The sequence below is a fragment of the Alistipes montrealensis genome (assembly GCF_018362775.1).
Taxonomy (GTDB): domain Bacteria; phylum Bacteroidota; class Bacteroidia; order Bacteroidales; family Rikenellaceae; genus Alistipes; species Alistipes montrealensis.
Map to the genome: position 1 here is coordinate 1 of NZ_JAGYXY010000001.1, position 230,686 is coordinate 230,686.

Consider the following 230,686-nt stretch of genomic DNA (forward strand, 5'->3'; position numbering starts at 1 on the left):
TTATCAGTCATATTATGCGTTGAATCCTCGTTGATTTTTCGCTGCCCGTAGCGAATAGGGTTATGTCTCGATTCTATAGCCGGTTTTCCATTCGATTTTTCAACGCAGTTTCGTCACCATCTCATTGACCTTGTCCACCGTACGACTGTCCAGCTGGGCCAGATAGAAACGTGTCGTCTGCTCCGAAGTGTGGCCCAAACCTTCGCTGATATGCGGCATGGGAACGCCCATGCTCCGGGCTTCGGTCGCCCAAGTATGGCGGGCCACATTGAAGGTCAGCTTCCTGCATCCCAGCCTTTTGGAGATTTCTTGGAGCAGAAGCAGATAATATTGCAGGGCCATGCAGTAGAATTTGTACTGCACGGCAGGGGAGAGGGCATTATCCGGATTCTCGTCCGAATAAGTGGAGAACAGCCGTCCGCGTTTCATGCAGGGCAGAACCCAAGGCGAATCAGCCGTGTCGTACCTGTCGATGATCTCACGCAACTGCGGAGTGATGGCCACATTGAAAGTCTGGTGGGTCTTGTGTCGCCGGTAGTGCAGGGCGCCGTCCCATATTTTGTCCTTTTCGAGGTAGGCCATATCCACGAACGACATTCCCCGCGCGTAGAAACTGAACAGGAACATGTCGCGAGCTTCGTTCAGCAGCGCATCTTCGAAATCCGTACCCGCCAACGTATTCAGCAACTCTCGCGTCACGGCCAGTTTCGGGGTTTTGGCCGGTTTAAACGACACTTCGCGGAATGGATTGCTGCCCTCCGGAGCATAGCCATACTTGCGGGCGCGGTTGTATAACGCCCGCAGGGTCCGCAGGTAGAAACTTACCGTGTTCCGCTGGTTTCCGTGCTGTTCCAGATAATCGCCGAAGGCAGCGATCGTCCGGGAATCGAGCTGCGAGAAGCGGTATCGGGTATTCGGTGCGAATTTTCCCCATGCCCTCATCAGCGACCGGTAGGTGCGTGCCGTACCGAAACGCCCCGTGGTTTCGAGGTCGGCGATCAGTTTCTCCGCGAATGTCGTCAGGTAATGGTAATCGCTGTTGCATTTATAGAGGTCGGTAATACTTTGCGCCGTATAGGGAGCGCCCGTCTTTTTCAGCTTGTCGGCGAGGAGGCTCAGTGCCGAAAGGTAAGTTGCGATACTCTCGTTCGCTTCGCGGATCATGTTGCGGTGAGCCTTGGTGCGGTTTGTGGGAATGGCCCGACACTTTTTCCGGTCGAACTCATCCGGATAGAGACGATAGGGAGTGGTCAGGATGCTGCGGCGACGGTCGTGGATCACTTGGATAATCAAAGCGTAACGGCCTTCGCTGTCGGCGCAGTAGTTGAGCCTCGGGGCGATGGATGTTTTCATTTCGTTGTGCTTTAAAGGTTTATAAACTATTCGGATAAACACCCGGTAAAGCACACGTGAAATACGACTCCTTCCTTGCTACGAACCGTCGGACGGACGTATAAGGGGCGTTGCATTATGGTATATATGATCGAGAATCTCCATGTTCGTATTTTCGCTTGTATGCCTCCTCGTGTTTACCTGTCAGCCGGTAAATATACTGCTATTTCCCCGTAACAGAATAAATGGAGCAAAATACGGGCCGTGTTACTTTCCCCCTCTTCATACAACTAATACCAACAATAAATACATTTCTTAGATTAGTTTTATTAATAAATGTGTATATTTACCTAAATTATATTTGTAGAATGAGATTTATGAGCAAAAATCAGAGTTAGAATGATGAAGTCGTGTCTTGAATTAGGGAGACTGTAAAAATGGAATGCAAATTATTGTGGAAGTGGCGGCAAGCAGAGTCAGACAGCGCTACTAAATAATTTGAGAGAGTGATCTTTATAGGTTTTCTAATAAATTGACTTTTAGGTATTAGCATAATTTTATTAAATTTGTATTTAATAAAAGAAAGGAAGTATGTCTTTTAGATCAGAAGAGGTTTTGATGAATAATATTTCAGAGTCCCAACTTAAGACTTTTTACATTGGATTTGATCTGGGAGTTTGTAGAACAACGGAATTTGCGGACATATTAATGGATGCGGTTGTAGACTTTGCATTTGGCTATCACACAGGAATTCTGAAAACCTATGATAGGAGGAAACTAATTGAAGCAGCTAAATCAATATATAAAATTGATTCATTCAATGATGTCAAATGGACCTATTTGGACAAAGACTCAGTAATTGATGATACCGACTTAAAGGCGGAGGATAAAATAAAAAAGAGAGGCGAGTTTGGAGAACTTATCCTCCATGTTCTCTTGCGAGATTATTTTAATTCAGTTCCTCTGGTGTCGAAAATATATTTTAAAGATACAGATGGGTTTACTGTGCATGGATTTGATTCGGTACATATAGGACCTAATCTTACAGATCACAAAGTTCCATCTCTTTATCTGGGTGAATCCAAAATTTACTACAGGAAGGATGGTACAGCAGGGAAGAGTGGCATAGAGGATTTGTTAGAGGATATTAAAACACACTTCAAATGTGATTTTTTAAAACGAGAGTTTGCACTACTTGCAAAAAAGAAATACTCTTTTCTACCTATCGAAGAATATCCTGATGAAAATACAAAAACACAGTATGAAACCTTTCTCAGCCAAAAGCAATATTGGTTTGACACTTTTCACAAAGTAAGTCAAGGCAGGTATAAATTGGAGGATATTCTTAAATCTGTCACTATACCAATCATTTGCACCTATCAATCACAAATATTTGAAAAATGCGCTCACGACATGCATCCTGATTTTTCAAAAGAATTTGAAACAGAAATAAGATTACTTGATGCTGAATTTAACAAATTAATAGGAGAAATAAAAACAGGAGAGCCGGTTGTCACTAATCTCAATGTTATATTAATCCTCTTTCCTATTCCATCTAAAAAAGAGCTAATTAAAGTATTACACCAGAAACTTTACAATCAGCAAAATGCATAATATCGAGACTATTATATCAATGCTTGAGGAGTCTCAAGAAATTTCATTTGATGATAGCTTTAAGTATGCTCAAGTCTGTCATGCGCTTATAGATGAGCAAAATCCTGATGGTTACAAGTTGGCCATTAATGTTTTAAATAATTGGGGAAAGTTACATATATCTAGTAAGGATCTTTGGACTAATGTAATTGAAATAGCGGGATTCTATCCCTATCTACAAAAGGAGCATCTTAAACTTAACAATACCGCCGCCGAAATAAGAAAAGAGCTACATGGCTCAGAAAACATTCCGGACAAATACTTTCATGATGAACAAAAAAATTTATTAGATCTCCTACATTCAAATAAAAATGTTATAGTAAGCGCTCCTACAAGTTTTGGCAAGAGTTTATTGATAGAGGAAATTGTCGCGTCAAGACAATATAGGAATATCATAATCATTCAGCCAACACTTGCATTATTAGATGAAACTAGAAAAAAACTTTTAAAATATAATGATAATTATAAGTTAATAGTAAGGACTACACAAAAACCTTCAGAGGACAAAGGCAATATATTTTTATTTACAGCAGAACGAGTAAATGAATATACTCTTTTTGCCAATATAGATTTTCTTGTAATTGATGAATTTTATAAATTAAGCGGACAACGTGATGACGAAAGGTCATCCTCTCTGAACAATGCTTTCTATTATCTTTTACAAAAGTTCGCTCCGAAGTTCTATTTACTTGGGCCAAATATTGATGGCATTAGTGCTGGTTTTGCAGAAACTTACAATGCTATCTTTTACAGAAGTAACTATTCTCTAGTTGATTCACGTGAAATAAATATTTATCAAAAGTATTTGGGGAAATTTGGCATTAGTGGAGAGAGAAAAGAATTTAAAGAGAATATTCTTTTTGAGTTATTAGAAACCTTATCTGAAGAGCAAACTATTATCTATTGCTCGTCTCCAACAAGAGTAAGATTTCTTTCTAAAAAATTTGCTTCTTATCTAGAGGCTAAAGGTAAATCTGTCAGTTCCAATACATATCCTTTGACAGACTGGATTCGTGAATTTATCTCAGATGATTGGTCTCTTTTGAATACGCTAAAATATGATATTGGCATTCATGACGGCGCTCTGCAAAAACACATAACTACTTCAATAATCAATTATTTCAATAATGGCGCCATCAAATACTTATTTTGCACTTCCACTATCATCGAAGGAGTGAATACGAGTGCCAAAAATATAGTCTATTTTGACGCAAAGAAAGGTTCCAATCAAGTAGACTATTTTGATTATTCAAACATTAAGGGGCGAGCAGGTAGAATGATGGTTCACTATATAGGGAAAATATATAATTTCAATCCTCCACCAGAGAAATCCAATATCATTATTGATATTCCATTTTTCCAGCAAAATCCCATAAAAGACGAGGTGCTTATACAGTTAGATGATAGTGATATTCGAGACAAAAATACTAAACAGTATCAGTCTATTTTGCAAATCCCTACTAAAGAAAGAGAAGTCATAAAACGAAATGGATTAAGTGTTCATGGGCAAAAACAGATTATAGATATATTATGGGATCAAATATATTCTCAATATGACCTCATATATTGGAATAGTTATCCCAAATATGAGCAGCTCCGGTTTGTTTTAGGACTTGCATGGGATAAACTTAAAACGCCTGGTGAGAGTATTGCTCCTATGAGTAAAGAACAACTGATTAAAATAACTTTCGATTATGGCATCAATAAAAACATCTTTTACTTGGTAAATAATCAGTTTAATTACCGTAGAAAACTTGAGACAAATAAAGACAAATTAAGTACTGACTTACGAGATGAGGCAATCCAGTTTGTATTTCAAGCCATGAAACATTGGTTTCAATACAAGATTCCTAAATGGTTGTCTGTAATGAATGAATTGCAACGTTTTGTGTGTGCAGAAAAACGTATTAGAGCCGGCAATTATACTTATTATGCAAACTTAATAGAAAATGATTTTATTCGAGAAAATCTAGCAATTCTTCTTGAATATGGCGTGCCTTCTAGTGCCATTCGAAAACTAGAAAGCTATATTCCTGAGAATATTAATCAAGACGATATCTTAACCTATATAAAAACAAATCGCTTAAATAGTCACAAATGTCTTATCCAATATGAAAAAGATAAAATAACGGAGAATATATAATCTCCGTTATTTTATCTCTCGTTTCGCCCTACAACTATTTATTATTTATATATCCCATATTATCCTTTAGCTACATATTCTCTAACGACAATCCTTGCAACTCGATTTCATATTTAGCCAATTCTTTAACTGAATGAACTTTTGATTGAAGAATATTCATGTCTATCTTATTGGAATTGCGTTTGACTTCGGCAGCTATGGCCGTTTTGTCCAAATCGTTTATGGCGATAACGTCGATCTCGTTTTCTCCCTTGTTATCCCAATAACTGCCGATACCGGTTATCCGTTTTTCTTCGGCGATTTTGGCCCGGAAGTATTTCTCCAGAATTAAGCCGCTGTATTGTTCGTAGCCCCGGTCGATAACTTCCCGCAGCATATCGTATTTCCCCATCTCTATCAACGATTGATTCGGGAAGATAAACCGAAACCAGAACCGAAGGTAATTGTCGTTCAAGCTCCAGCGGTTTTTCCGACTCTCCGGCTTAGAAAACATGGGTCTGTTTTTGGTAATCAACGAATATTCCCGCTCCAGATTAGCCAGATAGGCCCCGGTATTTTTACCGATAACAGAGTCTATTTCGCTTTGCGTGTTTTTTCCGGAAGCAATCAGTTGGAGTATCGAAAAATAGGTTCCATATTCTTTTCCGAATTCCGATACGAGGAGGTCTTTCCCTTCACCGATAAACGGTGAGTCAGGACTCGTAACCATATCCAGCATCTTGTTTTTCTTTGTAGCCCCCGCCTCCATTAACAAGGCTATGTACTTAGGAACTCCTCCCGTGAGCATATATAGACAAAGCAGGTCTTCGGAAGTGTATTTAGGATTGTAGTCGTTCAGGATTTCCTTGATGACTCTGACAGCAAAAGGCTGAAGCGTAATTTTGGATGTAAGACGACCGAACAGAGGCTCTTTCCGGTTCTCGAAAATTTTCATCATCATCGAGTAGATGGAGCCGGAAGCAATGAAATTTATCTTCACTCTACCTTTATACTGATCCCACAAATTCTGAATCTCACTGAATATGGACGAGTTTACGTTGGCGAACTCTTGGAATTCGTCGATGATAAGCGTATAATGTTCTTTCGTGCCGAAAATCAATAATTGCTCGAATAAATCCCTAAATCGGGTAATCGTGCCGAAGATCTGTATACCCAATGCTTGTGCTGCATCCTTTTGGAATTGTTCGCATAGAAGCGGCTCGCTGGTCCGAGATACGAACAAATAGAGATATTTCGTCCCCTTTACGGATTCCAGCAACAACGAGGTCTTCCCGATGCGGCGACGGCCGACCATTACTGTAAAGCACGCACTTTGTTTAGATTGCTCCCAAGTGCGTCCAAGTATTTCTAATTCCTGTATTCGGTTATAAAACTTCATGCTTTTTTAATGCCCGTTAATTTAATAAACATTACAAATATAGAACAAAAAATCGGTTTTATGCTATCTGCCTCCATTTTATTTAATGGCTATTAAGATAATTGGCATGACATATATTCTTGTAATTTCCAAATCTTCGTTTTACGGTATCTGCATCCGACACTGGACAAAACGAGCGGTCAATATGACATTGACGTATCAGAATAGGGGATGAAGGCGTAAATACGGTATTGTCAAAAGGATTTTTATAGGGTTCCGGCAATTTGGAAATATCAATTATCGTACTGCATTTGTTCGGCATATGGTCATGTAGATACAACCAAATATTAAAAAAATTGAACGTTTTTTGCTTGATTTATTTGCAGTTAAATGTAAAAGTATTATCTTTGCAATACCGTTCTGAATAAGATTTTGAGAGTGCAAATGATTTGTGGACAGAATGTATCACAGGACATTCAACCCTGACGATTTTAAGTGGAATTTGTTAAAAATCAATATAGAACGGAAAACACGGTCAGATTCCCGTTTTCCGCTCACGAAGCCTTGAGAAAGAGGCTGAAATAAAGAGCAAAAACCTTATGTATCAATGATATGTAAGGTTTTTTCGTTTTCAGACCGAAGCTGAAAAAAGCAACGAAAAGCAGGTTTTTAATCCTTATTCGTGACCTAATTTTCAAGTCTTTAAAATAGGTCACGATAGGATAATATCCGGGACATGTTTTTCAATCAGCGCAGGTTCCCGGCTGTTTCGGCCGTGCCCTCATCGGCGTCGCCGAGGCTGAACTCCTTGTCGGCAAAGAGTTCGGCAAGGCCCGTGATCTGTTTGAGGCGCAGCAGTTCGTCGCGGTCCATGCCGATATGACGCATGATCCACTGGTCGGACATCCGCGCGCGGGTCAGTTCGGCAACGATTTCGCTCATCAGTTCGACGTTGTGCGTCCCGCGCGCCCGGTTGTGGCGAATGGTCGAGGCCATGCGGTTCGAAAGGTCCTTTTCGATCACGGCAACGGGCAACAGTCCCCGTTCACGTTCGTAGATACGTTTCGAGGTTTTGAGCACCAGATAGCGATGGTAGCCGTCCACCAGTTCGTAGCGGTCTTTTTCGGCGTCGTAATAGCAGACGCACGGCATCGTGTAGCCGTCTTCCCAGATCGAGAGTTCCAGCAGTTTCATTTCGGGCGGCGCGACGACGTTAGGATTGTAACTGTTCGCCACGACCTTCTCCACCGGCACGGCACGAACGTTATAGACAGGGCTCCGGTAGGTGTTCTTCGTTTGAGATTCGTAGTAACGATTCATATTTTTCCATGATTTTCTTGCGGCGCTGCGTTTCGCTCCTGCTGGGCGAAAATCCCATGTATTTACAGGCGTGGTCGTTCTTCAGAATGCAGATACAGATACGTTTGAATGTGGGCAGCTGGCTGAATTCCGGAAGGTCTATGTCGTCGAGATACTCCATGCGTACCGGCCGCTTGTCGGTGCGGTAGGCGGTGCGGCCGCCGACTTCGATCCGGACGCCGGCCTTTTGCAGTTTCCCGATGGTAGCCTCGGAGAGACATCCGCCTTTTTCGCGCCAGAAACGGATGCTTACGGAGAGTTTTTCCAGGTAGTTGCGCCGCGTCGGCTCGGGCAGGGTAGAGAGCAGGAAATACATGTAGCGCTCCCAGGTCATCCCTTTCGGCAGGCGCACCGCCTGCCAGCCGACAGCCGTCGTCCGGCCGTACAGCGCCGCGAAATTGGCCCCGTTGACCCGACCGACCATGCGTCCCCACGTGTCCGGGTCGATGGCTTTGTAGAGGTGCAGACTGGCGATGGCCGGCGAGATAAACGGACTGGCCACACGCTGGCTGTCGAGCGGCACGCCGGCCCGGTAGAAAAGGTCGTACAGCCGATTGTAGGGCCAGCCGAAGCGTCCGTTGGCCGTCCATATATCGGTCGTCAGCCAGTCGTAGAGCGGATAGGCGTTGCAGATGCCGCCGCCGACCCATTGGCGTATCCACCGTTTGCCGGAAAACCGGTGGTGGTTACGGTCGCTGTAAATCGTACGCCAGCGGTTGAAGCTCTCCTGCGTGCGGATGCCGATCAGACAGCACGTGCGCGCCGCGCCGCTGCGCTCGTGGAGCCATTCGGCGAAGCGGTTCTGGAACTCGTAATCCCACATTTCTTCGGTGAAGAACGGAAAGTCGCGTTGCGTGAGGCTCCCCGCAGGTATTTCCCGGACCCAAAGCTCCCGTTTCGACTCCTCCCAAGGCCGCCAGTATCGCTGGAACATCGAGGTACAGGTCTGAACCTTGAACGGGACGCAGACCCGGTAGATGTCGAGAATATCGGCGTTCGCGGCCAGCGTCCGGTCGACGTAGTCGATCGTGTCGCGGTACTGGATTTCATAATCCATGTGAAACACCCCGATCCGGCGCCGCAATCCGTGCCGCCGGATGTAGTCGATGCAGAGGTTGAGCAGCACACCGCTGTCCTTGCCGCCGGAAAAAGAGACGTAGATGTTGTCGAAAAGGTCGAAAACCGTTTTCAGCCGCTGCTGTGTCCGCTCGTAGACGTTCATGGCTGCCGGTTTTTCCCGTACTGCATCGCCACGTACTCTTTCCATTCCCGGACCTGCGCGAATCCTTCGGTCCGAAATATCTCCGCATGGCGGATCAGCGTCACGGAACGTATCGTATAGTCGCGGTGGTAATATTGGATTATTTCGCGCAGGAAGCGCGACAACAACTGCGGATCATCGCCCGAAACGTAGTAGTTGTTGATCTTGGCCACGCCACTGTCGGTGATCTCCACCGGCATGAATCCGAAAACGGTCTCACCTTCCCACGCCACGAACCACGTATGCGAACGCGAGGTCCAGAACGGGTAGTTGTTGTTCTGACGCAACACGCTGCGCCGCATGACCAGCGGTGCGACGAGCGTGTAAAGTCGGGGCGAAGTTCCGTCCAGTTTCTCGATTGTCATATCCGAAAGGCTACAAAACGACCGAATGTTATATACCAGAGACCGAATGTATTAAAAACACATTCAATCCTTACAAATATAAAAAATATCGGCTATTTTCTCAAATTTTCCGGCAAAGATAACCGAGGTTCACGCTCGTCAGTCGAGCCGACGCCAGACCGGAGTTGTCGGCCGACAGTCCAAAACCAGTAATCGGGGTAAGAATATCCGTAATCCGCATACTGTCCCGGTGCTTTCGGGATCGTAATTTTGCAGTGTGAAAAATCTCAAACACGATCGGATTATGAAAACGAAAATGAATTTCGACATGTGGATTCCGACCCGGATACTTTTCGGGGCCGGTGAATTGCAGAACCTGCACAGGCAGGCGATGCCCGGCAGCAAGGCGCTGCTGGTAATCTCGAACGGGAAGTCGACCCGTGCAAACGGCTATCTGGCTGCGACGGAAGAGCAACTCCGGATGGCCGGGATCGAGACGGTCGTCTTCGACCGGATCGAAGCGAATCCCCTGAAATCGACCGTCATGGCCGGAGCCGCCGCGGCTCGCGGAAACGGATGCGATCTGGTTGTCGCACTCGGCGGCGGCAGTGTGATGGATGCAGCCAAGGCCATTGCCCTGATGGCGGTCAACGACGGCGACCTGTGGGACTACGTTTCCGGCGGAACGGGCAAAGGCATGAAGCCTGCACACGAACCGCTGCCGCTCGTGGCTATTTCGACGACGGCCGGAACCGGCTCCGAGGCCGATGCCTGGGGCGTTGTCACCAACTCCGAAACACACGAAAAGATCGGCGTCAAAGGTGCGTTTCCCGTGCTGTCGGTCGTCGATCCCCGACTGATGCTCACCGTGCCGCCTGCGTTCACGGCCTATCAGGGTTTCGATGCGCTGTTCCACAGCGTCGAGAGTTATATCTCGAAATTCGCAAACCTCGTAAGCGACATGTATGCCCTGACGGCTATCGAAAACGTCGCCCGCAACCTGCCTCGTGCCGTCGCCGACGGAAATGACCTGGAAGCCCGTACCCGCGTAGCGTTCGGCAACACCCTTTCGGGCGTGGTGATGTGCCTGAGCGCGACCACCAGCCAGCACTCGATGGAGCACGCCATGTCGGCCTACCATCAGGCGTTGCCCCACGGTGCGGGGTTGATCATGCTTTCGAAAGCCTACTTCTCGTTCTTCGTCGAAAAACATGTTTGTGACGACCGGTTCGTGCGGATGGCCCGTGCGATGGGCATGGAGGATGCCGCGAACCCCGGGGATTTCATCACGGCGCTCACCCGCCTGCAGGAGGCCTGCGGGGTGTCCGATCTGAAAATGTCCGATTTCGGCATCACGCCCGACGAATTGCGGCAAATGACGTTCAACGCTTTCGATACGATGCCTGCCCTGTTCGAATCGGACCGGCATCGGCTGAGTATCGACGAATGCCTGGGAATCTACAAGGCGGCTTACCGGTAAACCGATTAAAAAACAACGAATATGAAGCGAATACTTATTTTAACAACAATCCTTTTTATGATACACGGTATTTCTTCCGCACAAACCGATGCGGACAACTTTTATAAGAGCGATAAGGTGAATGTGGAAAAAGTCTCGTTCCCGAACCTGTATAAGATGAAGGTGGGTGCAAACCTCTTCCTGCCCCGGGATATGAAGCCGGGCGAGAAGCGTTCTGCGGTCATCGTGGGTCATCCGATGGGAGCCGTCAAGGAGCAGAGCGCCGATCTGTATGCCACGAAGCTGGCCGAACAGGGTTTCGTGACGCTGTCCATCGACCTCTCGTTCTGGGGCGACAGCGACGGGGAACCGCGCAACGCTGTCCTGCCGGACGTTTATGCGGAGGATTTCAGTGCAGCGGTCGATTTCCTCGGAACGCGGGAGTTCGTCGACCGGGAACGCATCGGTGCGATAGGCATCTGCGGCAGCGGCAGTTTTGCCATCAGTGCGGCGAAGATCGATCCGCGGCTGAAGGCGATAGCTACCGTAAGCATGTACGACATGGGAACGGCCAAACGCAACGGACTGAAGAATGCGGTGACACCCGAACAGCGGAAACAGGCCCTCATTGAAGCCGCCGAACAGCGTTACGTCGAATTTTTGGGCGGCGAAACCCGCTACACCGGCGGCACGGTACACGAACTGACTGAACAATCGACGCCGATCGAGCGGGAGTTCTACGAATTTTACCGCACGCCCCGCGGCGAATATACACCCCGGGGAGCAACGCCCCGGACTACGACGCATCCGACGCTGACGAGCGAAGTGAAGTTTATGAACTTCTATCCGTTCGACGATATCGAAACCATTTCGCCGCGCGCCCTGCTCTTCATTGCCGGGGAGAATGCCCATTCGCGCGAATTCAGCGAGGATGCCTGCCGGCGGGCAGCCGAACCGAAGGAGCTTTACATCGTACCGGGCGCAGGCCATGTCGACCTTTACGACCGAACCGACGTGATTCCTTTCGGCAAACTGACGGCATTCTTCCAGGAACGGCTGTAAGCGATGAAAAGGTTATCCGCACATAGGCCGGGATTGCTGGTCCTGATCCTGACGTTCGGGGTTTTCGGCATCATCAACACCGAGATGGGGGTGGTGGGAATTATTCCCCGGATTGCGGAAACGTTCGGAGTTACGGTTCCCGAAGCGGGCTGGACGGTAAGTGTATTCGCACTTATCGTCGCCCTCTCGGCCCCGGTGATGCCGCTGCTGTTTTCGGGCGTCAACCGCCGGACGGCGATGCTGCTGGCGCTGGGGCTTTTTACGGTCGGCAACATCGTTTCCGCGCTGACCGACGACTTCGCCGTGCTGCTCGTCGCCCGTGCTGTGCCCGCATTCCTTCACCCGGTCTATGTGTCGATGGCCTTTTCGGTCGCTGCGGCATCCGTACCCCAGGAGATGGCCCCGAAAGCGGTTTCGAAAGTATTCGTCGGCGTTTCGGCCGGCATGGTGCTGGGCGTTCCGGTCACCGGTTTTATCGCCGGACATACCTCCGTTTCCGTGGCGATGGCGTTTTTTGCGATCGTGAACGCATCGGTACTGATCGCAACGATCTTCTGCATACCGTCGCTGCCTGTTCAGCGAAAACTCTCCTACGGCGCACAGTTGGGGGTCCTGAGGAAAGCCGTAACGTGGCACTCCGTCATCGCCTTTACGTTTATAAACGGCGCGATGTTCGGTTTCTTCAGCTATATGTCCGATTTCCTGGATACGGTCACGGAACTGCCTTTCGATGCGGTCAGCGTCCTGCTGCTGGTTTACGGCGGGGCGAACATCGTCGGCAACGTCGTTGCCGGGCGGCTGCTCTTCAGGAACGCCCGTCGCTGCATGATCGTCGTGCCGTTCCTGCTGTCGGCGGCCTACCTGCTGCTCTTCGCGACCGGCTCGCAAACCATCCCGGCGAGTGTGCTTATTTTGGTATTGGGTATTTTGGCGGGCATAGCCAGCAATACCGGGCAATACATGATCTCCGACGCCGCACCCGAGGCTCCCGATTTTGCCAACGGCCTGTTCCTCACCTCGGCCAACCTGGGCACGACGGTCGGCACGGCTGTCTGCGGGGTGTTTATCACAGGATTCGGCTCCCGGTATTCGCTGATGGGAGCCCTGCTGTTCCTGGCGGCAGGCATCGGGTTTGTCCTTGTACGGAACCACATTGTCAAACTTAAAAAAGTCCCGTTATGAAACGTATTCTCACAATAGCGATGGCTTTCATCGTTATGGCCGTATCGCCGGCATTCACGGCATGCAGCCCGGATGACACGGCCCCTGTTCCCGGCAATCAAACGCCCGGGCCGACACCTGATCCCGGGCCCGGCCCGTCGGCAGGCAACCGTTTGCGGATTGCCGTCGGGACGGTATCCTTTACGGCTACCTTGTCCGACAATGCCGCCTCCCGGGCATTCAGGGCGATGCTGCCGATGACCGTCCGGATGGGCGAACTGAACGGCAATGAAAAATACTATTATTTGCCGGACCGTTTGCAGACATCGGCGTCCAATCCCGGCACGATCCATACCGGCGATTTGATGCTTTACGGGTCCGACTGCCTGGTGTTGTTTTACAAAACGTTTGCGACCTCTTACAGTTACACCCACCTCGGGCGTCTGGACGATACTTCCGGCCTTGAAGCCGCCCTCGGACGGAGTGAGGTGACGGTTTCATTCGAGCCGGCCGAATAATCCGCTCCCGGTTTTCCGTATGCCGCCGGGAAAGTGCGTTCATCCCGCGGTCCGGCTTGTTTATTCCGGTTAAATAGTCTACTTTTGCACGGATTTTAGCGGTCGATGCCTATGAATACCACTCCTGCCTCCGCGCAGCCACTTCGGATTACGGCAAGCCGGACGGTCTATCCGATCCTTTTGATGGTGTGCGCCACCCACCTGCTCAACGACATGATGCAGTCGGTCATCCCGGCGGTCTATCCGCTCCTCAAGGAGAAATTCGGGTTTACGTTCGCCCAGATCGGTATCATCACGCTGGTCTTCCAGATGACTTCGTCGCTCCTGCAACCCGTTGCCGGGATGATGGCAGACCGCCATCCGCGGCCTTATTCGCTGGCCGTGGGCATGTGCTTCACGCTGGCCGGGCTGCTTGCTCTCTCCATTGCTCCGGGCTTTTCCCTCATTCTGGTGTCGGTGGGCCTGATCGGCTGCGGATCGTCGGTCTTCCATCCCGAGTCTTCGCGTGTGGCGCAGCTCGCTTCGGGAGGCCGCAAAGGGCTGGCGCAGTCGATCTTCCAGGTCGGAGGCAATGCCGGAAGTGCCATGGGGCCCCTGCTGGCCGCCTTGATCGTGATTCCCTTCGGACAGGCTTCGATCGGCTGGTTTGCATTGACCGCCCTGCTCGCCATTTTCATACTCATAAGAATCGGAAACTGGTATAAACGGCAACTGGCCGCCGCGGCCCGTAAATCCGCCGTAACGACGACGGTTTCTGCACACGGCCTCCCGAAACGGAAAGTCCGGGCGGCGCTCGTCATCCTGGGTGTGCTGGTATTCTCGAAATACTTCTACATCGCCTCCATGACCAACTATTTCACATTCTTTCTGATGGATAAGTTTTCGATGTCGGTGCAGGGGGCGCAATACTGTCTTTTTGCATTCCTGGCCGCTTCGGCGGCGGGGACGCTTATCGGCGGGCCGCTGGGCGACCGTATCGGACGCAAGTACGTCATCTGGGGATCGATTCTCGGCGCGGCGCCTTTCACGCTGCTGCTGCCCTATGCCGGGCTGAGCGCGACCATTGTGCTGGCGGTGATTATCGGCCTCGTCATTTCGTCGGCCTTCTCGGCCATCCTGGTCTATGCGACCGACCTGATGCCCGGAAAAGTCGGAATGATCGCCGGGGTATTCTTCGGACTGATGTTCGGACTGGGCGGCCTCGGCTCGGCCTTTTTCGGCTGGCTGGCCGACCGGACGAGTATCGAGTTTATTTTCCAGATCAGCACCCTGCTGCCTCTGTTGGGAATAATCACGGGCTTTTTGCCCAATATAGAGACCCGGTTATAACTTTTGTTTGGGCAAAAGGCGCTTCGTCAAGAAACGGCGCACCGGCTCGTCGTACAATTTCAGGCACAGATAAGCCAGGATCACCGATCCCGCGACGAGGGCCGCAGCGCCGGGCAGCGACTGCTCGAAGGTGAGGTTTTCGTTTTTAACCCAGGCATAGTAGAGATAAATGAAAGGATAATGCACCATGTACAGCGGATAGGATATATCGCCCAGGAATTTACAAACCCGGGTGGTTATTTTATCCGTCGTCTTTCCCGATGCCCCGAGGTATACGAGCAGAGGAAAGAAGACAACGGCGCAGACCGTATCGTATAAACCGTTCATCCACAGATGTTCGCTCCCACCGATGCGGGGAACCGACAACAGCGCGACGACGGCCAGGCTGCAAATCCAGAACGCGCCTTTTATATGAATCGGCTTGAACACGCGGGACAGCAGCAGTCCCGCCGAGAAAGCGAACAGCAGGCGCAGGGAACCGCCCGTCATGTTGACGCCGTCCATGGCGAATCCGACGCAGATATCGCCCAGAGGGCCCCAAATGGCGAATGCGGCCAATCCGCAGCCGGCAAGCAATACCAATACGGAAAGGGCCCTGGTCGGAAGTTTCCGGATAAAGAATGCATAGAGGATATTACCGATATACTCGAAAAACAGCGACCAGCTCGGACCGTTGAGCGGATACATCTCACCGAGGCCCCGGATTTCGGAACCGGGCGCAGCCGGGATCAGCAGCGCATTGAGCAGCGTCGCTACCAGCAGCATGGACATGGATACCGTCGAAACGTCCCAGACCGAACAACCCTGGAAGTAGAACATGACGGCTCCGATGACAGCCCCCATGACGACCATGGGATGCAGGCGGATAAAACGGCGCTTGAGAAATTCCGCTACCGTCATCTTTTTCCACCGGTCGTCGTAAGCATAACCGACGACGAAGCCGGAAAGGATAAAGAAAAAATCGACCGCCAGATAGCCGTGATTAATCCGCTGGTCGAGATGGCTGGTTGCGAAGGCTTCGAACAGGTGGAAACATACGACCGTAAGAGCGGCTATTCCCCGCAATCCGTCGAGAATGTTGTAATGGGGTTTGGTATCTGCAAATGCGGTCGCTGAGATATTCGACATCGGCCAGTAAGGTTGGGTTCTTAAAATACAGGTTGAAACAAATGCTTATCGGACAAAGATAACAAAATATCCTGTTTTTTGCGTTTCACACCATGCAGGAATCAGGGATTCACCTGCATCACCTGCTTCCAGTTCAGTTTCGCGGGATAGCCCCAGTCGGGTTTTTCGGGATCGCAGAAATCGCCTGCGGCCTTCATCCGGGCATAGAGCAGCCCGGTCAGTTCCTCGCGTTTCTCACGGTAGGCAGGGTCGTCGTAGCGGTTTTTTAGCTCCATCGGATCGGCCTTGAGGTCGAAAAGCTGCGGATGACGCTGCCCGTCGACATTGTAGAGGATGAGTTTGAAACCGTCCTTCTTGATGGCGCGCTGGAGGTTGATATACGTCAGCAGGATGTCTTCGCGTTTTTTCACCCCGGGATCATGCAGGGTCTCTTCCAGCGAGATGCCCTTCACGGTAGCCGGAACCCCGATGCCCGCAAGGTCGCAAAGCGTGGGGTAGAGGTCGTAGAGGTAACAATAGGCGTCGCGCACCGTATTCTGCGGAATGCCGGGCCCGCAGATCACCATCGGAACCCTCACCGCCGCCTCGTAGAGATTCTGCTTGCCCAGCAGGCCGTGCTCGCCGACGCATAAGCCGTTGTCCGACGTGAAAACGATAATCGTGTTATCGGCTTTGCCGCTCTTCTCCAGCGCATCGAGAAGCCGTCCGATCTGGAAATCGACTTCGCTGACCATCCCGTAGTAATTGGCTCTTTCGGCCAGCACCTGCTCCGGGACTCGCGGCGTGGGAAGCAGTTTCTCGTCGCGCTCGTTCAGGTCGCCGTTATCAAAGGGATGCTGTGCGACGAAGTTCGCAGGCATCTGCAACCCGGCGCCGTCGTACTTGCGGCCGTAGCCCGGCAGCACGTTGCGCGGATCGTGCGGCGAGGTGAATGCAACGTACATCAGAAACGGCGCGTCGTCCGAGGACGCAGTTTCCAGGAACCCGATGGCGGCATCGGCGTAAAGCTCCGACGAGAAGGTGTCGAGCGAAGCATCCACCCACACGCCGTTGGTATTGTCGTAGCGTCCCGCAGGATCGTATTGGTGGAGACAGGGACGCCTGTGGCCCAATTCGTTATTCCGCCCGTAGGGGTGCATTCCCCCGAAAAAGATGTTCGCACCCGTGGAGAACGAACGGTTGAACGAGGCGTTGTCGCTATGCCATTTCCCGGTCGCAAAGGTCGTATAACCGTTCTCGCGGAACAGTTCCGGGAAGGTTTTTTCCGTCTCGGGAATGAGGCCGCCGTTGCGGTGTACATCCATCAGGCCGCGGCCCGTGAGGAGCATCGCGCGGCTGGGCTGCGAAATGGCGCCGTTGAAACCGCCCATCACATGGGTCTGGGTGAACGACACGCCCCGCCGCACGAGCCGGTCCATGTTCGGGGTGTGAATATCGCTGTTGCCCCATGCCCGAATCGTACTGAACGTCTGGTCGTCGGTCAGCAGGAAGAGTACATTGGGGCGCCCGGCCGTCCCGTTACCGTCTCTTTCCGGAGTCTCTTTCCCCGAAGCGTGAGCCCCGAACGACGGCGCGCCCAGAATCGCCGGAAGGCAGCACAATAAGGTTTTATTATTCATATTGCATTCATTTAAGTTGATGCAAATAACGCAATTCCGACCCGGAATCCGGGGCGACAACTATTCAAAAAACAACAGAAAATGGTCATGCCGTGCCGACGCAGCCTGAATTTGTCTTACCTTTGCCCGAAAAGAAAGAGTCTGAGAACTACATGGCGAAAATTCTGATTATCGACGACGAAGAACAGTTGCGCCGGCTGCTGGCGCGGATCATCGGACTGGAGGGTTACGACGTAGCCGAGGCTTCGGACTGCATTTCGGGACTAAAAAAACTCCGTCAGTACAATCCCGACGTAGTGCTGTGCGATGTCAAACTCCCCGACGGCAACGGCGTCGAGATGGTAGGCCGGATCAAGGAAGCCGCGCCCGCCGCCGAGGTGATTCTGCTGACAGCCTACGGCAATATTCCCGACGGGGTGCAGGCCATCAAGAACGGTGCGTTCGACTACATCACCAAAGGCGACGACAACAACAAGATACTGCCCCTGCTGAGCCGGGCGGCCGAAAAAGCCGAAATGCAGCGGCGGCTGGCCCGCATCGAAAACCAGCTCTCCGAGGAACACTCCTTCGACCGGATCGCCGGGGAATCGGCCCCCTTGCGCCGAGCCGTCGACCTGGCGCGCAAAGTCGCGGTCACGGACACCTCGGTATTACTCACGGGGGAAACGGGAACCGGAAAGGAGGTATTCGCACAGGCCATCCACCACGCCAGCCGCCGGGCAAAAGGGGTTTTCGTAGCGATCAACTGCTCGGCATTCTCGCGCGAACTGCTCGAAAGCGAACTGTTCGGCCACCGCGCCGGCAGTTTCACGGGAGCCGCCAAGGACAAGAAAGGACTTTTCGAGGAGGCCGACAAAGGCACGCTGTTCCTCGACGAGATCGGAGAGATGCCCGTCGAGCTGCAAGCCAAACTGCTCCGCGTGCTCGAAAGCGGCGAATTTATCAAAATCGGCGAAACGCGCCCCACACGGGTGGATCTGCGTCTGATCGCCGCCACCAACCGTGACCTCGAAAAAGAGATCGCCGCGGGAAACTTCCGCGAGGACCTCTATTTCCGCCTCTCGGTGTTCCACATCCACCTTCCCGCACTGCGCGAACGGCCCGGCGACATTGCCGGGTATATCCGCTTCTTCGCGGCGCAGTTCGCCGATAAAATGGGGCGCCGTATCGACTCCGTCGACGATGCTTATATCGCCGCCCTCGAACGCCACACGTGGCACGGCAACGTCCGCGAACTGCGCAATGTCGTGGAACGCAGCATGATCATGGCCGATGGCAACCGGCTCACGGTCGACTGTCTTTCGCCCGAATTCCATACGGCGGGCGACTGCGCCGGTTCCGATTCGCTGGCGCTCGACGAACTCGAACGCCGCCACATCCTCAAAGTCCTCGAACACACGAAAGGCAACAAGGCCGAAGCCGCCCGCCTGCTGGGCATCGGCATCGCTACGCTTTACCGCAAACTGGAGAGTTACGGGGTAAAATAACCTCCGCACCGTCTCATTCCGAGAGGGCCGCCTTATCATTTTGATAGGGCGGCCCTCTTTTCCGGCACGCATACCAAACCTATAAACAACACTTTATCAGCGAATTAAACCCGAAAACGACTTTCTGGCATCCCCTTCGTATGCTTATCGGCAACAAAACCCGACGGCAAAATGGCAATCGTTATCCTGATACTGATTTTCTGCGGCGCAATGCTGCTGTTAGACCTGATGCTGTGCGGGTTCGTAAAAAAAATGTCTAATTCAAAAAAGCGAAGAGATGAATGAAATCATGCTGTTCCTGCTGCTCTGCACGCTCGGCGTGCTGTGCTACGGATTTTATTTTAAATGTGTGGACTGGTTCGAAAAAATTTAACGCCTTATGTTTACAAGCCTCCTTATCCTGAGCATCCTCGGATTCGTCTATCTGATGTACGTGCTCATCAAACCCGAGAAATTCTGATTGTCTGACTCATTAACCCCGCAATAAATGAATACGGAACTATACGGTGTAATCCTGCAATGGACCCTTCTGGTGGCGCTGAGCTACCCGCTGGGGCGTTATATTGCCAAAGTATACCGGGGCGAACGCACCTGGCTCGACTTCATGGCCCCCGTCGAACGGGCCCTCTACCGTTTCTGCGGCATCGACCCCGCCGCAGAGATGAACTGGAAACAATTCCTCAAGGCGCTGCTGACAGTCAACCTCTTCTGGTTCTTCTGGGGGATGCTGCTGCTGGTCCTCCAGGGCTGGCTGCCGCTCAACCCCGACGCCAACCCCGGACAGTCGCCCGACCTGGCGTTCAACAGTTGCATCTCGTTTATGGTCAACTGCAACCTCCAGCATTACAGCGGTGAAACGGGCCTGAGCTACTTCACGCAACTGTTCGTCATCATGCTCTTCCAGTTCGTCACTGCCGCCTGCGGCATGGCGGCCATGGCCGGAATGATGAAGGCGCTGGCCGGCAAAACCACCAAAACCATCGGCAACTTCTGGGTGCTGCTCACCCGCAGCGTGACGCGCATTCTGATGCCGCTGTCGCTCGTCGTCGGCGTCCTGCTCATCGTCAACGGCACACCGATGTCTTTCGACGGCAAACAGTCGCTCACGACGCTCGAAGGCGCCGAACAAGTCATCTCGCAAGGTCCTACGGCGGCCATCGTACCCATCAAGCAACTGGGAACCAACGGCGGCGGCTACTTTGGCACGAACTCGGCGCACCCGCTCGAAAACCCCAATGCCTTCACCAACATCCTCGAATGCTGGTCGATCCTGATCCTGCCCATGGCGATGGTTTTCGCCTTCGGGTTCTTCGTCCGCCGCCGCAAACTCGCAGCCTGGATCTTCGGGGTGATGCTCTTCGCCTATACCGCGGGCGTGGTCTTCTCCGTCTGGCAGGAGACAAGCGGCAGCATGCAGATCGACAAGATGGGTATTGCACAGGAAACAGGCTCGATGGAAGGCAAGGAGATCCGCATCGGCTCTGCCGCCTCGGCCATGTGGGGGATGACGACGACCGTCACGTCGAACGGTTCGGTCAACTCGATGCACGACTCGCAGACCCCCTTGAGCGGCATGATACAGATGCTCAACATGCAGATCAACTGCTGGTTCGGCGGCGTCGGAGTAGGGTGGATGAACTATTTCGCATTCCTCATCATCGCAGTCTTCATCAGCGGCCTGATGGTCGGCCGTACGCCCGAATTCCTCGGCCGGAAGGTCGAGGCCCGGGAAATGAAAATCGCCACGCTGGTCGTGCTGATGCATCCCTTCCTGATCCTCGTCGGCACGGGCATTTCGGCAGCCGTCGCCGCCGCCAATCCCGAAATAGGGTGGCTCAACAACCCTTCGTTCCACGGCCTGAGCGAAATGCTCTACGAATACACCTCTTCGGCAGCCAACAACGGCTCGGGCTTCGAAGGGCTCGCCGACAACACGCCGTTCTGGAACATCTCGACGGGCATCGCACTGATCATGGGCCGCTATTTCCCGATCGTGGGGCAAATCGCCATCGCAGGACTCCTCGCCTCGAAGAAGTATATCCCCCAGAGCGCCGGAACACTCAAGACCGACACGGGAACCTTCTCGCTGATGACCTTCGCCGTCATCATCATCGTCGCGGCCCTTTCGTTCTTCCCCGCGCTGGCGCTGGGACCCATCGCCGATTACCTGACTTTCTAAATCGTTATTTCCATGAAACAAAATCGCAATAATTCACTGTTCGACCGCACGTTACTGCGTCAGAGCCTGCGTGCTTCGTTCACGAAACTCGACCCGCGCACGATGGTCAAAAACCCGATCATGTTCACCGTCGAAGCCGTCACCTTCGCCATGCTGCTGCTGATCGTCTGGATCGCCGTGACGGGCAACACGTCACAGGGTTCGCTGCTCTACAACCTCGTGATTTTCGCCGTGCTCCTGCTCACGGTGCTGTTCGCCAACTTCGCCGAAGCCATCGCCGAAGCGCGCGGCAAGGCACAGGCCGACAGCCTGCGCAAAACCCGCGAAGAGACCCCCGCCAAACGCATCGATCCCGACGGACAGTCGCACATCGTGAGCAGTTCGGCGCTCCGCCAGGGCGATGTTTTCGAATGCGTCGCCGGCGACACAGTAGCTGCCGACGGCGAAATCGTCGAGGGACTGGCTTCGATAGACGAAAGCGCCATCACGGGCGAATCCGCCCCGGTGATCCGCGAAGCGGGCGGCGACAAAAGTTCTGTCACAGGCGGCACGAAGGTGCTTTCCGACCGTATCCTGGTGAAAGTCACGGCCAAACCCGGCGAGAGTTTCCTCGACAGGATGATCGCCCTCGTCGAAGGCTCCTCGCGCCAGAAAACGCCGAATGAAATCGCCCTGACAATCCTGCTGGCCGGGTTCACGCTCGTTTTCGTCATCGTCTGCGCCTCGCTCAAACCCTTCGCCGACTACGTCGGTGCGAACATCACCGTCGCGGCGTTCATCTCGTTGTTCGTCTGCCTGATCCCGACGACCATCGGCGGCCTTTTGTCGGCCATCGGCATCGCCGGCATGGACCGTGCGCTGCGGGCCAACGTCATCACCAAGTCGGGCAAGGCCGTCGAAACCGCGGGCGACATCGACACGCTGCTGCTCGACAAGACGGGCACGATCACTATCGGCAACCGTAAAGCCACGCGCTTTTACCCGGCCGAAGGCGTCGACCCCAAGGCTTTCGTCCGCATGTGCGTACTCTCGTCGGTCGCCGACCCGACGCCCGAAGGCAAGTCTGTCGTCGAACTGGGCGCGGCCGAAGGCATCCGCGTCGACCCGATGACGATGGTCGGCGTACGAATGGTGAAATTCACCGCCGAGACCAAATGTTCGGGTGTCGACATGCCCGACGGCCGCCGCATCCGCAAGGGAGCCGCCGAGGCGATTCTCCGCATTGCCGCCGAACATGAAAACCCCTGCCCGGCCGGCATCGAAGCCTCGGCCCGTACGATTTCCGAGAACGGCGGCACGCCGCTCGTAGTCTGCGAAAACGAGTGCATCACAGGTGTCATCGAGTTACAGGACATCATCAAAACCGGTATCCGCGAACGCTTCGAGCGCCTGCGCCGGATGGGCGTCAAAACCGTGATGGTCACGGGCGACAATCCGCTGACGGCGAAATATATCGCCGAAAAGGCCGGTGTCGACGACTTCATCGCCGAAGCCCGGCCCGAGGACAAACTCGAATACATCCGCCGCGAACAGCAGGCCGGCAAACTGGTGGCCATGATGGGCGACGGCACGAACGACGCCCCGGCGCTGGCGCAGGCCGACGTAGGCGTCGCAATGAACAGCGGCACACAGGCCGCCAAGGAGGCGGGCAACATGGTCGACCTGGATAACGACCCCACCAAACTGATCGAGATCGTCGAGATCGGCAAGCAGCTCCTGATGACGCGCGGCACGCTCACGACCTTCTCCATCGCCAACGACGTAGCCAAGTATTTCGCCATCGTCCCGGCGCTGTTCATCGCTTCGATTCCGTCGTTGCAAGCCCTGAACGTCATGCACCTGCATTCGCCCGAAAGCGCCATCCTCTCGGCGGTGATCTTCAACGCCCTGATCATCCCGCTGCTTATTCCGCTGGCCCTGCGCGGCGTGACGTACAAACCGATCGGAGCTTCGGCGCTGCTGCGCCGCAACCTCTTTATCTACGGCCTGGGCGGCATGATCGTACCGTTCATAGGCATCAAACTGATAGACATGTTAATAAGTATATTCTTCTAAAGCATTGCTTCAACTATGAAAAACCTCTGGATTTCACTCAAAATAACGCTGGCCATGTGCCTGCTGCTCGGCGTGGGCTATGTGCTCGTATTGCGCGGCGTATCGGCCGTCGCAGGCCCCAACGGCGGCGAGGCCGAAACAGTCATGCTCGACGGACGAATCGTCGGCGCGGCGAACGTCGGGCAGGCATTCGCCGACAACACCCATTTCTGGAGCCGTCCTTCGGCCGTCGACTACAACGGCGGCGGCTCGGGCGGCAGCAACAAGGCTACCACCAACCCCGAATACCTTGCCCAAGTCGAACAGCGCGTACAGGATTTCCTCGCTGCGCATCCTTACCTCACCCGTGCCGAGGTTCCCGCAGAGATGGTAACGGCAAGCGGGTCGGGACTCGATCCCGACATCTCGCCCCGCGGTGCACAGGTACAGGTGCAGCGCGTGGCCCGGGCCCGCGGACTGGACGCCGCAACCGTACAGCGCCTGGTCGACTCGCTGACCCGAAAACCGTGGCTGGGGCTCTTCGGCACGGAGAAAGTCAATGTGCTCCGCCTGAACGTCGCATTGGAAGAACTGAACAAAAACAAACTGTAAACCATGAAATTAGATAAAACGATGAAACGCTGGCTATTTATTTTGACGGCTGCCCTGGCGGTCTTCCTGACAACCGACCTCTGCGCCCAGGAGCGCGGCGTACGCTTCTCGGGCGGCACGGACGTAGTGAGCGCCTACATCTGGCGCGGGGTCTGGGAAAGCGGTTCCGCCTTACAGCCCACGCTGACGATGACCGCCGGAAACTTCTCGGCGACGGCCTGGGGTTCGGTAGACTTCGCCGCAACCTCCTACAAAGAGATGGACCTCACACTGGCCTACACGCTCGGTCCCGTAACCTTCTCGCTGGCCGACCTTTACTGGGAAGGCGGAGCCGCCGACCGCGGCACGGTCAGCCGCAACTACTTTCGCTTCGGAAACGATTCGCCCCACCGCGTCGAGGCGGGCATCGCATGGCGTATCGACGAGAAAATCCCCGTCACGCTGGCCTGGAATACCGTACTGTTCGGTCCCGCCGACGTGAATGCAACCGGGGAGCGGGCCTACGCCACCTACGCCGAAGTTTCGTATCCCTTCGCTGTCAAGGACGTGGAGATGAAGGCCGGGGTGGGCATCGTGCCGTGGAACGCCCTCGGAACCTACGGCATCGACCGCGATTTCTACGTGCAGAACGTCTTTCTGAATGCCGGAAAGAGCTGGACCGTGTTCCAATCGCTGCAACTGGGCGTCTTCACCTCGCTGAGCTGGAATCCCGCAGCGGAAGATGTCAATTTCACAGGCGGATTCTCATTGAGGATGTAACGATGGAAAAAGAAGACAGCGTCCAGCGGTTCCTGGAACTGATCCGGCGTTCGCACCGCGGGAAGTTCAAGGTCTACATCGGCATGAGCGCCGGCGTAGGCAAGACCTACCGCATGCTGCAGGAGGCCCGTCAACTGCACGATGCAGGCGTCGATGTCTGCATCGGCTACGTCGAAACGCACGGCCGCACCGAAACGGAAGCCCTCGTCGAAGGACTTCCGCTCGTGCCGCGCCGCAGGCTCTTCTACAAGGGCAAGGAACTGGAGGAGATGGACACGCAGGCCATCGTCAACCTGCACCCCGAGATCGTCGTCGTGGACGAACTGGCCCACACCAACATCGAAGGCAGCGGCAACCCCAAGCGCTGGCAGGACGTGATGCAGATTCTCAACGCGGGAATCAGCGTCATCTCCGCCGTCAACATCCAGCACATCGAGGGACTGAACGAGTCCGTCGAGGAGATCACGGGCGTCGAGATCCGCGAGCGGGTTCCCGACAGCGTGCTGGCCATGGCCGACGAGGTGGTGAATATCGACCTCACGGCCGACGAACTGATCGAACGCCTGAAAGCCGGAAAAATCTACCGTCCCGACAAGATCGCCGCGGCGCTCGGCAACTTCTTCACGCAGGACAACCTGCTGCAACTGCGCGAACTGGCACTCAAGGAGGTAGCGCTGCGCGTGGAAAAGAAGGTAGACAGTGAAGTGACCGGTTCCGAGGTGTTCCGGCGCGACAAACTGCTGGCGGTGATCGACTCCTCCGAAAAGCGCGCCCGCCGCATCATCCGCAAGACAGCACGCATGGCCACGCATCTGAACGCCGCATTCACGGTACTCTACGTGCAGGGCGACCACGAAGCCGACGACCGTATTCCGCTCGCCCGGCAGCGTTACCTGATCAACAACCTGAACCTCGCCACGGAACTCGGCGGCGAGGCGCGCCGGATACGCTCCAATTCCCCGGTGGAGAGCATCGTAGGATTGTGCCGGGAACAAAAAATAAACATCGTCTGCGTCGGGCGTCCCGAATTTTCATTACTTTCGCTGCTGAAAAGTACAATCTACCTGCGGCGGCTGACCGGACTGCTGTCGCGCATGAACATCGACCTTTTTATCTTTTCATAAGCCATGAGAATACAAAGGAGAATCACCCTGGGCATCGGTATCCTCTTCGCCATGATCCTGCTGCTGGGCATCCAGTCGGTCAGTTACGTCCGCCAGCTCTCGCGGGCAACCGGAACCATCCTCGCCGACAACTACAATTCGCTGCAATACGCCGGGGACATGCTGCGGTCGCTCAACGACATCGGCGCCGACTCCGTGTCGCGGCACGCCCTGCGCCAGAGCCTCGCGCTCCAGCAGGAGAACATCACCGAAATCAGCGAGAAAGAGACCACTGCGGCGCTCGAACGGCATGTCGCCTCGCTGAGCGACCCCGTCACCGAGGCCGAAATACGTACCGTGCGCCAGGACCTGTTCCGGATTATGGAACTGAACATGGCGGCCATCCGCGCCAAAAGCGCCGGGGTAGAGCAGCGCGCCGATTACGTAATGTGGTGGCTGATCGTCGCCGCAGCTCTTTGCGCCCTGATCGCCGGGGGCTTTCTGGTCTGGTTTCCGCAACTGGTGCTGCGTCCGATCGACGCCCTGAAAAAGGGTATCACCGAGATTGCCAACCACAACTACCGGCAGCGGCTCGATTTCTCGGGCAACCGCGAATTCGAATCGGTAGCCGAGTCGTTCAACAACATGGCCGCCAAACTCGACGAATACCGCCGCAGTTCGCTCGACGACCTGATGACGGCAAAAAAACGCATCGAAGCGATCGTGGATACCCTCCACGAGCCGATCGTAGGGCTGGGTCCCGACCGTAAAATCCTCTTCATGAACCGCGAGGCGCTCTCGGTGCTGAACCTCCGGGAAGACGCCATCGGGCGCAACGCTACCGAAGTAGCACTCTCGAACGACCTGCTGCGGCGACTGATCCGCGGACTTTACGACGAGGCGAAGAAAGCCGACGACGAGCCGCTGAAAATCTATGCCGACAACAAGGAGAGCTATTTCCAGGTGGAAAACACGCCGCTCTACATCACGCCCGTGGGCGGGCGCGATCAGCAGTTCGTCGGCAACCTGATCATCCTGAACAACATCACCAAATTCAAGGAACTGGATTCGGCCAAGACCAACTTCATTTCGACGGTTTCGCATGAAATGAAAACCCCGATCTCGTCGATCCTGATGAGCCTGCAACTGCTCGGCGACAACCGCCTGGGAGAACTTAACGGCGAACAGAAGCAACTCGTCACCAGCATCAAAGAGAGCAGCGACCGCCTGCTTTCGATCACGGGCGAACTGCTGAACATGACCCAGATCGAAACCGGCAAACTTAAACTGATACCTAAAGTAACCAAGCCTATCGAGCTGATAGACTATGCAGTAAAGGCCACGCAGGTACTCGCCGAACGGTTCTGCTGTTTCGTCGAAGTCGATTATCCCGAGAAAATTGCAAAACTATTCGTCGACAACGAAAAGATCGCCTGGGTCATCACCAACCTGCTGTCGAACGCCATCCACCATTCGCCCGAACGGTCGCGCATCATCATCGGGGCCGTACAACGCGAAAAGGCCGTCGAAATCTACGTCCAGGACTTCGGCCGCGGCATCGACCCGCGCTACCACAAGAGCATTTTCGAACGCTATTTCCGTGTTCCGGGAACCAAGGTGCAGGGCAGCGGGTTAGGATTGGCCATCTCGAAGGAGTTCGTCGAAGCGCATGGAGGTTCGATCTCGGTCGAAAGCGAAATCGGCCGCGGCAGCCGCTTCTCGATCCTGCTGCCGGCATAAAGCCGTTTCCCGGACAAAGAATACAGCCAGTCGTTTCCGGCTTCCTGGCCCGGCGTTCGCCAATGCCCAAAGGCGCGCGGCCGGGCTTGGCGGTCCTCCCCGGAAAGAGCGGCTATTCGTCCTCCGCAAAGGTTTCTTTCAGTTGTCGCAGGCGCTGCATCTCCAGCCAGCCCTTTTCGGTCGAGGAGCCGCGCAGGAACATGAACAGCGCCTTGCCGGCGGCGTCCCGGTCCCGGCCGGCTGTCATTCCCGGCCAGAACAACTCCCCGAACATGTCGAAATACTCCGTTCCGAGCAGATACCCCTGCCGTACGCCGTCGTCGAAAAGGTCGCGCAGCCGCTCCTGCAACGTGTGCCGTTCGTAGCCGATCACGTCGACCACCGCCGGATAATATTCCGCATCGTCGATAAACAGGTCACTCACCTTTCCGAAGGTGTCGTAGATTCCCGCCGCCAGGCGGACGAACGCCTCGAGGGGCGTCGTCGCCGTACGGCAGGCCGCATCCATCCGTTCGTTCAACAGCGACAGCGCCCGCTCGACACTCTGTGTCACGAGGTCCTGCTTGTTTGCGAAACATGCGTCCAGCTCCTGCTTCGTGATTCCGATCTTCCCGGCAAGCGTACGCATGCGCAAATCCTGAATGCCTTCGCGGATAAAAATCCGGTAGGCAGCGTCCAACATCTGATTCCGTTCCATAGTCTTTATGCTTGTTTTTTGTAACTCAATGCCGCCCAACTGTTGAACAGGAGGGCAAAAACAGCCAACGACGCATAGTTGACCCACAATTCGCCGATCGTCGAGCCTTTGAGGTAAACCGAACGCATCACCTCGACGAAATAGCTCGGCGGCAGCATGCGGGTGATCCACTGCGCCCACACGGGCATCGACTCGACCGGAGTGACCAGGCCGCTCATCAGCACGAAAATCATCACGAAGAAAAACATCACGAACATCGTCTGCTGCATGTTCGAAGAGCCGTTGGCGATCCCGACGCCGAGGCCCGACATCGTGAGAATGAAGAGTCCGGCCGCAAGGAACAGCGCCCCGATGCTGCCGGCCGGGATCAGCCCGTAAACGATCCAGGCCACCAGCATCACCGCCGCCAGCACAGCCAGGCCGATGATCCAGAACGGGATCAACTTGGCGAGCGTGAAGGTCAGTGCGCTGACGGGCGTAACGTTGATCTGCTCGATGGTTCCCGTCTCCTTCTCGCCCACGAGGTTCAGGGCCGGAAGAAATCCGCAGAGCATCACCAGCAGCATGATCATCAGTGCAGGAATCATGTAATGACGGTATTCGAGCGTAGGGTTGTAGCGGTTCTGCACCGTAATCAGATCCGGCGACGCCGGCGCGCCCCGCTCGCCGCTCAGCTCGGCGACGGTCTGCGTCACCACGGCCATAAGATACTGCCCGCCGAGACTGCCTTTGACGGCATTCACGCCGTTCGCCGCGATGGCGACCCGCTCGGGACGCCCGAGGGTAAGTCCGCGCTCGAAATCGCGGGGAATCTCCAGGATAACGTCCGAAGCCCCCGCGTCGAGGTTTTCGAGCGACGCAACATAATCGGCCGTAATCTCCTGCAGAGAGAAGTAATCCGAAGCGGCGATCTTCTGCACGATCCGCCGCGAAGCGTCCGAACGGTCGTGGTCGACCACTGCGACATTGATATGGCGCACGTCCATCGTCGTCACCCACGGCATCACGAACATGATCATCAGGGGAAATATCACGACCATTCGCGGCAGGAACGGGTTCCGGAAAAACTGCCGGAACTCCTTATCGAGCAAAACTAACAGCGTACGCATCGTTATTCGAGTTTATCGTTGAACTTTTTAAGCGCCACAACGACCAGCGCAGCCGTCATGACCAGCAGGATCGAGAATTCTTTCAGGACAGCCCCGAACGGCAGGCCTTCGATCATCAGCTTACGCACGGCTTCGATATACCACCGGGCCGGGATAATGCACGAGATACCCCGCAGGATGCCGGGCATGTTCTCGACCGGGAATGCCATGCCCGAAAGCATGATGATCGGCAGGAGCATCAGCATTCCCGAAATAATCAGCGCCGTGGACTGCTTGTCGGAAACCGTGGAGATAAAGAGCCCCAGCGCCAGCGCCAGCACGAGGTAGAGCAGCGACAGCCCCACCAGCCCCGCGAGACTGCCCGACATCGGTACATCCAGCACGTAGCGGGCCAGCAACAGGATCGTAACCAGGTTGAAACACGACAGCAGGAAATAGGGGATCATCTTGGCAAAGACGATCCACACGGGCCGCACGGGCGACACCAGCAACACCTCCATCGTCCCGGTTTCCTTTTCGCGGACGATCGAGACAGAGGTCATGATGGCGCAGATCAGAATGAAAATCAGCCCCATGATGCCCGGCACGAAGTTGTAAGCGCTCTTCATCTGCGGATTGTACAACAACCGCATCTCGGGCATCGGAGCCGAAGCCTGCCCGTCGGACAGCAGTATCTGCTGCAAATAACCCATCCCGGCGGACGCCGTGTTGGGATTCGAAGCGTCGAAAATCAACTGCACGGCGCTTTGCGCGGGTTCCCCATGCGCCGCGGCAAGCATCTGCCGGTCGAAATCGGCAGCGAACACGACCACCACGTCGGCGTCTCCCGCACGCAGCGTACGGTCGATTTCCGGCTGGGTGACGTAGCCTCTGAAGGTAAAATATTCGTTGGCCCCGACGGTCTCCACCGCGTGGCGCACCGCCTCGGTCGGATGCGGCGCCACGACGGCGAAGTCGATGTTCCGGATTTCGGTCGATATGGCGAATCCGAACAACAGCATCTGCACGACGGGCATCCCCAGCACGATGAGCATCGTGCGGGAATCGCGCAGGATATGCAGCGCCTCTTTTTTGACGAATGACAGAAAACTTCCCATCTCTATTCGGTTCGTTTAGCTTCGCGGGCCAGCCGGCGGAACACCTCGTCCATCGAGTCGGCGGCGAATTGTTTTTTGAGGTCGGCAGGCCTTCCCAGCGCGCTGATCCGGCCGTCGACCATGATCGACACGCGCGAGCAGTACTCCGCCTCGTCCATGTAGTGCGTCGTCACGAAGACCGTCGTGCCTCCGGCTGCCGCCTCGTAAATCAGTTCCCAGAACTGGCGGCGCGTCACGGGATCGACGCCTCCGGTCGGCTCGTCGAGAAACACCACCTCGGGACGGTGCAGCGTCGCCACCGAGAAAGCCAGCTTCTGTTTCCAGCCCAGCGGCAGCGATCCCACCAGCGTATCGATCTCCGACCGGAAATCCAGCCGCCGGAGTATCTCGACCGTACGGCGGAGTATCTGCATCCGCCCCAGGCCGTAGATACCGCCGTAAAGGCGGATGTTTTCCATCACCGTCAGGTCGTCGTAAAGCGAGAACCGCTGGCTCATGTAGCCAATGCGGCGTTTGATCCGCTCGCCGTCGCGCATCACGTCGAAGCCCGCGACCGTGCCGCTGCCCGAAGTGGGGTAGCTCAGCCCGCAGAGCATGCGCATCGCCGTGGTTTTCCCGGCTCCGTTGGCCCCGAGGAAACCGAATATCTCGCCGCGCGCTACCTCGAACGTAATGCCGTCGACAGCCGTAAAGCCGCCGAAACGTTTGGTCAGGCCCCTGACCGATATGATCGCATCATTCATGGCGCATCCGTTTTATAAATACGTCTTCAATCCCCGGCTCGGCCCGCCGTACCCCGACGCCGCGAAAACCCGCATCCGCCAGTTTGCGGGCAAACGCACCGGCATCGAACCCCTCGCGGACGATCAGGTGGTGCTCCGCTCCGAAAGGGTAGCTTTCGGCCACCTCCGCCGAGTTGCGGGCCGCTTTCAGCAGGCCGTACATGTCTTCGCCCGAAAGGGCATACAGCGGTTCCCCGAACGAAGAGACCACCCCTTCGGGCGTGTCGATACTCAGCAACCGGCCTTTATCGCAGAGGGCGATGCGGTCGCATCGCCGCGCTTCGTCCATGTAGGGCGTCGATACGAGCATCGAAATGCCCTCGCGTTTGAGTTCGGAAAGCATGTCCCAGAACTCGCTGCGCGAAACGGGGTCGACGCCCGTCGTCGGCTCGTCGAGCAACAGCACCGAGGGACGGTGGATCAACGCACAGCACAGGGCCAGTTTCTGCTTCATGCCGCCCGAGAGTTTCCCGGCGCGACGCGTGCGGAACGGCTCTATCTGACGGTAGATCGGGGCGATCAGGTCGTAGTTGTCCCGCACCCCGACACCGAACAGAGCCGCGAAGAACGCGAGGTTCTCCTCGACCGACAGGTCGGGGTAGAGCGAGAAACGCCCCGGCATGTAGCCCACCCGCGAACGGATCGTCCGGTAGTCCGACCCGATGTCGCAGCCGTCGACCGACGCACGCCCCGAATCGGGATTCAGCAGCGTCGCCAGCAGGCGGAACAGCGTGGTCTTGCCTGCACCGTCGGGGCCGATCAGCCCGAACAGTTCGCCTCGGGCTACCGAGAACGACACCCCGTCCAGCGCCGTCAATGCGCCGTACCGCTTGGTCAGTTTATCGACTTCGATGGCATTCATAATTTCACTTCGCCGTACATGCCGATTTTCAGCCGTCCATCGTTCTCGACGGCAATCTTCGCAGCATAAACCAGGTTGGCGCGCGTGTCGCGGGTCTGGATCGTCTTGGGCGTAAATTCGCTTTCGGAAGCGACCCACGTCACCCGTCCCGGATATTCGAACCGTTCGCCGCCTCCGAAATCGGCCGTAACGGTCACCTGCCGGCCGAGCGTCAGTTCCGCCAACTGGTCCGAGGTGAAATAGGCCCGCAGGTAGATCCGTCCCAGGTCGGCGACCTTCATCAGCGGACGCCCCACGGAGGCCAGTTCGCCAGCCTCGGCATATTTGGCCAGCACGGTCCCCGCTATGGGTGACGCGAGGCGGCATTTTGCAAGCCGATCCTCGACCTGCGCGATCTGCAACTCGATGGCCGACGAGTTTTCGTCGATCGACACCGCATTGTTGCCCAGCGTCGAAAGCTGGGCGTCCAACTGCTGCTGGAGCACCTTCAACTGCGAGTCGATGTCGTCCAGCTGCTTGGTCGCGGCGGCTCCGTCCCTGAGCAGGTTTTCGACACGGCGGCGTTCGGTCTGCTGTTTGGCGATCTGCTCGCGCAGCGACGACACCTGTTTGGCGATGTCGGGGCGCGACGAGCGCACCGAAGCCTGCTGGCGCTCCAACTGCAACTTCTGCAAATAGAGCTGCACGGTGTCGATGGCCCCGATTTGCTTCCCGGCAGCCAGATCGTCGCCCTCCTCGATGTCGAAAGAAAGAATCCGCCCGGCAGCTTCGGCTGAAACCGTCACCTCCGTGGCTTCGAAGGTTCCCGTAGCGTCGAAATCCCCGCCGCGGCCGCACGCTACGGCCGACAGGGCCGTAACACCATAAATAACAATCCGTTTCATTGGTTTATCGTGTGTTTTAATTCGTAAATCGCTTTCAGCAGTTCGATCTCCCGGGCACTGCGGGCCGCGGCGGCGGCATCTTCCTCGGTAATCTTACCCAACAGGTCGTTGGTGTCGATCACACCGTTGCGGAGCCGCGATTCGGCGGCTTCCCGCACACGGCGGCGCAGGGCGACGATCCGGTCGTCGTCCGCAAGGGCTTTGCGCAGGCGGGCGATCTCCCCGTTATCCTCCGTCGTTTCCAACCGATTGTTGAACAAGAAAATATCCCGCTGTACTTCAACCTGTTCTTTAGCCGTACGCAGTTGGTTCAGCGAATTCTTCCGCGTGTAATAGCCGCCGAAATTCCACGACATCTTCACGCCGACCATCGTGTTCCACGACCAGTCGGAAGAGGTCATACTCCGAAAATAGTCGAGTCCCGGATAACCGTAATACCCCTGCGCAAAAAGCCCGAAGCGGGGCCGCGTCGACGACTTCACCAGCCGCTCCTGCGCCGAGAGTTTGTCGATACGGGCGTCGAACAGTGCCAGCTCGGGGCGCGCAGGCTCCGCGGCGGCCGGCGACACCATGTCGGGCTTCACCAACCGCTCGCCTTCCGGATCGCGGCCGATGAAAACGCCGAGCATCCGGCGGTAACTGTCGCGCATCGATTCGGACTGGGTCAACTGTTGGTTCACGGCGAGCAGTTCGGCCTCCACGGCATCGGCATCGGACTGCATCGCAACGCCGTTGCGAAGGTACGAACGGACCTTTTCGAGATTGCTTTGCAGCAGGCCGATCGTCAGTCGCGTCTGCGCGATACGCTCGTCGAGCAGCAGAATCCCGAAATACAAGCCGTCGACACGTCCTTCGAGCGCATAAAGGTCGACATCCGCAGAGCGTTGCTGTTCGGCCGACTCAGCTTCGGCAATTCGTTTGTCGGCGCTCGTCTTACCTCCGTCCCAGATGGTCTGACTGAGTTCAAGCATCACTTTATATTGATCCTTGTTCATCCCTGGAATCGAGACTTTTTGCTGGGAGAGCATACCTGTAAGCGCATCGGGAAATTCCGGCACGGCCGTCTGCCACGCAGCCTGCGCCGAGAAAGAGAGTTGGGGCAGGTAGGAGCGTGCGGCATTCGAAAGGGTATAGGCCTCGGTCCGGCGGATCAGGTCGTACTGCCTGATTTCGGGGTAGTGCTCCCGTGCCAGCGCCCGGCACTCGCCGAGCGTCAGTTGCGCCTGCGCCGAAAAGCCCGCCAGCAGGCATCCGCACAAAAGAAGGATTCGTTTCATGGTTTATTGTTTTTTCAGTCGTCGCATGATGGTTTCGATGTTCTCCTGCTTGCGCAGTTCGAAAAACCGCTCCCGATCGGCCGTCAGGTCGCCGAGGATCGGTTCGATAATGGGGTAGGCGATGAATATGAAGACATTGAGCGAAATGATGTCGAGCATCAGCATCCGCGCATCCATCGGTTCGGTCTCGCCCCGGGCCGCCGATTCGTCCAGTTGGCTTTGCATGCCGCTCAACAGGTCGTCCATGATTTTCCGGAGACGCTGCCGCATGACTTCGTGGCGTTCCGGCCGGGCAAAAACCTCATTGACGATAAAGCGCGGCAAATCGGGATTGACGACGATAAAATCGAAGTGCCGTGCGATGCCGTCCCGCAATCGCTCCAACAGGGGCAGTCCCGGACGGCCGAAGGTCGTCATCACCAATTCGCCCATCAGGCGCATTTTCTCGTCGAGGATGCGCTCAAAGATATTCTCCTTCGTACGGAAATAGTAGTGGAGCATGGCATGCGTCACACCCGCAGCCCGGGCTATCGAAATCGTGCGCGCCCCGTCGAACCCCTTGGCGAGAAACTCCCGTTCGGCCGCTTCAAGGATCGCTTGTTCCTTATTCTGAGTCTGTTCCGTCATCATTCCTTTGTTTTAACAAACTTATTTAACAATCTTGTTAATGCAAATATACACAGAGAATCGAATTGTCCAACAATTTTGTTAATAAAAATTTCGCACATAAAAAATGCTACCAACAGAGTTGGTAGCAAAATCAAGTTCCGGGAACAAAAGCCTTAGTTCGGCCGCGCCGGCGAACCGCTCGTCAGCCGGGGAGCGGTTTTTGCCGCATCGGGCAGGCGGCAGGGGACAGCGCTGTCCGCCTCGGAAGTAATGATCACGACCGGCATGCCGACATAGACATATTTTTTAACGAGTTCGAGCAGATCGCTGTTATTCAAACGGATGCATCCTTCGGTAGCACGCGTGCCGATCGAAGCGGGATCGTGCGTACCGTGAATGCCGATACCACGGTGGCCCGGCGTCTTCAGACGGATGAAATGCGAACCGTAAGCCCCTTTGATCTCTCCCTTGCCGTCACCGAAATCATGCGTCCACGCACGTGCATCCTGCACCTGCTGGACGGAAAAAAGGCCCTCGGGGGTCTTCATGTCGCCCGGCTTCTCCTTGTTGCCCAGCGCCCGGCCGCAGGCTATGGGATAGGCGGCCAGCAGGCGGCTGTTGAAATCGTAGACCGCAAGGGTCATCGACTCTTTGGAAATGGCGATAAGGGCCGCACCGGAAGGCGGGACCTGCTGGGCCAGTGCGTCGTTGCTGAAAAACAGCGCAGAGAGGATAAGAATATGCAGAATTGTTTTCATAGGCACAAATATACGATTTTCCCGGGCAAAATCCGCAGCACTGACCGAAAAAGCCGCCCTGCATTTTCCGAAAAGTCGTCAATAGCCTCCGACCAAACAAAAATAGACATTGCGGCATCATATTCGTCTAACTTCTGTCGTTAGGATAATATGTTGGCAAAAAATTCATAATTTTACGCCGAAAAACCGGACGACACAGGCAAACAATCCGGAACCTTAGTTAGAAAGACAACATGAAACTATCACGCGAGAAAATCATGCAGCAGGCGACCCATGCCGGCCGCCGCACCTTGCAATTCGGAGAAAATGCAGGTAACAAAATACGCGGTCTGTCGAAACGCTCCTGGCTGATCCTGGCCGCAATAGCCCTACTGATCGCCGGAGGACTCTGGTGGTGGCTGCGCCCCGAGCCCCAGCAGCCCATACTGCCCGTGGTCCAGGTCGACCCGGTACAGACCGACGACATCGAAATCTACGGCGAATACGTGGGCCGCATCCGCGCCCAGCAGTTCGTCGAAATCCGCGCCCGGGTGGAGGGCTTCCTTGAAAAAATGCTTTTCGAAGAGGGAACCTACGTCAAAAAAGGGCAGCCGCTGTTCATCATCGACCCCCTGCTCTACGAGGCCCGTGTAAATAAAGCAAAGGCTCAGCTGAACAAGGATAAGGCCATGGCCCTCAAAGCTGACCGCGACCTGAAACGAATCCGCCCGCTCTACGAGCAGAACGCCGCGAGCCAGTTGGACCTCGACAACGCCATCGCCTCCTACGAAAGCGCTACGGCTGCCGTGGCGATGAGCGAAGCCGACCTCACGCAGGCTGAAACCGCCTTGAGCTATACCACCGTCAGTTCGCCGCTGTCGGGCTACATCTCCGAACGCAGCGTCGACATCGGCACGATCGTCAGCCCCAACGGCAAGTCGCTGCTGGCAACGGTCGTCAAGAGCGACACCGTGCGCGTGGACTTCAGCATGACGGGCCTCGACTACCTGAAAAGCAAGGCCCGCAACGTCAACCTGGGACAAAAGGACTCCACCCGCAAGTGGGACCCTTATATTACCATCACACTGGCCGACAACACACAGTATCCGCTACGCGGACTGGTCGACTTCGCCGACCCGCAGGTAGACCCCGAAACAGGAACCTTTTCCGTGCGCGCCGAAATGGCCAATCCCGACCGCATCCTGCTGCCGGGACAGTTCACCAAAGTGCGCCTGCTGCTCGACGTACGAGAGAAAGCCACGGTCGTTCCGACCAAATCGGTCATTATCGAGAAGGGCGGCGCCTATGTCTTCGTCATACGGCGCGACAGCATCGCCGAACGCCGCCTGGTCGAACTCGGTCCCGAAGTCAACAACCGGGTAATCGTCGAGCGCGGCGTCGTTCCGGGCGAAATGATCGTCGTGGAGGGCTTCCACAAGCTGACGCACGGCGACAAGGTCGACCCCGTACGCGCCCCGGAGAAAAACCATAACACCGAGGCGGAAACGTCCGAAAAATAGCGAGTTATGAAGTTGGATTTCTTTATTGACCGGCCCATATTCTCGACCGTCCTGTCCGTAATCATCGTGATCGTCGGACTGCTGGGACTGGTGATGCTCCCCGTGGACCAGTATCCGCGCATCGTGCCCCCGGTAGTCAAAATCTCGGCCTCGTATCCCGGCGCCAGCGCCCAGACGGTGACACAGGCCGTGGCAACGCCCATCGAGCAGGAACTGAACGGAACGCCCGGCATGCTCTATATGGAGTCGACGAGCAGCAACTCGGGCGGATTCTCCGCTACCGTAACCTTCGACATCGACACGGACGCCGACCTGGCGGCCGTCGAGATTCAGAACCGCGTGAAGCAGGCCGAGGCGCGCCTCCCGGCCGAGGTCATACAGAACGGCATTTCGGTCCAGAAGCAGGCGTCGAGCCGCCTGATGACCATCACGCTCCTGTCGACCGACCCCAAGTTCGACGAAATTTATCTTTCGAACTACGCTACGCTCAACGTGCTGGACATGCTGCGCCGCGTGAAGGGCGTCGGCAGCGTTTCGAACGTCGGCAGCCGTTACTACGCCATGCAGATCTGGGTACAGCCCGACCGGCTGGCCAACCTCGGACTGACGGTGCAGGACCTGCAAAAGGCCCTCAAGGACCAGAACCGCGAATCGGCGGCAGGCGTGCTGGGCCAGCAGCCCATCACAGACCTCGACGTTACGATTCCGATCACCGCCCGCGGGCGTCTTTCGTCGGTGGGCGAATTCGAGGAAATCGTCATCCGGGCCAATCCCGACGGATCGCTCATCCGCCTGCGCGACGTGGCACGCGTATCGCTCGAAGCCTCGTCGTACAGCACCGAAAGCGGCATCAACGGCGGCAACGCGGCCGTTATGAACATCAACATGCTGCCGGGCGCAAACGCCATGGAGGTGGCACGCGCCGTCCGGGAGACGATGGACGAAATCAGCCGCAACTTCCCGGAGGGAATCTCCTACAAGATTCCGTTCGACATGACCTCCTACATCTCGCAGTCGATCAAGGAGGTTTACCACACGTTGTTCGAAGCGCTGCTGCTCGTGATCCTCGTCGTTTTCCTTTCGTTGCAGAACTGGCGTGCGACGCTGATCCCGACCATCGCCGTGCCGATCTCGCTGATCGGAACCTTCGGCGTGATGCTCGCATTCGGATTCTCGCTCAACATGATGACCCTGCTGGGACTTATTCTCGCGATCGGTATCGTCGTGGACGACGCGATCGTGGTCGTGGAGGCCGTGGAACGCACGATGGACGAAGAGGGGCTTTCGCCCTACGAGGCGACCAAGAAAGCCATGGGCGGACTGGGAAGCGCCATTATCGCCACGTCGCTGGTGCTGTGCGCCGTATTCGTTCCGGTGAGTTTCCTCTCGGGCATCACGGGACAACTCTACCGGCAGTTTACCATCACGATCGCCGTGTCGGTGCTGATCTCGACCTTCGTGGCCCTGACGCTTTCGCCGGCATTGTGCGCCCTGATCCTGCGCCCCGAATCGGGCAAAAAGAAAAACCGGCTGTTCCGCCGCATCAACCTCTGGCTGGCAGGCGGCAACAAGTTTTACGAAAAGATGATCCGCGGCGGCGTGCGCCATTCGAAACGTATGCTCACGCTCTTCGGGCTGACTCTCGTGGCATTGTGGCTGCTCAATAAAGTCGTCCCCCAGAGCTTCATGCCGCAGGAGGACCAGGGATATTTCACCGTCGAACTGGAGTTGCCCGAAGGGGCCACGCTCGAACGCACGCGCCGCGTGACGGAGCGCGCCATGGAATTCCTGATGTCGTGCGAGGATGTGGAATATGTGCTCAACGTTACGGGATCGAGTCCGCGTGTGGGAACCAACCAGTCGCGCAGCCAACTGACCGTCATCCTCAAACCGTGGGACGAACGCAAAACCTCGGATATCCGCAAACTGATGGGCCGCGTGCGCGAAGAGATGCGGCGCTATCCCGAAAGCAAGGTCTACCTCTCGACACCGCCCGTCATCCCGGGACTGGGAGCCTCGGGCGGCTTCGAGTTGGTGCTCGAAGCGCGCGGAAACGCCTCTTACAGCGACCTGCAACACGCCGTCGACACACTGCTGCACTATGCAGCGCAGCGTAAGGAACTGACGGGGCTTTCGTCGTCGATGCAGAAAGACATTCCCCAGCTCTATTTCGACGTGGACCGCGACAAAGCCCAGATGCTGGGCGTGCCGATGGCCGACATTTTCTCGACGGTCAAAACCTTCACGGGATCGGTTTACGTCAACGACTTCAACCTGTTCAACCGTATCTACCGCGTCTACATCCAGGCCGAAGCGCCGTACCGCGCCCACCAGGAAAACCTCGGGCTCTTCTTCGTCCGGAGCGCCGATAAAGCGATGATCCCCATCACGGCGCTCGGCACGACTTCATACACCACGGGCCCCGGCACGATCCGCCGTTTCAACATGTTCAATGCGGCGACCATCTCAGGCGAGGCGGCGCAGGGGTACAGTTCGGGACAGGCGATGGCCATCCTCGAACAGATCGCACGCCGCCACCTGCCGCCGACGATCGGCGTCGAGTGGAGCGGCCTTTCCTACCAGGAAAAACACGTCAGCGGACAAGCCGGGTATGTGCTGGCGCTGGCTTTCCTCTTCGTCTTCCTGTTCCTCGCAGCGCAGTACGAAAGCTGGTTGATTCCCGTGGCAGTGATTCTCTCGCTGCCGATCGCCGGCATCGGGGCCTACCTGGGCAACTGGGTATGCGGACTGGAAAACAACATCTATTTCCAAATCGGACTGGTGATGCTGGTGGGCCTCGTGGCCAAGAACGCCATCCTGATCGTCGAATTCGCCAAAGACGAGGTCGAAAAGGGGCACGACACGCTGACGGCCGTCATCATGGCCGCACACCTGCGCTTCCGGCCCATCGTCATGACCTCGCTGGCCTTCATCCTCGGCATGCTGCCGCTGGTCTTCGCCAGCGGACCCGGATCGGCCAGCCGCCAGGGCATCGGCACGGGCGTATTCTTCGGCATGTTAGTGGCGATCACCGTCGGTATCGTCTTCGTACCGCTCTTCTTCGTCTGGGTTTACAAAGTGAAAGAAAAATGGTCAAAACGATGAAACGAAGCACAACCTATATTTTCGGCGCGCTCCTGCTGCTGGCGGCAGGCAGCTGCTCCGTGCAGAAGAAGTGCAAGGCTCCGGAGCTCGACATGCCGGCCGAGATCGTCGCCGGGCAAAGCGACTCGCTGACGCTGAGCGACCGGAAGTGGTGGGAGGTTTACACCGACACGACGCTCTGTTCGCTGATCGGCCGCACACTTGACCGCAACCGCAACATGCAGTCGGCCGAAGCACGCATCCGCCAGTTGGAAGAACTCTACCGCGTAAGCAAAGCCGCACGCCTGCCGTCGCTCAGCGGACTGGTCCTCGCCGACAACGAAACCAACGATTACTACGGCGAAGCGCACAAGAGCGACGCCGAATTCAGCGTCAAAGCCACCCTGAGCTGGGAAGCCGACCTGTGGGGCAGCCTGCGCTGGGCCAAACGCAAAGGCGCGGCCGAATATCTCGCCTCGGTCGAGGCGGCGCGCGCCGTACAGATGACGCTCATCGCCGAAGTCGCCACGGCCTATTTCGAACTGACGGCCCTGGACCATGAACTGGGCGTCGTACGCCGCACGGTGGAGACCCGAGAGGAGAGCGTGCGCCAGGCAAAACTGCGTTTCGAAGGCGGTCTGACCTCCGAGACGGCTTACCAGCAGGCGAAGGTCGAACTGGCGAGCGCCGCGGCGCTGATCCCCGACCTCGAACTGCGCATCGCCCAGAAGGAGAACCAGATTTCGGTGCTCGCAGGCAACTATCCTTCACGCGTGGCGCGCAGTGAGATGAACATGAACGTCAGGATGCCCGACTCGCTGCCTGTCGGCCTGCCCTCGACACTGTTGCAGCGCCGTCCCGACGTACGGCAGTCGGAACAGCAGTTACGCGCGGCAATGGCCGCTGCGGGCATGGCCTATGCCGACCGTTTCCCGCGGCTGACAATCTCACTGACAGGAGGACTGGAAAACGACGCGCTCAAAGGACTGATCAATTCGCCCTTCTCCTACGCCGTCGGCAGCCTCACCGCTCCGCTGTTCGCCTTCGGGTCGAAACGTGCGAAATACCGGGCGTCGCTGGCGGCCTACGACCAGGCGCGGCTGGCGTACGAACAGAAGGTGCTGGAGGTTTTCCGCGAGGTGAACGACGCCGTGGTCGCCTACCGCAACATGCGCAAGACGGCCGAACTGAAATTCAACCTCAAGGAGGCGGCCCGGCAGTATGTCGTACTGGCCAAATTGCAGTATATCAACGGTGTAATCCGCTACATAGACGTGCTCGACGCCCAGCGTAAGTTCTTCGACGCACAAGTCGAGGAGGGTAAGGCGGTGCGCAACGAGCACCTTGCGCTGGTCGGGCTTTACAAAGCCCTCGGCGGCGGGTGGCAACCGTCGGACATCGAAAAAAAGGGTTGACCGCACGGTCAACCCTTTTTCTTTCCCAGTTTTGCCCGGATGCGGCTCAGCGACTGCGGCGTAATCCAAAGGTAGGAGGCGATGTGCTTCAGCGGCACGTATTGCAACAACTCGGGACTCTCCGCCATCAATGTCCGGTAACGCTCTTCGGCCCGCGGGGCGCCGCCCGAAAGTATCCAGTTTTCAAGGCCGAGGAACTGCTGTTCGAAAAGCCTCCGCCCGAAGTTGGCCGCCTCGACCGATTCGGCAAAAAAAGCCTCCAGGTCGGCTTTGGAGATGCGGTAAAGTTCGGCGTCGCACATCGCTTCGATCGAAATCCGCGAAATTTCGTTTTCGACATATCCCCACGTCGAAAAGAGCGCTTCGCCTTCGGCAGCGAACCAGACCGAGACATCCACGCCGTCGTCGAAATAGTGGCCCAGCCAGATGCCGCGGCTCACGATGTAGAAATCGGGATTCCGCTCGCCCTGGCGAACGACGCATTCCCCTTTGCGGAACGTGCATCGCACCATCCGGCCGATCAGCCGTCCGCAGTCCGCCGCCGGCAGGTTGTATTTCCTGCTGAATTTCTCGATAAATGCCTCCATGCCTTACAAGTTTGAGAAGGCAAAGATAGTGAAATTATCGAGTCGGGACGAGATGCCGCCCGCGCCAGTAAATCGCGCCAACGACCGCAAAGGTAAGCACCTCGGCCAGCGGCACGGCCAGCCAGATACCTTCCACGCCGAACAACAGGGGCAGTCCGAAGAAACAGAGGATCATGAAAACGAATCCCCGCAGGAGGGTCACCGCCATTGCCGGACGCGGCCGCTCGACGCTCTGGAAATAACCGATCGAAACGATATTAACCGCGAAAAAGACGAATCCCGAAGCAAAGAGCGGAAGACCCTTGACGGCAATGGCATACGCCGGGTAGGAACTGTCGATGAACATCGCCACAATCCAGTGGCTGAACAGCGCCGTGACGCCGAAGAACGCCAGCCCCGTCACCACGGCCGTCACCAGCGACAACCGGAAGGCCTTTCGCACCCGCACACCGTTACCGGCGCCGAAATTGTAGCTCAGGATCGGCTGGGCCGACTGCCCGATGGCGTTGTAGACCATGAAGATGATCGGGAAGAAGTAGCAGGCGATGCTGAATGCCGCCACGCCGTCCTCACCCAGATAGCGGATAAAGACGTAATTCCCGGCGAACATCATCGTGGCGATAGCCCCCTCGCAAAGGAAGGTCGAAAGCCCCAGCCGGCACATATAACCCACGTTGCGGAGGGTCAGGCGCATGCTTTTGCGGCTCGTCTTCACCCGGCAGAAACGCACGACGTTGCGGCGGCGGCCCAGGTAGCCGAGGATCATGGCCGCACCCACGATATAGCCCAGGCTCGTAGCCAGCGCCGCACCCATCATGCCCCAGCCGAAGATGAAAATGAAAACGTAGTCCAGTACGATGTTGATGACGGCGGGAACCGCATTGCAGAGCATCGCATAGTTGGGCGACCCGTCGAGCCGGATGAAGAACATGCCCGAACTCAGCAGTGCGCTGAACGGCAGGAACGGCGCGAACCAGTGCATATATTCCACCGCCAGTGGGAGGAGCCGCTCGGAACTGCCCAGCAGCAGCGCTACTTCGCGGGCGTAAAAGGTGATCAGGAAACTGTACACCGCCAGCAGGAGCGACGACACCACGACGGCCTGCGTGACGTTGATACGCGCCGCCTTGACCTTCCCCTGCGAGAGGTGGATCGACGCCACGACCGAAGCCCCGACACCGAACATCAGCCCGACGCCCGTGCTGATCAGGAACAGCGGCGCGGCGATGTTGACCGCCGCCAGCGCATCGCTGCCGATGCCGCGCCCCACGAAAATCCCGTCCGTGATTACGAAAACGGCCGAGAAAACCATCCCCAGGACGGTGGGGATCAGCAGTTTCCGAAATAACTTCGGAATCTCCATGCTGCCGAAATCGATACAGTCTTTCATTGCATTCATTTTTTGGGTGTGCAAAGATACGCGCTTCCCGACGGACAAAAGTTACCATTTGGTAAAAAGTGCCCTAAAAAAGCCCCTCCGGAACGAAGGGGCTTTACACGGCGGGAATCAGAGCGTTTCCTGCTTGAGTTGTTCGACGAAATGGTCGATGCGGCGCAGTTGCTGCGGAATTTTGATCGACTGCGGGCAATGCGACACACACTGGTCGCAGCCGATGCAATGGCTTGCCTGCCGAAGTTTGGGAACCGAACGGTCATACCCGACGAGGAACGCCCGCCGGGATGCCCGGTAAGCGGGGTCCTGCCGGTCCTTGGGAACGTTGCCCTCGTTCACGCAGCGGTTGTAGTGGGCGAAGATCGCCGGAATGTCGAGCCCATAGGGACAGGGCATGCAGTACTGACATTCGGTGCAGGGCACGGTGGGGTATTTGAGCATCAGCTGCGCCGTATCCTCCAACAGTTCGAACTCCGCAGGGGTCAGGGGTTCCAGCGGCGAATAGGTGCGGATATTGTCCTGCAGGTGCTCCATGTAGGTCATACCGCTCAGCACGGTCAGCACCCCGGGATAGGACCCTGCATAACGGAATGCCCACGAAGCGGTGCTCAGCGTCGGGCGGCGCTCCTTGAGCCGCTCGACCAGGTGGTCGTTCAGCCGCGACAGACGGCCGCCGAGCAGGGGTTCCATGATGACGGCCGGAATGCCGCGCTTCTCCAACTCGCCGTAGAGGTACTCGGCATTGACGTTGCGGCCCGAAGCGTGCTTCCAGTCGACATAGTTCATCTGGATCTGCACGAAATCCCACTTGATATCCATCGCCAGCAGGTGATCGAAAACCTTCTGGTCGCCGTGAAACGACCACCCGAGGTTGCGGATACGCCCGGCCTCACGCTCACGCAGGAGGAAATCGAGGACACCGCTGTCGACAAAGCGTTCGTTGAAGGTCTCGACACCCTTATCGCCGCCCACCGAGTGAAGCAGGTAGTAATCCAGGTAGTCCGTCTGCAAATCGCGGAGCGAACGCCGGTACATCTCCTTCGAATCCTTTAATATCTGAGCGGGAGACATTCCGCGCCCCGCCATGCGGTGATTGGACATCTTGGTGGCGATGAACACCTTGTCGCGCGGATGGCGTTTGAGGGCGATACCCGTCGATTTCTCGGAAAAACCCTGGATGTAGACGGGCGCCGTATCGAAATAGTTGACTCCGTGGGCGATGGCGTAGTCGACGAGGTCGTTGACGGCCTCCTGGTCGATCGGGTTACCGTCGGCGGCAGGGGTTTCCAGCAGCGGCCAGCGCATACACCCATAGCCCAGCAGCGATACCCGGTCGCCCGTCGAGGGGCATTCCCGGTAAGTCATCGCACCGGTCGGAACTTCGCCGACAGCGGCAGTCTTTTCCGACGCACCTTTCGTTTTGCAGCCGTAAAGCCCGGCAGTCGCGGCGGCGGCGCCGACACCGAACGTTTTCAGGAATACCCGGCGGTCTATCTTTTTCTTTTCCATGGATTGACGTTTTTAAACAGTTCTGTGGCGCTCGTGGCCTTCGACGTAAATGGCGCTGAACGGTCGCGCCGGACAGAGGTTTTCGCAGGCTCCGCAGCCGATGCAGCGCTCCTCGTTCACAGCGGGAATGCGCGGCGATTTCGGGTCGTCGGGGTCCCTGTGCACCATTTTGATCGCTCCGGCGGGACAATGCCGCGCGCAGTTGTTGCAGGTTACACCGTCGGTATTGACCACACAATTGGCCGCAATCCATACGGCGTGGCCGATCTGGATCGACGATTTTTCGGCCAGGTCGGTCAGGCGGATGGCATCCGTAGGGCATACTTCGGCACACTTGGCGCACTCCGGGCGGCAATAACCGCGCTCGAACGACATCTCGGGCTGCATCAGGGTCATCAGCTTACCCGACGGGCGCAGCACCTGGTTGGGACACACCGAGACGCAGAGCTGACAGCCCGTGCAATGGGCGTTGAAGTGGCGCAGGCTCCGCGCGCCCGGCGGCACGATGGGAGTAGCGCGGTTCGGAACCTTCTTGTCGACGATCACGGCCAGTCCGCCGTCGACCTTCTTCTCCTGCGCTCGGAGCGCGGAGTAGGCGAGTACGCCCGCCAGCCCCAGGAACTTACGGCGTGCGGCGTCGGTCTCCGGCTTCGGGGCCTCGGGAACTACGGGGGACTCCGATCGCCGCAGCGTATAGGTAATAGCCCCCTGGCGGCAGTTTTCGAGACAGTCCATGCAGGCCACGCAACGACTGTAATCGATCTTATGCGCCGCCGGGTCGATACACGACGCCTTGCAGTTGCGGGCGCAGAGTTTGCAGCCGTTACACTTCGACGTATCGAAACGCGGCTTGAACAGCGAGTAGCGGGAGAGGAATCCCAGCACCGTACCCACGGGACAGATCGTATTGCAGTAAGTACGCCCGCTGCGCCAGGCAAGGATAAAGAGCACGACGAACGTTACGACGGCAACGAGGAACGTAGAGAGGCCCTTCATCCACACATCGACCGAATAGAAAGCATAGCTGTCCATGCGTTCGGCGATGTATGCCAGCAGGTTGTTGCCCCACGCGTAGACCGGGGCCAGCAGGTTCGAAGCGATGCGTCCATAGGCGCTGTAAGGCGCGAGCAGCGAACCGACGCCCGCGAGCATCGCTGCGATGAACACCACGAGCATCGCCCGGCGCAGCCAGGTGAGCGCCGGGGAGTAGCTGAAGCGGTTGCGATGCTTTTTGCGTTTCCCGGAGGCCCACGAAACGATGTCCTGCATCACGCCCAGCGGGCAGATGACCGAACAATAGATACGGCCGAAGAGAAGCGTCAGGATCACGAGGAAGGCCACGACGCCGACGTTGAGGGCCAGCAGGGCAGGCAGGAACTGGATTTTGGCCATCCAGCCGAACCACGCATGGAGCGTCCCGGTAAAATCGAGGAACAGCAGCGTGATCAGCACGAAGAATAGGGCCGCAGCCGCAATTCGGATTTTTCGTAACATAGATTAAGTCTGGTAGTTTATTATTGTCGTTCCGGATTCAACGCCGTTTGCCCATTCCGGCGCCGTTGATAAATCCGCCCCTCGCGGGGCTTTATTCATCCGGCAGCCGGCGTTTTCGCCGACCGCCGGATACTGGTTCCGTTATGCGTTACGCCCGCAGGCCCAGTTCGTAAGCCTCCTGCATCGCAGGCGAGGATTTGATCTCGCCCGCGTGCCAGGCTCCGACACCGTAGATAACGCCTTTCTCCTCAGGCCCTTCGAGGCAGTCGAGGAAGCCGCGGAAGCACTCCACCGTGCGCTGCATCATGTCGATGCTCTCTTCGGCAGCCGTCAGGATGAAGTAAAACTCCTTGTCGTTCATCTCGGTATAGCGGGCGCAGGCGCGGTCGATCAGGGTCTTCATCTGCCCGCACACGGTGTAAAAATAGACCGGCGAGGCCATCACGATCACATCCGCTTCGACCATTTTTCCGACGACCTCAGCGGCATCGTCACGCTGCGGGCAGGGATGCTCGCCGTTATAACAGCGGTTGCAGCCCATACAATAGTTAATCGTCTTGTCTTTCAGGAATATCTTCTCGACCTCGAGGCCCGCCTCGCGGGCGCCCTCCATAAAGCGGTCGCACAGCAGGTCGGAATTTCCGCCGCGGCGCGGGCTGGAGGAGAGAATCAAAACTTTCTTTGCCATATTATCCTAATGTAAATTACTCAGCCATTCAACAATTTCAGGATCACGGTGATCGAGGAAGCTGCTCTCGGGACGGTCCAGCGTGGCGATCACGGCCATGTCTTCGGCGTCGAGTTCGAAGCCGAACACATCGAAATTCTCCGCAATACGCTCCGCATTCACCGATTTGGGAATGCAGACCACCTCGCGCTGGATCAGCCAGCGCAGCACCACCTGCGCCACCGTTTTCCGATACCGGGCGGCGATCGCCAGCAGCAATTCGTTCGTAAACAATCCGTTCCTGCCCTCGGCGAACGGCGCCCACGACTCGATCTGCACGCCTTTCGAACGCATGAACTCCGCAGGGACGGTCTGCTGGTGGAAGGGATGGGTCTCGACCTGGTTGACGGCCGGCACGACCTCGTTGTGAAGGATCAGGTCCGCAAGGCGGTCGGGATAGAAGTTCGAAACGCCGATGGCCCGGATGCGGCCCTCCCGATACAACTCCTCCATGGCACGCCACGAGCCGTAAACGTCGCCGTAAGGCTGGTGGATCAGGTAAAGGTCAAGATAGTCCAGGCCCAGTTTCGACATCGACTCTTCGAACGCCTTCTTCGCCGGTTCATAACCCGCGCCGCTGATCCACAGTTTCGTGGTGATGAAAAGTTCCTCGCGGGGAATGCCGCTGCGGCGGATCGCACGGCCCACGGCCTCCTCGTTGTCATAGGCCGCGGCAGTGTCGATCGAGCGGTAGCCGACCTTCAGGGCATCGCCGACAGCCTGCTCGCAAACGGCAGGGTCCGGAATCTGATAAACGCCGAAACCGAGGATCGGCATTTCGACGCCGTTATTCAATTTTACGTATTTCATTTTTTTACTTTTTCATTATTCGGGTATAACTTCGTTCAGGCATGCAATGCCGTTCAGCGTGCGCGGATAGCCGATGTAGGGCAGCAATTGGGTCACAACGGCCAGCAGGGTAGCCTTGTCGTTGCCGACGTTCACGTTTCCGGCGATATGCCCCCTGACCTGCGGCTCGCAGCCCCCGAGCGACACGAGCATCGAGAACGTCAGCAGTTCGCGCATCTTCACGTCCAGGCCCCGGCGGGTCAGAAAATCGCCGAAGCAGTTATCCGACAGGTAACGCTGGATGTGCTTCTGGTTCTCCGGAGCCGTCCGGTGCATCCCTTCGATACGCCCCGCGCCGAAAATCGACTTCTGCACGGCCAGCCCCTTTTCGAAACGGTCCGCAGGCGTCGTCGTCGACTGTCCTTCGAGCGGCAGCGTCACGCCGTGCGCCGCCAATACCTCGTTGGTCAGGCCGATAAAATCGGCCACACGGGCCATACCGACGTAAGGAACAGCCTGATAAAGCACCTCTTTCACCTCGACCGGCGTAACGCCTGCCTGCAACGCACCTTCGAGCATCGTCCGATAGGCGGCCCGCCCCTGTGAGGCAATATTCGAGGCCAGGATGCACAGCAGACGCGTCCGGGTGTCGAGGTTCCCGTAATCCGGGACTTCGCCGAGCGCAAAGTTACCAAAAATTTCAAATAATTCGGGGTCCGCATCCCCAAGTTCCGGTATTCCGCCCCGAAACAATTCGGCCAAGCGGCGCCGGGCGTCTTCACCCAGGCGGGACGCCGGGGCCGGGGCGGAAGCCGTCGCTGCCGCATACTGCGCGTCGTCGACCGGTTCGAGCCATGTGTTCTCGTTGGTCTGCGGATTGCATTCGACGGCCAGATGCGAAAACCAACTGTCGGGAGCCGCACCGTGCCAGTGCACCGCGTCGGGCGCGATCTCCACAACGTCGCCCGGCAGCAGGACCCGGGCCGGCTCTCCCCGCTCCTGGTAATAACCCCGGCCGCCGACGGCAATCAGGAGCTGGCCGCCCGTATGGCTGTGCCAGTTGTTGCGGCATCCGGGCGAGAACGTGACGTTCGACACGGGAACGTTCAGCGCCCTGTCGGTCGTCAGCGGAGCCAGCCAGGCCTGCCCGGTAAAATACTTCGAAAACCGTTCGGGGAGTTTCTCCCCCACGGGAAAAGGACTGACTTTTTTTGCTTCTTCCATATTCTGTGCATTTAAGGATTGCAGAATTCCGCCCGAAAACAGGGCAGCGGCGGCCACGGCCGCAATGAGGATTCGTTTCATCGGTTCAAAGGGATGGTTTCACGATGCAAAAATAGAACGTCTCCCGCAACAAATCCGTACCCGGATTACGGTTCCGCTTACCATTATTACGCATTATGGGCCGGTTCTACGCACGACAGCGTAAAACCGGCCCAAGGACAGATCATCGAATCGGGCAGGGAGCAGGTATCCGGCCCGAAAGAAAAAGAGCCGCGCCTGCCTATGAAACGGGGCTTTTAGCCCCGCGGCCCTGATTGGCGACAGCCTCCATCAGTTTGGCGATTTCGGCCGGATCGCCCAGAAAATAATCTTTGACATAACCCAGTCCTTCGTCGAACTCGAAAACATAGGGCACGGCGGTCGGAAGGTTGAACTCCGAGATGGCCTCGTCCGAGATGCCTTTCAGTTTCTTGATGATGCCCCGCAGGCTGTTGCCGTGGGCTACGACCAGCAGTTCGTCGTGCCGGAAGAGCGCAGGGAGTATTTCGCACTCCCAGTAGGGCATCGTACGGGCCACGGTATCCTGCAAAGATTCGGTACGGGGCAGCGCCGCATCGGGAATCCCGGCGTAACGGGGATCGAGGCGCGGATTGCGGGGATCATCCTCGGCCAAAGGCGCAGGGGCCACGTCGTAACTGCGACGCCAGATGTGGACCTGCTCGTCACCGTATTTTTCGGCCGTTTCGCGTTTGTTCAATCCTTGCAGCATCCCGTAATGCTTTTCGTTCAGCCGCCAGTTTTTCGTCACCGGAATCCAATCCTGATCCATTTTGTCGAGCACGACATCGAGGGTCTTTACAGCCCGTTTTAAATAGGAAGTATAGGCGTGCCCGAAGCGAAAACCCTCCTTCCGGAGCGTCTCGCCGGCCTTGACGGCTTCGGCAACACCCTTTTCGCTCAGGTCCACGTCGGTCCAGCCCGTAAACCGGTTTTCCTTGTTCCAAACGCTCTCGCCGTGGCGGAGCAAAACAATCTTTTTCATAGTCATGCAGGTGTATTTTCCGGTTCGGCACGCACTTCGTTCTCCAGGTGGCGATGCTCGGCGAAATCTTTGATATTCTGCATCGTAGTGCGTGCTATATTATCCAATGCTTCACGTGTGAAGAATCCCTGGTGCGAAGTCACGATCACGTTGTTGAACGACAAGAGGCGAGCCAGCACGTCGTCGTCCATGATGCGGTCCGAAGTGTCCTCGTAGAAATACCCGGCCTCCTCCTCGTAAACGTCGAGCCCCGCGGCCCCGATCTTCTTCTCCTTCAGGCCGTCGATCAGCGCTTCGGTGTGGATCAACTGGCCGCGGCCCGTGTTGATGATGACCACACCCGGCTTCATGTGCGAAATAGCCACGTCGCCGATCATGTAGCGCGTCTGATCGGTCAGCGGACAGTGGAGCGAAATGATATCCGAACGGGCGTAAAGCTCGTCGAGCGGCACATAGGTGATTCCGGCCTGCGCGGCATATGCCTGATCGGGGAAAAGGTCGTTGGCCAGCACCTCCATCCCGAACCCTTTGAGGATGCGGATCAGTTCGCGGGCGATCTTACCCGTACCGACGATACCCGCGGTCTTGCCGTACATGTCGAATCCCATCAGCCCGTGCAGCGAGAAGTTGCCGTCGCGCGTGCGCCAGTAGGCGCGGTGTATCTTGCGGTTGAGCGCCAGCATCAGCGCCACGGCGTGTTCCGCGACGGCATGCGGCGAATAGGCCGGAACCCGCACCACGGGAATGCCGTAACGGGCCGCAGCAGGCAGGTCGACGTTGTTGAAGCCCGCACAGCGCAGCGCGATCAGTTTCACGCCCATGCCGGCCAGTTGGCGGATGGTCTCGGCGTCGGCCGTGTCGTTGACGAAGATGCAGACCGCGTCGGAGCCTTGCGCAAGGGCCACGTTGTTGGCATTCAGATGGCTGCGATGGTAGCAGATGTCGAACCCGTAGGCGTCGCGGATGCGGTCGAACGACTCCCGGTCGTAGGGTTGCGTACCGAATAACGTTATTTTCATAATTGCACTTTTTACCTTATACAGAAACGTTTCCAGACCTTCGGATATTATGCGATCGTCACTTCGTCGTCGAGGTAAACGTCCTGGATGGCGTGCAGCAACGCAATACCGTCCTTCATCGGGCGCTGGAAGGCTTTACGGCCGCTGATCAGGCCCATGCCTCCGGCGCGTTTGTTGATCACGGCCGTCGTGACGGCCTCCTGCAGGTCCGAAGCGCCGCGCGACTCGCCGCCCGAGTTGATCAGTCCCACGCGGCCCATATAACCGTTGGCCACCTGATAGCGGCAAAGGTCGATAGGGTGGTCGGAGGTCAGTTCCGAGTAAACTTTGTCGCTGGTCTTGGCAAAGCCGATCGCCCTGAAACCGCCGTTGTTGGTCGGAAGTTTCTGCTTCACGATGTCGGCTTTGATCGTCACGCCCAGGTGATCGGCCTGTCCCGTAAGGTCGGCCGAGGCATGGTAGTCCACACCGTCCTTCCTGAAGCCCTCGTTGCGCAGGTAGCACCACAGGATCGTCGCCATGCCCAGTTCGTGCGCCAAATCGAATGCCTGCGCAATCTCGACCAACTGGCGGCGGCTCTCCGCCGAACCGAAATAGATCGTGGCCCCAACGGCCTGCGCACCCATGTTCCAGGCGTCGCGCACCGTGCCGAACAACACCTGGTCGTAAGTGTTGGGGTAGGACAACAGTTCGTTATGGTTGATCTTGACGATAAACGGAATCTTATGCGCATATTTGCGCGCCACGGCGCCCAGCACGCCGAAGGTCGAAGCGACAGCGTTGCAGCCGCCTTCGATGGCGAGTTTCACGATGTTCTCGGGATCGAAATAGGCCGGATTGGGTGCAAACGAAGCTCCCGCAGTGTGCTCGATACCCTGGTCTACGGGCAGGATCGAGACATAACCCGTACCACCCAGCCGCCCGTTGGCCAGAATCCATTGCAGGCTGCCCAGCGTACGGATATTGCGGTCGGACGCGGTCCAGATGCGGTCCACAGTATCGGGTCCCGGCAGGTACAACGACTTCTTGTCGATGGTGCGACATACATGCGAGAGGTAATAGCCGGCCTCGCTCCCTAAAATTTCAACTGTCTTGCTCATATTATAATAGTTTCAATTTGTACCAACGTTCTTTTTGAATAGTATTATCACGACAACTTATCCAAAAGCCGGGCCAAATAGCTCTCGGCCTGAGCAAGATCCCCTTTGTAAATGATATTCCTTTGTTTGTCGAGAATAAAAACCATAGGGAACCGTAAAATGCCCCATTCTTCTATAATTTCATCGTTGTTATCAAGTGACAAAGAAGGGAATTCATATGATCTCGTAGATAAAATTACGTAACCGATATTATATTTTTCATATTCAGTCCTGCAATGTACGGCATATATCCCAACACGATCTTCATCTTTGTATTTCTCATACATCTCCTGTAATTTGGGAAACTGTTCATAACATACGCGGCATGACGTATACCACATATCAAGAAGTAAGTACGCCTTGTCCAGCTCATTTAACGAAATATATTCCCCAGAATAATTTTGCATTTTAATTTCGCTTTTACATTCCTGATAGACATGCCCATTGATGGTCCCGTAATTCAATTTATGTGTCCACATACCGTAACCGGATGTACTAATCCAAAGCGCACAGATTAGAGATAGTCCGACAAATATTATTTTATGCGTTATTTTGCGAACTTTAAAAAAGAAATAACCGACACCTATTCCCAACCACCATATTAACAAATTAAGGAATGAAATCATCGCATCCCCGAAATGTATAATCCGAAATGGGAGCTCCAATATTGAAGCTCCCAACCATACCAACAAAACAATATATCCGGAGAATGTTGTATTTCTATATTTTTCTAATGCCAAGGTCGTTATTAAACCATAAACAATAAAACCAATAAATGACGAAAGAGGAAGTCCCGTAAGAGTCAATATTGAAATATATCCTCCTCGCAGCCAAGCAAGAAAAAGCGACCAAACAAAAGAAATCAAAAAAACTATACCCAACTTTTTCATTTTTTCAATTCTATTAAATACGGTTCAACCTTATTCCCTATCTCAACATATATTTGATATACTGTTCCTACTTCTTGCCGTTCCGATACTCCGTCGGCGATTCCCCCGTGTGCTTCTTGAAAAAACGCCCGAGATAGGACTGGTCGGGGAATTTGAGCCGGTAGGCGATCTCCTGAACCGACAGGTCGGTCGACTGGAGCATCATCTTGATTTCGAGGACCACCGAACGGTCGATGAACTCCTTGGCCGAACTGCGTGCCACGGAGCGCACGATGGTAGAAAGGTAGCGGGTCGAGATGCAGAGTTTATCGGCGTAAAAGGCCACTTCGCGCTCCTGCGAGCTGTGGGCCTGAACAAGCGTTACGAAACGATGGAACAATTCGGTTTGCCGCGTGGTCGTCTCCGGCCCGCGGTGCTGCCGGGCGGCAAAGCGCTGCATCTTGTCGAAACTCTCCAGCAAGAGGTTCTGCAGACGGTTTTTGATGATCGTATTGCGGAACACGTTGCCGCGGTCACGGTAGGTATAGGCCGCCATCTCGAACCAGATCGCAGCCCCCTCGACGACGCGGTGGGGCGGATAGGAGATCGGACGCTCACGCAACGCATGGAAAAACGAAGGTTCGAGACGAAAGGCCGCTTCGGCGAAAAGGTCCCGCGAAAAGGCACAGAAAGTCATCTGAAAATCTTCCGTCCGGTCGGTGAGCATCAGGATCGAGCCGGGCAGCAGCAACACCATCGTATTGCGGCGCACATGCCCTCGGTATTGGTTGACCGTAGCATCCGCACTGCCGCTGCGGCAAAAAAGGATCGCACCTCCATCGGTACGGCAGGCGTAATTGCTGAAAAAGGCGAAATCGGATTCGCCGACGACAAATTGCTCTTCGGAAGTAGTAATTATCGGATTAACCGGCGTCATATATTTCTTTTTTCGAACAAAAATAATGATTATTTCGATAATAACAGAACCTTTGTGCCGAAAAGTACCAATACTGTTCGCAATATAATGGCACAAATGGACCTAATTTAGAATACTTTTGCACCTGAAAAAGTTTTTTAGTATAAAATTCAAATGGAAGTTATGAAGCAAACATTTGTGAAAGCTGCCGCTTTGGCATGCTGCATGGCAGCCGTCGGATGCAAACAGGCTCCGATGACAATGGGTCCCGGCGAATACGCCGTAATGACCATCGCCACCACCGACCGCGAAATTCCGAGCAACTACTCGGCAACGATCCGCGGCCGTCAGGACATCGACATCTATCCGCAGGTTTCGGGAACGATCTCGCAACTCTGTGTCAACGAAGGCCAGAACGTAACGAAGGGACAGACCCTTTTCATCATCGACCAGGTTCCCTACCAGGCAGCCCTCCAGACCGCCGAAGCCAACGTCGAGGCAGCCAAAGCCGGGGTAGCCACCGCACAGCTCACCTACGACAGCAAAAAGGAACTTTTCGCCCGGAACGTCGTTTCGCAGTACGACCTCTCGACGGCCAACAACACCCTGCTGACCGCCAAGGCACAGCTTGCCCAGGCCGAGGCCCAGCGTGTAAACGCAGCCAACAACCTCTCCTACACGGTCGTAAAGGCTCCGGCCAACGGTGTCGTAGGTACGCTGCCGTACCGCGTGGGCGCACTGGTGAGTGCATCGCTCCCGCAGCCGCTGACCACCGTGTCGGACAACTCGGAGATGTACGTCTATTTTTCGATGACCGAGAACCAGTTCCTGGGCCTGACGCGCCAGTACGGCTCGATCGCCGAAACGCTCAAGAGCATGCCCGACGTACAGTTGCAGCTCAGCGACGGTTCGATCTACGACCAGCCGGGCCGCGTCGAGTCGATCAGCGGCGTCATCGACCTCTCGACGGGCAGCGTGTCGCTCCGCGCGGCGTTCCCCAACAAGGGAGGACTGCTGCACAGCGGCGGCGCAGGCAACGTCATCCTGCCGAGCATCTACAAGGATTGCATCGCCGTTCCGCAGGCCGCAACGTTCGAACTCCAGGACAAAGTATACGTATATAAAGTAGTGGACGGCAAGGCCGCTTCGACGATGATCGAGGTCGAGAAAATCTCGAACGGCCAGGAATACATCGCCCGCAAGGGCCTCGTACCGGGCGACGTGATCGTAGCCGAGGGCGTAGGTCTGCTGCGCGAAGGTACGCCCATCCGCATAAAGGGTCAGGCCGCGGCCGAAACTGCCGCTCCTGCAACCGATGAGGCTGCCGCTCAGTCCCAAACCGAAAAAGAAGAGTAATCCATGACACTGAAACATTTTATCGAACGACCCGTACTGGCGTCGGTCGTATCAATCGTAATCGTAATCGCCGGTATCATCGGTCTCGCGACGCTGCCCGTCGAGCAGTATCCCGACATCGCTCCCCCGACGGTTATGGTGCGCGCCTCGTATCCGGGCGCCAGCGCCGAGACCATTCAGAAGTCGGTCATCGCACCGCTCGAACAGGCCATCAACGGTGTGGAGGACATGACTTACATGACTTCCAGCGCCGCTGTCGGCAGTGCTTCCGTAACGATCTATTTCCGGCAGGGAATCAACGCCGACATGGCAGCCGTGAACGTGCAGAACAAAGTATCGCGCGCTACCGGTCAGCTGCCTTCGGAAGTTACGCAAATCGGCGTTACGACCATGAAGCGTCAGACCTCCATGGTGAAAATCTTCTCGCTTTACAGCCCCGACGACTCCTACGACGAGACGTTCCTGTCGAACTACTCGAAAATCAATATCGAGCCCCGTATCCAGCGTATCCACGGCGTCGGCGAGGTATTCACCCTCGGCGCCGACTACTCGATGCGCGTCTGGCTGAAACCCGACGTAATGGCCCAGTACAAACTCATCCCGTCGGACGTTACGGCGGCACTGGCCGAGCAGAACATCGAGTCGGCGACCGGTACGCTGGGCGAGAACTCGCAGAACACGTTCCAGTACACGATGAAATACCGCGGACGCCACCAGACGCCCGAAGAGTTCGGAGAGATCGTGCTCCTTTCGAAGCCCGACGGAACGCTCCTGCGGCTGAAAGACATCGCCGACATCGAACTGGGCAGCGAGTCCTATGCCTATAAAGGCTACACCAACGGCCACCCGGGCGTCAGCACCATGATCTTCCAGACCGCCGGCTCGAATGCCACGCAGGTCGTGAACGATGTCAACGCCCTGCTCGACGAAGTGCAGGCCGAACTGCCGAAAGGTATCGCCGTCGCCCACCTGCAAAGTGTGAACGACTTCCTCTACGCCTCGATGAAGGAGGTAATGAAGACCCTGTTCGAGGCTATCCTCCTCGTGATCCTGGTGGTATACGTCTTCCTGCAGGACATCCGCTCGACGCTCATCCCGACGGCCTCGATCCTCGTCTCATTGGTCGGTACGTTCGGTTTCCTCGCCCTGGCCGGATTCTCGATCAACCTGCTGACCCTCTTCGCGCTGGTTCTTGCCATCGGTACGGTCGTCGACGACGCCATTATCGTGGTGGAGGCCGTCCAGGCGCGTTTCGACGTGGGATATAAGTCCTCCTATATGGCTACCGTCGATGCCATGTCAGGCATTACGTCGGCTATCGTAACCTCGACGCTGGTCTTCATGGCCGTGTTCATCCCCGTCTCCATGATGGGCGGAACGTCGGGTGTGTTCTACACCCAGTTCGGTATCACGATGGCCGTAGCCGTGGGTATTTCGGCCGTCAACGCACTTACGCTGTCGCCGGCCCTCTGTGCCATCATCCTCAAACCGTACCTCGACGAGAACGGCGAGATGCGCGACAACTTCGCCGCCCGCTTCCGCAAGGCCTTCAACACGGCGTTCAGCGCCTTGGTCAACAAGTACAAGCACGGCGTGCTGCTCTTCATCAAACACAAGTGGCTGATGTGGTCGACGCTCGGACTCGCCATTGCTGCGCTGGTCCTGCTGATGAACACCACCAAGACGGGTCTGGTTCCCGACGAGGACCAGGGTACGATCATGGTCAACGTTACCACGGCTCCGGGCTCCTCGCTCGCCGAGACCCACAAGGTCATGCAGCGGGTTTCGGAGCGTATCCAGGGTATCCCCCAGATCCGGGATTTCATGGAGGTAGCCGGTTACGGTATGATCGCCGGACAGGGACCGTCGTACGGTATGGCCATCATCAAACTGAAAGACTGGGAGGAGCGCCCGAACAAGGAGGATGCCGTGAATGCCGTCATCGGTCAGATCTACGGCCGCACCGCCGACATCAAGGACGCGCAGATTTTCGCCGTGGCTCCGCCGATGATCTCGGGCTACGGAACCTCGACCGGTTTCTCGATGAACCTGCAGGACAAGGCAGGCGGCGAGCTGAAAGACTTCTACAACATCTACCTGCAATTCATCGGAGCGCTGAACCAGCGTCCGGAGATTGCCCAGGCCTACTCGACCTTCAACATCAACTTCCCGCAGTACATGGTGGACATCGATGCAGCGAAGGCCAAGCGTGCCGGCGTATCGCCCAACGCGATCCTCTCGACCCTGGCAGGTTACTACGGCGGCCAGTACGTCTCGAACATCAACCGTTTCTCGAAAATGTACTACGTAACGTTGCAGGCCGACCCGAAATACCGTCTCGACACCGAATCGCTCAACAACGTCTACGTGCGTTCGAACAACGGCGAGATGGCTCCCCTGGGCCAGTTCGTGAACCTGACGAGGGTTTACAGTTCCGAGGTGCTCAGCCGCTTCAACATGTACAGTTCGATCGCCGTGAACGGCACGGCCGCCGCAGGCTATTCGTCGGGTGACGCCATCAAGGCCATCCAGGAGGTCGCCGCACAGGTGCTCCCGAAAGGCTACGGCTACGAATTCGACGGCATCACGCGCGAGGAGGCACAGACCGGCAGCAACACCGCCATCATCTTCGGTATCTGCATCCTGCTGATCTACCTTATCCTGAGCGCCCTGTACGAGAGTTTCCTCATTCCGTTCGCCGTCATCCTGTCGGTTCCGTGCGGTCTGATGGGTTCGTTCCTGCTGGCCAAGATGATGGGCATGGAGAACAACATCTACCTCCAGACGGGTATCATCATGCTGATCGGTCTGCTGTCGAAGACGGCCATTCTGATCACCGAGTACGCCGCCGACCGCCGCGCCGCAGGCATGAGCCTCTCGCAGGCCGCCGTATCGGCCGCCAAAGCCCGTCTGCGTCCTATCCTGATGACCGTCCTTACCTGCGTGTTCGGTATGATCCCGCTGGTGCTCTCGCACGGCGTAGGCGCTAACGGCAACTCGACCCTCGGCGCGGGTGTCATCGGCGGTATGATCGTCGGAACGCTGGCTCTGCTGTTCCTCGTCCCGACGCTGTTCATCGTCTTCCAGACGTTGCAGGAGAAGATCAAACCGCTGGAGTTCGATCCCGATCCGCAGTGGGCCGTACGCGCCGAGCTGGAAGAATGTAAAAATGAGAAAGAGGAGGAGTAACACATGAAAAAGATCCTGATTATATGCGCTGCGGCGGCGCTGACCGGCTGCGGCATCTACAAACCCTATACCCGTCCCGAGGTAACGACCGCAGGGCTGTACGGTACGGCGGAGACCGCCGACACGACGACCCTGGGCGACATCAGTTGGCAGGAAATGTTCACCGATCCCCAGTTGCAGGCGCTTATCGCGCTGGCACTGGAGAACAACACCGACCTGCAATCGGCAGGCTGGCGCGTCAAGGAGGCCGAAGCTACGCTCAAATCGGCACGCCTGGCTTACCTGCCGTCGTTCAACTTCGCACCGCAGGGCAGCCTGAGCAGTTTCGACGGCTCGCCGACGGCGAAAGCCTATTCGATCCCCGTAACGGCAAGCTGGCAGATCGACATCTTCAACGGCCTTACCAACGCCAAACGCAAAGCCAAGGCGCTCCATGCCCAGAGCAAGGAGTACGAGCAGGCGGTGAAGACCCAGCTCATTTCGAGCGTGGCCAATCTCTACTACACGCTGCTGATGCTCGACAGTCAGTATGAGGTGACGGAGCAAACGGCCGTGAAGTGGCGCGAGAGCGTCCGCACGATGCGCGCCATGAAGGAGGCCGGCATGGCCAATGAGGCCGGCGTGGCCCAGTACGAAGGCAACACGCTGGCGATCGAGGCATCGCTGCACGACCTGGCCTACCAGCGTACGCAGGTGGAAAACAGCCTCTGCTCGATGCTGGCCCAGGCTCCGCATACGATCGTCCGCGGCCGTCTCGAAGGCCAGCAGTTGCCCGACGACCTGACGGTCGGCGTACCTCTGCAAATGCTGGCGAACCGTCCCGACGTACGTTCGGCCGAGTATTCGCTCATGCAGTCGTACTACGCCACGGCCGAGGCCCGTTCGGCCCTCTATCCCTCGATCACGCTGAGCGGAACGCTGGGATGGACCAACAACGGCAGTGGAAGGATCGCCGATCCCGGCAAGCTGCTCTGGAACGCCGCGGCATCGCTCCTGCAGCCGATCTTCAACGCCAACGCCAACCGCGCCCGGGTGAAGATCGCCAAGGCACAGCAGGAGGAGACCCGGCTGGCATTCCAGCAGGCGCTGCTCAACGCCGGCGCCGAGGTCAACAACGCCCTCACACAGTGCCAGTCGTCGCGCGCCAAAGCCGACCTTCGCGTACGGCAGATTTCGGCCCTGGAGCGCGCAGTGGAGTCGACCGAACTGCTGATGCAGCACGGTTCTACCACTTACCTCGAAGTCCTGACCGCACAGCAGTCGCTGCTTTCGGCACAACTGTCGCAGATCGCAGACCGTTTCGACGAAATCCAGGGAACCGTGAACCTCTACCAGGCTCTCGGCGGCGGACGTGACATTACGGAGGAAAAATAATGAAACGGGGAGTGACCAAAGAAGAGGTTATCCACGCTACGCAGGAGCTTATCGCCCGGAACGGCATTCGTGCCGTCCGGGTCGATGAGATCGCGCAGACGCTGGGAATCTCGAAACGCACCCTGTACGAAATGTTCGCCGACAAAAACGACCTCGTCGGCGCATGCCTCGACGCCATGAGCCAGCAGCAGCAGCAGCGCATCGTCGCCTGCCGCAAGCGGCGCGGCGGCAATCCGTTGCAGAAGGTGCTCCGGCTGACAAACGAATATATCGAAAACCTCTATACGGTAGACCACTGTTTCCTGTCGGACATCCGCCGCAAGATCACCTTTGCGGAACATTACGACGAACACAGGGAGTTCTGGCGCAAAGAGTTGACCGATTACCTCGAAACCTGCCGTGAGGAACAACTCCTGCTGCCCGAAATCGATGCCCCGGCATTTGCCGAGCAGTTGATGAGCACAATGACCGACCTGCGCCTGAACGGCACGATCCGCGAAGAGCTCAGCCTCTTCTGCCGGACGATTCTCCGCGGGGCGGCGACCCGCCAGGGCATCGAACTGATCGACCGCAAAGGATAAGATCACACACTACGCATGAAAAGCTCCGCAGATTGTCTCTGCGGAGCTTTTTTTACACCGGAAGGCCCCCGATCGGACATAACCGAATCCGTTTCACGCCCGCCGGCAGGAGGTACGGACCGAGGAAGAGAGCTACAAAAAAGGCCGCTTCTTTCGAAGCAGCCTTTTTACAGAATACAGGTTCTTTAATAAATCTTGTCAGCGTCGGCGCTCTCCTGATACCACTCCGGATGCTGCGTGCCGTTGGACGAAGCCCACGTCATGAAGTGCTCGTAGACGCCGCGGATGTCGTTGTTCTCGGCAGGGTAGCGGAACTCGCCCGGAATCACCAGCGCCCACATCATGTAGTTGTTCTTGACCTGGTCGCCGTCCGTTACATAGAATTTGTAAGGCTCCGAAGGCTGGAACGAACCCTTGCCGATGAGACCCGAAGCAGTCACGGCATAGCCCGGCATGTGAATCTCGTTCGTGCGCTGTTTCGGCGTGATAAAGAAGTTCATCTCCGAATCCAGGACCGCAGCGATGTCCACCGGCTGCGAGAAAGTCACCGTCGTCGTGTGCTTTTGCGTAGCGGAAGCAGGGTGTCCCTTCCACGTATTCGAAGTGCTCAGTAACTCTTTCGTGTTGTTGAAGAACGGAATCACGGCATACCGACTGTCGGATTCGAGGCCCTGCGATGCGAACATGCCGCTGCCGAAGCCCTTGTGCGAAGACTCGACGTTCGCCACGTCCGAAGCCTGCACCTTGTCCATCTGCACGGCTCCGGCAATGTCGTAGGTCGTTCCCGCAGCCCGCAGTTCCCAGTTGATCGTAAGCGCCGAAACCTTGCTGCCGTCCTTCGAAACCATGCGGTCGATGCGGCTCTCGATAACCACGTCGTTCATGTCGTAATCGCCCAGCCACGGCCAGTTATCCTCGAAGCAGTAGGTGTAGACCTGTCCGGGAACGTTCGTATATGCGTCGGGCTCCGGTTCCGGATCGGGCGTAATCTGGCCCTTACCGCCGTTGCACTCGCTCTTCGGGATGTTCGTCAACTGCTCAGCCGTCAGGAAAGCGCCGTTGCTGAAACACTTGGCCACATAGAACTTGTTTTCGGCTTCGGCCTGCGGGTCTACGACCTCCATCGGACCGCTGAAAGTCGTACGGGCCGCACTCCAATACTGGTTACCCTCTGAGTAGAACGCCGACTGTTCGAAACGAACGACCGGAATCACAGTTCCTGCTGCGGCAGTAAAGGTGTTATTGCCGCCCTTATTCTTATTGTACTGCTGCGCAATGAAGAGCGAACCGGTTGCCATCTCGACCTTCGCATTGTTGAAATCGGCCTCGCCGGTCTCCAGGCACGCATCCGCCGCAATGTAAAGTTTGGCGCCCTCCAGGCCGAGGTCATCGACATAGGTATAGCAGTTCACATAAAATTCACCGCGGCAGGTCATTTCGCCGATCTCAGCAACGCCCTTCTGGTAGAATTTGGTCGTCGTATTCGCCATTATCATCTCTTCGACCTTCAGGTCGCCGTTCTCGCAGTTCTCAAACGCCGCCGTCGAGTTGAATTCCAATTCGTCGGCCGAAATCGCACCGTCGTTGAAAAGGCCTCCCGTGTTGGAGTACTTGAAAGTGGCCGACGTAAGCACGGCGCCCGCACCGTTGTAGAATTTCAGGTCGTTGTTCAGGTCGAGTTTGCCCGAAACATTTACGGTTCCGAGGTTCACGGCGACTTTGCCGGAGAAGTTGACCTCGGCCGCCGTGAGCTTGCCGCCCGGGAAAACATACAGCGCAGGAAGGTCCTTGGCGACATTCTGGGCTGTGAGTTTGCCCGAAACCGTCACTTCGCCGCCCGGCAGGACAGCCAGCGTCGCATAACCGATATTGGGCGACGAAAGCACGAGTTTGCCCGCGACGTACAGCACCGGCTGCTTGTTGGGTGCATAATTGCCGTTGAGATTGATATTGCCCTCGATCACGGCTCCGGCCGGAATATAATATGCCGCCGCCGCATACTGCGACTCCTGTGCGCCGAGGTTGAAGTTCTTCGACGGCGTCGTGGCTATCACGGCCTGCGGATCGAACGAACCGGCATCGGGGGCGGTCATCGTCGGGAATGCAGGCATCGAACTGGCGCTTCGCGTAATCGCCGCAGCGCGAACCTTCGGCATTGCCGCAGTCGTCACCGATGCACCGGCCACATCGACCGAACTGCGGACCTCGGCCGTCTTCACCGATTTCGTGCCGTCGGGCAGGGTAGTTACTACATAGAGGGTTTCAACTCCGGCAGGCAAGGTGAATGCCGACCGGAACGGAGTTGCCGATTTAGTAGCACCCCCGGTCACCAAATTTTCCGCCGAAAGGATCGGCGAAGAGTAAACATTGATTACGGCATAGGCGGGTGCTGCGCCGTTTACAGTGGGAGCCGCGACCGAAACGTTTACGTCGCGAGTCGTTTTCCAACTGAAATCAGCCGGGATTGCACCCGGAACATCCGGCGTGTCGGGGCTTCCCCCCGTGTCTTTCTGACAGGAGGAAGCGACCAGTGCCACCGCCATCAAAGCCGTGTAAAGTCTTTTCATACCATGAATTTCTTAAAATGTGTTTGTATTGCGTCGTCTTCGCAACAAATATAGGTATTATTTTCACAATTACCAAATCCGTGTTTTTTATTTAACAAAAAAGTCCACTTTTATCAAAACACAAAATTCCGACCGAAAAAAGGGTTTTCCAAAAAAAATTCCTATATTTGCACCGTAAGAGCAACAGAAGCGAATGACCAAGCCTGCAACATACGACTGTCAGCGCCGCGAAGACCATCGCGGCACGATGATGATGTCCATGTGCATGTGCAACCGTTTTCGCCGGGTGTAGCTCCTTCATGCACTGAAACGACACAATCCGGCTTCACTGAGGTCGGATTTTTTTGTGAACGAATTAACGATAAGATATATGAATCCGAAAAATTACCGCTTCGAAACCCTGCAGGTACATGCAGGCCAGCAGCCCGATCCCGTGACCGGTTCACGTGCGCTGCCCATCTACCAGACGACTTCCTATGTCTTCGAGAGCGCCGAACAGGGCGCCGCACGCTTCGCGCTCAAGGAACCCGGCAACATCTACACCCGTCTGGGCAACCCCACGACCGATGTTTTCGAACAGCGCATCGCAGCCCTCGAAGGCGGTACGGCAGCCGTAGCGGCAGCCTCGGGCATGGCGGCACAGTTCCTGGCCATCGGCAACATCGCCTCCCTGGGCGACAATATCGTCAGCACCTCGTTCCTCTACGGAGGCACGTTCAGCCAGTTCAAGCACACGCTTTCGCGCATGGGCATAGAGGTGCGCTTCGCCGACGGCGACGACATCGCGAGCATCGCCTCGCTGATCGACGCGCGCACGAAGGCGATCTACATCGAAACCATCGGCAACCCCGAATTCAACGTTCCCGATTTCGAGCCCATCGTCTCCCTGGCCCGCAAGCACGGCATCGCCGTGGTGACGGACAACACGTTCGGAGCCGGAGGCTATCTCTGCCGCCCGATCGAATGGGGTGTCAACGTGGTGACGCACTCGGCGACCAAGTGGATCGGCGGCCACGGCACGAGTCTGGGCGGGGTAGTGGTCGACGGCGGTAATTTCGACTGGGGCAACGGTAAATACCCGGCCCTGAGCGAACCCTCGGAGGGTTACCACGGATTCAATTTCTGGAAGGAGTGCGGTCCGACGGCCTTCGCAACCCGTACCCGCTGCGAAGGTCTGCGCGACATCGGTTCGTGCATCAGCCCGTTCAATTCGTTCCTGCTGGCGCTGGGTCTCGAAACCCTCTCGCTGCGCGTGCAGCGGAGCGTGGACAACGCCCTCGAAATCGCGGAATGGCTCGAAAAGCACCCCAAGATCGAGCATGTCAGCTACCCGGGCCTCAAAAACAGCAAATACCACACGCTGGCGAAGAAATACCTCCGCAACGGATTCGGCGGCGTACTGACGTTCCGTGTGAAGGGCAGTGCCGCGCAGGCTTCGAAGATCGTGGATAACCTCGGGCTGATCAGTCACCTGGCCAACGTCGGCGACGCCAAAACACTGTTGATCCACCCGGCTTCGACGACCCACGCCCAGCTCAACGAGCAGGAGCTCGTTGCCTCGGGCGTTTATCCCAACCTGCTGCGGCTCTCGCTGGGAATCGAACATGTCGAGGATATCAAGGAGGACCTGAACGAAGCACTGAAAACGCTGTAATGGAACCACAGATTTACATAGCCCCCGGGCCGTTCGAACTCGAAACGGGACATACGCTGCCTGAACTGCGCATCGCCTACCACACCTACGGCAAGCTGAACGCCGCGAAAGACAACGTGGCGTGGGTTTGCCACGCGCTGACGGCCAATTCGGACGTGGCGGACTGGTGGCCCCATACGGTCGAAACGGGGCGGTTCCTCGACCCGGCGTGCCACTACGTCGTCTGCGCCAACATCATCGGATCGCATTACGGCTCGACAGGGCCTCTGCACGTAAATCCCGCCACGGGAAAACCCTGGTACAAGGATTTCCCGCCCTTTACGATCCGCGACATCGTGCGGGCGCACCGTCTGCTGGCCGATGCACTCGGCATCGGCCGCATCGGAACGCTGGTGGGCAGTTCGGTAGGAGGGTTTCAGGCCGTGGAATGGGCCGTCACGGAACCGGAACGGATCGAACGGCTGGTGCTGATCGCCACCGCTGCCAAGGCTTCGCCCTGGGCTATCGCCATCGACGAGACGCAGCGCATGGCCATCGAGGCCGACGCCACTTTCGGCGAGCCGCGCGACGACGCCGGGATGAAGGGGCTCGCAGCGGCACGGGCCATCGGCCTGCTGAGCTACCGCGGTCCCGAAGGTTACAACCTCACCCAGCAGGAGCGCGAGGAGTGTCCCGCAGTGCATCGCGCATGCACTTACCAGCAGTACCAGGGCGAGAAACTCCGCCGCCGCTACAACGCCTACTCCTATTATGCGATACTCAACGCCTTCGACACCCACGATACGGGCCGCGGGCGGGGCGGGGTAGCACAGGCACTGGCCGCGATAACAGCCCGGACGCTGGTAGTCGGCATCACGACCGACATCATCTTCACCCCCGCCGAAATGCGCTGCCTGCATGCGATGATCCCCGCCAGCAGCTACCACGAAATCGACTCGCCGTTCGGCCACGACGGATTCCTCGTAGAATACGAACAGTTGAACGGCATTCTCCTACCTTTCATGAACAATTAAAAAACGGATACCTCCATGAGCAAAATCAAAATCGGACTGTTCGGATTCGGCGTCGTCGGACAGGGCATCTACGAAGTGGTGCGCAAATCGAAAAACGCCCACGCCGAAATCGTGAAAATCTGCGTCCGCGACCCCAAAAAGCCGCGCAAAATCGAAGTCGACCCGTCGCTTTTCACGACCTCGGTGGACGATATTCTCGACAACCAGAACATCAACCTGGTCGTGGAGGTTATCGACGACGCAAACGCTGCCTACAACATCGTAAAACGAGCCCTGCTGCGGGGTATTCCGGTCGTTTCGGGCAGTAAAACGATGCTGGCCCACCATCTCCCGGAGTTGATCGAGATTCAGAAAACCCGCAACGTGGCGTTGCTGTACGACGCCTCGTCGTGCGGCTCGATCCCCGTGATCCGCAACCTCGAAGAGTATTACGACAACGACCTGCTGCTGGAGGTAAAGGGCATTCTGAACGGTTCGTCGAACTACATCCTTTCTCGGGTTTTCGATCACAAGGACACCTATGCCAACGGACTCGCACAGGCACAGGCGCTGGGTTTCGCCGAGAGCGACCCCTCGTTCGACATCGAGGGCTACGATTCGCTGTTCAAACTGGTAATCATCACCGTGCACGCGCTGGGAACCTACGTCGCCCCGGAACGCATCTTCACCTACGGCATCTCGACAATACACGACTCGGACATCCAGTATGCACGCGAAAAGAACGTGAAAATCAAACTGGTAGCACAGGTGGTCAAAGTGAGCGACGCGCATTTTACGATGTTCGTCATGCCGGAGTTCGTGACCCCCGCCAAGTACATTTACAGCGTCGACGACGAGTATAACGGCGTAGTGATCCGCGGCGAATGCTACGACCGGCAGTTCATGTTCGGCAAGGGCGCGGGCAGCCTGCCCACGGCGTCGTCGATCCTGAGCGACATCATGGCGCGGCTGAACAACTACCGCTACGAGTACAAGAAGATGAACTACATCGAGAAACCCGACTACACGACGGACATCACACTCAAAATCTACGCACGCTACAAGGACACGGACGTGCAGGGCATCCTGAACTTCTCGAAAATCCACGAACAGTTCACCAGCGACGAGAGCAACTACGTCATCGGCGAGATCAAGCTGAGCGAACTGCTCGCAAAAAGGCCGCAACTGTCGGGCAAAGACGTTTTCCTGGCCAATATCCCGATCTTCTTCCTGAACCGCGACTAAACACGAAAAAAGGTCCCGCAAATGCGGGACCTTTTCAATTCTCTCCGGGCGGCCTAATCCTTTACACATCGGACCGAAACACCGTATGCTACCGGCACCTGATCCGTTACCGGAGCGGTCGTCGTCGTATAGGACAGGCAGTCGTTCCGCTCGCCCGTAACCTCGCTGCTCAGCAGATAACCTTTGTCCGCATTTCCGTATTTGTCGATCGTGCCCGTCATAATCCAAAAGCCGGCACAATTGAAAAATCCGGCCGCAGGCCCGGCCGCAACGAGCGCTTCGAGTTCGGCGAGTGCAGGAATATGCCATCCCTCGGGGCAGATACCCCGCAACGAAGCGTTCGCCCGGGCTGAAACTCCGCCCGTCGCTGTCGCATAATTATACAGCAGACCCTTTTCCGCCACAGTGGAAAGGTCGCTTCCGGGATACCACACCCCGTTCCCGACCGTTGCTCCGGCAGGCATATAGCGCAGGTTCTCAGCCATCCAGACCCGGTCACCGACCGTCACCGTGCGATAGGTCTCGCCCCCGTATTCCAGTTCGGCAGCCCCTCCGCCTCCATCCTCGCCGCCGCTGCTGCCGCCTTCGCCGAGCGAACCGCCGTCGCCCCAGTCGCTGACATCGCCGCTCAGCGTCAATTCAATATCGACGTTGGTCACAAGAACCGCCATGTCGTATTTCTTGCCGCTCTCGAGTGTTGCGGAAGAGAGGGTTTTACTTCGGCTCTTGCCGTCGCGCGTCGAGACCGTAACGGTCAGCGCACCTTGCTGCGGCACGAGTATCACGCGGTAGGAGGTGTTCGCCGTCACTTCCCGGGCTTTGATTTCCGCCGTCGCAGCGCCGGTTTTCGCCGTTGCCGCAGGAACGGTGAGGTCTACCGAGGCCGTCGGGACAAATCCGCTCACGACAACCCCCGAAACAGCTGCATCGGAATTATTGGTAATGACGATGGTAAGCTGCGACATAAGGTGGTAAAACAACATCCCGACGGCTGCGTTCCCGGGCGTAACGTCCTTTTTTACGGCTCCCAGCAGGTCCGAAGAGGCGTTGCCTCCGGTCTGGTCATTGGCCACGGAGAATTCGGCAGGGACACCCGAAGCCGAATAGGGATAATAGGCCGTAAGCGTCGACTTTTCGTTCAGGTCGTTGTACCACAGCAGGCCGGAACCCGTGAATACCGAACCGTCAAAAGTCATCGGTTGGTTGTGAACGTAGTCTTCACCTCCCTTCGTAACAGTCAGACCGATGCAGTCGCCCGTGTCGAAATGGAGTTCCGTGACACGGGTTTTGATCGCAGGCGTAATCGTAATACCGGAAACCGCATCCTGTTTTTCGGCACAACCGGGTGCAACGGAGAGGCTTGCCGCCAAAGCGGCAGAAAGGAGGAGTTGTTTTTTCATCGATCAGTTTACTTTCGAGTGACTTAATACTACAAAAATAAACCTTTTTATGTTATTGCCAAGTAATTCCGTCAGTTTTTATAATACGACTCGTCGAGTCCGAGCGTGAAATTGCCGCGCCTAAACCAGGTAACGACGGCCAGCACGAACACCAGTGCGGCATTGAAGAAAAACGGAAACCGGTCGCTATGGGTGTGAAACAGGTGGCGGAACATATCCATGATAAAGGGACAAACCATCACGGCAAGGTAATTCATCGACATGACGAACGACAGCGCGAGCGTCGCCGAACGGGGCGGGGCGATGGTTGCAGCCTTATCGTAGATAACAGGCTGAATTATCCCGTAACCGAGGCCCGAAAGCAGGGCCCCGACGGCCAGCATCGTTTTGTCACGGAAGATGCCGACACACAACAGCCCCAAACAAATCAGTCCCAGCGATGCGAAGTTGACGTTCTGTTTCAAGGTGCGGATAATCCGGTCGATAAACAATCCCGGCAGCATGATCGCCAGGAAGAAGAGCGAAATCAGCACCCCGGAAAACGAACTGCGGATTTTGTAGTCGTCGACCAGGAACGAGGCGTAGAAGGCGATGGCCAGTACGGCGTATGTCGCGAAGAAGTAAAAAAGCATCAGGCCGATGAGCTTGCCCCGGTCGATCTGTTTGTGCCGCAACTGAATGCTTTGTTCGGGCTCAGGGACCGAACGGCTGCGCCGGAGGAAGAACGACAGCACAAGCGAGATGCCCGGCAGGGTATAGACCAGGAAGGGAAGATGCCAGTTGACCTCAGCCAGGTAACCCGTTACGGCAGTCGCTATGACGAGCGTCAGGTTGTTGATCGCCGAGCTGTAACCCAGTTGCCGGACGCGGTAGTCGCCCGTGAAATAATCGACGATCAGGCCCGTCGAGAGGGGAATGACCATACCGGCCCCGATACCCAAAATGCAACTGATAACGATCAGCCACGCCATGCTCCGGGCGAAGATGCAGGCCACGCCGCTCAGGAAAAAGATCGAAAGCCCGGTGATCAGGATTTTGAGTTTGTCCTTACCCACCGACAGTTTTCCGGAGAGCAGCACGAAGGGAATGATCAGCAGCGACGGCAGCGACGTAAGCATCTGGATTTCGAGGTCCGTGACCTTGGGGAACACCTTGTTCAGGTCGCCCAGAATAGGGGAGATAGCCAGTCCGGGCAGCGACGCAATGGCCGACACAGACCAGATAGCCAACAGCACGACGAGCGTAATGGAGCCTTTTCCTGTTTTGATTTTCATTGTCGGGGTTTTTATTAACCCCGATTCCCGCAACTGTTATACCAAACGAAACGGGCCGGCAATATGCCGGCCCGTAATTCGTATATAGGTGTGGATTACCTGTTCCGGACTTTCACGCAGCGTACCGACATGCCGTTGGCACGGGCATATGCCACGCCGTTTTCGAGGCCGCCGGTGGTGGTTTTCTTCTCGAACCAGAAGTGGAAAGCCGAAGACTTCGTGCCCGACTGCGTGCCCGTGGTCCAGTAAAGACCCTCCCAGGGCTGTGCCTCCTCGGCCACACTGCGCACGGTGACGGGGTTGTAAACGTTCAGGATCGAACTGTTGTCGTAGCGGCGGCGGCCTGCTGCGATGAACAGCGACTCGGCGCCGTCACGGCCCAGGGTCCAGCCGTATTTGTCATAATCGCCCTCCGAAGGGGTTCCGACGATCGACAAGCCGTCGAAGGCTGCCGAAGGAGCTACGCACCAGCCATAGGGGCAGGGATCGTTGACCGTCTTGGAGCCGACATTGTTGTCGGGCGACCACAAATCGTCGGAATGTGCGCTCCACAGCCAATCGTTCTCCGAAGCGGAAACGCCCGTGATAAACGTCAGCGGATGCTGCACGGCGTAGCCCATCGTACCGGTCTCGGCACTCGAAGCGACCGTCTGCAGGTAAACCCGGCTGCCACCGCCGTCGTACATGGATGCCGACGAACCGTTGCTGGCCTGATAGGTGCTCGGACCGATGAACGGGTCCTTGCGGCCCCACTGATAATAGAGTCCGTAGGAAGCGAGGATTTTCGCCGTCGTCGAATTGTCGTCGGCCAGAGCCCCCAGGCTGCGGGTCATCATCGTATAACCGTTGAAATCGACCGAGCCGCCTGCGGCCTCGGGATCGTAGTCCGCAGCCCAGATGTGCCAGCTCCAGATCAGCGTCCCGCCGGCGTCGTAAGCGCCGATCACGGCATTGCCTTCCTTGATCTTATCCCCGTCGTCGCTGTCGGCGGCTACATAGAACGACACCTTGCCGTCCTTCAGCTCCACATATTGAATCAGGTTCGTCTGGCTCTGCCAGATCACGCCGACCGAAGTCGTCGCCAGTGCGGTCAGGTCGCCCTTGTACATGGCGTCCAGCAGGTAGTTCGTCTCTTTTTCGTTGACCAGGTAACTGTTGGCCGGCTTATCGCTCAGGTCTACGGTGTTGACCACGCCCACGAAAAGCGTCGCCGAAACCGTCGATCCGCCATGGACCTTTCCGGTCATGATCACCGAACCCGACTTGACGACATCGTCGTCGAACGTCACGGGTGAAACGATCGTAATGGTGTGATTCGCCTCGTCGATGATCGGATCGTTCCAACCCGTCGGTTTGCTGGTTACGGAGAAACTTTCGATGTTGGAAGCCGTAAATCCCAACGTCACTTCACTGCCCGCCTGGAGGAAAACAGCCGGAGAATTGAACGTCAAACTCCCCGATTCCTTGTCCTTGCTGCACGAAGCGATGAGAACAACCGCGGCCATAACTGCACAGACCAACCCTGCGAATCTTTTCATATAGCTCAAATTTACCTTGTTTCAGTTTAAAAATCAGTTGCAAAGATACCAAAAAGCGGGATAATTCCTACAAGCCCCTCCCAAATAATTGCATTCGGGAACAATTATTGCCGCTTATTCCCTAACGAATCAGAAACGTATATAGTATGTCGAAATTGAAAATTGAGACGGGAAGTTCTCCCGCCGAAGCGCGCTTCAGCATCACGGTAACCGAAAAGGGTCCTTTTCTGGTCTACGGACGCCCGTCGCTGGCCGAGCAGTTCATCATGCCCAACGAGCGAAACGAAAGCTGGTATTTCCAGGAAGGGAGGCACTTTTCGACCGAAGCGGAACCTACGGCGCTCTGCCGCTGCGGAGCTTCGAAGCGCAAACCCTATTGCGACGGAACCCATGAAACAGCCGCCTGGAATCCCGAGCTCACAGCACCCGACGAATCGCTGCTCGATGCCGCCGAGACCATCGAGGGAGAAGCCCTGACGATGACCGACAACCCGAAATACTGCGTTTTTGCGAGGTTCTGCCATCCGCAGGGCGACGCATGGACGCTGACCGAGCAGTCAGAGGACCCCGAAGCCCGCCAACTGGCCATCCGCGAAGCGTCGATGTGCCCCAGCGGCCGCCTGATGGCGTGGAACCGGGAGACCATGCAGCCCTATGAATTCCGGTTCAAACCGAGCCTCGGGCTGATCGAGGATGTTACCATCGGCAGCAGCGGGGGACTGTGGATCCGCGGCGGAATTCCCCTGCGGCGCGAGGACGGCCGCACCTACGAAATCCGCAACCGCGTAGTCGCATGCCGCTGCGGCCAGTCGGCCAACAAGCCCTATTGCGACGGCACGCATGCGGCGATCAAATGGCGCGACAACCTCGAAGGCGAGCCTGTCGGCGAAACGCTGCCCGAGAAGGTCTATTAAATGCACTAAACGAAAAGAGAGCCCCGCAAGGCTCTCTTTTCGTTATTCCATCGCTCCGCTGCGGGCTGCGGCCCCGATCCAGCTGTCGGCCATCAGGCGCTGCCCGGCAGGCGTGGGGTGGATGCCGTCCCACACCCAGTAGGTCTCGTCACCGTTCGGCAGCCGCGATTCGAGCCCGGCGATAAGCCGGTGGAACGGAACCAGCGTCGCGCCGTAGTCCCGGGCGATTTCCGCTACGATCGCGCAGCATTGCGCCAGCATCTGCTGACGCAGGGGATAGTACGCCCCCAGCGCCCCTTCGACGATCTTCCCGCAGGGTGCGGCGAACGGCGTGCAAAGCACGATCCGCAGCGCCGGGTTGGCCTGCCGGGCTTCGTCGAGCAGGCGGCGGTAGGTCTTCTCCCAGCCGGCGAAGTCGAAATCGGAAACAGCCTGCGAATCGTCGGCGCGCAACAGTTTGCGCAGGTGGCGTTCCACGTCGTTCGTCCCGATCAGCACCGACAGCACGTCGGGCCGCAGGTCGAGGACATCCTCCTGCCAGCGGGCCGCAAGGTCGCCCAACGCATTACCTCCCGTGCCGCGGTTGAAGAACAGGTAGTCGCGGTCAGGGAAATAACCCTGGTAATAGGTGGCGCACAGGTACATGTACCCGCTGCCGAAAAGGTGGTTGCGGTCCCAGAGGTTCCGCTGCGACGAAGGTTTTCCGTCGGCCTTGCCCCAGTTTCCGTCGGTAATCGAATCGCCCGTGAAGACCACGCGCAGCCCCTTGGCGGCAGCAGCGGCCTGCGGCGCATTTTGTGCGAACCAGCGCTGGAAGAAAAGCATCTGGTAGGGAAGCGAAGTCGACCAATAAGCCGCGGTATGCCCCCCGGGACGCACCAGGAAATCGTGGCCCACCCCCTGCCGCATCAACTGTTCGTGCAGGTTCGTGTTGACCTGAAAGAAGAAATCCTCGTAACCGCAGTCGAAGATGAGCGCCAGTTCGCCGTCCCGGAGCGACGCGGCCTGGTTGATCACCGTATGCGCGTCCCAGCGCTCCGGGTTGTCTTTCAGTTCGCCCAGTTGGGCCTTCATCTCCCACGAATCGGGGAAGGGACGTATATCCACGCCGCCCGAGGTCGAACCTGCGGCCCCGAAACGGTCTTTGTGCCGCAATGCGACCCAAAGGGCGCCGTGACCGCCCATGCTGAGGCCCGTAATAGCGCGCCCCTCGCGTGAGGGAATCGTCAGGTAGCGGGCGTCGATCCAGTCGGGAAGTTCCTGCGCCACGAAAGTTTCGAATTGCGAGGCCGGGTCGAGCGGACTGTCCCAATACCAACTGTTCCTACCGTCGGGACAGACGACGATCATCCCGCAGGCATCGGCCAGCGGACGCAGGTCGGTGATCCGGGACCACGACAGGTAGTCCCCGCCGTAGCCGTGGAGCAGGTAGAGCACGGGCATACGCTGCCCGACGCCCGCATCGGGAACCACGACCAGCGCCGGAATCTCGCGCTGCATCTTCGCGCTGAAAACCGCCACGGTGTCGATCTGCGCGGCAAAGGTTCCCGTCGCCGCAAAGAGGAAAAGCAGAGTCAGAAGGTGTTTTTTCATAGCTGTCGGAATATTTCACGAAAAAGGGCGCGCACGATGCGCACCCCCTGATAACAAATCCGTTAAAATTATTTTTTCTCCGGTTTGGCGATGGTCTCACGCATCTGCGTATCGGCCATGATGTTCTTCATCTTGTAGTAATCCATAATACCCAGGTTTCCGCTGCGGAACGCTTCGGCCATAGCCAGAGGCACTTCGGCTTCGGCGAGGATCACCTTGGCGCGGGCGTCCTGCGCCTTGGCCTTGTTCTCCTGTTCGAGGGCCACGGCCATCGCACGCCGCTCCTCGGCCTTCGCCTGGGCGATATTTTTGTCGGCCTGGGCCTGATCCATCTGCAACTGGGCGCCGATGTTCTTACCAACATCGATGTCGGCGATGTCGATCGACAGAATTTCGAAAGCCGTCCCGGCGTCGAGGCCCTTTTCGAGCACTACACGCGAAATCGAGTCGGGATTTTCGAGTACGATCTTATGCGATCCGGCCGAGCCGATCGACGAGACGATACCTTCGCCGACACGGGCCAGTACGGTCTCCTCGCCGGCGCCGCCGACCAACTGTTTGATGTTGGCGCGCACCGTGACGCGGGCTTTGGCGATCAACTGGATACCGTCCTTAGCCACAGCGGCTACGGGAGGGGTGTTGATTACCTTGGGATTCACCGACATCTGCACGGCCTCGAACACGTCGCGGCCCGCCAGGTCGATGGCTGTGGCCATTTTGAAATCCAGCATGATGTTGGCCTTCTGTGCCGAAACCAGTGCGTGGACTACGCTCGTGACATTACCGCCTGCAAGATAGTGGGCTTCCAGTTCGTTGGGATTGAGCGACAGACCGGCTTTCGTGCTCTCGATCATCGAAGAAACGATGGTCGAAGGCGGAACCTTGCGCCAGCGCATCAGGACCAGTTGCAGCAAGCTGATGCGCACGCCCGACACCAACGCCGAGAACCACAGTCCCACCGGAATAAAATAGAAGAGGAGCCAAATCGCAAAAAGGCTCACGAAGACGATCAGTACGATCATTCCACCCTGAAAATCCATAATTGAAGTTTATTTGATAGTTTTTACAATGACGCTGAAATTCTCGAAACCCACGACCTCGACATCGCGCTGCGGATCGACATAAGCCCCGAGCGATTTGGCTTCGTAAATACGGCCGCCGATCTCGACCTTACCCATCGGGGAGAGGCGCGAGACGGTCACGCCCCGGTCGCCGACCTGCAACTCCTCGGCGGGAGTGACCGGCATCGACGACGAGCGGATTTCCTGTTTGAGCGAAAAACGCTGCCAGGTTTTGGCCCGCAGGGAAATGACGGTAGCTATTATCGACAGGACAAGGATGACAATGACAACAACGGCGCCCGTCAGCGGGCCGAAATCGCGGAATGCGAGATAAATGGAACTGCCGTAGCAGACCAGCGCCAGTACGCCTCCGATCGACACGCCGGGCAGCAGGACCAATTCAGCCACCAGGAACAGCAGGCCGAAGACAACGAGCAATACAATATAGAACATCTCCATAGGGCTTTGTAGAATATTGCACTAAAGATAGGTAAAAAAATCGAATCCGGATGAATTTGCCGATAAATTTCATCCGGATTCCGATTTATTCTGCTATTTCGGCGACTTTTAGTTCCAGCGCCGAGTCCGCCAGCCGTATCGCTTCGGCCAAACGGTCGGCGACGGCTTTGTCGACGAAGGTCCCTACAACAAAAAGCTGATTGCCCACGCGCGAAAGTTCGTAGCCTTCGGCCGTGGCGGCGATCACCTGCTTCACGTCGTCCGACAAAGCGTCGGTCCCGGTGATTTCGACACGGTAGACGATTTTCGGGGCCTCGGAGCCGAGCGAAAGATTGCGCGCGACGCCATCGGTCCACACCACGATCTCAGGCCGCACGAATCCGTGTTTCTTCAGCATCGCCTGCGCCGCCTCGGCTTCGGCCAGTGTGGCGAAACCGCCCGTATAATAACACCACTTGCCGTCGTCATTGATCTGATAGCAAAGCGGATAAGCCCCCCGGAAAGTCGCGGCGGCGCGCTTGGTATTGAACGTTCCGAGCAGGATGCGGTAGATCGTACCGTTCGCATAGACCTTGCACTCGGGAATAGGTTTCTGGTAGGAGTACATCTGTTTCGACAGGATGGCCACACTGTCGTAATCGAGGAAATAACGCTCCGCGACCTCGATCCTCGGCATGCGGAAGTCGATGGATTCGAGCTGCGCCGCAACGCCGCGCAGCGAATCGCGCGCGGCATCCAGCGCCAGGACTCCGGCCACGGCGGCTTCATAGTCGACGATGACGCGTTTGCGCAGGAAATAATCCGCCACGGCGTCCGAAGCCGTCTCGCCCTGCAATGCCGTCAGTTGCCGCGCAGCCTCCGAGAGTGCCTCCTCCTCACGGGCCAGCACCTCCTCCTTGCCCATCTTGTCGAGCAGGTAACCGTAGGCGTAACTCTTGTTGTCGAAGATATCGTTCCACACCGCAGCGAGCGAGTCGGCCAGCGCGCGGTTCAGGCCCTGCAGGGCGTTGTAACGTTCGAAAACCTCGATCGCTTCGGGTTCGGTCTGTACCGCGGCGTAAGTTTCGGCCAACTGGGCAAGCGTGCTGTGGTTGGCGAAATAGCGGTCGACGTAATCCACCGCCTGCAACTCCTGCTTCTGGGCCTCCCGCAGGGCGGCGTAATCCTCCGCAGGGAGGTGCTCGCGGAAATAGAGGTTGTCCACCAGGTTGCGGACCTTCAGCGAGTCGGGAACCGCCGCCGGGCTCGTTTCAACCGGCCCCGCAGGCTGCTGCGCCGCACCGTTCAGGTTGGCGAGCACCCACTCCTGCTCGATGGTGTTGATGCGGTCGATCAGACGCCCTTTGGCATTGCGGATTTCGAAGATTTTACTTTCGAGCTGCAAAATATCCTGCGAATACTGCTGGCGTTTGGCAGGGTCCTCACGCAACTGCCGGCGCATCTGCTCCACAGCGTTGACGATCGAATCCTCGCGAATCTGCAACTGCGCATCCTGGTTCAGCAGCGACATATATTCGGCGTTGCCTTCCAATCCTGCAATACGGGCCTCGACTTTGGGCTGCTGCGCCTGCAACACGCCGACGGTCAGGAAAATCGCGCCCAGCGCGTATATGTAAATCTTGCGAAACATAGCTTGGTTTATCTCCACCATTTAATAAAAAAGATCTGTATGAGTCCGAAAATCTCCAGACGCCCCAGCAACATCAGCAGCGAATTGGAAATCTTGAACCCCACGGGCATCGCCGAAAAGTTATCCATCGAACCGACCTGCCCGAAACCGGGCCCCACATTGCCCATCGAGGCTACCGCCCCGGTAAAACTGGTCGTCAGGTCGACGCCGAGCATCGTACCGAAGACCGTGCCGGCAAGTATGAACATCAGGTAGGTGACGATGAAAATCATCACCGCGTGCAAGGCTTCGTTCTCCTGAATGACGCCGTCGAGACGGATGCGGATGATGGCGTTGGGATGCTGCTGCTGGCGCAGGCGCGTGCGCATCATCTTTCCGGCCAGCACCAGGCGGTTGACCTTGATACCGCCCGCCGTGGAACCCGCACAGGCACAGACTATAGAACCGAAAATCAGCAGGATGACGGCGAACGAAGTCCACGTATTGGAATCGGCCGTGGCAAATCCCGTCGTCGTCACGAGGGATACGAACTGGAACATCGCATAACGGAACGAAGCGGTCAGCGTAGGGTAGAGGTCCGCGGCGAAAAGGCTTACGGCGATCAGCACGCCGCCCGCGAGCAGCATCCCGAAATACCAGCGCGTCACCTCCGAACGGAAAATATTGTTGCGCTTGCCGGTCACCGTGGCGTAGATCAGCCCGAAGTGAACGCCCGCGGTCGCCATCGTGAAAATCAGGATCGTGTCGATCATCGGGCTGTTGAAGTAAGCGATGCTGGCGTTTTTGGTCGAGAATCCGCTCGTGGCGCACGCCGACATGGCGTGGCACAGGGCGTCGAACCAGTTCATGCCCGCCATTTTGAGCAGCACGGTGGAGAGCACGGTAAGCCCGACATAGACCACCAGCAGAATCTGCACGATGATCTGCGCCCGGTAGCGGTAATTGTCCTTGGCCATCGTCGAAAGTTCGACGTTGGAAAGCATCATCTTGCTGCGCCCCATCGACGGCAGGACCACCAGCGCGAACATCACCACGCCCATACCGCCGATCCACGTCGACGCCATGCGCCAGAACTGCAGCCCGCGCGGCAGGGCTTCCACATCGTTCAGGATCGTCGATCCGGTGGTCGTAAGCCCCGAAACGCTCTCGAACCAGGCATTTACCAGGCTGAACTCGCCACCCCAGATCAGGTAAGGGAACATCGACACGACGCAGGCCACGAGCCACGCCCCGACGACGATGCAGAAACCCTCCTTGTTGGTGATCTGCTCACGCTTGCTGACGAAGATCAGCGGAAACGCCCCCAGCAGGGCCGTGAGCAGCGACGAAAGCAGCAGGGGATAAAACGCCGAATCCATGCCGCTCAGGTAGGAGATTCCCGCCGAAAGCAGCATGAACATCGCAATGAAGAGCATCACGACTCCGACATATCGTAAAACCACGTCTACCCGCATCGCCGCATCAGGATTTGGTCTGTTTGGAAAGGTTGATCAGCGCCTCGATCTTCTCCTTGAGTTCCAGCACCTCGTCCTTGAGGTCGCCCTTCACGGCGAAAGGCACGCGGAACGAAAGGTAATCGCCGAGTCCCTTGTTCATCCGCTCGATGGGCGTCACGCAGTAGATCGACATGAAATAGAAGAGCATCAGCACGATGGCGATCATCACGACCAGCGAAATAAGCACGGGCGTCACAGCACGGTAGGCGTTCTTCTTCATCTGCTCGGCACGCGGGACCAGCGAACTCTGCGTCGAGGTCATATAACTCTTGATAGCCGCGGTGAGACGGCCGTAAATAGCTTCGTATTCATCGTTATACCACTTGCCGCCCACCGAATCGACGCGCCCCGCAGCCGCGGCAAGCGAATCGGGCCGCCCGGAGGCTCCAAAGGCGAGGAAGTTATCCGTCAGCAGGCGCAATTCCGTCGTAGCAAAGGCCAGCGAATCGAGGAACGACTTTTCGAGCGCTTCGTTCTGGGCCACGAGCAATGCGCTTTCGAGCCGCTCCAAACTGGAGCGGCAAAGACTGTCGCACGACTTGTCGCCGAAGACCGAAAGGTGGATGAGCGCGATGTTCTGCTCATGCGCGGCGTCGAGCATCTCCTTGGCCAGCTCGATGTTCCGTTTGTTGGCCTTGAGAATTTCGCCCGTATCGCGGCTCAGGTGGCTCAGTTCGAGGAACGAGACCATGCCCGAAAAAAACAGCAGGCAGACGATGCTCAGAAACCCGACCGTCACCCGTTTGCGCAAACCCGTCATAGTGTTTTTAAATTTCTTATCCGCAAATATAATGATTAATCCAGAATTTCCCCCAACAAATCGTGAGATTCATCCATCGCACCGAGTTTCACGCGGCAGATCGTGTTGACTTTCGACCGGTCGTAGGGGACTTTCACACGGCGGTAACTGCCCGTAAAGCCGAACATCATACCGTCGCGGCGCGTGCTTTCGAACAACACCGTATCCTCCGTGCCCGCCGCCCGGACGCAGAACGCGCCGTGCAGCCGGTCGCAGAGGACCTCCAGTTCGGCGACGCGCTGCGTAGCCACCGACGACTGCACCTTTCCGGGCAGGTCGACGGCCGGGGTCCCGGGGCGTTCCGAGAAGGGGAAAATATGCAGGAATGCGGGTTCGAGACCCGCCAGGAAATCGTACGTAGTCCGGAAATCGGCGTCCGTCTCGCCCGGAAAACCGACGATCACGTCGATACCGATAAAAGCGTCGGGCATCAGCCGCCTCACCGCCGCGATCCGCTCGGCGAAGCGGGCCGTGGTATAGCGGCGGCGCATCAGGCCCAGAATCCGGTCCGAACCGCTCTGCAACGGAATATGGAAGTGATGCTGGAATTTAGGCGACGCGGCGCAAAAGGCTATTATTTCGTCGGTCAGGAGATTCGGCTCGATCGACGAAATACGGTAGCGTTCGATCCCGTCCACTTCGTCGAGCGCCCGCAGCAGGTCGATGAACTTTTCGCCTGTCGTACGGCCGAAATCCCCCGTATTGATACCCGTGATAACGATCTCTTTCTGCCCCCCGGCAGCGATCTGCCGCGCTTCGGCGACCAGGTCGGCAATGGGCTGGTTGCGACTGCCGCCGCGGGCGTAGTGGATCGTGCAGTAGGAACAGCAGTAGTCGCACCCGTCCTGCACCTTGAGGAAAGCACGCGTACGGTCGCCGCTCGAAAAAGCCGCAAAGAACGACGTGAGCGACGCGGTATCGCAACTGTACACCTGCGCCCGGCCTTTGCCCGAGAGTTCAATCACCCGTTTAAATAACGCGCCCTTATCATTGTTGCTCAACACGATATCCACACCTTCGATCCCGGCTATCTCCTGCGGTTTGAGCTGGGCATAACATCCCGTCACGGCAATGATCGCAGCGGGGTTGCGGCGGTGGAGTTTGCGGATCAGATTGCGGCATTTTTTATCGGCATGCTCCGTGACGGAACAACTGTTGATGACGCAAATGTCGGCTTCGGCCGTAGGGGCCACGCGCACGAAACCGCCGCGCTCGAATTCACGGGCGAGGGTCGACGACTCCGAAAAATTGAGCTTACAGCCCAAGGTATGAAAATTGACTCTGCGAGGTTGCATAGATTCGTGTTTTTCCGGCACGAAATTACGAAAACTGTACGAAAGGAGGAGGGTTTTCCGATAAAAAAGCGTAAATTTGCGCGCAATTGTTAAGAAGTGACATGGGATTTTTCAGTGACCTGATTCAATACGGCTACCTGGCCAATGCGCTCACGGCGTGCGTCCTTTCGGGCATAACGTGCGGAGTGATAGGAACCTATGTCGTCTGCCGCCGCATGGTATTCCTCGCGGGCGGTATTACGCACGCTTCATTCGGCGGGCTGGGCATCGCCTTTTACCTGGGAATCAACCCGATCGCCGGAGCAATGCTTTTCGCCGTGATGTCGGCGCTGGGCATCGAATGGGCCGGCAGCCGGGGGCGCATCCGCGAGGATTCGGCCATCGGCATCATCTGGTCGGTGGGCATGGCCGTCGGCGCACTCTTCATGAGCCTGCGCCCGGGCTACACCTCGGGCGACCTGTCTGCCTACCTGTTCGGAAGCATCGTGACGGTCACCGACAGCGATGTCGCGGCGCTCGCCGCGCTGACGCTGCTGATCATCGCGGGAACGTTGCTGTGGCTGCGTCCGGTGATGTACGTGGCCTTCGACCGCGATTTTGCCCGCAGCCGGGGTATCCCGACGCGCGTGATCTCCTACCTGATGGCCGCGCTCGTGGCGGTGACGATCGTCCTTTCGATCCGCATTATGGGGATCGTACTGCTGATTTCGCTCGTGACGATGCCCGTGGTGATCGTCAACACGCTCTCGCGTTCGTACCGCACCATCGCCTTCACAGCGCCGCTGGTCGCCGTCGCCGCCAACGTCGCAGGGCTGGTTGCCAGCTACAATTTCGAAGTTCCGCCCGGCGCCGCCATAATATTTACGCTCACTCTTACGCTTATAATAGTAAAACTGTTATCTTTGCGTAGCAAAAAATTGCGACCCGCCGCATGAAAACCATTCACAGACTCGTTCTGAAGTCCTACCTGGGGCCTATGGTCCTCACGTTCTTCATCGTCATGTTCGTGCTGATGATGAACATCGTATGGCGTTATATCGACGAGCTGGTGGGCAAGGGTCTGAGCGCCGGCATCATCATCGAGCTGATGACCTACTTCATGGCCAACATGATCCCGATGGGGCTGCCGCTTTCGATGCTGCTGGCGGCGATCATGACCATGGGCAACCTGGGCGAGAACTACGAACTGCTGGCCATGAAATCGGCAGGCATGTCGCTGGTACAGATCACCAAGCCGCTGATCATCCTGGTGAGCCTCGTTTCGATCGGCAGCTTCTTCATCGGCAACAACCTCGTCCCGAACGCCAACAAAAAGCTCTTCAGCACACTCTACGACATCCGGCAGCAGAAACAGGCTCTCGAATTCCAGGACGGACTCTTTTTCAACGGCATCGACAACATGTCGATTCGCGTGAGCCACCAGGAGCCCGACACCCACCTGCTGCGCGACGTGCTGATCTACGACAACCGCGCCACCAACGGCAACATGAACACCATCGTGGCCGACTCGGGCTACATCCGCCTTTCGGACGACAAACGGTTCCTGCTGGTCACGCTTTTCCACGGCGAGACCTACGAGCAGACCCGCAACAGCCAGTGGTTCACGAAAAGCGCCCTGCGCCACCATACATTCGACCTGCAAAAACAGGTCATCCCCATGTCGGGATTCGCCATGGGGCGCACCGACGCCGATATGTTCTCAAGCAGCCAGACCAAGAATATCAGTGAATTGCAACACGACATCGACTCGCTCGAAATCAAGGTCAACGCCGCCACGACAAGTTCCTACGAACCGTTGCTGAAGGAGCAGATTTTCGCACGCGACAACTCCGTACTGCCGCTGCCCGACAGCCTGAAGGTGGATAAACGCCATTTCGGCAACCTGCTGGCAACGGATTCGGTCTCCACGCTGCCCATACGCGACAAGGAACGGGTATGGAACCAGGCGCGCACGCTGGCCAAGAACTCCCGCAACATGTTCGCATTCGACGAATCGACGGCCAAGGAGGCGCTCAACCAATTATACCGGTCGAAGGTCGAATGGCACAAAAAGATGTCGCTCCCGGTATCGATCCTGATCTTCTTCCTGATCGGCGCGCCGCTGGGCGCGATCATCCGCAAGGGCGGCCTGGGCCTTCCCGTAGTGGTGTCGGTGATCTTCTTCGTCATCTACTACATGATCAGCCTTTCGGGCGAAAAACTGGCCAAGGAGGGCAACTGGGAAGCCGTCTACGGCATGTGGCTGTCGACCTTCATCCTCACGCCGATAGCCATCTACCTCACCTACAAGGCCACCAACGACTCGGCGCTGCTCGACACGGACTGGTACGTCGGAAAGTTCAAGGCGCTGCGCGATAAACTGGTCCCGAAATTAAAAAATCTGACGAAAGCAATAAAACTCAAACGAAATGGCAAAAGAGACTGTGCTCAATAGTGTAGAGGAGGTCATCGAAGACTTCCGCATCGGCAAACCCGTTATCGTCGTGGACGACGAGGACCGAGAGAACGAAGGCGACTTCATCGTCGCCGCGGAGAAGATTACCCCCGAAATCGTAAACTTCATGCTCAAAGAGGGCCGCGGCGTGCTGTGCGCACCCTTGTCGGAGAAACGCTGCGCCGAACTGGGTCTCAATATGATGGAGGAAAACAACACCTCGCTGCTCGGCACGCCCTTCACCGTAACGGTCGACCTGCTGGGCAACGACTGCACTACGGGCGTCTCGATCCACGACCGCGCCGCGACCATCCGTGCGCTGGCCGACCCTGCGACGAAGGCGACCGACCTGGGCCGTCCGGGACATATCAATCCCCTGCGCGCGCGGGACAAAGGCGTGCTGCGCCGTCCGGGACACACCGAGGCCGCTATCGACCTGGCCCGTCTGGCCGGATTGCAGCCCGCAGGCGCGTTGATCGAAATCATGAACGAGGACGGCACGATGGCCCGTCTGCCGCAGCTTCAGGAGATTGCCAAAAAATTCGACCTGAAAATCATCTCGATCGCTTCACTGATCGCTTACCGCCTCCAGCAGGAGTCGATCATCGAGAAGGGCGTGACGGTTCCCCTGCCCACGGAGTGGGGCGATTTCCGGATCACTCCGTTCCGCCAGAAATCGAACGGCGTAGAGCATGTCGCCCTCACCAAAGGCGAGTGGACCGAGGATGAACCCGTACTGGTGCGCGTACACTCGTCGTGCGCCACGGGCGATATTTTCGGGTCGTACCGCTGCGACTGCGGCGAACAGTTGCACAAGGCAATGGAGATGATCGACAAAGAGGGCAAAGGCGCCGTCATCTACCTCAATCAGGAGGGCCGCGGCATCGGCCTCTGCAACAAGATCCACGCCTACAAATTACAGGACGAGGGACTCGACACGGTAGACGCCAACCTCAAGCTGGGCTTCAAGGCCGACGAACGCGACTACGGCGTGGGCGCAAGCATCATCCGCGAACTGGGCATTCGCCACATGCGCCTGATGACCAACAACCCGCTCAAACGGGCCGGACTGGAGGGTTACGGTCTTTGCATCGACGAGATCGTACCCATCGTGATCGCCCCAAACCCCTTCAACGCACATTATCTGGAGACCAAGCAGGAACGCATGCACCATACGCTGGGGCTGGAGAAGAAATAATTCCGGTCCGGTCTAAAACGAAATTCGATGAATAAAGCCAAGGACCTTCGTATCGTCTTTATGGGCACGCCCGAATTTGCCGTGCCGTCGCTGCGGGCGCTCATCGCCGGCGGCTACAACGTCGTGGGCGTGGTCACATCGCCCGACAAACCCGCCGGACGCGGGCAGAAGCTCCACCAGAGCGAGGTCAAAATCGCCGCTCTGGAACTGGGAATCCCGGTATTGCAGCCCGAAAAGCTCAAAGCCCCGGAGTTCGTCGAGGCCATGCAGGCGCTGCAACCCGACCTGGGTATCGTGATCGCATTCCGCATGCTGCCCGAGGTGATCTGGGCCATGCCGCGGCTGGGAACCTTCAACCTCCACGCCTCGCTGCTGCCGCAGTACCGCGGAGCCGCGCCGATCAACTGGGCGATTATCAACGGCGAGACCGAAACGGGTGTCACGACGTTTCTGCTGAACCACGAAATCGACAAGGGCGGTATCATCGGACAAATCCGGGTTCCGATCCTTCCCGAAGACAATATCGGCACACTCTACGACAAACTGATGACAACAGGCACGTCGCTGGTGACCGAGACCGTCGACCGCATTGCGGCGGGAGACATCCGACCCATCGAACAACAGCATATCGACGAAGCGACATTGCGCCCGGCGCCGAAAATCTTCAAGGAGGATTGCCGGATAGACTGGGAAAAACCGGGCCGCGACATCGTGAATTTCGTCCGCGGGCTGTCGCCCTATCCGGCGGCATGGACCGAAATGTACCGGGAGGGCAGCGACGAGGCGTCGAGCGCCAAAATCTTCTCGGCGGCGTTCGAAGCCGCGGCTCACGGCGAAACGTGCGGCACGCTCCAGAGCGACGGGAGGACCTTTGTCCGCGTGGCGTGCGCCGACGGATGGATTGTCCCCGGCGAGTTGCAGATCGCGGGCAAGAAACGGCTTGCGGTGCGCGAGCTGCTCCTGGGATGGCGCGACGTTCTCCAATACCGTTTTCGCAAATAGCATGGGGCCGCAGCCTTTGCGGGACCATCCCGAATTGCAGGAGAAAGCAGCCCGGTGGTTCAGCGACAAATGGGGTATCCCCGCAGCGGCTTATCACGCAAGCATCGGGGAGTGCATTGCCCGGAAAACCGGGATTCCGCAATGGTACGCGGTATTGGACGAACGACGGGAGATCGTCGCCGGAGCCGGAGTTATCGAAAACGACTTCCACGACCGGAAGGATTTGACGCCCAATCTGTGCGCGCTCTTCGTCGAAGAGACCTGCCGGGGCAGGGGACTCGCCCGGAAGTTGCTCGATTTCATTCGGGAAGAGATGCGGGAACAGGGATTCCCGGCGCTCTACCTGGTGACCGACCTCACGGATTTTTACGAGAAATGTGGCTGGCGGTTCCTGACGACCGCAACCGGAGACGACGGCAATCCGATACGGATTTACGTTACAGAATAAAAACAGAGGCTTCCTTCGGGAAGCCTCTGCTGCTTTACAATCGAAGGGATTTAAACCTTCTCGCCGAGTTTTTGTTTGATCTCCTCCTTCGGCAGCGGTTTGGTGCAGAAGAACCAGTCGTAGCACTTGGCTCCGGCAGGAACCTGCTCCTCGTCGTCGCCCTTCATCGGTACGATCACCTCGTCGCCCGGATGCCAGTCGGCTGGGAGCGCAATGCCGAAAGCATCGATGGTCTGCAAACCGACCAGCACACGCTTGATTTCGTCGAAATTGCGGCCCAGGGCCAGCGGATAGTAGATCATCGCCCGCAGGACGCCCTTCGGGTCGACAAAGAAAACGGCACGCACGGCGGCGGTCTGGCTCTCGCCCGGCTGGATCATGCCGTAGAGCGACGCAACCTTCATCGAAACGTCGTCGATAATCGGGAAAGCGACCTTTACGCCCTTCATGCCTTTGTATTCGATCTTTTCACGGATGGTCTTCAACCATGCGATATGGCTGTTGCGGCTGTCTACCGAAAGGCCGACCAACTCGCAGTTCAGTGCCCGGAACTCCTCGGTGCGGGCTCCGAACGTAAGTATTTCGGTCGTACAAATCGGTGTAAAGTCGGCAGGATGGCTGAAAAGAATCACCCATTTGCCTTTGTAATCGGCCGGGAAACTGATCTTCCCGCGCGTCGTCATCGCTTCGAATGCCGGAACCGGCTCGCCCAGCCGCGGCATCTGCTGTTCGTTCTTTTCCATAAATCAGAGTTTAAAAAGTTTAATATCCGGACTCGCAAAGTTGATGCCCCGAATATTCCATTTTCCAAGATACGACATTTATCGGTACGTTGTCCCCTGTTTTTCCCTTCTGACCCGAAAGCGTATACATAAACGGCGGATTTGATAACGTTCTGCCAGAGACCGTTACAACGTTCAGGCCATCCGATAAAACGAAAAGGCGTCCTTCGCAGGACGCCTTTCGGTTTCAGGTATATCGCTAAAATTACCGTTTGCGGATAATCTCGCCGCCGTGGCGGATGGCTTCTTCGTTGGCCGGAAGCATCTTCCAGGCACGTTCGGGAAGCGACTTTTTCAGGCCTACCATCACGTTCTCCATCCCGACCACCGGGCGCACCTTGAGGTATCCGCCCAGAATCATCGTGTTGAACAGCTTGGCCTGGCCCATCCTGGCACATTCGGCCGTAGCGTCGATCGCGTAGACCTCGATGTCCTTGCGGACCGGATGCCGCGTGATGCCGTTCGTATCGTAAATCAGAATCCCGCCGGGCTTGACCATCGGCTCGAATTTCTCCATCGACTGCTGGTTCAGAATGATCGCCGTGTCGAACTCGTGGGCGATGGGCGACGAAATCTTCCGGTCGGAGAGGATCACCGTCACGTTGGCCGTGCCGCCGCGCATTTCGGGGCCGTAGGAGGGCATCCACGTCACCTCGAAATCCTGCATCACGCCCGAGTAAGCCAGTATTTTTCCCATCGAGAGGACGCCCTGTCCTCCGAATCCTGCAATTATCAACGTCTCTTTCATAGCCTTACTCTTTTTTTACGTCCTTGATATCGCCCAGCGGATAGTAGGGCAGCATGTTCTCGGCAAGCCAGTCGTTCGAAGCCACGGGCGAAAGTTTCCAGCCGCTGTTGCAGGTCGAGACGACCTCCACGAGCGAGAAACCGTTTCCGGCCATCGAATTTTCGAACGCCTTGCGGATCGCCTTCTTGCATTTGCGTACGTTGGCCGCCGTATGCACGCTCTGGCGTGTGATGTAAGTCGTACCGTCGAGGTGGGCCATCATTTCGGCGATCTTGTAGGGATAGCCGTTCAGGCGCGGGTCGCGGCCATAAGGGGTCGTCGCGGTCTTCATGCCCACGAGCGTCGTCGGGGCCATCTGCCCGCCGGTCATGCCGTAGATCGCATTGTTGATATAGATAGCCACGACATTCTCGCCGCGCGCCGCCGCATGGATCGACTCCGCCGTGCCGATGGCCGACAGGTCGCCGTCGCCCTGGTAGGTGAATACCAGGTTATTCGGCCACAAGCGCTTCACGGCCGTAGCCACGGCCAGCGCACGGCCGTGCGCCGCCTCGATCCAGTCGATGTCGATATAGTTGTAGGCGAATACCGAGCAGCCCACGGGCGAAACGCCCACGGTCTTCTCTTCGAGGCCCATCTCCTCGACGATCTCGGCGATGAGTTTATGCACCGTGCCATGGCTGCAACCGGGGCAATAGTGCATGACATTATCGGTAATGAGTTTCGGTTTTGCGTAAACCAGATTCTCCTTCTTCATTTCAACCTCTGCCATCGTCTTCTACTTTTTAATCAGTTTTTCCTTGAGCGCTTCGAGGACTTCATCCGGGTTGAACAGCATGCCGCCCTGACGGCCGTAATGCTCGACGGGAGCCTTGCCGTTCACGGCCAGACGCACATCCTCGACCATCTGCCCGGCATTGAGCTCGGCCGAGAGGAATCCCTTCACCCCGCGGGCTGCCAGTTCGGCCAATTTCTTCTTGGGGAAAGGGTAGAGCGTGATCGGGCGCAGCAGGCCGACCTTCAGGCCCTCGGCGCGGGCCATTTCGACCGTCGCCGAGCAGATGCGGGCCGACGAACCGAACGCCACGATGACGTAATCGGCATCGTCGCACTCGATGGCTTCGTAACGCACCTCGTTCTCTTCGAGCGCCTTGTATTTGTCCTGAAGGCGTTTGTTGATGACCTCCATCTTCTCGGACTGCAATTCGAGCGAGGTCACGATGTTGCGCGGACGGCCGGCAGGTTTGCCCTGCGTAGCCCACGAACCGCACTCGGCCTTCAACTCTTCGTCGGTCTTGCGCGGACGCTGGGGTGCGAGCACCACCTTCTCCATCATCTGTCCGATGGCGCCGTCGGCGAGGATCAGCGCCGGATTGCGGTATTTGAATGCGAGGTCGAAAGCCTCGAACACATGGTCGTGCATCTCCTGCACCGAATTGGGAGCCAATACGATCAGGTGGAAGTCGCCGTGGCCGCCGCCCTTGCAGGCCTGGAAATAGTCGCCCTGCGAAGGCTGGATCGTACCCAGACCCGGGCCGCCGCGCTGCACGTTGACGATCAGGCAGGGCAGTTCGGCGCCGGCCAAATAGCTCAGCCCCTCCGACATCAGGCTGATGCCGGGGCTGGACGACGAGGTCATCACCCGTTTTCCGCTCGAAGCGCCGCCGTAGACCATGTTGATCGAAGAGATCTCCGATTCGGCCTGCAGCACGACCATACCCGTCGTCTCCCACGGTTTGAGTTCCATCAATGTCTCCATCACCTCCGACTGCGGGGTAATGGGGTAGCCGAAATATCCGTCGCAACCGTAGCGAATCGCCGCATGGGCGATCACTTCGTTGCCTTTCATCAGTTTCACTTCCTTCTCTGCCATAGCTTACTCGAATTTTTGACGATAAACCGTAATGCAGCTATCCGGACAAATCACCGCGCAGGAGGCACAGCCCGTACACGCATCGGGATTGGCCATCCACGAAACGGGATAGCCCTTGCTGTTCACCTCGGCCGACAGTGCAAGCACGTCGCACGGACACACGGATACACAGACCCCGCACCCCTTGCAGCGCTCCTTGTCGACAACGATTGTTCCTTTGATTTTTGCCATAACGTCCTAATATTGATAAGTTGCTTACAAATATACGAAATAATCGGATAAAACCCGTCCGGATTGCAACATTTCTTTCGGCAGAAACGACAAACAAGAAGCAGGGTATCCGCATCCGGGCCTGCGAACTCCCTGCATACAAAACCGTTCGGCCGTCACTCGGCCTTCGGGTCGGGACCGTATTTATTTTCGCCCTGCATGCCGGGCGTACAGAACCAAACGAGAAAGACGATGCCCCAAACCAGAAATACCAGGCCGCCGCCACACAGCAGCACCAGCAATCCGACGGGCAGCGAACTGCCCCCGCTGTTCAGAACACTCAGCACACTCGAAAATCCCATAAAGAACAGGGCCATAAACCAAACGAAGCCCAACGCATAATACCATACCACAACGGCGCCGCCGCGACCGATATCGTGCAAACGGCGCACCATTACGGATAGCTGGGGAACGAGCATATACAGTGATAAAAGCCATTTTATCGGGGTGAAAGTCGGACTGAAAAGCAACATGTCCAGAATATTCGCAACCACCAGTAAAATAAAGGAAAAGAGTATGAAATACCAATACTCCTTCCGGCGGGCGCGCCCTTCGAAATTCGCATAATCGGGGCCGAGGCATTTGAGGAACCATTTCATGACGGGATAAATTAAGGGGGAGGGTTAATTTATGTATAAAGATATATAAAAAAACGCATCCCGACGCATCCGGAAGCCTGAATTTTGCATAACGTCCGGCTTTTCGGCGCGGAAAAGTTATTGTAAGCCGAAAATCCCCAAGAGTAGACCCGCCAAACACACGGCAGCATGTATTGTTCAAACTGCGGCAAAGAGATTGCGGACAATGCTTTCATGCCCCCCGCCTGCGGGGCACGTATGTAAAAAAGGTGGTAAAAACAATCGGGGAACTCTGAGGTTCCCCGATTTGTTTTTTCATTTCCGGGCCATACGCCCCTCGCACCGCATGAAAATAAGCGCGAGAATGCCCCTATAAGATTAAAAACGATGGATCACGACACCGGAGCGCAGCTTCGGCTCGAACCACGTAGTCTTCGGCGGCATGATGTTGCCCGTGTCGGCGATGTTGATCAGTTGCTGCATCGAGACAGGGTAGAGGGCGAACGCCGCCTTCATCTCCCCGCTGTCCACACGGCGCTTCAACTCGCCGAGACCCCGGATTCCGCCCACGAAGTCGATTCGTTTCGAGGTGCGCAGGTCCTTGATGTCCAGAACTTTGTCGAGGACCAGATTCGACAGCACCGTAACGTCCAGCACGCCGATCGGGTCGTCGTCGTCGTACGTCCCCGGCTTGGCTGTCAGACTGTACCAGCGGCCTTCGAGGTACATCGAGAAATTGTGCAGGGTCACAGGGCGGTACTCCTCCGTGCCTTTATCCTCGACTGTGAACGACTCTTTCAGCTTTTCGAGAAGTTCGGCGGGCGTCAGGCCGTTCAGGTCCTTCACCACGCGGTTATAGTCGATGATGCGGAGCTGGTTGGCCGGGAAGGTCACCGCGAGGAAATAACAATACTCCTCACAACCCGTATGCCCCGGATTATTGGCGCGGCACTCCTGTCCCACACGCGCAGCGGCGGCCGTGCGGTGATGTCCGTCGGCAACATAGAGCGCCGGAATGCCCGCAAAAATCTCCGTAATGCGGTCGTTGGTCTTCTTGTCGCGGATCACCCACAACTGGTGTCCGAAGCCGTCGTCGGCCGTGAAATCGTACTCCGGAGCGTTGTTTTTCACCACGTCGGCGACAATGGCGTCGATCTCGGCATCGTCGGGATAAGCGAAGAACACCGGTTCGATATTGGCTTTCTGGTTGCGCACGTGGATCATGCGGTCCTCCTCCTTGTCGGGACGCGTCAGTTCGTGCTTCTTGATGGCGCCCGAAAGGTAATCCTCGAAATGGCAGCACATCGCAAGGCCGTACTGCGTGCGGCCGTCCATCGTCTGCGCGTATATATAATAGTACTCTTCGGGGTCCTGGCGAAGCCAGCCTTCGGACTGCCATTTGCGGAAATTCTCAACCGCTTTGTCGTAAACGGGCTGCGAATGCTCGTCGGCGATAGGCTCGAAGTCGATCTCGGGTTTGATGATGTGCAGCAGCGAACGCTCCGTGGCCTCGGATTTCGCCTCGGCGGAGTTAAGCACATCGTAAGGGCGCGAAGCCACCTCAGGAGCGTGCTCCTTCGGGGGACGGACTGCGCGGAAAGGTTTGATACGTACCATATAGTTATCGTTTTAAGTAAAAAAGGCGGGCGTTTCCGCACCCGCCTTCTTTCATAGATTATCGACTATTTGTTGACCTGGAAACGGGTGTTGCCGTTTTTCAGGAAATCCACGATCTGGCTGGCTGCCGCAAGACCCGCGTTGATATTGGCCTCGGCGGTCTCGGCGCCCATCTTCTTCGCCGTAGCGAAAACCCGCTTGCCGAACTTCTCGTCCAGCTCGGCCTGATTGCCGGCGGCGATGTCGGTGATGTATTTCAGGTCCTCGCGTTCGGTCATGGCACGCACTACACCCGCTTCGTCGATCACCTCCTTACGGGCAGTATTCACCAGCGTCGCACCCTTGGGCATCGACATCAGCAGATCGTACCCGATCGAGCCTTTGGTCTCGGCCGTGGCGGGAATGTGCAGCGAAAGAAAGTCGGAAACCTTGTACAGTTCCTCGACCGTCGCCACCTTCTTCACGCCGTCGGCTTCGAAAACCGCATCGTCGGTGATGAACGGATCGAAAGCGACAACATTCATGCCGAGCGCCTTTCCCTTGCGGCCTACCAGCTTGCCGACATTGCCGTAGGCGTGGATGCCGAGGGTCTTGCCCTGGATTTCGGAACCCGTACCCGGGGTAAAGCGGTTGCGCGACATGTAGACCATCATGGCCAGCGCCAGCTCAGCGACAGCGTTGGAGTTCTGTCCCGGGGTGTTCATCACCACGATGCCCCGCGCCGAAGCGGCTGCGAGGTCCACGTTGTCATACCCCGCACCGGCACGTACCACGATCTTGAGGTTTTTAGCCGCTGCAATGACCTCGGCAGTCACCTTGTCGCTGCGGATAATCAGCGCGTCCACATCGGCTACGGCTTCGAGCAGTTGGCTCTTGTCGGTATATTTTTCGAGCAGCGCCAGTTCGTATCCGGCGTCCTCCACGATCTTACGGATTCCGTCCACGGCCTTTTTGGCGAAGGGTTTCTCCGTTGCAACCAGTATTTTCATAGTTTCGATCAATGACGTGAAATAAATATCCTGTTCTTTTTTTGTCTCCCGCATAAACGGGACGATCGTCGGACACATAAATTATTTCTTATGCGTCTGGGCGAACTCCTGCATGCAGGCCACCAACGCCTCGACGCTCTCCTTCGGGAGGGCGTTGTAGCACGAAGCGCGGAAACCGCCTACCAGACGGTGGCCCTTGATGCCGACCATGCCGCGGCCCTTGGCAAAAGCCATGAACTCGTCGGCCAGGCCTTCGTAACCCTCGGCCATCACGAAGCAGATGTTCATCAGCGAGCGGTCCTCCTTCACGGCCGTACCGCGGAACAACGGGTTGCGGTCGATTTCGTCGTAAAGCAGGGCGGCCTTCTCCTTGTTGCGGCGGTAAATTTCCGGAACGCCGCCGATCGACTTGAGCCACTTGAGGGTCTCCTTGAGCACGAAGATCGGGAACACGGGAGGCGTATTGAACATCGAGTCGTTGTCGACATGGGTACGGAACGACATCATCGTCGGCAGGTCGCGCACGATCTTGTCGAGCATGTCCTCGCGGATGATGGCGAACGCCACGCCGGCAGGAGCCAGGTTCTTCTGCGCGCCGCCGTAGATCATGGCGTATTTCGAAACGTCGAGCGGACGCGAAAGGATGTCGGACGACATGTCGGCGATCAGGGGTACGGGCGACGAGAGGTCCTCGTGGTACTCCGTACCGTAGATCGTATTATTAGAGGTAATATGCAGATAATCCAGATCGGCCGGAATCGCGAAACCCTTGGGAATATAGGTAAAGTTCTTATCCTCGGACGAAGCCAGCACTTCAACTTCGCCGTAACGTTTCGCCTCCTTGATGGCCTTCTTCGCCCAGACACCCGTATTCACATAACCGGCCTTCTTACCCAGGAAGTTAGCGGGAATCTCAAAGAAATAGGTACTAGCACCGCCGCCCAGATAGATGATCTTGTAGTTGTCGGGAATGTGGAGCAACTCGCGGAAAAGGGCGTCGGCCTCGGCCATCACGTCCTCGAAATCCTTCGTCCGGTGCGAGATCGAAAGCAGCGAAAGACCCGATCCGTTGAAATCGAGAATTGCCTTGGCTGCATTTTCGATGACCTCGTCCGCCAGAATGGAAGGTCCCGCATTGAAATTGTGCTTTTTCATAATAATTTCGTATGTGATTTGAATGATCTAACTCCTAACTGTTAGTTTACTAACACAAATATAATTAAAAAAATTTTATAATTACAAAGATAGCCAAATAAATTTCACTCGCCGCCAATAATACGTCTATTTTTGGATAGTTTTTATTAATTTTGCCGGGAATAAACCCCGGCCCGGGCAGCCAGCGCTACCTTTGCCGAAACTTAAGATCATCGTCTATGGTAAAATCCATGACCGGCTTCGGCAAAAGCGAAGCCACACTCCAGAATAAGAAAATTTCGGTCGAAATCCGCTCCCTGAACTCCAAGCAGCTGGATCTCGGGCTGCGGCTCCCGGCCGTTTACCGCCAGTCGGAATACGAAATCCGCAACGTCATTGCCCGCACGATCCAGCGGGGCAAGGTCGACGTTTTCGTCAACGTCGAGTCCCAGGCCGTCGAAACGTCGGCCCGCATCAACCGCGAAGTATTCCGCGAATACCTCCGCCAGATGACCGACACGCTGGCGTTCTCGGGCATCGACGCCGACTACGACGCCATCGTTCCGGTGATCATGCGCCTTCCGGACGTGGTGGCCACCGAAGCCGAGGCCATTCCCGAAGAGGAGCATGCCGCGCTGATTGCAGCCGTGGAGGCCGCCGCAGCCCAGCTGGATGCTTTCCGCGCGCAGGAGGGCGCCATCCTGATCGCCGACCTGCTGCGCCGCGTGGAACTGATCGAGCAATACAAGGAAGAGGTCGTACCGTTCGAGAAGGCCCGTACCGAAACGGTCAAGGCCCGTATTCTGGACAACCTTTCGAAACTGGCCGTCGACGTGGACCGCAACCGGCTGGAGCAGGAGATGATTTTCTACCTCGAAAAACTCGACATCACCGAGGAGAAAGTACGCCTCACCAACCACTGCAACTACTTCCGCGAAGTCGCCTCCGCCGAGGAGGGCGCCGGCCGCAAACTGGGTTTCATCGCCCAGGAAATGGGCCGCGAAATCAACACCATGGGATCGAAGGCCAACGAACCGAACATCCAGATCCTCGTCGTCAAGATGAAGGACGAGCTGGAGAAGATCAAGGAACAGGTACTGAACATATTATAAAGCATATAACCGTTCGCATCGAAAAGCAGCCCGGCCGGCCGTACTCACGGCTTTCAGCCGTGTATGCAAGTCTGACCCTCCCCTAAATCCCCTCCTCGGAGGGGACTTAATGCCGCTTTGCGGCAAGCCGGGAGACCTGGCGCCGATGCGGAACAACACATTCGCAATGGGTAAGGTAATCATATTTTCAGCCCCGAGCGGGTCGGGCAAGACCACTATCGTCCGCCAGTTGCTGGAACGCTATCCGCAGCTCGAATTTTCCATTTCGGCGACCAGCCGCGCACCCCGCGGCCAGGAACGCGACGGAGTGGATTACTACTTCTTTTCGCACGAAGAGTTCATGAAGGCCGTGGCCGAAAATCGCTTCGTAGAGTGGGAGGAGGTTTACAAGGGAACCTGTTACGGAACGCTGCGCAGCGAAGTGGAACGCATCTGGTCCAAGGGCCACGTGATCGTCTTCGATGTCGACGTGATCGGCGGCATCAACCTCAAGCGTATTTTCGGCGACGACGCCTGCTCGATGTTCATCATGCCGCCCTCGGTCGAGGAACTGCGCCGCAGGCTCGTTGCCCGCGGCACGGACGCCCCGGAGGTGATCGACCGCCGCGTGGCCAAAGCCGAGTTCGAACTGACGAAGGCCCCGGAATTCGACCACGTGATCGTCAACGACTGCCTTGACGACGCCGTATGCGGCACATGCAACGTCCTCGACCAATTCATTATGCGGTAGGATGAAACGCGTCATGCTTTACTTCGGGTCGTTCAACCCCGTGCACAAAGGCCACATCGCGCTGGCGGAATATGCCGTCACGCAGGAGCTTTGCGACGAGGTCGTGCTTGTCGTTTCACCCCGGAGTCCCTACAAGGAGGCCGCGGAACTGGCTCCCGAAATGGACCGTTTCGAGATGGCCGAGATCGCCTGTGCAGCCTCGGAATACCCGGACAAAATCAAACCTTCGGCCATAGAGTTTCTGCTCCCGAAGCCCTCATACACAATAGATACCCTGCGTTACCTCCAGCAAAACTTCGGGTCGGAGATGCAATTTTCGATCCTGATGGGCAGCGACCAGATCGCACGGCTCGACGGCTGGAAAGAGTATGAAAAAATCCTCGAATATCCCGTTTACGTCTACCCGCGCCGCGGCGAGCCCGCCGCCGGGTTCGAAGGCCGTATCACGGTGCTCGAAAACGCTCCGTTGCAGGATTTTTCTTCGACCGACGTTCGCGAACGGATCGGGCGGGGCGAAGACATCGGCGGAATGCTCGACGAAGGCGTCGCCGCCTATATCCGCCGCAAAGGGCTATGGAGCCCCGCGGTGCGCATTATGACCCTCACGGCACAACTCGCAGCCGATCCGGAGAACACGGCGCTCTACATCGAGCGCGGAAAACTCCATTACCGGATGGGGGAGTGGGGCCCGGCCCTCAACGACTTCAACAGCGTGCTGCGTATCGATGCAGAACACGTCGAAGCGCAGCAGTTCGCCCAAATGGTGCAGGAGATACTCGAATTCCGATACAAAGACATCTACAATCCCTGAAATAGAACAGAATGACACGCCTGAAGATAGCCCTCCTGGCGGGCGGAGACTCGCCCGAACGGGAAATAGCCCTCCAGAGCGCCGCCCAGATCGAAGCGGCTCTCGACCACACGAAATACGACATCACGGTCATCGACCTCCATCACCGCGACTGGCATTATACGGCGCCCGACGGCCGCATGTGGCAGGTAGACAAGAACGACTTTTCGATTACGATAGACGGCGCACACAAGGTGTTCGACTATGCGCTGATCATCATCCACGGCACGCCCGGCGAGGACGGCAAGTTACAAGGATACCTCGACATGATGGGCGTTCCCTATTCGTCGTGCTCGATGACCTCGTCGGTCATCACGTTCGACAAGATCACCACCAAACGGACGCTCGCAGGGCGCGTCAACCTCGCCCGCGAGGTGTTCCTGCGGCGCGGCGAAGCATTCGATACGGAAAAGATCGTCGCAGAACTGGGCATGCCCCTGTTCGTGAAACCCAATGCCAACGGCTCGTCGTTCGGCGTGACGAAAGTGCACGCCCCGGAGGAGTTCACCGCGGCCGTCGACGCGGCATTCGCGCAGGGCGATGAAATCCTCGTCGAAGAGTGCATCACGGGGCGCGAAATGGGTTGCGGCATGCTGATCGCCGGAGGAAAGGAGTATGTTTTCCCGATCACGGAAATCGTTTCCAAGAAAGACTTTTTCGATTACCAGGCCAAGTATACCGCCGGATATTCCGACGAAATCACCCCTGCGGACATCACGCCCGAAGTAAAGGCCGAACTGAACCGCATGACACGCGAAGCCTACCGGACCTGCCGCTGCTCGGGAGTCGTAAGGGTCGATTTCATCGTAACCCCTTCGGGAAAGCCCTATTTCATCGAGTTGAACTCGATTCCCGGCATGAGCGGGGGCAGCATCGTCCCCAAGCAGGCCCGCGAAATGGGTATGTCGCTCGGGGAATTGTATGACATCATCATCGCTGACACGTGCCGCAAATGATTGAGATCGACGATAAAATCGTAAGCGCCGACCTGCTGCGCGAGTGTTTCGCCTGCGACATCGCGCAATGCAAAGGAATCTGTTGCGTCGAAGGCAACGCCGGGGCGCCGCTCGAAGCCGAAGAGGTCGAGATACTCGAACGCGAATATCCGGCTTACAAGCCCTACATGACGCCCGAAGGCATCGAGGCCGTCGAACGGCAGGGATTCATGGTTATCGACGAAGACGGCGATTTGACAACACCGCTCGTCGGCGACGCCGAATGCGCCTACACCTACGAAGAGAACGGAATAACGCTCTGCGCCGTCGAGAAGGCGTGGATGGAGGGTAAGACCGCCTTCCGCAAACCGATTTCGTGCCACCTCTATCCCATACGCGTGATGCGTTTTTCGAACGGTACGGTGGGGCTTAACTACCACCGCTGGTCGGTGTGCGCACCCGCCCGGAAATGCGGCGCCAAGCTGGGCATCCCGGTCTACAAAGCCCTCCGGGAGCCGATTATCCGCCGCTTCGGCGAGGAGTTTTACAAAGCGCTGGAGACCGCCGAAGATTTACTGCGCAAACAATAACGTTGGCGAGGCGGCCAACAGGGCCGGCGGCGGCGACAACGTCACGGCGGTCGTCATCCGCAGAAACAACTGATCAGACAACAACAAGAGACTATGAAAAAATACATCCTTACAGGCATCGCCCTCTCGCTGGTTTTTACCGCGATGGCCCGCAAACCGAAAAACACGCGGACGCAACCCGCCGCGACACCCAGCGAAATCGCTGCGGCCGACTCGCTCCGCTCGGTTGCGTCCCGCCAGGCTGCACTGATCGACTCGCTGCAAAGCATCCTCTACATCGCCGATCAAAGCGCCGGGAAAACCGAAGCCGCAGAACCCGTTCCCGCCGCAGTCGTCGACCCGGAGCAGGCCGCAGCGGATTCCGTCGCAGCCCTGCGCCTGCGTTTACAGCCCAAGGAGATCGAATCCATCTTCGATACCAACGGGCTCACGGTGATCGACACCCTCTCGACCGAGAACGACGCCGTGCAGGTGATCCTTTACAGCAACAACTCCTGGAAATATGTCCTCAACCGCGAGGTGGCCAAGGACAGCACGATCTTCGAAAAATACTGGGACACGACGACGCTCTTCCCGTACAAGGATGTCGACATGTCGGGCATGCCCAAATCGGTGGTCATCGACCTCGTGGATTCGCTGACCAGCTACCACTGCCCCTATCAGGGCTCGGTGCATCCGCGCGGCAAATACGGTCCGCGCCGCAGGCGCCAGCACCAGGGCGTCGACCTGCCGCTCAAGATGGGCGATCCGGTTTACGCCACTTTCTGCGGCCGTGTGCGCATCTCGGAATACAACAAGGGCGGTTACGGCAACCTGGTGATCATCCGCCACGACAACGGGCTGGAAACCTACTACGGCCACCTGTCGGAACGCATGGTCGAACCCGACCAATGGGTCGAGGCGGGACAGATCATCGGCCTGGGCGGTTCGACGGGACGTTCGACGGGTCCGCATCTCCACTTCGAAACCCGCTATTACGGGCAGTCGTTCGACCCCGAACGCCTGATCGACTTCAAGAACGGAACGCTGAGCCGCGAAACGTTCCTGCTCAAAAAATCGTTCTTCAGCATCTACTCCAACGCCGGACAGGACTTCGACGACGAGATCGCCAACGAGGAGCTGGACAAGAAGGAGGCCGCCGAAAAAGCCGCCATGCAGTACCACCGCATCAAGTCGGGCGACACGCTGGGCGCCATTGCCCGCCGTTACGGCACGACAGTGACGAACATCTGCCGCCTGAACGGAATCAAGTCGACCACGATCCTGCGGCTGGGCAAAAGCCTGCGGGTACGATAGGACGAATCCTCGGCCTCAACAGAAAGCGCCGGACTTTTCGAAAAGTCCGGCGCTTTCTGATAACACCCGGGGACGAAGTAGCCGGAGAACGGCCAAACCTGCGCCCCTGTTATTTTTTGTTCTGAATGGCGTCGACAGCGTCGATCACCGCACCACGGAAGCCCTTGCGTTCCAGTTCGGCAACACCCACGATCGTCGTACCGCCGGGCGAGCAGACCGCGTCCTTCATCGCCCCGGGATGCAGTCCCGTTGCAAGCTGAAGTTTTCCGGTCCCGACGATCATCTGGCTTGCCATGCGGTAAGCGTCGGCGCGGGGAATGCCGTGTTTGACGCCTGCATCCCCGAGCGCCTCGATGAACATGGCGACAAACGCCGGGCCACAGCCGCAGACGGCACTCGAAATGTTGAGCAGGGCGGTATCCATTTGCAGCACGAGACCGATTTTCGACAACAACGCCTTCACCTCCTGCCACTCCGCATCCGAAAGCGAATGGCGGCGTTCGCAGACGACGATGCCTTCGCAGACCGAAACCGGCGTATTGGGAATCGTACTCAGATGGCGTGTGCCGGGAGCGAGTACACGTTCGTAGTCGTCGAAAGTAACGCCGGCGGCTACCGAAACAACGATTTTTCCGGCCAGCAAATCCTTAACGGGCGCAAGCACCGCTTCGACCTGGTAGGGCTTTACGGCGACGATCACCACGTCGGCAAACCCGGCGACCGCCGCAGCATCGTCGAAAGCACGGAAACCCTGCGGTTCCGTATTACGCTGCAATTTCGCACGGTCGCGCGCGCATGCGCCGATATCCCCGGGCTGCACAGCCCCCGAGCGGACAAATCCGCCGGCCATGGCCTGCGCCATATTTCCGAATCCGATAAAACCGATATGCATATCTGTAAGATTTAGTTTATTTTTCAGAGTTTCTCCGTTCCTGCCGGTCACTGGCCGCCTTCGGCGCCGTTTACAAGGCCGGCCTTCTCCTAAATCCCCTCCGGGGAGGGGGCTTGCCGCATCGCAACCGGGCATCTGGCCAAATACCTATTTCGAATAATCCCGATCGCCGAAAATCAGCGAGCCGACACGCACCATCGTCGAACCGCACTCGACGGCCAGCGGGTAGTCGTGCGACATGCCCATCGAGAGGGTGTTGAACCGGGGCCCGAAGTAGGGTTGCAGCAGGTCGAAACAGCGCTTCAACTCCTTGAAATCGCGGCTTATCGCTTCGCCGTCATCGGTATTGGTGGCGATGCCCATCACACCGCGCACGCAGATATCGGGCATCTGCGCAAACGGCGCCGTACGGACGTACTGCATCAGTTCGGCCATGTCCCAACCCGTTTTGGTCTCCTCCTCGGCGACATGGATTTCCAAAAGGATTTCGAGCGTCCGCCCACACTTGGCCGCCTCCCGCTGGATGGCTTCAGCCAGCCGCGCGCTGTCGACCGAATGGATCAGTGCAACGAACGGTGCGATGTATTTGATCTTGTTGGTCTGCAGGTGGCCGATCATATGCCACTCGATATCCTTGGGCAGGGCTTCGTATTTTTCGCGCAGTTCCTGCGGACGGCTTTCGCCGAAAATGCGGTGACCGGCATCGTAGGCCTCGCGGATCATCTCCGCGGGATGGGTTTTCGACACGGCGACCAGCGTGACATCTTCAGGCAGCGTTTGCCGCACGAACGACAGTTGACAAGCTATTGACGACATAAGTTTCTCTGTTTTCCCGGTAAAAATACGCAAAATTCGTACAACACGAAACAGGCCCGGGAAAAATCGCTATTTCGCCAGGACGATTTCCGAGCAGCCGAACGCTCCGGGAAGCGTCCGCTGCGTCTTCTTCAGCGCATCGTAAACATGAATCCGCCGCTGGCCGCCTGTCTCGCAAAGCAGGTAAATCTCCAGTGTATTTTCATCGGGAGCGTACTCCGTTACCGAAAGCACCGTACCCGGGACTTCGGCCAGCGTTTCACCGAAAAGGCCGTCCCCGGCGGTATCGAACAGCCGCAACTGCGTTTTACCCTCCGCCGAAACGGCATAGCCCCCGACCTGGACCAATTTCTCCGGTTCGGCCGCCGAAGCAGCCACCGTCCAGAAAGGAATCATCGCATCGGCCTCGACGGCCTCGCCCGCCCCCGCTCCGCCGTAAACCGCCAACACCAGCGGAGCGCAGGTCCCGTCGGCATTGCGTAGCGCCAGCAGCAACCTGGATTCGACCCGGACAAACGGCCGCCCGACGATCGTACGCACGACCTCTTCGGGCAGCGTCCATAGAACCGGCGAAGGGGAATAGCTGCGCGTCGCGGTCTGCATGGTCAGCATCAGGCGTTCTCCGTCGTAGCCCAGGAAACCGAGGGCGGAGTCGGATACCTGCCCGGCAAACAGGCAATCCCCGAACCCGAAATCGTTCCAATAGCGCATCGTGAGGTCGACGCCGACCATCGAACCGGAGTAAACGCCGAAAATCCAACCCGAGCCGGGAATGCCCACCGTGCAGGCGAGCCCCTGCCCGACGCCGAGCGTTTTGACCCGCGTTTGCACACCCGTCGCCGGGTCAATGCGGTCGATCAGGGTTTCGTCGGTATCGACTGCCGAAATACCATAGAGCGCCGCGGCCTTCGGGAGTCCGTCGGCAACACGGATTTTACCCAACGCCATCATCCGGCCTCCGCGGAACAACAGCACCCGGACCGTCGAAGCAGGGTAGTGCCCCGGGGCCAGGAACGTGATGCTCGCAGCCGTGCGCGAAGTTATAACGCCCCACACGCCTCTGGCTGAACCGTTCGGGGCGAACGATTCGGCTCCCTCCTCCCAGTAAACCTCGAACATGATCCGGTCGTCGGCCTCGAACCCCCGGGCCGAGACAGTCACTTCGTCCCCCGGTGTAAAGACCTGCGATTGGGACGGCATGACGATGTCGGTCACGAAGACGAGGCGCTCGTTCTTGTCGGCGCAGGCGCACAGAATCGTCCCGAAAAGCAGCAACAGCAAAGATTTCTTCATACGAATAGTCTGATAAACAATTTCTTACCTCCACACCGGGGGGGGGTAAATCCGGGATACGAGACCTTCGTATCCAATTACAAATATAGCGTTTTTTTACTGTTTCCGAATAGGTTCCGATCTTTGACGCCGTAACGACGCTTTTAGCAGCCGGAAAGGTTTTGCCCGGCCGTATGCAATTCGGGTTTGCACCCATCCGACTTTTTTATTATCTTTGGTGTCAAAACCTGAAAAACAATGAAAAAACTCCGATTGATTCTTGCAGCGACTGGCGTACTGGCATACGGCGCGGCATCGGCCTGCACCAATTTCATCGTCACCAAAGGAGCTTCGACCGACGGTTCGGTGATGGTCACCTACGCGGCGGATTCCCACGCGCTCTACGGCGCACTTTACCACACTCCCGCCGGCAAATACAAGGCCGGAACGATGCTTCCCGTTTACGAATGGGACACGGGCCGCTACCTCACGGACATCCCGCAGGTGAAGGAGACCTATTCGACCATCGGCAATATGAACGAGCATTCGCTCATCATCGGCGAAACGACCTACGGAGGACGCCGTGAACTGGAGGATTCGACAGGCCGCATGGACTACGGATCGCTGATCTACATCACGCTCCAGCGAGCCAAAACAGCCCGCGAGGCCATCGGCGTGATCGCCGAACTGGCCAACACCTACGGCTATGCTTCGAGCGGCGAATCGTTCTCGATCGCCGACCCCGACGAAGCGTGGATCATGGAGCTCATCGGCAAAGGCTGCAAACTCGACGCCAAGGGTGAAAACACCCGCAAGGGCATTGTCTGGGTGGCACGCCGTATTCCCGACGGCTATGTTTCGGCACACGCCAACCAGGCCCGCATCACCACCTTCCCGAAGGACGATCCCGAAAACTGCCTCTACTCCCCGGACGTGGTTTCGTTCGCCCGTGAGATGGGCTACTACGACGGCCCGGACGCCGATTTCAGCTTCTGCGACGCCTACGCACCGCTCGATTTCGGCGCACTGCGCGCCTGCGAAGCCCGCGTGTGGGCCTTCTTCCGCACGGTGGCCGACGACATGGATCAATATGTCGACTATGCGATGGGCCACAACAAGGAAAACCGCATGCCGCTGTGGGTGAAACCCCGCGCAAAAGTATCGCCTAAAACGGTCTTCGACTGCATGCGCGACCACTACGAGGGAACCCCGATGGACATGACCACCGACATCGGCGCGGGAGGCCACAACTGCCCCTACCGCTGGCGGCCGATGGAGTTCGAGGTGGACGGCGTGAAATATGTCAACGAGCGGGCTACGGCCACCCAGCAGACCGGATTCTGGTTCGTGGCGCAGGCCCGGCCCGGTGTAACGGACGACATGGGCATCCTCTGGTTCGGCGTGGACGACGCGGCGACCTCGTGCCTGACGCCGATCTTCTGCTCGGCGCAGGAGGTTCCCGAGTGTTTCCGCGAGGGCAACGGCTCGATGCTGGAATATTCGCCTACGTCGGCGTTCTGGCTCTTCAACCGCACGACCAACTTCGCCTACATGCGCTACGACATGATCGCGGCCGACATCCGCAAAGTCGTGGACAAATGGGAAAACGAGATGCTGGAGAACGTACAGCAGGTCAACGCCCGGGTGGGCCGGATGTCGCCCGCGGCGCGGCGCAACTACCTCACGCAGCTGAGCGTGGAGACGGCACAGCAGCTTTTCGACCGCTGGCAGAAACTCAACGGCTACCTGCTGGTGAAATACGTCGACGGCAACGTGAAGAGCGAACACGGCGACGTGCTGTCGTTCCTCGACGGCGAAGGCGGTCCGGCGCACTTCGTGGACAACGGCAACGGCAAGCAGATTCCCGATAAAATCCAGTTCCCGGGTTACAACGAGAAGTGGAAGCGCGCCGTGGCGGCCGACAACGGCGAGACCCTGCGTGTAATCAAGGAATAAAGGTTTGTTGCGCGACATATAGACAATTCGTTATGAAATACGACATCATCATCGTGGGCAGCGGCCCGGGCGGTTATGTAGCGGCGATACGCGCTGCGCAGTTAGGTAAAAAGGTGGCGCTCGTGGAGCGTTCGGAACCGGGAGGCGTCTGCCTCAACTGGGGCTGCATCCCGACCAAAGCCCTGCTCAAAAGCGCACAGGTATACGGCTACTGCAAAAACGCAGAGCACTACGGGCTGAAATTTGCAGGCGAAGTGAAACCCGACCTCGAAGCCATCGTGGCACGTTCGCGCGGTGTGGCCGAAACCATGTCGAAAGGCGTGCTGTTCCTGCTGAAAAAGAACGAAATCGACCTGATCGCCGGATTCGGACGCCTCACGGCCCCGGGGAAACTCGACGTGGACGGAACGGAATACGAGGCCGACCACATCATCCTCGCCACAGGGGCGCGTCCCCGCGAAATGCCGTTCATGCCCATCGACGGAGCGCGCGTGATCTCCTCGCGGCAGGCGCTGACGCTCAGCCGGCTGCCCGAATCGATGATCGTAGTGGGTTCGGGAGCCATCGGCAGCGAGTTCGCCTGGTTCTATGCCGCACTGGGTGTCAAAGTCACCGTCATCGAATACATGTCCCGCATGATGCCGCTCGAGGACGAGGAGGTGTCGAAGACCATGGAACGCGCGTTCCGCAAGCTGCGTGCGCAGGTACTCACATCGACCACTGTAAAAGCCGTGAAAATCAATGCCGAAGGAATCTGCGAAGTAGAGACGGAAGGCAAGAAAGGCACGGAAACGCTCAAGGCGGAAATCGTGTTGTCGGCCGTGGGCATCAAATCCAACATCGAAAACATCGGGCTCGAAGCAGCGGGCGTCGCCGTCGAACGCGACAAAGTCCTCGTGGACCGGTTCTACCGCACCAACGTCCCGGGCGTCTACGCCATCGGCGACATCGTGCCGGGTCCGGCGCTGGCCCACGTAGCCTCGGCCGAAGCCATTTGCTGCGTGGAAAACATCTGCGGTCTCAACCCAGCCCCAGTGGACTATTCGACCATCCCGTCGTGCATCTTCACGCAGCCCGAAGTGGCGTCGGTCGGCATGACCGAGCAACAGGCGCAGGAGCGCGGCATCGCCTACAAAGCAGGGCGTTTCCCCTTCACCGCATCGGGCAAGGCGACGGCCGCCGGCGACCGCGACGGATTCGTCAAACTGCTCTTCGACGAAGAGGACCGTCTGCTGGGTGCACACATGGTCGGCGCATCGGTTACCGAAATGCTGGCCGAACCGACGCTGGCCCGCGCCTTAGGCGCTACGGCCCACCAGCTAGCCCGCACGATCCACGCCCATCCGACGATGAACGAAGGCGTCATGGAGGCTGCCGAAGCCGCCCTGGGAGCTGCAATCCATCTATAAAAACAAGTTTCCCACCGTTAAAGGAGAATTTCTGCCGAAATTCTCCTTTTTTTTGTTTTGCTGCCGAAAAGCAGTATATTTACAAGCAATTTAGGCTACTGCGAACAAAATGCGTCACATCCTTCTGCCGGCGATTTTTTTACTGGCTCTGCTTCAAAACTGTTTTGCCGGGGGAACTCCTCTACAAGAAGGGCGGCGGCCTGGGACTTTACCTGAGTAAAATCATTATCCGCAGGCTCTCGGGGTCTATTTTCATCGACCCGGACTACACCGGCGGAACCCGGATGATAGTCATCCTGCCCCTGAAATAAAAAAGAGGTCCCGGAATATTCCGGGACCTCTTCATTTATATGGTTCCTTTTACACGGCCAGTACCACAACGAAGCGGGCTCCCCGGGTATAAGAGGTGTCGAGACGTATTTTCCCGCCCGACTTTTCGGCGATCAGCCGGCAGAGGCTCAGTCCCAGTCCGAGACCCTGCGCGAAAGGATCGGCTTTGTAGAAGCGTTCGAAGACCTTTTCTGCATCAGCCGCGCCGATACCGCAGCCGGTATCGGTCACCGAGATAGCCAGCATGCCGTTTTCGACGCGGCTGCACGCGATTGTCACCGATCCCGCCGGGGTAAATTTCACGGCGTTTTTGAGCAGTTCACGGATCAGTTCCGTCACATAACCGCGGTGGAGCGGAACGACAATCTCCGGTTCTGCGAAATCCGTCCGGTATTCGACGCCTTCCTTCTGGGGAAGGCGTTCGACTTCGGTGCGGATAATCTGGCAAATATCCATCGGAGTCCGGGGCAACTCCTCCAGGGTATTATCCAACTGCGAGACTTCGAGCATGTCGTTGATCAGCGCGGTGAACAGTTGGGTATTGTCGCGGATGATCTGCGCGAACTCGGAGCTCTCCTCCTTCGAAAGGCCGCCCTCGGCGATCAGTTCGGCAAAGCCGTTGATGGCGTTCAGCGGCGTGCGTATTTCGTGGCTCATCGAGCCCATAAAGTCGCGTTTGAGGCGGTCGCTCTCCAGCGCACGGTGCGACTCGATGCGGAGTTTGTTCTGCAAATGTTTGATATGGGATAGGTTACGCCACAGGTAAACGACGGCTATGATGGCGAATACAAGAATGACGGCAATGAACCACAGCATGTTACGGCGTTTCTGGGCCAGCAGCAGCGCCCGGTCGCGCTCGGCCTTGTCCAGCCCGTACCGGACCTCGAGTTCGCCGACACGCTGGGCATATTGCTGTGAAGAGAGGGAGTCGCGCACGCCGATCACATCGCTGTATGCCCGGCATGCCTCCTCGTAGTGCCCCATGCGCTCGTAAAACTGCGCCCGCCGGACATACATATCCGCCAACTGGGCCGACAGGCCGTTGGGACGCGAAATCAGGATCAGCGAGTCGTTGTAACTCATCGCCTTGTCGTAATCGCCCCAATGTTCGTAGTAGGAAACACTGATCAGGTAGAACCAGTATTTGTCGAGCAGCATATTGTCCTCCGACTGCGAATCCTCCACGAAACGGCGGTAACGGTCGTAATAGACCTGCGCCTGCCGGCGTTCGATCAGCGGCGAAGTACACATCGCATAGTAGCATGTCAGGTAGGACATCTCCTTGGGAATGTAAGGACGGCGCCGCGCGACCTCCGGATCGAGGTAATAACTGTCGAGCATCGCCAGGTAATCGTCGGCAGTACGCACCAGTGCGTCACGGTCCCCCTTCGAACCATAAACCGAAATCAGACAGGTAATGAGGTTGGCATGGAAATTCCGGCGCGCCGTGGGCTTCATCTTCGGCAGCAGAGCCATTTCGTCGACCCAGTAGGGGAGTCCGCGCTCCATGTGCATCTTACCCTCGGCCGAGCCCAGTTTATAGGCGGCGATACCTTTCAGGAAAAGCTGCGAAGCCTCCTCATAGATCGTCCGCGGCGGACAAGAACGGATCGAATCGACGTAATTCTGGCTGAGCCGCACGGCCTCCTCCGTTCCGGCGACCTGAATCCGGCGTGCGACATCCACCATGCGGTAATAGGCCGGAAGTCCCTCCATACTGCTGCCTTCCAGCAGCGGCTCCACCTCCCGGAGCACGATTTCGAGCGAATCGGCCGCCTCGGGGCGGGCAATGTAGTAGGAGGCCAGCGAACCGAGCGAGGCTCCGGCGGCGAAAGGATCGCCAACAGCACGAGACTCCGAAAACAACCTGCGCGTATAGAACATTTCATCCCCGGAGGAATCGGTAAGATCTTTGAGATTCAGCAGGATATCCACTCGTTTTCGGGCATCGTCCTCAACGGCATATGCACCTTCGAGCGAGTCGATCAACCGGTCTTTGGGAAACGCGGATGCCGAGGCAGTACAGCCGACGCAAAGCAGCACCCACAGCAATTTATTCATAAGCAGGGAATTGGTTTTCAAAAGTAGGCAAAAAAAGAGAGGTTCACAAATCTGAACCCCTCTTTTTGCTACTTGAACCACTCCTGCAAGTGGTCGCGGCCGTAGAAGTAGTAGACCGCAAGTCCCAGCCAACTGGTAAGCAGCACCACGATAGACGTGATGACCTTACCGGCCGTGGAGATGTTCTTTTTGAAAATGTCGAGCACGCACCAGATGGCGCACACGAGGCCGATCAGCCAAATAATCGTTCCTATCATAACAATTTGTATTTAGAAAAACATTGAGGTTCGAATATGTCCGCCGGGTAGACCACGTCGCTCAGGAACAATCCCTGCGGCGGGGCTCCGCCACTCGACCGCGACAAGTCGCGGCTCTCGACGATCGCACGGAACTCATCGGGCGTATAACGTCCGCGGCCCACGTCGACCAGCGTACCGACCAGCGACCGTACCATATTGCGCAAAAACCGGTCCGCACGGATCGTAAAACAGAGGACGCCCTGTTTATCAACCGTCCACGCGGCCTGCTTCACATGGCAGATATTGGTCTTGTTGTTGGAGTTGAGCTTGGCGAAGGAGGTGAAATCGTCGAATCCGGGCAGCATGGCCGCTGCTTCGTTCATACGCACTATATCGAGCGGCACGTAGTATTGCCAGGTCGTACCGCGCGTAAAGGGATTCTTACTCGGTTCGATGTAGTAGCGGTACTCGCGTTCACGGGCGCTGAAACGCGCATGGGCTTCGTCCGCGACAGGTGTCACCGAGCCGACGGCGATACTCCCCGGAAGCAGGAAGTTAAGTTTGTAAACCGTCTGTACGGGGTCCGCAACGGGTTTTACGGTATCGAAATGCGCCACATAATAAGATGCGTTGACGCCCGTATCGGTGCGCCCGGCTCCCACGACCTCGATCGGTTCGCGCAGCAGGGTAGCGAGCGCCCGTTCGAGCGTCTGCTGCACCGAAGGCTGATCGGGCTGCCGCTGCCAGCCGCAATAGGCTGCACCGTCGTATCTCAGTTCGAGGAAATAGCGCATGTGGTAATGGTTTCTGCTCACAAATATACAAAAAATTTCCTCCGGTATAACTTCCCGGCATCTTTCCGGATTCGGGTATACTATAATACCTGCCGCCGCGTTTAGATTTCAAATAAATTCGTATCTTTGCGGAACGCTCAAAACAAGACAACCATGAAAGCAGCAATCATAGGATACGGCAAGATGGGCCGTGAAATCGAACGAATCCTCAAGGAAAGAGGGCACGAAGTGGCTCTGATTATCGACACGGACAACGCGCACGAACTCAACGCCGCACATCTGGCGGATATCGACGTGGCGCTGGAGTTCACGATGCCCGAGACGGCATACGGCAACATCCGCACCTGCATCGAATGCGGCACGGCGGTGGTGAGCGGCACGACGGGCTGGACCGAGCGCCTCAAAGAATTGCAGAAGTTGTGCAGCGAACGGGGCGGAGCGCTGTTTTACGCTTCGAACTACTGCCTGGGGGTCAACCTGATGTTCCGCCTCAACCGGCAACTGGCGGCGATGATCGACCGCGTGGGCGGTTACGACGTACGCATCGAGGAGGTGCACCACACCCAGAAGAAGGACGCTCCGAGCGGCACGGCCATCACGCTGGCCGAAGGCATCGTCGAAAACCTCGGCCGCAAGCAGGGCTGGGTCAACCTGGCTCCGGGCATCGAGCATGCCACAAACCGCATCGAACGCAGCGGGGAAGCCCCTGCCGACCGGATCGAAATCCGTTCCGTGCGCGAAGGCGCGGTTCCGGGTATTCATACCGTGACCTACGAATCGGAGGACGACGTGCTGGAACTGAAACATACGATCAAGAACCGCCGCACGCTGGCGATGGGGGCCGTCGTAGCTGCCGAATTCCTCTGCGGCAAACAAGGAGTCTACTCGATGGACGACCTGCTGAAATAATTGAAATAACCGATATAAAATGGGCAAGATCAAAGATTTACTTCATAACAAATGGGTCGGCTTTTCGCTGGCAGCATTGCTTTATACGCTCTGGTTCGTAGTCTGGACGGGAAACCTCTGGATGCTGCTGGGACTGCCGGTCATCTTCGACCTCTACATCACGAAGTTCTTCTACCGCTACGTGTGGAGCCACAACGCGAAGATGTGCCAGCGCAGCAAAACCTATAAAACGGTATACGAGTGGGTCAACGCCATCATTTTCGCGACGGTCGTGGCGACGCTGGTGCATATTTTCGTCTTCCAGATGTACGTTATCCCCACCTCGTCGATGGAACGGACGCTGCTGATCGGCGACTACCTCTACGTGAGCAAGGTGACTTACGGACCGCAGATGCCCAACACGCCGCTGTCGTTCCCCTTCGTGCACCACACGATGCCTTTCTCGCAGACAAAAAAATCGTTCTCCGAAGCGATCAAATGGCCTTACCACCGCCTCAAGGGCCTCAAGCCGATCCGCCGCAACGACGTGGTGGTCTTCAACTTTCCGGCGGGCGACACGGTGCTGCTCGAAAACCAGAATGTGACCTATTACGACACGCTGCGCAGTTTCGAGGAGTCGTTCGGCAAGACGGAAGGGCGCAAACGCCTCAACGAAAAATACACGGTAATCAGCCGTCCTGTGGATAAGCGCGAGAACTACATCAAACGTTGCGTGGGGATTCCGGGCGATTCGCTCGAAGTCCGCAACGGACAGGTGTGGGTCAACGGAGAACCGCAGGAACCGATCCCCGGCATACAGTTCAACTACGTCGTGCAGACCTCGGCGCCCTTCACGCAATATGCCATCGACAACCTCGGCATCCGGGATTACAGCGGTTACGGTTCGGGCTACTACATGAACCTCACGAATGAACTCGCCGAGAAGGTCAAGGGCCTCAGCAACGTCATTTCGGTCAACCGCTACATCTATACCCCCAACGACGAAGTGTTCCCGCATTGGGGCGCTCCCCGCTGGAGCCAGGACAATTACGGTCCGATCTGGATTCCGAAAAAGGGCGATACGGTACAGCTCACCGCAGAAAACCTGCCGCTCTACCGTCGTATTATCGAAGCGTATGAAAACCACACGCTCGAAGAGCGCGACGGCGTAATCTTGATCGACGGCAAAGAGGCCACGGAGTATACCTTCGGCATGAACTATTATTGGATGATGGGTGACAACCGCCACAACTCGGCCGACTCGCGTTTCTGGGGCTTCGTCCCCGAGGACCACATCGTGGGCAAGGCCTCGTTCGTCTGGCTGTCGCTCGACGCGAACAAGAGTTTCCCCTCGAATATCCGCTGGGAGCGGCTCTTCAGAAAGGTACGATAGGCGTGGCCGGCGACAGTTACCGAACCGTCGCGGCTCCTGCCGAAGCCGCCTGCAGGGAGCGGAGCAGCAAGTTCCTCTCCTGGATTTACCCTGTGCAGACGGAGGAGGAGATTCGCGAGCGACTCGACGCGCTGCGTAAAAAATATTACGACGCCACACACCACTGTTACGCCTGGCGGCTCGGCCCCCGCGGCGAAGCGTTCCGCTCCAACGACGACGGGGAACCGTCGGGGACAGCCGGCAAGCCGATCCTGGGACAGATGCTCTCGAACGACATCACGGACTGCCTCGTGGTCGTGGTCCGCTACTTCGGCGGCACGAAGCTGGGGGTTCCGGGACTGATCGCAGCCTACAAGGAGTCGGCGGCCGAGGCCATCGCAGCGGCCGAAATCGTAGAAATGACGGTAGACCGCACGGTCCGGGTGGATTTCCCCTATGTGGCGATGAACGACATCATGCGGGTCGTCAAGGAGGAGCAGCCGCGCATCGCGGAGCAGACCTTCGACAACCTCTGCACCATGCGCCTCACGATCCGCGAAAGCCGCGCGGCGGCACTCATTGAAAAATTAACGAAAGCAGGCGGCAGCATAGGCAATGAAAATTGAGCTGCACCTGCGTGCAAACCGGTCCAGCAAGCATAGAAAATGGAAGAACACAAAAACTCCATATATATAAAAGGAGCACGGGTCCACAATCTCCGCAACATCGAGGTTGAAATTCCGCATAACAAACTCATCGTCATAACGGGCCTCTCGGGTTCGGGCAAATCGACGCTGGCCTTCGACACGATTTTCGCCGAAGGACAACGCCGCTACGTCGAGAGCCTCTCGGCCTACGCCCGCCAGTTCCTCGGGAAGATCAACAAGCCCGACGTGGACATCATCACGGGCATCGCACCGGCCATCGCCATCGAGCAGAAGGTCAACACGCGCAATCCCCGTTCGACCGTGGGGACGACGACCGAAATTTACGATTACCTCAAACTGCTGTTCGCCCGCACGGGACACACCTTTTCGCCCGTCTCGGGACAGGAGGTGCGCTGTTTCAGCGTGGACGACGTGGCGGCCTACGTCCTCGGCCACGACGGAGAACGGGTGGCGATCGGGGCTCCGCTGGTGCTCGGTCAAGGGCAGGGTATCATCGAAAAACTGACATTGCTGCTCTCGGAGGGTCTGATGAGGGTCTACACGAACGGCGAAGTGCGGCTGATCGAGGACGTACTGCCCGGAATCGGCCCCGACACCAAGGCCGACGAGATCCGGATCATAGTCGACCGCATGCGCGTCGCCGCGGACGACGACTCGCAGACCCGCATCCGCGACTCGGTGGCCCGCGCCTTTTCCTACGGCGACGGCATCTGCGAGATCGTGACCGACGAGGGCGTAAGGGAGTTCTCGTCGCGCTTCGAGGCCGACGGCATCGAGTTCGAACACCCCTCGGAACACCTCTTCAGCTTCAACAACCCACTGGGAGCCTGTCCCCGGTGCGAGGGTTACGGCAAAGTGATCGGCATCGACGAAGACCTGGTGATTCCCGACAAGAGCAAGACCATCTACGAGGACGCCATAGCCTGCTGGCGCGGCGAGACGATGCGCAAATGGAAGCAAAAACTCGTCGAAAACGCCTATAAATTCGACTTTCCGATCCACACACCGTTCCACGAACTGACGCAGGAGCAGAAACGCCTGCTGTGGCGCGGCAACGAATATTTCCACGGACTCGACGAGTTCTTCGCCTACATCGACTCGGAGCGGCGCAAGATTCAGTTCCGCGTGATGAAGGCCCGCTACACGGGCAAGACCACCTGCCCCGAGTGCGGCGGCTCGCGCCTCAGGAAAGAGGCACAGTATGTACGTGTCGGCGGCAAGACGATCGCCGACCTGGTGACGATGCCCGTGGACGAGCTGATCGTTTTCTTCAATGCCATCGAACTGGACGAACACGACACGAAGACCGCATCGCGCATCCTCGTGGAGATTCGCAACCGCCTGCAATACCTCGCCGACGTGGGGCTGGGTTACCTGACGCTCGACCGGTTGTCGTCGACCCTCTCGGGCGGCGAAAGTCAGCGCATCAACCTCTCGACCTCGCTGGGCAGCAACCTCACCGGTTCGCTCTACATCCTCGACGAGCCATCCATAGGCCTGCATCCGCGCGACACGAACCGCCTGATCGGCGTACTGAAACAGTTGCGCGACCTGGGCAACACGGTGATCGTCGTGGAGCACGAAGAGGAGGTGATCCGCGCCGCGGACTGGATTGTCGACATCGGCCCCAAGGCGGGTTACAACGGCGGCGAAGTGGTCTTCAGCGGGACGTTGCCCCAACTGCTGAAAAACAAGAAAAGCCTCACGGCCGATTACCTCACGGGCCGGCGCGAAATAGCCGTCCCCACGACTGCCCGCGGGTGGAGCAACTCGATAACCGTCAAAGGCGCACGCGAGAACAACCTCCGCAACATCGACGTACGGATTCCGCTGGCGGTGATGACCTGCATCACGGGCGTCAGCGGCTCGGGAAAATCGTCGCTGGCAAAAGGAATTCTCTACCCGGCGCTGCGGCGCCTGCTCTACGACACAGGCGTAAAACCCGGCGACTTCGACGGTCTGACGGGCGATGTCCAGATGCTGAAATCGGTCGAGATGGTCGACCAGAACCCCATCGGCAAGTCGTCGCGGTCAAATCCGGTGACTTACATAAAAGCATACGACGAAATTAGAAAACTCTACGCCGACCAGCCCTATGCGCAGCATACGGGCGTGGGAGCTTCGGCCTTCTCGTTCAACATTGCCGGAGGGCGCTGCGAGGAGTGCCAGGGCGAAGGCGTGATCAAAGTGTCGATGCAGTTCATGGCCGATGTCGAACTGGTTTGCGAGGCGTGCGGCGGGCGGCGTTTCCGCGATGAAATACTGGAAGTGAAATACCGCGACAAGTCGATCTACGACGTGCTGGAGATGACCGTGGACGACGCCATCGCCTTTTTCGGCGAAGACAGCAAGAAAAACGCCACCTGCCGACGGATCGTCGAACGGCTGCAACCGTTGCAGGACGTGGGGCTGGGCTACATCAAACTGGGACAGTCGTCGTCGACGCTTTCGGGCGGCGAGAGCCAGCGTGTGAAACTCGCCTCGTTCCTCACGAAGGACTCGGCGCAGGGCGGTGTCATGTTCATTTTCGACGAACCGACGACGGGACTGCATTTCCACGACATTTCGAAACTGCTGGCAGCGTTCAACGCCCTGATCAAACGCGGCCACACGATCGTGATCGTCGAGCACAACATGGACATCATCAAATGCGCCGACTGGGTCGTGGACCTCGGACCCGAAGCGGGTACGGCGGGCGGACAGGTCGTATTCGAAGGCACGCCGCGCGGACTGGAACAGTGCCCCGAAAGCCATACGGGGCAATTTTTGGAGCTGCGCTCCAAACTAATTAAGAATGAAAACTGAAAAATTAAGAACTGCCGTACACATGCGCAAGAATAGCCGCGCGGCCCAATTTTTCATTTTTAATCTTTAATTTTAATTGAATGGAATTCCAAACCTATACTCTTCCCAACGGCATCCGCGGTATCCACCGCCAGGTGCGCAACACCGTAGCGCACTGCGCGCTGGTGATCGACGCCGGAAGCCGCGACGAACACCCCGACCAGTACGGGCTGGCGCATTTCGCAGAGCATGCCTTCTTCAAGGGCACAGAGCGCCGGAAAGCGTGGCAGGTGAACTGCCGGCTGGAAAACCTCGGCGGGGAGCTCAACGCATTCACGACCAAGGAAGATACGACGATCCACGCCACAACGCTGAAAGGCGATTTTGCGAAAGCCGCGGAGCTGATCGCCGACATCGCCTTCCGCTCGACCTTCCCCGACCGGGAACTGGAACGCGAAAAGGAGGTGATCGTCGACGAGATAAACACCTACAAGGATTCGCCCGCCGACCTGATTTACGACACGTTCGAGGACATGCTGTTCGACGGTTCGGAGTTGGGACACAACATCCTGGGCCGCAAAGCGGCGCTGATGCGCTACGACGGCGATGCAATCCGCGCCTTCACGGCCCGCACGCACACCACGGACAGGATGGTTTTCTCGTCGATCGGCAACTTTTCGGCCAAGACTGCGGAGGCAATCGCCACACGCTATTTTGCCGGTCAGCCCGCTTCGCAGCGCCGTTTCGAAAGGGCAGCGCCCGCACCGTACACGGCTTTCGAAAAGACGGTCACGAAGCATACCCACCAGACCCACTGCATCATTGGCAACCGGGCCTTCGGCATCGGCGAGGAGCGGCGGCTGCCGCTGGCACTCGTGGTAAACATCCTCGGGGGACCGTGCGCCAACTCGCTGCTGAACGTCGTGGTGCGCGAGAAAAACGGGCTTTCGTACAACATCGAGGCTTCCTATACGCCCTATGGCGACACAGGCGTCGTAGCTATCTATTTCAGCTCGGACCACAGCAATGCAGAACAGTGCATCTCGCTGATCGAAGAGCAGTTGCGCAAACTGCGGACGACGCCGCTGACGGCACGCCAACTGTCGATGGCCAAGAAGCAGTTCATCGCCCAACTGGCCATATCGAGCGAAAGCAACGAAAGTTACATGCTCGGGGCAGGCAAAAGCCTGCTGACCCACGACGGCATCGACACGATGGAGCAGGTTTACGCCAAGGTCCGCGCCCTGACGGCAACACAGTTGACGGAAGTGGCGGAGGAGGTCTTTGCAAATATGTCACGGCTGATATACAAATGATATGAAAAAGGTACTGTTCGTTTTACTCGACGATTTCGCAGACTGGGAAGGAGCATTCCTCGCATCGGCCCTCCGGGCAGGCGTCATGCCGGGGCGCCCGGGAAGCTACGAGGTCGAATACGCCGCTCCCGGGGGCCGCGAGGTCCGCTCGATCGGCGGCATGACGGTGACGCCCGACCGCGGCACGGCAGAACTGCCGGCAGCGTGTGCGGCCCTGGTCCTCATCGGCGGCATGAGTTGGAATACGCCCCAGGCCGAAACGATTGTCCCGCTGGTGCGGGAAGCACTCTCGCGGGGAATCCTCGTGGGGGCCATCTGCAACGCTTCGGCATTTTTGGCGGCGCACGGGTTCCTGAACAACGTGAAACACACCGGGAACACGCTCGAACTGCTCCGGGAATGGGGCGGCGCGAAGTACACAGGCGGAGACCTCTACGAGGAGCGGCAGGCGGTACGCGACGGGAATATCGTGACGGCCAACGGCACGGGCTACCTCGAGTTTACACGCGAGTGCCTGCTGTGGCTCGAAGCCGACACCCCGGAGGCGGTCACCGCGTCGTACGAATTCAACAAACACGGATTTTACAGGGAATAATGGACCCGCTCGAACGATATATTCACGATCTCTCGGAACCCGAGGAAGCGCTGCTCCACGAACTCGACCGCGAGACCAACCTGCGGGCCATTGCACCGCGGATGATCTCGGGGCACATCCAGGGCCGCCTGCTGGAGATGCTCGTGCGAATGCTCCGGCCGCGGCGGGTGCTCGAAATCGGGACTTTCACGGGCTACTCGGCACTTTCGATGGCCGCAGGACTGGAGGACGGAGCCGAACTGCACACCGTCGAGGTGGACGACGAGCTGGAAGAGTTTATCCGGTCGTATTTCGACCGCAGTGAACACGGACATAAAATCCGCCTGCACATCGGTTCTGCGCTGGAAATCGCCCCAAAGCTGGGCGGGGAGTTCGACCTCGTGTTCATCGACGGCGACAAGCGCGAATACCCGGCTTACTACCGGATGCTGATGGGTGACGACAACGGCAAGCCGTTGGTTCACAGCGGCTCGGTACTGATCGCCGACAACATCCTCTGGTCGGGAAAGGTCGTGCAGCCCGTGGCGCACAACGACCGCCACACACAGGCGCTTATCGAATTCAACCGCCTGGTAACCGACGATCCGCGCGTCGTGAACGTCATCCTCCCGCTGCGCGACGGACTTAACCTAATCCGCATCCGATAGTATGGAAATCAAAGAATTACAGGAACGCGTAGACGCCTGGATCAAGGAGTACGGCGTACGCTATTTCTCGGAACTGACCAACATGGCCGTATTGACCGAAGAGGTGGGGGAGTTAGCCCGCGTGATGGCCCGCAAATACGGCGACCAGTCGTTCAAGGCAGGCGAGAAGGAGAATCTCGCCGACGAAATGGCCGACGTGCTGTGGGTATTGGTGTGCCTCGCCAACCAGACGGGCGTCGACCTGACGGCAGCCCTCGAAGCCAACTTCGCCAAGAAAACAGCCCGCGACAAGGAACGCCACCACAGCAATCCGAAGCTGTAACCGCAAGGAGAAGGGCCGCAATAAACGAAATATCCCGGAACTAAAAGTTCCGGGATATTTCTCATTAACAGGGTAGCGGGGGAGTCTACTCCAGTTTGAGGTCTCTCTTGATGCCTTCGATCTTGGCGTCGAGCTCGGCGAGAACTTCGTCGAAGTCGGCAACCGAAGCCAGCGGCTCCTTGACGCCGAAGTAGAACTTGATCTTGGGCTCCGTGCCCGACGGACGCACCGAAACCGTCGTGCCGTCCTCGGTGAACCATTGCAGCACGTTGCTGCTGTCCTGTTCGATCGCGGTCTTCGCACCGGTTTTCACATCGAGCGTTTCGAGCGACTGGAAGTCGTTGATCTTCACCACAGGCGATCCCAGGATCGTCTTGGGCGGGTTCTGGCGGAAATCGACCATCATCTTTTGGATCAGTTCAGCGCCCTCCTTGCCCTTACGGACCACCGAAACCAGGCCTTCGCGGTAGAAACCGTACTTCACGTAGAGTTCCTGCAACCACTCGTAGAGCGTCAGGCCCATCGTATCCATAGCCCATGCGGCAGCCTCGGCAGCCAGCGAGCAGGCCGACACGGCATCCTTGTCGCGCACGTAGTCGCCGGCAAGGTAGCCGAACGACTCTTCGCCGCCGCCGATATATTTAGCTTTGCCTTCGTTCTCGCGGATGATCTTGGCGATATACTTGAAGCCCGTGAGGCAGTCGTAGCACTTCACCTTGAAGTAGTCGGCCACGGCATTGGCCATCTGCGACGTTACGATGGTTTTCACGACATACTGGTTACCGTCCAGCTCGCCGCGCTCGGCCCAGCGGGTCAACTGGTAGCTCAGCAGCAGCACGAGCGTCTGGTTACCGTTGAGCAGCACGTACTCGCCCTTCTTGTTGCGCAGCGCAACGCCGATACGGTCCGAGTCGGGGTCCGTAGCCAGCACCAGGTCGGCCCCCTCCTTCGCGGCGAGGTCGATGGCCATCGACATGGTCTTGCGCTCCTCGGGATTGGGAGACTCGACGGTGGGGAAGTTGCCGTCGATGACAGCCTGCTCCTTCACCATGATCACGTTCGTAAAGCCGAATTTCTTCAGCGACTCCGGAACTAGGCGGACGCCTGCGCCGTGCATCGGCGAATAGACGATCTTCATGTCGTGGTGCTTCTTCACGCTTTCGGGCGAAAGCGAGAGTTCGTGCACCTTATTTAAATAAATTTCGTCGAACTTCTCGTCCAGGATGGTGATGTTTTCCGGATTCTTCCCCGTGAGGATCATGTTCACGTCGGTAATCTTCGCAACTTCGGCGATGATATTCTTGTCGTGGGGCTCGGTAACCTGCGAACCGTCGGTCCAGTAGGCCTTGTAACCGTTGTACTCCTTGGGGTTGTGCGAGGCCGTAACGACCACGCCCGAATGGCATTTCAACTCGCGGATCGCGAAGCTCAGTTCAGGCGTCGGACGCAGTGTGTCGAAGAGGAAAACGGTGAAGCCGTTCGAGGCGAAAATGTCGGCCACGCGCTCGGCAAACATGCGTGAATTATTGCGGCTGTCGTGGGCCACGGCCACACGCACCTGTTCGCCTGCGAAGTTCTTCTTGAGGTAGTTCGAAAGCCCCTGCGTAGCAGCACCCACGGTGTAGACGTTCATACGGTTGGAACCCACGCCCATGATGCCGCGCAGGCCGCCCGTACCGAATTCGAGATCTTTGTAGAAACTCTCCACAAGCTCTTTCATATCGTTATCCATCAGGTATTTAACCTGCTTTTTCGTCGCTTCGTCATAGTGGCCGTCCAGCCAGCTCTGCGCTTTCTTGAGAACCAATTGTTCCAGTTCGTTTGCCATAAGTTTTATTAGTTTTATTTATAGTTTGACTTCGGGTGTCCCAAAAATTTTATATGCAAATGTACGAAATAAAAATCGATTATTCACTATCAAGGAGTTAAAATTGAGACATCGGAAACCGTTGTTTTTCTATATATAAAAAAAGGATATTTGCAACATAAAAACCAAAATCTTTTTGCAAAATTATTCACAACTTTGTCACATCAAAAATAGTGCAACCCTTATCATGTTAAACAACACACGGACATATAGCGATATGTGGCAAAACTGCTTGGACCAGATCAAGGCCCGGACCTCCGCCGAGGAGTTCGAGAAGTGGTTTCAGCCCATCGTTCCGCTCGAATTCGACGGCACGACGCTTCGTCTGAGGGTTCCCAACGAAAGTTACGTCCGCCAGATCGAGAAGAACTACATCCCGTTCCTCAAGCCGATCATTTCGCAGCTCTACGGACAGCAAACCCGTCTCCACTACGCCGTGCCCCGCACGACGGCTCCGGCGGCGGTCCCCGTGGCGGCCGATTCGGACACGACGGCCATCTCGCGCTTCAATACGCAGACCAACACTGCAAATATAAAGAATCCCTTCGTAATTCCGGGGCTCAAGAAGATAATTATCGACCCGCAGCTGAATCCGAACCTCACGTTCGCGACCTTCATCGAGGGCGAGTGCAACCGACTGGCCCGCTCGGCGGGTATGTCCGTCGCGGTAAATCCGGGCAACAACCCCTTCAATCCCCTGTATATATATGGAGATTCGGGGCTGGGCAAAACCCACATCGTGCAGTCGATCGGCCACGAGGTGCGCCAGCGCCATCCGGAGTTGCAGGTGCTCTACGTCTCGATGAACAAGTTCCAGGCGCAGTTCCAGACAGCCTACAAGAACGGCGAGATTCCCGACTTCATCCATTTCTACCAGATGATCGACGTGCTGATTATCGACGACATCCAGGAGTTGACCGGAAAGACGGGCACGCAGAACGCCTTCTTCAATATCTTCAACCACCTGCAGCTCGCAGGCAAGCAGTTGATCCTCACGTCGGACAAACCGCCCGTGGAGTTGAAGGACATCGAGCAGCGGCTGCTGACCCGCTTCAAGTGGGGGTTGTCGGCCCAGCTCAACACACCGGACTACGACACGAAGCTCAAGATCATCCGCGCCAAGGCGCAGAAACTCGGAGCGCAGATCACGGACGACGTGGTGGCGTACCTCGCGGACAACATCTCGGCGAACGTACGTGAAATCGAAGGAGCGCTCTCGTCGCTGGTGGCGAACGCCTCGTTCCTCGGACGCAAGATCACCACGTCGCTGGCCAAGGAGATCCTGAAGGTATACGTGAAACTCTACCAGAAGGAGATCACCATCGACCACATCATCGAGGTCGTATGCGAATACCTCAATCTGGACTTCGCACGCTTCAACTCTACGGAGCGTACGCGCGAAATCGCCCAGGCCCGGCAGATCGCCATGTATCTGGCCAAGCAGCACACCAAAGCGCCGCTCACGACGATCGGATCGGCGATCGGCGGCCGCAACCACGCCACGGTGCTCCACTCGTGCAAGGCCGTGTCGAACCTCATCGAGACCGACAAGGCATTCCGCCGCCAGGTCGAGGAGATCGAAAAGAAAGTGCTCGCCCAATAGGGTACACATACCGCCGATGCAAACAGAGGGTCGTGACAGATTTTGTCACGACTTTTTTGTATATCCGGTATCGTAACACACTTTTGGAAACCGGTTCGTTATCCGGAGCCGGCTGCAATCCGGTTTTGCTCCGTACCCGGTTTTTCGTATCTTTGTAAGGCCGGCGCCGGTCGTTCCGGCCCCCAAAACAGGAATCGAATGGATTTTCACGCAAAAATGATCGCCCCGTGCGGCCTCGATTGCAGCGTTTGCATCGGGGCGCTGCGCGAAGAGAACCCCTGCACCGGATGCTGGGGTCCCGACGACACGAAACCGGAATTTTGTTCCTCGCGATGCAGGATCGCGACCTGCGCAGTCCGCAAAACGCTGCCCGGCGGCTTCTGCGACGAGTGTCCGCAATATCCCTGCACCGAAACGACGGAGCGGGAAAACCGCTATATGAACGATTATCCGCTGAGCGAATCGCCGATGGATAACCTGGCGTTCATCCGCAAAGAGGGAATGGCCGCATTCCTGGAGCGCGAACGGGCAAAATGGAGCTGCCCCTCGTGCGGCGGCACGATCTGCGTCCACACGGGATGCTGCGCCGCCTGCGGAACGGCCCATGCGCACCGGAAATCCCGGCCGGAACAGCCTTGAAATCACTGAACATAAGATACATGGACCAACCCAAACTCGAACGCCTGCTGCGGCTGATGAAACTGCTGACGGCAAACACCACCTACAACGTCGACCAACTGGCCGAACGGCTCGACATGTCGCGCCGAACGGTGTACCGGTATATCGACACCTTCCGCGAAGCGGGGTTCGTCATCAAGAAATCGGGCGACTGCATTCGTCTCGACAAGGAGTCGCCGCACTTCCGCGACATCTCGCAGTTGGTACACTTCACCGAGGAGGAGGCCGTGATCCTGAAAAACGCCATCGAGAACATCGACGACACCAACATGCTCAAACAGAACCTCAAGCGCAAACTCTACTCGGTCTACGACAACAAGACGCTGGCCGACACGGTCGTGCGGGGCAAGAATGCCCCGAACATCCGGCGGTTGATCGAAGCCATCGAAGAGCGGCGCCAGGCGGTACTGCACGGCTATCAGTCGGCGCACGGCGGGGAGGTCCGCGACCGTATCGTAGAGCCTTTCGCCTTCACGACCAACTATGTACAGGTATGGTGCTACGACCTGGAGGATTGCAGCAACAAACTCTTCAAAACCTCGCGCATCGGGTCCGTAGAACTGGCCGGAACAGCGTGGGAGCACGACGGGGAGCATCGCGAGGGATTCATCGACGCCTTCCGCATGCACGGCGGGGCGCGCCATCGTGTGCGGCTGGAGCTGGGAATACTGGCTTACAACTTGCTGTGCGAGGAGTATCCGCTGGCCGAACGGGACCTCAAACCGTTGGGCCGGGGACGCTGGTCGCTCGACACGGAGGTAGCCGGGATGGCCGGGGTAGGACGCTTCGTCATGGGACTGCTGGACGACATCCGCATCGTCGATTCCCCGGAACTGAAGAACTACATCCGCGAATATATTGCGGTAAACACCCCGAAAGCGTAAATTTTTTACTATATTTAGACACACACAACAATTAAATGCAAGCGATATGAAACAAAACCACTTACTGACCGCCGGCGTACTGTGCCTGACATTCGCGGCCGCATCCTGCTGCCGGCAGGCGCCTGCGCCACCTGAAAAAACCGCATCCGAACCCGTCTCCCTGAAAGATTACGGAGCCGAGCCCACGGTGCTGAATATCGAGACTTACACGCTCTCGAACGAAAATTTCCGGACTGCGCTGTGGACGGGCGGCAACCTGCAGGTAACGCTGATGTCAATTCCCGCGGGCGGCGACGTAGGCCTGGAGCAGCACCACGACATCGACCAGTTCCTGCGCGTGGAGGAAGGCACGGGCCAGGTGATGATGGGCGACAGCGAGGACAACCTCGACTTCGTGCGGGAAGTATCGGACGATTTCGCTATCATGGTTCCGGCCGGAAAGTGGCACAACATTGTCAACAAAGGCGACAAACCGCTGAAAATCTATTCGATATACGCTCCGGCGGAACATCCCCACGGCACGGTCCACAAAACCCAGCAGGAGGCCATGGAGGCCGAACACCATCATTAAACAGCCGATGGAATTAAAATCCCTGGCCGGTATCGGCTTCGAAACGCTATACGACGCTTTCGCGAAAGCTTTTGCCGACTACGAAGTCCGGATCGACGGGCCGCAACTCCAGAAAATGCTGCGGCGGCGCGGTTTTGTGCCGGAACTGTCGTTCGCGGCGTTCGAAGGGGAGCAGATCACAGCCTTCACGCTGAACGGCATCGGAAATTACGACGGTGTTCCGACGGCTTACGACACGGGAACCGGGACACTCGAAGCCTACCGGGGGCAGGGTCTCGCTACGCGGATTTTCGAACACTCGATCCCTTATCTGAAGAAGGCAGGTATCGGCCGATACCTGCTGGAGGTTCTCCAGCACAACGCAAAAGCCGTTTCGGTCTACCGGAAACTCGGATTCGAGGTCACGCGCGAATTCAATTATTTTTCACAGGAAACGGCCCGAATCGACCTTCCGGCAAAGGTTTCGGATTTCCCGTACTCCGTCCGCCGGATCGACATCGCCGAACACGACACGATTCCCGGATTCTGGGATTTCCGGCCCTCGTGGCAAAACAGCCCCGAATCCGTCGAAAGGGCATCGGGCGACCTAGTCAGCCTCGGAGTATTCGACGGGGATACGCTGGCAGGGTACTGCGTTTTCGAACCCGGCTCGGGGGATGTTACCCAGATCGGAGTAGACAGAAGGCGGAGAAGACAGGGTATCGGATCGGCCCTGCTCCGGGAAATGGCCGGACTGAGCCGAAACGGTATCCTGAAGGTTGTCAATACGGATACCGGCTGCGAGGCGATCACCCGCTTGCTCGAAAACCGGAACATTCCCGTCCGGGGAAAACAGTTCGAAATGATCAAAACACTCTGAAAAATCCGATCCCTGCCGTCTTGCCGATGGCAGGGATTGTTCCCCAAAAACGACTACAACCCAAAAACCTTCGGTCCATTCGGGCAAGGCGATGCGTTCAGATTGTCGATTTCACACATTTTTTTAACTGTGTCACAAGTTGACACAAATAAGCCGTTCCTTTGTAACGTGAACCAAAAACAAAACGACAATGGGAACAGCTTACAAAATCAAGTGCAAGCACTGCGGAGCGCAGTTCGAGCACTCCATGCAGCCGGGGTACGGCCTGCTGCCGATGTGCGTCGGATGCGGCGAATACGTCGAGACCGAGACAGCCATCCGGTGTCCGGCCTGCCTGCACCGGCTCAACACCACACAGGAGGAATTCAACGCGCAGATCGAAGTGACCTACCAGTGGGATTAGGCCGCAAAAAAGTCGCCGCGAAAGCGTGGAAATCGCCGGAAATTTCATATCTTTGAAAAATAATTCCTTTTCCCGAAAACGCTATGACACAGTTACAGGTGGGGGAGATGGCCCCCGATTTCAAGTCCACGACCCAAGACGGTGAAGCACTGACGCTTGCCGACCTTCGCGGACAGCGTACGATACTTTACTTCTACCCAAAGGACAACACTTCGGGTTGTACGCTCGAAGCCAAAAGCCTGCGCGACGGCAAGGCCGAGCTGGCGCAGATGGGATTCAGGATCATCGGCGTAAGCCCCGACAGCGAGAAGTCGCACCGCAGCTTCTGCGACAAACACGAGCTGAATTTCACGCTGCTCTCCGACACCGACCACTCGGTTTGTGAGGCATACGGCGTGTGGGCCGAGAAGTCGATGTACGGACGTAAATACATGGGCGTGCTGCGCACGACGTTCGTGATCGACGCCGAAGGCCGCATCGAGAAGATTTTCACCAAGGTGGACACCAAGAACCACTACCAGCAAATTATCGATTCCTATAAATAGCAAACAACAAAACGCAATATGGCAGAAAAAGCACAGGTAAATGCGGACAAACTCAAAGTCTTGGACGCAGTAATGCAGAAAATAGAGAAGGACTTCGGCAAAGGCTCGATCATGCGCATGAACAGCACCGAGGTGAACGACATCCCGGTCATTCCGACGGGTTCGATCACGCTCGACATGGCGCTCGGGGTAGGCGGCTACCCCAAAGGCCGCGTCGTGGAGATTTACGGCCCCGAGTCGTCGGGTAAGACCACGCTGGCAATCCACGCCATCGCCGAAGCACAGAAGGCCGGCGGCATCGCGGCTTTCATCGACGCCGAGCACGCTTTCGACAGTTTCTACGCCCAAAAACTCGGCGTAGATGTCGACAACCTGCTGATTTCGCAGCCCGACAACGGCGAGCAGGCGCTCGAAATCGCCGATTCGCTGATCCGCTCGAGCGCCATCGACATCATCGTCATCGACTCCGTAGCGGCGCTGACGCCGAAGGCCGAGATCGAAGGCGAGATGGGCGACTCGAAAATGGGCCTCCAGGCGCGACTGATGTCGCAGGCGCTGCGTAAACTCACGTCGAGCATTTCGAAGACCAAGACCGTCTGCATCTTCATCAACCAGCTGCGCGACAAGATCGGCGTCGTTTACGGTAATCCCGAGACCACGACGGGCGGTAACGCACTGAAATTCTACGCCTCGGTGCGTATCGATATCCGCCGCATGTCGGTCATCAAGGACGGCGAGGACCAGCTGGGAACCCGCACCAAGGTTAAAGTGGTGAAGAACAAGGTGGCGCCCCCGTTCAAACGCGCGGAGTTCGACATCATGTTCGGCGAAGGCATTTCGAAGATCGGCGAAATCGTCGACCTGGGCGTCGACTACGGCGTTGTCAAGAAGGCCGGTTCGTGGTTCTCCTACGGCGACCGCAAGATCGGACAGGGCCGCGACGCGGTCAAGGAGCTGCTGAAAACCGACGAGGAACTGCGCAACGAGATCGAAGCGAAGGTCCGCGAGGCCATGAAGAACAAAAAGGAGTAACGTATGGGGTATACTGCCGAGGATGAAGTACTTATAAAGGAAAAATGGGAGGACCTCCTGCTGTCGTGCACCAAGATTTGCAAGAACGACGAGGACTGGAACTTTATCAAACGCGCATTTTTCCTGGCCAAGGAGGCACATGAGGGGGTAAGGCGCCGCTCCGGCGAGCCATACCTCCTGCATCCTATTGCAGTAGCCAAGATCGTCATCGAGGAGATCGGACTGGGCGTGAAATCGGTCGTAGCAGCGCTGCTGCACGACGTTGTGGAGGATACAGAGTATTCCGTGGAGGACATGGAACGCATCTTCGGCCCCAAAATCGCCTCGATGGTCGACGGACTGACGAAGATGTCGGGCGTATTCAACGCCGACACCTCCGAGCAGGCCGAATATTTCCGCAAGGTACTCCTCACGCTCTCCGACGACGTGCGGGTTATCCTGATAAAGATCGCCGACCGACTGCACAACATGCGCACGCTGGGGGCGATGCCCATGAACAAGCAGATCAAGATCACAGGCGAGACAATCTACCTCTTCGCACCGCTGGCTTACCGGCTGGGCCTCTACTCGATCAAAAGCGAACTGGAGGACCTCTGTATGAAGTACCGTTTTCCGCAGCAGTACGCCGAAATCACGCAGAAACTGCGCGAAAGCGAGGCTTCACGCCGGGAGTTCATCGACAAATTCAATGCCCCGATCATCGCGGCGCTCAACCGCGACAATATTAATTACGAGATTTCGGGACGCGTGAAAAGCGTCTACTCGATCTGGAGCAAGATGCAGCGCAAACAGATTACCTTCGAGGAAATTTACGACCTGTTCGCCATCCGCATTGTTTTCAAGTCGCTGCCTTTTCCCTCGGAAAAGACCCAATGCTGGCAGATTTACTCCACGATCACCGATATTTACACCCCCAAGCCCGACCGGTTGCGGGATTGGATTTCGATGCCCAAGGCCAATGGCTACGAGGCGCTGCATTCGACCGTAATGGGTCCCGACGGGGTATGGGTCGAGGTGCAGATTCGCACGCAGCGCATGGAGGACATCGCCGAACGCGGATTCGCCGCCCACTGGAAATACAAGCATGCGACCATTTCGCAGGACGAAGACGAATTCGACAAGTGGCTGAAACAAATCCGCGCGGCGCTGAACAGCCCGACGGAGAATGCCGTGGACTTCCTGGACAACTTTAAGTTATCGCTGTATACATCGGAAATAGTGGTGTTTACACCGAAGGGCGAAGCCCGGAAAATGCCGTTCGGAGCCACCGCCCTCGACTTTGCATACGACATCCACTCGAAGATCGGCAACAGCGCCATCAGCGCTAAGATCAACCACAAACTCGAACCGATCACCACACAGATCAACAGCGGCGACCAAATCGAGATCATCACGGCCGACAACGCCCGGCCCAAGCCCGAATGGCTCGAAATAGCGACCACGGCGAAGGCCAAGCAGTCGATCAAGAGTTTTCTGAAACGCGAGCGGCAGAATAACATCGAGCGGGGTATGCAGATGCTGGACGAGAAGATGAAGTCGCTGAATGTCAAGCTCAGCGGCCGCGTTCTGCGCAAGATCACCCCTATTTACGACAGCAAAAACAAGGAGGAGTTATACAGCAAAATCGGCGCGGGAATCGTCTCGCTCGACAACCTGGACAAAGCCCTCAAAGTCAACTCCAAGAGCAAGATACTCAAGTTCTGGACCCTCTTCATTCCCAAAAAGGAGGAGGAAGAGGCGGACGACATGCCCATTCCGGGCGAAATCGCCCCGGCGGAAGAGGCTCCGGCCGCAGATCCTCAATTCGAGATCGCAGAGTGCTGCAAACCCATTCCGGGCGATAAAGTGGTAGGGTATCGCGACCCTGCAAGCGGGAACATCATCGTCCACAAGGCAACGTGCGACGAACTCAACCGCCTTGCAACACAGTTCGGCCGCAACATTGTCAAGGAGGAGATCAAATGGTCGCAGCACAAGGCGATGTCCTACCTGGTAACCATGGAGTTGCGCGGCATCGACCGGCAGGGTATCCTGTTGGACCTGGCAAAGCTCGTAAGCGCCGATTTCAACATCAACATCCGCGAAGTGAACATCCACAGCCACGACGGCATCTTCGAAGGCAGCATAAGTCTCTACGTAAAAGACGCCGAAGGCCTGCATGCCGTAATGGACAAGGTACGCAAAATAAAGGGTATAGAGAGTGTCAAACGAACATTAAGCTAAACGGTTATGGAGGATTTTGCATCTGTCATATGGATCGTAATCATCGTAGGCGCGATGATATTCAACGTCGTATCGCAATCGCGCAAAGCCCGCGGAAAGGGCGGTCACGCCCCCCAGCACGGCGAAGCCTGGCCTTCGTCCGCGACCCAGACGCCCGAATCGGCTCCGAGACCGGCGCTCCGCCCGGAATTGCAGCCCGTTACGCCCGCTTTTCCGGACGAATGCCAAAGCCTGGAGGAGATTCCCGCCCAGGAGTATATACCCGAATATACAGAGCTGAAAGCCGCCGATTCCAAGCATTTCCGGCATCAGGCCACCGATCTGTCCAAGCACAACGCAGAAACGGACGAAATTGCAGCCCATTCCCTGACGAACAACGCGCCGGAAACGGCGGCAACAGGCCTGGTCGAAGAATTCAACCTCCGGCAGGCAGTGATTTACTCGGAGATACTGAAGCCCAAGTTCGAGGAACATCTTTAATATGCAGCCATGACACCCGAGGAATTACGCTGGCGGGCAAGTGCTTATGATCCGGACAAGGCGAAACGCAATCTGAAACTGCAATACATCCTGCTCGGATGCGCTATCGCCGCAAGTATCGGATGGGGAATTTACTTATTCTGTACCGATGTCATCTCCCGAGCGGACTGGTTTGGAGCGCTGGGGATCGCCCTCTCCCTCATCAGCATCCTTCTCGGCATTGTCAATAACAGGCGCATCCTCTCGAAAAAAAAGCCGTGGGGCGACATTTAGCAGCCACACACTCTTTCCATAGCAGAAAAATCTCAATAAACAGCAACGATATGACACCCCAAGAAGAGAAATGGCTGGAGGAATACCGACGGCGGAAAGCCGTAGAAACGGCCAAGATGCAATACCGGGTACTTTGGATCTGTGGAGTGCTGTTCGCGGTATGGGCGATTATCCTGCTTTTTTCGGAACCGGGCAGCAAGTTTACATTTTCGGACAGCCTGCTTCTGATGATGATCGTCATCAACGCGGGCATGGCCATACGGGAACTTATCCGCAGTAAACGAATCGCCGCAGGCAAAAAAAACGCCGAAACGACGGGCTACGACACGGAAGAATCACGATAACTTTAAAATCAAGTAATATGGCAACTATTTTTTCACGTATCATTGCGGGGGAGATCCCGTCGTACAAAGTAGCCGAAAATGAGGACTACTACGCATTTCTCGACATCAATCCGCTCACGAAAGGCCACACGCTGGTCGTCCCCAAAAAAGAGGTAGACTACATTTTCGACCTCGACGATCGGACATTGGCGGGCATGATGGTCTTCGCCAAAGAGGTTGCAGGTAAAATCAAGCGGGAAATAGCGTGCGCAAGGGTCGCAGTGGTCGTTTTAGGGCTCGAAGTACCCCACGCACACATCCATTTAATCCCCATTCAAAGCGAAAATGACGTGGATTTCCACCGCGAAAAGCTTAAATTAACGCCGGAAGAGTTCCGCGAAATCGCCGATAAACTCTCGAAATAAGAGATTGTTAACAAATATATAACAGTCTGAATTTAAGCCGGATAGTGAGTTATAAACACTATCCGGCTCTTTTTTATTTAACATAATATATCCGAAATCCTTAGATGTTAATAATTTGTTAGATAAGGATTCGGAAATACTCCAAAAATACCTCAAATTTTACAGAATAGGGTAGCGTATTTACAAATGTAAATGACACTTCCCTGCTCAAATCTCTGCATTGATTACATTTGTAAATCATATGATCGTACAACATCTGTTAATAGTTACATTTGGAAGAAGTCTGCAAAACTCTTGTAAACCTTCCTAAAAGGGATATATCGTACGGGTTAAAACATTAAACATAGTGCGATATATATATTAATTACCAGTTATTTATATAGTTTAATTAAAGCTACGCAACACCTAACAGCAAGGTTATGGATCGTTAGTGCGTATATACCGTAATTTGGCATCATATCACATAATAAACAAAGAAAAACCAGCTACTTAAGTATTATTATATAAAATAATACTTCAATAGATTGATTAGGGTCATATTTAACCATATTGTTTTATTTACACTTGTAAACTTTATCCACACTTATTAACATTTTACAAATGTAGATTCTGCTTGTTTTACAAAAGAAAAAACTTTATATTTGTAAAAAATTACGTCGATGAAGGAAAAAATGCTCGATTTGATGAAAAGTGAAGGTTTGAAGCCCAGCCAACTCGCCGAGCTGCTCGGAATCAAACCGGCGGGAATCTCTCATATTCTCGCCGAACGAAACAAACCGAGCTTCGACATGCTACAAAAGATTCTCCGGAGGTTTCCCCGGCTCAATCCCGACTGGCTGCTGCTCGACTCAGATAAAATGTATCGTGACGACACAGACGGTACTCCCAGGCAACCTGCGCCAACTGCGGCTGCCGGCCCGGCGATCACTGACGGATTATTCGGAGCATCCGGAAGTTCGCCGACCAAGGCTCCGCATAAGGAGGCAACCTCGGCGATACCCGAAAATTCGGTTCCGACAACTGCTGTTCCGTTTCCCGGGACCCGGACGGATGTGGCTGTCCGGCGGATCGTGGTATTATACGACGACATGACCTTCGAGAGTTTTACCCCGACAAAGCGCTAAAATTCCTCGCCGAGAAAAAATTCCCGAATATCGCACGTACAGGAAGATAAAATTAATGATAATACAAGGCCGAAGCCCACAACGAAACCGTTGTTGTCCGCGCGGAATTTTCAGATCCGTCCGGACTTGAGTTTGCATCCGTAAACGCGGAACCTGAGCGTAAGCGTAAGTGGATCACTCCGGAAACAAACAAACCGTCCGCCAGCCTCAAACAATATGAAATAAGACTAAAAAAGCACCCCAAAAACGGAGTGCTTTTTTGTTTGCGAACATCTCGGCACACAACGTGCTGGGATCAGATTTGAATTAATATTACTATTATGTTAAATAATAGTTCAGAGCTTTAATAAGTGGTTCATAATCGGAACATTGATACATTTGTTAAATTCATTAATAGTAACATTATGTACAATGGAAAAATTTAAAGCATTATTGAAGTCTAAAAAATTCTGGACTTTGGTTGCGGCTATTGTTGCCGCTTTTACGGCGTTTTTCACTACGTCGTGTTCTGCCTCCGCTCGTGTTCAGCGTTCTGGTATTCACATTGACACTGTTCGTGTCGATTATATTATTCGTTCTCGTAACGTTCAAACCGCTTCCGTATGTCCAACAGATCTATTCAACCCGATTCGTCCGCTTTCGACCCCGACGTTTGGCCAGTTTATACCTGCGTCTGGAACCTTTACCACCATTGCGATCACTATGAATTCTCTGGTGATACCGTTTGTTGGGTCTTCCTTCTCAAGGAGAAACCTTACGCCGATCTTCTGCGGATTTATGAATCCTTCAAGTTTTATGAAGTTAATTTCTGTTCCCGTGTCGAACAGGAATTGTTCGATGGTCCCGAGTGGCCTATCGGTCGCGTCCTTATCTCCTGTTCTATCCTGCATCTCTGGGGAAAAATGTTTGATTGCCTTCGTACCGATTGCCTTCGTGAAAAGGTCTCGCCGTCGCGGCGGCCGTCGCGGAAAGCCTCGTCCTTCAACAAAAACAGTTACTCTCGGCGGTAGTCATCTTTAGGTATCTGTTCTATGTGTAGTAGTCAGATTACCATTATAAACCCCCGTTATCGCAAGGATGCCGAAATTTTGAAGGTTAATGTCCGTCATTTTAATGATCGTGAAGATTATCGCCTTCGTGTTCCTTGTGGTCATTGTGATGAATGCTTAAAAAAGCGCCAGCAACAGTGGTTTTCTCGTGCTAATCATATTATGAAGCGTTTGCACTTAAAGCCCGAACAATGTCTTTTTTGTACGTTCACCCTTAAACCGGAGGTTTATGAAAAGGCTAAAGAGAAACCTTATTTAGAGGTTCGTCGTTTTATTGATCGTCTCCGTAAGCACCCCCGCTTTCGCTATAAGGACCCGGTTACTAAACGTTACCGTTATCGTAAGGTTAAATTCCCTTACTTTTTCGTTGTTGAGTTTGCTGATGGTAAAACTGCCGCTAAGCGTGGCCGTTGTTCTACACATCGCATGCACTACCATGCTATATTGTTTAACTGTCCTCTTTATTGGTGGCAGGTTCGTGATCTTTGGCAGGGTGATGTTGTTGATGAATCTTGTGGCTGGTATACTGGCCTCGGTAAGGCTGAGGTATCGCCTCTTGAATCTGAAGCAGGTGTTCGTTATGTGCTTAAATATATGACTAAGGATTGCAAGGCACATCAATTCCTTTCAGATATCGACGCTCGCAAAAATGGTAAATTGATTGTTTCACATGGTTTTGGCCGTCTCTCGAAGGAGGATATAAAAGTTATGCGTGAGAGTATGATGAAAAATTCCTCTTCGTGGTTCTGTCACTTTATTAATAACTACCGCTATTCGATTCCTCGGTATTGGAAGGTTGCCTGTTTTTCGAAGGAGGAGATTAAGTGTCGTAACGATTCGCTAGTTCCGTCGATTCTTTGGCAAATGGTTCAACATAAGTACCGAGATTTTTCTTATCATCATAAACGTGCAATTTATAATATACTGTTATGGCCTTAATGTTTCTTTCTCGGCGTCGTAATAAGTTGAGTAATGTGAATCTTTCGCATACCAACCCTACTACCCTTGCGCCGGGTAATCTTATTCCGATTTCGTTTACTCGTATTGTGAGTGATCGCAAATATCGTTTTCAGCCTTCCGCCTTTGTGCAGGCCTTCCCGATGAATGCACCGCTTGTTAATGGTTTCAAGCTTTGCCTGGAATATTTTTTTATTCCTGATCGTCTTTATAACGCCGATCTTCTTCTTGATTTTACGGGTGTTACTTCGGAGCCTGATAATGTCAAATATCCTTCTTTGAAACCCACTACCTTAAATTCTGTTCTTTCTTTTGATGATAAGGCTGGTGTTTCTTTGGATGCTCAGAACATTGTTTCGCCCGGTTCTTTGGCTGATTATATGAATTTTCCCGTTGGTTTTGCTCCTATTGCCACTGACTCTGCTCAATGGACTCGGCGTTATAATATGTTGAAAGCGGTTGGTTATTTGGATGTAGTTTATAATTATTACATTAATCAGCAAATTCCCGGTATCCCTACTGCTTCATATAATTATAATGAACTTGGAGCAGTTAATTTCTTTTTTCTTGTTCAGACTATCGGGGATTTTCTTCGTACGCTTAAAACTTCTTCCGATCCGGCGCAGGCTATTGATAAGTGGCTTGCTGATACGAAGCCTTCTTTTGATAAGGATTATGACCAGCAACTTATGTCTTGGGCATGGCTTTGCTCGCGTAAATCTATTTTTCAGCGTTGTCTTCCGCCCTACTATCTTGAATCTTGGCTCGCTACCTCTGGATATCAGGATGCTGAAATTAAGGTCGATCTTGATGCTGACGGTCAAACGATTTCTATGCGCAACATTTCATCCATGTCGCACATTCAACGCTGGCTTGATCTCGCTATGGCTGGCGGTTCTCGGTATTCCGACTATACGAATGCCGAATTTGATGTTTCGCGTGTTAAGAACGCTTCTACCCCTGTTTTCCTTGGTGCTGATCGTCAGTATCTTGGTTCGAATGTTATTTATCAGACTACTGGTGCTGGTGATTCTTCGAGCCCGCTGGGTGCTTTTGCTGGTCAGTCCTCTGGTGGTGAGAAGTTCCGTACTCGTACTTTTTCGTTCGGTGAGCCCGGTTATTTCATGGTGATGGCTTCGCTTGTTCCGGATGTGATTTATTCCCGTGGTCTTGACCCGTTCCTTGAAGAACTTACGCTTGGTGATTCTTACGCTCCTGCTCTTGATAATATTGCTATGGAGCCTCTTATGATTCGGGAACTTAATTCTGTGCCTATTTATACCTCTGTTGAATCCGATAATATTACTTTGCAACCTTATAATATTACCGAGAATACTGCGGTTGGTTATGTTCCCGCTTGGTCGAAGCTTATGCAGGTTGTTAGCCGTTCGCATGGTCGCTTAACTACGGAACTTGCGTATTGGCTTCTTGATCGTTCCTATGGGTATATTCGGGATGCTGATCTTGCTAACTTCAAATCTATTCGTGATTTTATCGAGGCTGGTTTGAACGAAGGTTCTATTACCTATGAACGTGCTGAAGCAGTTCTCGCTCTTTTAGAGCGTACTTGTTCTGATGTTGGCCTTTCGTATTCGCCGTATATCCTTCCGAATGCTTATAATAATGTTTTTGCGGATATTTCGAATGAGGCCCAGAATTTTGTTGTTACCTTCTCTGCTTCGGCTTCTGCGCTTCGTGAGAAGTCTAAAGTTAATGTTCCTACAACTCTTTAATTATGAAAAAAGAATTTAATTTTGCAGATATCCCCGCGACTATGTCGCGTTGTTGTCGTAGTCGTGTTCGTGGTTGTTTTCCGTCTACTTCTGAGGATGATTTGCTTTGCGGTGTTCGTCCGCTTTCGGATCAGATTCGTTCGTTTCGCGCTGGTGGCCTTCCCCTTGGTACTCGTGAACTTGGAGATGGTAATTATGACGAGGATGATTCTATTGAAGTTGATCCTTCTGTTGATCCCGGTCTTGATCGTTTTGAGAGGTCTGAGGCTATTGCCGGTATGATTTCTTCCCGTATGGCGAGGAAGCATAAGGAAAAGTTAGAACAGGCTAAAACCGAATAGCTATGCCTTTTTTATCAACTGCTTTAGGAATTGGCGCCCTTTTAGGGGGCGCCAGTTCTGCCGGTTCTGCTATTGCTTCCGGTTCTATGAATCGTAAAAATCGTAAATGGCAGGAAAAGATGTATAAGCAGCAGGTCGCTGATCAGCGTGAAAATGCCCAGTGGCAGTGGGATAAATCCCGTGAGTATGCTGAATGGTCGTATAAGAATTTTGAATCTCCTAACGCTCAGCGTGCCGCCAATAAGGCCGCAGGTATTAATCCGTTTTTTGATGGCTCTGCTATACAATCTATGGGTGCTACTCAAGGTGCTGGTTCTGCTCCGGAATCCGGTTCCGTTCCTTCTCATGGTCCGTACCAGAATAATCCGATGTCTAATATTCAGGCTGGTGCTTCTTCTCTTCGTGAGGCTGCTATGCAGAATGTTCAGGCACAGAATATTCAGGCACAGACCGAGTATACTAACGCTCAGCGTTTGAAGACTATGGCCGAGACTAAAGGTCTTGAGAATGCTAATAGCCTCTTTGATATTGTTAAGGCTACTGCGGAATCTGATCTTGTTTCGAAGCGTTTCCGTAATGTTCTTGATGAAGTTCAAGCCCGCTTGGCTGAAGCTAATGCTATTGCCGATCTTGATCAGAAGCGTGCTAAAGTCGCTGAAATTTGGTCTCAGTATGAAAGTAATCTTGCTTCTGCGGCTAAGACTGATGCGGATCGCATGACTGTTGAACTTCTTCGTGATGGCCAGAAACGTGCACAGGAAGCAGGTATTTCGCTTATTGAGGCTCAGACCCAGACCGAAGGTGCTAAGCAAGCTAATCTTGCTTCTGATACCGATCTTAAGCGTGCTCAGTCTGAAACTGAAAATGCTTTGCGTGATGGCCGTGTACGTCTTACTTCTGAGCAGGCTAATAAAGTTGTTCGTGATGTGTTTGGTGCTGAAATTTCTAATCAGAGGGAAGCCGCTGAATTGGCTCGTGTTCTTTCCGGTACTGAGAAGTCTTCTTCTATGTGGTCTCTTTTTGATAAGATTCTTGATACTAAACTCCGTGGTATTACTGGTCCTCGTGCTTCTGAACTTCGTGATGAATATTATCGTCGATTTATTTCCACGGTTGCAGGTGATTATGTATCTTTATCCGGTAAATAGTTAAGATATGGATGTGTATTCAGTAATTCTTGCAATGTTTTTTGTAGTATTTGTCCTTATTTGTGCGTTATTGGTGTCTGTTATTCGACATCTTTGGCGTAAGTCTAAGTAGTATTAACCCCGGCCTTTATGACCGGGGTTTTTGTTGCGTTAAACTCACCAGCGTTAGCTGGTAAATACTCCGATAATATGCCGCTTATCTCCTACTGCTATGCTATTGCAGATTTGCACTGGTAGCACATTGATTACTGATGTCCGCTACTGGCATATTATCAGTACTCGCCGCCGAAGTACCGTCTTCGGCGTGCGCAATATTGGTTGCAAAAGGCATTTCCCTTGTCAATATATGCCAGATGTGGAAACGGTATCTCAACCGAGGTTCCATATCGGTTTTGCTATATAGTAAAAATATATAAATGCGTCGCAGACACCTTTAGGAGGGAGAGCCCGAGAGGGAACCGATACGAATTGTTATTCAGGTCTGTCAGCTATCTGCGCGCGTGCGCGTTTCGCGTACGTGTGTGTGATTGCTGGTCATGTCTGAATAATCGGATGGGTCCCCTCTCGGCTTATCTCAACGTGTTTAATGACGTTGAACTATAAAACATCTGAAAAAAAATATCTGCCCTCAGATCGTCTCTAAGCACCGTTTTCGGTGGACCGCTCGTGCAGCGTTGCAAGAAAAATTTGCAAATGTAAAATCTTTTACATATGTTTGCTCTCGCAATCCTATTTCGTTCTTTGGCTCCCCTACTGTCGATTTCTTCGATGGTAAACACTCTACCCTCTTGTTCCGGTTTTGAGTTTTCAATACTTACTATTATGTTAAATTATATGGTTGATAAATGATTATCAACTGATTATACCTTTTATAACTACTTATTAGCGTACCAGTAGATGCCTCCGACGAAGGCTGCACCGCCGACAATATTACCCAAGGTGGCAGGAATGAGATTGGCAAAGACAAAATCCGCCAAAGTGACTGAGGCTCCATGCATCATACCCAGCGGAATGAAAAACATATTGGCGACGCTGTGTTCATAACCGATTGCTACAAAGCACATTACAGGAAAAAACAGGCCCAATATCCGGCCAGCTACATCGTTGGCACTCAGCCCCATCCACACAGCAAGGCACACCAGCCAGTTGGCGCCGACACCACGCAGAAACACCATCAGCCACGGCATCGAAACCTTCGCTTCGGCAACCCCGACAGCCGCAGAATACCACGACTCGGCAGAGAGCATCCCGGGAAGTTTCACGAAAAAATAGGCAAAGAACAGGGAGCCGATAAAATTGCCGATATATACCAACGTCCAATTTTTCAATACCTTACACCATCCATAGCGTCGTCCTAACGCTCCGGGGACCAATACGGCATTGTTGCCTGTGAAGAGTTCCGCTCCCGCGAAAACGACCAGCATAAGACCCAGCGGGAAAACAAGGCCCGAAAGCAGCCGCTGCAAGCCCGGCTCTGAGGCCATTGCCGGGAAGCCATACCCTATCACAATGGAAAACAAGCCTCCCATAGCGATATAAGCTCCGGCAAGGAATGCAAGAATCAGGACTTTACGAACAGGTAACGAAATTTTATCGGAGGCGGATTTTTCCACCAGGGCGAGGACCTCTTTCGGGTTATTGATCGGCATACAGGGATTTTAATCGGGGGCCAAAGATAAACATTTCAGCCGAAACGACAAAAAAATGGCTCTCGGGAATGGTCCAAATATCGGCCGGAGCGATGTCAAAGACTCGCAATATATCGGACAATACAATGCGATGCGAGTCTACGGAGCATTCTGACCACACGAACATAAAGACAATGCTTCCCGGAAATATGCCGGGAAGCATTGTTCGGTTATCGGTACATCCGGCCGTTGCGAATACAGTCCGAAGCCCGTCCGGGAACGATGAGAAAACCGTAGTTATACACCTTTTCACACAGCCGGTACGGCATTTCCGGGCGCGCCTTGATACTCCAGGAATCGGTTCCGCCGACCCCGGCCTGCACGAGGTCGATATTCACAGTCAGCCTATCGGGTGAACACTCCGCTTCGGAGATATGCTCGGCCCTTTCGAGCGCCTCCGGCGAACAGCGGCGGACGGCGACGCTGAGCGGCTGGCGGCCAATAAACTGCACGCCGCGTCCGGCTGCGTTCCGCAAACTGAGCCAACGGACACCGGTCCGGTTGCCGTTCTCCTGCGGGCGGACATAGTCGTAGCAGAAATCGTCGACCCGGCCGTCATAGACCGAAACAAAGGCCGAAAGGCAACGGTCGGAATAGTTTTCATGCGGTCCCCGTCCATAGAACGTCATCCGATCATAATCGGCACTGCACTGCATCTGCATGCCGACGCGGAGCATCTCGGGCAACTGCGGGTTCAGATGCCGGAGGGCATAGCCGACCTCGACAACTCCCCCGCCGCCGATAGTATAGGTCAGCGTCAGGGACAAGGTGTCGGGAATCGACTTCTCGACGGTCACAACTACCCTATCCGATCCTTTTGAAATTGCTAAATCTCTGACTGTCATTCGATTTTCGGCCTGTTTCCAAAAATCCAGAAGAACGTCGGTTTTCCAACCGCGGCGGTCGTTGTCGGTCGCCGCACGCCAGAAATCGGGTTTCAACGGGCCGCAGATCACCGGGCGCCCGTCGAGGGAACAGGAAGTCAGATAACCGCTCGAACGGCTAATTACGATTTTGGCTGCTCCGGATGTAAATAACAGACTGTCAGCATATTCCAGCATCACTACCCTACCCTGCGGCAGATCACGCTGCAAAGAGTTCAACGCGCTGATTTTCAACTGCTCGGCGGCAACTTCCCAACCGGCTTCGGCGTAAGGACGCGCCTGCGCCTCGTGAGCCGAAAGCCGGAGCCAGTACTCCGCGCCGGGAATTTGGCGGAAAGGCTTGCAAGGTACTGAAATCTCGACGCTCTCACCTGCCGCCGTCGGCGGAACGGTCAACGTACCACATTGAAGTACACGGCTTTCGTCGCGAAGTTCCCACTTATAGTCGTAAACGTCGGTCGAAGAGAAAAAATTCCGGTTGACGACACGGATTCGCCCCTGTGCCGGGTCTACCGGTTCGAAGGCAATCGGCTGGAAGACATACTTACACTCATACATCGCGGGTTTCACCGTACGGTCGGGCGCAAGGAGGCCGTTGATGCAGAAATTACCGTCATGAACCTCTCCCGCCGGTTCGAAATCACCGCCGTAAGCCCAGCAAATGCGGCCCGAGGCGTCGCGCCGTTCGATCCCCTGGTCGATCCAATCCCAGATATGCCCGCCCAGCAGGCGTTTGTGGCGGCGGATAAGCGTCCAATAGTCGTTCAGTCCGCCTGTGGAGTTGCCCATCGAGTGAGCGTATTCGCACAACAGCACGGGCCGCGAGATGTAGGGCCATTCGGCCAGGAATTCCAGTTCTTCGAGCGTCGGGTACATACGGCTCAGGATGTCGACATAAGCCGGGTCGTCGGGGTTGGCCATCTCGGCAAAACGCGCGGCCGCCTCTCCGGCGGCTACGACTTCACTGGTGGCCACAGCGGCCTGTGAACGGCTTATGGGACGGTAAAGCGGGTGTTCGGGCACGCCCTGCGCTCCTTCGTAATGGATAAAACGGGTCGGATCTGCATCTTTGGTCCAGGCGGAAACCGCCGCAAAAGCAGGTCCGCAGCCCGATTCGTTGCCCATCGACCAACCGATGACCGACGGATGGTTCCGGTCGCGGACGACCATGCGCGTGACGCGTTCCAGAAAAGGCGTGATCCAGTCGGGATCGTTGGCCAGCAATCCCCGCACGCCGTGCGACTCGACGTTCGCCTCGTCGATGACGTACAGGCCGTAAGCATCGCAGAGATCGTAGAGATAGGGATCGTTGGGATAGTGGCTCGTGCGCACGGAGTTGAAGTTATATTGCTTCATCAGGCGGATGTCGGCCTCGATGTCGGCACGGGAGACCGTTTTGCCCGTGCGGGCGTTGTGGTCGTGGCGGTTGACGCCGTAGAGTTTCACCGGAACGCCGTTAATAAGGAGTTCTTCGCCACGGACCTCGACTTCGCGAAAACCCACACGGACGCTCCGGGACTCGACGACCGCGCCCTGCGCGTCGCGGAGCGTCAGCACGAGCGTATAGAGGTACGGCGTTTCGGCCGTCCAGCGGTGCGGGGCGTGAACCAGCCGCTCCATCAGCGGATAGTAGACGTTGTCGCGCTGGGGATAAACTTCCGTCACAATCTCCGCGGCAGGGAGATTCCACGGCGCATCGAGGCAGGATTTGCCTGCCGCATCGAAGAGTTCGGCCCCGAGCGTCCAGCCCGTGAGGTCGCGCCCGGCGTCGTTGCGCAGCGACGGCCTAATTTGCAGCCGGGCGTCGGTGTAGTCGTTGATCATTCGCGTGCGGACCCCGAAATCGCGGATGCAGACCCGAGGCGCGGCCGTCAGGAAAACTTCGCGGTAGATGCCCGCCATGCGCCAATGGTCGGCATCTTCGAGGTAACTGCCGTCGGCCCATTTGCAGACCTGCACGGCGACGCTGTTACGCCCTTCGCGCAGGAACGGAGTCGCGTCGAACTCGGATGGCAGCGCCGAATCCTCGGCGTAACCGACATATTCACCGTTGACCCAGACATAATAAGCCGAATAGACGCCCCCGAAATGCAGCGTGACATCCCGGTCGCGCCACGCCGCAGGGAGGTCGAATTCGCGGTAGTAACTACCCACGGGATTGTTGCGGCAAATGCGGGGCGGATCGACAGGAAAGGGATAACGGACGTTGGTATAGTTGGGAAAGCCGTAGCCGTGCATCTCCCAGCAGGAAGGCACAGGAATCGTATCCCAGCCTTCGATGCGGTCGCCGCCGCGGAAAAAGTCGCAGGGACGCTCCCGTACATCCGGATCGAAACGGAAACGCCACGCCCCGTCGAGGAAAAGGATCGCCGAAGCGCTGCGGTCGCCGCGGAGCGCCTGCTGCGGGGAGTCGTAGGAATAGGAGGTAGCACGCATCGGCAGGCGGTTGACGGCGTTGACATGGGGATTCTCCCATTCGGCGGGAGGTGCGGCGGAAGCCGTACCGCAAAGCAGCAGGACCGGGACCAGGAGGTTACGCAAGGATTTAAGCATAGGTTTGATCGTTAAAACAGGGCGGTCCTTCCGAGAACCGCCCTGCGCTTGGTTGTTTCAGAAAAAACGTCGGTTACCGGCGGATAATTTCGATCGTCATCCGGTTGAAATCGAGGCGAAGCAGGTAGACGCCCTCGGTGAAGGCCGGACCCGTCGCAAAGTCGCCCGTCTTATGGCCGTCGCTCGGCTCGATGCCGTCGACAAGGATATTTTCGGGCGACTTGGTGAAGTTATAGGACTGGAATTCGCTGCCCCAGCCGCACTGCTGGAAAATCTTGAGGTTGATGCTGCGCGAAATGTAGAGCAGGGCTTCGAACACCCCGTCGCCGGTCTTCTTGCAGAACGAACGCTGGTGAACGTCGACCGTCCAGTTCCAGCCGTTGCCCGACCAGTCGACATCGAGCGAATAGGGAGGCTGCGGGAAGCCGAGGCCCATGCCCGATATCCACAACGCAGCGGGATAGGTCGCACCGCGCTGCTCGATATAAAGGCGTGATTTGGAGAGGTTGTAGTAAAGCGTATACGCTCCGTCGAGGCCCACGAATTTCACCTCCGAATCGGAAACGGATTCGAAGAAATTGGGGTCGACTGCCGTAGCGAGGCCGCCGATGCCCGTGACGGTATAAGTTTGTCCGGAGGCGAGCGAAAGCGTAGCTTCCTGGTAGCCGTTGTAGGACGACGGTTGCAGCTCGGCGCCGCCGAAGACTACGGCCAGGTCGAGCACCGTGCGGAAGCTAACGGCGTCGAAATTCATCTTCTTGATGATCGCCGCCGGATTGACATCGGAAGGAATCCCCGCCGCGGAAGCGTCGGTGACGACAGCGACCTGGCCGTCGACGAGTCCCCAGACAATCGAAGAGTAGTCGATCTTACGGTCGGCGGTGAGTTTCGCAGCGATCTTGTAGGATTCGAAATAAGGCGCCTTGACCTCCGCCGAATAGCGGTTGTCGGCGCTGCGGGGCAGTTCGTAGACATCGCCGCCGCTGGTCACGAGGTAGACCTCGCCGCCCAGGACAGGGCGTTTGACCAGCACGTTCTGCGCTTCGGAGAGCGTCACCGAAGCGGTTTTGTGGAGGGAGTTGACTACGTCGAGCGTCACCGCGGGATAAACGTCGCCGTCCATGCCCGAGACGAACGGAACGGTGAACGTATGTTCGACATCGGCATCGCCGCCCGTAAGACGGAACTGTTCGGAGACGATCTCGTTGCCGCCCACCGTCACGGTCAGCGTCGCACGGCGCACTTCGTTGTCGGAATCGGTGATGTGCGCCCGAAAACGCACGCTGCTCCCGGCAACGATCTCCGCGCCGGAACCGGCGGCGGGTTTGAGCGTCGCCGTGACGACCTCCGGAGCCGATACGACGGGCCACTCGGGCCACGCCACATCGGGAACATCGTCGTCCTTACAGGAGGTCATGGTGCAAAACGCCACGAGCACAACGGAAAACGCCATGCGTATATTCCTCAGTTTTCGTTTCATAATTCAGTCAATAGTTAAAAATTAAACGGTTTTTTCGAAACCTTTTAAAAACTCCATCCATCTATAAGACGAACCAGCGGCAAAACCCCACATAATTTTTTATTTTCGTAAAAAATGCGTAGTATTGTATTCAAATCGGGGCGGCCGACAGGCAATACGGCCACTCGTGCAGACACGAAACAAACTCAGAAAATGGCGGATATCAACGAGGACGGGCTGTTATTGTGCAACATGGGCAACGACAGCGACGAGGCGTTTGCCACCCTGTTCCGGAAATACTACAAAGACCTGGTGCTGTTTGCGGGGACAATCCTCCGCGAACAGGAGGTTTGCGAGGACATCGTGCAGACCATCTTTCTCAGGCTGTGGGACAATCGCAGCCGGCTCCGGATCGAGACTTCGCTGAAATCCTACCTCCTGAGCGCCGTACGCAACAGTTGCATCGAGGAGATCCGCCACCGGAAGATTGTCTCGGTCCACCAGCAGGAAACCCTCAGCGGCAGCGTGTTAGGCGACCACGATACGGCCCGCTACATTCTCTACTCCGACCTGAACGACCACTTGCAGGAAGCGCTCGGCAAACTGCCCGAAAAGTTGCGTGAATGCTTCGAAATGAACCGTTTCCAGAACCTCAAATACCGGGAAATCGCAGAACGGCTGAACGTCTCGGTGCGGACGGTCGAAGTGCGCATCGGCGACGCGCTGAATCTGCTCAAAACTTACCTGGGCGAATTTTACACCGCAATATGCATTATTTTGCTTTCGGACGTGTGGTAAAACCCCGCCGAACCGTCATATATATGAGTATAGTGTATTTTCAAGACAACAAGGACGCATGGACGAACAACAAAATATACGGATAGCCAGATACCTCGCAGGCGACGCCACGGAACAGGAACGCGAAGAACTGCGAACCGAACTGGCGCAGTCGGAAACACTACGCGAAGAGTTCTTCCGGCTGAAAAACCTGTGGGAAGCGGCCCATCCGGCGTTCGACCCCAAGCGGATCGACACCGACGCCGCATTGCGTAAAGTGCTGGCACAGCGCGCACAACCGCCCCAGGCAGTTGCGCCCCAGCCGACACTGGCCGACCGGTTCCGGCACATTGCCGCCGTGCTGTTCATCCCCTTGCTGGCCGCCTCGCTGTTCTTCGCGTGGAAGGCGGCGGACCGCACCGGGGAGACCATTGCCTTCAACGAAGTGACGGCGCCCTACGGAACCATGACAAGGATCGTGCTGCCCGACAGTTCACGCGTATGGATCAACACGGGCAGTTCGCTCGAATACCCCTCCCGCTTCCGGGCCGGCGAGCGACGCACGGTGCGTATGACCGGAGAGGCCTATTTCGAGGTTCACGCCGATGAAAAACGGCCGTTCGTCGTCGAAGTCGGCGACCTGAGCGTCACGGCCAAAGGCACGGCATTCAACATCAACGCCTACGACATGCTCCGCGAAACCGTCGTGACACTGGTCAGCGGCAAGGTGGACGTTGCGGCGTGCGGCGTGGAGAACAGACTCCTGCCCGAACAGCAGTTGAGCTACTATGCCGACGGCACGATGCGGATAACCGACGCGGACACGTTCCGGGGAACTTCGTGGAAAGACGGCATTCTCGCCTTCCGCGACGATGCGCTGAGCGACGTTTTCAACCGCCTGGGCCAGATATACCGGGTGCAGTTCGAGATCATGGACCCGGAACTCGGCGACTACGTCTACCGCGCGACCTTCCGGGGCGAGACGTTCGACCAGATACTGCGCCTGCTGGAGATCAGTGCGCCGATCCGTTTCGAGGAACAGCCCCGCCACCAGGAATCGGACAGCGGATTCTCGGAGAAAATTATCCGCGTATACAAAAATCAATGACCGTTCGGAAACCAATGAAAACGGGCCAATCGACCGGATGGCCCGTTTTTTCGGTTGTATAACTCCCGCGATCCGGGGAGAATGTGAAAAAAGATGTGGGGTTTTGCACGTGGTTCGTCTTATTTATAGCCGCGGTCCTGAAGCCGCGGCCGAAAAACCAAACTAACCCCTTTTTTATTGCAGAAAACCTTTTACCTCCTCCATCCTCCCAAAAACCAAATCAATCGAAACAAAACTACAACGTCAATCATGAAACAAATCCTATTTACGTGCTTCACGTGCATGTGTCTTCTTTGGGTCTGTTCCGCACACGCCCAAAGCAAAACCGTCACGCTGAATAAATCGAACGTACCGCTGACGGCCATACTGGACGAAATAGAGAGCCAAAGCGGATATTTGTTCCTCTATAACAAGCAGGTGGTCGGGGTCGACAGGGCGGCGTCGCTCAACGTCACGAAAGCCCCGCTGACCGATGCGCTGGAAAAACTTTTCGCCGGAACCGACATCGCCTACACGATCAAAGGACAGCAGATCGTGCTGACCAAACGCGAAGCCGCAGCGAAAGAGAGCCGCAAAGCCGACGGCGTACAGGGCCGTGTGCTGGACCGGAAAACCAAGGAACCGATCGTCGGTGCGACGGTGATCGTCGAAGGGACCACCAAGGGAACCACGACCGATTCGCAGGGCCGGTTCCGGATCGAAGGCAACAAAAACCTCGTACTCAGCATCTCCTACATCGGCTACACGACACAGACCGTACGCGCTGCGGCGGAGACCGAAATCGAGGTATACCTAACCGAAGATGTCAAGCTGGTCGACGAAGTGGTCGTCGTGGGCTACGGCACGGTGTCACGCCGCAACCTGACCACGGCCATCGCGCAGGTGAAGCCCGACGACGTGCCGAAAGCCGCGAACAGCAACATCTCGCAGATGCTGCTGGGACGCGCCGCAGGTCTCCAGGCCACGGTCAACAGTTCGCAGCCCGACGGTAAGGTGAACATCTCGATCCGCGGTGCGGGCAACCCGATTTACGTCGTCGACGGCATCGTCATGCCTTCGAACACCATCGGGCTGGGCAGCGCAACGGGGCTTCCGAGCAACGTCAACCGCGCCGGCCTGGCGGGTCTCAACCCCGCGGACATCGAGTCGGTCGAAGTGCTGAAAGACGCTTCGGCGGCCATCTACGGCATCGGGGCCGCCGACGGCGTGATCCTCATCACGACGAAAAAAGGCTCCGAGGGCGCTCCCCGAATCAGCTATGAAGGCAGCTATACCTTCACGCGCAATTACAAGTACCTCGACGTGCTCGACGCACAGGAGTACATGAACATCGCAAACGTATACAGCAAAGAGAATTACCTCTACAACAACAAGCAGTACCCCTACGGCGGCCTGGCCTACGACGGACGCTGGACACCCGTATTCTCGCCCGAAGAGATCGCCGGGGCCACGACGACCGACTGGACCGACTACGTGCTGCGCAGCGGCTACTCGACCAATCACAACCTGACGGTAAGCGGCGGCACGAAGCACGTCACCTACTACATGGGAGGCAGCTACTTCGACCAGAAAGGAACCGTGTCGAACTCGGGGATGACCAAATATACGTTCCGCGGCAACTTAGGCGTGCAGTTGTTTCCGTTCCTCAAACTCTCGTCGGCCTTCAACGCCAACCAGAACCACTACACCAACGGCATGGTGGGCGACGACGTGGGCAACCGCGGCAACACGGCCGGAGGTTCGCTCAGTTCGGCGCTCCTCTACCCTTCCTACCTCTCGCTCCGGCAGGCGGACGGTTCGTACACCATTTTCAACAGCGTTCCCAACCCCGCATCGTACGACGATATTCAGGACAAGACCAAGCAGAACGACTACATGCTCAACTTCACGGCCGACCTGAATATCTGGAAGAACATCATCACCCTGAAAGGCGTGTACGGTATCAACCAGGAAAACATGCGCCGTTCGACCTATGTGCCGTCGTCGATCTACTTCGACCGCATGTACAAATCGCGCGGAAACATCGGCTCCGAACGCCGCCGCAACCAGACGATGGAGGCCATGCTCCAGTTCTCGAAGAAATTCGCCGACATCATCCAGGTCGACGCCCTGGTCGGAATGGGTAAGTACCTCGAAGATTACGAAGGCTATTCGATCTCGTACGAGGATACCAACGACCTGATCAACGAGCACAACATCTCCTCGGCCGCCGGAAAAATCACACCGGCCTCCTACACGGGTAAGAACCAGAAACGTTCGCAGTTCGCAAAACTGAGCGTCGACCTGCTCGACCGCTACGTGGTCGCCGCAACGCTCCGCCGCGACGGTACGGACAAGTTTTTCCCCAACAAGAAATACGCGTTGTTTCCCTCGGTGTCGGCGGCCTGGAAAATATCCAACGAATCGTTCCTGCGCGATGTCGAATGGGTAAGCCTGCTGAAAATCCGCGCCAGTTGGGGCAAATCCGGACAGGACAACCTCGGAAGCTCGCTCTACGGCGTCTACAAACCCAGCGATTTCAAGGTGACATTCAACAACAACTCCACGTTCTACATCCCCTACCTGCTGATGAGCGCCGACTACCCCGACGTAAGCTGGCAGAAGACCACGATGAAAAACATCGGCGTCGATTTCTACCTCTTCGACGACCGCCTGTCGGGAAGTTTCGACCTCTACCGCAACGACGTGACCGACCTGCTGGGCAACGCCTCGACTTCGCCGCTGGCCATCTTCTCGTCGCGTCCGATCAACGGTGCGCATTTCTACCGCCGCGGCTGGGAGATCACGCTCAATTCGGTCAACCTCAAGGGTAAATTCGAATGGAGGACCAACCTGACCCTCTCGCGCGTACAGCAGTTCTGGAAAGAGCGGATGCCCAACTACGACTACCAGGCCTACCAGCAGCGCGACAACGAACCGCTGGCCGCGATGTACTACTACAAGATAGACGGCTACATCAACATGGACCGCAGCAACATGCCCGAATCGCAGAAATCGCTGCAGGCGACAGCCCAGATGCCCGGATGCCCGATCATCGACGACAAGAACGGCGACGGCGTCATCGACATCAACGACATCCACATGCGCAACACCACGCCCGACCTCTACATGGGCTTCGGCAACACGTTCGTATACAAGAATTTCGACCTCGACATCTTCATGTACGGCCAGTTCGGCGCCTACAAGTATAACATGGCCCTGAGCGCGGCACAGGCCGGACCGCTGGTCAACACCCCCGCGCCCAATACCAACAAGTACGCTTACCGGCTGTGGAACTCGCAGATCAACCCCAACGGAACCCGTCCGGGCATCGCGTACAGCAAGATGGGAGCGCTTCCCGGCGGCTGCGGCGTGAATGCCGACATGGAGAACGCCTCGTTCATGCGCATCCGCAACATCACGCTGGGGTACACCATCCAGGGCAAACTGTTCGGCCCGGTCCAGAAGTACATCAAGAGCATCCGTGTCTATTTCGACGTTCAGAACCCCTTCGTAATCACCAAGTACACGGGTTTCGACCCCGAAATCTACACGGGCCAGAACGAAGCCCGCGGACAGTTCCCGCAGGTGCGCTCGTTCTCGCTCGGCGCCAAAATCAACTTCTAAACACAACCTAAAACGACACATCGAAAATGAAACGTCTGAAAATATTCGCCTGGACGGCTGCGGCGCTCATCACGCTGAGCGGCTGCGAAAGCAATTTCGACCCCGAAATCTACGGCAGCCTCTTTCCGGGAAACTTTCCTTCGACCGAGGCCGAGTACGAAACCTACGCCATGACCTGCTACCTGCCGTTTACCAACACCTGGACCTATTATATCGGCGACAGCGGCACACAGCACAGTTTCTACATTCCCGAAGGCGGCGTCATCCGCATGTTCGACTCGCCGTCGGACGCCATGGCGCCGTGGCTGGTCGGCGGATTCGGCGAGTGGGCCGAACTCTCGAAGGCCAACTTCAACAATACCTACTACTACCAACGCGGCTGGGTGGGTGAGAACAACCCCTGCCACATCGGCAAACTCTCGCAGATTACCCGCTTTACGGAGATCATCGGCCGGCTGGAGAAGGCCAGCGCCGATATTCTGTCGGACAGCAAGCGCAAGCAACTGCTCGGCGAAGTGCACATCTGCCGCGGCCTGATGATGTACTACCTGCTCCACATCTACGGACCGGTTCCGGCGGTGCTGAATCCCGACGACGTGATCAACGACGCAGTGCTGGAGAACCTCGTGCGCCCGACGCTCGACGAAATGTGCGGATGGATTGCCGCGGATTTCGAAGAGGCGATCAGGAAACTGCCCGAGACCGTCTCGGAACAGGGCCGCTACACGGCCGACTACGCCCGTTTCTGCCTGATGAAGCACTGCCTGAACGAAGGTTCGCACATGACGGACTACTACAAACGCGCCCTGGAGATGTACGACGAACTCAACACGGGTAAATATTCGCTTTTCAAGCAGGGCGCCAACCCGTTCAAAGAGATGTTCTATGCGAAGAACGACTTCTCGTGCGAGATTATCATGGCGCTGAGCTGCGCCCCGGGCGCCGACGGCGGCAGCCAGAACGGCAACTTTTTCCCGCTCATGATGCTCGCCACGCCGAGCGACGCGTCGAAAAAGAACGGCGACGGATCGCCCAGCCCCTTTGCCAACCAGGGCGGCGGCTGGATGCGGACGCCTTTCAATGTGGCTCCGACGCTTTACGACAGCTACGACGGAAAAGACCAGCGCCGGGAGGTAATCCTCTCCGAATACTGGATCAAGGCCGATCCGAGCGACAGCGGAACCCCGACCCAGAAGCGCGGAAAAGAGGATATCGGGATTTCGTGGGACGGATATATCATCAACAAATTCCCGATCGAGAATCCCGACGGATTCCAGGCCAACGACGTGCCGCTGGCCCGCTGGGCCGATGTGCTGCTGATGATGGCCGAAGCGGAAGTGCGCCAAAGCAACGCAGTGCCTTCGACGGCTGCCGTGCAGGCGGTGAACGACGTGCGCAGCCGTGCCGGACTGGGCGGACTGAGCGCCGAGCAGACCGCATCGAAAGACGCTTTCCTCGATGCAATCCTCGAAGAACGGGCCAAGGAATTCCTCTACGAAGGCATGCGCAAGATCGACCTGATTCGCTTCAACAAGTATGCGCAGGCGTGCTACAAGGCCAAAAAGATCAGGCCTACGCACCAATACATGCCCCTGCCGAACTACATCGTCGAACAGGCCAAGAACTACGGCAAGACGCTCGAACAGACCTACACCCGTCCGGGCTGGGAGGCAGACCTCAGCGCCGCAAGATAATTCCAGAACCCTAAACCGAAAACAAAGCAATGAAAAACATATTATATATCGCTACGGTACTGCTGCTCAACCTGATCGGATGCTGCGGATGCGACAGCGACACAAAAAACACCCCTACCCCCGACACGCCCGCCGAAGGAGGTTACCTTTTCGCCCACATGAAAGACTCGGACTACGGCGGGATATACTACTACATCAGCAAGGACGCCAAACAATGGACCGTCCTGAACGACGACAAGACGATCGAACCCCGTTACAGCGGCCATCCCGACATCATCAAGGGCGCCGACGGACGCTACCTCATGATCGGCGTGACGCGCACGCTGCCCAAATCGCTCGTACTGTGGGTTTCCACGGACCTGGTGACGTGGCAGACCGACGGAGCGATTCCCGATGCGGCCATCATGGACACGCCGGGATACCATCCCGATGGCTGGTACAGCGCCCCGAAACTCTTCTACGACGCGGATTCGGGCAAATACCTGATCACGTGGCACGCTTCGCGCAATGAGGTGGCAGAGGGTTCGGACCAGTGGTGGAGCGAGATGCGCACGTTCTACATGACGACGGCCGATTTCAAGACGTACAGCAAACCCGCGCGGCTGTTCGACTTCAAGAGCGAAGAGTTCAGGGACGCAGCGACGATCGACGCCATCATCCGCAAGATCGGCGGCTCGTACTACGCCGTTTTCAAGGACGAGCGTTCGAACGACATCGCTCCCACGGGTAAAACCGTACTGATCAGCAAATCGGCGGCCCTGACGGGACCTTACAGCGAACCGATCAGCGTCGTGACCCCGAAAACCGAAGCCGGAAAAACCGACAACTGGCACGAGGCGCCGACCATCGTCGAGCAGCCCGACGGCAAAGGGTGGTACATCTTCGCGGAGCGCTACCCGACCGAATACGTCCGGTTCGAAGCTCCGGACATCGAGTCAGCAACGTGGCGCCAGTACGTCATCGGCATCCCGAACGCCCGCCACGGCGTGATGGTTCGCATCACCGACGAGCAATATGCCGCAATCGCAGCGAAATACGGCTTCTGACACTGATTCCGACGGCCTGTGATTCAACGCTCACAGGCCGTTTTTTCAACCCAAAAAAATTCTTAATCCATGAAACTGACAGGACATCTGCTTACCTTGGCCCTGTGCCTTCTGACGGCCCTGGGCACAGCGGCCGCACCCCGGAAATTCACCCTTCAGTCGCCCTCCGGAACGCTTCGCGTCGAGGTGGCGGCCACAGACAGCATCACCTACCACCTCTACCACGGGGACGATCTGATGCTCGGCGATTCGCCGCTGTCGCTGACGCTCGGCGACGGCCGCGTGCTGGGCGCCGGAGACCGTCTTTCGGGCACGTCGCGGCGCAGTACGGATGAAGTGATCGCCACGCCCATCTACCGCAAGCAGTCGATCGAAGACAAATACAACGAACTGACCCTCCGGTTCAAAGGGTACAACGTCATTTTCCGCGCCTACGACTCGGGCATGGCCTACCGGTTCGAAACGACCGGGCGCAAACCATTTACCGTGGTCGGCGAACGGGCCGCCTTCCGGTTTCCGGCCGACCACAAGGCCTACATCCCCTATGTGCGGGGCGAGCGCGGCACAGCGACCACCGAAATCCAGTTCTGGAACTCGTTCGAAAACAAATACGTGTATTCGGAGTTATCGGCCTGGCGCGACGGCGTGCTGGCCTTCCTGCCCATACTGATCGAAGGCGAAGGCGGCAAGAAGCTCTGCATCACGGAGGCCGACCTGCTCGACTATCCCGGCATGTACCTCTCGCCCGAAGGTCCGGGCATGTCGCTCCGGGGCGTATTCGCACCCTACCCCGCCAAAGTCGTCCCGGGAGGGCATAACGGGCTGGAGGGCGTCGTCGAGGGGCGCGAGCCCTACATCGCCCGGTTCGACGGTCCGGCGCGCTTCCCGTGGCGCGTGGTCATCGTGGCCGCAGAAGACGCGGAACTGGCCGACAACGACCTGGTATACGCGCTCGCCACGCCCGCAGAAGGCGACTTTTCGTGGGTAAAGCCCGGCAAAGTGGCCTGGGACTGGTGGAACGACTGGAACCTCTACGGCGTCGATTTCAAGACCGGCGTAAACAACGACACCTATAAATATTACATCGACTTCGCCGCCGAACGCGGCATCGAATACGTGATCCTCGACGAAGGCTGGACGAAACTCTACACGGCGGACCTGATGCAGGTCGTACCGGAGATCGACATGCCGATGCTCGTGGACTATGCCGCTTCGAAAAACGTCGGTATCATACTCTGGGCCGGGTACAACGCCCTGAACCGCGACATCGAAGGCGTGTGCAGGCACTACGCCGCGATGGGCGTCAAGGGTTTCAAGGTCGACTTCATGAACCGCGACGACCAGCAGATGGTCGATTTTCACCACCGTGCCGCACAAATCGCCGCCCGCTACGGACTGATGCTCGATTTCCACGGAACCTGCAAGCCCGCAGGATTGCAGCGCACCTACCCCAACGTTATCAACTTCGAGGCCGTGGACGGATTGGAGCAACTCAAATGGGCCAACGAGATCGACCAGGTGACCTACGACGTACAGCTTCCCTTCATCCGCCAGGTCGCAGGCCCGATGGACTACACGCAGGGAGCCATGCGCAACGCCTCGAAATCATCGTACCGCGCAGTCTACTCCGAGCCGATGAGCCAGGGCACGCGCTGCCGCCAACTGGCGCAGTACGTGGTTTTCGAATCGCCGCTCAACATGCTCTGCGACAGCCCCTCGAACTACCGCAGCGAACCGGAATGCCTCGCGTTCATGACCGCGATCCCCACCGTCTGGGACGAAACCCGCATCCTCACGGGCCGCGTCGGCGAATACATCGCAACGGCACGCCGCAGCGGAGAGACCTGGTACGTGGGTGCGATGACCGACTGGAACGCCCGCGAACTGATGCTGGACCTCGCATTCCTGGGCGACGGCAATTTCGAGGCGGAGTGCTACGCCGACGGACCGAACGCCGACCGCGCGGCCCGCGACTACCGAAAGCATACGGAGACTGTTCCGGCCGACCGGAAAATCACCGTCCGAATGGCCCCGGGCGGCGGATTTGCGGCCAAAATCACCCCGGTGCGATGAAGGCGGCAAAACAATGGCGTCTTACCGCCGTGCTGGCGGCCGTAACGTTCGGCGGATGCACCGGTCCGGTCGGATATGACGACACCGACCGCAAAGTGGATTCGCTCCTGAAACAGATGACGCTCGACGAAAAGATCGGCCAGATGTCGCAGTTCTCCTGCAACTGGGACGTTACGGGGGCCATCATGCCCGACGATTACCGGAAATACCTCCGCAAAGGCATGGTCGGTTCGATCCTGAACGGGTACACCGTGGCAGGAATCCGCCGGCTGCAAAGCGAGGCACTCGAACATTCGCGGCTGAAAATCCCCGTACTGTTCGGCTACGACGTTGTACACGGCTACCGCACGATTTTCCCGATTCCGCTCGGCGAAAGCTGCACGTGGGACCCGGAACTGATGCGCCAGAGCGCGGCCATCGCGGCCGAGGAGGCCGCCGCCGGAGGCATTAACTGGACGTTCGCCCCGATGGTGGACATCACGCGCGATCCCCGCTGGGGCCGCGTGATGGAGGGTGCGGGCGAGGACCCCTACCTGGGGTCGCTGATCGCCCGGGCGCGCGTCGAAGGGTTTCAGGGCGGCGACCTCGGCAGTACCAAAACCGTGCTGGCCTGCACAAAGCATTTCGCGGCGTACGGAGCCGCGGAGGCGGGCCGCGACTATAACACCACGGACATGTCGGAGCACACGCTGCGCGAAGTCTACCTGCCGCCGTTCCGGGCGACGGTCGAAGCTGGCGTCGGCTCGCTGATGGCCTCGTTCAACGAGATCGGAGGCATCCCGGCGACGGCGAACCGTCATCTGATGACCGACATCCTGCGCGGTGAATGGGGATTCGGAGGGGTCCTCGTATCGGACTACACGGGCATCAACGAACTGGTTCCGCACGGCATTGCCGCAGATGAAAAGGAGGCCGGGGAGAAGGCTCTGAACGCCGGGATCGACATGGACATGACGGGGGCGGTCTACCTGAAATACCTCCGACGCTCGCTCGACGAAGGGAGGGTGAGCCTCCGGCAGATCGACGACGCCGTACGCCGCATCCTGCGCCAGAAGTTTCTGCTGGGGCTGTTCGACGACCCCTACCGTTATCTGGACAGCCTGCGGGAACGCGAAACGCTCGGCAAGCCCGAATTCCGCGCCAAGGCCCGGGAGATTGCGGTGCGGTCGATCGTGCTGCTCAAAAACGACGGAGGCGTGCTGCCGCTCGACCCCAGCAGCCGGATGACCGTGGCGCTGGTGGGTCCGATGGTTAGCGAACGCGCCAGCCTGAACGGCGCATGGGCCGGAAGCGGCGTACGCGAAGAGAGCGTGACGCTGTTGGAAGGCCTGACTAAACGCTATGCAGGGACCGCCGTCCGCTTTATCACGGCTGCGGGATGCGACCTGACGACCGACGACCGGAGCGGCTTCGCCGAGGCCGTGACGGCTGCGCGGCGGGCCGACATCGTGGTGGCGGCCATGGGGGAACACTACGACTGGTCGGGCGAAACGGCATCGCGCAGCGACATCACCCTGCCGGGCGCGCAGCGCGACCTGCTCCGGGCCCTGGAGGCCACGGGCAAGCCGGTGGTCCTCGTGGTGCTGAGCGGCAGGCCGTTAGACCTGAGCTGGGAGCATGCGCACCTCAAAGCGATCGTCGAAGCGTGGTATCCGGGAACGACGGCGGGCGACGCCATTACCGACGTGCTGTCGGGCGACTACAACCCTTCGGGCAAGCTGACGATGAGCTTCCCGCGCAGCGCGGGGCAGATTCCGGTCTACTACAACCACAAAAACACGGGGCGCCCCGCGGCCCCGGGCCAGACCGGACGGTGCTACCGTTCGAATTACCTCGACATCGTGAACGAACCGCTCTACGCCTTCGGACACGGACTGAGTTACACGACATTCGAAATTTCGGAACCGACGCTCGACCGCGACACATTTTCGGCAGGAGGCCGGATCACGGCCTCGGCCCGGGTGAGCAACACGGGCGGGCGCGACGGCGAGGTGGTCATACAGCTCTACATCCGCGACGTGGCGGCCAGCGTCACGCGCCCGGTCAAAGAGCTGAAGGGATTCCGGAAAATCGCCCTCCGCAAGGGTGAGGTGCAAACCGTAACGTTCGAGGTCTCCGAGCGGGAGATCGCCTTCCTGAACGCCGACTTCGTACGGCGGCCCGAGGCAGGCGAATTCCGCCTGTGGATCGCCCAGAGTTCGGACGACGACGGTCGCCCGGCGACATTCCACTACGAATAGCCGGCCTGTTCCCGTGCAACGCACCCTGCAAACCTCCCGTTTGCAGGGTGCACTTTTTAGCGGGCCATCCGTTTTTCCTGAAAAAAACACTACCTTTGCACTATTAATTCAGGTATCTATCCATGAGGCATTCGATCATCATTCTCACGGCCTTTGCGCTTTTCTTCGCCGTGTGGTATTTCAACCTCGGCGGATGGCCGTTCCGGGCGTTTACAGAGGGTTCGCAGGCTGCACATTACTTTGTAAACTATGTCGTTGCGGGTTTGATCCCGGCGGCCGCGCTGTTGTTGCTGCACCGCCCGAACGAAATCGCGTCGTCGATGGGGTTATCCCGCGGATTCGGATCCGGGGCGCTTTTCGGGGTGCTCGCTACCCTGCCGATGCTGATTGGATACGCCTGCATGGGAACCTTCGACCGGGAGGTTTCCGCGGATCACCTGCTGACCCGTGTCGTGATCGCCGGATTCTTCGAGGAACTCGTTTTCCGGGGATTCGTTTTCGGACAACTTTTCCGCTACGCCCGCTGGGGATTCCTGCCCGCGGCGTTGCTGACGGCCGTGGCATTCGGTTCGCTGCACCTCTACCAAGGGCACGACCTACAATCGGCGCTGGGCGCATTCGGGGTAACGGCGGCCGGAAGCGTTTTCTTCAGTTGGATTTACGCCGAATGGAATTTCAATCTCTGGTGCGTTGTCTGGCTCCACACGCTGATGAACCTGCCGTGGATCGTCTTCAGCGTCAGTGCGAGCGGCGCCGTCGGCGGAATCGGCGCCAACATCCTGCGATTCGGAACGATCGCCATCGCCATCGGCCTGACCATTGCATATAAAAAGCAAAAGAGGCTACCCTACTGCATTAATTACAAACAACTGATTATAAACCATGTATAAATCCGCGACATACCTATTGGCAGCCCTGCTGTTCGCAGCCTGCACCCCGAAGCAGCCCGCCGGGGAAAATACGTTTTACGTTTCGATACTCCCGCTGCGCAACATCGTAGAGGAAATCGTAGGCGACGATTTCGAAATCGAAGTGCTCGTACCTCCCGGGGCAAGCCCCGAGACGTTCGAACCGACTCCCCGGCAGTTCGTGGGGCTGAACAGAGCGCAACTCGTTTTCAACGTGGGACTTATCGACTTCGAAACGGCGCTGCTGGGCAAAGTCGAAGACCAGGCGAAAGTCGTGGACCTGAGCCGCGGCATCGACCTGATTGCAGGGTCCTGTTCGCACGGCAGTCACGGCCACGCACATGCCCACGGCGTCGATCCCCACGTCTGGACCTCGCCGAAAGCCCTGCAAAAGATGGCGGCAAACGCCTATGAAGCGATTCGCAAAGCCTATCCCGACTCGGTGAAATACGAAGCCGGCTACAACCGGCTGCAGGAGAAACTGCAAGCCCTCGACACACGTACGGCAGAGAAGATCGCCCAAAGCGGCGTAGAGTACTTCATCGTCTACCACCCTGCACTCACCTACTATGCACGCGATTACGGGCTGCGGCAGGTGGCTATTGAGGCCGACGGCAAAGAGCCATCGGCCAAACAGTTGACAGCGATCATCCGACAGGCCCGCGAGGACGGCGTACGGCGGATTTTCTACCAGAATCAGTTTCCCGCATCGACCGTGGAGATCATCGCCCGCGACATCGACGCCGAATATGTGGAAATCGACCCGCTGGGCGAAGACGCAATCGCCAACATCGACGCAATGACCGACTTAATCACGGCACAATGAATCTGGTAACGCTGCGCGACGTGAGTGTCGCATACGACGGTTACGAGGCCCTTCAGCACGTCGACCTGGAGATTGCGGACAACGATTTCCTGGGTGTTATCGGTCCCAACGGAGGCGGAAAAACAACGCTCGTGAAAGCGATTCTGGGAACCGTACCCCACACGGGCGAACTGAAACTCGCCCCGGAACTGTTCCGGGGAAAGGAACGCCTGATCGGCTACATGCCGCAGATCTCGGATTTCGACCGCGCATTCCCGATTTCGGTGCTCGAAGTCGTATTATCCGGATTGCAGGGCCGCCGCGGATTCCGCACCCGCTACACGAAGGAGGACCGCACCAAGGCGATGGAACTGCTGACGGCCTCGGGAATCGCCGGAACAGCCCGCAGCCCCATCGGCGAGGTATCGGGCGGTCAAATGCAGCGGGCGCTGCTGGCGAGGGCCGTGATCTCGGACCCGAAGCTGCTGATCCTGGACGAACCGGCGAATTTCGTGGACAACAAATTCGAAAAGGAACTTTACCGCACGCTGCACGAGCTGAACAAACGCATGGCGATCGTCATGGTTTCGCACGACATCGGAACGATTACCAGCGTCGTGAAAGAGATCGTCTGCGTCAACCGCCATGTACATCGTCACCGTTCTAACGTGCTGACCGAAGAGCAGTTGCGCAACTACGACTGTCCGATTCAACTGGTATCGCACGGACATATTCCCCACACCGTGCTGGAACACCATCCCGGCGATTGCTGCTGCGACCACGAATAAACCGGCAAAAAACATTGATCATGGATGTGACCCGACTACCGTTCAACGAGTTCATCGGCCTGAAATACGCCGACAGGCAGGACTACCTGCTGATGCTCGACGACAAAACCGAGTATCTCAATCACCTGAATAGCGTTCATGCCGGCGCCCTGTTCACACTGGCGGAGGCGACGAGCGGCCATTTCCTGCTCGGGCAGTTCGACAAGCTGCCTGATATCGTCCCGGTCGTCCGGAAAGTAGCGGTAAAATACCGGAAACCGGCCTTCGGAACCGTCTATTCGAATGCTGCATTCCTGAATACAGGGAAAAACGAGATTCTCGAAGCCCTGGACCAAAAAGGACGCGCCTTGCTGGAAGTAGAGGTTTGCCTGTACGACCATAGCGGCACACTCGTCATGCAGGCCGTTTTCGAATGGTTTGTCACCAAACAGTAACCGGCGCCGGTTTCCGATCATCGCAAAACAGGTTTCCCTAAAACACAGTCCGCCCCGGACGGGGTTACCGTTCGGGGCGGACAAGACTGGGCGAAAATGCCCGGGAGAACCGGAAATTACTTGGTCTCGTTAATTTTGCTCAGCTTCTCGAAGAGTTTGCCGAAAACATCCTCCATCTCGGCGCGCAGGGCAGCATAGTGCTTGCGAACGAGCGACGGATTGTGCGGCTCGGCGGGATTCATTGCTTTGGCGAACAAGTCGTTGCGAACGCCGACAGCCTCCTGCATCACCTCGAAAATCTCCTTCTCTTTCGAAGGCTGGAAACAAATAGCCATATCGCAGTCGAAAACAACCTCCTCAAGGCGGTAGTCAATCTCCTTCTTCAGGTTACGTAAATTTGCCATATTCAGTCGATTTTAAAATTTTTGCTTCGACAAAGGTAGTAAAACGTTTCGGATTATCAAACATTTTCAGGCTGCGGCCCCGGGAAATAATTGCGGGACACGGGCGGACAAAAAAAAGATTCCGGGAATCCGGAATCTTTTTCTGATTACATTTTCTGAAGGTCCTTGTAGGTCTTTTTGGCGGCCTTCTCGGCTTTCTTGGCGGCTTTAGCCTCCTTTTTGGCGATCTTCTTGGCAGCCTTCTCCTGCTGGCGGACTATCTTCTCGGCTTCGCGGGCCTCCTTTTTGGCGAGTTTTTCGGCGGCACGGGCCTCCTTCTTCATCTCCCTGGACTCCTCGCGCATCTCCTTCTTGGCTTCGCGGTCGTTCGGCATCTCGACGATAATACCGTTGACCTGCTCATCGACGACTACGTAAGGTTCCTGGGCGGCCTGGGGCTGCGGAGCCGGTTTGGGCTTCGGAATCATCGTGCGCTGCTCGACGACGTTGCCGGCGCCGTAGTTGATCGTCAGTTCGACACGGCGCAGTTTCGGCAGGATATCCTTTTTCAGGTAGTCCCACGCGGCGGGCATCTTTTTGAGCGCGATCTCTTTCTGGTCGGGCGACTGCTTGCCGTCGACAATATTCAGCACGGACTGTTTGTCGGGCATCGACGACTGTGCGACCAGCGCACGGCAGGTCTCCCAATCCTCGGCGACGGAATTGACCGTCACCTTGTACTTCTTCGAGAAATCGTACTTTTTGTCGACGTAGGTCTTGAAATCGTTGGCTCGCTTGGCGGCCAGCGCTTCGTTGAATTTCACCGGGCCGTCAGGCGACGAATAACCCGTAATCGTCACGGACTGAACCTGTTTCAGGGTATCCTTCATCAGGTTGCCCACAAAACCGTTGAGCTGGTCCAGTTCCTGCGGATTGCCGTTGAGCGTGGCGTTGAGCGTCGCCAGGTTGATCTGGTAGCGGATCGAATAGTCGGCGTCACCACGGCTTTTGACCATAAACCTGCGTACGATGTAGTCTCCGTCGGTAGTCTCCGACAGTAATACGGTATCGGCCGCAGGCACCGGGACCGCACTCTTGGTTTGGGCCGTCGCTCCGGCAGCGGCACACAACGCGAGAGAAAGAGCGAATGTTGATACAAATGTTTTCACGCTAAATTAGTGTTAGTTAACATGCCCTCACCTCTCGCAAGATTCGTACCACTGTTTAGAATCCGTATTTTCACTCTTTCAACAGCACGATTTCCAATAATATTTTCGTAACTTCGAAGAAAATATATGTAGCATGACTTATGGCAAGAAAATAACCCTGTTTCTAATGGATGGCTCCGCAGAGGGGCGGATCAGTTGCGAATTGTCCAACTGGAATGGAAAAGCATACCGTCTCCCGAGAGCCTACGTCCGACAATGCGCGGATCGAAACGATATGGATAACGCCGGTGTTTACATCCTATTCGGCAAGTCCGACAATACCGATAAAGAAGGTCTGGCGTATATCGGCGAAGCCGACGGCATCCTGAAACGATTGACACAACACCTCTCTCAAAAGGATTTCTGGAACGATGTCATCGTGTTTATCAGCAAAGACAATAACCTGAATAAGGCCCATATCAAATACATAGAAAACAGGTTATACGAAGACGCCGATAAAGTTGGCCGCTACAAACTGGAAAATTCAAACACCCCTACCCGATCAACCATTTCCGAACCTGACGAGGCCGAGATGGAGGAATTTATCGCAAATATCAAATTACTGATAGGCACACTGGGATTCAAGATCTTCGATCCACTGCTCTCAGAATCGAATACGAAAAAAAACACCAGAATGCTTTTTTTACACGGAGCCCGCGGAGCAAATGCCCAAGGAATCAGCACCACGGAAGGATTCGTCGTCATGAAAGACTCATTAATGGCAGGTTCCGTAACACTCTCTTATACCGAAAATTACCAGCATTTACGCGAAAAACTGCTCGCCGACAAAATAGTAGTGGCAGAAGAAGGAGGCGTATTCCGGTTTACCAAGGATACATTATTTTCCAGTCCCTCTACGGCCGCAAGCATCATTATGGGCCGTTGTGCAAATGGCCTGCTGGAATGGAAAACCGACGACGGCCGCATTCTTAAAATGCTGGAAACGGAGTGATCCCCTTCTTCACATAAAAAATCAGGCCGAATGTAACATTCGGCCTGATCCTTTTTCAAAATCTTACATCCGTTCGGGAACGTCGATGCCCAGCAGTTTCATGCCCTCCTTGATGACGCGGGCGACCTGCTGCGCCAGCCTAAGGCGCATCTTGCGCACCTCGGCGTTCTCTTCCTTGAGGATCGAATGATCGTGGTAGTAGCCGTTGAACTGCTTGGCAAGTTCGTAGACATAGGCTCCGACGACCGACGGCGCGAAGTTCTCGCCGGCGGCCTTCACCACGGCGGGGTATTCCGTCAATGCTTTCACCAGGTCGATCTCCTCGGGCAGGTAATCGGCGGCAGCGGCTCCTTCGAAGTCGATTCCGGCCTCAGCGGCTTTGCGCAGCACCGAACGGATACGCGCGTGGGTATACTGGATGAAGGGACCCGTATTGCCGTTGAAGTCGATCGACTCGCGGGGATCGAACAACATCGTCTTTCGGGGGTCGACCTTTAATATAAAGTACTTGAGCGCTCCCAGTCCGACCATCGTCGAAACGGCAGAAGCCTCTTCCTCCGAGCATCCGTCGAGTTTGCCCAGTTCGGCCGACATTTCGCGGGCCGTGGCGACCATGCCTTCGATCAGGTCGTCGGCATCGACCACCGTGCCTTCGCGCGACTTCATCTTGCCCTCGGGAAGCTCCACCATGCCGTAGGACAGGTGGGTGATATGGTCGCTCCAGTCGGCATAGCCCAGTTTCTTGAGCACGAGTTTCAGGACCTGGAAATGGTAGTTCTGCTCGTTGCCCACGACGTAGATCATGTCGTCGAGTTTATTATCCTCGAAGCGGCGGAAGGCCGTGCCGAGGTCCTGCGTCATGTAGACCGACGTACCGTCGCCGCGCAGCAGCAGTTTTTCGTCGAGTCCGTCGGCCGTGAGGTCGATCCACACCGAATTGTCCTCGCGGCGGTAGAAAACGCCCTTTTTGAGCCCCTCCTCGACGAGCGACTTGCCCAGCAGGTAGGTCTGCGACTCGTAATAGATTTTGTCGAAATCGACACCCAGCGCTTTGTAGGTCACATCGAAGCCTTCGTAGACCCAGCCGTTCATCGTCTCCCAAAGCCCGTAGACTTCCGGGTCTTTGGCCTCCCACTTACGCAGCATCTCCTGCGCTTCGAGCATGACCGGGGCGTTCTTCTTGGCCTCGTCTTCCGACCGTCCCTGCGCCATGAGCTCCTTGACCTGGGCTTTATAGTGTTTGTCGAACTCCACGTAATACTTGCCTACAAGGTGGTCGCCCTTCATACCCGACGATGCAGGCGTCTCGCCGTTCCCGTAGAGTTTCCAGGCCAGCATCGACTTGCAGATGTGGATGCCTCGGTCGTTCACCAGGTTGGCCTTGATGACCGTGTGGCCGTTGGCCTTGAGGATCTGCGCCACGGAGTAACCCAGCAGGTTGTTGCGGATATGCCCCAGGTGGAGCGGCTTGTTGGTGTTGGGCGAGGAGTACTCGACCATCACGGTGCGGCCCGTTGCGGGAGCCTGCCCGAACTGCGCGTCGGCAGCGACCTCGGCGAAGCGGGCCGCCCAGAACGCACTGTCGAGCGAAAGATTCAGGAAACCTTTGATCACGTTGAACGACGCGATCTCGGGAACATTAGCCGTCATATATTCGCCGATCTCGGCAGCGGTAGCCTCGGGCGACTTGCGGCTTCGTCGGAGCAGCGGGAACGTCACGAGGGTATAGTCGCCCTCGAACTCCTTGCGGGTCTTCTGAATCTGCAACTGCTCGTCGCCGAGCTCACCGTAAAGCGCCTCCACCGACCGGCGGACCGCATCCGAAATAAAGGTTTCGATATTCATATCCAATAGATTTTGCCTGCAAATTTAGCGTTTTTCGGCGAATAACCAATCCCGAGCCGCGATATTCTTTGGTTTTGCCCCGGCTTGTACTATCTTTGCAACACAAAACCGACAAGACATTCCATGGAAATTCTCGTCATTCTACTGCTGATCCTGCTCAACGGACTGTTCGCCATGTCCGAGATCGCACTCATATCGGCCCGCCGGTCGAATCTGGAGATGCAGGCCCGGCAAGGCAGCGCAGGGGCGCGCCAAGCCCTGAAGCTGGCCAAAGACCCCGACCGGTTTCTTTCGACAGTACAGATCGGCATCACCCTGATCGGCATTCTCACGGGTATTTACTCCGGCGACACGCTGGCAACGAAATTCGGCAGCGACCTGGCCCGGCTGGGTATTCCGCTGCGCACGGCGACCATCACGGCACAGGTCACGATCATCATCGTAGTCACCTACCTCACGATCATCTTCGGCGAACTGGTCCCCAAACGCATCGGCATGAACGCCGCCGAACGGGCTGCAAAGATCGTCGCACGCCCGATGCGGTGGCTTTCGATCGTAGCGTCGCCCTTCGTCTGGCTGCTCTCCAAAAGCACATCGGGGATCACCCGGCTGCTGGGGATGCAACGGGCCGAAAGCAAAGTCACCGAGGCGGAAATCCGCTCGATTATCCAGGAAGGCGCCGAGGACGGCGAAGTGCAGAAAGTCGAACAGCAAATCATGGGACGCGTCTTCTCGCTGGGCGACCGCACGGTGGAGTCGATCATGACCCACCGCAGCGACATGGTGTGGATCGATGCTGCGATGGATGCCGCGCAAATTCGCGAACTGGTGGCCCGGGCCCCGCACAACCGCTACCCCGTCGCCGAAGGAAGCCTCGACAAACTGCTGGGCGTGGTCTACCTCAAAGACCTGTTCCTCCACCTGGGCGACGACGGGTTCGACCTGCGCGCACAGGTTGTCCCGGCAAAATTCTTTCACGAAGGATTCGAGGTATACAACGCCCTCGAACAGTTGCGCAGCGAGCAGTTGGGCTACGGCATCATCTGCGACGAGTTCGGCGTGACGCGGGGCATTATTACCCTGCGCGACATCTTCGAAGCCCTCGTCGGCGAACTTCCCGATTCGCGCGAAGAGCCCGACATCATACAGCGCGAAGACGGCAGCTGCCTGGTCGACGGGCAATGCCCGTTCTACGATTTCCTTGCCTGGTTCGGCATGGAAAACGTCCTCCCCCACAACGCCTACAACACCGTCAGCGGCCTGATCCTCGACCACCTGGCCCACATTCCCGCCACGGGCGAGAAGCTGGAATGGAACGGTTTCACGTTTGAAATCGTGGACATGGACGGGGCGCGTATCGACAAAATCCTCGTCAGCCAGAAACAACAATTATGAGAATAGCAGACATCGAACTGGGCGAACGCCCCCTGCTGCTCGCGCCGATGGAGGACGTGACCGATCCGTCGTTCCGCTACATGTGCAAACGCTTCGGCGCCGACATGGTCTACACGGAGTTCATCTCGTCGGACGGCCTGATCCGCGACGCGGCGAAATCGCTCAAGAAGCTCGAAATCGACGACACGGAACGCCCCGTAGGCATTCAGATATACGGACACCTGATCGAACCGATGGTCGAAGCGGCGCGCATGGCCGAAGCGGCCGATCCCGATGTCATCGACATCAATTTCGGATGCCCGGTGAAGAAGATCGCCGGACGCGGAGCCGGTTCGGGTATGATGCGCGACGTGCCGCTGATGGTCGAAATGACACGGCAGATCGTGGCGGCAGTCAGAAAGCCCGTAACCGTGAAAACCCGCCTCGGATGGGACGAGGAATCGAAAAATATCGAAGAAATAGCCCTGCGGTTACAGGATACGGGCATTGCGGCCCTCACGATCCATGGCCGCACACGGGCGCAGATGTACCGCGGCGAAGCCGACTGGACGCTGATCGGGAAGGTAAAGAACAATCCGCAGATACACATTCCGATCATCGGCAACGGCGATGTCGATTCGGGTCCCAAAGCCAAAGAGATGTTCGACCGCTACGGTGTGGACGGCGTGATGATCGGCCGTGCGACCTACGGCCGGCCGTGGATATTCCGCGAAGTGAAACACTTCCTCGCGACGGGCGAAGTACTGCCGCAGCCATCGGTCGTCGAACGGGTGGCCATCGCAAAAGAGCACCTGCAGAAATCGCTCGAAATCAAAGGCGACCACGTCGGCATCCTCGAAATGCGGCGCCACATGACCAACTACTTCAAGGGGCTGCCCGACTTCAAGCCCACGCGGCTGAAACTCGTAACGTCGCTCGACATCGCGGAATTGTTCGCAACGCTCGACCAAATCGCCGAACGCTGGGGCGGTTACGACCTGAGCGGAGCGGTTCCCGCACCGCTGTCGCACAACCTCTGAAAACAGAAAATGCCGGAGTCTGGGACTCCGGCATTTATTTTCTGTGTTTCGGCCTTTACTGAACCGTGATGCTGTTCAGCAGATCCGTCTTGCCCTCATTCACCAGCTTCAGGATCAGCTCCCCGAACAGCGTGTTCTGCCACGCGAACCACGAACGCGTAAACTTCGCTGGATCGTCCTTGTGGAAAGATTCGTGCATGAAGCCCGTGCCGGCGTCCGTCGTCAGCAGCATCTCAATGCAGCGTTTGATCTCGGCGTCGTCCGTAGACGTGAAGGCCTTCATCATGATACTCATCGGCCAGATCATGTCGTAACCGATATGGGGACCTCCGATACCTTCGCCCGCCGAGCCTTTGAAAAAGTAAGGGTTCGATTCGCTCCAGACGAAACGGCGCGTATTCCGGTAAACAGGGTCCTTCACATCCATATCACCCAGGTAGGGCATAGCAAGAAGGCTCGGGACGTTTGCGTCGTCCATCAAAAAGCGGTTCCCGTAGCCGTCGACCTCGAAGGCGTAGATCTTCCCGAATTCCGGGTGATCGCAGGTCGCGTATTTCCGGAGAGCCGTCTCCACCTCGTCGGCCAAAGCACGGCACTCCGAAGCCAGCGACTTCTCCTTGTTCACCTTCGTCAGGATTTCAGAAGCTTTGCGAAGCGACGTAACAGCGAAGAAGTTCGAGGGAACCAGGAACAGGAACGTCGTGGCGTCGTCCGAGGGACGGAACACCGAGGCGATAAGGCCCACCGGGTTGACAGGGTTGCCCTTGCCGTCGTTGCAGACCGTATCCAACTGGCGTTCCGTGCGACGCTGGAACGTATAGGGACCCACACCATCCTTGCGCTGTTGTTCGCGGAACGTACGGAGGATATTCTTTACCGCGGCAAGCCAGTGTTCGTCGAAGACCGAAGCGTCGCCCGTGATCTTCCAGTACTCGTAGGCCAGGCGAAGCGGGTAGCACAGCGAGTCGATCTCCCATTTGCGTTCGTGGAGTTCAGGGCGCATCTGCGTCTTGTCCTTCATCCACTGGTGGTCCGGGTTCGGATCGTAGGGGTCCAGGAACGCGTTCGCGTAAGGGTCCAGTTCGATGCACTTCATCTGCCGACGGATCACACCGGCGAGCATCCGACGAAGGTGTTCGTCCTTATGGGCCAGTTGCAGGTAGGGCCACACCTGGGCCCCGGAGTCCCGGAGCCACATCGCATGGATGTCGCCCGTATAGACCACCGTATCGTCCTTGCCGTTATCGTCCGTGCGGTAGCGAACGGTCGTGTCCAGCGTATTGGGAAAGCAGTTCTCGAACATCCAAGCCAGTTTCCGGTTCGTAAGGACAACTTTGATTCGTGCGATCTCAGATTCGACGGCCGACGATTGGAACAACCGCTCCGATGCCGACGGACGCTTCGTTTGAGTGTAGTCGGGAACTACGGCAGAAACGCGTGTCGCATCCGAGACAATAAGCTGGGCGGCGGACGCCCCCGAGCATACGACGACGCTAAACAAAGCGGCGAGGGCGAAAATTTGGATTTTTGTGTTTTTCTTCATCTTTTTCAATATGATTTTAAAGTTCGGTTAGTCGGTTACGTCTGCCATCCGGGCAAACATCTCGGCCAGCGCAGCCTGTGAAAGCAACCACTTGCGCCCCTCGCGGCCCCGGCCGCTCCAGTCGGCGAGAAAACCCCGGCTGTCGCGGGCATGCGTCCACGCATGGTCGAGTGTCTCGCGGAAAGCATCCAGATACACCTCACGGCCGTCTTCACGGTAAAGTTCGATAAATCCGCGCAGCATCACGGCATCGAACCAGATTTTGTCACGCCGCAGGATTCGGACGGAACCGCCGCCGGGCTTGTGGAGGGGCCGGAAAAAATGGGACAGGCAGGACGCTGCCGTCTCGCGCGCTTCGGCAAGGTAGCGTTTCTTGCCGGTGATGCGGTAAAGCAGGGCGCCCGCCTGGATCATCTGGCCGCTGTTGTAGGAAAACTTGGTCTTGTTGAGCGTTCCCTTCAGCGAGATATTGTCGAAATAGAGGTTGTCGGAGGGGTCGAGAAGCCGTTTGCGCGTCCACTCGTAAAGGATGCGGCCCTGTTCGAGGTAGTGCTCTTTGCCGGTCGCCAGGTAGAGTTTCAGGGCAAAGACAGCCCCGGGGGCATTCGAGCAGGTGTTCTTCGAACCTTTTTTCTGCTCGCACCAATAGATGCCGCCTCCGAGTTTGTCGTCGGTTCCGCTGGCGATAAAAAGCCAGATACGCTCCGCCTCGTTGAGAAAACGCTGCTGACGGGTTGCGGTGTAAAGGTCGGTAAAGTCGATACCGAGCCAGATATTGTCGTCGTAGAAACGGTCCGAAGCCGGCGCCGAAGCAATATAGGAGGCATAGGCGAAAGGCCGGCGGCGCACATCGCCGTATTCCCGCAGCCCGGGCAGCACCACCGAGTCGAGCAGAGGGCCGTAGGTCTCCCACCCCTGCGTTTCGACCAGCACGGCGACAGCCGAGAGCGTTCCCGAGAAGGGCCACAGGTAGGAAAACTGATTGGCGGCGGATTCCCCGGCAAGGTAGGTGGCTTTATAGGAAGCGTCGTCGGGATAGTTTTCCCGGAGTAACCGAGTCCCCGGAACCGAATAATAGGTATAGAGCGAATCGAGCGTCGCCGTGGCGCGCCGGGCATATTCGCCGCCCCGGTCCGCGGCTGCGAAGCCCGAGGCGAAAACGACGCAGAAAACGAAGGCAAGGGCCGGGCTTTTGAAGAGTGGCATAAATAAAAAACGCTTTTTTGATTTGCATACAAATTTAGACAGATTCGCCGGTCCGGAACACCAATATTTGACCAATCGACGACATATTTCCGTCAATGAAGCACCTCCAGGCCTATTTTGACTAAATCCTGCTTTTTTCTGATCAAAATATAGCGGGTAAAGAATTATTATTTCCGAAATTTGTATTCGGAAACAAGACCTTAAAACCGACCCAACTATGAAAATCCCCGTAAATACTGCGTCGCTATGCCGGACTGCGGGCCTGATCATTCCGAGTCTGCTGTTCGCCCTGTTCACCTCGTGCGCAGGAAAAGAGACGGCCGACGACGACCTCTTCGAAAATCCCATCATCCTCAAATACGAAAATACGTCGATCTTTTTCCACGAAGGATTGTACTATTACATTACCAATTCGAACGGCAACCTGGGACTCTATGCCGACGCGGACCCGACACGGCTCGAACAGTCCGAGCCCTGCGTCGTGTGCCGGGCCAAACAGGAATACGGGCTGCTCCACATCTGGCATCCCCAGCTTGTGAATATCCGCGGAAAGTGGTATATCTACCTCAGCGCCGACGACGGCAACACGGACAACCACCAGATATACGTGTTGGAAAATCAGGAAAAGGATCCCCGCACAGGGACGTTTACGATGCGCGGACGGATCAAAACCGATCCGGACGACAATTGGGCCATCCACGCCCATGCTTTCGAATACGACGGGGAACTCTACATGATCTGGTCGGGATGGGAGTCGCGCCGTGTTTACGCCGAGACGCAGGGCATCTACATCGCCAAGCTGGAAAACCCCTGGACGCAAAGCACCTCCCGGGTACGGATTTCGGTCCCCGAATACGAATGGGAACGGCAATGGGTAAACCCCAACGGGTATAAAACCGCATACCCGGTCTATGTCAACGAGGCTCCGTTCTTCTTCGGGAACGACCGCACGGACCGGCTCTACATCTACTATTCGGCCAGCGCCATGTGGACCCCCTACTACGCAATCGGCGAACTGTCGGCAGCGAAAGGCAGCGACCTGCTCAACGCCGCGTCGTGGAAAAAGAAGAGCAAGCCCGTCTTCTCGATGAACGACCCTTCGTGGAAAAAAGCAGCGGAAAACCAGACTCCGGCCGCGGCGGGCGTCTATGCCCCGGGGTCCCCCTTCATCATCCCTTCGCCCGACGGAACCGAGTATTTCCTGGTTTACATGGCCCGCGATATCGTAGGAGACCCCTACCGGCCCTATTCGCGCACGGTACGCATGCAGAAAATCGGATTTTCGGCAGAGGGAACCCCGGAGTTAGGAAAACCCGAACCGATCGGCAAAGCGCTGAAAAAGCCATCAGGCGTAAAATCTACATCTAAAAAGCTTAACACAACGAACGATGAATCCAAGTAAACTAATTCTTCCGGTTTCGCTCCTGACCGCAGCGGCCGCCGAGAGTGAGCAATGTGCGGCCAAACCCAAAAAGGACGCGCGGCCCAATGTGATCGTGATCCTGGCCGACGACCTGGGTTTTTCGGACATCGGCTGCTACGGAGGTGAAATCCACACCCCGAACCTCGACCGGCTGGCATCCGAAGGCCTGCGTTTCAACAATTTCTACAATACGAGCCGCAGCTGCCCGACCCGCGCGTCGCTGCTCACGGGGCTTTACCAGCATCAGGCCGGAATCGGCCGGATGACCTTCGACGACCACCTGCCGGGATACCGCGGCACGCTGTCGAAGAACGCCGTGACCATCGCCGAGGCGCTCCGCGAAGCGGGTTATCACACGGGCATGGTCGGAAAGTGGCACATCGCCGAGACGCCCCTGCGCCCCGACCAGCGCGAATGGCTGGCCCACCATGTTTACCACGAGGAGTTCGCCGACAAAATCAACTACCCTACCCACCGCGGATTCGAAAAGTTCTACGGCACGATTTACGGCGTGGTGAACTATTTCGACCCGTTCAGCCTCGTAGAAGGCGAAGAGCCCGTACGCGAAGTCCCCGAAGGGTATTACGTAACGGACGACCTTTCGCAGAAGGCCGTCAGCTATGTGAACGAATATGCGAAGGACGACAAGCCCTTCTTCCTCTACCTCTCCTACACGGCGCCCCACTGGCCGCTGCATGCCCTGCCGGAGGACATCGAGAAGTATAAGGACACCTACAAAGTCGGCTGGGAGGCCATCCGCAACCAGCGGTACGAGCGGATCAAACAACTGGGCATCTTCCCCGGACAGGAGGATTTCCTTTCGCAGCGCCAGTTCAACGACAAATGGGAAGACAATCCCACGGCCGAATGGGACGCCCGCGCGATGGCCGTACATGCCGCGATGGTAGACCGCATGGACCAGGGCATCGGCCGGGTGCTGGAAGCGCTGGAAAAGAACGGACAGATGGACAACACGCTGATCATCTTCCTCTCCGACAACGGATGCAGCAGCGAGCAGTGCCAGAACTACTCGCCCGGTGAGAACGACCGTCCCGACATGACGCGCGACGGACGCGCCATCGTCTACCCGAAAAAGAAAGAGGTGATGCCCGGTCCCGAGACCTCCTATGCATCGCTCGGCGCCAAATGGGCCAACGTGGCCAACACGCCGTTCCGCTTCTGGAAAGCCAAGTCGTTCAACGGCGGCATCTGCACCCCCGTGATCGCCCACTGGCCCAAAGGCCTCAAGAAGAGCCTGCAAGGGAAGGTGACCGACCAGATGGGGCACGTGATGGACATCATGGCCACCTGCCTCGACCTCTCGGGCGCCGACTACCCCACTTCATACGACGGCAACGAGATCATTCCGCTGGAAGGCAAGAGCCTCGTACCCGTGCTGCGCAAAGGCCGGCGCGAAGGACACGACTACCTGGGCTTCGAGCACTTCAACGAACGCGCGTTCATCTCGAAAGACGGCTGGAAGATCGTCCGCCAGGGCAACAAACGCCCCTGGGAGCTTTACAACCTCAGCGACGACCGCTCGGAGCAGCACAACCTCGCAGCAGAGAACCCCGCCAAGCTCCAGGAACTGGAAGCGGCCTACGAAACCTGGGCGAAGCGCTGCATGGTGGAACCTTACCCCGGACAGTTCAAAAAGAAGAAGAACCAATAAATCCATAACCCAATTCTTTTATTAATTCGTAATGAAAAAAACGATTCTGACAACCGTGGCGGCACTGAGCGTGCTGTGCACCTTTGCCCAGTGGAAACCCGCGGGCGACAAAATCAAGACGCCGTGGGCCGAAAAAATCGACCCCGCCAACGTGCTTCCCGAATACCCGCGTCCCCAGATGGTACGTTCCCGGTGGATGAACCTCAATGGCCTGTGGGATTACGCCATCAAGCCGATCGGCGCCATGGAACCTAAAAAAATGGACGGAAAGATTCTCGTACCCTTCGCCGTCGAATCGTCGCTGTCGGGTGTACAGAAAACCGTCACCGACAAGGACGAACTGTGGTACCGTCGTACGTTCAGCGTGCCCGCCGCCTGGAAAGGCAGCAACGTGCTGCTGAACTTCGGCGCCGTGGACTGGAAAGCCGACGTATTCGTAAACGACATCCTCGTAGGCTCCCACACGGGCGGTTTCACGCCGTTCTCGCTCGACATTACGCCCTACCTGAACGCCAAGGGCGACCAGAAGCTGGTCATACGCGTATTCGACGGAACGGACGCAGGTTACCAGCCCCGCGGCAAGCAGGTGCAGAATCCCAACGGAATCTGGTACACGCCGGTAAGCGGCATCTGGCAGACCGTGTGGATCGAGCCCGTGGCTAAGAGCCATATTTCGGGTATCAAAGCCATTCCCAACCTGGACCAGAAGAACATCGCCGTAACCGTAGCAGCCGAAAACTGCGCGACGGGTGACCTGGTGGAGGTGAAGATTCTCGACAAAGGTACGGTCGTAGCTTCGGCGACGGGATTCCCCGGCAGCCCGCTGCGCCTGGGTATCGCCGAGCCGAAACTCTGGAGCCCCGACTCGCCGTTCCTCTACGACATGGAGGTATCGCTCAAACAGGGCGGAAAAACCGTCGACAAAGTCGATTCGTACACCGCCATGCGTAAGATCGGAATCCTGCGCGACAAGGGCGGGATCGCACGCATGACGCTCAACGACAAGCCGTTGTTCCACTTCGGACCGCTCGATCAGGGCTGGTGGCCGGACGGACTTTTCACCGCACCTACGGACGAAGCGCTGCTGTTCGACATCGTGAAAACCAAAGAGTTGGGTTACAACATGATCCGCAAGCACGTGAAGGTAGAGCCGGCACGCTGGTACTACCACTGCGACCGCGAAGGTATTCTCGTATGGCAGGACATGCCCTCGGGAGACATGGGTAACAAGTGGGAAATGTACACCTACAACGGCGGCACGGACAAGGACCGTACGCAGGAGTCGAAGGACAACTTCAGCAAGGAGTGGAAAGAGATCATGGATTTCTGCATGTCCTCCCCGAGCGTCGTGGTATGGGTTCCGTTCAACGAGGCATGGGGTCAGTTCGACACCGAGCGCATCGTAAACTGGACCATGGAGTACGATCCTTCGCGCCTGGTCAACCCCGCCAGCGGCGGTAACCACCGTCCCTGCGGCCACATGCTCGACCTGCACAACTACCCGGGTCCCGCCATGAAACTCTTCGACCCGCAGCGCGTGAACGTGCTGGGCGAGTACGGCGGTATCGGCATGGCCCTCGAAGGACACCTCTGGTGGAACAAACGCAACTGGGGCTACGTGCAGTTCAAGAACTCGGACCAGGTGACGGCCGAGTATGAGAAATACGCCAAAAACCTCATCAAATACGTGCGTCTCGGCTTCTCGGGTGCGGTTTACACCCAAACGACCGACGTGGAAGGCGAAGTGAACGGCCTGTTCACCTACGACCGAAAGGTGATGAAGGTGAACCCCGAGCGAATCAAGGCTGCCAACGAAGCGGTGATCAAATCCATGCCGCTGGACATGGAGTAACCGCTCCCGGATCCTACCAAAAAAAGACATCCTCTTTCCAGAGGATGTCTTTTTTTGCGTCTTACCGGAGCTATTCCTTGGTGCGGACCGGTTCGATCGGAGGCAGCGGACCGAACTCGCCGTGCGCAGCGGCCTTGATGCTGAATCCCTTGTACATCCAGTTATCGCGATACCAGGTACACGGTTTGAACTCGTCGTTCAGGGTCTCCATTTTGGCAGCCATCGCATCCCGGAGCGCAGCGAGCACCTTCGCGTATTTCTTGTCGCCGGCAACATTATGGATCATATACGGGTCTTTCTTCCGGTCGAAAAGCAGTTCCGAACCGTCGCGCAGATAGCGGGCATAGGTATAGCGTTTATCCCGCACGGCACGCCATTCGAAGCCGTTGCGCCAAAGGTGGGTATGTCCCATTCCCTGCATAAAGGCGAAAGACGGCTCCTGCCCCTTCCCGCCGCGCACGGCGAAACTCAGGTCGTCGCCCTCCATCTCAGCCGGGATACTGTCGGAAAGTCCGACCAGGCCGAGCAGCGTGGGCGCGATGTCCGGCGTATTGAGGCAAACGTCCGTCTTGCCCGTTTTCGCCCCGGGACAGCGCATGAGGAAGGGAATGCGGCACGACTCGTCGTAGAAGATCATCTTGAACATGCGGCCCTGCGAAGTCATCATCTCGCCGTGGTCCGACGTAAAAACCACGATCGTATTGTCGGCGATGCCCAGGCTGTCGAGAAGCCCCACTACGCGTCCGAACTGCTCGTCGATGGAGTTCGCCATCGCATAGTAACAGCGCATGGCCTCGTTATACCCTTCTCCCTTGACGAAATCGTCGCGCCAACTGGCCTTGCCGTTGAAATACTCGGAGAAAAAACGGTCCATATAGGGATCGGGATTCTCGTTGAAGTTCTCCGGAAGCTTGAATTTTACGTCTTTGAATTTTTCATAGCAATGTTCGGGAACGTTCTTGCGGACCCAGGGATCGTGCGTGGGACTCCACGAGAGCATCAGCGTAAAAGGCTGTTCGTCGGCGGCATGTTCGCGGATGTAGTCGAGTGCAAGCCCGGTGAAAACATCGGGACCATACTGTCCCTTGAGGCTGACATGCACGGATTCGCCGCCGGGACCGTCCGTATCGTAGAACGCGTTGTAATTGATGTGGTTGAACGAATAGGCCGCCCAGTATCCGTCGAATCCCATGCGCTCGGGACCGGGCTTGTAGGGCCGGCGGTGGGCGTCGTTCCAATGGACCTTGCCCACATAACCGGTCTGGTAACCCGCATCGGTAAGCACGTGCGCCAGGGTCCGGTGGTTGGGATTGAGGTTCAGTTCGTTGATGACCATGCCCGTCGACGAAGTGTATTTGCCCGTTATGAGGCTGGCGCGGTAAGCGGCGCTCACGGGACTGACCGACACGGCGTTGGTAAAATCGAGCGACTGGCGTGCGAACCGGTCGATGTTGGGCGTCACGGCCAGTTCGTCGCCGGCATAACCCAGCACGTCGGCGCGCAACTGGTCCGCCATCATGTAGATGATGTTGGGACGCTGCTGCGCCCCGGCAGACCCTGCAAGGCCTGTCAGCGTACCTGCCCCGAGCAGGTACAGCAATCGTTTGTTCTTCATTACTTGGATTTTGAGTTTTGATCCTTATATTGCTTGGGCGTCATGCCGAACTCCTCGCGGAAGCAGGCCGAGAAGTAGCTCGAAGTCTTGAAGCCCACCTGCTCGTAGATCTCCTTGATCAGGAAGTCGCCGCTGCGGATCATCTCGGCGGCCTTGCGCAGGCGGTAGGTTTTCATATAATCGTTGGGCGATATGCCGAACAGGCTCTTGACCTTGCGGTAAAAGTTCGAACGGCTCATAAACATCTTCTCGGCCAACTGCTCGATGTAGAAAGTCTCCTCGCAGAGGTGCTCCTCGATATGGGTGTTCAGCTTTTCGATAAACTCCGCGTCGCGCTTGCTGATACCCAGCGATGCCGTGTCGGCATGGCCCGTATCGGCGAGCAGCGCACGGCGGATGCGTTCGCGGTTCCGGATCAGGCTGTCGATCTGGGCCATGAGGTGCTCCGAGGAGAAGGGCTTCTCGATATAGGCGTCGGCGCCGTACTCCAGTCCGCGGACCTTGTCCTCGACCGAGGTTTTCGCCGTAAGCTGGATGATGGGGATATGGCTGTACCGGAGTTCCGACTTGACGTATTCGCACAGCTCGTAGCCATCCATTTCGGGCATCATGATGTCGCTGACGATCAGGTCGCAGTTGTTGTCGGCGAGTACTTCGAGCGCTATTTTGCCGTTGGCGGCGGTCAGCACGTCGTAACGGGCGCCGATGATCTCGGCAATCACGCTGCGCAGGTCGTCGTTATCCTCGACAACCAGTATCTTACAGGTTCCATTGTCCTCTGCGGGGGGGGGTATTTCCGCACCCGGACTGCTCTCCGGACCCGGTTCGGACGACACCCCGGACTCTGCGGCCGCGGGATTGAGCGGAATCTCCACGGTAAACACCGCACCTCTCTGTTCGCAGTTGGAGCACACGACGCTTCCGCCGTGCTTGATGGCCAGCAGGCGCGCCAGGGGCAGTCCGATGCCGGTTCCGCCCTTGCTGTTGCCCGACTGGTAGAAGGTGTTGAAGATGCGCTCCATGTCCTCGGGAACGATACCCTGCCCGTCGTCGGAGATCGTGATGCGGAAAAGTTTGCCTTCCGAGGCGAGGGTTACGCAACAGTTGCTCCGGGCATATTTCAACGCATTGGATAACAAGTTATTCACGATTTTGGAAATCGCGTCGCGGTCGACCCGGGCCACCACGCCGGGTTCGATGGACCGTTCGATGCTGATTCCGCCGACCTCCGCAGCCGGACCGAAACGCGCGCACAGGTCGTCGACCAACTCCGAGACATCGCACGTCTGCATCGACGGCGTATAGTCCGTATCTTCGGTTTTGCGCAGGTCGAGCAGTTGGTTGACCATCTCCAGCAGGTTGCTCGTATTCTTCTCCATGACATGGAGGTAGTCCCTCACTTTGGGCGGAAAATGTTCGTCTTCCTTCAGGATCGATTCCAGGGGAACCTTGATAAGCGAAAGCGGCGTCCGGATTTCGTGGGCGACGTTGGTAAAGAAGTCGATCTTCGACTGGTAGTTGATCTTCTCCTGCTGCAAGGCAAATTCGGCGAGTTTCAGGCGGTGTTTCCGGCGGACATACCAGGTTCCGTACCAGGCCAGCAGCCCCAGCAGCAGCAGGTAACCGACGACAGCCACCGTCGAGCGGTAGAACGGCGGCTGGATCACGAAGGCGACGGTAGCCGTATTCTCGCTCCATACGCCGTCGTCGTTCGAACCGCGGACCTCGAAGGTGTATTTACCCGGCGAAAGGTTGGTGAAATGGGCTTCGTTGCGATCGGAATAGACCCACTCCTTGTCCTGCCCCGCAAGCCGGTAGGCATAGCGGTTCTTGGGCGAAGACTGGTAGCTCAGCGCCGCAAAGGTGAAACCGACCGAGTTCTGGTTATATTTCAGCCGGAGCTCCTTGTTCAGGTGCAACGGGCGTTTGAGCGGCGAAGAGTCCTTGCCGCCGCGGTCGATCTCCACCCACCGGTCGTTGAGCAAAAGTCCTGTCACGCAGACCGACGGAACGAATCCGTTGCGCTGCAAAGTCTCGGGCCGGAAGGCCGAATAACCGTTGATACCGCTGAAATAGAGCCGCCCGTCGCGGGCGCGCAACGAGGCGCGGTCGTTGAACTGGTTGCCGGTAAGGCCGTCGCGCACGGTCAGGTGGTAACGCACCTCCTGCGTCTCGGCATCGAGGCTGAAGATACCGTTGTTGCTCCCGATCCAGAGCGTTCCGTCGTCGCCTTCTTCCAGCGTTGCGACCGCCAACCCTTTCAGGATGCCGTCGGCAGCGTTGAACGGCACGAAATGGCGCGTCTCCCGGTTCAGCAGGAACAGCCCTGTCTCCGTTCCCAGCCACGTATTGTCGCGGCCGTCGGTCAGGATGCAGACGCTGTTGGGCGTACCGCTCCGGGCGAACATGTAGTGTTTGAAGTCCCCGGTCGAAGTGTCGTACAGGAATCCGCCCTTATTACGCGCCAGCACCCAGATCAGGCCCGGCCCGGCCTGAGCGAAGTCACAGACGGAGAGGTCGTTGCCGCCTTTGTTCACCCGCACGAAGTCGTCCAGACGCCGGTCGTACCGGGCAAATCCCCACGGTGTTCCGGCATAGACCGTTCCGGCATCGTCGCTAAAAAGCGTCTCCACGTCGTCGTCGCAAAGCGATGTTTTCACCCCCGGATCGTTCCGGTAGTTACGCACCGCCCCCGTTTTCAGGTCGCAGGCGTAAACACCCCCGGACATGGTTCCCAGCCACAGGCGGCCTCCGGCGACAAGCATCGCCCGGACGTTCTTCGTCTCGCGGCGGAACGATTCGGACCCGCCGCGGAAAGGAGCCTCATCGACACGGCCCGCGGCATCGACTTTCAGGACGCCCCGCTTGTCGATCGCAACCCACAGGCTGCTGTCGTCGTCCTCGGCAAAGGCCGTGGCGAGCGTTTTACCCCTCTCCGCGATCCGGAGCGACATGTGCTCGATGGGTTTGAGCCGGCGGGGAAGATAGGTAATACCGTTATACTGCGTAGCGACCCAGATTCCGCCCTCACGGTCGCGGTAAAGGGCATTGACCGTATGGGTGTAGTTTTCTCCGCGGGCGGTCATGTCCGTCACGGAATCGACCTGCCCCGAACCCGTATAGTAAACGAACAGTCCGTCGTCGGAGCCGATCATCAGTTCTCCGCGTGAAAGCGGCAGCAGCACCTGCGCCGAAAGGTCCCGGCGGTGCGTCCACTTCGCCGCGCTGTCGCCCGACCACGTCATTTTCGCAAGTCCGTCGGTTTCGAAACAGCCCCACAGTTCGTCGTTACTGTAACAAAGCGACCGGATAGAGGGCACATGGCCGCCCTGCTCCTTCGAATAGACGGCCAGGCGCTGTTTTCCTTCGCTGTCGAACTCCGCGACCGTCCCGTTGCGGGCGCTCACGAAAACATTCCAGTCCGGACCGCCGACCATATCGGTCACGGCATCGGCCAGGCGGCTGTTCTGTTCGAGTTCGCCGTCCTCGGGATGGTAGATGAAAAAGCCCTGGGCCTCCGTACCGATCCAGATTTTGCCGTCGCCGTTCTCAAATATACGGGTGATGCGTCCTGTGATAACCACACCGTACTGGGTACGCACGCTGAAAGGGAAAAATACATCTTTACGCTCATCGTACAGATAAACGCCCTGCTCGGTTCCGACCCACAGGCGGTTCTTCCGGTCGGCACACAACGCATGGACCGACGTGTTCAGAAGCCCGTGCCGGAGATTTTCGGAATTATAAGCGCGGAATGCAATTCCGTCGAAACGGTTCAGGCCGTCCGCCGTGCCGATCCACATGAATCCCCGCTGATCCTGGGCAATGCAGCGGACCGTGTTGTGCGAAAGGCCGTTATCGGCGTTGTAGCTGACCAATGCATAGTTCCTGGCCGCGGCGAAGCCCGCGCATCCGATCAGGAAAAAGAGCGATATGATGAATTTTTTCATACGGAGTACCACAGTAAAGGTAAAAATTTGTTTCTGAACGGACAAATTTAAAGTTTTCGTATATCCTTCCAGGCGTTTGCGGCCCGGAAGCCTCCTGCAAATACGAGCCGCGGCGACCCCGCGGCTCGTATTCACCGGCCCAAAACCGGCACAACACGGGGACGGCATCCAACCATCCCGGGCTGCGAAAGCTATTTGTTCAGTTTCTTCGGGTATACCTCGTGCGTGTCGGCCCACACCTTCCATTTGGCCACGAGTTCGCTGAGAATCTCGGGATACTCCGCGGCGACGTTGCGGCGCTCGGTGCGGTCGGCGGGAATGTTGAACAGCTCCCACTCCTTCGATTTCTCGTCCTTGACGGCCTTCCAGTCGCCGTGGCGCACGTAGCAGTTGTCGAAATGCTCGCCGAACAGGTAGTCGTGAAGCACGGTCTTCGGTTTGCGGATTGTCGGCACGAGACTCTTGCCCTCCAGCGGGTGGATGTCGTTTCCGTTGTAAGAGGCAGGATATGTCGCTCCCGAAACGTCCACGAAGGTCGCCATCAGGTCGGGCAGGAAGCTCACATTGTTGCGAATCTGGCCGTCGAAGCGCGAGAAGCGCCCGGGCCACGAAACGATCAGCGGAACGGCAAGTCCGCCCTCGTAGGCACGCACTTTATACTTGCGCAGCGGCGTATTGCTGACCTGCGCCCACGGCAGTCCGTAGGACGGAGCCACCCAACTGTTGGGGTCGTTGATATCGGCCACCGTACCGAAACCGGTCTCGGTGTGCGGTTCGGCGCAGGCGCCGTTGTCCGAGAGGAAGACAATCAGCGTATTCTCCTTTTCGCCGCTCTTCTCCACCCAGTCGAGCACGCGGCCCACATTGTAGTCCATGCAATGAACCTGTGCGGCATAGACCGACATACGCAGGGCGGAGTTTTTCCGCTCGGTCTCCGTCAAGTCCTCCCAATGGCGCGATTCCCACTCGGCGAGTTCCCACGTGTCGTCCACGAGGCCCAGTTCGGCCATGCGGCGGAAACGCGCTTCGCGGGTCTTCTCCCAGCCCGCATCGTACTTGCCGAGGAACTTGTCGATATCCTCCTGCTTGGCGTGAAGCGGCCAGTGGGGTGCGTTATAGGCAAGGTAGAGGAAATAAGGCTTTCCGTCGCCCTTGTTGCTGTCGAGGAATTCGATGGCATAATCGGTGAAAGCGTCCGTGGTGTAATACGGAGTTTCCGGGGGCGGCAGCTTGGTGTTGTCGAGCGTGAGCCCGCGTCCGCCGTGCGGCCGGAGGTAGCTGCTCGCTCCGGCCAGGATGCCGTAGAAACGGTCGAAACCGCGCTGCAAGGGCCATTTCTCCTGCCCATGCATGCCCAAATGCCATTTGCCCGACATGTAGGTATGGTAGCCCGCACTTTTCAGCACCTCGGCCATCGTCACACAGTTCCGGTTGAGGTAGCCCTGGTAGGCGGCGGGCTTTTTAGGACGCGGATCGCCCGGTTTGCGTCCGGGAACAGGGTCTTCCGACATTCCGCCGATACCGGCCTGGTGCGCATAGAGTCCCGTCATCAGGCTGGCGCGCGTGGGACACGAGCGGGCCGTGGAATAGAACTGCGTATAGCGTACGCCGCTCTGCGCAAGGCGGTCGATGTTGGGCGTGGGAATCTCGCCGCCATAACATCCGACATCGGAGTAACCCATGTCGTCGACCATAATCAGGATAATGTTGGGTTGTTTCGCCGCCGTTGCGCTGCCTGCGGCGAGCGCCGCGGCCGAAGCTCCCAATGCAAAAAGGGTTTTGTTCATGATCTATAAATTTCTTTTGCCTGTTATTCTGTCTTCTCCTCGACCAGTCCGAAGCTCATCTCGCACATCTGCGTAATGGAATACCCCGAAGTACCCGGCGTAATGGGCTGCAACTTGAACTGTATCTTGGTCGTCGTGTACTCCTGCTCGAAATAATAAAACTCCCAGTTGGAATTGTACAGCAGCTTGAATTCGCTGGGGACGGTGGGTTTCCAGACGCCGTCAGCATCGTCGTAGTATTGGATGTCGTAGATGTAGCTCGTGAAATAGTAGTTGGCGACGTTCCAGAGTGCAAACGTATTGAACGTGACCGGCTCCTGCGAATATTCGAAGTCGTCGTCCTCGGGAGTATCTTCGCCCGGACCCGTGAAGTTCAGAATGTAGAACGGGATATGGGCCCACATCGAACCGGTCTCCGGCTGCATGTGGCCGAGAAGTCCGTTCATGTTGCTGGTGTTGCCGTCGAACACGTTTTTCCAGGCCGGGTTGGCGATCGAGTTGCCGATGAACTTCGTCCCGTCTTTCTTGACGACCGTGTCGCACCGGGGATTGACCGGATCGTTATAAGCATTGTAATCCCAGGCTACGCCCCGCAGATACCAGTTGAGTTTGTCGTCGGCATCTTCCATGTCGAATTTCAGTCGGCAGGAGGGTCGCGTGATGGTCTTGTTCGGAGTCCGTGTCTCGAACGAAGGTTCCGTAGAGCCGTCGTAGCTGGTCCAGAACTGCTCGTTCTCGCCCAGTTCACGGAACTGTTTCATGTACCGGATGGCGATGGTCGAGCAGGGGAAATGCCAGCGGCGGAAGAACGGCAGCAGGTTGCGGTCGGCGTATTCGCAGGCGCTCATCACGAAGAAGTCGCAGGCAGCCTGCCCTTCGAGCAGTTCGTCGGGCTCGTATTTGAAACCGAGCTCACGGGCACGCTGGGAAACATAGGGAAAAAGACCCCAGCCCAGGTAATCGGCCAGTTGCTTCTGCATCGTCGTGCGGACATTGTCGTTGGCATGGCCGTACATGATGCCGTTGTCGCGGTTGTTGGTCGTGCGGTCGAATTCCTTGTTGAGTTTATCGACGTTGTCGGCAAAGTTGATCACCTGTCCGGGCCACATGCCGAGCGTACGCGCGTAGTGGTAGTAGCCGATGTTCAGCGTGGGCTGCAACAGTTTGCTGCTCTCCTGCCACGGACTTTTCACCGCTTCCCCGAAGCCGAAGAAGACGTTGAACCAATTGGTCGATCCGTCGGTCTGAGCCTGCAACAGATTCAGGTTGATCAGCTTCTTCTCGTCCACGAACACCGAGGTAGACTCTCCGCGCAGAAACCCGATGGGATAGCCGCCGTACTGCTGGACAACGGGCGTCGGGAAAAGGGCCGTCTGCCCGGCATCCGGAAGCTGGATGTCGGAATAAACACGCATGGGAGGCTGGTTTGCAGGATCGTAGCCTCCGAAACGGTAATAGGCGTCAGCGATCTTTCCGTAGTAATCCAGAACGCCGTCGGGGTCGGTCATCGCGCTCATTTCGGAGACGCCTGCCGTGAGGATTACCTTGTCGGAAACCAGTTCCGTCCAGTTGAGGAACGCCATGGAATCGGGATCCTCGCTGGGTGCAGCCAACAGCGCAGCACGTTCGATCATGGTATTGATCCAGTCACCGAACCGGGTTTCGCCCTGCACATAGTCGTCGGAGGCAACCGCGTTGCTGACCGTAACGGTTATATCCCCTGCCGGAACCTTATCGGCCGGGTAGCAGAAATAGAGGAAACCGCCGAAATGGCTCGAAATGGTATTCTTTCCGGAGTGAAGCGCACCCCGCGTTACGACATTCCCGTAACGCTGACGGAGCTGTCCGGAAAGCAGCTCGTGGCCGATGCCGATCTGGTATTGCAGGTCGGAGGTTCCCTCGGGGACCTCGACTTCGACCTGATCGCCCGAAGCGACGTAGAGGCCCGAGCGTTGAAGCACGGCCGAATCGGGGGCGAAAGCGAGCGGTTGGTAGCCGCCCTTCACCGGAACCTGCACATCGAACGCGCGTTCGATGCTTGCGGAAACGATACCCGGGAACTTATCGGCCCAGTCCCAGTAGGGATTACCCGCCGAGCCGCCCTCGTCCGAGCCGCCCATGTCGATCAGCGGAGTCTCCTCGGTCAGGTCCTTCGAACACGAAAAGGCTCCTATTGCGATTACTGCCGACAGCAGTATGATCAAAAACTTCTTCATAGCTTTATCTTCGTAATGATTCGAATTCTCTTATTTGTCCAGTTCCAGGTCGTAATCGATGAACCAGGCAGCAGGGTCCTGCAATTTCGCCTCATAAGCAGGACGTTCTGCGACCGGGAACTTACGGGTAACCATCCGGGCAAGCATCGCCGGATCGTTGTTGTTGCGGGCAATACGCATCATCGCAAACCAGCGTTTTCCCTCGCCGGCCAGCTCGCGGCCGGTCTCCTCGATAATCAGGCTGTCGAGTACCTGGCGCCTGCGTTCGGTGTACTCCGGGCTATTGGACGCTATATCCCCCATAAACCGTTCGTCGGTCGAACGAACAGCCGGAATGTTGAGCCTTCCGCGAACGCCGAGGCCTCCTTTCAGTTTCTCATAAGCATAGATCGGCGCATCGAACGGCGGATTGTAGCGGTTACCCGCAACCCAGTAAGGCTTGAATCCGTCGTTGATAATGGCATCGGCGGCATCGTAGTTGCCCAAGGCTGTGAGCGCCTCGGCGATCATCAAGTGGATTTCCGCCGCCCGGTAAATATAGATCGGGGCATCCTGGCTCTGGATAGAACGGATATAATTGTATTTATTGACCACGCTCTCCCCCATGCTTGTCGTATAAGTTACCGGATTGTTGCGCGGATCGGCGGCAACCTGAGAACCCGACAACTGGTAATCGGCGCGGGTCGAAAAACGGGAGGTCATCACCGAAGTCGGCTTCATGTAATATTCACATGCCGGCTCGGAGGAAAAGAGCGAATAGAGCGGATTGATCTGGCGCTGCGAATAATCGTAGAGCACCATCGTAAGGCCCTCGTTGGTCTGGGGGTTGGCCGGAGAATCGGAGAAGAGCGTACTCCACATCTTCGTCTTGCCGAACTGCTCCGAAAGGGTGAATTTATTGACATCTCCGGCAGGCGTCAGGGCCTGTCCCGTAATCAGGTTGATCCCCTTCTTGGCAGCGGATTCGTAATCCTTGTTCCAAAGGTAAAGTTCGCACAGCAAGGCGTCGGGAGAGATGGTGATACTGTTCCAGATACCCGTTGTGCCGAACATCGTGTTGATGTCCACGCGGCGGAGGCCGTTGACGTTATCCACGCCGGTATTCATAAAGTAGATCAGCTCGGGAATCAACTCGTCGAACGTCAGCACGGGAAGTTTGCTCAGGTCCGTCTCGCCGGTCATCGCATAGTCGTAATAGACCGCCTTGCCGTAAAGTTTGCCGATATTAAGGTAAACCCAGGAACGCAGCGTAACCGTACCGGCAATCATCTGGCGGTAAGTGGTGGTCGGAATAACGCCCGGATAGTTTTTGTTATACTCGATCGTATTGCGCAGAAAGTCGTTACAGTTCATTACAATGCGGTACAGCGGCGTAGGATCGGCTACCGAATTATCCGGCTGAACGTCGTAGCGGAATACCTCCCAGTAGCTGTCGGGAGCCTGGTCCGTAGGAGTTATCAGATCGCCCCACAGCTCGCTTGTTACCACGAGTTTGGGAGCTACATCCTGCAAGGTTCCGAACAGACCCATGAAGGAAGCGTATATATTCGAACGTTCGGTATAGTTATCGTCCGCGTCGAGCATATTATCCGGCGTCTGCTCGAAGAAATCCGAACAGGACGCCAGCGAAGCAGCGCTCAGGACAAGCATTATCTTTTTGAAAAGTTTCATAACTCGTATCGTTTTCACCGTTAAAAATTCAGGATAAGACCGATTTTCACATATTTCGGTACGGGAACCTTCGCAACGTCCAGTCCTACCATGGCCATATCGTAGGAGTAGGCGAATTCAGGGTCGGAACCCTTGTAATCCGTAAAGCAGAGCAGGTTTTCACCCGTGATGAAGACCTTGAATCCGGTCATGAAAAGCAGTTTCTTCTTGGTCTCCCACGAAATGGTCAGCTCCTTGAGTTTCAGGTAGGAACCATCTTCGATCCAACGTGAAGAGAAACGGTTGTTACCGGCGGGATCGCCATAAACCACACGCGGAATGTCGGTTTTCTGGCCCTCGGCCACCCAACGGCGCCCCATACTGGCCGCCTGGTTGGTAAAGCCCTTGCCCAGCTCGTTGTAACGACGGGTTCCGTTGTAAACCTCGCCGCCGTAGCTGTAAGCGAAATTAGCGAAAAGCGAAAAGCCCTTCCAGGTCATCCGGGTATAGAAACCGCCGAAGAAATCGGGGTCGGCGCATCCGAGTACCTCCCGGTCGCCGTCCGTGATGAGTTTGTCGCCGTCGAGGCTGCGGAAACGCATATCGCCGCCCGTATAAGCATAACCGCTCAAGGTCGTCAGGCCTTCGTCAGCGGCCTGCTCCGAAGTGGCATAAACACCGTCGGCACGGTGGCCGTAATAGGAAAAAGGAGCTTCGCCGACCTTGTTGATGAGCGTAACGCCGTCGCCGAGATCGATAATCTGCTGATCCTGGCCGCCGAGGCTCATGATACGGGTCTTATAGTAAGCGATGTTACCGCCGACGCGCCAACGGAATTTACCGCCGGTCAGCAGAACACTGGCGCTGAGTTCCACGCCGCGCGAACGCATCGAACCGCTGTTCTTATAGATGACACCCGATCCGTAAACAGGCGAAGCCTTGGTGTCAACAATCATGTTACGGGTGTATTCCTGGAATATGTCGGCACTCACCGTGAACTTATCGCCCAGCAGCGAGAAATCCACGCCAAGGTCGAGGTTCGTTACACGCTCGGGACCTATCTTCTGGTTGGGAACGCCGGCGCGTACCAGGCCGCTCACGTCGCGCAGCAGTTGCAGCATGTAGTAATAGCTGCCATAGGCGCTGCTGTAACGGCTGTTGGGATTGACGCTGTATTCGGCCCGCAGCATCAGGTTGGAGACAGCATTGCTGTTCCGCAGGAACGGAGCGTTGCTGATTTTCCAGCCGGCCTTGACGCCGGGGAAAACATACCAGCGGTCGCTGTATTTGCCGTAGGTCGAAGAAGCGTCCACGATCCCGATCGCCGAAAGGTACAGCTGGTTCCGGTAATTATAATCGGCCTTCAGGTAGGCGTTCATCCAGTTCAGGACCTCGGCATAACCGCCCGAAGAACGGCCCACGGAGGAGACGTTGGAGAGCGTGCGGTAACGGTCGGTCGTGGTGTTGATACCCGAGCCGCTGCTGGCCTGCGTACGCGAGGAGATCATCTGCCACCCCGCTTTCAGATCGAGGTTGTGACTGCCGGTCGAGAAATTGTAGGATACGCCGACCTTGCCGAAATAGTCCCTCGACTCGGAAGAGCCGCTGCGAACCGTATTGAGGGCGAGGCCGCCCATCAGCGGAGCAATGGTCCCCGAACTCAGGCCGCCGATGAAAATATCGTCCTTGACATAGCGGTAGTAGATACCGAACGTCATATCGGCCGTCAGGTTTTTGAGGATTTTATAATTCAGGCCCGTGTTGACAAGGAAATCGTAGATTTTGTTCTTGCCCTCGATGCCGGTCAGCATAGCCACAGGATTGGAAACGTTCATCACCGGGTCGATCCGGGCATATTCGGTCAGGATAGCTCCGCTGTTATCGACCTCGTAGATTCCGGTCAGCGGAGAGTGTGAATAGGCCGCCAACAGCGGATTGGTTTCAGGCGAAAGCCCCTGTTCCTGAAGTTTCATCTCCAGAAAGTCGAACGAGATCGACGCAAAGGCGCTCAGTTTATCGCTGAAGTTGATGTTGGTGTTACCGTTGGTGTAGAACTTATCCCGCGAGGTTCCGTCGACCACGCCGTTTCCTTTCTGGTAGCCGGCCGTAACGAGGTACTGGACCACAGCGTCGCCGCCCCGTACCTTGAGCATGTTATCCGACACGAAGGCGGGCGAATAAATCTCTTTCTGCCAATCGGTGTTAAAACCGTAACGCACTTTTTCGCCGGGTGTCATATTGCCGCTCAGGAAGGGGAATGCTTTGCCGATCTCCTCGGAATTAGCGTAGTAGCTGCCGGCAATGTCGGCGATGTAACGGCTGAAGTCGAGTCCCGAGAGCAGGGGCAGCCTCTTGTTGATAAAGCCCACGCCCTCGACGCTCTGCAATTCGACCAGCGTCCGGCTGACCTTACCGCGTTCGGTCTTGATCATCAGCACGCCGTTGCTGCCGAGCGAGCCGTAAGACATCGCATCGGCTCCTTTCAGGAAGGTAATCTGCTCGATGTTACCCAGGCTGACCGGTTCGAGCAGGTCGCCCGAAAAACCGTTGATAATGTTCGACGTATTCTGGTCCGACAGGAAAGGAACCCCGTCGACAACCAGCAGCGGTGTATTCTGGCCCAGCAGGGTACGGTTACCGCGCAGGTTGAAGAAGGAACCTTCCCCCACCATGCCGCTCTTGTTGCTCACGCGCAAACCCGCAAAACGGCCCGTGAGGGCGTCGCTCGCCGTAAAATAACCGCGGTTGATGTCTTTGATGCCCACCGATCCGGCCGATCCGATGCGGTCGGACATCGGAACCTCACCGTCGGGCGAAGAATAGTGGTCGGTCGCCAGGGTTTTGTCCGCCTGCATCAGATAGACCACCACGCTGTCGCGGCCGAGCAGGTTCACGCGGGCTGTGAAATAGCCATCCTTCGCGACGTTGATAGTAGCCCGGTCGGAGAAAATCTTAGCCCGGAAAACACCTTTCGGGCCGCTGACCACCGAACGCGCCAGTTCGCCGGAACTGACCTGCGCCGCTTCGAGCGGCTTCCGGGTATCGGCATCCAGCACGAGACCCACGATCTGACGGCTTTCCGACGGATCACGGTACTGCTGCGCCGTCGTTCGCCCCCCTGCAAAGAGCACGAACAGGAACAAAATGTATTTGATAGAATTACGCATTTTACACTCTTTTAAGGGGTTAATAATTATCGGTCGGGGTCAGAACGATCCGGCCCACACAGATGCGGCGCTTCTCACCCACGGTAAACTTGCCGGGAATGACGATCCGCAGTTCGAGCGGCTGGTATTTACCGGTGACTTCATATTCATTGGTCAGCAGACCGATCGTACTGTTACCGGTAGCCTGTCCGTCGTCGAACGCATTGGCCACGATACCCTCGGCCCGTCCGATCAGGGTCATGTCGTTTTCGCCGTGAACCTGGTAAACATCGAGAATATCGGTCTGGTTGGCATTGCCGTATTTATAGCTGACCAGATGGCAGCGGACCCGGTACTTACCCGGCATAATGCTGAGCGGAATGTTCGTCAACTGCTCCTCATCGTACGTACAACTCTTGAATTGGTAATAGTTGTCCTGGAAATTGGTCGTATACTGGAAGAAAGCCGCCAGTTTATCGGGAACCAACCGGCTGTTAAAGTTATTAATCGTGCTTTTGTAGGAGTCGTAGGGTCCGGGATTTACTTGCGAAAAGCCTTTCCCACCGTCGACAATCTCCTTGCGCAAATAGTAAGGATTGAATTCGAGCGACTCGAAATAAACGCTGCGCGGAACATAGCATTTGCTCATGGGATAAATGCGGCCGTTGCTCATCTCGACGGGATCGAGCACCGTCTGGTAATTGGTGCGAACATCCTTTCCGAGCACCGATTTCAGGGAACTATTCGGCTGGAAATCGACCAGTCCGCTGTGAAGCGCCGCCTGCATCATCCAGTTCACCCACTTGAGGGTATCATCCTGCGTTACTTCACGTTCGACGCTTTCCAGATACTCCGTCTTCTCGCGGAACATCGCTTCGAAAGCCGCATTGTCCGGAGCGAGAAGCGTATAACGCACGCTCTCGTCGTTCAGGTCGAGGTCGTTCAGCAGGTCGTTCTTCACGATCCACACCGAATCGTAGATAATCCGGCCATTCTCGTCGACGCCTATGATCGGACTGTTCTCCTTGTCGAATACCCGCAGGTTATGGGCAAAAAGCGTATCGCGGAAACGCGAGTACTCATCGCCGACCTCTTCGAGCCACTGGTAGAGGTTTTTGCGGGGCGTAAGCCACTCGGAAGCCCGGTGGACAACGCCGTTCTCGAATACCCGGTCGAGTTCGGAGAGCGCTACGCCGTCGATGGAATAAACACCCGAAGTATGCTCCACGCTCAGGTATTTGCCCGCCATGGTCCCCACGGTCGAAAGACGGTCGAGATTACGGCTGAAAACCGTCGTAATCGAAATATGGTTGCGCGCGAGACGCAGTTTCTCGGAGGGACTCATTGAAGCGACCTCCGCGGGCATCCGGGAATTGACCGGGGCCCAGACCGTTACGAGATCCGAACCCGACAGGATTCCGGTCAGGCCGGTCTCCCCGACGAGTTTCACGAAATCGGAATAGTCGGGATTACTCTCCAGGTATTCGAGGACGGTTCCCTCTCCGGTAGCAGTCTCACCGCCCGTGTAGTAGTCGTCCACGGCATTGGTACAAGCCGAGACGGCCAAAACAGCAAGGCCGCACAACGCTTTTATAATCTTATTTTCAGAAATATACATATTCTTCATTTTTTAGATTCAGGCATAAAGAACTACTATTCCACAGGAACGAAGGTAATGCGGTCGAATCCGCAGGTTCCGCCGACTGAACCGACCGTAAACCGTACCGTGTGTGTCTCCTCGCTGGTCAGCGTACGGTTGCCCCAGTTGCCTACGGCATCGCCGTTGACGAAGTTACGGTCGTTGCCCATAGCAACGTCATCCCACAGGATGTTGCACTTACCGCCGTAGTCGGCGTCGTTCGATTTCTCGATCGTAAACGTGTAGGTTCCGGCAGGCAGCACAGGAATGTCCACTTCGAGCCAGCCGATGTCACCCATATCCCAATAAAGGGCGTCGCTGTTAAGATAGCGTCCGTTGTCCACATATGCGCTGTGATACCATACCTGCGCCTTGGTTGCGGGAATCGACTCCCAGCGGATTCCGGGAATTTCAAGGTCGTTTGCTATCAGGTCGAATTTCTGAACCTCGCTGCCCGAGGTCTTCTCAGCACGGTAGAACGGAATAGCCTGGAACTCGACTTTATCGGTAGGTTCCCACACCACGACGTAATGGGCCATAGTCTGCGGAAGCAGGCCCAGGTTGTTGATTTCGTGGACATAGCCGTTTTTGGCAGGAATATCGCGCCGTCCATCGACAATGCGGAAACTCTCCTCGCCGGCCTGAGGGTTGAAATCGATGGCACTGCCCGTGTCAAGCACCGAAATACCTTTGATCTCGGAGCAGGAATAGATCGTCATGGACTTGTAGCCCGCGGGGAAGGTGGTCAGTTCGGCATATCCGTTCAGCTTATCCATCAGATGATAGCGCACATACTGATAGAAGTCCGATTCGGAATCTGCGGGATCACCGCCGCCGAAGTAGGCTTTCAGGTCATCCAGGCTGTTGATGCCGCGGCTGCGGAACACCTCGTCCGACACGACCAACACGGTTTTATTCTCCCGGATGGTGGTCTCGTTGATCGTCCGATAAGTATTGTCGAGCCAGGTATCGAAACCGCAGGCCTGAAGCGCACCCGCGAAAATCGAATAATTGGCATTTCCGGAGATAATCCCCCAAACGCTCACGGTCAGGGGCTCCAGCAGTTTATCCAGCGTGTGGATCACGCCGTTGGAAACGTCAATATCCTTGCGGACGAGGAACGAAAGTTCCTTGCCCTCACCGTTGTCGATATAACGCTGCTGCGTCTCGACGTTGGCCCCGGCCGTGAGGTAATCGCCGGTAAGAGTCGGCAGCGAGAGTTTCAGCATCAGGTTCGCACTGGCCATCTTGGCCCCGTTGACGATGTGATAACGCACCAGGAAATCGACTTCGTCGAAAGGCATTTCGGCGATCGACCGGTAGCTCGTCTTCTCCCGCAGATAAGTCTGCACGGCATCGTTGTCAGCCACGAAGCAGGTGAACCGGCTGGAGCCGAGGTTCATGGCGTTGTAGAGATTGACTTTGCGGAGCATCTCGACCCACATCGAGAATTCGGGCTGTTCGGAAAGCCATTCGCCGACAGGTTTTTCGTCGTAAGCGCGGAACACCTGATCCTTGAACGGGTCGTCGCAACTGCCCAGCAGCAGCAAGCCCGCTATGATTGCTATAATTTTACGCATAAGGTCCTTTTTTTGTCGGTTAGGTTACAAGTAATAAGGATTTTGCACGAGGACGCCGCCGCTGGCTGACATATCGTCCTCATTAATCGGCAGGAAGTAGCTGTAGGTATTCTGCAGTTTGGCTTCGTAAAGCGGACGGTCCTTGGCGGCTACGTTCTGGAGCAGCAGCTTGATCAGCTTGCTCTTATACTCGCCGTTGTTGCGGGTAGCCACCCGTACCAGGTCGAACCAGCGTTTGCCCTCGAAACTGAGCTCCCGCAGACGCTCGTCCAACACCAGGTCGATCATTTCAGACTGGCTGGAAGGCATGTCCGGGTGCATCGTATATAAGGAACGTTCCCGTATCTGCTTGACGATTGCATAAGCAGCGGCCATGTCGCCTTCGCCTTCCCGCATGACGAGCGCCTCGGCACGCATCAGCAGCACGTCGGCCAGCCGGTAGAAAATCCAGTTGGCATCGCGCTGCGAAGATTCCCGCAGGTTCTCGACACCGCGCGCCGTTCCGGCATATTTCCAGATTTTACCGCTCGCCTCGATGTAGCTGGCCCCGGATCCGCGCAGGTCCGGTTCGTCGGGAAACTCGTTGAACTTGGCAATGGCGGCATCCGAAATGGCGTAGTTATTCGCATTGGCGCTCTCATTGTAGAACCACGCGAAAAGGCTATTATTCTGGAGCTGTGCACCGTCCCACTGCAACTCGATAATGCTCTCGGAGGAATTACCCGGATAATAAATGCTGTACCAGTCTTCTGCGGAAAGCAGTGTATAGAGGCCCGACTTTTCGATATTGTCGCACATGGCGATCGCTTCGTCGTACTCTCCGAGCCACAGGTAGATGTCGGCGGCAAGAGCGTAAAGCGCCCACACCGTAGCGCGGCCCTTATTCTCCCACGAACCGGGATCGTAAGCCACCGGAATCAACTGCTCGCACGCGCGAAGGTCCCGGACCACGGTTTTCAGGATGTCCATTCCGTCACTCTTGGGAATCCGGAACTCCTGGCTGTCGTTCAGATAGGCTTCGGTAATATAGGGAACGTCGCGGAAGGTCCGGACCAGGTAGAAATAGCAGAGCGCACGCACCCACTTCGCTTCGGCTATATAGGCTTCGCAGGCTTTCTCGGTAAACGTTTTATCGCGCGGCAGCACATCGGCCGCATACTGGATAACCGCATTGCAACGACCGATCGCATTGTAGAACGGCTGCCATTTGCAAATCGGGTTGTCGGACTTTATATCGAGTCCCTTGACGGCCAGCATATTCTCGTTAGAACTCAGGCCCGGGCCGAGTTCCATCACATCCCCGCGCAACTCGCCCCACCTCACCAGGTACTCGAGGCTGCTACGAAGCTGCTGGTAAGCGCCCATCATAACAGCGTCGACCTCTTCCTTGTTATTCCAGAATTCGTCGACCGGCTGTTCGTTCTCGGGTCTCACATCGAGCCAGTTATTACATCCCGAAGCTCCGGAAACCAGCAGGAGCAGCAGGAATGTTTTCAGACTATCGAAAAAATATCTCTTATTCATAACTCGCATAATTTAGAAGCTAAACGAAAGGTTGAAAGCGATTTTACGAGCAGGCGGCGTACGACTGCTGTCTATCGCCAGGCCGTATGCTCCCGATCCGACGCCCACTTCGGGGTCCTGCCCCGAATAGTTCGTAAAGGTGAACAGGTTATAAGCCGTAGCGGAAATGACCATGTTCATCAGCCCCATCCTCCGGCAGAACTGCTGGGGAACACGGTAAGTCAGCGTAATGTCCTTAAATTTCAGGAACGATCCGTCCTCGACGAATTTACTGCTGCCCATCGAGTTGTAGTTCGTGCCCCACAATGCACGGGGGATATCGGTGTCGTCGCCCTCGTAACGCCAGCGGCGAAGTACGTTCTTCGACTGGTTGTTACCGGAATTCATATTCTCAAGTTCGTGGCGCGTTTTGTTGATGATGCTGTGTCCGAGACGGAAATGCAGCGAAGTACGCAACTGCCAGCCTTTGTATTTCAGCACCAGGCTTCCGCCTCCGGTGAGCGTCGGGAACGAAGAGCCGAGGTAAACGATGTCCTGCTCGTCGATCACGCCATCGTGGTTCAGGTCCCTGTACTTGGCGTCGCCGGGGCGCATGCGAGTGGTTCCGCCCACACGGATGGGAACCGTATTGCCGTTGACATCGCGGATAAGTTCGCCCTGGGCGTCGCGGGCCAGCGTCTCGTCGTAATTCTGGTAGACGCCGTCGAAAATATAGCCGTAGATGGAGCCGATCGGATTGCCCTCCATGATCTTACGGGGGTAATTGCCGTTTCCGATCGTGTATTTCTCGGCGATCATGCTTTCGGGCAGCGAAGTGATTTCATTGACGTTGCGCGCTAGGTTGATGTTGGACAGGCTCAAACTGAATTTACCTATTTTCAAGATGTCGTTCAGGCTCACCGACAACTCCCAACCGCGGTTGCGGATATCACCGCCGTTATACCGGCGCACGGAGTTGTAACCGGTCGTCGACTGGATATTCATATCCTTCATAATCAGGTCCGAGGTTTCGTTGTTGTAATAGTCGAAACTGAACCGGATCATATTTCTCTTGAACGAACCTTCCAGACCCACATTGTACGAGGTTACGATCTCGGGCCTGAGGTTGTCGAGCTGCATCTGGTTGGGCTTGATCGAAGGACGGTCCATATAGGCATCCTCGTAGGCGAACGTACCCGTCACGAAACTTGCCGCCGGGACCCGTTCGCTCTGCCCCCAACTGGCTTTCGCACGCAGTTCGTCGATCCATTTCGCCTCCTTCATGAATTTTTCGTTGTTGATTCGCCAAACGGCGGAAAGCGAAGGACGAATAGACGACCAGCGGTTGTTGCGGCCGGTATTGGAATTGGCGTTTATACGGCCTGCGATGTTCAGGGCGTAACGCTCGTCGTAGACATAGTTCAGACTGCCCACCAATCCGATCGTGCGCCGCTTGGCCCAGGCCGAATTCATCTTGATGATCTTACCCTCGGACGACGGGGAGCTGACCGCTTCGGCGCCGCTGCCGGTAGTGGTGATGCTGTAACTGTTGTTGTTGGTGGCTTCGATCTGTTCCCGAAGCGTTGCCTGAATGCTATGTCTGTTGATATTCACCCCGTAGTTGATATTGACATCGGCATAGGTTACGGCCTTATTGGACTGCGCCTCGAGACCCTGGTTGTAGTTCTGGTTGGACCACTTCACATTCATCACCGACGAGGGTAAAAAACCGTTGGTGCGGACTGCCGTGAGGCGGTAAGAAATATTGGCCTTGATGTTCAGACCCTGGATCGGAGTATAATCGACACCGAAATTAGCGCCTACGGTACGCGCCTTGGTTCGCTGGGTCGATTCGAGCACGTGGGCAAGCGGATTCGGGAAGGTCTTCTGGATGGAGCCTTCGGGAGTGCTGAAATACTCGCTGGTCGGATTTCCGTACTGGTCCAGCACCCAAGGGCTCACGTTGGGCATTTTGATCATGGCCGTATTGCGGACAGGCTTTTTCAACTGTTCGTTGATCGCATAGCCCGAATTCGCCTCATTGGTCGCATCCTCCGTCGCACCGATGGCCAGGTCCTTGGAAGTGGAACCGTAAGGCTGGTTACGCGTCGACTCGGTATAGTCGAATTTGGAAGATACGCGGAATTTCCGGGAGAATTTGATCGTCAGGTTCAGTCGTGAGGTGATACGCGAAAAATCGGTCGCCTTGGTCGTACCGTCCTGATCGAGGTAGTTCAGCGAAAACCGGTAATTGGCAACCTCGCCGCCGCCGTCCATCGCAAAGTCGGTCGTGGAGGTGAGCGCATTCCGGGAAATCAGGTCGAGCCAGTCGGTATTGCAGTTGAACTCGTTGAAATACTCGTAGGAACGGTCGTAAAGAATATCCTTCTGGTTGTTCAGCGTCCTCACGCGCTGCTGGTCGTAATCGCCGTCCTTGATCCAGTTCCACATGGCATCCTGCATCAGCGTTACATACTCAGGACCGTTGAGCAGCGGAATCGGCTTAGGATCGAACGAGTAGTCGATTTTCTGGCTAAAGGAGAAGACGGGTTTGTGCACACCGCCCTGCTTGGTCGTGATCAGCAGCACGCCGCTGGCGGCACGGGGACCCCAGAGTGCGGTAGCGGCTGCATCCTTGAGAATCTCGATCGACTGGATATCGTTCGGCGAGATGTTGAGCAGGGAACCGAAGTCCTCCACGTTGGCATCGCCGAAGTTGAAATCCTCGTCGATGTCGTTATCCTGCGGGATACCGTCGATTACGATCAGGGGCTCGTTGCTGGAGTTCAGCGACGCCGAGCCGCGAATACGGATCGTAGAGACCGTACCGGGGTCGCCCGAGGCCGCCACAATGTCGAGGTTGGCCATTCGGCCCTGGATCATCTGGTCGATGGAGGTTACGCTCAGGTCCTCGAACTGCGTTACGTCGAGGTACTCGGTAGCCGTACCGAGGTTCTCACGCTTGACGCCCTGTTCGTTTTTACGCACGACCTTACCCTCGACGACGACGGACTGGATCGATTTGGCGTCCTCCTTCAGGCGCACGTCGTAAACCCGCTGCCCGGTATAGGGAACCTTCGAAGTGATATAACCCACGAAGCCCGTAACGATGGTCAGGTCCTTTGCATTGGCGGGCACGCTCAGGATATATTCGCCCTGGATACCCGTTACAGCTCCGACGATAATTCGCTGGTCTTTATTTTGCAGGTAGACCGTAGCGCCCGGCAGCACGCCCTGACTGTCCGACACGACACCGCGCATCGTATAAGTCTCCTTCTGGCTTTTGGCGCTTTTGGACTGTTGCTGCGCTTGCGCCAAAGAAAGGTCCGGCAACAGGCACACAGCAGCCATTATTAGTAGAAGTGAAAAATTTTTCATCATCCGCTGGTATGTAGTTTTGATTTTGGTTCAGGCTTAATTTCCGTACATCGTACGATAATCGAAGCAGGTATTGATGGAGTAAGTCGCACAGTTGGTACGCAGGTAGATCACCCCGGGATCCGTCGTAATGGAGTTACCTGCCATATCGGTAATGGTCAGCGACTCGGGATTCTCGGGATTCCACCCAATAGTCATCATCTTGGCATCGATCTCGTTCTGGTACTCCGACAGCGTGACGTAAGTACCCGAATAGGCCTCATCCGTCGCTCCCTCGGGGCCGAGGCCCGGCAGCAGATAGTAGTTGAGCTTGTTCTTCTTCAGCGGCACGAAATAATATTGGAGATACTTGCGCAGTTCCGTTACGTCGCCGTCGACCACCTCGGGAATCATCCCGGCGTCCTTCGCAGCGAGAATCGCCTCGTTGGTCGGGAAGAAGACCAGTCCGTCGGCGATCGGATTGACCAGACCGCCGCTGTTGTTGCCCAGGCCCGCCGTAATCATCAGGGCCTTGAACTGTGCATATTCCGGCATTTTACCGGTTTCAGAATAGGCTCCGACACGGGCGGGAATCACCCGGTCGGTCTGGTAGACCGTTCCGTTTTTGGTCTCGAACGTCTCCTTGACAGCCAGTTCCTTGCCCGAATAGTCGTAGAGCGCCTTGTCCTTCATATAAAAATAGGTCTTCTCGTCCTTGGCGATGAAATAGCGGAGGTCGTCGGCGTCCTCCAACGCAGGAACAGAGCCGTAGACGAACTGGGACATCACCAGGTTCGATACCGCATTGGCATTCATCGTACCCGACTTGCTGCGGAACGTGTAATCGCCGTTGGTCGTGGAACTTTCACTCGACGAATAACCGGCCGTAGCCAGGTCCTGGTCGTTCTGGATGAAGAGCGTGAACCGGTTATTGGGATCGACCGTCTGCTGGTACATATTCTTCGTGTTGAAAGCCTGCGCGTAGAACGAGAATTGCGGATAGCGGAACAAGGGGGCTGTCAGGTAGGTGAAGACAGCCGGTTCGAACACTTTGTCCATCCCGTAAATGACGCCGTTCGTGCAGTAAGACACGCTGTGGAGTTCCGACGAAGCGACGCGGAACTGTTCGCCATTCACACCGACCACCGGCCGCTGGTCCAGTTCCGAAGGCAGGATCAGGTCCTGGCCCCCGTAAACATGGGCCCTCAGGAAGTGGAAAATGGCGTTTTTGGGAATCAGGCTTAGGAAATTGTCCGAAGTCTGCGTGCCGTACTCGCTGAAAAAGGTCTTCAGGTACTCCTCCAACACCTCGTTGTCAGGCAGGAAGCAGTTGACGGAATAACGCAGCGGACGGTCGAAAACCACACCGCTCTCGTCGTGGTAGGTCCATTCGCTGGCGATCTCGGGAATCTCGGCCGTACGGTTGGGCTCCTTCCAGTGGTAGAAATAGAAAAGCGAGTCGCCCGACGAGGCAGCATAGTTCTTCGAAACGGCGGCGTCGTACTTATACAGACTCACCCGGTCGAAAAGTCCTTTGCAGAGCGAATAATCGGCGCCTGCGCCCGAATCGTCCGACAGTTCCTTATAGATGGTACGCGAAGGCTCCATCACCTTGTCGACGATATAAAGGTAACCGTTGTCGGTGGGAATGCCGCTTTCGATCACGGCTGCATTGCCTGCATAGAGGCGGTCGTTAGCCCCCTGCCAGTTTACGTCGGGGAAGAATTTGCGGTAGTCGCCCTCCGCATCGGAAATCCCCCGCTTGGCAAACATCCGCGTCGAAAAGACGGGCATGTACTTTTCGCGGGAAAAGAGCTTCACTTTCCGCCGGGTTACCGGATCGGTATAATCCTCGATAGCCGGACGCCCGTAAGTTTTGTACTTGTAGCAGGAACCGTCGCCCGTATCCGTTCCATCCTCCGAAGAGGTCATCGAGAAGGAAAGGAAATCTTCCGTGGTGTAGGCGAACTGGATCATGTGGCAGCCCACGAGCAGTGTAAGGTCCTCGACGGGGACCTGGTCCACGTCAGACGTACCATATTTGCTTTGGAGATAACTGCCGAATGCTTCGTCGTCCGGAGCAAAAACCGTTACGAGTCCGCCGCCGTCCACGAGTCTGCGGTAACCGCTGCGATCGAGCGCCTTAATGAAGCTGGTGAAATTGCCTCTGCTTTCGAGAATCCGGCAAGTCGTACCGAGGGAATATTTACCTCCGTCCTTCTCGTCCATCGATTCGCAGGCGACCAGAAAAAACATTGCCGCCGAAAGCATAAGCGACCATAGTCGAAATACCTTCATATAAATTAGTTTTAGGTTGGTAAGTTTTACTCGACAACAAAGAAAGGCTGTTTCCGAGAAAACAGCCTTAGACACTTATTCAAAAAATGTCAAATTTTGGTCAAACGGGCCAAAAGCCGCCTGCAAGCATGCACATAGTCTATTTAGCCCCATTCATAAACAGTGCGGTCTGCTTCCACTCGCCGTTCGTTTCATTGACCTGGACTGGGCCGGGCGTCGAGCGTCCGCGTTCGATATGCTCCTTCATCCGGGCGGTCAGCCGACACACGACATCGGGATGCTCGCCGATCACGTTCCGCGTTTCGCCGGGGTCGTTCTCCAGGTCGTAAAGCTGCATGGAAGGAAGCGCAGCAATGTACGCTTTGTCCTTGGGGAAAGTCGGGAAACTCCAACCGCCGGAGCCGGCCGTAAAGAGGATTTTCCAACGACCCTCGCGCAGCGAGAAACTGCCGTTGTTCGAATGGTGCACGGCGTCGGGGCGCAGATTCTTGCCCTGCCCCGTCAGTACGCCCCAGAGGCTGTAACTGTCTTCGCCTTCACCGGGCGTAAGCCGGTAGCCCGTCATTTCGGCGAACGTGGCGTATAAATCCGTGAGCGAGGTCAGTCCCTGCTCGATACGACCGCCGTTCCTGCCGCCGCACGAGATGACCAGCGGCACGCGATGCCCGCCGTCGAAAAGGTCGGATTTATAACCCCGGTAGATATAACTGGGATAGTGCCCGTCGGCCTCCATCTCCTTCACCCCGGCTCCGTGGAAACAGCCGTTGTCGGCAGCGAAGACAATAACCGTATTTTCATAAACTCCCTGCTCCTTCAGCCGGGCGACGACCTGCGCGACCACATCGTCGACCATCATCACGAAATCGCCGTAGGGCGAAAGTCCCGACTTGCCGCGGAACTCCTCCGAAGGCAGGATCGGCGTATGCGGGGCCGTCAGCGGCATGTAGAGGAAAAACGGTTTGTCCTTACCCTGCCGGGCGATGTATTCGAGCGATTTCTGCGTAATACGCTGCAAACACTCCCCGTGTTCGAAGTCGGCGCCCTGCGGGCCGCTGCGTTGCAGCAGGAGCCCCTTTCCGTCGGCGGAGGTGCGGTTCGGCTGCGCCGTTACGCGGTCGTTCTCTATATATACATAAGGTGGCATATCGAGCGACGCCGGGATGCCGAAGAAATAGTCGAATCCGCGGGTCACGGGGCCACCTTCGATCGGACCCGAAAAATCGACCTTGCCGTCACGCTTGGTCCAGTTCCAGCCCAGATGCCATTTGCCGATGCAGGCCGTCGAATAACCCTGCTCGGAGAGGTAGGTGGCGATCGTACGGCGATCGGGAGCGATCAGCGGCGGGGAGTAGCTGTTCGTAACGCCGCTCTTGAGGGTCGTGCGGAAGGCATAGCGGCCTGTCAGGATGCCGTAACGCGAAGGGGTGCTCACCGAAGAGCCCGAATGGGCGTCGGCAAAGGTCACGCCGCTGCGGCAGAGGGCGTCGATGGCCGGGGTCTGTATCCGCGACTTTTCATTCAGCGCAGACACGTCGCCGTAGCCCATATCGTCGGCCAGGATAAAGACGACATTGGGTTGTGCGGCGTAAGCCAGCGAAGAGGTCAGTGCGGCTGCCGAAGCGAGCATCGCACTTTTGTCGAATTTCATCATGTACGTTGGAATTAGGTTCGTAATTTTCAAGAAAGGTAAACGAAATTTCCGATCCCGTCAATGCCTCGTCCGGCCCGAACAGGGGTTTGGTCATTTTTTGGCCATATTTGAATAAAATGGCGCACCAAGTCTGTTCCGATCCGCCTAATTTTGTCTCATCCTCTTGCGATAAACAACCTAAACCGAATATCCGATGAATCCTGTGAAAATCTCGCTGAGCGCAACCGCGCTGCTGCCGCTGGTCATACCGACCGCAACGGCCCAGGAGACGGGAACACCCCGGAAGCCCAATTTCGTCTTCATCATGACGGACCAGCAGCGGGCCGACCTCTGCGGCAGGGAGGGTTATCCGCTCGACGTTACCCCTTTCGTGGACCGCATGGCCGCCGAAGGCATCTGGTTCGACCGTGCCTACACCCCCGCCCCGATCAGTGGCCCCGCCCGCGTGGCGTTTCTCACAGGTCGTTTCCCGAAGGCTACGCGCGTAAAATCGAACCACAACATCGAAGACGCCGTCTACAACGACGATATGTTCTCCTTCGCCCGCCGCAACGGCTACCGCACGGCGCTCGTAGGCAAGAACCACGCACACATCAAACCCCAGGACGCCGACTACTGGAGGCCCTACAACCATTTCGGGCAACAGGGAAAAATCGACGACAAAAGCAAGGCCTTTAACGCCTACCTCGGATCGACCGACATGTACGCCAGCTACGAACCGGCTCCGTACGGCGCTGAAATGCAGCAGCCCTGCCGCATGGTCGACGACGCCCTGCAATGGATCGGCGAAGGCGACAAGCCCTTCATGATGTGGCTCTCGTTCGCCGAGCCGCACAACCCCTACCAAGTCAGCGAACCCTATTATTCGATGTTCCCGCCCGAAAAACTGCCCCCGGTGCGGACCGGCCTCAAGGACCTCAGGGTGAAAGGCCCGGAATACGAGCTTCTCCACGAGATGATGTCACTGGGACATGCAGGCTATTACGAGCACCTGGGGCGTCTGCGCAGCAACTACCTCGGAATGATCCGCCTGATCGACGACCAGATCGCCCGCTTCGTGGAACAACTCCGCAAGGACGGCGCTTACGAAAACACGGTCTTCGTGGTGATGGCCGACCACGGCGATTTCGCCGGGGAGTACGGGCTGATGAAGAAAGGCGTAGGCCTCTCGGACATCGTGGCGCGCGTGCCGTTCGTCTGGTTCGGCGGCCCGGTTCCAGCGCAGGGACTGAGCCGGGCACACGTCTCGCTGGTCGATGTTTTCCCGACCTTCTGCGAGATGGCCGGGGGCGAGATTCCCGAAGGAGTACAGGGCCGCAGCCTCGTCGAGGTCGTCCGCGGCGGCGACTACCCCGAGGAGGAGTTCCGCAGCGTGATGAGTGAGGACGGTTACGGCGGCCAGTATTACACCAGGGAAGACGGGACCGACTACGCCAAAGAGGGTGCAACGCGCAAGAAACCCGGATTCTTCGACGAACTGAACACCTGGACGCAGAGCGGTGCGAGCCGCTGCGTGCGCATGGGCGACTGGAAACTGGAATTCGACATGCTGGGCAACGGCGGGATGTACAACGTCAAAAAAGACCCGTCGGAGATGAAGAACCTCTACGGCAACCGAAAATACGCCGCCAAACAGCAGTTCCTGCTGGCCGAACTGCTCAAGTGGGACATCGCTACGGACGATCCGCTGCCGCTGCCCCGCCAGCGTTACCGCTTCAAGCGCAACCCGCACAACTACCTGTTTTACACCGAATAACATGGAGATCAAAGCAACCCATATCGCCGTAGCGGCCGCTGCCCTCGCGGCGTTCCCGGCGGGCGCAGCAGCCAAACGGCCCAATATCGTACTGGTCATCTCGGACGACACGCNTGTTCGTAACGCCGCTCTTGAGGGTCGTGCGGAAGGCATAGCGGCCTGTCAGGATGCCGTAACGCGAAGGGGTGCTCACCGAAGAGCCCGAATGGGCGTCGGCAAAGGTCACGCCGCTGCGGCAGAGGGCGTCGATGGCCGGGGTCTGTATCCGCGACTTTTCATTCAGCGCAGACACGTCGCCGTAGCCCATATCGTCGGCCAGGATAAAGACGACATTGGGTTGTGCGGCGTAAGCCAGCGAAGAGGTCAGTGCGGCTGCCGAAGCGAGCATCGCACTTTTGTCGAATTTCATCATGTACGTTGGAATTAGGTTCGTAATTTTCAAGAAAGGTAAACGAAATTTCCGATCCCGTCAATGCCTCGTCCGGCCCGAACAGGGGTTTGGTCATTTTTTGGCCATATTTGAATAAAATGGCGCACCAAGTCTGTTCCGATCCGCCTAATTTTGTCTCATCCTCTTGCGATAAACAACCTAAACCGAATATCCGATGAATCCTGTGAAAATCTCGCTGAGCGCAACCGCGCTGCTGCCGCTGGTCATACCGACCGCAACGGCCCAGGAGACGGGAACACCCCGGAAGCCCAATTTCGTCTTCATCATGACGGACCAGCAGCGGGCCGACCTCTGCGGCAGGGAGGGTTATCCGCTCGACGTTACCCCTTTCGTGGACCGCATGGCCGCCGAAGGCATCTGGTTCGACCGTGCCTACACCCCCGCCCCGATCAGTGGCCCCGCCCGCGTGGCGTTTCTCACAGGTCGTTTCCCGAAGGCTACGCGCGTAAAATCGAACCACAACATCGAAGACGCCGTCTACAACGACGATATGTTCTCCTTCGCCCGCCGCAACGGCTACCGCACGGCGCTCGTAGGCAAGAACCACGCACACATCAAACCCCAGGACGCCGACTACTGGAGGCCCTACAACCATTTCGGGCAACAGGGAAAAATCGACGACAAAAGCAAGGCCTTTAACGCCTACCTCGGATCGACCGACATGTACGCCAGCTACGAACCGGCTCCGTACGGCGCTGAAATGCAGCAGCCCTGCCGCATGGTCGACGACGCCCTGCAATGGATCGGCGAAGGCGACAAGCCCTTCATGATGTGGCTCTCGTTCGCCGAGCCGCACAACCCCTACCAAGTCAGCGAACCCTATTATTCGATGTTCCCGCCCGAAAAACTGCCCCCGGTGCGGACCGGCCTCAAGGACCTCAGGGTGAAAGGCCCGGAATACGAGCTTCTCCACGAGATGATGTCACTGGGACATGCAGGCTATTACGAGCACCTGGGGCGTCTGCGCAGCAACTACCTCGGAATGATCCGCCTGATCGACGACCAGATCGCCCGCTTCGTGGAACAACTCCGCAAGGACGGCGCTTACGAAAACACGGTCTTCGTGGTGATGGCCGACCACGGCGATTTCGCCGGGGAGTACGGGCTGATGAAGAAAGGCGTAGGCCTCTCGGACATCGTGGCGCGCGTGCCGTTCGTCTGGTTCGGCGGCCCGGTTCCAGCGCAGGGACTGAGCCGGGCACACGTCTCGCTGGTCGATGTTTTCCCGACCTTCTGCGAGATGGCCGGGGGCGAGATTCCCGAAGGAGTACAGGGCCGCAGCCTCGTCGAGGTCGTCCGCGGCGGCGACTACCCCGAGGAGGAGTTCCGCAGCGTGATGAGTGAGGACGGTTACGGCGGCCAGTATTACACCAGGGAAGACGGGACCGACTACGCCAAAGAGGGTGCAACGCGCAAGAAACCCGGATTCTTCGACGAACTGAACACCTGGACGCAGAGCGGTGCGAGCCGCTGCGTGCGCATGGGCGACTGGAAACTGGAATTCGACATGCTGGGCAACGGCGGGATGTACAACGTCAAAAAAGACCCGTCGGAGATGAAGAACCTCTACGGCAACCGAAAATACGCCGCCAAACAGCAGTTCCTGCTGGCCGAACTGCTCAAGTGGGACATCGCTACGGACGATCCGCTGCCGCTGCCCCGCCAGCGTTACCGCTTCAAGCGCAACCCGCACAACTACCTGTTTTACACCGAATAACATGGAGATCAAAGCAACCCATATCGCCGTAGCGGCCGCTGCCCTCGCGGCGTTCCCGGCGGGCGCAGCAGCCAAACGGCCCAATATCGTACTGGTCATCTCGGACGACACGCGCATGCTCGACTTCGGCTGCTACGGCAGTCCCGACGCCGTGACGCCCAACATCGACCGCCTGGCGTCGGAAGGCCTGCGCTTCACGCAGTTCTTCCAGGCGACGGCAATGAGTTCGCCCACGCGCCACTGCCTTTTGACGGGGCTCTACCCCGTACGTTCGGGGGCCTATCCCAACCACACTTACATCGACGACGGCGTAGAAACGCTGCCTAAATTCCTGAAAGACCGGGGTTACAGGGTGGCCATGCAGGGCAAGCGGCACATCGCGCCGATGAGTGCATTTCCCTTCGAGGAACTGGCCAAACCGAACGCTAACGTAAACCCCGCGCGGATCGAAGCGTTCCTGCGCGAAGCATCCGAGAGCGGCGAGCCGTTCTTCCTCTACGTGGCTTCGCACGACGCCCATGCTCCGTGGACGCGCGGCGACCGCTCGCTCTTCGATCCCGCCGAGCTGACCCTGCCCCCGACGCTCGTAGACACGCCCGAAGTCCGGGAACTGTATGTGAACTACTTGGCCGAGATCAACCAGCTCGACAAGGACATCGGAAGTATCGACGCCCTGCTGAAAAAATACGGGTTGGACGACGACACGGTTTTCATCTTCACCAGCGAGCAGGGACACCAGTTCCCGTTCGCCAAATGGACCTGTTACGACGCGGGACTCCAGACGGCCTTCATCGTGCGCTGGAAAGGCGTCACGCGGCCCGGTACGACCACCGACGCGCTGTGCGAATACGTTGACGTGACACCCACGCTCGTGGACATCGCGTCGGGTTCGGTTCCGAAGGGTCTCGACGGCAAAAGTTTCCGAAAGGTGATCGAAGGCAAAAAGTCGAAACACAAGCAGCGAGTCTTCGGCATCCAGACTTCACGGGGCATTCTCAACGGCCCCGACCACTACGGCATCCGCTCGGTCCGCGACGGGCGTTACTGTTACATCCGCAACCTGACCCCCGAAGCCATGTTCCAGTGCGTCGTAACCAAAGAGGAGTACTTCAAGGAGTGGCAGCAACGGGGCGCCGCCGGGGACACGTTCGCCCGGGAACGCGCCGAACTGTACCAGAAGCGGCCTGCCGAGGAGTTGTACGACATTGTGAAGGACCCCTACCAGATGCACAACCTGGCCGCAGACCCCGCCTATGCGAAAGTGCTCGCCCGGATGCGCCCGAAACTCGATGCCTGGATGAAAAGCCAGGGCGACCTGGGAGCCCAGACCGAACTGGATGCGACGCAGCACCTGCTCAACAACCGCAAAAAAGCCCAAAAAGCAAAACAATAAACTATCTTTGAAACCGACCCGAATGAAGAAAAACCTTTTTATAGCGATTCTGGCGGCCGCGTCGCTCTTTGCGACCGCACACGCGGCGGCTCCTGCGCAGCAGAATGCCCTGCGCGCCCCGGCCTACCCCCTGATAACCATCGACCCCTACACCAGTTGCTGGTCGGCGGGCGATTACCTCTACGACAACCACACGACCCACTGGACCGGCCAGCCGTTCCCGCTGGTGGGCGCCCTGCGCGTCGACGGCAGGACCTACCGGTTTATGGGCATCGATGCCCCGACGGGGGCCTTCGACGCGAATTTCGGCGGCGAGCGCTACCTCTCGACTCCCGCATTGCAGAAATCGGCCGACGTGCAGGCCATGCAGACCATTTACGAATTCGTCTGCGGCCCGGTAGGGCTGACGCTGACCTTCACGGCTCCGCTGTTCCTCGACGACCTCGAGCTGATCTCCCGTCCGGTGAACTACATCTCGTATGAAACCCGGTCGCTCGACGGAGCCGCGCACGACGTACAGATTTACTTCGAGGCGTCGCCCGCCTGCGCCGTCAACACCGCCGACCAGCAGAGCGTCGGCAGCGGTTACCGGAAGAACGGCCTGCTGTTCGTCCGCACGGGAAGCAAAGAACAGAATGTGCTCCAGCGCAAAGGCGACCAGATCAAAATCGACTGGGGATATTTCTACCTCAGCACGGGTGAAACCGGTTCGTCGCAGTCGGTAGGCAGCGCCATGGCAATGCGCAAGGCTTTCGCCACGGACGGCAAACTCGACGGCAGAGTCGCCGCCGCCGGCAATGCCAATATCGCCATCGCCCGCAGCCTGGGCCGCTCGGTCAAGGCCGAAGGCATGGTCATGGCCGGATTCGACGACATCTACTCGATCCAGTATTTCAAGACCAACCTGCGCCCCTACTGGAACCGCAGGGGCGACAATTCGATCGAACAGCAGTTTGCACTGGCAGCCAGGGACTATGCGGCCCTGAAGAAAAAGTGCGGGGAGTTCGACCGGGAACTGATGGAATCGGCAACCCGCAAGGGAGGCCGGAAATACGCCGAACTCTGCGCGCTGGCCTACCGGCAGGCTATCGCCGCCCACAAGCTCGTGGAGGCTCCCAACGGCGATTTGATGCTGTTTTCGAAGGAGAACGCCAGCAACGGCTCGATCGGAACCGTCGATATAACCTACCCTTCGGCCCCGCTGCTGCTCTACTACAACCCCGAACTGTGCAAGGCTTTGATGAACCACATCTTCTATTACAGCGAAAGCGGCAAATGGGAGAAACCCTTCCCGGCGCACGACGTGGGGACCTATCCCCAGGCCAACGGGCAGACCTACAAACACGACATGCCGGTCGAGGAGTCGGGCAACATGCTCGTGCTGACGGCAGCCGTCGCGGCATCGGAAGGCAATGCCGAATATGCCCGCAAACACTGGAAGGAGTTGACCCGCTGGGCCGAATACCTCGTCGAGAACGGACTCGACCCCGACAACCAGCTTTGCACCGACGACTTCGCGGGACACTTCGCCCACAACGCCAACCTTTCGATCAAGGCCATCATGGGCATCGCCTCTTACGGCTACTGCGCGCGGCTGCTCGGCATGGAAGAGGTTGCCGACACCTATTTTGCCAAGGCGAAGGAGATGGCCGGGGAATGGGTGAAAATGGCCGATGACGGCGACCACTATCGCCTGACCTTCGACAAGGCCGGGACGTGGAGCCAGAAATACAACCTCGTATGGGACAAACTGCTGGGATTCGGCATCTTTCCCGACAGTGTAGCCCGGAAGGAGATCGCCTATTACCTCGGCAGGCAGAATAAATACGGGCTTCCGCTCGACAGCCGCCGCCAATGGACCAAAGCCGACTGGATCATCTGGAGCGCCACGCTGGCCGAGGACCGGCAAACCTTCGAAACGCTCGTCACACCCATTTGGAACTTCATGAACGAAACGGTCCTGCGCGTGCCGATGTCCGACTGGTACAAAAGCGACGTGCCGGCCCATGTAATCTTCAAGGCCCGTGCAGTGGTCGGCGGCTACTGGATTAAAATGCTCGAAGGAAAATATACGGATAAAAAATAAGAAAACCCGAATCCGATGAATTACAAGATCGCAACCCTCGCCCTGGTGCTGTTATGCGGCAACTGCATCCCCATGCAGGCCCGCGGCGACCGCAAAAAGGCCGCCGTATCGTGGAGCGCGGCGGCAAATTATGCAACAGAAAAACTGGCCGACAACTTCTGGCGCGTGCCCGGCAACGGGTTCGTCGGCAAACAGCCGCCCTACCACTTCACCAACGGCGTGAAAGGCGCCGAGGATTTCTCGAACAACTACTGGCCGCAGGCCCACGGCATGGATGTCTTCATCGACGCCTACCTGCGTGCACGGCGCGAAGGCAACCGCGAGGCGGAAGCCTTCTACAAGGAGTGCTTCGACAAGGGTTACCGCGACCCGATCGGTACGGGCGAGGTCAAGAAACAGGTCGGCGTACTCTGGACCAGCTACGGCATGAAGCGTTACGCCGACATCTCGGCATGCTTCGGCAACCAGTTCGTCGACGATATGGAGTGGCATGCGCTGACCCTGATCCGGCTTTACGAAGCCACTGGGGAGGCCGTTTACCTGCGTGAGGCACAAAAACTCTACGCCCAGATATGGAAGGCCTGGGACCTCCCGGCAGCCCGCGACGTGGGCGGCAACGGCGGATTCATCTGGTGTTACGGAAAGGAGGACACTGCCCAGGGACTCTCGAAAAACGCCTGTTCGAACGCCCCCGGCTGCCTCACGGCCATCCGCCTGCATGAGGTAAAGCAGCGGACCCCGGCTGCGCGCTACAAAGCCGATTCACACCCCGACTACGTCGATTTCGACTACCTGAAAAACGCCGAAACGGTCTACGACTGGATGGCCCGCGAACTCTTCGACCGCGAAACGGGACAGGTTTACGGATCGTTCTCGCAGAAGAAGGGCAAGATGACGGCCTACTCGCTCACCTACGACCAGGGGACGTTCCTCGGGGCCGCTCACCTGCTCTACCGCTACACCGGGAAGAAACTCTACCGCGACGACGCCCTGAAGGCCGCCCTCTACACCATCACTCATCCGGGCATCACCAAAGGCGGCATGCTGCGCGACGAGGGCGCCGGAGGCGACAACTCCTTCTTCAAGGGAATCTTCATCCGTTACGCCGTCGAACTTGTAAACGACCGGCGCATCAAGCGCAAACCCCGTATCCAGCTTTACGACTTCATCTGCCACCAGGCCGAAACACTCTGGACGAAAGGCCTCGGCCGCGATGCCGCCGGGAACCCCGAAGGATTCTTCACGCCCGACTGGAGCCTCAATCAGGAACAGGCGGCCCGCAAAGGCCCCGAATACCAGAAACCGAGGCTGGGATGGCAAGTCAGCGGCGCCACGCTGCTCGAAGCCATGAACGTGATGAAAGACCCCCGTTAACGAAAAATCACTAATTTTACCGCTATGAATAAGCTGAACCTGAATTCTACGCTGCTCAAAGCCTCCGCACTCTCCGCGGCGGTCATGCCCGCAACAGGCATTGCAGCCGAAAAGAGCAAACCCCGGACCGACCGCCCCAACATCGTGGTGATCGTAGCCGACGACCTGCTGTCGTCCGAGCTGAGCTGCTACGGAGGGAAAAACATCGTGACCCCCAACATCGACCGGCTGGCCAACGAAGGGGTACGGTTCACGCACAACTACGCATCGATCGCCATGAGCGTGCCCATCCGCGCCTCGATGTACACCGGTCTCTACCCTGTTCGCCACGGCTCTTACCAGAACCACAAGGCGACCTTTAAGGGGACCAAGACCGTCAACGAATACATGCCCGAAGAGGGCTACCGCGTAGGCCGCGCCGGCAAGAACCACCCGATCACCCCGGCGGTTTACAAATTCGACAAAGTCCCCGGATTTACGGTAGGCTGCACGGCGCTCAAAGCCCCCTACACCGTCGACGGCATCCGCGAATTCATGACCCGCGACGACAATCCGTTCCTGCTCTACGTGTGCAGCATCAACCCGCATGCGCCGTGGACGTGGGGCGACCCGACGGAGTTCGACAAGGATAAACTCGTGATGCCCGAAAACTGTGTGGACAACCCCCGAATGCGGGAGATTTTCACCCATTACCTGGCCGAAGTACGCGCACTCGACAACGAGGTCGGCTCGGTGCTCGAAGTGCTGGAAGAGACGGGCAAACTCGACAATACGATCGTCATGTTCCTCGGCGAGCAGGGACCGCAGTTCCCCGGCGGCAAATGGACCTGCTGGTATCCCGGCGTCAACAGTGCTCTCGTGGCGCGTTACCCCGCGAAAATCGCCCCGGGACGCATATCCCACGCTATCGTGCAGTATGAGGACCTGCTGCCCACGTTCCTCGACATCGCAGGCGGCAAGCCGCGGAAGGAACTCGACGGCGTCAGCTTCCGAAAAGCGCTGTTCGGCCAGTCGGAGAAGGCCCGCAAATATGCCTACGGCATCCACAACAACATTCCGGAGGGCCGTCCCTACCCGATCCGCAGCATCCGCGACGAGAAATACGCCCTGATCTGGAACCTGACGTCCGAGAAAGACTACCACGAAAAGCACCTGATGAAAGAGCCCAAGAGCAACACGGGCGTATGGGAGGCGTGGAAATCCTCGGAAGCAACGGACCCCAAGGCAAAAATGCTGATCGACCGCTTTGTGCACCGTCCCGAGTTCGAGTTCTACGACGTAGAGAACGATCCGTGGGAGATGAACAACCTGGCCGACAAACCCGAGCACCAGAACCGGATTCGAAAAATGAAGGCGGAACTGGTGAAATGGATGGAACAGCAGGGAGACAAAGGCGCCGCAATGGACGTAAGTTTCCCGGGGCAACCCAAGTGATGAAAAAGGCAGCGGTCGTGAAATTCACGACCGCTGCCTTTTTAACCTGTTCCGCCTACTTCAGCACCCGCTCGACATAGGCCTTGTAATCCTTCACGACGGGCTCGTACTCGTCGTCCTCGTACAGCGGCGAGGAGATCAGGAAATCGGCCGACGAACGGTTGATGGCCGTCGGAACGTTGTAAAGCGTCGCCAGGCGCAGCAGCGCCTTCACGTCGACATCGTGCGGCTGGGCCGACATCGGGTCCCAGAAGAAAATCAGGGCATTGATCTTACCGTCGGCGATAAGCGATCCCAACTGCTGGTCGCCGCCCAGCGGGCCCGACTTGAGCAGCGTGATTTTCAGTTCGGGTTTCACCTCCTCTTCGTCCTCGTGTTCCTCCTTGTGGTCACGCAGGGTCTTTTCGACCATCTTGCCGGTCGTACCCGTGCATACCAGGTGGTGACGGCTCAGCTTGCGGCTGTTCCAGTCGACCCACTCCGCCAGGTCGCGTTTCATGTTATCGTGGGCAACCAGTGCCAGCACTTTCGTCTTCCTGTCCATATGAATATCTTTATCTTTGTGAAAACCTCCGGGGCTTTCGGGTTATTTTTACAGTTGCTTTACAAAGATAATACAATTTCCGACATGCGGAAAAAGCCCGTTGCGAACTTAACCGGATCGTCACAAACAAAATGTCCCGGCTCTCACCGGGACATTGTTCGTTACTCGCTTTCTGCCGGGAGTTTGAACTCCGTAAATCCGGCCTTGACCAGCGTGTTGTACCACGCGAAGCATTTCTTGATGTCCGAAACGTGCACCCGCTCGCGGTCGTACTCGGGAAGCACCTCGGCAAATGCGGCCTTCAGGTTCTCGGGCGACTCTTTGGGGCTGATCGCCTCCTTGCCGCCCGTGTGCGCATAGATTTTGGTGAAAACGTCGGCCAGTGCAATGTCCTCGCCTTCGGTGAACATCGAAATCTCCGTAAGGGCGCTCACCTTGGCGTTCGCCGAGGCATTCATGCGCCGTCCGTCGAGCAGCGACTCGACGATCACGCCGCGCGCAGACTGCGCCACGAATTTATAAAGTCCGGGCTGGCCCGAGATGGCCAGAATCTCTTTCAGTTCCATAAATTGTTATTTCTTTGTTAAAATGGGTTATTCGGGTTGCGTGCCGCCTTCCTCCTCTTCGTCCTCGGGAACCGTGTAGGAGCGAACCTGCGAATAGGCGGCCACGTTATAGAACGTAATGGCACGGACCTGGAAAGTCACCTTCCTGCCGCCTTTCTGTTTGGGAATCTTGCCGGAATAAGTGAACGAAGTGATTTCGGCCGAAGGAAATACCCGCGGCGAAGCGACCTTCACGTCCGAACTGTCGTCATCGAGCATATAAACGATGTCCACACGGCTGAATCCGTATTCGCTCGTAACGGGAACCTCCACCGTAACATCCGTATCGGACTTGATCACAGCGGGATAGAAGGAAACCGGCCCGAATTCCGCCGGGGTCGTATATTCGGGTCCCTGGCTCGAATTGCAGGCAAAGAGGCTCAATGCCGCAACGAAGGTGAAGAGGCGTGTTTTCATTTCTTATTCTTTTTTCACATGTACGTCCATCTGCGGGAACGGGAAACTGATGCCTGCTTTCGGCAGTTCCTTGTAGAATTGCTCGTTATGCTCGAAAAAGACGTTCCAGTAGTCGCCGTTCTTCACCCAGGCGCGGATGGAGAGATTCACCGAACTGTCGGCCAGCGCTGCGACCCACACCACCGGGGCAGGATCGGGCATGATGCGCGAATCGGCGGCCAGCATCGAAAGGATAGCCTTGCGGGCCGCATCCACGTCGTCGCCGTAAGAGATACCCACGGTCCAGTCCACACGGCGCAGTTCGGCAGTCGAATAGTTGTCGATGATGGCCGTGGCGATGGAGTTGTTGGGGATGTAAATCGTCTGATTGTCGGCCGTGGTGATCACCGTCGAGAAAAGTTTGATATCGCGGACCGTTCCCGACTGTCCCTGCGCCGAAATGTAGTCGCCGATGCGGTAAGGCTTCATCAGCAGGATCATCACCCCGCCGGCGAAGTTCTGGGCCGTACCGCTCAGGGCCATACCGATGGCCAGCGTAGCGGCCGACGCGACGGCGATGAGCGACGTTACGTTGACACCCAGCGTCGATACGACGATCAGGATGAGCAGCAGCGTGAAAACCGCGCTGATGGTATTGCGCGTGAACGAGCGCAGCGACGTGTCGACATTGCGGTGCTGCATGGCGACATCGACCACCCGGAGGATGCGGCGCACGATCCAGCGGCCTACGAAATAGATCGCCAGCGCGATAAGTACCTTAATCACGATCCAGACTGACTCGCGCAGCAGCGACCCGACGAGTTCGCTGACATCCAGATTTACGATTCGGTTGACAGCTTCGGCGAAATGAGCCTTCTGTACGCTGTCGGGTACTATCACCGGGGCCTCAGTTGCTAAAAATGTCCACATAATTCCATTTTTTAAGTTTATCATGCAAAAATAGCCAAAAAAAGGAGAACTTTATTAACTTTGTCTACGCTTTTTGCAGAAAGCGACGGAAAACATCACACACAACACGATGCAGAACAACGTTGAAATTATCCAGATAAACATTTCGGGCGAAGATAAACCGGGCATGACCTCGTCGCTCACCGAAATCCTTGCGCGTTACGACGCCTTCATCCTCGATATCGGACAGGCCAACATCCACCAGTCGCTGACACTCGGCATCCTGATAAAAACCACGGCCGACAAGTCGGGAAGCATTATGAAAGAGTTGTTGTTCAAAGCCTCGGAACTGGGAGTCATGATCCGCTTCACGCCGATTCCCGAAGACCGCTACAACGACTGGGTAAGCCGCCAGGGCAAGAACCGCTACATCATCACCCTGCTGGGCCGCACCGTCACGGCACGCCACATCGCCCAGGTGACGAAGGTCGTAGCCGAACACGGACTGAACATCGACGCCATCAAACGCCTTACGGGCCGCATGCCCCTCTGCGAGGACGACCGGGCCGCGAAGTCGTGCATCGAACTTTCGGTGCGCGGATCGCTCACCGACCAGGAGCGCAGCACGATGCAGGAGGGATTCATGAACCTCTCGGAGATCGGCCTCGACGTATCGTTCCAGCGGGACGACATCTACCGCCGGAGCCGCCGCCTGATCTGCTTCGACATGGATTCGACGCTGATCGAAACCGAAGTGATCGACGAACTGGCCGAGCGCGCCGGCGTGGGCGACAAGGTACGCGAGATCACGGCCAGCGCCATGCGCGGCGAAATCGACTTCCGGGAGAGTTTTGCACAAAGGGTCGCCCTGCTGAAGGGGCTCGATGTCTCCGTTATGGAGGAGATTGCCCGCAGTCTGCCGATCACCGAAGGGCTGGAGCGCATGATGACCATCCTCAAACGCGTGGGTTACAAAACAGCGATCCTCTCGGGCGGATTCACCTATTTCGGCAACTACCTCCGGCAGAAATACGGCTTCGACTACGTCTATGCCAACGAACTGGAGATCGAAGACGGGCGTCTCACGGGCCGCTACGTCGGCGAAGTGGTCGACGGACGCCGCAAGGCCGAATTGCTGCGGCTGCTGTGCCAGTTCGAGGAGATCAACATCGCACAGTCGGTCGCCGTCGGCGACGGCGCCAACGACCTGCCGATGCTTAACCTCGCGGGTCTCGGCATCGCCTTCCACGCCAAGCCCAAGGTGAAAGCCACGGCCCGGCAGTCGATCTCGACCATCGGACTGGACGGCATCCTCTACTTCCTGGGGCTGAAAGATTCGCGCATCGAGCAGTAATGCGACCGCTGACGACGATCTGCGCCGCCGCGCTCCTGCTGGCCGGATGCTACGACTCCCGCTTCGGGGAGCCGGACGGCGGCGGACGGGATCAGGTTGCGACGGAGACCATCGCCCAGTTGCGCGCCCGCTACGCGGGAACTCCCTTTACCATTACGAGCGGCATCGTCGTCACCGGAACGGTTACGAGCAACGACCTCGCGGAAAATTTCTACCGCACGCTCTGCATCGAAGATGCTGAAGCGGGACTTGAGGTGATGGCCGGTATCGACCACCTGCACAACGACTTCCCGACAGGTTGCCATGTAATTTTGTACCTGGAGGGGCTGACCCTTGCCGAAAGCCGCGGCGTATTGCAGGTCGGGCGGCCGCCCGCCGCAGGAAGCGGCTACGCGACGGATTACCTCGGCTCCCGGGCAGCCCTGTCGGCCGTATTGGTCCGCAATGGCGAAACACTGCTCGCCGCGACTCCCGCCCTGCTCACCCTGCCTGCGCTTTCGCAGGGACGGTGCGGCACGCTGGTGCGCATCGACGGCCTGCGCTACACGCCCGAAGACCTTTCGCCCGCAACATGGGCCGGATACAAACGGTTCACCGACACGAACGGAAACACCGTCTACACTTACGTTCGCCCATATGCCCGGTTCGCCGATGCGGAAGTACCTGCCGCGACACTCTCACTGACGGGAATCCTACAGTACGATGCGGCGGACGACGGGCGTTACATACTCAAACTCCGCGATGAAAACGACTGCCTGTATTAGCCTGCTGTTGCTGCTGCCGGGCGGATGCGACAAGGCGACCAAACCCGAATATGTGGTCTGTCCCCCGGAATCGGAGTACTCGATCTCCTATCTCAAATCGCTTTGCGACGGGAAAAGCAGCGTCGCAATCACGCAGGACATCACCGTCTACGGATTCGTCACGGCCAACGACCTTTACGGGGAATATGACCGGATGATCGTCGTCGAAGACAGTTCGGACGGCATTGCAATCGCCATCGACCACACGCCGCTGGCCGACCTGTTTCCGTTCGGATACATTGCGGCCGTACGCTGCAACGGGCTGACGCTATACGATTACGGCGGAAAAATACTGTTGGGAACCGCCCCCGGCGACGACGGCATAGGGCGCATTCCGCGCGACGAACTGGCGCGTTACATCCACGCCGACCCTCATGCCGGCGAAGCGCGTCCCGTGGAGCGCCTCACATTCGACGCCGTTTCGGCCCGGCACATCGACACCCGCGTCTGCTTCGAAGGGGTGCATTTCACCGAGGCGGGAAGTTGGTGCGACACCGATCCGGAAACCCACCGCACCGTCACCACCGAACGGCAGATCGCCGACGCACAGGGCCGCACCTTCACCGTGCGGACCGCCGGAACCTGTACCTACGCAAAAGAGCCCGTACCGCAGGGTACAGGCTCCTTGTATGGAATTATCGACTATTTCGCCGGAAAATACACGTTGCGCGTCACCAACCGCGAAGCATTTTTCGCTACCGCTGCAACGCCTCCCACAGCATGTCTTTGAGCTGCTGAATATTCAGCCCCGACACCGATGATATGAAGACCGACGGCACGCCCTCGGGCAGATGGCCGCGCATCTCGGCGATCAGCCCTTCGTCGAGCATGTCGCATTTGGTAATAGCCAGCAGGCGCTCCTTGTCCAACAATTCGGGATTGTACTGCGTCAGTTCGCCCAGCAGGATGTCGTAGTCGCGGCGGATGTCGTCGCTGTCGGCCGGAATCATGAACAGCAGTACCGAATTGCGCTCGATATGGCGCAGGAAACGGGTTCCGAGGCCGCGGCCTTCGTGCGCGCCCTCGATGATGCCCGGGATGTCGGCCATGACGAACGATTTATGGTCGCGGACCTCGACGATGCCGAGGTTGGGCTCCAGCGTCGTAAAGGCGTAGTTAGCGATCTTGGGCTTCGCGGCCGAAACGACCGAAAGAAGCGTCGACTTGCCCGCATTGGGGAAACCCACCAGCCCCACGTCGGCCAGCACCTTCAGTTCGAGGATGAACGTGCCTTCCTCGCCATCCTCGCCCGGCTGGGCGTAACGCGGCGTCTGGTTCGTGGCGCTCTTGAAATGCCAGTTGCCCAGACCGCCCCGGCCGCCCTTGAGCAGCACGAGTTGCTCGCCGTCGGCAGTCACCTCGCCTACGACTTCGGTCGTCGTCGTTCCATCCTCGTTTTCACAGATACGGTTAGCGACCGTACCCAGCGGAACGGGGATCACGATGTCTTTGGCATCCTTGCCCGACGAACGGGCTCCGGAACCGTGCTCGCCGTCTTCGGCGAACTGGTGACGCTGGTACTTGAGGTGGATGAGCGTCCAATACTGCTTGTCGCCCTGGAGAACAATACTGCCGCCCTTGCCGCCGTCACCGCCGTCGGGACCGCCGAACGCCACGAATTTCTCGCGGCGGAAATGCATCGAGCCGCCTCCGCCATGCCCCGAACGGGCAAATATTTTTACGTAATCTACGAAGTTCGATCCTGCCATATTTATTCATCGTTTTTGCGCTGCCGACTCTCCTTGTCGCCGCCTTCGGCGTCGTATACAAGTCTTAACCCTACCCCAAACGCCTCCCTCGGAAGGTACTTATCGCATGCGATGGGAATGCAGCACTGTAATTAGGACTGCAAAGATAGTACAAAAAAAGCAGACCGCGAAAAGCAGTCTGCAATAACCCGTTATTTCAGAGGACCGTTATACGTTCGCGGCGACATAGTCTCCCACCTCCGAGGTCGAACAGGCCTTTTCGCCCGACGCCACGAGGTCCTCGGTGACGACGCCTTCGGCCAACGCCTTGTCGACGGCACGCCGCACGGCCTTGCCTTCGGCATCGAGGCCCAGGTGTTCCAACAGCATCGCAGCCGAGAGGATCGTAGCCATCGGGTTGGCGATATTCTTCCCGGCGGCCTGCGGATAAGAGCCGTGGATCGGCTCGAAAAGGGCCACCTCGGCGCCGACGCTCGCCGAAGAGAGCATCCCCAGCGATCCGCTGATGACGCTGGCTTCATCGGTCAGGATGTCGCCGAACATGTTTTCGGTGACGATCACGTCGAAATAAGCCGGCTGGCGGATAATCTGCATGGCGGCGTTGTCCACAAACATGAAGTCCACCGCCACATCGGGGTATTCCCTGGCAATCCGCTGGGCCGTTTCACGCCACAGGCGCGAGGTTTCCAGCACGTTGGCCTTATCCACGACGGTCAGCTTCCGGCGGCGCGACACGGCCAGCCGGAACGCCACGTGCAGCACCCGTTCGATCTCCCCGACGGTATAGGTGCAGGTATCGAAGGCGCGTGTGCCCTCCTGGTCACGGCCTTGCGGGCGACCGAAATAGATGCCGCCCGTCAGTTCGCGCACGCAGATGAAATCCGTACCGCGGACCACCTCCGCCCTGAGCGGCGAACGGTCGGCCAGCGCGTCGAACAGCGCCACGGGGCGCAGGTTGGCAAACAGCCCCAGCGACTTGCGCATCCGGAGCAAACCCTGCTCGGGGCGCACCTTCGCAGTGGGATCGTTGTCATATTTGGGGTCGCCGATGGCTCCGAACAGCACGGCGTCCGCCGCAAGGCAGACGGCATGCGTCTCGTCGGGATAGGGGTCGCCCGTGGCGTCGATGGCCGCAGCGCCCACCAGCGCGGGCTGATACGTGATTTTATGTCCGAACCGGGCCGCCACACGGTCCAGGACCTTGGTAGCCTCGGCGATGATTTCGGGACCGATGCCGTCACCGGCTAAAAGAGCTATTTTAACATCCATTGTCGTTATAGTTTATTTCAATGATATTCAACATTTTGACAGTCGCCTTGATGGCGGCCTCCGTCTGGTCGGCGTCCAGTCCGCGGGTCTTGAATTCGCGCCCGTCCATCTCCCAGGTGATGATCGTCTGCACGAAGGCGTCGGTACGGCCTCCCGGCGGGATCGAAACGGTATAGTCGCGCAGCATCGGAAACTCGCGTTCGAGCTGATGCTTGTAGATTTGCCGTAGGGCCCGCATGAAGGCGTCGTACTGGCCGTCGCCCGCCGAGGTCTGCTCGTATTCCCGGCCGTGGATTTCGATCCGAAGCGTCGCGACGGGATGCAGTCCCTGCGCAAGCGAAAGGCTGTAATTGAGAATCCGAACCGGATTTTCGACCTGGTCGTAGCGCAGCACGTCGGCAATGATGTAGGGAAGATCCTCGGCTGTCACCTGCTCCTTCTTGTCGCTCAGTTCGACCACCCGCTCGGTCACCTTGCGCATGGCCGCCTCGTCGAGGTCGATGCCCAGGGCTTCGAGGTTCTTCAGGATATTGGCCTTGCCCGAAGTCTTGCCCAGGGCGTATTCGCGGACCCGACCGAAACGTTCGGGCAGCAATTCGTTGAAGTAGAGGTTATTCTTATTGTCGCCGTCGGCATGAATACCCGCGCACTGCGTGAAGACACTTGCGCCGACGATCGGGCGGTTTGCGGGAATACGGATGCCCGTATAAGTCTCGACCGTCCGGCTGGCGCGGTTGATCTTCGTCTCGTCGATGCCCGTCGTACGCCCCAGCCGGTCGTGCAGCACGGCCACGGTACTCGACAGCGGCGCATTGCCGGCACGCTCGCCCAGCCCGTTGACGGTGACGTGGACGCCGTGGAAGCCGGCCTTCACGGCGGCAGCCGTATTGGCCACAGCAAGGTCGTAGTCGTTGTGGGCATGGAAATCAAAATGCAACGCCGGATAGCGCTGCACCAAATCGCGGCAAAAACGTTCGGTGTCGTAGGGATCGAGGACGCCCAGCGTATCGGGGCACATGAAACGGCAGACCGGGGCGTCGGCCAGGCCGTCGAGCATCGCATAGACGTAACCGGGCGAATGACGCATGCCGTTCGACCAGTCTTCGAGGTAGAGGTTCACCTTCATCCCGCGTTCGACAGCCATGCCGATCGTGGCCCGTACGTCGTCGAGATGCTGCTGCGGGGTGCGGCGCAACTGGCCGAGGCAATGTTTCTCCGAACCTTTGGCCAGCAGGTTGACCACACGGCATCCGGCATCCCCGAGCCAATCGAGCGACAACCCGCCGTCGATGAACCCCAGCGCCTCCACGCGGTCGGTATAGCCCTTGTCAGCGGCCCAGTCGGCAATGGTGCGCACGGCCTGCTGTTCGCCCTGCGAGACCCGTGCCGAAGCGATTTCGATACGGCTGACGCGCAGTTCCTCCAGCAACAGCCGGGCGATGGAGAGTTTTTCACGGGCGTTGAAGGAAACGCCCGAGGTTTGCTCGCCGTCGCGCAGCGTGGTATCCATTATTTCAACCGGGAGAAGCATCGGCACAGCCTATTTGCGTGCGGCTTCGAAGGCCCCGATCTGGTCTGCGATGCTGCGCAGGTAGTCCACGTCGTCGTAACCGTTCTCGAGACAGCGCTTTTTGTAGGCGTCGATCTCGAACCCTTCGCTGCGACCGTTCGAAGCGATCGTCAGGATCTGGTTGTCCAGGTCGACGGTGAACTGCGCCGCCGGATTACGGCGGATTTCGTCGAAAACAGCCTTGAGAAACTCCTCGCTGACACGGATAGGCAGCAACCCGGTATTCAGGGCGTTGTTGCGGAAGATGTCGGCGAAGAAACTCGACACCACGACACGGAATCCGTAGTCGGCGATGGCCCAGGCAGCGTGCTCGCGCGAACTGCCGCAACCGAAATTGCGCCCTGCTACGAGGATTTTGCCTTCGTAGCGCGAATCGTTGAGCGGGAATGCGGCGATGGGCTGCCCCGCAGCGTCGTAACGCCAGTCGCGGAAGAGGTTGTCGCCGAATCCTTTGCGCTCGGTGGCTTTCAGGAAGCGCGCCGGAATGATCTGGTCGGTATCTATATTTTCCACCTCGACGGGAACGGCCCCCGAGGTAAAAGTTACAAATTTGGGAATTGCCATAGTCTTACTGGTTTAGAATCCGAATACTTCGCGCGGATCGGCGATTTCGCCCATTACCGCGGCGGCGGCCGCAACGGCCACACCCGACAACATCGTGCGGGCCCCGGGACCTTGGCGGCCCTCGAAATTGCGGTTCGAGGTCGAAACGCTGTATTTGCCGGCAGGGATCTTGTCGGCGTTCATCGCCAGGCACGCCGAACAGCCCGGCTGGCGCAGTTCGAATCCCGCAGCAGCGAGAATCCGATCCAACCCTTCGGCCTTGGCGGCGGCTTCGACGCCCTTCGAACCGGGAACGATCCACGCAATTACGTTATCGGCCTTGCGGCGGCCTTCGACCAATCTGGCGAAGCGGCGCAGGTCCTCGATGCGCCCGTTGGTGCAACTGCCGACGAACACGTAATCGACCTTTTTACCCAGCATCTTCTCTCCGGCCTTAAAGCCCATGTATTCCAGGGCCTTGGGATCGGCGTCGGCGGGAATCGCGGCATCGACGGCCATACCCATGCCGGGATTGGTCCCGTAGGTAATCATCGGAGCGATGTCTGCGGCATCGAAGCGGTATTCCTTATCGAAAACGGCGTCGGAATCGCTGTATAGTTTCCGCCAGCGGGCCACAGCCTCGTCGTAAGCGGCTCCCTGCGGCGCACGTTCGCGGCCGCGGAGGTATTCGAAGGTCTTTTCGTCGGGAGCGATCATGCCGCCGCGCGCACCGCATTCGATGCTCATGTTGCAGACCGTCATGCGGCCCTCCATCGAAAGCGAACGGATCGTGCTGCCGGCGAACTCGATAAAATAGCCCGTGCCGCCCGAAGCGGTGAGTTTCGAAATGATGTACAGGATAACGTCCTTGGCCTCGACGCCCGGGCGCAGCGCGCCGTCGACCACAATACGCATCGAGCGGGGTTTGGTCTGCAGGATACACTGGCTGGCGAAGACCATTTCGACCTCCGAAGTTCCCACGCCGAACGCCACGGCGCCCAAAGCCCCGTGGGTCGAAGTATGACTGTCACCGCAGACGATGGTCATCCCCGGCTGCGTAAAGCCCAGCTCCGGACCGATGATGTGCACGATGCCCTGCTGCGGGTTGCCCACGCCGAAGTGCTCGATACCGTGCCGGGCGCAGTTCTCGGCCAGAGCCTCGACCTGACGCCGCGATTCGGGCTCCTCGATGGGAAGGTGCTGGTCGACGGTCGGGATGTTATGGTCGGCCGTAGCCGTGATCTGCGACGGGCGCGCGACACCGATTCCGCGGCGTTCGATGCCTGCAAAGGCCACGGGCGAAGTCACCTCGTGGATATACTGCCGGTCGATGTAAAGCACGCAGCGGCCGCCGTCCTCGACACGCACTGTGTGCGCATCCCATATTTTGTCCAAAAGCGTTCGTCCCATATCAATTCTCCTCCTCGATCTTTTCGGTTACGTTGAGTGCGCGCAGTGCGTCGAGGAACGCCTCGATCGAAGCCCGCGTGGTATCGGTGTGCGCTCCAAATCCGTGAACCGTGCGGCTGCCGCACTCCACCTGCACATGCACGCGGCCCACGTCGTTCGAACCGCGCGTAATGGCCTGCATCAGGAACTCCGCGAGCACGACCTTCTCGTTAATCAGCTTCTTGATGGCCGAGACCGCCGCATCGACCGGGCCGTTGCCCGTGGCGGTGGACATGCGCTCGTGGTCACCGAATTTCAGCACCACGGTAGCCGTCGGGACCAGCGTTCCGGTGGTCACCTGCAGAAACTTCAGCGCAATGGACTGCTGTTTCATGCGGTCGATATCGCCCACGAGGTACAACAGGTCGTAGTCGTGAATCTCCTTCTTTTTATCGGCCAGGGCGAGGAATTTCTCGTACGTGGCGTCGATCTCCTCCTGCGTGAGGTCGTAGCCCAGCAGTTCGAGGCGGTGTACGAGGGCCGCACGGCCGCTGCGGGCCGTCAGGGCAATGATCGACTCGTTCAGGCCGATGTCCTGCGGGTCGATGATCTCGTAGGTCTGGCGCTGCTTCAGCACACCGTCCTGGTGGATGCCCGACGAATGGGCGAAGGCATTGCGGCCCACGATGGCCTTGTTGGGCTGCACGGGCATATTCATCAGGCTCGACACCAGGTGCGACGCCTTGGTGATCAGTCGCGAATTGATATTCGTGTCGACGGCCACGTCCTTGTGGCAGCGCAGGGTCATCACCACCTCTTCGAGCGAGGTGTTGCCGGCCCGTTCGCCGATGCCGTTGATCGTCACCTCGGCTTGCCGGGCTCCGTTCAGAATGCCGCTCAGCGTATTGGCCGTAGCCATGCCCAGGTCGTTGTGGCAGTGGGTGGAGATAATGGCCTTGTCGATGTTGGAAACGTTGTCCACGAGGTACTTGATTTTCGCACCGTATTCGTTCGGCAGGCAGTAGCCCGTAGTATCGGGGATATTGACCACCGTTGCACCGGCCTTGATGACCGCCTCGACCACGCGGGCGAGGTACTCGACATCGGCGCGTCCGGCGTCCTCGGCGTAAAACTCCACATCCTCGACGTAACGTTTGGCGTATTTCACCGCCTCGACAGCCGATTCGACGATCTTTTCGGGCGTGGAACGCAGCTTGTCATAGATGTGCTGCGGCGAAACGCCGATACCCGTGTGGATGCGTTTGTGCTTCGCCAGCCGCAGGGCGTCGGCAGCAACGTCGATATCCTTCTTCACGGCGCGGGTCAGCGCGCAGATCGTCGGAAGGGAAACAGCCTTGGAAATCTCCAGCACGGAGTTGAAATCACCGGGGCTGGAGATGGGAAATCCCGCCTCGATAACGTCTACGCCGAGGCTCTCAAGCAACTTGGCGACCTCAATTTTTTCGGTGGTGTTCAACTGACAACCGGGGACCTGCTCACCATCGCGCAGCGTGGTGTCGAAAATGTACAATCTCTCGCTCATACTAACCTCTTTATCGAATAAAACTCAATGACGCCGCCTCACGCTACCGTGCGGCGAACGCCACCCTAACTTCTCATATTGCTTACGATCCGTAACAAAAACAGTCGCCGCACTTAAAAATCCGGCGCATTTCAACTCTCTTTCCAATCGGACTGAAACCGGAACACCGAACGTAACTGCCTTGCTCTCTTGCAAATATATGAATTATTTAAGAATTTCAAAAACAAAACGGCTAAATTTTCGCCCGTTCGTACGCAAACCGTATGACATACCGACGGCCTCCCCGCCCCGAAAGGACCGGAAGGCCGTCAAAAAAACGAAACGCCGCTAAAGCGCCAACGGTTCGTAAGGCAGTCCCCAGGCCTCGGCGACGGGTTTATAGACCACCCTGCCGCCGACGATGTTCAGGCCCAGCGCCAGTTCGGGATTCTCCTGCGCGGCGCGCCGCCAGCCCTTGTCGGCAAGCTGGATGGCATAAGGCAGCGTCGCGTTGGTGAGCGCGAGGGTCGAGGTGCGGGGCACGGCGCCCGGAATGTTGGCCACGCAATAGTGCAGGATGCCGTCGACATAATACACAGGGTCCTCGTGCGTAGTGGGGCGCGAAGTCTCGAAACAACCGCCCTGGTCGATGGCAACGTCGACCATAACCGTTCCGGGTTCCATCTCCTTCAGCATATCGCGCGTAACGAGTTTCGGGGCCTTGGCTCCGGGAATCAGCACCGACCCGATCACCAGGTCGGCATGCTTCAGCTCCTCGCGGATGTTGTATTCGGAAGACATCAGCGTCTTGACGTTCTTGGGCATCACGTCGGCCAGGTAGGTCAGTCGCTGAAGCGAAATGTCGCAGATCGTCACGTCAGCGCCCGTTCCGGCAGCGGTCTTCGCAGCGGCCGTGCCGACGACTCCGGCTCCGATGACGAAGACTTTGGCGGGTTTCACGCCCGGCACGCCGCCCAGCAGCACGCCTTTGCCGCCGCGGGGCTTTTCGAGGAAATAACGGCCCTCCTGCGTCGACATGCGGCCTGCGACCTCCGACATCGGGATCAGCAGCGGCAATGAGCGGTCGGCGCGCTCGACGGTCTCGTAAGCACAGCAGACCGCCCCGCTGTCGATCATGGCACGGGTGAGGGGTTCGCTGCTGGCGAAGTGGAAAAAGGTAAAGACCAACTGGTCCTTGCGGATGAGTTTATATTCGGGAGCAATAGGTTCCTTGACCTTAATGATCATCTCCGCCCGGGCGTAAACCTCCTTGATCGTAGGGAGTATCTCCGCCCCGACGGCCGTATAGGCATCATCGGCAAACCCGCTGTTCACACCGGCCGCAGCCTGCACATAAACCTGATGGCCCCGCTTCACGAGCTCCTGCGCGCCCGAAGGGGTAAGAGCAATGCGGTTCTCATTGTTCTTGATCTCTTTTGGAATACCGATAATCATGGATTTGGATGTTTTTAAGGTTTTTAGCCTTTCCAAAATACGAATTTAACACGAAAATCCAAAAAATCAGGACGATTTTTTGCACAGGGATCAGAAGCGGTAAGAGATTGTAAGATAGAACGAACGGGGCCAGGCGTAGGTGTAGCGCGAAGCATGGGGCGCATAGAGGGTATCGTCGCCCGGACGGATACGGCGCACGCGCAGCGACTCGTAGCCGCCGTAGACCGTATCGGCGTTGCCCGTCAGGTTGCGCAGCATCAGCGACGCCGTCAGCCGCGAACGTTCGAAATAGAACGATTTGAAAAGCGAGGCGTCGAGCGTGATGGCGTCGGCAAGCCGCTCCTGCCGGGTAAAGGCGTCGAAAAACTCGCGCGTGATGCCGCCCTGTCCGGCGATCCGGTCGGTACGGCGCAGGGGCATCGGCTCGACGTAACGCCTCCCGGCATACCCCGCCGAGGCGCGGCATCCCCACCCTTTCGGGCCGAAATAAGCGATCCCGGCCAAAGCGGTAAGCTGAGGGGCGCCACCGACCTCGCATCCGCGCATGCGGCTCACGGCACGCATGTCGACGGCTGAGTTATCGACATCGGAAAGCGCCGTAATGCGCGGGTCGCGCACATATTTATAGCGTCCGGCCGAAGCCGCCAGCGACAACTGCCAGCGGTAGGACAGCCGGATGCCGGCGGCGGCCTCAACGCCATAGGACATGCGCCCGACGCCCGTTACGGCCATGTCGCAGTAGACCGAAGCCATGTCGTCGTAATAACGCCGCGTTTCGGAGCCGTCGAGTGTCGTCACGGCGAAGAGCGTCGCCTGGAAATCCACGACGGGACCCGTCAGGCGGTAGTTGAGTTCGGCGGCATAGATGCGTTCGGGCGCAGGATTGTCGACCGTGCGGTTGTTGTAAAGCGGCTGGTAAAACAGGTCTTCGGCCGCAGGAGTGCGAGCGGCAGCCATAGCGGCGATTTCGAGGTAATGCCGCGGGGAGAAAGCCCAGCCCGCAAGGGCCTTGAGCGTATAGGGCGTGAAACGCACGACCCGCGAACGGCCATAGGACTGCGCACCGGGAAAGAGCTGCTTTTCGTAATAGCCCCGGCGGCTGACGGCGTCGCTCCCCAGCATCACCGAAAGGTCGGCGCGAAAACGGTCGGAACGGTAATCGGCCTGCAGGCGGAAACCGGCTCCGCGCAGTGTCAGCGCATAGTCGTAGCCGAAACGGTCGCCCTCGCGGATCGTGCGGCCGGGATGCCGCAGGTCGTTCTGCAACTTGTTGCTGTACGTATCGTCGTCCACGAGAAAACGGTCGATGTCGGTGACGTACTCCGCACCCAGCAGGTCGCGCATCTGTTTATAGGAGCGTGTATGTTCGCGGCGCACGAAGACCCCGTAGCGGAGCGTCAGCCGGGCATCGGTTTCGGTGGTGAACAGCGCGTCGAAGGCAAGGTTGCAGAGCCGTTCGGCGCGGTCTTCCAATGCATAGACGGCGTGTCCGCCCGCCATGCGGTTCTGGCGGATCAGTTCGTCCCAGTCGACCTGGGTATAACGAGGGTCATTTGCGAGCCACGCCAGTTCGGTCTCCCGGTCGCCGGTATAACTGGGTAAACAGCGGTAATTGTCGGGCATCGGCGTACGGGCGTCATACCAGTCGAGCATGCTGTACTTCGCAACGCCCGCCTCGGCGGCCAGCACAGCAGCAAGCGAGGTCGAAGCGGACAATGGCACGCCATAGGTAAAAAGCGCCAGCGGAACCGTTTCGCGCCGCACGCGGGAGTTGCGCACCTTGCCGTCCTGCCAGCCCCAGGCCGGATTGTAAAGGCGGTCGCCCGTCAGCGTAAAAGCCTCTTCGGAAGAAGAAAGGCGCGTGCCCCGCACCGACGGCGGCACGATGCACAGCACGGAGAGTTCGTGCCCTTCGCCGAAGCGTTTGGCAAGGTGCAGGCCGGCTGTTACGGCATTGGTGAAAACCCCTTCGACGTGCATGTCGCGGCCCGTGCGGACATCGAGCGCAGCCGAAATGCGCCAACCGTTGCCGAACGACGACGCGGCGGCGACTTTTGCTCCGACGAGGTAGTTGCGGTCGGTAAAGCGGACCGAAGCCAGGAAGGGCTGCAACGGCTCCCCGTCCGGAAACCGGAATGTCCGGATGCCGCCCACCGTACCCGGCTCCCCGGGCGCCGCGGCAAGCCCTGCATAGCGCTGTTCTTCGGCCCCGAGCAGTCGCAGGGCCGCCAGGTAACGGTAGGAAACCTCAACGCCCGTCAGCGACGTGCGTTCCAGCCGGTAATCCAGTCCGCGGCGCCGGAGTGCGACCTGCGGCAGGTTAAAATCGGTGTGAAGGCCGTAGAGGTCCGAAGGGGACTGTACGGCACGGTAGAAAACAGCCGAATCGGTCGTAAGCAGTTCGCGCCGCTCCTCGCGTTCGGCATAAGGATAGTATTCGTCGCCGGGGTACTGGGCCGCCGCCGCACACGGAAGCAGAAAACACAACAGGGCACAGCACCTTTTCAGCATATTTTCGCAACTTTATGAAATACAAAGATAGCAAAATATGCGAATGCTGCGATAAAATCCGGGATTATGTTACGCTTCCGGATGCGGAAAGGCAACTATTCAGCGGGCGGGAAGACCGAGATGCGGAGCCGGGCGGCCCCCATCGGGACCAGCTTTATGTCGGACACCGTATCGCTGCGCTCCGCCCAGGGGCCGGGCAGCACGCCAGTAAGGCCGTACTGGTCGATCGTCCAGTCCGGAACCAGCCGCCCCTTGGCCGAGAACTCCAGCGGCACAGACTCCAGCGTGAAGGGGTTGTCGTCCGCAGGCCACTCCCGCCTTTGGAGCGTTATCGGCGCACCGGACACCAGGGCGTAGTTCCACGGCGACGCCGCATGTATCTCGTAGGAGGGCCATTGCGCCACGTCGGCGTCAGCCTGCCATTTCGAATCGCTGATAGCCGTCGCGCGGCTGTCCACGCGGCGGTATTCCTCGTCGATTTTCAGCGAGAGCGTCAGCGGACCATAATCGACCGTCACGCCGTTCTGGTTGACCTGCCACGTCCGCTGCGAAAGTTTCATCGGAAGGCTGAGCACGACTTCGTCGCCGTCCTGCCATTCGCGCACGATTTTCGCATACTTCCCCGGCGTACAGGTCCCCTTCGCCTCATGTCCGTTGACATACACGGAAGCCCCGTCGCACCATGTCGGAATGCGGAGATAGAGCGGAAACGAAACGCCGCCGTCGGTATTCACGGTGAATCGCACCTGCTCTTCGAACGGATAGTTTCCCGACTCGGTGATCGTAACCTGCCGCCCGTCCCCCACTTTCAGCGTCGCCGTACACGCGCTGTAAACGAGTGCGGCGGCTCCGTTGTCGGGCGTGGCCATCACGAGATGCTGGATGTAATAAGGCCATCCCATGCCGTGGTTGTGCTGGCAGCAACGGCTGCTGAACGGGTTCATGGCCAGAAACGGCCCGGAGTTGTCGACACCCGGATTGTGGTTGCGGGAGTCGCTAACGACATGGTTCGGGCAGGTGAGGTAGCGCAGCGCCTTGTAATCGGGCATCAGCGCCGCGGGATAGCTGTTGAAGGCTACGTCCTCGCAGTTCTCGGCCCACGCGGGATCACCCGTTACCTGCAACAGGATATTGTCGGAAAGCATCTGTTCGACAAACGAGCAGGTCTCCGAACCCTGGCGCGGGTCGAAGAAACCGATGCGGGCGTTTTCGTCGGCCCCGAACATGCCTCCGGGAACCTGTCCGAAGGCCCGGCGGATGAAACTGAAGACGTTATACGTCGCGTGAAGGGCCTTCCGGTCGCCCGAGAACATCCACCACTCGGCCGGTTCGCGAAACCCCTGCGCGATATTCACCACGTGCCAGTTGGGCAACTGGGTCGGTTTCGTCCAGTCCGCCGTATTGCGGTGTATCTTGCGGGCCAGTTCCGGCAGCGACTCGTCGCCCGTGCGGTTGTAAAGCCACGCCAGCGTCCACATCATGTCGCCGCCGCGGCTGTTGTCCCAGTATTGTTTCAGGAAAAGCTCATCGGGGCAGGCTGCAAGCCACTTGTAGTAACTCGTCAGGAACGCGATGACGCGCTCGTCGCCCGTATAGTCGTAGTAGTCCTGCATGATCCAGCATACGACCATGTTCGCCAGCAGGTCGCGGCTGCCGCGCTCGTTGGTAAGAACCGGGCCGAACCAGCCGTCGGGCCGCTGCGTCGAAAGGATCCCCTCGATCCACGAGCGGGCCTCGTCCGTCATCGCCCGGTCGCCGAGGATATAAGCCGTCGCGGCATATCCGCGCAGCCAGTAAGGAACCTCCTCCCAGCCGTTGCTGTCGCCGCGGCCCAGCCATGCGTTGCGGTCCTTCTCCAGCCACTGGCTGATACGCCCCAGGTTTCCGGCCAGTCCGTCGGCCTGGAGCCGGAGCTGGCGGGCGATCCACCCCGCAGGGCGCACGGCCCCGACAGGCAGTTTGATGAAATACTGGGGTTGCAGCGGAGCCCGGTTGCTCGCATAATATGCATTGCGCGAGGAGGTATCGGGGCGGTCGACGATGTCGAACCGTTCGGCCGAGCAGGCCGCAAATGCCGCCGAAAACAGCAAAATGACGAATCGGATCGGTTTCATGGGTTTCTTCGGATGACGGCAAACAAACGGTGCGTTGCGCAGCACCCTGCGACAACGCACCTTGAAATCGGAAATCAGAGCGTTTTCAAAACTTCGGCAAGCAGGCTCCAGAACTTGGGAACCGTGGCTATTTCGAGCCGCTCGTCGGGCGAATGCACGCCGCGCAGCGTCGGGCCGAAGGAAACCATCTCCAGGTCGGGGTACTTTTCGAGGAACAGGCCGCACTCCAGTCCGGCATGGATAGCGCGGACCTTGGGTTCGGTGTCGAACAGTCGTTTATAAGCATCGACGGTAACTTCCAGCAGTTTCGAATCGGGGTTGGGCGTCCAGCCCGGATAGCCGTCCGAATGGGCCACGTCGGCGCCCGCCAGCGCAAAGACCGACTCGACCATCTGCATCACATAAGTCTTGGCGCTCTCGACCGACGACCGCTGCGACGAGGTGACGACGATGCGGTTGCCCTCCTCGAACTTCACCGAAGCCAGGTTCGTCGAAGTCTCGACCAGTCCCGGAACGGCAAATGACATGGCGATAACCCCGTTGGGGACGCCCACGAGCGAGTAGACCAGCGCAAATTGGGTTTTGGCGTCGAGTACTTCGTCGACATGGGGCATCTCGTTGAGCGTAATCCGGAAGTTGGGTTCACGGAAGCGGAATTCGGCTTCGAGGTCAGCGGCAAAGAGGTTGTAACGCTTGACGAACTCGTCCTTGAACCGCGCGGGAACGCCGAAAATGGCATACGCTTCGCGGGGAATGGCATTGCGGAGATTGCCGCCGTTGAAATAACACAGTTTCAACTCGAACGACTGCATGCCGTCCCACAGCAGGCGCGCCACGGTCTTGTTCGAATTGACGCGGCCTTTGTCGATGTCGTCGCCCGAATGTCCGCCCTGCAGGTCCGACACGTCGACGCGGAAAAACGTGTAATTCTTCGGCGCGGGTTCCATCGTATAATGGAACGTCGCGAGGGTGTCGATACCGCCCGCACAGCCGATAAATATTTCGCCTTCGTCTTCCGAGTCGAGGTTGATGAGGTATTTGCCCGTGAGCATCCCCTCGCCCAGTTCGAAGGCGCCGGTCAGCCCGGTCTCTTCGTCGACGGTAAACAGCGCCTCGACAGGCCCGTGTTCCACCGACTCGTCGAGCAGCACGGCCAGCGCGGCGGCCATGCCGATACCGCAGTCGGCGCCCAGCGTCGTGCCTTCGGCTTTGACCCATTCGCCGTCGATACGCGTGCGGATGGCGTCGTGCTCGAAATCGAACTCCACGTCGGAATTCTTCTCGCAGACCATGTCCATGTGCGACTGGAGAATCACCGCGGCGCGGTCTTCGAAGCCCGGCGTGGCGGGCTTGCGCATCACGACGTTGCCAATGGCATCCTTTTTATACTCGATATGGTGTGTTTTGGCGAAATCGACCAGGAAGTCGATAATTTTGCCCTCCTTTTTCGAAGGACGCGGCACACGCGTAATGGCATCGAACTGCTCCCAGACAAGACGCGGTTCCAAAGAGGTAATTTCTGACATAATGCTGATTGTTTTCGCAAATATAAAAAATTTCGGTAACTTTGGCAATATAAAATACAGAAACAATGGATTTCAGGATAGGACACGGATACGACGTACACGCCCTGGCCGACGGCCTCAGGCTGGTTCTGGGAGGCGTGGAGATCGCCCATACGAAAGGGTGCGTCGCCCATTCGGACGGCGACGTGGTGATTCACGCCGTATGCGATGCCCTGCTGGGCGCCGCCGCGCTGGGCGACATCGGGCTGCATTTCCCCGACACGTCGGCCGACTTCAAAGGCATCGATTCGAAAATACTTTTACGGAAAGTCGCGGCACTGCTGCACGAAAAGGGATACGAGATCGGAAATGTGGACTGCACGATCCAGATGCAGCGTCCCAAGTTGCGGCCGCATATCGACGCCATGCGCGCCGCGATGGCCGACGCAATGGGCGTAGGCGATGACCGGGTGTCGGTCAAAGCTACGACCACAGAGCATCTGGGCTTCGAGGGCCGCGAAGAGGGTGTTTCCACTTCGGCCGTGGCATTGATATACAAGAAGTGAGCCATCGGCGGTTTTGCACGGGCGGAATCGGCCGGTTGCAACGAAAAAAGGCTGTCCTTGAGGACAGCCTTCTGTTTTTCAATCCAGTCTCCGGAATTTCGGATCGTTCACCCGCTTGTTCCACAGCCAGCCCACGTAACGCATCGTGACATCGGGCGTCAGGAGCGTCAGCACCGTTTCGCCCGTAGCGGTCGAGACGGCGAAATCGGCGTGGTAGAGCGCATCGCCGCCGGTGATATTGAAAGAGATAGACCACCCCCACTGCACGCGGGCAGCGCGGTAGTCGCGAACCGACATCGAATCGAAATTCAGCATTTCGACATACTGGGTAACTCCCCGTTCGGTGGGCAGGTGCACCTCGACATGGTCGACGAAAACCCCGAAAAAGAAGTAGTCCGCATAGATCGAGCGAATCATTCCGCCGGGTTGCTGCTGCATCGAATTGGGGAAGAACAT

185 protein-coding genes and 1 pseudogene (1 of these 186 cut by a window edge) are annotated in these 230,686 nt (G+C 57.1%); 93 read left to right on the forward strand and 93 right to left on the reverse strand.

Annotation, left to right across the window (positions count from 1 at the left end; genetic code table 11):
• Nucleotides 1-99: 99 nt before the first annotated feature.
• Nucleotides 100-1,353, reverse strand: a complete 1,254-nt coding sequence (locus KG007_RS00005; RefSeq protein ID WP_213346724.1) for a site-specific integrase — start codon at nt 1,351-1,353, stop codon at nt 100-102.
• Between the two features lie 570 nt (nt 1,354-1,923).
• On the opposite strand from KG007_RS00005, the gene KG007_RS00010 reads away from it, so the two are divergent.
• Entirely contained in the window at nt 1,924-2,946 is a 1,023-nt protein-coding gene (locus tag KG007_RS00010) for a HamA C-terminal domain-containing protein (protein ID WP_213346725.1), read from the forward strand.
• Nucleotides 2,939-5,128, forward strand: a complete 2,190-nt coding sequence (locus tag KG007_RS00015) for a DEAD/DEAH box helicase (RefSeq protein ID WP_213346726.1) — start codon at nt 2,939-2,941, stop codon at nt 5,126-5,128. Before KG007_RS00010 ends, KG007_RS00015 begins: the two co-directional genes overlap by 8 nt.
• A 70-nt stretch (nt 5,129-5,198) precedes the next feature.
• Here the strand turns inward: KG007_RS00015 and KG007_RS00020 are convergent, their stop codons facing one another.
• From KG007_RS00020 to KG007_RS00035, 4 genes are all read right to left on the reverse strand, one after another.
• Entirely contained in the window at nt 5,199-6,506 is a 1,308-nt protein-coding gene (locus KG007_RS00020; RefSeq protein ID WP_213346727.1) for an ATP-binding protein, read from the reverse strand.
• A 726-nt stretch (nt 6,507-7,232) separates the two neighbouring features.
• On the reverse strand, nt 7,233-7,805 hold the full coding sequence (locus KG007_RS00025) for an IbrB-like domain-containing protein (RefSeq protein ID WP_195460332.1): 573 nt from the start codon (nt 7,803-7,805) through the stop codon (nt 7,233-7,235).
• Nucleotides 7,750-9,066 (reverse strand): DUF3440 domain-containing protein, encoded by a 1,317-nt coding sequence (locus KG007_RS00030; protein WP_213346728.1) that lies wholly within the window; start codon nt 9,064-9,066, stop codon nt 7,750-7,752. The genes KG007_RS00025 and KG007_RS00030 overlap by 56 nt, the downstream gene beginning before the upstream one ends.
• Nucleotides 9,063-9,470, reverse strand: coding sequence for a hypothetical protein (locus tag KG007_RS00035; RefSeq protein WP_195460328.1), 408 nt, complete (start codon nt 9,468-9,470; stop codon nt 9,063-9,065). The genes KG007_RS00030 and KG007_RS00035 overlap by 4 nt, the downstream gene beginning before the upstream one ends.
• 283 nt (nt 9,471-9,753) lie before the next feature.
• On the opposite strand from KG007_RS00035, the gene KG007_RS00040 reads away from it, so the two are divergent.
• The 5 genes from KG007_RS00040 (at nt 9,754) to KG007_RS00060 (ending at nt 14,978) form a co-directional block, all read left to right on the forward strand.
• The gene (locus KG007_RS00040) at nt 9,754-10,929 is read left to right on the forward strand and encodes an iron-containing alcohol dehydrogenase (protein WP_213346729.1); all 1,176 of its coding nucleotides are present in this window, start codon (nt 9,754-9,756) and stop codon (nt 10,927-10,929) included.
• Nucleotides 10,930-10,950: 21 nt separating this feature from the next.
• Complete coding sequence (locus tag KG007_RS00045; RefSeq protein ID WP_213346730.1) at nt 10,951-11,970, forward strand: alpha/beta hydrolase; 1,020 nt, start codon at nt 10,951-10,953, stop codon at nt 11,968-11,970.
• A gap of 3 nt (nt 11,971-11,973) precedes the next feature.
• Complete coding sequence (locus KG007_RS00050; RefSeq protein ID WP_213346731.1) at nt 11,974-13,152, forward strand: MFS transporter; 1,179 nt, start codon at nt 11,974-11,976, stop codon at nt 13,150-13,152.
• On the forward strand, nt 13,149-13,649 hold the full coding sequence (locus KG007_RS00055) for a cyclophilin-like fold protein (RefSeq protein ID WP_213346732.1): 501 nt from the start codon (nt 13,149-13,151) through the stop codon (nt 13,647-13,649). The genes KG007_RS00050 and KG007_RS00055 overlap by 4 nt, the downstream gene beginning before the upstream one ends.
• Nucleotides 13,650-13,760: 111 nt before the next feature.
• Nucleotides 13,761-14,978 (forward strand): MFS transporter, encoded by a 1,218-nt coding sequence (locus KG007_RS00060; RefSeq protein WP_213346734.1) that lies wholly within the window; start codon nt 13,761-13,763, stop codon nt 14,976-14,978.
• On the opposite strand, the gene KG007_RS00065 is transcribed toward KG007_RS00060, so the two are convergent.
• A complete protein-coding gene (locus tag KG007_RS00065; protein WP_195460318.1) occupies nt 14,973-16,106 on the reverse strand; it encodes an acyltransferase family protein in 1,134 nt (377 codons plus the stop codon). The two genes, KG007_RS00060 and KG007_RS00065, sit on opposite strands and share 6 nt — an antisense overlap.
• 101 nt (nt 16,107-16,207) lie before the next feature.
• Nucleotides 16,208-17,725, reverse strand: a complete 1,518-nt coding sequence (locus tag KG007_RS00070; RefSeq protein ID WP_213346736.1) for a sulfatase-like hydrolase/transferase — start codon at nt 17,723-17,725, stop codon at nt 16,208-16,210.
• A gap of 152 nt (nt 17,726-17,877) precedes the next feature.
• Here KG007_RS00070 and KG007_RS00075 point away from each other — a divergent pair, with 152 nt between their 5' ends.
• From KG007_RS00075 to KG007_RS00110, 8 genes are all read left to right on the forward strand, one after another.
• A complete protein-coding gene (locus tag KG007_RS00075) occupies nt 17,878-19,212 on the forward strand; it encodes a sigma-54-dependent transcriptional regulator (RefSeq protein WP_213346738.1) in 1,335 nt (444 codons plus the stop codon).
• A gap of 379 nt (nt 19,213-19,591) precedes the next feature.
• Nucleotides 19,592-19,672, forward strand: coding sequence for a K(+)-transporting ATPase subunit F (gene kdpF, locus KG007_RS00080; protein WP_195460920.1), 81 nt, complete (start codon nt 19,592-19,594; stop codon nt 19,670-19,672).
• 27 nt (nt 19,673-19,699) lie between these two features.
• On the forward strand, nt 19,700-21,391 hold the full coding sequence (gene kdpA, locus KG007_RS00085) for a potassium-transporting ATPase subunit KdpA (protein ID WP_213346740.1): 1,692 nt from the start codon (nt 19,700-19,702) through the stop codon (nt 21,389-21,391).
• A 12-nt stretch (nt 21,392-21,403) separates the two neighbouring features.
• On the forward strand, nt 21,404-23,446 hold the full coding sequence (gene kdpB, locus KG007_RS00090; RefSeq protein WP_213346742.1) for a potassium-transporting ATPase subunit KdpB: 2,043 nt from the start codon (nt 21,404-21,406) through the stop codon (nt 23,444-23,446).
• A gap of 15 nt (nt 23,447-23,461) precedes the next feature.
• Nucleotides 23,462-24,037, forward strand: a complete 576-nt coding sequence (gene kdpC / locus KG007_RS00095; RefSeq protein WP_213346744.1) for a potassium-transporting ATPase subunit KdpC — start codon at nt 23,462-23,464, stop codon at nt 24,035-24,037.
• 3 nt (nt 24,038-24,040) lie between these two features.
• Nucleotides 24,041-24,796, forward strand: a complete 756-nt coding sequence (locus KG007_RS00100) for a hypothetical protein (RefSeq protein ID WP_213346746.1) — start codon at nt 24,041-24,043, stop codon at nt 24,794-24,796.
• Between the two features lie 2 nt (nt 24,797-24,798).
• Nucleotides 24,799-25,920, forward strand: a complete 1,122-nt coding sequence (locus tag KG007_RS00105; RefSeq protein ID WP_195460304.1) for a sensor protein KdpD — start codon at nt 24,799-24,801, stop codon at nt 25,918-25,920.
• 3 nt (nt 25,921-25,923) lie between these two features.
• Entirely contained in the window at nt 25,924-27,639 is a 1,716-nt protein-coding gene (locus tag KG007_RS00110) for a sensor histidine kinase (protein ID WP_213346748.1), read from the forward strand.
• A 112-nt stretch (nt 27,640-27,751) separates the two neighbouring features.
• Here KG007_RS00110 and KG007_RS00115 read toward each other — a convergent pair whose 3' ends face one another.
• The 9 genes from KG007_RS00115 to KG007_RS00155 form a co-directional block, all read right to left on the reverse strand.
• A complete protein-coding gene (locus KG007_RS00115; RefSeq protein ID WP_213346749.1) occupies nt 27,752-28,336 on the reverse strand; it encodes a TetR/AcrR family transcriptional regulator in 585 nt (194 codons plus the stop codon).
• A 5-nt stretch (nt 28,337-28,341) separates the two neighbouring features.
• The gene (locus tag KG007_RS00120) at nt 28,342-29,445 is read right to left on the reverse strand and encodes an ABC transporter permease (protein ID WP_213346751.1); all 1,104 of its coding nucleotides are present in this window, start codon (nt 29,443-29,445) and stop codon (nt 28,342-28,344) included.
• Nucleotides 29,446-29,447: 2 nt separating this feature from the next.
• The gene (locus KG007_RS00125; protein WP_213346753.1) at nt 29,448-30,542 is read right to left on the reverse strand and encodes an ABC transporter permease; all 1,095 of its coding nucleotides are present in this window, start codon (nt 30,540-30,542) and stop codon (nt 29,448-29,450) included.
• A 2-nt stretch (nt 30,543-30,544) separates the two neighbouring features.
• The gene (locus KG007_RS00130; RefSeq protein ID WP_195460295.1) at nt 30,545-31,285 is read right to left on the reverse strand and encodes an ABC transporter ATP-binding protein; all 741 of its coding nucleotides are present in this window, start codon (nt 31,283-31,285) and stop codon (nt 30,545-30,547) included.
• A complete protein-coding gene (locus KG007_RS00135; RefSeq protein ID WP_213346755.1) occupies nt 31,278-32,186 on the reverse strand; it encodes an ABC transporter ATP-binding protein in 909 nt (302 codons plus the stop codon). Before KG007_RS00135 ends, KG007_RS00130 begins: the two co-directional genes overlap by 8 nt.
• Nucleotides 32,183-33,070 carry an HlyD family secretion protein gene (locus KG007_RS00140; protein WP_213346757.1) on the reverse strand — a complete coding sequence of 296 codons (888 nt, stop codon included), beginning with the start codon at nt 33,068-33,070 and terminating at the stop codon, nt 32,183-32,185. Before KG007_RS00140 ends, KG007_RS00135 begins: the two co-directional genes overlap by 4 nt.
• Entirely contained in the window at nt 33,067-34,347 is a 1,281-nt protein-coding gene (locus KG007_RS00145; RefSeq protein ID WP_195460289.1) for a TolC family protein, read from the reverse strand. The genes KG007_RS00140 and KG007_RS00145 overlap by 4 nt, the downstream gene beginning before the upstream one ends.
• A gap of 3 nt (nt 34,348-34,350) precedes the next feature.
• Entirely contained in the window at nt 34,351-34,974 is a 624-nt protein-coding gene (locus KG007_RS00150; protein ID WP_213346758.1) for a TetR/AcrR family transcriptional regulator, read from the reverse strand.
• Between the two features lie 155 nt (nt 34,975-35,129).
• On the reverse strand, nt 35,130-35,714 hold the full coding sequence (locus KG007_RS00155) for a L,D-transpeptidase (RefSeq protein WP_213346760.1): 585 nt from the start codon (nt 35,712-35,714) through the stop codon (nt 35,130-35,132).
• 233 nt (nt 35,715-35,947) lie between these two features.
• On the opposite strand from KG007_RS00155, the gene KG007_RS00160 reads away from it, so the two are divergent.
• The 3 genes from KG007_RS00160 to KG007_RS00170 are packed head-to-tail and all read left to right on the forward strand — an operon-like array spanning nt 35,948 to nt 41,712.
• The gene (locus KG007_RS00160; RefSeq protein ID WP_229095413.1) at nt 35,948-37,213 is read left to right on the forward strand and encodes an efflux RND transporter periplasmic adaptor subunit; all 1,266 of its coding nucleotides are present in this window, start codon (nt 35,948-35,950) and stop codon (nt 37,211-37,213) included.
• Between the two features lie 6 nt (nt 37,214-37,219).
• Entirely contained in the window at nt 37,220-40,318 is a 3,099-nt protein-coding gene (locus tag KG007_RS00165) for an efflux RND transporter permease subunit (protein ID WP_195460283.1), read from the forward strand.
• Nucleotides 40,315-41,712 carry an efflux transporter outer membrane subunit gene (locus KG007_RS00170; protein ID WP_213346762.1) on the forward strand — a complete coding sequence of 466 codons (1,398 nt, stop codon included), beginning with the start codon at nt 40,315-40,317 and terminating at the stop codon, nt 41,710-41,712. Before KG007_RS00165 ends, KG007_RS00170 begins: the two co-directional genes overlap by 4 nt.
• Nucleotides 41,713-41,720: 8 nt before the next feature.
• On the opposite strand, the gene KG007_RS00175 is transcribed toward KG007_RS00170, so the two are convergent.
• The 12 genes from KG007_RS00175 to KG007_RS00230 all read right to left on the reverse strand — a co-directional run bounded on the left by KG007_RS00175 (nt 41,721) and on the right by KG007_RS00230 (nt 54,441).
• A complete protein-coding gene (locus KG007_RS00175) occupies nt 41,721-42,299 on the reverse strand; it encodes a Crp/Fnr family transcriptional regulator (protein WP_213346764.1) in 579 nt (192 codons plus the stop codon).
• 34 nt (nt 42,300-42,333) lie between these two features.
• Nucleotides 42,334-43,689 (reverse strand): MATE family efflux transporter, encoded by a 1,356-nt coding sequence (locus KG007_RS00180; RefSeq protein ID WP_213346766.1) that lies wholly within the window; start codon nt 43,687-43,689, stop codon nt 42,334-42,336.
• A 117-nt stretch (nt 43,690-43,806) separates the two neighbouring features.
• A complete protein-coding gene (locus KG007_RS00185) occupies nt 43,807-45,201 on the reverse strand; it encodes an aldo/keto reductase (protein WP_213346768.1) in 1,395 nt (464 codons plus the stop codon).
• 12 nt (nt 45,202-45,213) lie between these two features.
• Nucleotides 45,214-46,695, reverse strand: coding sequence for a 4Fe-4S binding protein (locus KG007_RS00190; protein ID WP_195460273.1), 1,482 nt, complete (start codon nt 46,693-46,695; stop codon nt 45,214-45,216).
• 148 nt (nt 46,696-46,843) lie between these two features.
• Nucleotides 46,844-47,383, reverse strand: coding sequence for a flavodoxin family protein (locus tag KG007_RS00195; RefSeq protein WP_213346769.1), 540 nt, complete (start codon nt 47,381-47,383; stop codon nt 46,844-46,846).
• A 6-nt stretch (nt 47,384-47,389) separates the two neighbouring features.
• Nucleotides 47,390-48,232 (reverse strand): aldo/keto reductase, encoded by an 843-nt coding sequence (locus tag KG007_RS00200; protein WP_213346771.1) that lies wholly within the window; start codon nt 48,230-48,232, stop codon nt 47,390-47,392.
• Between the two features lie 15 nt (nt 48,233-48,247).
• Nucleotides 48,248-49,435, reverse strand: coding sequence for a cupin domain-containing carboxymuconolactone decarboxylase family protein (locus tag KG007_RS00205; protein ID WP_249413199.1), 1,188 nt, complete (start codon nt 49,433-49,435; stop codon nt 48,248-48,250).
• 280 nt (nt 49,436-49,715) lie between these two features.
• A complete protein-coding gene (gpmA, locus tag KG007_RS00210) occupies nt 49,716-50,477 on the reverse strand; it encodes a 2,3-diphosphoglycerate-dependent phosphoglycerate mutase (protein ID WP_213346775.1) in 762 nt (253 codons plus the stop codon).
• Nucleotides 50,478-50,479: 2 nt separating this feature from the next.
• Nucleotides 50,480-51,496 (reverse strand): 2-hydroxyacid dehydrogenase, encoded by a 1,017-nt coding sequence (locus KG007_RS00215; protein WP_213346777.1) that lies wholly within the window; start codon nt 51,494-51,496, stop codon nt 50,480-50,482.
• A gap of 47 nt (nt 51,497-51,543) precedes the next feature.
• Complete coding sequence (locus tag KG007_RS00220; RefSeq protein WP_195460260.1) at nt 51,544-52,596, reverse strand: class I fructose-bisphosphate aldolase; 1,053 nt, start codon at nt 52,594-52,596, stop codon at nt 51,544-51,546.
• A 47-nt stretch (nt 52,597-52,643) separates the two neighbouring features.
• On the reverse strand, nt 52,644-53,525 hold the full coding sequence (locus KG007_RS00225; RefSeq protein WP_213346779.1) for a TlpA family protein disulfide reductase: 882 nt from the start codon (nt 53,523-53,525) through the stop codon (nt 52,644-52,646).
• A 67-nt stretch (nt 53,526-53,592) separates the two neighbouring features.
• The gene (locus tag KG007_RS00230) at nt 53,593-54,441 is read right to left on the reverse strand and encodes an AraC family transcriptional regulator (RefSeq protein WP_195460257.1); all 849 of its coding nucleotides are present in this window, start codon (nt 54,439-54,441) and stop codon (nt 53,593-53,595) included.
• 162 nt (nt 54,442-54,603) lie between these two features.
• On the opposite strand from KG007_RS00230, the gene KG007_RS00235 reads away from it, so the two are divergent.
• The 4 genes from KG007_RS00235 to KG007_RS00250 are packed head-to-tail and all read left to right on the forward strand — an operon-like array spanning nt 54,604 to nt 60,920.
• A complete protein-coding gene (locus KG007_RS00235) occupies nt 54,604-55,776 on the forward strand; it encodes an efflux RND transporter periplasmic adaptor subunit (RefSeq protein WP_195460256.1) in 1,173 nt (390 codons plus the stop codon).
• Between the two features lie 3 nt (nt 55,777-55,779).
• Entirely contained in the window at nt 55,780-58,965 is a 3,186-nt protein-coding gene (locus tag KG007_RS00240) for an efflux RND transporter permease subunit (RefSeq protein WP_195460254.1), read from the forward strand.
• Nucleotides 58,966-58,968: 3 nt separating this feature from the next.
• A complete protein-coding gene (locus KG007_RS00245) occupies nt 58,969-60,339 on the forward strand; it encodes a TolC family protein (protein WP_195460253.1) in 1,371 nt (456 codons plus the stop codon).
• On the forward strand, nt 60,339-60,920 hold the full coding sequence (locus tag KG007_RS00250) for a TetR/AcrR family transcriptional regulator (protein WP_195460251.1): 582 nt from the start codon (nt 60,339-60,341) through the stop codon (nt 60,918-60,920). The genes KG007_RS00245 and KG007_RS00250 overlap by 1 nt, the downstream gene beginning before the upstream one ends.
• Before the next feature lie 185 nt (nt 60,921-61,105).
• On the opposite strand, the gene KG007_RS00255 is transcribed toward KG007_RS00250, so the two are convergent.
• Nucleotides 61,106-63,487, reverse strand: coding sequence for an LruC domain-containing protein (locus tag KG007_RS00255; protein ID WP_213346781.1), 2,382 nt, complete (start codon nt 63,485-63,487; stop codon nt 61,106-61,108).
• A gap of 370 nt (nt 63,488-63,857) precedes the next feature.
• Here KG007_RS00255 and KG007_RS00260 point away from each other — a divergent pair, with 370 nt between their 5' ends.
• From KG007_RS00260 to KG007_RS00270, 3 genes are read left to right on the forward strand one after another with little or no spacing between them, the layout of a single operon-like run.
• Nucleotides 63,858-65,141, forward strand: a complete 1,284-nt coding sequence (locus tag KG007_RS00260; protein WP_213346783.1) for an O-acetylhomoserine aminocarboxypropyltransferase/cysteine synthase family protein — start codon at nt 63,858-63,860, stop codon at nt 65,139-65,141.
• A complete protein-coding gene (locus KG007_RS00265; protein WP_213346785.1) occupies nt 65,141-66,154 on the forward strand; it encodes a homoserine O-acetyltransferase family protein in 1,014 nt (337 codons plus the stop codon). The genes KG007_RS00260 and KG007_RS00265 overlap by 1 nt, the downstream gene beginning before the upstream one ends.
• A gap of 15 nt (nt 66,155-66,169) precedes the next feature.
• Nucleotides 66,170-67,378, forward strand: a complete 1,209-nt coding sequence (locus KG007_RS00270; protein ID WP_213346787.1) for a homoserine dehydrogenase — start codon at nt 66,170-66,172, stop codon at nt 67,376-67,378.
• Between the two features lie 53 nt (nt 67,379-67,431).
• Here the strand turns inward: KG007_RS00270 and KG007_RS00275 are convergent, their stop codons facing one another.
• From KG007_RS00275 to KG007_RS00285, 3 genes are all read right to left on the reverse strand, one after another.
• A complete protein-coding gene (locus KG007_RS00275; protein ID WP_213346790.1) occupies nt 67,432-68,778 on the reverse strand; it encodes a fimbrillin family protein in 1,347 nt (448 codons plus the stop codon).
• A 71-nt stretch (nt 68,779-68,849) separates the two neighbouring features.
• Nucleotides 68,850-70,052, reverse strand: a complete 1,203-nt coding sequence (locus KG007_RS00280) for an MFS transporter (protein ID WP_195460241.1) — start codon at nt 70,050-70,052, stop codon at nt 68,850-68,852.
• 95 nt (nt 70,053-70,147) lie between these two features.
• Nucleotides 70,148-71,590 (reverse strand): hypothetical protein, encoded by a 1,443-nt coding sequence (locus KG007_RS00285; RefSeq protein WP_195460239.1) that lies wholly within the window; start codon nt 71,588-71,590, stop codon nt 70,148-70,150.
• A 146-nt stretch (nt 71,591-71,736) separates the two neighbouring features.
• Here KG007_RS00285 and KG007_RS00290 point away from each other — a divergent pair, with 146 nt between their 5' ends.
• On the forward strand, nt 71,737-72,504 hold the full coding sequence (locus KG007_RS00290; RefSeq protein ID WP_213346792.1) for a CDGSH iron-sulfur domain-containing protein: 768 nt from the start codon (nt 71,737-71,739) through the stop codon (nt 72,502-72,504).
• Between the two features lie 42 nt (nt 72,505-72,546).
• On the opposite strand, the gene KG007_RS13900 is transcribed toward KG007_RS00290, so the two are convergent.
• The 8 genes and pseudogenes from KG007_RS13900 to mtaB all read right to left on the reverse strand — a co-directional run bounded on the left by KG007_RS13900 (nt 72,547) and on the right by mtaB (nt 80,837).
• Nucleotides 72,547-73,329, reverse strand: a complete 783-nt coding sequence (locus tag KG007_RS13900) for an SGNH/GDSL hydrolase family protein (RefSeq protein WP_394369651.1) — start codon at nt 73,327-73,329, stop codon at nt 72,547-72,549.
• A pseudogene (locus KG007_RS13905) lies at nt 73,306-74,097 on the reverse strand (alpha/beta hydrolase); the annotation flags it as partial. The gene KG007_RS13900 and the pseudogene KG007_RS13905, both read right to left, overlap by 24 nt.
• A 68-nt stretch (nt 74,098-74,165) precedes the next feature.
• Nucleotides 74,166-75,137, reverse strand: a complete 972-nt coding sequence (floA, locus tag KG007_RS00300; RefSeq protein WP_195460234.1) for a flotillin-like protein FloA — start codon at nt 75,135-75,137, stop codon at nt 74,166-74,168.
• A gap of 9 nt (nt 75,138-75,146) precedes the next feature.
• The gene (locus KG007_RS00305; protein WP_195460233.1) at nt 75,147-75,617 is read right to left on the reverse strand and encodes an NfeD family protein; all 471 of its coding nucleotides are present in this window, start codon (nt 75,615-75,617) and stop codon (nt 75,147-75,149) included.
• An 85-nt stretch (nt 75,618-75,702) separates the two neighbouring features.
• Entirely contained in the window at nt 75,703-77,247 is a 1,545-nt protein-coding gene (locus KG007_RS00310; protein WP_213346796.1) for an SPOR domain-containing protein, read from the reverse strand.
• 8 nt (nt 77,248-77,255) lie between these two features.
• Nucleotides 77,256-78,701 (reverse strand): TrkH family potassium uptake protein, encoded by a 1,446-nt coding sequence (locus tag KG007_RS00315; RefSeq protein ID WP_229095412.1) that lies wholly within the window; start codon nt 78,699-78,701, stop codon nt 77,256-77,258.
• 7 nt (nt 78,702-78,708) lie between these two features.
• Nucleotides 78,709-79,503 (reverse strand): hypothetical protein, encoded by a 795-nt coding sequence (locus KG007_RS00320; RefSeq protein WP_195460231.1) that lies wholly within the window; start codon nt 79,501-79,503, stop codon nt 78,709-78,711.
• 35 nt (nt 79,504-79,538) lie between these two features.
• Nucleotides 79,539-80,837 (reverse strand): tRNA (N(6)-L-threonylcarbamoyladenosine(37)-C(2))-methylthiotransferase MtaB, encoded by a 1,299-nt coding sequence (mtaB, locus tag KG007_RS00325; RefSeq protein ID WP_213346798.1) that lies wholly within the window; start codon nt 80,835-80,837, stop codon nt 79,539-79,541.
• 101 nt (nt 80,838-80,938) lie between these two features.
• Here mtaB and KG007_RS00330 point away from each other — a divergent pair, with 101 nt between their 5' ends.
• Genes KG007_RS00330 through KG007_RS00350 form a run of 5 tightly spaced genes read left to right on the forward strand, consistent with a single transcriptional unit; the run spans nt 80,939 to nt 85,919 of the window.
• Nucleotides 80,939-81,772, forward strand: a complete 834-nt coding sequence (locus KG007_RS00330) for a metal ABC transporter permease (protein WP_213346800.1) — start codon at nt 80,939-80,941, stop codon at nt 81,770-81,772.
• Nucleotides 81,769-83,271, forward strand: a complete 1,503-nt coding sequence (locus KG007_RS00335; RefSeq protein WP_213346801.1) for an LptF/LptG family permease — start codon at nt 81,769-81,771, stop codon at nt 83,269-83,271. The genes KG007_RS00330 and KG007_RS00335 overlap by 4 nt, the downstream gene beginning before the upstream one ends.
• Nucleotides 83,246-84,469, forward strand: a complete 1,224-nt coding sequence (locus tag KG007_RS00340; protein WP_195460227.1) for a bifunctional 3,4-dihydroxy-2-butanone-4-phosphate synthase/GTP cyclohydrolase II — start codon at nt 83,246-83,248, stop codon at nt 84,467-84,469. The genes KG007_RS00335 and KG007_RS00340 overlap by 26 nt, the downstream gene beginning before the upstream one ends.
• Before the next feature lie 27 nt (nt 84,470-84,496).
• Entirely contained in the window at nt 84,497-85,471 is a 975-nt protein-coding gene (gene fmt, locus KG007_RS00345; protein ID WP_213346803.1) for a methionyl-tRNA formyltransferase, read from the forward strand.
• A 1-nt stretch (nt 85,472) separates the two neighbouring features.
• The gene (locus tag KG007_RS00350) at nt 85,473-85,919 is read left to right on the forward strand and encodes a GNAT family N-acetyltransferase (protein WP_213346804.1); all 447 of its coding nucleotides are present in this window, start codon (nt 85,473-85,475) and stop codon (nt 85,917-85,919) included.
• 50 nt (nt 85,920-85,969) lie between these two features.
• Here KG007_RS00350 and KG007_RS00355 read toward each other — a convergent pair whose 3' ends face one another.
• The 9 genes from KG007_RS00355 to serC form a co-directional block, all read right to left on the reverse strand.
• Nucleotides 85,970-86,662: a peroxiredoxin gene (locus KG007_RS00355; RefSeq protein ID WP_195460223.1), complete on the reverse strand. Its 693-nt coding sequence runs from the start codon at nt 86,660-86,662 to the stop codon at nt 85,970-85,972.
• A gap of 244 nt (nt 86,663-86,906) precedes the next feature.
• A complete protein-coding gene (locus KG007_RS00360) occupies nt 86,907-87,449 on the reverse strand; it encodes a 2-oxoacid:acceptor oxidoreductase family protein (RefSeq protein ID WP_195460221.1) in 543 nt (180 codons plus the stop codon).
• Nucleotides 87,450-87,453: 4 nt separating this feature from the next.
• The gene (locus KG007_RS00365) at nt 87,454-88,221 is read right to left on the reverse strand and encodes a thiamine pyrophosphate-dependent enzyme (RefSeq protein WP_213346806.1); all 768 of its coding nucleotides are present in this window, start codon (nt 88,219-88,221) and stop codon (nt 87,454-87,456) included.
• 6 nt (nt 88,222-88,227) lie between these two features.
• On the reverse strand, nt 88,228-89,322 hold the full coding sequence (locus tag KG007_RS00370; protein ID WP_195460217.1) for a 3-methyl-2-oxobutanoate dehydrogenase subunit VorB: 1,095 nt from the start codon (nt 89,320-89,322) through the stop codon (nt 88,228-88,230).
• Nucleotides 89,323-89,325: 3 nt separating this feature from the next.
• Entirely contained in the window at nt 89,326-89,553 is a 228-nt protein-coding gene (locus tag KG007_RS00375) for a 4Fe-4S dicluster domain-containing protein (protein WP_195460215.1), read from the reverse strand.
• A 155-nt stretch (nt 89,554-89,708) separates the two neighbouring features.
• On the reverse strand, nt 89,709-90,191 hold the full coding sequence (locus KG007_RS00380) for a DUF805 domain-containing protein (RefSeq protein ID WP_213346808.1): 483 nt from the start codon (nt 90,189-90,191) through the stop codon (nt 89,709-89,711).
• A gap of 357 nt (nt 90,192-90,548) precedes the next feature.
• Nucleotides 90,549-91,787, reverse strand: a complete 1,239-nt coding sequence (locus KG007_RS00385; protein ID WP_213346810.1) for a DUF1015 domain-containing protein — start codon at nt 91,785-91,787, stop codon at nt 90,549-90,551.
• 65 nt (nt 91,788-91,852) lie between these two features.
• Entirely contained in the window at nt 91,853-92,776 is a 924-nt protein-coding gene (locus tag KG007_RS00390; RefSeq protein ID WP_195460208.1) for a 3-phosphoglycerate dehydrogenase, read from the reverse strand.
• 81 nt (nt 92,777-92,857) lie between these two features.
• The gene (gene serC / locus KG007_RS00395) at nt 92,858-93,931 is read right to left on the reverse strand and encodes a 3-phosphoserine/phosphohydroxythreonine transaminase (RefSeq protein ID WP_195460206.1); all 1,074 of its coding nucleotides are present in this window, start codon (nt 93,929-93,931) and stop codon (nt 92,858-92,860) included.
• Between the two features lie 230 nt (nt 93,932-94,161).
• On the opposite strand from serC, the gene KG007_RS00400 reads away from it, so the two are divergent.
• The 6 genes from KG007_RS00400 to KG007_RS00425 all read left to right on the forward strand — a co-directional run bounded on the left by KG007_RS00400 (nt 94,162) and on the right by KG007_RS00425 (nt 99,423).
• Nucleotides 94,162-95,022 carry a YicC/YloC family endoribonuclease gene (locus KG007_RS00400; protein WP_213347324.1) on the forward strand — a complete coding sequence of 287 codons (861 nt, stop codon included), beginning with the start codon at nt 94,162-94,164 and terminating at the stop codon, nt 95,020-95,022.
• 166 nt (nt 95,023-95,188) lie between these two features.
• Nucleotides 95,189-95,752 carry a guanylate kinase gene (gmk, locus tag KG007_RS00405; protein WP_195460204.1) on the forward strand — a complete coding sequence of 188 codons (564 nt, stop codon included), beginning with the start codon at nt 95,189-95,191 and terminating at the stop codon, nt 95,750-95,752.
• 1 nt (nt 95,753) lies between these two features.
• Complete coding sequence (nadD, locus tag KG007_RS00410) at nt 95,754-96,563, forward strand: nicotinate (nicotinamide) nucleotide adenylyltransferase (protein WP_213346812.1); 810 nt, start codon at nt 95,754-95,756, stop codon at nt 96,561-96,563.
• 11 nt (nt 96,564-96,574) lie between these two features.
• Nucleotides 96,575-97,558: a D-alanine--D-alanine ligase family protein gene (locus tag KG007_RS00415; RefSeq protein ID WP_213346814.1), complete on the forward strand. Its 984-nt coding sequence runs from the start codon at nt 96,575-96,577 to the stop codon at nt 97,556-97,558.
• The gene (locus KG007_RS00420; RefSeq protein ID WP_195460199.1) at nt 97,555-98,127 is read left to right on the forward strand and encodes a DUF3109 family protein; all 573 of its coding nucleotides are present in this window, start codon (nt 97,555-97,557) and stop codon (nt 98,125-98,127) included. The genes KG007_RS00415 and KG007_RS00420 overlap by 4 nt, the downstream gene beginning before the upstream one ends.
• A gap of 93 nt (nt 98,128-98,220) precedes the next feature.
• Complete coding sequence (locus KG007_RS00425) at nt 98,221-99,423, forward strand: M23 family metallopeptidase (protein WP_195460197.1); 1,203 nt, start codon at nt 98,221-98,223, stop codon at nt 99,421-99,423.
• A 109-nt stretch (nt 99,424-99,532) separates the two neighbouring features.
• Here the strand turns inward: KG007_RS00425 and proC are convergent, their stop codons facing one another.
• From proC to KG007_RS00440, 3 genes are all read right to left on the reverse strand, one after another.
• Nucleotides 99,533-100,315 (reverse strand): pyrroline-5-carboxylate reductase, encoded by a 783-nt coding sequence (proC, locus tag KG007_RS00430; protein ID WP_213346816.1) that lies wholly within the window; start codon nt 100,313-100,315, stop codon nt 99,533-99,535.
• Between the two features lie 147 nt (nt 100,316-100,462).
• Nucleotides 100,463-101,131 carry a YggS family pyridoxal phosphate-dependent enzyme gene (locus tag KG007_RS00435; RefSeq protein ID WP_213346818.1) on the reverse strand — a complete coding sequence of 223 codons (669 nt, stop codon included), beginning with the start codon at nt 101,129-101,131 and terminating at the stop codon, nt 100,463-100,465.
• A gap of 69 nt (nt 101,132-101,200) precedes the next feature.
• Entirely contained in the window at nt 101,201-102,424 is a 1,224-nt protein-coding gene (locus tag KG007_RS00440) for a WD40-like domain containing protein (RefSeq protein ID WP_213346820.1), read from the reverse strand.
• Between the two features lie 237 nt (nt 102,425-102,661).
• On the opposite strand from KG007_RS00440, the gene KG007_RS00445 reads away from it, so the two are divergent.
• From KG007_RS00445 to KG007_RS00455, 3 genes are all read left to right on the forward strand, one after another.
• A complete protein-coding gene (locus KG007_RS00445; protein WP_213346822.1) occupies nt 102,662-104,359 on the forward strand; it encodes a dipeptidase in 1,698 nt (565 codons plus the stop codon).
• 32 nt (nt 104,360-104,391) lie between these two features.
• A complete protein-coding gene (lpdA, locus tag KG007_RS00450; protein WP_213346824.1) occupies nt 104,392-105,768 on the forward strand; it encodes a dihydrolipoyl dehydrogenase in 1,377 nt (458 codons plus the stop codon).
• A gap of 164 nt (nt 105,769-105,932) precedes the next feature.
• Nucleotides 105,933-106,079 carry an ATP-binding protein gene (locus tag KG007_RS00455; protein ID WP_249413200.1) on the forward strand — a complete coding sequence of 49 codons (147 nt, stop codon included), beginning with the start codon at nt 105,933-105,935 and terminating at the stop codon, nt 106,077-106,079.
• Between the two features lie 49 nt (nt 106,080-106,128).
• On the opposite strand, the gene KG007_RS00460 is transcribed toward KG007_RS00455, so the two are convergent.
• The 3 genes from KG007_RS00460 to truA all read right to left on the reverse strand — a co-directional run bounded on the left by KG007_RS00460 (nt 106,129) and on the right by truA (nt 109,192).
• Nucleotides 106,129-108,159, reverse strand: coding sequence for a sensor histidine kinase (locus KG007_RS00460; RefSeq protein ID WP_213346826.1), 2,031 nt, complete (start codon nt 108,157-108,159; stop codon nt 106,129-106,131).
• A gap of 68 nt (nt 108,160-108,227) precedes the next feature.
• Nucleotides 108,228-108,416, reverse strand: coding sequence for a PLDc N-terminal domain-containing protein (locus KG007_RS00465; RefSeq protein ID WP_195460180.1), 189 nt, complete (start codon nt 108,414-108,416; stop codon nt 108,228-108,230).
• The gene (gene truA / locus KG007_RS00470) at nt 108,413-109,192 is read right to left on the reverse strand and encodes a tRNA pseudouridine(38-40) synthase TruA (protein WP_213347325.1); all 780 of its coding nucleotides are present in this window, start codon (nt 109,190-109,192) and stop codon (nt 108,413-108,415) included. Before truA ends, KG007_RS00465 begins: the two co-directional genes overlap by 4 nt.
• A 153-nt stretch (nt 109,193-109,345) precedes the next feature.
• Here truA and dapB point away from each other — a divergent pair, with 153 nt between their 5' ends.
• The 8 genes from dapB to KG007_RS00510 all read left to right on the forward strand — a co-directional run bounded on the left by dapB (nt 109,346) and on the right by KG007_RS00510 (nt 117,784).
• Complete coding sequence (gene dapB, locus KG007_RS00475; protein WP_195460178.1) at nt 109,346-110,101, forward strand: 4-hydroxy-tetrahydrodipicolinate reductase; 756 nt, start codon at nt 109,346-109,348, stop codon at nt 110,099-110,101.
• A gap of 19 nt (nt 110,102-110,120) precedes the next feature.
• A complete protein-coding gene (gene lepB, locus KG007_RS00480) occupies nt 110,121-111,473 on the forward strand; it encodes a signal peptidase I (protein WP_195460176.1) in 1,353 nt (450 codons plus the stop codon).
• 2 nt (nt 111,474-111,475) lie between these two features.
• Nucleotides 111,476-112,078, forward strand: coding sequence for an IMPACT family protein (locus tag KG007_RS00485; RefSeq protein WP_195460174.1), 603 nt, complete (start codon nt 111,476-111,478; stop codon nt 112,076-112,078).
• A 39-nt stretch (nt 112,079-112,117) separates the two neighbouring features.
• Nucleotides 112,118-114,925 (forward strand): excinuclease ABC subunit UvrA, encoded by a 2,808-nt coding sequence (gene uvrA / locus KG007_RS00490; protein WP_213346828.1) that lies wholly within the window; start codon nt 112,118-112,120, stop codon nt 114,923-114,925.
• An 80-nt stretch (nt 114,926-115,005) separates the two neighbouring features.
• Nucleotides 115,006-116,220 (forward strand): M16 family metallopeptidase, encoded by a 1,215-nt coding sequence (locus tag KG007_RS00495; RefSeq protein ID WP_195460169.1) that lies wholly within the window; start codon nt 115,006-115,008, stop codon nt 116,218-116,220.
• A 1-nt stretch (nt 116,221) separates the two neighbouring features.
• Nucleotides 116,222-116,815 (forward strand): type 1 glutamine amidotransferase family protein, encoded by a 594-nt coding sequence (locus tag KG007_RS00500; protein WP_213346830.1) that lies wholly within the window; start codon nt 116,222-116,224, stop codon nt 116,813-116,815.
• On the forward strand, nt 116,815-117,462 hold the full coding sequence (locus tag KG007_RS00505; RefSeq protein WP_213346832.1) for an O-methyltransferase: 648 nt from the start codon (nt 116,815-116,817) through the stop codon (nt 117,460-117,462). Before KG007_RS00500 ends, KG007_RS00505 begins: the two co-directional genes overlap by 1 nt.
• Nucleotide 117,463: 1 nt before the next feature.
• Nucleotides 117,464-117,784: a nucleotide pyrophosphohydrolase gene (locus KG007_RS00510; protein WP_195460163.1), complete on the forward strand. Its 321-nt coding sequence runs from the start codon at nt 117,464-117,466 to the stop codon at nt 117,782-117,784.
• A gap of 85 nt (nt 117,785-117,869) precedes the next feature.
• Here KG007_RS00510 and KG007_RS00515 read toward each other — a convergent pair whose 3' ends face one another.
• On the reverse strand, nt 117,870-119,612 hold the full coding sequence (locus tag KG007_RS00515) for a phospho-sugar mutase (protein WP_213346834.1): 1,743 nt from the start codon (nt 119,610-119,612) through the stop codon (nt 117,870-117,872).
• 226 nt (nt 119,613-119,838) lie between these two features.
• Here KG007_RS00515 and dnaA point away from each other — a divergent pair, with 226 nt between their 5' ends.
• The 14 genes from dnaA (at nt 119,839) to KG007_RS00585 (ending at nt 131,074) form a co-directional block, all read left to right on the forward strand.
• Complete coding sequence (gene dnaA, locus KG007_RS00520) at nt 119,839-121,254, forward strand: chromosomal replication initiator protein DnaA (RefSeq protein ID WP_195460154.1); 1,416 nt, start codon at nt 119,839-119,841, stop codon at nt 121,252-121,254.
• 198 nt (nt 121,255-121,452) lie between these two features.
• Nucleotides 121,453-121,893: a DUF3795 domain-containing protein gene (locus KG007_RS00525; protein WP_249413201.1), complete on the forward strand. Its 441-nt coding sequence runs from the start codon at nt 121,453-121,455 to the stop codon at nt 121,891-121,893.
• A gap of 20 nt (nt 121,894-121,913) precedes the next feature.
• Complete coding sequence (locus KG007_RS00530) at nt 121,914-122,816, forward strand: helix-turn-helix transcriptional regulator (protein WP_195460152.1); 903 nt, start codon at nt 121,914-121,916, stop codon at nt 122,814-122,816.
• A 46-nt stretch (nt 122,817-122,862) separates the two neighbouring features.
• Nucleotides 122,863-123,387, forward strand: coding sequence for a cupin domain-containing protein (locus KG007_RS00535; protein ID WP_213346836.1), 525 nt, complete (start codon nt 122,863-122,865; stop codon nt 123,385-123,387).
• A gap of 7 nt (nt 123,388-123,394) precedes the next feature.
• Nucleotides 123,395-124,246: a GNAT family N-acetyltransferase gene (locus KG007_RS00540; RefSeq protein ID WP_213346838.1), complete on the forward strand. Its 852-nt coding sequence runs from the start codon at nt 123,395-123,397 to the stop codon at nt 124,244-124,246.
• 190 nt (nt 124,247-124,436) lie between these two features.
• A complete protein-coding gene (locus KG007_RS00545) occupies nt 124,437-124,649 on the forward strand; it encodes a hypothetical protein (protein ID WP_195460146.1) in 213 nt (70 codons plus the stop codon).
• Between the two features lie 83 nt (nt 124,650-124,732).
• Nucleotides 124,733-125,194 carry a thioredoxin-dependent thiol peroxidase gene (gene bcp, locus KG007_RS00550; protein WP_213346840.1) on the forward strand — a complete coding sequence of 154 codons (462 nt, stop codon included), beginning with the start codon at nt 124,733-124,735 and terminating at the stop codon, nt 125,192-125,194.
• Nucleotides 125,195-125,212: 18 nt separating this feature from the next.
• Nucleotides 125,213-126,226: a recombinase RecA gene (recA, locus tag KG007_RS00555; RefSeq protein WP_213346842.1), complete on the forward strand. Its 1,014-nt coding sequence runs from the start codon at nt 125,213-125,215 to the stop codon at nt 126,224-126,226.
• A 3-nt stretch (nt 126,227-126,229) separates the two neighbouring features.
• Nucleotides 126,230-128,449, forward strand: coding sequence for a RelA/SpoT family protein (locus tag KG007_RS00560; RefSeq protein WP_195460141.1), 2,220 nt, complete (start codon nt 126,230-126,232; stop codon nt 128,447-128,449).
• A gap of 6 nt (nt 128,450-128,455) precedes the next feature.
• Nucleotides 128,456-128,929, forward strand: a complete 474-nt coding sequence (locus tag KG007_RS00565; protein WP_213346844.1) for a hypothetical protein — start codon at nt 128,456-128,458, stop codon at nt 128,927-128,929.
• Between the two features lie 9 nt (nt 128,930-128,938).
• On the forward strand, nt 128,939-129,202 hold the full coding sequence (locus KG007_RS00570) for a hypothetical protein (protein ID WP_195460137.1): 264 nt from the start codon (nt 128,939-128,941) through the stop codon (nt 129,200-129,202).
• Nucleotides 129,203-129,252: 50 nt separating this feature from the next.
• The gene (locus KG007_RS00575) at nt 129,253-129,546 is read left to right on the forward strand and encodes a hypothetical protein (protein ID WP_213346846.1); all 294 of its coding nucleotides are present in this window, start codon (nt 129,253-129,255) and stop codon (nt 129,544-129,546) included.
• A gap of 17 nt (nt 129,547-129,563) precedes the next feature.
• Nucleotides 129,564-129,950: an HIT family protein gene (locus tag KG007_RS00580; RefSeq protein ID WP_195460132.1), complete on the forward strand. Its 387-nt coding sequence runs from the start codon at nt 129,564-129,566 to the stop codon at nt 129,948-129,950.
• 659 nt (nt 129,951-130,609) lie between these two features.
• On the forward strand, nt 130,610-131,074 hold the full coding sequence (locus KG007_RS00585; protein ID WP_213346848.1) for a helix-turn-helix domain-containing protein: 465 nt from the start codon (nt 130,610-130,612) through the stop codon (nt 131,072-131,074).
• Nucleotides 131,075-131,661: 587 nt separating this feature from the next.
• Here KG007_RS00585 and KG007_RS00590 read toward each other — a convergent pair.
• Entirely contained in the window at nt 131,662-131,964 is a 303-nt protein-coding gene (locus KG007_RS00590; protein ID WP_213346850.1) for an SPX domain-containing protein, read from the reverse strand.
• Nucleotides 131,965-132,162: 198 nt separating this feature from the next.
• Here KG007_RS00590 and KG007_RS00595 point away from each other — a divergent pair, with 198 nt between their 5' ends.
• Genes KG007_RS00595 through KG007_RS00610 form a run of 4 tightly spaced genes read left to right on the forward strand, consistent with a single transcriptional unit; the run spans nt 132,163 to nt 136,302 of the window.
• Nucleotides 132,163-133,062, forward strand: a complete 900-nt coding sequence (locus KG007_RS00595) for a rolling circle replication-associated protein (RefSeq protein ID WP_213346852.1) — start codon at nt 132,163-132,165, stop codon at nt 133,060-133,062.
• Complete coding sequence (locus tag KG007_RS00600) at nt 133,053-134,813, forward strand: major capsid protein (protein WP_213346854.1); 1,761 nt, start codon at nt 133,053-133,055, stop codon at nt 134,811-134,813. The genes KG007_RS00595 and KG007_RS00600 overlap by 10 nt, the downstream gene beginning before the upstream one ends.
• A gap of 2 nt (nt 134,814-134,815) precedes the next feature.
• A complete protein-coding gene (locus tag KG007_RS00605) occupies nt 134,816-135,154 on the forward strand; it encodes a hypothetical protein (protein ID WP_213346856.1) in 339 nt (112 codons plus the stop codon).
• 2 nt (nt 135,155-135,156) lie between these two features.
• Complete coding sequence (locus tag KG007_RS00610; RefSeq protein WP_213346858.1) at nt 135,157-136,302, forward strand: hypothetical protein; 1,146 nt, start codon at nt 135,157-135,159, stop codon at nt 136,300-136,302.
• Nucleotides 136,303-137,177: 875 nt separating this feature from the next.
• Here KG007_RS00610 and KG007_RS00615 read toward each other — a convergent pair.
• From KG007_RS00615 to KG007_RS00625, 3 genes are all read right to left on the reverse strand, one after another.
• Nucleotides 137,178-137,951, reverse strand: a complete 774-nt coding sequence (locus KG007_RS00615; protein ID WP_213346860.1) for a formate/nitrite transporter family protein — start codon at nt 137,949-137,951, stop codon at nt 137,178-137,180.
• Nucleotides 137,952-138,160: 209 nt separating this feature from the next.
• Nucleotides 138,161-141,427, reverse strand: a complete 3,267-nt coding sequence (locus tag KG007_RS00620) for a glycoside hydrolase family 2 TIM barrel-domain containing protein (protein ID WP_213346862.1) — start codon at nt 141,425-141,427, stop codon at nt 138,161-138,163.
• Nucleotides 141,428-141,500: 73 nt separating this feature from the next.
• On the reverse strand, nt 141,501-142,880 hold the full coding sequence (locus KG007_RS00625; RefSeq protein WP_213346864.1) for a DUF5125 domain-containing protein: 1,380 nt from the start codon (nt 142,878-142,880) through the stop codon (nt 141,501-141,503).
• 219 nt (nt 142,881-143,099) lie between these two features.
• On the opposite strand from KG007_RS00625, the gene KG007_RS00630 reads away from it, so the two are divergent.
• The 11 genes from KG007_RS00630 to KG007_RS00680 all read left to right on the forward strand — a co-directional run bounded on the left by KG007_RS00630 (nt 143,100) and on the right by KG007_RS00680 (nt 158,365).
• Nucleotides 143,100-143,684 (forward strand): RNA polymerase sigma-70 factor, encoded by a 585-nt coding sequence (locus tag KG007_RS00630; RefSeq protein WP_195460124.1) that lies wholly within the window; start codon nt 143,100-143,102, stop codon nt 143,682-143,684.
• A 58-nt stretch (nt 143,685-143,742) separates the two neighbouring features.
• Entirely contained in the window at nt 143,743-144,771 is a 1,029-nt protein-coding gene (locus KG007_RS00635; protein ID WP_213346866.1) for a FecR family protein, read from the forward strand.
• A gap of 249 nt (nt 144,772-145,020) precedes the next feature.
• Entirely contained in the window at nt 145,021-148,377 is a 3,357-nt protein-coding gene (locus KG007_RS00640; protein ID WP_213346868.1) for a SusC/RagA family TonB-linked outer membrane protein, read from the forward strand.
• Nucleotides 148,378-148,403: 26 nt separating this feature from the next.
• Nucleotides 148,404-150,071 carry a RagB/SusD family nutrient uptake outer membrane protein gene (locus KG007_RS00645; protein ID WP_213346869.1) on the forward strand — a complete coding sequence of 556 codons (1,668 nt, stop codon included), beginning with the start codon at nt 148,404-148,406 and terminating at the stop codon, nt 150,069-150,071.
• A gap of 29 nt (nt 150,072-150,100) precedes the next feature.
• Nucleotides 150,101-151,117 (forward strand): glycoside hydrolase family protein, encoded by a 1,017-nt coding sequence (locus tag KG007_RS00650; RefSeq protein ID WP_249413202.1) that lies wholly within the window; start codon nt 150,101-150,103, stop codon nt 151,115-151,117.
• 69 nt (nt 151,118-151,186) lie between these two features.
• Nucleotides 151,187-153,190, forward strand: a complete 2,004-nt coding sequence (locus KG007_RS00655) for a glycoside hydrolase family 97 protein (RefSeq protein ID WP_213346871.1) — start codon at nt 151,187-151,189, stop codon at nt 153,188-153,190.
• Nucleotides 153,187-155,430, forward strand: coding sequence for a glycoside hydrolase family 3 N-terminal domain-containing protein (locus KG007_RS00660; RefSeq protein WP_213346873.1), 2,244 nt, complete (start codon nt 153,187-153,189; stop codon nt 155,428-155,430). Before KG007_RS00655 ends, KG007_RS00660 begins: the two co-directional genes overlap by 4 nt.
• A gap of 122 nt (nt 155,431-155,552) precedes the next feature.
• Complete coding sequence (locus tag KG007_RS00665) at nt 155,553-156,320, forward strand: CPBP family intramembrane glutamic endopeptidase (RefSeq protein WP_213346875.1); 768 nt, start codon at nt 155,553-155,555, stop codon at nt 156,318-156,320.
• Nucleotides 156,313-157,164 carry a metal ABC transporter solute-binding protein, Zn/Mn family gene (locus KG007_RS00670; protein WP_213346877.1) on the forward strand — a complete coding sequence of 284 codons (852 nt, stop codon included), beginning with the start codon at nt 156,313-156,315 and terminating at the stop codon, nt 157,162-157,164. The genes KG007_RS00665 and KG007_RS00670 overlap by 8 nt, the downstream gene beginning before the upstream one ends.
• Nucleotides 157,161-157,931: a metal ABC transporter ATP-binding protein gene (locus tag KG007_RS00675; RefSeq protein ID WP_213346879.1), complete on the forward strand. Its 771-nt coding sequence runs from the start codon at nt 157,161-157,163 to the stop codon at nt 157,929-157,931. The genes KG007_RS00670 and KG007_RS00675 overlap by 4 nt, the downstream gene beginning before the upstream one ends.
• Before the next feature lie 20 nt (nt 157,932-157,951).
• Nucleotides 157,952-158,365, forward strand: coding sequence for a DUF4442 domain-containing protein (locus tag KG007_RS00680; protein ID WP_213346881.1), 414 nt, complete (start codon nt 157,952-157,954; stop codon nt 158,363-158,365).
• 116 nt (nt 158,366-158,481) lie between these two features.
• Here KG007_RS00680 and KG007_RS00685 read toward each other — a convergent pair whose 3' ends face one another.
• On the reverse strand, nt 158,482-158,769 hold the full coding sequence (locus KG007_RS00685) for a hypothetical protein (protein WP_195460103.1): 288 nt from the start codon (nt 158,767-158,769) through the stop codon (nt 158,482-158,484).
• A gap of 146 nt (nt 158,770-158,915) precedes the next feature.
• Nucleotides 158,916-159,917: a hypothetical protein gene (locus KG007_RS00690; RefSeq protein ID WP_288237668.1), complete on the reverse strand. Its 1,002-nt coding sequence runs from the start codon at nt 159,915-159,917 to the stop codon at nt 158,916-158,918.
• Between the two features lie 133 nt (nt 159,918-160,050).
• Here KG007_RS00690 and KG007_RS00695 point away from each other — a divergent pair, with 133 nt between their 5' ends.
• Nucleotides 160,051-160,908 carry a GIY-YIG nuclease family protein gene (locus tag KG007_RS00695; protein ID WP_195460102.1) on the forward strand — a complete coding sequence of 286 codons (858 nt, stop codon included), beginning with the start codon at nt 160,051-160,053 and terminating at the stop codon, nt 160,906-160,908.
• Nucleotides 160,909-160,971: 63 nt separating this feature from the next.
• On the opposite strand, the gene argS is transcribed toward KG007_RS00695, so the two are convergent.
• Nucleotides 160,972-162,753 carry an arginine--tRNA ligase gene (gene argS / locus KG007_RS00700; protein WP_213346883.1) on the reverse strand — a complete coding sequence of 594 codons (1,782 nt, stop codon included), beginning with the start codon at nt 162,751-162,753 and terminating at the stop codon, nt 160,972-160,974.
• Between the two features lie 123 nt (nt 162,754-162,876).
• Here argS and KG007_RS00705 point away from each other — a divergent pair, with 123 nt between their 5' ends.
• Both KG007_RS00705 and dusB read left to right on the forward strand, forming a co-directional pair.
• Nucleotides 162,877-164,148 carry a hemolysin family protein gene (locus tag KG007_RS00705; protein WP_213346885.1) on the forward strand — a complete coding sequence of 424 codons (1,272 nt, stop codon included), beginning with the start codon at nt 162,877-162,879 and terminating at the stop codon, nt 164,146-164,148.
• Complete coding sequence (dusB, locus tag KG007_RS00710) at nt 164,145-165,167, forward strand: tRNA dihydrouridine synthase DusB (protein ID WP_213346887.1); 1,023 nt, start codon at nt 164,145-164,147, stop codon at nt 165,165-165,167. Before KG007_RS00705 ends, dusB begins: the two co-directional genes overlap by 4 nt.
• 55 nt (nt 165,168-165,222) lie before the next feature.
• Here the strand turns inward: dusB and KG007_RS00715 are convergent, their stop codons facing one another.
• Together KG007_RS00715 and KG007_RS00720 are read right to left on the reverse strand one after the other, a co-directional pair.
• A complete protein-coding gene (locus tag KG007_RS00715) occupies nt 165,223-166,710 on the reverse strand; it encodes a glycoside hydrolase family 125 protein (RefSeq protein ID WP_213346889.1) in 1,488 nt (495 codons plus the stop codon).
• Between the two features lie 27 nt (nt 166,711-166,737).
• Nucleotides 166,738-167,916: a glycoside hydrolase family 76 protein gene (locus KG007_RS00720; protein WP_213346890.1), complete on the reverse strand. Its 1,179-nt coding sequence runs from the start codon at nt 167,914-167,916 to the stop codon at nt 166,738-166,740.
• 217 nt (nt 167,917-168,133) lie between these two features.
• Here KG007_RS00720 and KG007_RS00725 point away from each other — a divergent pair, with 217 nt between their 5' ends.
• The 3 genes from KG007_RS00725 to KG007_RS00735 are packed head-to-tail and all read left to right on the forward strand — an operon-like array spanning nt 168,134 to nt 172,863.
• The gene (locus tag KG007_RS00725; RefSeq protein WP_213346892.1) at nt 168,134-169,318 is read left to right on the forward strand and encodes a glycoside hydrolase family 43 protein; all 1,185 of its coding nucleotides are present in this window, start codon (nt 168,134-168,136) and stop codon (nt 169,316-169,318) included.
• Nucleotides 169,305-171,011, forward strand: a complete 1,707-nt coding sequence (locus tag KG007_RS00730; protein WP_195458111.1) for an arylsulfatase — start codon at nt 169,305-169,307, stop codon at nt 171,009-171,011. The genes KG007_RS00725 and KG007_RS00730 overlap by 14 nt, the downstream gene beginning before the upstream one ends.
• Nucleotides 171,012-171,042: 31 nt before the next feature.
• On the forward strand, nt 171,043-172,863 hold the full coding sequence (locus tag KG007_RS00735) for a glycoside hydrolase family 2 protein (RefSeq protein WP_213346894.1): 1,821 nt from the start codon (nt 171,043-171,045) through the stop codon (nt 172,861-172,863).
• A 70-nt stretch (nt 172,864-172,933) separates the two neighbouring features.
• Here KG007_RS00735 and KG007_RS00740 read toward each other — a convergent pair whose 3' ends face one another.
• The 12 genes from KG007_RS00740 to KG007_RS00795 all read right to left on the reverse strand — a co-directional run bounded on the left by KG007_RS00740 (nt 172,934) and on the right by KG007_RS00795 (nt 199,255).
• Complete coding sequence (locus KG007_RS00740) at nt 172,934-174,478, reverse strand: sulfatase family protein (RefSeq protein ID WP_213346896.1); 1,545 nt, start codon at nt 174,476-174,478, stop codon at nt 172,934-172,936.
• Nucleotides 174,478-178,428: a hybrid sensor histidine kinase/response regulator transcription factor gene (locus KG007_RS00745; RefSeq protein ID WP_213346898.1), complete on the reverse strand. Its 3,951-nt coding sequence runs from the start codon at nt 178,426-178,428 to the stop codon at nt 174,478-174,480. Before KG007_RS00745 ends, KG007_RS00740 begins: the two co-directional genes overlap by 1 nt.
• Nucleotides 178,429-178,619: 191 nt before the next feature.
• Complete coding sequence (locus KG007_RS00750; protein WP_213346900.1) at nt 178,620-180,215, reverse strand: arylsulfatase; 1,596 nt, start codon at nt 180,213-180,215, stop codon at nt 178,620-178,622.
• 23 nt (nt 180,216-180,238) lie between these two features.
• Nucleotides 180,239-182,431 (reverse strand): M60 family peptidase N-terminal accessory domain-containing protein, encoded by a 2,193-nt coding sequence (locus KG007_RS00755; protein ID WP_213346902.1) that lies wholly within the window; start codon nt 182,429-182,431, stop codon nt 180,239-180,241.
• A 30-nt stretch (nt 182,432-182,461) separates the two neighbouring features.
• A complete protein-coding gene (locus tag KG007_RS00760) occupies nt 182,462-184,102 on the reverse strand; it encodes a RagB/SusD family nutrient uptake outer membrane protein (protein WP_213346904.1) in 1,641 nt (546 codons plus the stop codon).
• Between the two features lie 20 nt (nt 184,103-184,122).
• Nucleotides 184,123-187,248 (reverse strand): SusC/RagA family TonB-linked outer membrane protein, encoded by a 3,126-nt coding sequence (locus KG007_RS00765; RefSeq protein WP_213346906.1) that lies wholly within the window; start codon nt 187,246-187,248, stop codon nt 184,123-184,125.
• 19 nt (nt 187,249-187,267) lie between these two features.
• The gene (locus KG007_RS00770; protein WP_213346908.1) at nt 187,268-188,845 is read right to left on the reverse strand and encodes a fasciclin domain-containing protein; all 1,578 of its coding nucleotides are present in this window, start codon (nt 188,843-188,845) and stop codon (nt 187,268-187,270) included.
• Nucleotides 188,846-188,880: 35 nt separating this feature from the next.
• A complete protein-coding gene (locus KG007_RS00775; protein ID WP_213346910.1) occupies nt 188,881-190,446 on the reverse strand; it encodes a fasciclin domain-containing protein in 1,566 nt (521 codons plus the stop codon).
• Between the two features lie 24 nt (nt 190,447-190,470).
• Nucleotides 190,471-191,970, reverse strand: coding sequence for a RagB/SusD family nutrient uptake outer membrane protein (locus tag KG007_RS00780; protein WP_213346912.1), 1,500 nt, complete (start codon nt 191,968-191,970; stop codon nt 190,471-190,473).
• A gap of 12 nt (nt 191,971-191,982) precedes the next feature.
• Nucleotides 191,983-195,330 carry a SusC/RagA family TonB-linked outer membrane protein gene (locus KG007_RS00785; RefSeq protein ID WP_213346913.1) on the reverse strand — a complete coding sequence of 1,116 codons (3,348 nt, stop codon included), beginning with the start codon at nt 195,328-195,330 and terminating at the stop codon, nt 191,983-191,985.
• 33 nt (nt 195,331-195,363) lie between these two features.
• The gene (locus KG007_RS00790; protein ID WP_213346915.1) at nt 195,364-197,604 is read right to left on the reverse strand and encodes a fasciclin domain-containing protein; all 2,241 of its coding nucleotides are present in this window, start codon (nt 197,602-197,604) and stop codon (nt 195,364-195,366) included.
• 139 nt (nt 197,605-197,743) lie between these two features.
• Nucleotides 197,744-199,255, reverse strand: a complete 1,512-nt coding sequence (locus tag KG007_RS00795; protein WP_213346917.1) for a sulfatase-like hydrolase/transferase — start codon at nt 199,253-199,255, stop codon at nt 197,744-197,746.
• Between the two features lie 193 nt (nt 199,256-199,448).
• Here KG007_RS00795 and KG007_RS00800 point away from each other — a divergent pair, with 193 nt between their 5' ends.
• Complete coding sequence (locus tag KG007_RS00800) at nt 199,449-201,011, forward strand: sulfatase family protein (RefSeq protein ID WP_213346919.1); 1,563 nt, start codon at nt 199,449-199,451, stop codon at nt 201,009-201,011.
• Here the strand turns inward: KG007_RS00800 and KG007_RS00805 are convergent.
• Nucleotides 200,971-201,423: a sulfatase-like hydrolase/transferase gene (locus tag KG007_RS00805; protein ID WP_249413203.1), complete on the reverse strand. Its 453-nt coding sequence runs from the start codon at nt 201,421-201,423 to the stop codon at nt 200,971-200,973. The two genes, KG007_RS00800 and KG007_RS00805, sit on opposite strands and share 41 nt — an antisense overlap.
• 193 nt (nt 201,424-201,616) lie before the next feature.
• Between KG007_RS00805 and KG007_RS00810 the strand changes: the two genes are divergently transcribed.
• The 5 genes from KG007_RS00810 to KG007_RS00830 are packed head-to-tail and all read left to right on the forward strand — an operon-like array spanning nt 201,617 to nt 209,466.
• Nucleotides 201,617-203,179: a sulfatase family protein gene (locus KG007_RS00810; RefSeq protein WP_213346919.1), complete on the forward strand. Its 1,563-nt coding sequence runs from the start codon at nt 201,617-201,619 to the stop codon at nt 203,177-203,179.
• A gap of 1 nt (nt 203,180) precedes the next feature.
• Nucleotides 203,181-204,572 (forward strand): sulfatase family protein, encoded by a 1,392-nt coding sequence (locus KG007_RS00815; RefSeq protein ID WP_213346921.1) that lies wholly within the window; start codon nt 203,181-203,183, stop codon nt 204,570-204,572.
• Nucleotides 204,573-204,594: 22 nt separating this feature from the next.
• The gene (locus tag KG007_RS00820) at nt 204,595-206,658 is read left to right on the forward strand and encodes a glutaminase family protein (protein WP_213346923.1); all 2,064 of its coding nucleotides are present in this window, start codon (nt 204,595-204,597) and stop codon (nt 206,656-206,658) included.
• 15 nt (nt 206,659-206,673) lie between these two features.
• On the forward strand, nt 206,674-208,032 hold the full coding sequence (locus tag KG007_RS00825) for a glycoside hydrolase family 76 protein (protein WP_213346925.1): 1,359 nt from the start codon (nt 206,674-206,676) through the stop codon (nt 208,030-208,032).
• Between the two features lie 24 nt (nt 208,033-208,056).
• Nucleotides 208,057-209,466, forward strand: a complete 1,410-nt coding sequence (locus KG007_RS00830) for a sulfatase family protein (RefSeq protein ID WP_249413204.1) — start codon at nt 208,057-208,059, stop codon at nt 209,464-209,466.
• A 55-nt stretch (nt 209,467-209,521) separates the two neighbouring features.
• On the opposite strand, the gene KG007_RS00835 is transcribed toward KG007_RS00830, so the two are convergent.
• The 4 genes from KG007_RS00835 to KG007_RS00850 form a co-directional block, all read right to left on the reverse strand.
• Nucleotides 209,522-210,010: a methylglyoxal synthase gene (locus tag KG007_RS00835; RefSeq protein ID WP_195458117.1), complete on the reverse strand. Its 489-nt coding sequence runs from the start codon at nt 210,008-210,010 to the stop codon at nt 209,522-209,524.
• A gap of 161 nt (nt 210,011-210,171) precedes the next feature.
• On the reverse strand, nt 210,172-210,576 hold the full coding sequence (locus KG007_RS00840) for a DUF5606 family protein (RefSeq protein ID WP_195458118.1): 405 nt from the start codon (nt 210,574-210,576) through the stop codon (nt 210,172-210,174).
• Between the two features lie 27 nt (nt 210,577-210,603).
• Nucleotides 210,604-211,032 carry a hypothetical protein gene (locus tag KG007_RS00845; protein WP_195458119.1) on the reverse strand — a complete coding sequence of 143 codons (429 nt, stop codon included), beginning with the start codon at nt 211,030-211,032 and terminating at the stop codon, nt 210,604-210,606.
• Between the two features lie 3 nt (nt 211,033-211,035).
• Nucleotides 211,036-211,941, reverse strand: a complete 906-nt coding sequence (locus KG007_RS00850; RefSeq protein WP_195458120.1) for a mechanosensitive ion channel family protein — start codon at nt 211,939-211,941, stop codon at nt 211,036-211,038.
• Between the two features lie 109 nt (nt 211,942-212,050).
• Between KG007_RS00850 and serB the strand changes: the two genes are divergently transcribed.
• From serB to KG007_RS00865, 3 genes are read left to right on the forward strand one after another with little or no spacing between them, the layout of a single operon-like run.
• Entirely contained in the window at nt 212,051-213,274 is a 1,224-nt protein-coding gene (gene serB / locus KG007_RS00855; RefSeq protein ID WP_195458121.1) for a phosphoserine phosphatase SerB, read from the forward strand.
• Nucleotides 213,274-214,038 carry a DUF5689 domain-containing protein gene (locus KG007_RS00860; RefSeq protein WP_213346927.1) on the forward strand — a complete coding sequence of 255 codons (765 nt, stop codon included), beginning with the start codon at nt 213,274-213,276 and terminating at the stop codon, nt 214,036-214,038. The genes serB and KG007_RS00860 overlap by 1 nt, the downstream gene beginning before the upstream one ends.
• Nucleotides 214,016-214,807 carry a DUF5689 domain-containing protein gene (locus tag KG007_RS00865; RefSeq protein ID WP_213346929.1) on the forward strand — a complete coding sequence of 264 codons (792 nt, stop codon included), beginning with the start codon at nt 214,016-214,018 and terminating at the stop codon, nt 214,805-214,807. The genes KG007_RS00860 and KG007_RS00865 overlap by 23 nt, the downstream gene beginning before the upstream one ends.
• Here the strand turns inward: KG007_RS00865 and obgE are convergent.
• The 10 genes from obgE to KG007_RS00915 form a co-directional block, all read right to left on the reverse strand.
• The gene (gene obgE, locus KG007_RS00870; protein WP_195458124.1) at nt 214,773-215,786 is read right to left on the reverse strand and encodes a GTPase ObgE; all 1,014 of its coding nucleotides are present in this window, start codon (nt 215,784-215,786) and stop codon (nt 214,773-214,775) included. The genes KG007_RS00865 and obgE overlap by 35 nt on opposite strands.
• Before the next feature lie 207 nt (nt 215,787-215,993).
• Nucleotides 215,994-217,055 carry a 3-isopropylmalate dehydrogenase gene (gene leuB, locus KG007_RS00875; RefSeq protein WP_213346930.1) on the reverse strand — a complete coding sequence of 354 codons (1,062 nt, stop codon included), beginning with the start codon at nt 217,053-217,055 and terminating at the stop codon, nt 215,994-215,996.
• On the reverse strand, nt 217,045-218,586 hold the full coding sequence (locus tag KG007_RS00880; RefSeq protein ID WP_213346932.1) for an alpha-isopropylmalate synthase regulatory domain-containing protein: 1,542 nt from the start codon (nt 218,584-218,586) through the stop codon (nt 217,045-217,047). Before KG007_RS00880 ends, leuB begins: the two co-directional genes overlap by 11 nt.
• Before the next feature lie 9 nt (nt 218,587-218,595).
• On the reverse strand, nt 218,596-219,189 hold the full coding sequence (gene leuD, locus KG007_RS00885) for a 3-isopropylmalate dehydratase small subunit (RefSeq protein ID WP_213346934.1): 594 nt from the start codon (nt 219,187-219,189) through the stop codon (nt 218,596-218,598).
• A 12-nt stretch (nt 219,190-219,201) separates the two neighbouring features.
• Nucleotides 219,202-220,578, reverse strand: a complete 1,377-nt coding sequence (gene leuC, locus KG007_RS00890) for a 3-isopropylmalate dehydratase large subunit (RefSeq protein WP_213346936.1) — start codon at nt 220,576-220,578, stop codon at nt 219,202-219,204.
• Between the two features lies 1 nt (nt 220,579).
• Nucleotides 220,580-222,100: a 2-isopropylmalate synthase gene (locus KG007_RS00895; protein ID WP_213346938.1), complete on the reverse strand. Its 1,521-nt coding sequence runs from the start codon at nt 222,098-222,100 to the stop codon at nt 220,580-220,582.
• 327 nt (nt 222,101-222,427) lie between these two features.
• On the reverse strand, nt 222,428-223,534 hold the full coding sequence (gene ald, locus KG007_RS00900) for an alanine dehydrogenase (RefSeq protein ID WP_213346940.1): 1,107 nt from the start codon (nt 223,532-223,534) through the stop codon (nt 222,428-222,430).
• A 90-nt stretch (nt 223,535-223,624) separates the two neighbouring features.
• Nucleotides 223,625-226,045, reverse strand: a complete 2,421-nt coding sequence (locus tag KG007_RS00905; RefSeq protein ID WP_213346942.1) for a TonB-dependent receptor — start codon at nt 226,043-226,045, stop codon at nt 223,625-223,627.
• A 95-nt stretch (nt 226,046-226,140) separates the two neighbouring features.
• Nucleotides 226,141-228,159, reverse strand: a complete 2,019-nt coding sequence (locus tag KG007_RS00910; protein WP_213346944.1) for a beta-L-arabinofuranosidase domain-containing protein — start codon at nt 228,157-228,159, stop codon at nt 226,141-226,143.
• Nucleotides 228,160-228,233: 74 nt separating this feature from the next.
• Nucleotides 228,234-229,685 (reverse strand): aminoacyl-histidine dipeptidase, encoded by a 1,452-nt coding sequence (locus KG007_RS00915; RefSeq protein WP_195458133.1) that lies wholly within the window; start codon nt 229,683-229,685, stop codon nt 228,234-228,236.
• A gap of 65 nt (nt 229,686-229,750) precedes the next feature.
• Between KG007_RS00915 and ispF the strand changes: the two genes are divergently transcribed.
• On the forward strand, nt 229,751-230,230 hold the full coding sequence (gene ispF / locus KG007_RS00920) for a 2-C-methyl-D-erythritol 2,4-cyclodiphosphate synthase (RefSeq protein WP_213346946.1): 480 nt from the start codon (nt 229,751-229,753) through the stop codon (nt 230,228-230,230).
• A 78-nt stretch (nt 230,231-230,308) separates the two neighbouring features.
• Here ispF and KG007_RS00925 read toward each other — a convergent pair whose 3' ends face one another.
• Nucleotides 230,309-230,686: the 3' portion of a hypothetical protein gene (locus tag KG007_RS00925; protein WP_249413205.1), read on the reverse strand. 360 nt of this gene lie beyond the right edge of the window; 378 of the gene's 738 nt are visible here — the last part of the coding sequence; its start codon lies beyond the right edge, outside the window — the gene reads right to left on this strand; it ends in the stop codon at nt 230,309-230,311.

Bases quoted from the DNA above. Each gene is read 5' to 3' on its own strand.
- KG007_RS00705 (WP_213346885.1), top strand. From the start codon at position 162,877: ATGGAAATTCTCGTCATTCTACTGCTGATCCTGCTCAACGGACTGTTC.
- KG007_RS00365 (WP_213346806.1), bottom strand. From the start codon at position 88,221: ATGGCAGAGGTTGAAATGAAGAAGGAGAATCTGGTTTACGCAAAACCG.
- KG007_RS00330 (WP_213346800.1), top strand. From the start codon at position 80,939: ATGGGATTTTTCAGTGACCTGATTCAATACGGCTACCTGGCCAATGCG.
- KG007_RS00015 (WP_213346726.1), top strand. From the start codon at position 2,939: ATGCATAATATCGAGACTATTATATCAATGCTTGAGGAGTCTCAAGAA.
- KG007_RS00775 (WP_213346910.1), bottom strand. From the start codon at position 190,446: ATGCGTAAAATTATAGCAATCATAGCGGGCTTGCTGCTGCTGGGCAGT.
- KG007_RS00350 (WP_213346804.1), top strand. From the start codon at position 85,473: ATGGGGCCGCAGCCTTTGCGGGACCATCCCGAATTGCAGGAGAAAGCA.
- KG007_RS00860 (WP_213346927.1), top strand. From the start codon at position 213,274: ATGCGACCGCTGACGACGATCTGCGCCGCCGCGCTCCTGCTGGCCGGA.
- kdpF (WP_195460920.1), top strand. From the start codon at position 19,592: ATGTTTACAAGCCTCCTTATCCTGAGCATCCTCGGATTCGTCTATCTG.
- KG007_RS00660 (WP_213346873.1), top strand. From the start codon at position 153,187: ATGAAGGCGGCAAAACAATGGCGTCTTACCGCCGTGCTGGCGGCCGTA.
- KG007_RS00100 (WP_213346746.1), top strand. From the start codon at position 24,041: ATGAAATTAGATAAAACGATGAAACGCTGGCTATTTATTTTGACGGCT.
- KG007_RS00050 (WP_213346731.1), top strand. From the start codon at position 11,974: ATGAAAAGGTTATCCGCACATAGGCCGGGATTGCTGGTCCTGATCCTG.
- lepB (WP_195460176.1), top strand. From the start codon at position 110,121: ATGGGCAAGATCAAAGATTTACTTCATAACAAATGGGTCGGCTTTTCG.
- kdpA (WP_213346740.1), top strand. From the start codon at position 19,700: ATGAATACGGAACTATACGGTGTAATCCTGCAATGGACCCTTCTGGTG.
- KG007_RS00200 (WP_213346771.1), bottom strand. From the start codon at position 48,232: ATGAAATACGTAAAATTGAATAACGGCGTCGAAATGCCGATCCTCGGT.
- KG007_RS00655 (WP_213346871.1), top strand. From the start codon at position 151,187: ATGAAACTGACAGGACATCTGCTTACCTTGGCCCTGTGCCTTCTGACG.
- KG007_RS00625 (WP_213346864.1), bottom strand. From the start codon at position 142,880: ATGGCGTTTTCCGTTGTGCTCGTGGCGTTTTGCACCATGACCTCCTGT.
- KG007_RS00905 (WP_213346942.1), bottom strand. From the start codon at position 226,045: ATGCTGAAAAGGTGCTGTGCCCTGTTGTGTTTTCTGCTTCCGTGTGCG.
- KG007_RS00120 (WP_213346751.1), bottom strand. From the start codon at position 29,445: ATGCGTACGCTGTTAGTTTTGCTCGATAAGGAGTTCCGGCAGTTTTTC.
- kdpC (WP_213346744.1), top strand. From the start codon at position 23,462: ATGAAAAACCTCTGGATTTCACTCAAAATAACGCTGGCCATGTGCCTG.
- KG007_RS00810 (WP_213346919.1), top strand. From the start codon at position 201,617: ATGAATCCTGTGAAAATCTCGCTGAGCGCAACCGCGCTGCTGCCGCTG.
- KG007_RS00285 (WP_195460239.1), bottom strand. From the start codon at position 71,590: ATGAAAAGATTCGCAGGGTTGGTCTGTGCAGTTATGGCCGCGGTTGTT.
- KG007_RS00290 (WP_213346792.1), top strand. From the start codon at position 71,737: ATGTCGAAATTGAAAATTGAGACGGGAAGTTCTCCCGCCGAAGCGCGC.
- ispF (WP_213346946.1), top strand. From the start codon at position 229,751: ATGGATTTCAGGATAGGACACGGATACGACGTACACGCCCTGGCCGAC.
- KG007_RS00060 (WP_213346734.1), top strand. From the start codon at position 13,761: ATGAATACCACTCCTGCCTCCGCGCAGCCACTTCGGATTACGGCAAGC.
- KG007_RS00535 (WP_213346836.1), top strand. From the start codon at position 122,863: ATGAAACAAAACCACTTACTGACCGCCGGCGTACTGTGCCTGACATTC.
- KG007_RS00360 (WP_195460221.1), bottom strand. From the start codon at position 87,449: ATGAAAGAGACGTTGATAATTGCAGGATTCGGAGGACAGGGCGTCCTC.
- KG007_RS00250 (WP_195460251.1), top strand. From the start codon at position 60,339: ATGAAACGGGGAGTGACCAAAGAAGAGGTTATCCACGCTACGCAGGAG.
- proC (WP_213346816.1), bottom strand. From the start codon at position 100,315: ATGCATATCGGTTTTATCGGATTCGGAAATATGGCGCAGGCCATGGCC.
- KG007_RS00255 (WP_213346781.1), bottom strand. From the start codon at position 63,487: ATGAAAAGACTTTACACGGCTTTGATGGCGGTGGCACTGGTCGCTTCC.
- dapB (WP_195460178.1), top strand. From the start codon at position 109,346: ATGAAAGCAGCAATCATAGGATACGGCAAGATGGGCCGTGAAATCGAA.
- KG007_RS00750 (WP_213346900.1), bottom strand. From the start codon at position 180,215: ATGAACAAAACCCTTTTTGCATTGGGAGCTTCGGCCGCGGCGCTCGCC.
- KG007_RS00575 (WP_213346846.1), top strand. From the start codon at position 129,253: ATGACACCCCAAGAAGAGAAATGGCTGGAGGAATACCGACGGCGGAAA.
- KG007_RS00545 (WP_195460146.1), top strand. From the start codon at position 124,437: ATGGGAACAGCTTACAAAATCAAGTGCAAGCACTGCGGAGCGCAGTTC.
- KG007_RS00205 (WP_249413199.1), bottom strand. From the start codon at position 49,435: ATGGAAGAAGCAAAAAAAGTCAGTCCTTTTCCCGTGGGGGAGAAACTC.
- KG007_RS00665 (WP_213346875.1), top strand. From the start codon at position 155,553: ATGAGGCATTCGATCATCATTCTCACGGCCTTTGCGCTTTTCTTCGCC.
- KG007_RS00245 (WP_195460253.1), top strand. From the start codon at position 58,969: ATGAAAAAGATCCTGATTATATGCGCTGCGGCGGCGCTGACCGGCTGC.
- KG007_RS00420 (WP_195460199.1), top strand. From the start codon at position 97,555: ATGATTGAGATCGACGATAAAATCGTAAGCGCCGACCTGCTGCGCGAG.
- KG007_RS00840 (WP_195458118.1), bottom strand. From the start codon at position 210,576: ATGGAACTGAAAGAGATTCTGGCCATCTCGGGCCAGCCCGGACTTTAT.
- obgE (WP_195458124.1), bottom strand. From the start codon at position 215,786: ATGGCAGGATCGAACTTCGTAGATTACGTAAAAATATTTGCCCGTTCG.
- KG007_RS00220 (WP_195460260.1), bottom strand. From the start codon at position 52,596: ATGAGCAAGACAGTTGAAATTTTAGGGAGCGAGGCCGGCTATTACCTC.
- gpmA (WP_213346775.1), bottom strand. From the start codon at position 50,477: ATGAAAAAGATTGTTTTGCTCCGCCACGGCGAGAGCGTTTGGAACAAG.
- KG007_RS00110 (WP_213346748.1), top strand. From the start codon at position 25,924: ATGAGAATACAAAGGAGAATCACCCTGGGCATCGGTATCCTCTTCGCC.
- KG007_RS00140 (WP_213346757.1), bottom strand. From the start codon at position 33,070: ATGAAACGGATTGTTATTTATGGTGTTACGGCCCTGTCGGCCGTAGCG.
- KG007_RS00145 (WP_195460289.1), bottom strand. From the start codon at position 34,347: ATGAAACGAATCCTTCTTTTGTGCGGATGCCTGCTGGCGGGCTTTTCG.
- KG007_RS00340 (WP_195460227.1), top strand. From the start codon at position 83,246: ATGGCAAAAGAGACTGTGCTCAATAGTGTAGAGGAGGTCATCGAAGAC.
- KG007_RS00195 (WP_213346769.1), bottom strand. From the start codon at position 47,383: ATGGCAAAGAAAGTTTTGATTCTCTCCTCCAGCCCGCGCCGCGGCGGA.
- KG007_RS00590 (WP_213346850.1), bottom strand. From the start codon at position 131,964: ATGCAGGATAGAACAGGAGATAAGGACGCGACCGATAGGCCACTCGGG.
- KG007_RS00725 (WP_213346892.1), top strand. From the start codon at position 168,134: ATGAAAATCCCCGTAAATACTGCGTCGCTATGCCGGACTGCGGGCCTG.
- serB (WP_195458121.1), top strand. From the start codon at position 212,051: ATGCAGAACAACGTTGAAATTATCCAGATAAACATTTCGGGCGAAGAT.
- KG007_RS00560 (WP_195460141.1), top strand. From the start codon at position 126,230: ATGGGGTATACTGCCGAGGATGAAGTACTTATAAAGGAAAAATGGGAG.
- nadD (WP_213346812.1), top strand. From the start codon at position 95,754: ATGAAACGCGTCATGCTTTACTTCGGGTCGTTCAACCCCGTGCACAAA.
- KG007_RS00390 (WP_195460208.1), bottom strand. From the start codon at position 92,776: ATGAAAATACTGGTTGCAACGGAGAAACCCTTCGCCAAAAAGGCCGTG.
- KG007_RS00515 (WP_213346834.1), bottom strand. From the start codon at position 119,612: ATGGCAAACGAACTGGAACAATTGGTTCTCAAGAAAGCGCAGAGCTGG.
- KG007_RS00030 (WP_213346728.1), bottom strand. From the start codon at position 9,066: ATGAACGTCTACGAGCGGACACAGCAGCGGCTGAAAACGGTTTTCGAC.
- KG007_RS00895 (WP_213346938.1), bottom strand. From the start codon at position 222,100: ATGAGCGAGAGATTGTACATTTTCGACACCACGCTGCGCGATGGTGAG.
- uvrA (WP_213346828.1), top strand. From the start codon at position 112,118: ATGGAAGAACACAAAAACTCCATATATATAAAAGGAGCACGGGTCCAC.
- argS (WP_213346883.1), bottom strand. From the start codon at position 162,753: ATGAATATCGAAACCTTTATTTCGGATGCGGTCCGCCGGTCGGTGGAG.
- KG007_RS00825 (WP_213346925.1), top strand. From the start codon at position 206,674: ATGAATTACAAGATCGCAACCCTCGCCCTGGTGCTGTTATGCGGCAAC.
- KG007_RS00830 (WP_249413204.1), top strand. From the start codon at position 208,057: ATGAATAAGCTGAACCTGAATTCTACGCTGCTCAAAGCCTCCGCACTC.
- leuB (WP_213346930.1), bottom strand. From the start codon at position 217,055: ATGGATGTTAAAATAGCTCTTTTAGCCGGTGACGGCATCGGTCCCGAA.
- KG007_RS00760 (WP_213346904.1), bottom strand. From the start codon at position 184,102: ATGAAACTTTTCAAAAAGATAATGCTTGTCCTGAGCGCTGCTTCGCTG.
- KG007_RS00500 (WP_213346830.1), top strand. From the start codon at position 116,222: ATGAAAAAGGTACTGTTCGTTTTACTCGACGATTTCGCAGACTGGGAA.
- KG007_RS00675 (WP_213346879.1), top strand. From the start codon at position 157,161: ATGAATCTGGTAACGCTGCGCGACGTGAGTGTCGCATACGACGGTTAC.
- KG007_RS00815 (WP_213346921.1), top strand. From the start codon at position 203,181: ATGGAGATCAAAGCAACCCATATCGCCGTAGCGGCCGCTGCCCTCGCG.
- KG007_RS00125 (WP_213346753.1), bottom strand. From the start codon at position 30,542: ATGGGAAGTTTTCTGTCATTCGTCAAAAAAGAGGCGCTGCATATCCTG.
- KG007_RS00650 (WP_249413202.1), top strand. From the start codon at position 150,101: ATGAAAAACATATTATATATCGCTACGGTACTGCTGCTCAACCTGATC.
- KG007_RS00835 (WP_195458117.1), bottom strand. From the start codon at position 210,010: ATGGACAGGAAGACGAAAGTGCTGGCACTGGTTGCCCACGATAACATG.
- KG007_RS00790 (WP_213346915.1), bottom strand. From the start codon at position 197,604: ATGAAGGTATTTCGACTATGGTCGCTTATGCTTTCGGCGGCAATGTTT.
- leuD (WP_213346934.1), bottom strand. From the start codon at position 219,189: ATGGCAATTCCCAAATTTGTAACTTTTACCTCGGGGGCCGTTCCCGTC.
- KG007_RS00280 (WP_195460241.1), bottom strand. From the start codon at position 70,052: ATGAAAATCAAAACAGGAAAAGGCTCCATTACGCTCGTCGTGCTGTTG.
- KG007_RS00670 (WP_213346877.1), top strand. From the start codon at position 156,313: ATGTATAAATCCGCGACATACCTATTGGCAGCCCTGCTGTTCGCAGCC.
- lpdA (WP_213346824.1), top strand. From the start codon at position 104,392: ATGAAATACGACATCATCATCGTGGGCAGCGGCCCGGGCGGTTATGTA.
- KG007_RS00070 (WP_213346736.1), bottom strand. From the start codon at position 17,725: ATGAATAATAAAACCTTATTGTGCTGCCTTCCGGCGATTCTGGGCGCG.
- ald (WP_213346940.1), bottom strand. From the start codon at position 223,534: ATGATTATCGGTATTCCAAAAGAGATCAAGAACAATGAGAACCGCATT.
- mtaB (WP_213346798.1), bottom strand. From the start codon at position 80,837: ATGCAACCTCGCAGAGTCAATTTTCATACCTTGGGCTGTAAGCTCAAT.
- KG007_RS00155 (WP_213346760.1), bottom strand. From the start codon at position 35,714: ATGAAAACAATTCTGCATATTCTTATCCTCTCTGCGCTGTTTTTCAGC.
- KG007_RS00635 (WP_213346866.1), top strand. From the start codon at position 143,743: ATGGACGAACAACAAAATATACGGATAGCCAGATACCTCGCAGGCGAC.
- KG007_RS00190 (WP_195460273.1), bottom strand. From the start codon at position 46,695: ATGTTACGAAAAATCCGAATTGCGGCTGCGGCCCTATTCTTCGTGCTG.
- KG007_RS00225 (WP_213346779.1), bottom strand. From the start codon at position 53,525: ATGAAAAAGTTGGGTATAGTTTTTTTGATTTCTTTTGTTTGGTCGCTT.
- KG007_RS00530 (WP_195460152.1), top strand. From the start codon at position 121,914: ATGGACCAACCCAAACTCGAACGCCTGCTGCGGCTGATGAAACTGCTG.
- KG007_RS00785 (WP_213346913.1), bottom strand. From the start codon at position 195,330: ATGATGAAAAATTTTTCACTTCTACTAATAATGGCTGCTGTGTGCCTG.
- KG007_RS00415 (WP_213346814.1), top strand. From the start codon at position 96,575: ATGACACGCCTGAAGATAGCCCTCCTGGCGGGCGGAGACTCGCCCGAA.
- KG007_RS00045 (WP_213346730.1), top strand. From the start codon at position 10,951: ATGAAGCGAATACTTATTTTAACAACAATCCTTTTTATGATACACGGT.
- KG007_RS00230 (WP_195460257.1), bottom strand. From the start codon at position 54,441: ATGACGCCGGTTAATCCGATAATTACTACTTCCGAAGAGCAATTTGTC.
- KG007_RS00735 (WP_213346894.1), top strand. From the start codon at position 171,043: ATGAAAAAAACGATTCTGACAACCGTGGCGGCACTGAGCGTGCTGTGC.
- KG007_RS00275 (WP_213346790.1), bottom strand. From the start codon at position 68,778: ATGAAAAAACAACTCCTCCTTTCTGCCGCTTTGGCGGCAAGCCTCTCC.
- kdpB (WP_213346742.1), top strand. From the start codon at position 21,404: ATGAAACAAAATCGCAATAATTCACTGTTCGACCGCACGTTACTGCGT.
- fmt (WP_213346803.1), top strand. From the start codon at position 84,497: ATGAATAAAGCCAAGGACCTTCGTATCGTCTTTATGGGCACGCCCGAA.
- KG007_RS00400 (WP_213347324.1), top strand. From the start codon at position 94,162: ATGACCGGCTTCGGCAAAAGCGAAGCCACACTCCAGAATAAGAAAATT.
- KG007_RS00745 (WP_213346898.1), bottom strand. From the start codon at position 178,428: ATGAAAAAATTCATCATATCGCTCTTTTTCCTGATCGGATGCGCGGGC.
- KG007_RS00020 (WP_213346727.1), bottom strand. From the start codon at position 6,506: ATGAAGTTTTATAACCGAATACAGGAATTAGAAATACTTGGACGCACT.
- KG007_RS00695 (WP_195460102.1), top strand. From the start codon at position 160,051: ATGACTTATGGCAAGAAAATAACCCTGTTTCTAATGGATGGCTCCGCA.
- KG007_RS00005 (WP_213346724.1), bottom strand. From the start codon at position 1,353: ATGAAAACATCCATCGCCCCGAGGCTCAACTACTGCGCCGACAGCGAA.
- KG007_RS00010 (WP_213346725.1), top strand. From the start codon at position 1,924: ATGTCTTTTAGATCAGAAGAGGTTTTGATGAATAATATTTCAGAGTCC.
- KG007_RS00495 (WP_195460169.1), top strand. From the start codon at position 115,006: ATGGAATTCCAAACCTATACTCTTCCCAACGGCATCCGCGGTATCCAC.
- KG007_RS00685 (WP_195460103.1), bottom strand. From the start codon at position 158,769: ATGGCAAATTTACGTAACCTGAAGAAGGAGATTGACTACCGCCTTGAG.
- KG007_RS00565 (WP_213346844.1), top strand. From the start codon at position 128,456: ATGGAGGATTTTGCATCTGTCATATGGATCGTAATCATCGTAGGCGCG.
- KG007_RS00150 (WP_213346758.1), bottom strand. From the start codon at position 34,974: ATGACGGAACAGACTCAGAATAAGGAACAAGCGATCCTTGAAGCGGCC.
- KG007_RS00820 (WP_213346923.1), top strand. From the start codon at position 204,595: ATGAAGAAAAACCTTTTTATAGCGATTCTGGCGGCCGCGTCGCTCTTT.
- KG007_RS00335 (WP_213346801.1), top strand. From the start codon at position 81,769: ATGAAAACCATTCACAGACTCGTTCTGAAGTCCTACCTGGGGCCTATG.
- KG007_RS00260 (WP_213346783.1), top strand. From the start codon at position 63,858: ATGAATCCGAAAAATTACCGCTTCGAAACCCTGCAGGTACATGCAGGC.
- KG007_RS00755 (WP_213346902.1), bottom strand. From the start codon at position 182,431: ATGAAGAAGTTTTTGATCATACTGCTGTCGGCAGTAATCGCAATAGGA.
- KG007_RS00795 (WP_213346917.1), bottom strand. From the start codon at position 199,255: ATGATGAAATTCGACAAAAGTGCGATGCTCGCTTCGGCAGCCGCACTG.
- KG007_RS00315 (WP_229095412.1), bottom strand. From the start codon at position 78,701: ATGCGGGTAGACGTGGTTTTACGATATGTCGGAGTCGTGATGCTCTTC.
- KG007_RS00800 (WP_213346919.1), top strand. From the start codon at position 199,449: ATGAATCCTGTGAAAATCTCGCTGAGCGCAACCGCGCTGCTGCCGCTG.
- floA (WP_195460234.1), bottom strand. From the start codon at position 75,137: ATGGATTTTCAGGGTGGAATGATCGTACTGATCGTCTTCGTGAGCCTT.
- KG007_RS00915 (WP_195458133.1), bottom strand. From the start codon at position 229,685: ATGTCAGAAATTACCTCTTTGGAACCGCGTCTTGTCTGGGAGCAGTTC.
- KG007_RS00845 (WP_195458119.1), bottom strand. From the start codon at position 211,032: ATGAAAACACGCCTCTTCACCTTCGTTGCGGCATTGAGCCTCTTTGCC.
- KG007_RS00385 (WP_213346810.1), bottom strand. From the start codon at position 91,787: ATGGTACGTATCAAACCTTTCCGCGCAGTCCGTCCCCCGAAGGAGCAC.
- KG007_RS00185 (WP_213346768.1), bottom strand. From the start codon at position 45,201: ATGGAAAAGAAAAAGATAGACCGCCGGGTATTCCTGAAAACGTTCGGT.
- KG007_RS00370 (WP_195460217.1), bottom strand. From the start codon at position 89,322: ATGGCAGAGAAGGAAGTGAAACTGATGAAAGGCAACGAAGTGATCGCC.
- KG007_RS00435 (WP_213346818.1), bottom strand. From the start codon at position 101,131: ATGTCGTCAATAGCTTGTCAACTGTCGTTCGTGCGGCAAACGCTGCCT.
- KG007_RS00510 (WP_195460163.1), top strand. From the start codon at position 117,464: ATGGAAATCAAAGAATTACAGGAACGCGTAGACGCCTGGATCAAGGAG.
- KG007_RS00880 (WP_213346932.1), bottom strand. From the start codon at position 218,586: ATGCTTCTCCCGGTTGAAATAATGGATACCACGCTGCGCGACGGCGAG.
- gmk (WP_195460204.1), top strand. From the start codon at position 95,189: ATGGGTAAGGTAATCATATTTTCAGCCCCGAGCGGGTCGGGCAAGACC.
- KG007_RS00320 (WP_195460231.1), bottom strand. From the start codon at position 79,503: ATGACGGGTTTGCGCAAACGGGTGACGGTCGGGTTTCTGAGCATCGTC.
- KG007_RS00615 (WP_213346860.1), bottom strand. From the start codon at position 137,951: ATGCCGATCAATAACCCGAAAGAGGTCCTCGCCCTGGTGGAAAAATCC.
- KG007_RS00035 (WP_195460328.1), bottom strand. From the start codon at position 9,470: ATGACAATCGAGAAACTGGACGGAACTTCGCCCCGACTTTACACGCTC.
- KG007_RS00680 (WP_213346881.1), top strand. From the start codon at position 157,952: ATGGATGTGACCCGACTACCGTTCAACGAGTTCATCGGCCTGAAATAC.
- dusB (WP_213346887.1), top strand. From the start codon at position 164,145: ATGAGAATAGCAGACATCGAACTGGGCGAACGCCCCCTGCTGCTCGCG.
- KG007_RS00375 (WP_195460215.1), bottom strand. From the start codon at position 89,553: ATGGCAAAAATCAAAGGAACAATCGTTGTCGACAAGGAGCGCTGCAAG.
- KG007_RS00620 (WP_213346862.1), bottom strand. From the start codon at position 141,427: ATGCTTAAATCCTTGCGTAACCTCCTGGTCCCGGTCCTGCTGCTTTGC.
- truA (WP_213347325.1), bottom strand. From the start codon at position 109,192: ATGCGCTATTTCCTCGAACTGAGATACGACGGTGCAGCCTATTGCGGC.
- dnaA (WP_195460154.1), top strand. From the start codon at position 119,839: ATGTTAAACAACACACGGACATATAGCGATATGTGGCAAAACTGCTTG.
- KG007_RS00585 (WP_213346848.1), top strand. From the start codon at position 130,610: ATGAAGGAAAAAATGCTCGATTTGATGAAAAGTGAAGGTTTGAAGCCC.
- KG007_RS00460 (WP_213346826.1), bottom strand. From the start codon at position 108,159: ATGAATAAATTGCTGTGGGTGCTGCTTTGCGTCGGCTGTACTGCCTCG.
- KG007_RS00040 (WP_213346729.1), top strand. From the start codon at position 9,754: ATGAAAACGAAAATGAATTTCGACATGTGGATTCCGACCCGGATACTT.
- KG007_RS00065 (WP_195460318.1), bottom strand. From the start codon at position 16,106: ATGTCGAATATCTCAGCGACCGCATTTGCAGATACCAAACCCCATTAC.
- KG007_RS00525 (WP_249413201.1), top strand. From the start codon at position 121,453: ATGGATTTTCACGCAAAAATGATCGCCCCGTGCGGCCTCGATTGCAGC.
- KG007_RS00265 (WP_213346785.1), top strand. From the start codon at position 65,141: ATGGAACCACAGATTTACATAGCCCCCGGGCCGTTCGAACTCGAAACG.
- KG007_RS00600 (WP_213346854.1), top strand. From the start codon at position 133,053: ATGGCCTTAATGTTTCTTTCTCGGCGTCGTAATAAGTTGAGTAATGTG.
- KG007_RS00910 (WP_213346944.1), bottom strand. From the start codon at position 228,159: ATGAAACCGATCCGATTCGTCATTTTGCTGTTTTCGGCGGCATTTGCG.
- bcp (WP_213346840.1), top strand. From the start codon at position 124,733: ATGACACAGTTACAGGTGGGGGAGATGGCCCCCGATTTCAAGTCCACG.
- KG007_RS00380 (WP_213346808.1), bottom strand. From the start codon at position 90,191: ATGAAATGGTTCCTCAAATGCCTCGGCCCCGATTATGCGAATTTCGAA.
- KG007_RS00075 (WP_213346738.1), top strand. From the start codon at position 17,878: ATGGCGAAAATTCTGATTATCGACGACGAAGAACAGTTGCGCCGGCTG.
- KG007_RS00025 (WP_195460332.1), bottom strand. From the start codon at position 7,805: ATGAATCGTTACTACGAATCTCAAACGAAGAACACCTACCGGAGCCCT.
- KG007_RS00850 (WP_195458120.1), bottom strand. From the start codon at position 211,941: ATGTGGACATTTTTAGCAACTGAGGCCCCGGTGATAGTACCCGACAGC.
- leuC (WP_213346936.1), bottom strand. From the start codon at position 220,578: ATGGGACGAACGCTTTTGGACAAAATATGGGATGCGCACACAGTGCGT.
- KG007_RS00540 (WP_213346838.1), top strand. From the start codon at position 123,395: ATGGAATTAAAATCCCTGGCCGGTATCGGCTTCGAAACGCTATACGAC.
- KG007_RS00580 (WP_195460132.1), top strand. From the start codon at position 129,564: ATGGCAACTATTTTTTCACGTATCATTGCGGGGGAGATCCCGTCGTAC.
- KG007_RS00630 (WP_195460124.1), top strand. From the start codon at position 143,100: ATGGCGGATATCAACGAGGACGGGCTGTTATTGTGCAACATGGGCAAC.
- KG007_RS00175 (WP_213346764.1), bottom strand. From the start codon at position 42,299: ATGGAGGCATTTATCGAGAAATTCAGCAGGAAATACAACCTGCCGGCG.
- KG007_RS00715 (WP_213346889.1), bottom strand. From the start codon at position 166,710: ATGAAGAAAAACACAAAAATCCAAATTTTCGCCCTCGCCGCTTTGTTT.
- KG007_RS00610 (WP_213346858.1), top strand. From the start codon at position 135,157: ATGCCTTTTTTATCAACTGCTTTAGGAATTGGCGCCCTTTTAGGGGGC.
- KG007_RS00440 (WP_213346820.1), bottom strand. From the start codon at position 102,424: ATGAAGAAATCTTTGCTGTTGCTGCTTTTCGGGACGATTCTGTGCGCC.
- KG007_RS00740 (WP_213346896.1), bottom strand. From the start codon at position 174,478: ATGAAGAACAAACGATTGCTGTACCTGCTCGGGGCAGGTACGCTGACA.
- KG007_RS00445 (WP_213346822.1), top strand. From the start codon at position 102,662: ATGAAAAAACTCCGATTGATTCTTGCAGCGACTGGCGTACTGGCATAC.
- KG007_RS00165 (WP_195460283.1), top strand. From the start codon at position 37,220: ATGAAGTTGGATTTCTTTATTGACCGGCCCATATTCTCGACCGTCCTG.
- KG007_RS00605 (WP_213346856.1), top strand. From the start codon at position 134,816: ATGAAAAAAGAATTTAATTTTGCAGATATCCCCGCGACTATGTCGCGT.
- KG007_RS00355 (WP_195460223.1), bottom strand. From the start codon at position 86,662: ATGGAAAAGAACGAACAGCAGATGCCGCGGCTGGGCGAGCCGGTTCCG.
- recA (WP_213346842.1), top strand. From the start codon at position 125,213: ATGGCAGAAAAAGCACAGGTAAATGCGGACAAACTCAAAGTCTTGGAC.
- KG007_RS00865 (WP_213346929.1), top strand. From the start codon at position 214,016: ATGAAAACGACTGCCTGTATTAGCCTGCTGTTGCTGCTGCCGGGCGGA.
- KG007_RS00115 (WP_213346749.1), bottom strand. From the start codon at position 28,336: ATGGAACGGAATCAGATGTTGGACGCTGCCTACCGGATTTTTATCCGC.
- KG007_RS00180 (WP_213346766.1), bottom strand. From the start codon at position 43,689: ATGAAAGACTGTATCGATTTCGGCAGCATGGAGATTCCGAAGTTATTT.
- KG007_RS00270 (WP_213346787.1), top strand. From the start codon at position 66,170: ATGAGCAAAATCAAAATCGGACTGTTCGGATTCGGCGTCGTCGGACAG.
- KG007_RS00160 (WP_229095413.1), top strand. From the start codon at position 35,948: ATGAAACTATCACGCGAGAAAATCATGCAGCAGGCGACCCATGCCGGC.
- serC (WP_195460206.1), bottom strand. From the start codon at position 93,931: ATGAAAAAGCACAATTTCAATGCGGGACCTTCCATTCTGGCGGACGAG.
- KG007_RS00105 (WP_195460304.1), top strand. From the start codon at position 24,799: ATGGAAAAAGAAGACAGCGTCCAGCGGTTCCTGGAACTGATCCGGCGT.
- KG007_RS00720 (WP_213346890.1), bottom strand. From the start codon at position 167,916: ATGCCACTCTTCAAAAGCCCGGCCCTTGCCTTCGTTTTCTGCGTCGTT.
- KG007_RS00505 (WP_213346832.1), top strand. From the start codon at position 116,815: ATGGACCCGCTCGAACGATATATTCACGATCTCTCGGAACCCGAGGAA.
- KG007_RS00765 (WP_213346906.1), bottom strand. From the start codon at position 187,248: ATGCGTAATTCTATCAAATACATTTTGTTCCTGTTCGTGCTCTTTGCA.
- KG007_RS00780 (WP_213346912.1), bottom strand. From the start codon at position 191,970: ATGAATAAGAGATATTTTTTCGATAGTCTGAAAACATTCCTGCTGCTC.
- KG007_RS00240 (WP_195460254.1), top strand. From the start codon at position 55,780: ATGACACTGAAACATTTTATCGAACGACCCGTACTGGCGTCGGTCGTA.
- KG007_RS00130 (WP_195460295.1), bottom strand. From the start codon at position 31,285: ATGAATGATGCGATCATATCGGTCAGGGGCCTGACCAAACGTTTCGGC.
- KG007_RS00645 (WP_213346869.1), top strand. From the start codon at position 148,404: ATGAAACGTCTGAAAATATTCGCCTGGACGGCTGCGGCGCTCATCACG.
- KG007_RS00170 (WP_213346762.1), top strand. From the start codon at position 40,315: ATGAAACGAAGCACAACCTATATTTTCGGCGCGCTCCTGCTGCTGGCG.
- KG007_RS00235 (WP_195460256.1), top strand. From the start codon at position 54,604: ATGAAGCAAACATTTGTGAAAGCTGCCGCTTTGGCATGCTGCATGGCA.
- KG007_RS00570 (WP_195460137.1), top strand. From the start codon at position 128,939: ATGACACCCGAGGAATTACGCTGGCGGGCAAGTGCTTATGATCCGGAC.
- KG007_RS00640 (WP_213346868.1), top strand. From the start codon at position 145,021: ATGAAACAAATCCTATTTACGTGCTTCACGTGCATGTGTCTTCTTTGG.
- KG007_RS00425 (WP_195460197.1), top strand. From the start codon at position 98,221: ATGAAAAAATACATCCTTACAGGCATCGCCCTCTCGCTGGTTTTTACC.
- KG007_RS00135 (WP_213346755.1), bottom strand. From the start codon at position 32,186: ATGAATGCCATCGAAGTCGATAAACTGACCAAGCGGTACGGCGCATTG.
- KG007_RS00730 (WP_195458111.1), top strand. From the start codon at position 169,305: ATGAATCCAAGTAAACTAATTCTTCCGGTTTCGCTCCTGACCGCAGCG.
- KG007_RS13900 (WP_394369651.1), bottom strand. From the start codon at position 73,329: ATGCTTTTCTTCCAGCGCTGGTTCGCACAAAATGCGCCGCAGGCCGCT.
- KG007_RS00305 (WP_195460233.1), bottom strand. From the start codon at position 75,617: ATGGAGATGTTCTATATTGTATTGCTCGTTGTCTTCGGCCTGCTGTTC.
- KG007_RS00310 (WP_213346796.1), bottom strand. From the start codon at position 77,247: ATGTTTCGCAAGATTTACATATACGCGCTGGGCGCGATTTTCCTGACC.
- KG007_RS00055 (WP_213346732.1), top strand. From the start codon at position 13,149: ATGAAACGTATTCTCACAATAGCGATGGCTTTCATCGTTATGGCCGTA.
- KG007_RS00770 (WP_213346908.1), bottom strand. From the start codon at position 188,845: ATGTATATTTCTGAAAATAAGATTATAAAAGCGTTGTGCGGCCTTGCT.
- KG007_RS00215 (WP_213346777.1), bottom strand. From the start codon at position 51,496: ATGAAAATAACGTTATTCGGTACGCAACCCTACGACCGGGAGTCGTTC.
- KG007_RS00465 (WP_195460180.1), bottom strand. From the start codon at position 108,416: ATGATAGGAACGATTATTTGGCTGATCGGCCTCGTGTGCGCCATCTGG.